This is a genomic window from Sphingobacterium sp. (genome assembly GCF_039596235.1).
Classification (GTDB): domain Bacteria; phylum Bacteroidota; class Bacteroidia; order Sphingobacteriales; family Sphingobacteriaceae; genus Sphingobacterium.
In genome coordinates, this window is the sequence record NZ_JBCNKE010000002.1 from 402,733 (window position 1) to 633,418 (window position 230,686).

General features: G+C 41.9%; 180 protein-coding genes, 5 tRNA genes and 2 riboswitches (1 of these 187 cut by a window edge). Of the genes, 97 read left to right on the plus strand and 88 right to left on the minus strand.

Annotated features, from left to right (window positions below):
* Positions 1-478, plus strand: the 3' portion of a protein-coding gene (locus ABDW32_RS05895; protein ID WP_343560378.1) for an NAD(P)H-dependent oxidoreductase. It extends 158 nt beyond the left edge of the window; the window shows 478 of its 636 coding nt (coding positions 159-636); its start codon lies beyond the left edge, outside the window; the stop codon is at positions 476-478.
* Positions 479-614: 136 nt separating this feature from the next.
* Here the strand turns inward: ABDW32_RS05895 and ABDW32_RS05900 are convergent, their stop codons facing one another.
* On the minus strand, positions 615-1,613 hold the full coding sequence (locus ABDW32_RS05900) for a metallophosphoesterase (RefSeq protein ID WP_343560380.1): 999 nt from the start codon (positions 1,611-1,613) through the stop codon (positions 615-617).
* A 23-nt stretch (positions 1,614-1,636) separates the two neighbouring features.
* Positions 1,637-3,874 carry a glycoside hydrolase family 95-like protein gene (locus ABDW32_RS05905; protein WP_343560382.1) on the minus strand — a complete coding sequence of 746 codons (2,238 nt, stop codon included), beginning with the start codon at positions 3,872-3,874 and terminating at the stop codon, positions 1,637-1,639.
* Positions 3,875-4,412: 538 nt separating this feature from the next.
* Between ABDW32_RS05905 and ABDW32_RS05910 the strand changes: the two genes are divergently transcribed.
* The 4 genes from ABDW32_RS05910 (at position 4,413) to ABDW32_RS05925 (ending at position 11,152) form a co-directional block, all read left to right on the plus strand.
* Positions 4,413-7,169: a DUF1553 domain-containing protein gene (locus ABDW32_RS05910; protein WP_343560384.1), complete on the plus strand. Its 2,757-nt coding sequence runs from the start codon at positions 4,413-4,415 to the stop codon at positions 7,167-7,169.
* Between the two features lie 165 nt (positions 7,170-7,334).
* Complete coding sequence (locus ABDW32_RS05915) at positions 7,335-8,834, plus strand: DUF1501 domain-containing protein (protein ID WP_343560386.1); 1,500 nt, start codon at positions 7,335-7,337, stop codon at positions 8,832-8,834.
* A gap of 3 nt (positions 8,835-8,837) precedes the next feature.
* Entirely contained in the window at positions 8,838-9,719 is an 882-nt protein-coding gene (locus tag ABDW32_RS05920) for a TIM barrel protein (RefSeq protein ID WP_343560388.1), read from the plus strand.
* Entirely contained in the window at positions 9,716-11,152 is a 1,437-nt protein-coding gene (locus ABDW32_RS05925; RefSeq protein ID WP_343560390.1) for a DUF2231 domain-containing protein, read from the plus strand. The genes ABDW32_RS05920 and ABDW32_RS05925 overlap by 4 nt, the downstream gene beginning before the upstream one ends.
* 91 nt (positions 11,153-11,243) lie before the next feature.
* Here the strand turns inward: ABDW32_RS05925 and ABDW32_RS05930 are convergent, their stop codons facing one another.
* From ABDW32_RS05930 to ABDW32_RS05940, 3 genes are read right to left on the minus strand one after another with little or no spacing between them, the layout of a single operon-like run.
* A complete protein-coding gene (locus ABDW32_RS05930) occupies positions 11,244-12,539 on the minus strand; it encodes an amylo-alpha-1,6-glucosidase (protein ID WP_343560392.1) in 1,296 nt (431 codons plus the stop codon).
* A 28-nt stretch (positions 12,540-12,567) separates the two neighbouring features.
* Positions 12,568-14,316, minus strand: a complete 1,749-nt coding sequence (locus ABDW32_RS05935; RefSeq protein ID WP_343560394.1) for a class I mannose-6-phosphate isomerase — start codon at positions 14,314-14,316, stop codon at positions 12,568-12,570.
* Positions 14,317-14,375: 59 nt separating this feature from the next.
* Positions 14,376-15,716, minus strand: coding sequence for a sugar porter family MFS transporter (locus ABDW32_RS05940; protein ID WP_343560396.1), 1,341 nt, complete (start codon positions 15,714-15,716; stop codon positions 14,376-14,378).
* 97 nt (positions 15,717-15,813) lie between these two features.
* Here ABDW32_RS05940 and ABDW32_RS05945 point away from each other — a divergent pair, with 97 nt between their 5' ends.
* Positions 15,814-16,548: a GntR family transcriptional regulator gene (locus tag ABDW32_RS05945; RefSeq protein ID WP_343560398.1), complete on the plus strand. Its 735-nt coding sequence runs from the start codon at positions 15,814-15,816 to the stop codon at positions 16,546-16,548.
* Positions 16,549-16,606: 58 nt separating this feature from the next.
* Here ABDW32_RS05945 and ABDW32_RS05950 read toward each other — a convergent pair whose 3' ends face one another.
* Positions 16,607-17,932 (minus strand): hypothetical protein, encoded by a 1,326-nt coding sequence (locus ABDW32_RS05950; protein WP_343560400.1) that lies wholly within the window; start codon positions 17,930-17,932, stop codon positions 16,607-16,609.
* A 333-nt stretch (positions 17,933-18,265) separates the two neighbouring features.
* On the opposite strand from ABDW32_RS05950, the gene ABDW32_RS05955 reads away from it, so the two are divergent.
* On the plus strand, positions 18,266-20,599 hold the full coding sequence (locus tag ABDW32_RS05955) for a GH92 family glycosyl hydrolase (RefSeq protein ID WP_343560402.1): 2,334 nt from the start codon (positions 18,266-18,268) through the stop codon (positions 20,597-20,599).
* Positions 20,600-20,751: 152 nt separating this feature from the next.
* Here the strand turns inward: ABDW32_RS05955 and ABDW32_RS05960 are convergent, their stop codons facing one another.
* From ABDW32_RS05960 to ABDW32_RS05980, 5 genes are all read right to left on the minus strand, one after another.
* Positions 20,752-21,933, minus strand: a complete 1,182-nt coding sequence (locus ABDW32_RS05960) for a homoserine dehydrogenase (RefSeq protein WP_343560403.1) — start codon at positions 21,931-21,933, stop codon at positions 20,752-20,754.
* Between the two features lie 39 nt (positions 21,934-21,972).
* On the minus strand, positions 21,973-23,016 hold the full coding sequence (metX, locus tag ABDW32_RS05965) for a homoserine O-acetyltransferase (RefSeq protein WP_343560405.1): 1,044 nt from the start codon (positions 23,014-23,016) through the stop codon (positions 21,973-21,975).
* Positions 23,017-23,043: 27 nt separating this feature from the next.
* On the minus strand, positions 23,044-24,354 hold the full coding sequence (locus tag ABDW32_RS05970; protein ID WP_223579432.1) for an O-acetylhomoserine aminocarboxypropyltransferase/cysteine synthase: 1,311 nt from the start codon (positions 24,352-24,354) through the stop codon (positions 23,044-23,046).
* Between the two features lie 115 nt (positions 24,355-24,469).
* A complete protein-coding gene (locus ABDW32_RS05975) occupies positions 24,470-24,604 on the minus strand; it encodes a hypothetical protein (protein ID WP_343560410.1) in 135 nt (44 codons plus the stop codon).
* A gap of 10 nt (positions 24,605-24,614) precedes the next feature.
* Positions 24,615-24,727, minus strand: a riboswitch (SAM riboswitch).
* A 203-nt stretch (positions 24,728-24,930) separates the two neighbouring features.
* A complete protein-coding gene (locus tag ABDW32_RS05980) occupies positions 24,931-26,907 on the minus strand; it encodes an FUSC family membrane protein (protein ID WP_343560412.1) in 1,977 nt (658 codons plus the stop codon).
* 409 nt (positions 26,908-27,316) lie between these two features.
* On the opposite strand from ABDW32_RS05980, the gene ABDW32_RS05985 reads away from it, so the two are divergent.
* Positions 27,317-29,770: an outer membrane beta-barrel protein gene (locus ABDW32_RS05985; RefSeq protein WP_343560414.1), complete on the plus strand. Its 2,454-nt coding sequence runs from the start codon at positions 27,317-27,319 to the stop codon at positions 29,768-29,770.
* Between the two features lie 98 nt (positions 29,771-29,868).
* On the opposite strand, the gene ABDW32_RS05990 is transcribed toward ABDW32_RS05985, so the two are convergent.
* Together ABDW32_RS05990 and ABDW32_RS05995 are read right to left on the minus strand one after the other, a co-directional pair.
* The gene (locus tag ABDW32_RS05990; protein WP_343560417.1) at positions 29,869-32,058 is read right to left on the minus strand and encodes a glutamine synthetase III; all 2,190 of its coding nucleotides are present in this window, start codon (positions 32,056-32,058) and stop codon (positions 29,869-29,871) included.
* 171 nt (positions 32,059-32,229) lie between these two features.
* Positions 32,230-35,058, minus strand: a complete 2,829-nt coding sequence (locus tag ABDW32_RS05995) for a prolyl oligopeptidase family serine peptidase (protein WP_343560419.1) — start codon at positions 35,056-35,058, stop codon at positions 32,230-32,232.
* A gap of 94 nt (positions 35,059-35,152) precedes the next feature.
* Here ABDW32_RS05995 and ABDW32_RS06000 point away from each other — a divergent pair, with 94 nt between their 5' ends.
* The 10 genes from ABDW32_RS06000 (at position 35,153) to ABDW32_RS06045 (ending at position 49,560) form a co-directional block, all read left to right on the plus strand.
* Positions 35,153-35,887, plus strand: a complete 735-nt coding sequence (locus ABDW32_RS06000) for an SIMPL domain-containing protein (protein ID WP_343560421.1) — start codon at positions 35,153-35,155, stop codon at positions 35,885-35,887.
* Positions 35,888-36,001: 114 nt separating this feature from the next.
* Positions 36,002-36,081 (plus strand) — tRNA-Leu (locus ABDW32_RS06005).
* Positions 36,082-36,560: 479 nt separating this feature from the next.
* Positions 36,561-37,874, plus strand: coding sequence for a PDZ domain-containing protein (locus tag ABDW32_RS06010; protein ID WP_343560423.1), 1,314 nt, complete (start codon positions 36,561-36,563; stop codon positions 37,872-37,874).
* A gap of 448 nt (positions 37,875-38,322) precedes the next feature.
* Positions 38,323-39,714 (plus strand): RtcB family protein, encoded by a 1,392-nt coding sequence (locus ABDW32_RS06015; RefSeq protein WP_343560425.1) that lies wholly within the window; start codon positions 38,323-38,325, stop codon positions 39,712-39,714.
* 6 nt (positions 39,715-39,720) lie between these two features.
* Complete coding sequence (gene prfH / locus ABDW32_RS06020; RefSeq protein WP_343560427.1) at positions 39,721-40,341, plus strand: peptide chain release factor H; 621 nt, start codon at positions 39,721-39,723, stop codon at positions 40,339-40,341.
* A 305-nt stretch (positions 40,342-40,646) separates the two neighbouring features.
* Complete coding sequence (locus ABDW32_RS06025; protein WP_343560429.1) at positions 40,647-43,877, plus strand: SusC/RagA family TonB-linked outer membrane protein; 3,231 nt, start codon at positions 40,647-40,649, stop codon at positions 43,875-43,877.
* A 42-nt stretch (positions 43,878-43,919) separates the two neighbouring features.
* Complete coding sequence (locus tag ABDW32_RS06030) at positions 43,920-45,431, plus strand: SusD/RagB family nutrient-binding outer membrane lipoprotein (RefSeq protein WP_343560431.1); 1,512 nt, start codon at positions 43,920-43,922, stop codon at positions 45,429-45,431.
* Between the two features lie 424 nt (positions 45,432-45,855).
* Positions 45,856-46,737 (plus strand): methylisocitrate lyase, encoded by an 882-nt coding sequence (prpB, locus tag ABDW32_RS06035; RefSeq protein WP_343560433.1) that lies wholly within the window; start codon positions 45,856-45,858, stop codon positions 46,735-46,737.
* A 69-nt stretch (positions 46,738-46,806) separates the two neighbouring features.
* Positions 46,807-47,958: a 2-methylcitrate synthase gene (gene prpC, locus ABDW32_RS06040; RefSeq protein WP_343560435.1), complete on the plus strand. Its 1,152-nt coding sequence runs from the start codon at positions 46,807-46,809 to the stop codon at positions 47,956-47,958.
* A gap of 150 nt (positions 47,959-48,108) precedes the next feature.
* Positions 48,109-49,560 carry a bifunctional 2-methylcitrate dehydratase/aconitate hydratase gene (locus ABDW32_RS06045; RefSeq protein ID WP_343560437.1) on the plus strand — a complete coding sequence of 484 codons (1,452 nt, stop codon included), beginning with the start codon at positions 48,109-48,111 and terminating at the stop codon, positions 49,558-49,560.
* Positions 49,561-49,775: 215 nt separating this feature from the next.
* On the opposite strand, the gene ABDW32_RS06050 is transcribed toward ABDW32_RS06045, so the two are convergent.
* Together ABDW32_RS06050 and ABDW32_RS06055 are read right to left on the minus strand one after the other, a co-directional pair.
* A complete protein-coding gene (locus tag ABDW32_RS06050; RefSeq protein ID WP_343560439.1) occupies positions 49,776-51,890 on the minus strand; it encodes a 3-hydroxyacyl-CoA dehydrogenase NAD-binding domain-containing protein in 2,115 nt (704 codons plus the stop codon).
* A gap of 31 nt (positions 51,891-51,921) precedes the next feature.
* On the minus strand, positions 51,922-53,100 hold the full coding sequence (locus ABDW32_RS06055; protein ID WP_343560441.1) for an acyl-CoA dehydrogenase family protein: 1,179 nt from the start codon (positions 53,098-53,100) through the stop codon (positions 51,922-51,924).
* A 383-nt stretch (positions 53,101-53,483) separates the two neighbouring features.
* On the opposite strand from ABDW32_RS06055, the gene ABDW32_RS06060 reads away from it, so the two are divergent.
* Complete coding sequence (locus ABDW32_RS06060) at positions 53,484-54,662, plus strand: thiolase family protein (RefSeq protein ID WP_343560443.1); 1,179 nt, start codon at positions 53,484-53,486, stop codon at positions 54,660-54,662.
* A 117-nt stretch (positions 54,663-54,779) separates the two neighbouring features.
* On the opposite strand, the gene ABDW32_RS06065 is transcribed toward ABDW32_RS06060, so the two are convergent.
* Positions 54,780-54,998 (minus strand): hypothetical protein, encoded by a 219-nt coding sequence (locus ABDW32_RS06065; protein WP_046672939.1) that lies wholly within the window; start codon positions 54,996-54,998, stop codon positions 54,780-54,782.
* 327 nt (positions 54,999-55,325) lie between these two features.
* Between ABDW32_RS06065 and ABDW32_RS06070 the strand changes: the two genes are divergently transcribed.
* From ABDW32_RS06070 to ABDW32_RS06080, 3 genes are all read left to right on the plus strand, one after another.
* On the plus strand, positions 55,326-56,060 hold the full coding sequence (locus tag ABDW32_RS06070; RefSeq protein ID WP_343560445.1) for a histidine kinase: 735 nt from the start codon (positions 55,326-55,328) through the stop codon (positions 56,058-56,060).
* On the plus strand, positions 56,050-56,775 hold the full coding sequence (locus ABDW32_RS06075; RefSeq protein ID WP_343560447.1) for a response regulator transcription factor: 726 nt from the start codon (positions 56,050-56,052) through the stop codon (positions 56,773-56,775). Before ABDW32_RS06070 ends, ABDW32_RS06075 begins: the two co-directional genes overlap by 11 nt.
* 175 nt (positions 56,776-56,950) lie before the next feature.
* Positions 56,951-59,221 (plus strand): cation:proton antiporter, encoded by a 2,271-nt coding sequence (locus ABDW32_RS06080; protein ID WP_343560449.1) that lies wholly within the window; start codon positions 56,951-56,953, stop codon positions 59,219-59,221.
* A 64-nt stretch (positions 59,222-59,285) separates the two neighbouring features.
* Here ABDW32_RS06080 and ABDW32_RS06085 read toward each other — a convergent pair whose 3' ends face one another.
* Together ABDW32_RS06085 and ABDW32_RS06090 are read right to left on the minus strand one after the other, a co-directional pair.
* Positions 59,286-60,416, minus strand: a complete 1,131-nt coding sequence (locus tag ABDW32_RS06085) for a DEAD/DEAH box helicase (RefSeq protein ID WP_343560451.1) — start codon at positions 60,414-60,416, stop codon at positions 59,286-59,288.
* A 188-nt stretch (positions 60,417-60,604) separates the two neighbouring features.
* Entirely contained in the window at positions 60,605-60,796 is a 192-nt protein-coding gene (locus ABDW32_RS06090; protein WP_077434921.1) for a cold shock domain-containing protein, read from the minus strand.
* A gap of 325 nt (positions 60,797-61,121) precedes the next feature.
* Here ABDW32_RS06090 and ABDW32_RS06095 point away from each other — a divergent pair, with 325 nt between their 5' ends.
* The gene (locus ABDW32_RS06095; protein WP_343560455.1) at positions 61,122-62,405 is read left to right on the plus strand and encodes a Gfo/Idh/MocA family oxidoreductase; all 1,284 of its coding nucleotides are present in this window, start codon (positions 61,122-61,124) and stop codon (positions 62,403-62,405) included.
* A 178-nt stretch (positions 62,406-62,583) separates the two neighbouring features.
* On the opposite strand, the gene ABDW32_RS06100 is transcribed toward ABDW32_RS06095, so the two are convergent.
* The 3 genes from ABDW32_RS06100 to ABDW32_RS06110 are packed head-to-tail and all read right to left on the minus strand — an operon-like array spanning position 62,584 to position 64,482.
* Positions 62,584-63,204 (minus strand): dienelactone hydrolase family protein, encoded by a 621-nt coding sequence (locus ABDW32_RS06100; protein WP_343560457.1) that lies wholly within the window; start codon positions 63,202-63,204, stop codon positions 62,584-62,586.
* An 11-nt stretch (positions 63,205-63,215) separates the two neighbouring features.
* Positions 63,216-63,515, minus strand: coding sequence for a GNAT family N-acetyltransferase (locus ABDW32_RS06105; protein WP_343560459.1), 300 nt, complete (start codon positions 63,513-63,515; stop codon positions 63,216-63,218).
* A 34-nt stretch (positions 63,516-63,549) separates the two neighbouring features.
* Positions 63,550-64,482: a ring-cleaving dioxygenase gene (locus ABDW32_RS06110; RefSeq protein ID WP_343560461.1), complete on the minus strand. Its 933-nt coding sequence runs from the start codon at positions 64,480-64,482 to the stop codon at positions 63,550-63,552.
* Between the two features lie 482 nt (positions 64,483-64,964).
* On the opposite strand from ABDW32_RS06110, the gene ABDW32_RS06115 reads away from it, so the two are divergent.
* The 9 genes from ABDW32_RS06115 (at position 64,965) to ABDW32_RS06155 (ending at position 78,923) form a co-directional block, all read left to right on the plus strand.
* The gene (locus ABDW32_RS06115; protein WP_343560463.1) at positions 64,965-65,453 is read left to right on the plus strand and encodes an ester cyclase; all 489 of its coding nucleotides are present in this window, start codon (positions 64,965-64,967) and stop codon (positions 65,451-65,453) included.
* Positions 65,454-65,561: 108 nt separating this feature from the next.
* Positions 65,562-66,386, plus strand: a complete 825-nt coding sequence (locus ABDW32_RS06120) for a glycoside hydrolase family 16 protein (RefSeq protein WP_343560465.1) — start codon at positions 65,562-65,564, stop codon at positions 66,384-66,386.
* 151 nt (positions 66,387-66,537) lie between these two features.
* Positions 66,538-67,116, plus strand: coding sequence for an XRE family transcriptional regulator (locus tag ABDW32_RS06125; RefSeq protein ID WP_343560467.1), 579 nt, complete (start codon positions 66,538-66,540; stop codon positions 67,114-67,116).
* A 187-nt stretch (positions 67,117-67,303) separates the two neighbouring features.
* The gene (locus tag ABDW32_RS06130; RefSeq protein WP_343560469.1) at positions 67,304-68,644 is read left to right on the plus strand and encodes a DUF5690 family protein; all 1,341 of its coding nucleotides are present in this window, start codon (positions 67,304-67,306) and stop codon (positions 68,642-68,644) included.
* Positions 68,645-68,662: 18 nt separating this feature from the next.
* Complete coding sequence (locus ABDW32_RS06135; protein WP_343560471.1) at positions 68,663-69,817, plus strand: TIGR03364 family FAD-dependent oxidoreductase; 1,155 nt, start codon at positions 68,663-68,665, stop codon at positions 69,815-69,817.
* A 337-nt stretch (positions 69,818-70,154) separates the two neighbouring features.
* The gene (locus tag ABDW32_RS06140; RefSeq protein WP_343560473.1) at positions 70,155-74,069 is read left to right on the plus strand and encodes a response regulator; all 3,915 of its coding nucleotides are present in this window, start codon (positions 70,155-70,157) and stop codon (positions 74,067-74,069) included.
* 4 nt (positions 74,070-74,073) lie between these two features.
* Entirely contained in the window at positions 74,074-74,430 is a 357-nt protein-coding gene (locus tag ABDW32_RS06145) for a response regulator (RefSeq protein ID WP_343560475.1), read from the plus strand.
* A gap of 9 nt (positions 74,431-74,439) precedes the next feature.
* The gene (locus tag ABDW32_RS06150) at positions 74,440-75,507 is read left to right on the plus strand and encodes a hypothetical protein (RefSeq protein WP_343560477.1); all 1,068 of its coding nucleotides are present in this window, start codon (positions 74,440-74,442) and stop codon (positions 75,505-75,507) included.
* Positions 75,501-78,923, plus strand: coding sequence for a sulfatase-like hydrolase/transferase (locus tag ABDW32_RS06155; protein WP_343560479.1), 3,423 nt, complete (start codon positions 75,501-75,503; stop codon positions 78,921-78,923). Before ABDW32_RS06150 ends, ABDW32_RS06155 begins: the two co-directional genes overlap by 7 nt.
* On the opposite strand, the gene ABDW32_RS06160 is transcribed toward ABDW32_RS06155, so the two are convergent.
* The 8 genes from ABDW32_RS06160 to thiS form a co-directional block, all read right to left on the minus strand.
* On the minus strand, positions 78,920-80,161 hold the full coding sequence (locus ABDW32_RS06160) for a YaiO family outer membrane beta-barrel protein (protein WP_343560481.1): 1,242 nt from the start codon (positions 80,159-80,161) through the stop codon (positions 78,920-78,922). The genes ABDW32_RS06155 and ABDW32_RS06160 overlap by 4 nt on opposite strands.
* Positions 80,162-80,301: 140 nt before the next feature.
* Complete coding sequence (locus ABDW32_RS06165) at positions 80,302-81,012, minus strand: HesA/MoeB/ThiF family protein (RefSeq protein ID WP_343560483.1); 711 nt, start codon at positions 81,010-81,012, stop codon at positions 80,302-80,304.
* A 4-nt stretch (positions 81,013-81,016) separates the two neighbouring features.
* Positions 81,017-82,141 carry a 2-iminoacetate synthase ThiH gene (gene thiH / locus ABDW32_RS06170; protein ID WP_343560485.1) on the minus strand — a complete coding sequence of 375 codons (1,125 nt, stop codon included), beginning with the start codon at positions 82,139-82,141 and terminating at the stop codon, positions 81,017-81,019.
* A gap of 9 nt (positions 82,142-82,150) precedes the next feature.
* Positions 82,151-82,921, minus strand: a complete 771-nt coding sequence (locus ABDW32_RS06175; RefSeq protein ID WP_343560487.1) for a thiazole synthase — start codon at positions 82,919-82,921, stop codon at positions 82,151-82,153.
* Entirely contained in the window at positions 82,918-83,538 is a 621-nt protein-coding gene (gene thiE, locus ABDW32_RS06180) for a thiamine phosphate synthase (RefSeq protein ID WP_343560489.1), read from the minus strand. Before thiE ends, ABDW32_RS06175 begins: the two co-directional genes overlap by 4 nt.
* Positions 83,502-84,113 (minus strand): thiamine phosphate synthase, encoded by a 612-nt coding sequence (locus ABDW32_RS06185; protein ID WP_343560491.1) that lies wholly within the window; start codon positions 84,111-84,113, stop codon positions 83,502-83,504. The genes thiE and ABDW32_RS06185 overlap by 37 nt, the downstream gene beginning before the upstream one ends.
* Positions 84,110-85,924 carry a phosphomethylpyrimidine synthase ThiC gene (thiC, locus tag ABDW32_RS06190; protein ID WP_343560493.1) on the minus strand — a complete coding sequence of 605 codons (1,815 nt, stop codon included), beginning with the start codon at positions 85,922-85,924 and terminating at the stop codon, positions 84,110-84,112. Before thiC ends, ABDW32_RS06185 begins: the two co-directional genes overlap by 4 nt.
* Before the next feature lie 42 nt (positions 85,925-85,966).
* A complete protein-coding gene (gene thiS / locus ABDW32_RS06195; protein ID WP_343560495.1) occupies positions 85,967-86,173 on the minus strand; it encodes a sulfur carrier protein ThiS in 207 nt (68 codons plus the stop codon).
* Between the two features lie 60 nt (positions 86,174-86,233).
* A riboswitch (TPP riboswitch) is annotated at positions 86,234-86,329 on the minus strand.
* Positions 86,330-86,563: 234 nt separating this feature from the next.
* On the opposite strand from thiS, the gene ABDW32_RS06200 reads away from it, so the two are divergent.
* From ABDW32_RS06200 to ABDW32_RS06210, 3 genes are all read left to right on the plus strand, one after another.
* On the plus strand, positions 86,564-89,203 hold the full coding sequence (locus tag ABDW32_RS06200; protein ID WP_343560497.1) for a family 78 glycoside hydrolase catalytic domain: 2,640 nt from the start codon (positions 86,564-86,566) through the stop codon (positions 89,201-89,203).
* Positions 89,204-89,452: 249 nt separating this feature from the next.
* Entirely contained in the window at positions 89,453-90,793 is a 1,341-nt protein-coding gene (locus ABDW32_RS06205) for a M60 family metallopeptidase (protein WP_343560499.1), read from the plus strand.
* A 210-nt stretch (positions 90,794-91,003) separates the two neighbouring features.
* On the plus strand, positions 91,004-91,213 hold the full coding sequence (locus ABDW32_RS06210; protein WP_343560501.1) for a hypothetical protein: 210 nt from the start codon (positions 91,004-91,006) through the stop codon (positions 91,211-91,213).
* A gap of 27 nt (positions 91,214-91,240) precedes the next feature.
* Here the strand turns inward: ABDW32_RS06210 and ABDW32_RS06215 are convergent, their stop codons facing one another.
* The 9 genes from ABDW32_RS06215 to pfkA all read right to left on the minus strand — a co-directional run bounded on the left by ABDW32_RS06215 (position 91,241) and on the right by pfkA (position 96,886).
* Positions 91,241-92,149 (minus strand): SMP-30/gluconolactonase/LRE family protein, encoded by a 909-nt coding sequence (locus ABDW32_RS06215; protein ID WP_343560503.1) that lies wholly within the window; start codon positions 92,147-92,149, stop codon positions 91,241-91,243.
* Between the two features lie 132 nt (positions 92,150-92,281).
* Positions 92,282-93,055, minus strand: a complete 774-nt coding sequence (locus tag ABDW32_RS06220; protein ID WP_343560505.1) for a DNA-formamidopyrimidine glycosylase family protein — start codon at positions 93,053-93,055, stop codon at positions 92,282-92,284.
* Positions 93,056-93,105: 50 nt separating this feature from the next.
* On the minus strand, positions 93,106-93,303 hold the full coding sequence (locus tag ABDW32_RS06225; protein ID WP_343560507.1) for a hypothetical protein: 198 nt from the start codon (positions 93,301-93,303) through the stop codon (positions 93,106-93,108).
* 266 nt (positions 93,304-93,569) lie between these two features.
* Positions 93,570-93,654, minus strand: a tRNA-Leu gene (locus ABDW32_RS06230).
* 5 nt (positions 93,655-93,659) lie between these two features.
* Positions 93,660-93,732, minus strand: a tRNA-Gly gene (locus tag ABDW32_RS06235).
* A 49-nt stretch (positions 93,733-93,781) separates the two neighbouring features.
* Positions 93,782-93,857, minus strand: a tRNA-Phe gene (locus ABDW32_RS06240).
* A 176-nt stretch (positions 93,858-94,033) separates the two neighbouring features.
* Positions 94,034-95,032, minus strand: a complete 999-nt coding sequence (gap, locus tag ABDW32_RS06245; RefSeq protein ID WP_077434877.1) for a type I glyceraldehyde-3-phosphate dehydrogenase — start codon at positions 95,030-95,032, stop codon at positions 94,034-94,036.
* Between the two features lie 4 nt (positions 95,033-95,036).
* The gene (locus ABDW32_RS06250; protein ID WP_077434875.1) at positions 95,037-95,888 is read right to left on the minus strand and encodes a hypothetical protein; all 852 of its coding nucleotides are present in this window, start codon (positions 95,886-95,888) and stop codon (positions 95,037-95,039) included.
* Between the two features lie 17 nt (positions 95,889-95,905).
* Positions 95,906-96,886: a 6-phosphofructokinase gene (gene pfkA / locus ABDW32_RS06255; protein ID WP_343560512.1), complete on the minus strand. Its 981-nt coding sequence runs from the start codon at positions 96,884-96,886 to the stop codon at positions 95,906-95,908.
* Positions 96,887-97,068: 182 nt separating this feature from the next.
* Here pfkA and ABDW32_RS06260 point away from each other — a divergent pair, with 182 nt between their 5' ends.
* The 7 genes from ABDW32_RS06260 to ABDW32_RS06290 all read left to right on the plus strand — a co-directional run bounded on the left by ABDW32_RS06260 (position 97,069) and on the right by ABDW32_RS06290 (position 108,339).
* Positions 97,069-97,740 (plus strand): NUDIX domain-containing protein, encoded by a 672-nt coding sequence (locus ABDW32_RS06260; RefSeq protein ID WP_077434873.1) that lies wholly within the window; start codon positions 97,069-97,071, stop codon positions 97,738-97,740.
* 170 nt (positions 97,741-97,910) lie between these two features.
* Positions 97,911-98,510, plus strand: coding sequence for a TetR/AcrR family transcriptional regulator (locus ABDW32_RS06265; RefSeq protein WP_343560515.1), 600 nt, complete (start codon positions 97,911-97,913; stop codon positions 98,508-98,510).
* A 28-nt stretch (positions 98,511-98,538) separates the two neighbouring features.
* The gene (locus tag ABDW32_RS06270; RefSeq protein ID WP_343560517.1) at positions 98,539-99,882 is read left to right on the plus strand and encodes a TolC family protein; all 1,344 of its coding nucleotides are present in this window, start codon (positions 98,539-98,541) and stop codon (positions 99,880-99,882) included.
* A 14-nt stretch (positions 99,883-99,896) separates the two neighbouring features.
* Positions 99,897-100,952 carry an efflux RND transporter periplasmic adaptor subunit gene (locus tag ABDW32_RS06275; RefSeq protein ID WP_343560519.1) on the plus strand — a complete coding sequence of 352 codons (1,056 nt, stop codon included), beginning with the start codon at positions 99,897-99,899 and terminating at the stop codon, positions 100,950-100,952.
* A gap of 65 nt (positions 100,953-101,017) precedes the next feature.
* Positions 101,018-104,158, plus strand: coding sequence for an efflux RND transporter permease subunit (locus ABDW32_RS06280; protein WP_343560521.1), 3,141 nt, complete (start codon positions 101,018-101,020; stop codon positions 104,156-104,158).
* Positions 104,159-104,308: 150 nt separating this feature from the next.
* Positions 104,309-106,150: a glutamine--fructose-6-phosphate transaminase (isomerizing) gene (glmS, locus tag ABDW32_RS06285; protein ID WP_343560522.1), complete on the plus strand. Its 1,842-nt coding sequence runs from the start codon at positions 104,309-104,311 to the stop codon at positions 106,148-106,150.
* An 8-nt stretch (positions 106,151-106,158) separates the two neighbouring features.
* Positions 106,159-108,339, plus strand: coding sequence for a DUF4954 family protein (locus ABDW32_RS06290; RefSeq protein WP_343560524.1), 2,181 nt, complete (start codon positions 106,159-106,161; stop codon positions 108,337-108,339).
* A gap of 96 nt (positions 108,340-108,435) precedes the next feature.
* Here ABDW32_RS06290 and ABDW32_RS06295 read toward each other — a convergent pair whose 3' ends face one another.
* From ABDW32_RS06295 to lgt, 4 genes are all read right to left on the minus strand, one after another.
* On the minus strand, positions 108,436-109,008 hold the full coding sequence (locus ABDW32_RS06295; RefSeq protein ID WP_343560526.1) for an AraC family transcriptional regulator: 573 nt from the start codon (positions 109,006-109,008) through the stop codon (positions 108,436-108,438).
* Between the two features lie 162 nt (positions 109,009-109,170).
* Positions 109,171-109,713 carry a L,D-transpeptidase family protein gene (locus tag ABDW32_RS06300; RefSeq protein ID WP_343560528.1) on the minus strand — a complete coding sequence of 181 codons (543 nt, stop codon included), beginning with the start codon at positions 109,711-109,713 and terminating at the stop codon, positions 109,171-109,173.
* A gap of 114 nt (positions 109,714-109,827) precedes the next feature.
* On the minus strand, positions 109,828-111,018 hold the full coding sequence (gene trpB / locus ABDW32_RS06305; protein ID WP_217700031.1) for a tryptophan synthase subunit beta: 1,191 nt from the start codon (positions 111,016-111,018) through the stop codon (positions 109,828-109,830).
* Positions 111,019-111,688: 670 nt separating this feature from the next.
* Positions 111,689-112,504, minus strand: a complete 816-nt coding sequence (gene lgt, locus ABDW32_RS06310; protein ID WP_343560533.1) for a prolipoprotein diacylglyceryl transferase — start codon at positions 112,502-112,504, stop codon at positions 111,689-111,691.
* A gap of 162 nt (positions 112,505-112,666) precedes the next feature.
* Between lgt and ABDW32_RS06315 the strand changes: the two genes are divergently transcribed.
* The 16 genes from ABDW32_RS06315 (at position 112,667) to ABDW32_RS06390 (ending at position 130,110) form a co-directional block, all read left to right on the plus strand.
* The gene (locus ABDW32_RS06315) at positions 112,667-113,785 is read left to right on the plus strand and encodes a M42 family metallopeptidase (protein WP_343560535.1); all 1,119 of its coding nucleotides are present in this window, start codon (positions 112,667-112,669) and stop codon (positions 113,783-113,785) included.
* A gap of 36 nt (positions 113,786-113,821) precedes the next feature.
* Complete coding sequence (locus tag ABDW32_RS06320) at positions 113,822-114,163, plus strand: DUF3467 domain-containing protein (RefSeq protein ID WP_120258089.1); 342 nt, start codon at positions 113,822-113,824, stop codon at positions 114,161-114,163.
* A gap of 235 nt (positions 114,164-114,398) precedes the next feature.
* Positions 114,399-115,907, plus strand: a complete 1,509-nt coding sequence (locus tag ABDW32_RS06325; RefSeq protein ID WP_343560538.1) for a bifunctional GNAT family N-acetyltransferase/carbon-nitrogen hydrolase family protein — start codon at positions 114,399-114,401, stop codon at positions 115,905-115,907.
* A gap of 68 nt (positions 115,908-115,975) precedes the next feature.
* Positions 115,976-118,018: a M13 family metallopeptidase gene (locus ABDW32_RS06330; RefSeq protein WP_343560540.1), complete on the plus strand. Its 2,043-nt coding sequence runs from the start codon at positions 115,976-115,978 to the stop codon at positions 118,016-118,018.
* Between the two features lie 149 nt (positions 118,019-118,167).
* A complete protein-coding gene (rplU, locus tag ABDW32_RS06335; protein WP_028068281.1) occupies positions 118,168-118,479 on the plus strand; it encodes a 50S ribosomal protein L21 in 312 nt (103 codons plus the stop codon).
* A 43-nt stretch (positions 118,480-118,522) separates the two neighbouring features.
* Positions 118,523-118,786, plus strand: a complete 264-nt coding sequence (rpmA, locus tag ABDW32_RS06340; RefSeq protein ID WP_046672918.1) for a 50S ribosomal protein L27 — start codon at positions 118,523-118,525, stop codon at positions 118,784-118,786.
* A gap of 290 nt (positions 118,787-119,076) precedes the next feature.
* Entirely contained in the window at positions 119,077-119,820 is a 744-nt protein-coding gene (locus tag ABDW32_RS06345; protein ID WP_343560542.1) for a hypothetical protein, read from the plus strand.
* Between the two features lie 5 nt (positions 119,821-119,825).
* Positions 119,826-120,416, plus strand: a complete 591-nt coding sequence (locus ABDW32_RS06350) for a hypothetical protein (protein ID WP_077434846.1) — start codon at positions 119,826-119,828, stop codon at positions 120,414-120,416.
* 238 nt (positions 120,417-120,654) lie between these two features.
* A complete protein-coding gene (locus ABDW32_RS06355) occupies positions 120,655-121,623 on the plus strand; it encodes an SUMF1/EgtB/PvdO family nonheme iron enzyme (RefSeq protein WP_343560544.1) in 969 nt (322 codons plus the stop codon).
* 28 nt (positions 121,624-121,651) lie between these two features.
* Positions 121,652-122,965: a Gfo/Idh/MocA family oxidoreductase gene (locus ABDW32_RS06360; protein ID WP_343560546.1), complete on the plus strand. Its 1,314-nt coding sequence runs from the start codon at positions 121,652-121,654 to the stop codon at positions 122,963-122,965.
* A gap of 13 nt (positions 122,966-122,978) precedes the next feature.
* Positions 122,979-124,001 carry an FAD:protein FMN transferase gene (locus ABDW32_RS06365; protein WP_343560548.1) on the plus strand — a complete coding sequence of 341 codons (1,023 nt, stop codon included), beginning with the start codon at positions 122,979-122,981 and terminating at the stop codon, positions 123,999-124,001.
* A gap of 15 nt (positions 124,002-124,016) precedes the next feature.
* Positions 124,017-124,940, plus strand: a complete 924-nt coding sequence (locus ABDW32_RS06370; RefSeq protein WP_343560550.1) for a TIM barrel protein — start codon at positions 124,017-124,019, stop codon at positions 124,938-124,940.
* Positions 124,941-125,034: 94 nt separating this feature from the next.
* On the plus strand, positions 125,035-126,279 hold the full coding sequence (locus tag ABDW32_RS06375; protein ID WP_343560962.1) for an MFS transporter: 1,245 nt from the start codon (positions 125,035-125,037) through the stop codon (positions 126,277-126,279).
* A gap of 43 nt (positions 126,280-126,322) precedes the next feature.
* Positions 126,323-128,008 (plus strand): GMC family oxidoreductase, encoded by a 1,686-nt coding sequence (locus ABDW32_RS06380; RefSeq protein ID WP_343560552.1) that lies wholly within the window; start codon positions 126,323-126,325, stop codon positions 128,006-128,008.
* Between the two features lie 19 nt (positions 128,009-128,027).
* Positions 128,028-129,461 carry a Gfo/Idh/MocA family oxidoreductase gene (locus tag ABDW32_RS06385; protein WP_343560554.1) on the plus strand — a complete coding sequence of 478 codons (1,434 nt, stop codon included), beginning with the start codon at positions 128,028-128,030 and terminating at the stop codon, positions 129,459-129,461.
* A gap of 19 nt (positions 129,462-129,480) precedes the next feature.
* The gene (locus tag ABDW32_RS06390) at positions 129,481-130,110 is read left to right on the plus strand and encodes a gluconate 2-dehydrogenase subunit 3 family protein (protein ID WP_343560556.1); all 630 of its coding nucleotides are present in this window, start codon (positions 129,481-129,483) and stop codon (positions 130,108-130,110) included.
* 61 nt (positions 130,111-130,171) lie between these two features.
* Here ABDW32_RS06390 and ABDW32_RS06395 read toward each other — a convergent pair whose 3' ends face one another.
* Positions 130,172-130,897, minus strand: coding sequence for an acyl-ACP thioesterase domain-containing protein (locus tag ABDW32_RS06395; protein ID WP_343560558.1), 726 nt, complete (start codon positions 130,895-130,897; stop codon positions 130,172-130,174).
* Positions 130,898-131,219: 322 nt separating this feature from the next.
* On the opposite strand from ABDW32_RS06395, the gene ABDW32_RS06400 reads away from it, so the two are divergent.
* Positions 131,220-131,486, plus strand: coding sequence for a hypothetical protein (locus tag ABDW32_RS06400; protein ID WP_175991998.1), 267 nt, complete (start codon positions 131,220-131,222; stop codon positions 131,484-131,486).
* A gap of 90 nt (positions 131,487-131,576) precedes the next feature.
* Here ABDW32_RS06400 and ABDW32_RS06405 read toward each other — a convergent pair whose 3' ends face one another.
* The 6 genes from ABDW32_RS06405 to panB all read right to left on the minus strand — a co-directional run bounded on the left by ABDW32_RS06405 (position 131,577) and on the right by panB (position 138,893).
* On the minus strand, positions 131,577-132,878 hold the full coding sequence (locus tag ABDW32_RS06405) for a TolC family protein (protein WP_343560561.1): 1,302 nt from the start codon (positions 132,876-132,878) through the stop codon (positions 131,577-131,579).
* Between the two features lie 7 nt (positions 132,879-132,885).
* Positions 132,886-135,969 (minus strand): efflux RND transporter permease subunit, encoded by a 3,084-nt coding sequence (locus ABDW32_RS06410; protein WP_343560563.1) that lies wholly within the window; start codon positions 135,967-135,969, stop codon positions 132,886-132,888.
* Positions 135,970-135,975: 6 nt separating this feature from the next.
* Positions 135,976-137,037, minus strand: coding sequence for an efflux RND transporter periplasmic adaptor subunit (locus ABDW32_RS06415; protein WP_343560565.1), 1,062 nt, complete (start codon positions 137,035-137,037; stop codon positions 135,976-135,978).
* Positions 137,038-137,225: 188 nt separating this feature from the next.
* Complete coding sequence (locus ABDW32_RS06420; protein WP_077434820.1) at positions 137,226-137,381, minus strand: 30S ribosomal protein THX; 156 nt, start codon at positions 137,379-137,381, stop codon at positions 137,226-137,228.
* A gap of 85 nt (positions 137,382-137,466) precedes the next feature.
* Positions 137,467-138,069 (minus strand): hypothetical protein, encoded by a 603-nt coding sequence (locus ABDW32_RS06425; protein ID WP_343560568.1) that lies wholly within the window; start codon positions 138,067-138,069, stop codon positions 137,467-137,469.
* 8 nt (positions 138,070-138,077) lie between these two features.
* On the minus strand, positions 138,078-138,893 hold the full coding sequence (gene panB / locus ABDW32_RS06430) for a 3-methyl-2-oxobutanoate hydroxymethyltransferase (protein WP_077434816.1): 816 nt from the start codon (positions 138,891-138,893) through the stop codon (positions 138,078-138,080).
* Between the two features lie 83 nt (positions 138,894-138,976).
* On the opposite strand from panB, the gene ABDW32_RS06435 reads away from it, so the two are divergent.
* The 6 genes from ABDW32_RS06435 to ABDW32_RS06460 are packed head-to-tail and all read left to right on the plus strand — an operon-like array spanning position 138,977 to position 145,204.
* Complete coding sequence (locus ABDW32_RS06435; protein WP_077434814.1) at positions 138,977-139,720, plus strand: RluA family pseudouridine synthase; 744 nt, start codon at positions 138,977-138,979, stop codon at positions 139,718-139,720.
* An 18-nt stretch (positions 139,721-139,738) separates the two neighbouring features.
* Positions 139,739-140,332, plus strand: a complete 594-nt coding sequence (locus tag ABDW32_RS06440) for a TlpA disulfide reductase family protein (protein WP_343560571.1) — start codon at positions 139,739-139,741, stop codon at positions 140,330-140,332.
* A gap of 19 nt (positions 140,333-140,351) precedes the next feature.
* The gene (pyrF, locus tag ABDW32_RS06445) at positions 140,352-141,188 is read left to right on the plus strand and encodes an orotidine-5'-phosphate decarboxylase (protein WP_077434810.1); all 837 of its coding nucleotides are present in this window, start codon (positions 140,352-140,354) and stop codon (positions 141,186-141,188) included.
* Between the two features lie 42 nt (positions 141,189-141,230).
* Positions 141,231-142,781, plus strand: coding sequence for a glutamine-hydrolyzing GMP synthase (guaA, locus tag ABDW32_RS06450; RefSeq protein WP_077434808.1), 1,551 nt, complete (start codon positions 141,231-141,233; stop codon positions 142,779-142,781).
* Positions 142,738-144,021 (plus strand): hypothetical protein, encoded by a 1,284-nt coding sequence (locus ABDW32_RS06455; protein WP_343560577.1) that lies wholly within the window; start codon positions 142,738-142,740, stop codon positions 144,019-144,021. The genes guaA and ABDW32_RS06455 overlap by 44 nt, the downstream gene beginning before the upstream one ends.
* Before the next feature lie 7 nt (positions 144,022-144,028).
* Positions 144,029-145,204 (plus strand): RsmB/NOP family class I SAM-dependent RNA methyltransferase, encoded by a 1,176-nt coding sequence (locus ABDW32_RS06460; RefSeq protein WP_343560579.1) that lies wholly within the window; start codon positions 144,029-144,031, stop codon positions 145,202-145,204.
* Between the two features lie 98 nt (positions 145,205-145,302).
* Here the strand turns inward: ABDW32_RS06460 and ABDW32_RS06465 are convergent, their stop codons facing one another.
* Positions 145,303-145,776: a universal stress protein gene (locus ABDW32_RS06465; protein WP_077434802.1), complete on the minus strand. Its 474-nt coding sequence runs from the start codon at positions 145,774-145,776 to the stop codon at positions 145,303-145,305.
* 73 nt (positions 145,777-145,849) lie between these two features.
* Here ABDW32_RS06465 and ABDW32_RS06470 point away from each other — a divergent pair, with 73 nt between their 5' ends.
* The gene (locus ABDW32_RS06470; RefSeq protein WP_343560582.1) at positions 145,850-146,623 is read left to right on the plus strand and encodes a C40 family peptidase; all 774 of its coding nucleotides are present in this window, start codon (positions 145,850-145,852) and stop codon (positions 146,621-146,623) included.
* A 75-nt stretch (positions 146,624-146,698) separates the two neighbouring features.
* Here ABDW32_RS06470 and ABDW32_RS06475 read toward each other — a convergent pair whose 3' ends face one another.
* The 6 genes from ABDW32_RS06475 to ABDW32_RS06500 form a co-directional block, all read right to left on the minus strand.
* The gene (locus ABDW32_RS06475) at positions 146,699-147,337 is read right to left on the minus strand and encodes an outer membrane beta-barrel protein (RefSeq protein WP_343560584.1); all 639 of its coding nucleotides are present in this window, start codon (positions 147,335-147,337) and stop codon (positions 146,699-146,701) included.
* 311 nt (positions 147,338-147,648) lie between these two features.
* On the minus strand, positions 147,649-148,803 hold the full coding sequence (gene dnaJ, locus ABDW32_RS06480; protein ID WP_077434796.1) for a molecular chaperone DnaJ: 1,155 nt from the start codon (positions 148,801-148,803) through the stop codon (positions 147,649-147,651).
* A 10-nt stretch (positions 148,804-148,813) separates the two neighbouring features.
* A complete protein-coding gene (locus tag ABDW32_RS06485; protein WP_343560586.1) occupies positions 148,814-149,362 on the minus strand; it encodes a nucleotide exchange factor GrpE in 549 nt (182 codons plus the stop codon).
* 158 nt (positions 149,363-149,520) lie between these two features.
* On the minus strand, positions 149,521-150,201 hold the full coding sequence (locus ABDW32_RS06490) for an ATP-binding cassette domain-containing protein (protein ID WP_077434792.1): 681 nt from the start codon (positions 150,199-150,201) through the stop codon (positions 149,521-149,523).
* 5 nt (positions 150,202-150,206) lie between these two features.
* Complete coding sequence (locus ABDW32_RS06495; RefSeq protein WP_046672891.1) at positions 150,207-150,410, minus strand: hypothetical protein; 204 nt, start codon at positions 150,408-150,410, stop codon at positions 150,207-150,209.
* Positions 150,411-150,465: 55 nt separating this feature from the next.
* Positions 150,466-151,479, minus strand: a complete 1,014-nt coding sequence (locus tag ABDW32_RS06500; protein ID WP_343560589.1) for an acyl-CoA reductase — start codon at positions 151,477-151,479, stop codon at positions 150,466-150,468.
* A 157-nt stretch (positions 151,480-151,636) separates the two neighbouring features.
* Here ABDW32_RS06500 and ABDW32_RS06505 point away from each other — a divergent pair, with 157 nt between their 5' ends.
* A complete protein-coding gene (locus tag ABDW32_RS06505; protein WP_077434788.1) occupies positions 151,637-151,987 on the plus strand; it encodes a 4Fe-4S dicluster domain-containing protein in 351 nt (116 codons plus the stop codon).
* Positions 151,988-152,161: 174 nt separating this feature from the next.
* A complete protein-coding gene (locus ABDW32_RS06510; RefSeq protein WP_343560592.1) occupies positions 152,162-153,598 on the plus strand; it encodes a cation:dicarboxylase symporter family transporter in 1,437 nt (478 codons plus the stop codon).
* Positions 153,599-153,771: 173 nt separating this feature from the next.
* Here ABDW32_RS06510 and ABDW32_RS06515 read toward each other — a convergent pair whose 3' ends face one another.
* The 9 genes from ABDW32_RS06515 to ABDW32_RS06555 all read right to left on the minus strand — a co-directional run bounded on the left by ABDW32_RS06515 (position 153,772) and on the right by ABDW32_RS06555 (position 164,067).
* A complete protein-coding gene (locus ABDW32_RS06515; RefSeq protein WP_343560594.1) occupies positions 153,772-154,152 on the minus strand; it encodes a YchJ family metal-binding protein in 381 nt (126 codons plus the stop codon).
* 11 nt (positions 154,153-154,163) lie between these two features.
* Positions 154,164-154,976 carry a methionine ABC transporter substrate-binding lipoprotein MetQ gene (metQ, locus tag ABDW32_RS06520; RefSeq protein WP_343560596.1) on the minus strand — a complete coding sequence of 271 codons (813 nt, stop codon included), beginning with the start codon at positions 154,974-154,976 and terminating at the stop codon, positions 154,164-154,166.
* Between the two features lie 199 nt (positions 154,977-155,175).
* Positions 155,176-155,829, minus strand: coding sequence for a methionine ABC transporter permease MetI (gene metI / locus ABDW32_RS06525; protein WP_343560598.1), 654 nt, complete (start codon positions 155,827-155,829; stop codon positions 155,176-155,178).
* Positions 155,822-156,841: a methionine ABC transporter ATP-binding protein gene (locus tag ABDW32_RS06530; RefSeq protein ID WP_343560600.1), complete on the minus strand. Its 1,020-nt coding sequence runs from the start codon at positions 156,839-156,841 to the stop codon at positions 155,822-155,824. The genes metI and ABDW32_RS06530 overlap by 8 nt, the downstream gene beginning before the upstream one ends.
* A 166-nt stretch (positions 156,842-157,007) precedes the next feature.
* Positions 157,008-157,868, minus strand: coding sequence for a fumarylacetoacetate hydrolase family protein (locus tag ABDW32_RS06535; RefSeq protein WP_343560602.1), 861 nt, complete (start codon positions 157,866-157,868; stop codon positions 157,008-157,010).
* A gap of 58 nt (positions 157,869-157,926) precedes the next feature.
* Positions 157,927-158,859, minus strand: coding sequence for a TIGR01777 family oxidoreductase (locus ABDW32_RS06540; RefSeq protein WP_343560604.1), 933 nt, complete (start codon positions 158,857-158,859; stop codon positions 157,927-157,929).
* A gap of 353 nt (positions 158,860-159,212) precedes the next feature.
* Positions 159,213-160,043, minus strand: coding sequence for a DUF3347 domain-containing protein (locus ABDW32_RS06545; protein WP_343560606.1), 831 nt, complete (start codon positions 160,041-160,043; stop codon positions 159,213-159,215).
* Positions 160,044-160,771: 728 nt separating this feature from the next.
* Positions 160,772-163,147, minus strand: coding sequence for a hypothetical protein (locus tag ABDW32_RS06550; RefSeq protein WP_343560608.1), 2,376 nt, complete (start codon positions 163,145-163,147; stop codon positions 160,772-160,774).
* Positions 163,148-163,194: 47 nt separating this feature from the next.
* Positions 163,195-164,067, minus strand: coding sequence for a hypothetical protein (locus ABDW32_RS06555; protein WP_343560610.1), 873 nt, complete (start codon positions 164,065-164,067; stop codon positions 163,195-163,197).
* A 224-nt stretch (positions 164,068-164,291) separates the two neighbouring features.
* Between ABDW32_RS06555 and ABDW32_RS06560 the strand changes: the two genes are divergently transcribed.
* Both ABDW32_RS06560 and ABDW32_RS06565 read left to right on the plus strand, forming a co-directional pair.
* On the plus strand, positions 164,292-166,313 hold the full coding sequence (locus tag ABDW32_RS06560; RefSeq protein ID WP_343560612.1) for a hypothetical protein: 2,022 nt from the start codon (positions 164,292-164,294) through the stop codon (positions 166,311-166,313).
* Positions 166,314-166,418: 105 nt separating this feature from the next.
* Positions 166,419-166,898, plus strand: coding sequence for a YdcF family protein (locus ABDW32_RS06565; RefSeq protein ID WP_343560614.1), 480 nt, complete (start codon positions 166,419-166,421; stop codon positions 166,896-166,898).
* A gap of 53 nt (positions 166,899-166,951) precedes the next feature.
* On the opposite strand, the gene ABDW32_RS06570 is transcribed toward ABDW32_RS06565, so the two are convergent.
* Both ABDW32_RS06570 and ABDW32_RS06575 read right to left on the minus strand, forming a co-directional pair.
* A tRNA-Ser gene (locus ABDW32_RS06570) sits at positions 166,952-167,041 on the minus strand.
* Between the two features lie 127 nt (positions 167,042-167,168).
* Entirely contained in the window at positions 167,169-169,286 is a 2,118-nt protein-coding gene (locus tag ABDW32_RS06575) for an HDIG domain-containing metalloprotein (protein WP_343560616.1), read from the minus strand.
* Between the two features lie 154 nt (positions 169,287-169,440).
* Here ABDW32_RS06575 and rpe point away from each other — a divergent pair, with 154 nt between their 5' ends.
* The 4 genes from rpe to ABDW32_RS06595 all read left to right on the plus strand — a co-directional run bounded on the left by rpe (position 169,441) and on the right by ABDW32_RS06595 (position 176,621).
* On the plus strand, positions 169,441-170,121 hold the full coding sequence (rpe, locus tag ABDW32_RS06580; protein ID WP_343560618.1) for a ribulose-phosphate 3-epimerase: 681 nt from the start codon (positions 169,441-169,443) through the stop codon (positions 170,119-170,121).
* A 368-nt stretch (positions 170,122-170,489) separates the two neighbouring features.
* Positions 170,490-173,252: a bifunctional aconitate hydratase 2/2-methylisocitrate dehydratase gene (locus tag ABDW32_RS06585; RefSeq protein WP_343560620.1), complete on the plus strand. Its 2,763-nt coding sequence runs from the start codon at positions 170,490-170,492 to the stop codon at positions 173,250-173,252.
* A gap of 50 nt (positions 173,253-173,302) precedes the next feature.
* A complete protein-coding gene (locus ABDW32_RS06590; RefSeq protein WP_077434364.1) occupies positions 173,303-175,570 on the plus strand; it encodes an aconitate hydratase in 2,268 nt (755 codons plus the stop codon).
* Positions 175,571-175,748: 178 nt separating this feature from the next.
* On the plus strand, positions 175,749-176,621 hold the full coding sequence (locus tag ABDW32_RS06595; RefSeq protein WP_343560624.1) for a hypothetical protein: 873 nt from the start codon (positions 175,749-175,751) through the stop codon (positions 176,619-176,621).
* A 105-nt stretch (positions 176,622-176,726) separates the two neighbouring features.
* Here the strand turns inward: ABDW32_RS06595 and ABDW32_RS06600 are convergent, their stop codons facing one another.
* A complete protein-coding gene (locus ABDW32_RS06600; protein WP_343560626.1) occupies positions 176,727-177,563 on the minus strand; it encodes an MBL fold metallo-hydrolase in 837 nt (278 codons plus the stop codon).
* Positions 177,564-177,808: 245 nt separating this feature from the next.
* On the opposite strand from ABDW32_RS06600, the gene pckA reads away from it, so the two are divergent.
* Complete coding sequence (gene pckA, locus ABDW32_RS06605; protein ID WP_343560628.1) at positions 177,809-179,425, plus strand: phosphoenolpyruvate carboxykinase (ATP); 1,617 nt, start codon at positions 177,809-177,811, stop codon at positions 179,423-179,425.
* Between the two features lie 77 nt (positions 179,426-179,502).
* On the opposite strand, the gene ppk2 is transcribed toward pckA, so the two are convergent.
* The 3 genes from ppk2 to ABDW32_RS06620 all read right to left on the minus strand — a co-directional run bounded on the left by ppk2 (position 179,503) and on the right by ABDW32_RS06620 (position 185,391).
* A complete protein-coding gene (ppk2, locus tag ABDW32_RS06610; RefSeq protein ID WP_343560630.1) occupies positions 179,503-180,312 on the minus strand; it encodes a polyphosphate kinase 2 in 810 nt (269 codons plus the stop codon).
* Positions 180,313-181,074: 762 nt separating this feature from the next.
* Positions 181,075-184,617, minus strand: coding sequence for a chromosome segregation protein SMC (smc, locus tag ABDW32_RS06615; protein WP_343560632.1), 3,543 nt, complete (start codon positions 184,615-184,617; stop codon positions 181,075-181,077).
* A gap of 69 nt (positions 184,618-184,686) precedes the next feature.
* Positions 184,687-185,391 (minus strand): DsbA family oxidoreductase, encoded by a 705-nt coding sequence (locus tag ABDW32_RS06620; RefSeq protein ID WP_343560634.1) that lies wholly within the window; start codon positions 185,389-185,391, stop codon positions 184,687-184,689.
* 110 nt (positions 185,392-185,501) lie between these two features.
* On the opposite strand from ABDW32_RS06620, the gene ABDW32_RS06625 reads away from it, so the two are divergent.
* Positions 185,502-186,317 carry a patatin-like phospholipase family protein gene (locus tag ABDW32_RS06625; RefSeq protein WP_343560636.1) on the plus strand — a complete coding sequence of 272 codons (816 nt, stop codon included), beginning with the start codon at positions 185,502-185,504 and terminating at the stop codon, positions 186,315-186,317.
* Positions 186,318-186,414: 97 nt separating this feature from the next.
* On the opposite strand, the gene ABDW32_RS06630 is transcribed toward ABDW32_RS06625, so the two are convergent.
* A complete protein-coding gene (locus ABDW32_RS06630; protein ID WP_343560638.1) occupies positions 186,415-187,260 on the minus strand; it encodes a glycerophosphodiester phosphodiesterase family protein in 846 nt (281 codons plus the stop codon).
* Positions 187,261-187,720: 460 nt separating this feature from the next.
* On the opposite strand from ABDW32_RS06630, the gene topA reads away from it, so the two are divergent.
* The 3 genes from topA to cmk are packed head-to-tail and all read left to right on the plus strand — an operon-like array spanning position 187,721 to position 191,231.
* Positions 187,721-190,120 (plus strand): type I DNA topoisomerase, encoded by a 2,400-nt coding sequence (gene topA, locus ABDW32_RS06635; protein WP_343560640.1) that lies wholly within the window; start codon positions 187,721-187,723, stop codon positions 190,118-190,120.
* Between the two features lie 2 nt (positions 190,121-190,122).
* The gene (locus ABDW32_RS06640; RefSeq protein WP_343560642.1) at positions 190,123-190,536 is read left to right on the plus strand and encodes a hypothetical protein; all 414 of its coding nucleotides are present in this window, start codon (positions 190,123-190,125) and stop codon (positions 190,534-190,536) included.
* Positions 190,536-191,231, plus strand: a complete 696-nt coding sequence (gene cmk, locus ABDW32_RS06645; RefSeq protein ID WP_343560644.1) for a (d)CMP kinase — start codon at positions 190,536-190,538, stop codon at positions 191,229-191,231. The genes ABDW32_RS06640 and cmk overlap by 1 nt, the downstream gene beginning before the upstream one ends.
* Positions 191,232-191,291: 60 nt before the next feature.
* Here the strand turns inward: cmk and ABDW32_RS06650 are convergent, their stop codons facing one another.
* The 4 genes from ABDW32_RS06650 to ABDW32_RS06665 form a co-directional block, all read right to left on the minus strand.
* On the minus strand, positions 191,292-191,585 hold the full coding sequence (locus ABDW32_RS06650; RefSeq protein WP_259178697.1) for a hypothetical protein: 294 nt from the start codon (positions 191,583-191,585) through the stop codon (positions 191,292-191,294).
* 161 nt (positions 191,586-191,746) lie between these two features.
* A complete protein-coding gene (locus tag ABDW32_RS06655; protein ID WP_343560649.1) occupies positions 191,747-192,946 on the minus strand; it encodes a pyridoxal phosphate-dependent aminotransferase in 1,200 nt (399 codons plus the stop codon).
* A gap of 96 nt (positions 192,947-193,042) precedes the next feature.
* Positions 193,043-193,417 (minus strand): DUF1573 domain-containing protein, encoded by a 375-nt coding sequence (locus ABDW32_RS06660; protein WP_077434338.1) that lies wholly within the window; start codon positions 193,415-193,417, stop codon positions 193,043-193,045.
* Between the two features lie 99 nt (positions 193,418-193,516).
* Complete coding sequence (locus tag ABDW32_RS06665; RefSeq protein WP_343560653.1) at positions 193,517-194,482, minus strand: KpsF/GutQ family sugar-phosphate isomerase; 966 nt, start codon at positions 194,480-194,482, stop codon at positions 193,517-193,519.
* 100 nt (positions 194,483-194,582) lie between these two features.
* On the opposite strand from ABDW32_RS06665, the gene recQ reads away from it, so the two are divergent.
* From recQ to ABDW32_RS06680, 3 genes are all read left to right on the plus strand, one after another.
* A complete protein-coding gene (recQ, locus tag ABDW32_RS06670; protein ID WP_343560655.1) occupies positions 194,583-196,772 on the plus strand; it encodes a DNA helicase RecQ in 2,190 nt (729 codons plus the stop codon).
* A gap of 18 nt (positions 196,773-196,790) precedes the next feature.
* Positions 196,791-197,606 (plus strand): 3-deoxy-8-phosphooctulonate synthase, encoded by an 816-nt coding sequence (gene kdsA / locus ABDW32_RS06675; RefSeq protein ID WP_343560656.1) that lies wholly within the window; start codon positions 196,791-196,793, stop codon positions 197,604-197,606.
* Positions 197,607-197,680: 74 nt separating this feature from the next.
* Complete coding sequence (locus ABDW32_RS06680; protein WP_343560658.1) at positions 197,681-198,778, plus strand: SGNH/GDSL hydrolase family protein; 1,098 nt, start codon at positions 197,681-197,683, stop codon at positions 198,776-198,778.
* A 30-nt stretch (positions 198,779-198,808) separates the two neighbouring features.
* Here ABDW32_RS06680 and ABDW32_RS06685 read toward each other — a convergent pair whose 3' ends face one another.
* Both ABDW32_RS06685 and ABDW32_RS06690 read right to left on the minus strand, forming a co-directional pair.
* Positions 198,809-200,107, minus strand: a complete 1,299-nt coding sequence (locus ABDW32_RS06685) for a DEAD/DEAH box helicase (protein WP_343560660.1) — start codon at positions 200,105-200,107, stop codon at positions 198,809-198,811.
* A 54-nt stretch (positions 200,108-200,161) separates the two neighbouring features.
* Positions 200,162-200,491, minus strand: coding sequence for a multidrug efflux SMR transporter (locus tag ABDW32_RS06690; RefSeq protein WP_343560662.1), 330 nt, complete (start codon positions 200,489-200,491; stop codon positions 200,162-200,164).
* A 225-nt stretch (positions 200,492-200,716) separates the two neighbouring features.
* Here ABDW32_RS06690 and ABDW32_RS06695 point away from each other — a divergent pair, with 225 nt between their 5' ends.
* From ABDW32_RS06695 to ABDW32_RS06715, 5 genes are all read left to right on the plus strand, one after another.
* Positions 200,717-202,963: a sensor histidine kinase gene (locus ABDW32_RS06695; protein WP_343560664.1), complete on the plus strand. Its 2,247-nt coding sequence runs from the start codon at positions 200,717-200,719 to the stop codon at positions 202,961-202,963.
* Between the two features lie 12 nt (positions 202,964-202,975).
* On the plus strand, positions 202,976-203,608 hold the full coding sequence (locus tag ABDW32_RS06700) for a response regulator transcription factor (protein WP_343560666.1): 633 nt from the start codon (positions 202,976-202,978) through the stop codon (positions 203,606-203,608).
* 140 nt (positions 203,609-203,748) lie between these two features.
* Positions 203,749-205,752, plus strand: a complete 2,004-nt coding sequence (locus ABDW32_RS06705) for a hypothetical protein (protein ID WP_343560668.1) — start codon at positions 203,749-203,751, stop codon at positions 205,750-205,752.
* Entirely contained in the window at positions 205,745-207,028 is a 1,284-nt protein-coding gene (locus ABDW32_RS06710) for a hypothetical protein (RefSeq protein ID WP_343560670.1), read from the plus strand. The genes ABDW32_RS06705 and ABDW32_RS06710 overlap by 8 nt, the downstream gene beginning before the upstream one ends.
* A gap of 91 nt (positions 207,029-207,119) precedes the next feature.
* Positions 207,120-208,115 (plus strand): YihY/virulence factor BrkB family protein, encoded by a 996-nt coding sequence (locus ABDW32_RS06715; RefSeq protein WP_343560672.1) that lies wholly within the window; start codon positions 207,120-207,122, stop codon positions 208,113-208,115.
* A gap of 6 nt (positions 208,116-208,121) precedes the next feature.
* On the opposite strand, the gene ABDW32_RS06720 is transcribed toward ABDW32_RS06715, so the two are convergent.
* The 8 genes from ABDW32_RS06720 to ABDW32_RS06755 form a co-directional block, all read right to left on the minus strand.
* Positions 208,122-208,835 (minus strand): hypothetical protein, encoded by a 714-nt coding sequence (locus ABDW32_RS06720; RefSeq protein ID WP_343560674.1) that lies wholly within the window; start codon positions 208,833-208,835, stop codon positions 208,122-208,124.
* A gap of 125 nt (positions 208,836-208,960) precedes the next feature.
* On the minus strand, positions 208,961-209,896 hold the full coding sequence (locus tag ABDW32_RS06725; protein WP_343560676.1) for a 1-phosphofructokinase family hexose kinase: 936 nt from the start codon (positions 209,894-209,896) through the stop codon (positions 208,961-208,963).
* A gap of 377 nt (positions 209,897-210,273) precedes the next feature.
* Positions 210,274-210,798, minus strand: a complete 525-nt coding sequence (locus tag ABDW32_RS06730; protein WP_343560677.1) for a hypothetical protein — start codon at positions 210,796-210,798, stop codon at positions 210,274-210,276.
* A 183-nt stretch (positions 210,799-210,981) separates the two neighbouring features.
* Positions 210,982-212,382: a TolC family protein gene (locus tag ABDW32_RS06735; RefSeq protein WP_343560679.1), complete on the minus strand. Its 1,401-nt coding sequence runs from the start codon at positions 212,380-212,382 to the stop codon at positions 210,982-210,984.
* Position 212,383: 1 nt separating this feature from the next.
* Positions 212,384-213,541, minus strand: a complete 1,158-nt coding sequence (locus ABDW32_RS06740; protein WP_343560681.1) for a biotin/lipoyl-binding protein — start codon at positions 213,539-213,541, stop codon at positions 212,384-212,386.
* Positions 213,542-213,580: 39 nt separating this feature from the next.
* Positions 213,581-213,955, minus strand: coding sequence for a DUF3302 domain-containing protein (locus tag ABDW32_RS06745; protein WP_343560683.1), 375 nt, complete (start codon positions 213,953-213,955; stop codon positions 213,581-213,583).
* Positions 213,956-214,028: 73 nt separating this feature from the next.
* On the minus strand, positions 214,029-214,664 hold the full coding sequence (locus ABDW32_RS06750) for a hypothetical protein (protein WP_343560685.1): 636 nt from the start codon (positions 214,662-214,664) through the stop codon (positions 214,029-214,031).
* Between the two features lie 103 nt (positions 214,665-214,767).
* Positions 214,768-215,394, minus strand: a complete 627-nt coding sequence (locus ABDW32_RS06755) for a Crp/Fnr family transcriptional regulator (protein WP_343560686.1) — start codon at positions 215,392-215,394, stop codon at positions 214,768-214,770.
* Between the two features lie 1,028 nt (positions 215,395-216,422).
* Here ABDW32_RS06755 and ABDW32_RS06760 point away from each other — a divergent pair.
* Entirely contained in the window at positions 216,423-216,614 is a 192-nt protein-coding gene (locus tag ABDW32_RS06760; protein WP_077434302.1) for a hypothetical protein, read from the plus strand.
* A gap of 5 nt (positions 216,615-216,619) precedes the next feature.
* Complete coding sequence (locus tag ABDW32_RS06765) at positions 216,620-218,365, plus strand: hypothetical protein (RefSeq protein ID WP_343560689.1); 1,746 nt, start codon at positions 216,620-216,622, stop codon at positions 218,363-218,365.
* A gap of 165 nt (positions 218,366-218,530) precedes the next feature.
* Here the strand turns inward: ABDW32_RS06765 and ABDW32_RS06770 are convergent, their stop codons facing one another.
* Complete coding sequence (locus tag ABDW32_RS06770; protein WP_343560691.1) at positions 218,531-219,352, minus strand: helix-turn-helix domain-containing protein; 822 nt, start codon at positions 219,350-219,352, stop codon at positions 218,531-218,533.
* A 653-nt stretch (positions 219,353-220,005) separates the two neighbouring features.
* On the opposite strand from ABDW32_RS06770, the gene ABDW32_RS06775 reads away from it, so the two are divergent.
* The 4 genes from ABDW32_RS06775 to ABDW32_RS06790 all read left to right on the plus strand — a co-directional run bounded on the left by ABDW32_RS06775 (position 220,006) and on the right by ABDW32_RS06790 (position 223,664).
* Positions 220,006-220,827, plus strand: a complete 822-nt coding sequence (locus tag ABDW32_RS06775) for an AraC family transcriptional regulator (RefSeq protein WP_343560693.1) — start codon at positions 220,006-220,008, stop codon at positions 220,825-220,827.
* Between the two features lie 535 nt (positions 220,828-221,362).
* Positions 221,363-222,202, plus strand: coding sequence for a helix-turn-helix transcriptional regulator (locus ABDW32_RS06780; RefSeq protein WP_343560695.1), 840 nt, complete (start codon positions 221,363-221,365; stop codon positions 222,200-222,202).
* Between the two features lie 52 nt (positions 222,203-222,254).
* On the plus strand, positions 222,255-223,124 hold the full coding sequence (locus tag ABDW32_RS06785; RefSeq protein WP_343560697.1) for a hypothetical protein: 870 nt from the start codon (positions 222,255-222,257) through the stop codon (positions 223,122-223,124).
* Positions 223,125-223,175: 51 nt separating this feature from the next.
* Positions 223,176-223,664, plus strand: coding sequence for an ester cyclase (locus ABDW32_RS06790; RefSeq protein ID WP_343560699.1), 489 nt, complete (start codon positions 223,176-223,178; stop codon positions 223,662-223,664).
* Between the two features lie 258 nt (positions 223,665-223,922).
* Here ABDW32_RS06790 and ABDW32_RS06795 read toward each other — a convergent pair whose 3' ends face one another.
* Positions 223,923-224,630 carry an NUDIX domain-containing protein gene (locus ABDW32_RS06795; RefSeq protein ID WP_343560701.1) on the minus strand — a complete coding sequence of 236 codons (708 nt, stop codon included), beginning with the start codon at positions 224,628-224,630 and terminating at the stop codon, positions 223,923-223,925.
* Positions 224,631-224,942: 312 nt separating this feature from the next.
* Between ABDW32_RS06795 and ABDW32_RS06800 the strand changes: the two genes are divergently transcribed.
* The 4 genes from ABDW32_RS06800 to ABDW32_RS06815 all read left to right on the plus strand — a co-directional run bounded on the left by ABDW32_RS06800 (position 224,943) and on the right by ABDW32_RS06815 (position 230,659).
* Positions 224,943-226,631: a ribulokinase gene (locus ABDW32_RS06800; protein ID WP_343560703.1), complete on the plus strand. Its 1,689-nt coding sequence runs from the start codon at positions 224,943-224,945 to the stop codon at positions 226,629-226,631.
* A 16-nt stretch (positions 226,632-226,647) separates the two neighbouring features.
* Positions 226,648-227,340, plus strand: coding sequence for an L-ribulose-5-phosphate 4-epimerase (locus ABDW32_RS06805; RefSeq protein WP_343560705.1), 693 nt, complete (start codon positions 226,648-226,650; stop codon positions 227,338-227,340).
* A gap of 42 nt (positions 227,341-227,382) precedes the next feature.
* Positions 227,383-228,885, plus strand: coding sequence for an L-arabinose isomerase (araA, locus tag ABDW32_RS06810; RefSeq protein WP_343560707.1), 1,503 nt, complete (start codon positions 227,383-227,385; stop codon positions 228,883-228,885).
* A 73-nt stretch (positions 228,886-228,958) separates the two neighbouring features.
* The gene (locus tag ABDW32_RS06815) at positions 228,959-230,659 is read left to right on the plus strand and encodes a sodium/solute symporter (protein ID WP_343560709.1); all 1,701 of its coding nucleotides are present in this window, start codon (positions 228,959-228,961) and stop codon (positions 230,657-230,659) included.
* The last annotated feature ends 27 nt before the right edge of the window (positions 230,660-230,686 follow it).

Below are 230,686 nucleotides of genomic sequence, written 5' to 3' on the forward strand. Positions count from 1 at the left end.
TCAGCAATTGAAAGAGCAGATTGTACCTGTTGCTTGGGGACAGCAAATTGTTGCAGAAAGTTCGCATCTTTTGATTTTTGCGGCATGGGATAAATACACAGATGAGCGGATTGATGCAACTTTTGATCATATGAACACGCATAGGGGACTACCATTGGATACAACCGATGAATACAAAAATAGGTTGAAAGGGATGTTTGCTGCACTTACTGAAGAACAACAGGCGGCCCATGCTGCTAAACAAGCTTATATTTCTTTTGGAATGGCCATTGCTCAAGCAGCGGAACTGAAAGTAGATGCCACACCGATGGAAGGGTTTTCTAACGAGGAGCTGGATAAATTATTGGGATTGGATAAAAGAGGTTTAAAAAGTGTTGTTTTGTTACCATTAGGCTACCGCTTAGGTGAGGAGGACTGGTTGTTGAAGCTGAAGAAATTTAGGTTGCCAAAGGATGAGTTTTTAATTCAATTACCCTAATAAAAATATTGTATTTAAGTGTATTATTGCTTGACAAAAGCATAAGGACCAAATTATTAGATAATGGCCAGAGAGCGACGGTAAGCTTCTTCTGGCCATTGTTTTTAGTTATTCCTGCGAAGGGGATAAATTGTGCTTAATACTGTAGATGCCTGTTATCGATCTTCGAACTGACAGGATATACATTTTTATGAATGTCTATTTCAACATGAGACAAGGGTATCCCGGCCATGGTGGTTTCCGTCCCTTGAATATGGATGTTTTTTTTATGATCTAAATTAACTGTCGCCCAAATAGGATCCCGATAAACCAATGTCCGCCTTAGAATATGATGTTTTTTGTAAAACTCTTCATCAAATGCTTTGCTTTCAAATGTATCACCAGCCCAGTAATAGGAGGCACTATTGATTTGTACATAGTGAATTCCGTTGATCTCATTATGATAGTTAAGGTGATGGTGACCGGTTAGGACAAGTAGAATTTTCTTGAATCCTGCTTTCATATTCAGCTGCTCTAACAGGTATCTAACAGCCATGCCATTTTCCAGTCCATCATTTTCATTATCCAATCCCTGGTGACAAAAGATGATCACTCGATTTTTAGTGCTTTGGATATCTTTTTTCAACCATTGCAATTGTTTTTGACTGATACTTCGTGGATAACCTTCAATTTTTTTTGTTTGACTATTCTCGTTACCATCCAGGACGACGAAATGAAATCCTTGTTTGTCAAACGAATAATAGGGGGCAGGACTATTCCAGAAATCGGTTACTTGTTTCTTTGTGAACCCTCCATCGGTGTCGTGATTACCGATCACAAAATGTTTTTCTCCGGTAAAGTCATTCCAGATATCCATTAACTCCTTATTTTCCATTTTTGGAAAACAAAAGTCCCCCAAGGAAATAATAAAGTCAGGGTTTTCTTTTTTCATTGTTTCAATAAAGAGTTTCGCACGGCGTGCTCCGTCGTGTATGAGGTCGTAATGAAGATCAGCAATAACACCAAATTTAACTTTGTCAGTTTTGTGCCTGCTACTTTTTGTTTTAGTGACAGGGGCATTGGCAAGGCTCTTGTTGAAAAATAGACCGCCTATGCCTAGACCACTTAGCTGGATAAATTTTTTTCGGTTAATCATAATGTCTCAATAATGTGGGTAGATTAGAGGCTACTTAGCTGAACTGTTTGACCTTTTTTCAGTTTGATATATTGCAAATTCTTATCTTTTGAAAGCCGCTTTTTAGTTGAAATATCCTGAAGATCTGCATTTTCAAAAATGCGGAAGATACCATCTTGGCTAGCGGTTACTTTCAACAGGGTGATTTTGTTATTGTTCTTTTCTGCGCTTACAATAAATCCGCCCGCTGTTCTTAGGTTTTTAAAGGATACATCTTTCCATTCTTCGGGAGTGGCCGGAAAAACTTCTATATAATCATTTTTGCTCTGAATCAACAATTCATGAACACCCTGTGCAAAGGCAAAATTTCCCTCCAGCGTAAAAGGGCGATAAGTAAAATCAGAATACTGACCACCGTTTTGGTCGCCGTTAAGGTGAAATGAATTGATGGAACAAAAGTTATGGGCAAACTTCTGTAGGTTTACGACAGCCTGTTTGCTTTGTTTCGCCCGAGCATGGAGACAGGCCATCCAGGAGAATGAATATCCTACCCAGGCTCTGGTGCCCAATTGTTCTAAATGTGATAACGATTTTTCAATCAGCGATTTGTCCTGTGTATTATTGATGTCAAGTATTCCTAAGGGATAAATAGCCATATAAGGTGACATATGCCGATGTGAATGCTTCATGCTTAGACCCTCTGCAACGCGGAGACCAGTTTCATCTATGGCAAAATTGGGCAATTCAGCGCCATATCGTGTCCATGCTTTTGCTGCTTCGGCTTTGCCGTTAGCTGCACTGACCTCGGCTGCTATAGCGAATAAATAATGTGCCAGGCTGAGATCAAAATTGGTCCAACTATTAAACCAGGCGGCAGTGCTGTTATCATTATATTCGGGGCTGCTGCTCAGGGGGAGATAGCGTTTTCCATCTTTGAGATAAGTTATATTTTTTAGATAGGTCGCTGCTTCTATAATATAAGGATAGGCCTGTTCTTTGAGGAAAGTAGGGTCCATACTGTATTTCCATTGCCAATAAAAATGTTGGGCTGTCCAGGCACTGATTGTAGGTGACAGAGAGTATTGGATCCATCCACCCATCGGGAAACCATTTAAGGTGAGTACACCGGGAATATTTAATCCGTCAACTCCGAAATATTGTTTGGTGTAGCCGAGATTTTTGGGTCTGATTTTCCATAACCAATCTGTGTAACTTTGAGCTTCTTTCATTCGGTTGGCGGCATAAGCCGGCCAATAACTTAGCTGCGTATTGAGATCATTGTGGAAATCTCCCTTCCATGGCGGTAAGCCACCATTATCTGCTGTCCAGACAGCCTGCAGGGTGATTGCGGGAGCTCCCTGACGCGCTGTAGCCCCCAATTTATACAGTTCCAGGTAATATTGCTTTTCGAGATTTTTTTCAGGAATGGAAATGTTGGATTTAGACCAATAGCGAGTCCACCATGCGAGGTGGCTTCGCTTAGCCTTTTCAAATTGTTTGAGTGATAGCACTTGTTTCTTGATCTTTTGATCATTGCTGATCATCCAATAGCCGATCAATTTGGTTGATGAGACTTTTTTCCAACATAGCATAACCTCAAAAAAGTGATGATCATAAGTTTCCTGATGTAATAGCTGTGCACTTTCGGTTTTAACAATCTTCCCCTGTTTGTAGCCCAAGCGAGCTAAACTTTGACCATCAACGACACTTTTTTGTTCGTCTGTATTGTTGTTGTTTTCATATTGATGCGCAACAAGCTCTGGACCAAGGTCGCCCATGTTCTTTGCTGTGATTTCAAAATAACCCAGTGGACTGGTTGCATGGACAAAAGAGGTCAGCGTTTTTCCATCATCGAATTTCAGTGTATGTACAGCAGTTTGTATGTCCAGTACATTGGATACAACTTTTCCGAATTTAGCTAAGTTAAAGGTCATTGCCGCCGCAGGTAATTTGGTGGGATAGGGGGAACGGTCGTAAGGTGAATCACCCCATAGTTGTGCAGTCTGATAACTGTTGTTTTTCAATTGCTGCTGTACCCAGCTAAAATCGTGTTTTTCAACCTCAAATGCCTTTCGTTCGTCCCAGAGATCAGCACGATCTAAGGAAAATCGAATGGTATTCTCTTTTTTCCATATCAATGCACCTAACTGACCATTGCCTAGAGGAATGGCTTCGTCCCATCGCGCTGCAAGATCTGTAAAATTGAGATTATAAGTAGGAGATAGTTGCGCAGTAGCAAGCCGCGCTGCGAAAAATAGTAGTATAAGAAAACCGTATTTCATAATTTATGTGGATGGTTTTACAAATTTAGTGGTCATATCAATCAAAGGCTGACACTATTTAGGCTTTTTTATAGCTTATTTTACCCTTGTTGTATCTTATTTTTCCTTTCATATCTCCAAGAGCAAATCCTATGCTTCCAAGCCCTGACCCATTAATAATCGCCAGCCTTATCGGCTATCGCTTGGAAAGACAGGAAAAGTAGACCGTAACAGAAAGAACATCGGCTTAGCATCAGATTAAAGGTATAAAAAGCGATGCTGATTAAGGTATCGTAACCAAATTGTTATAGGGTGCTGAATGGAACCGTATGGCGCGAATAGGGGTAAAAACGAAGATTGACCCATGTGAGGGTAATATCGATTATATTTCTGTTAATCTAGTTCTAGTATATCCCATTGTTCTTCTTTAAATTTATAAATAAATATCCAATCTGATATTGACTTACTTGTAACTATCCAATTAACTGATACTGGAATAGCTACATAAGAATTATAAATAAACCTAATAACTGACTACTATAGAATAGACCTTATTGCTATGAATAGAAAAATAATGGTGTTCGTATCATTGGCCTTAGTTGTCACCTGCATTGCAATATTTACATTCCGCAAAGAGGAAAAAATAGATTTTAGTGCAGATGTCAAACCGATATTGAATAAACATTGTATCACCTGTCATGGTGGGGTGAAGAAAAGTGGCGGACTTAGTTTTCTTTTTGAAAATGAAGCTTTCGCCAAAGCTGAGTCGGGCAAATCTGCGATTATCCCAGGGGATGCGGAACATAGCGAATTTATGAAAAGATTGCTGTCGGATGACCCGGAATTACGTATGCCCTACAATGCAGCCAAACTCAATGATGATGAGATCGACATCCTAAAAAAATGGATTGATCAAGGGGCAAAGTGGGGGGAACATTGGGCCTATACTTTACCCAAAGAAGTTGAAGTACCCAAAGCCTTTTCGTTTGCGGGACTATTTGGAATAAAACCCAAAGGGGTGAACAATAACATTGACTATTTTGTTCAGGATAAATTAAAGGCCAAAGACCTGACTTTTGCTGATGAAGCTGATCGGGCCACCTTGTTAAGAAGACTTTATTTGGATCTCATCGGTATACCACCAAGCTTGGCCGAAACTCGTGCTTTTATTGAAGATGAGAATGACGATGCCTATTCCCGTAGAGTCGATAGCTTATTGGCCTCCTCCAAATACGGTGAGAAATGGGCAAGTTGGTGGTTGGATATGGCGCGGTATGCCGATACCAAAGGTTATGAAAAGGATGGATCCCGTAGTATCTGGCCCTATCGCGATTGGGTGATCAAGGCGCTTAATAAAGATATGCCTTACGACGAATTTACGGTTGAACAGCTGGCCGGAGACCTCTTGCCTCAGCCAACGAAAGATCAGCTTATTGCGACGGCTTTTCACCGTAACACCATGAATAACGATGAAGGAGGAACCGATAGTGAGGAGTTCCGAATGGCGGCTGTTCTGGATCGTCTAAATACCAGTTACCAGGTATGGTTGAGCACAACATTTGAGTGCGTGCAATGCCATAGCCATACCTATGATCCATTTAAGTTTGAAGAATACTATAAATCACTGGCATTTTTCAACAATACAAGAGATGAAGATACCCAGGGGGATCATCCAAAACTTCGTTTTTACGGTACCCAGGACGAAAAACGTATCGATAGCATTAAGCATTGGCTGGCAGCTAATGGAAATGTCAGCGAAGCAAAGTCCGCAGACCTATTTCTACATACACTTGAACCCAAGATCCATGCACATTATAGTGATCAGATCGTAGACGGGGCTCTGTACGATACGAAATGGCTCGGGGTACGTAACAGTGGGTCGGCCCGTTTAAAAGCGATTACGCTAGATGGTAAAAGACAACTCTTCATGAACTTTTGGACGGATGCGGTCGGCGGGAAAATGGAGGTGCACCTTAATACCCCCACTGGCCCACTGCTGGCGAATGTAGATTTACCTAAAACATCAGGCCGGCAGGTGATTCAAGCGCCGATCGCCGCGACTTCAGGTGTGCATGATCTCTACCTGCTGTTTAAGAATTCATCGGTCGCCAGCGGACAGCCCATATGCATGATTGAATGGTTTGCCTTTCGTGAAGATTTTCCTGTCGGGAAACCGATGGAAAATCAGCATTTACAACGTACCTTTTTGCAGCTTGTCAATCTACAGCCCGAGGGAGTACCAGTTATGATCGAAAACCCGAAAGATATGCGGCGGAAAACCAACGTGTTTATCCGCGGTAACCGTTTGTCACTGGGGGCGGAAGTACAACCCATGGTTCCGGAGTCACTGCATGATTTTCCAAAAGGAGCCCCGCGGAATCGCTTGGGCTTCGCGCAATGGATTGTTAGTAAAGAAAATCCATTGACAGCCCGAACTTTGGTTAACCGTGTTTGGGCACAGCTCTTCGGTCGGGGACTCGTTGAGCCTTTAGGTGATATGGGCACCCAGAGCACACCGCCAATCCATCGTGAATTATTGGATTATCTCGCCTTGGATCTTATGAACGGAAAAAAATGGAGCATGAAGAAGTTGATTCGTGAAATCGTCCTCTCGGGTACATATAGGCAATCTTCGAGACTAAATAGTGACAATGTAAAAAAGGATCCACAGAATTATTATCTCGCAAGAGGACCGCGATTCCGTCTTTCGGCCGAACAGATCCGCGATCAGGCTTTGGCCGTCAGTGGATTGTTAAGCAATAAAATGTATGGGCCCAGTGTCATGCCTTATCAACCGGATGGGGTTTGGATGACTGTGTATAGCGGTGAGTCCTGGGTGAAAAGTGAGGGTGAAGATCAATATAGGCGTGGTGTCTATACCTTTTTGAAACGTACTAGCCCATATCCTTCCTTTGTTTCCTTCGATGCATCCAGTAGGGAAGTTTGTCTGGTTGATCGTATTCGGACAAATACACCATTACAGGCGCTGGCAACACTGAATGATCCAGTATACCTGGAGGCGGCAAAACATTTGGGTGAAATCATGGAACGAGAAGGCAAAGGGAATCCCAAAAATAGCATCGGTGCGGGATATCGAAGAACAATGCTTAAGGAAGCTGATCCCAAGAAGATTGCCGACCTCGAGCTCCTTTATCAAAAGGCGCTCGCGGAATTTAATAAAACACCCGCTGCCGCAGCGAAATATGTGGGCGGTGATTCTGCTAAGGTCGATGGTAAAAAACTGTCATCAAAAGCCGCTTACATGATGGTGGCAAATGCCTTATTGAATTTGGATGAATTCCTGACAAAATCCTAACGCATAAGCTTAGGAATAATTAATGTGAGTGAGTGAGTGAGTGAGTGAGTGAGTGAGTGAGTGAGTGAGTGAGTGAGTGAGATTGAAAGAAACCCAAAATAATAGCGATATAGAGGTAATCGTAAGTTGCTGTGATTGAATCATACGATTAAAAGATTTACTTGAATGAAAGATCTGAATAAACTAATTGAAGAAGCCCAGCAATCTGAATTGAAAGCTGTGACAAGAAGACATTTTTTGAAAGACTGTGTTGCTGGCATCGGTGGCATTGCCCTTGGAAGTCTATTGGCAAGTTGTGGTGGTTGGGATTCGTCAAAAACCAAAGGGAGTCTGGATTTGAATGCCCTGAATCCATTGATCCCGAAATCACCACATTTCCCCGGCAAGGCCAAAAGTGTCATCTATTTGCATATGGCAGGAGCCCCTTCACAACTTGAACTTTTTGATTATAAACCTGCATTGCAGAAATTGCATAATCAACCCTGTCCACAATCACTTTTGGCCGGAAAGAAATTTGCATTTATTCGGGGAGTACCCAAAATGCTGGGACCACAGGCTACCTTCAAGCAGTATGGGCAGAGTGGAGCTTGGGTATCTGACCATTTACCACATTTCAGTAAGGTGGTTGATGAGGTTAGTTTTTTGAAAGCTGTTCATACCGATCAGTTTAATCATGGACCAGCACAGCTGTTTATGCATACCGGGAGTGCCCGACTGGGCCGCCCGAGTATCGGTTCCTGGGTGACCTACGGCCTAGGTTCGGAAAACAGCAATTTACCAGGTTTTGTGGTATTGACCTCGGGTGGTAAAACACCAGATGCGGGAAAGAGTGTTTGGGGAAGTGGTTTTCTACCATCAGTTTATCAAGGAGTTCAATGTCGTTCAAAGGGTGATCCCGTTTTGTATATCGCCGATCCTGAAGGAATGGACCGCAATATGAAACGAAACCTTATTGATGCGATCAATAAGGTGAATAAAACCGAATATGACACATTTAAGGATCCAGAGACACTGTCGCGGATTGCGCAATATGAGATGGCCTATAAAATGCAGGTTGCGGTACCTGAGGTGATGAATATCAATAATGAGCCGGCGTATATCCACGAGTTATATGGTACTGAGCCCGGAAAGGAGTCTTTTGCAAACAACTGCCTGTTGGCTCGTAAGCTCGTTGAGCAGGGAGTGCGTTTTGTGCAATTATTTGACTGGGGCTGGGACAGCCATGGAACAAATGCATCAGACTCGATAGATCTTGGGTTTCGAAATAAATGTCGTGAAATTGATCGCCCGATGACCGCATTGATTTTGGATCTAAAACAGCGTGGTCTACTCGAAGATACGCTGGTTGTTTGGGGTGGTGAGTTTGGGCGGACGCCAATGCAGGAAAACCGGGATAATAGTGATATGCCCTTCCTGGGACGCGATCATCATACGGATGCCTATACCATTTGGATGGCGGGTGGAGGTGTCCGCAATGGGATCAGTTATGGACAGACAGATGATATCGGTTTTGCGGGTGTTGAAGGAAGGGCTTCCGTACACGACGTCCATGCAACTATGCTCCATCTCCTTGGCTTCGACCACGAAAAATTTACTTACGAATTTCAGGGCCGTCCATTCCGGTTGACGGATGTGGAAGGCGAACTTATACAAGCGATTATTTAACTAATGAAAGGATTCCTATTATCAATACTGCTGCTGGCCAATTTTTTTACAGCTTTCGCTCAGAAGCAAGAGAAACTACATATCAAATATTATTGTACCAATTGGGGAAATGCCGATTCCTGGGACCAGTTTTGTGCGCGTGTTAAGAAAGCAGGTTATCATGGTGTCGAAGCCTGGCTACCCGGCGATCTGAAAGAACGGAAGGAAATGATGGATGCCCTACAAAAATACGGCCTGAGCTTAGGCTTGCTTTCGGGCGGTTCTGGAGCTTCTTATGAACAGTACCGCGAAAGCTTTAAACGTAATCTGGAAGAAGCTGCCCATATGAAACCGGATTACATCAACTGTCATACAGGTAAGGAGTATTATTCCTTTGACCAGAATAAACAATTGATCGACATAGGTAAGGTCGTGATGGAAAAACAGCATATTCCGGTATATCACGAAACACATCGGGGTAGATTTAGCTTTGCGGCACACCTGACGAAGGATTATTTAGCTAAAATTCCTGCTTTAAGACTTGCTTTGGATATTTCACATTGGTGCAATGTACATGAGTCCCTGCTCAATGACCAGCAGGAGGCAGTCGCGTTAGCACTCTCCCGGACAGAACATATCCACGCCCGAATCGGACATCCGGAAGGACCGCAGGTCAATGATCCGGCAGCGCCAGAATGGAAACATACTGTAGATCAACATTTGGCCTGGTGGGACGAGGTCGTTAACCAACACAAACAAAGAGGAGCGAAGCTGCTGACCATCACAACGGAGTTTGGCCCGGCAGGCTATCTGCCTACATTGCCTTTTACACAGCAACCCGTCGCTGACCAATGGTCAGTAAATGTATATATGTTGAACTTACTCAAAGGCAGATATAAAGAATGATGGTTTTCCTTGAAGAATTAATGGCCTTTTTGGGACGTTTTCACCCCATCTTAGTGCATTTCCCCATCGGAATTTTAGTGATCGCTTTTGTGATGGCGTTTTTGGAGTTTTTCAAAAAGGAAAATCCATATCGGCCTGCAATTAGATTGTCTTTATTCTTAGGTAGTACGGCAGCTGTATTTGCAGCGCTCTCCGGATTTCTGCTTTCACGCAATGGTGGATATGAAATAGAGGTACTCAATTACCACCAATGGTTAGGCATTGTGGTCGCAGGATGTAGCATACTGCTTTATCTTCTTTATCGGGAAAAAAGCCGGGAATTGCGATGGTCAAGAAAAATCGTTCGGTTCCGCTTTGGGGTATTTTCGCTTTTGGTTATATTGCTGGGTATCACAGGACATTATGGGGGTACCTTAACACATGGAAAAGGTTATTTTATTGAAGCGATGCCGCAGGCGATGAAAAAGACCTTTGCTGTGGAGGAAAGCAATGAAGAGATTCTGATTGTTGAGAACGTACAACAGGCTTTCGTCTATGAGGGTATTATACAGCCCATATTGAAACAACGGTGTCAAAGCTGCCACGGCGACCGGAAAAAGGAGGGCGAATTGGCCTTACATACAAAGGAAAGTCTCTTAAAAGGAGGGGAGAATGGTAAAGTATTGTTAGCTAACAAATCCAAGGAAAGTGAGCTGTATAAACGTTTGATCCTGCCGGCGGGAGACAAAAAAAGAATGCCGCCAAAAGGGCGCACACCGATCAGTCCCGACCAGATCAAACTGATTGCCTGGTGGATCGATCAGGGAGCGAGCTTTGATAAAAAAGTGGGGCAACTTACACAGTCCAAGGAAATTGCTGCCATATTGAAAAAATTGGAGACAGGTCAGCAGGACGCTCCTAAAGTATTATACGCGGATTTCCCCAAAGCACCGGATTTACCGAAAGGAAAAATGGATGCCTGGCAGGCAAAAGGCATTAAAATTATTCCGGTGGCCAAAGAAAATAATTTAGTTCAGGTCAATGCCATCAATTATCCCCAGTTCAATGACAAGGATCTACAGGATCTGTTGGCGATTAAAGAAAACATCGTTCAGCTGAAACTCGGTCATACGGCTATCACAGATCAAGCCTTGGCTACGATAAAATCCATGCCCTTCGTCTCTCGTTTGCACCTCGAGAATACCAAAGTTTCCGATAATGGTTTGTTGCAACTGAAAGGGCTGCAAAAGCTGGTGTATCTGAATCTGGTCGGAACCAAAGTAACCGTAAACGGATTGGCGAATTTGAAAGATGTTCCCAATTTGAAAAATGTATATATCTATCAAGCAGCTGGCGGAAACAATGTGGACTTAAAGGTATTGCAGGCTAAAATTCACGTAGATACCGGTAATTACCGCTTGCCATTTATCGCTACAGATACAATCAAGTTCTAGGGATGATAAAATGAGAGTGAGTGTATCTAAAAATAGGGTTGGCCGATCTTTTTGGCCAACCCTATTTTTTGTCTTATATAAATGCTGTGGATTATTTTCCGGAATTCTCCAATAGGTTGATCGCATCGTAAAGTACTCCAGCTTCGCCTCTGAACGTTCCCGAACCTTCAGGTTTATTGTCTTTGGTATACCATTCGTAAAAGCCTTTATTTTTAAGAACACGTTCCAACATGGGCTTGATCTGTTGGTAGGCTTCTTGTTGGAAACCATTTTTAACCAATTGCTGGATCATTCTGCCGCCAAACCAGGTCCAATCCCCACCATTTTGATAACCATAAGGATACATACCTTTGTTTTTGAAGAAGCCAGCCGGATAGGTTGGGTATACCGTTAAGCCAATAGTGGCAGCCCCTGCATCTTTTACATTTTTGATCATTTTTTGCAAAGAGGTTTTGATCTGTTCTTTGCTAAGAAGGTTAGCCTCGATGGCGACTGCTGTTCCGCCGTGGTAGTAGATCTGATTTTCATCAAAATCTTTCGGAAATGGCGATCCTTTGATGTAGATGTGCGGGATAAATTTTTGATTTTTATCGTCCCAAAGGTGTTTCATTGTATTGCTGGCTATCCTCTCCCGAACCTGGCCCCACTTTTCCTTTTTCTCAGGGAAAAGATCAATATAATTGTCCAGTGCTATTAAAAACATGGCATTATCGTAGATGTCCAATGCGATATGGGAGTTTTCGTCTAGATGCACACCCCAATCATGTTCAGGTTGTACATCACCCCAATCGACGGTTGTAGCCCCCCATAATAAACCGTATGTGGTATTGTAGCGTTTATCCATCAGGAATTGCAAAGCCTGTTCCATGCGGTCTTTTACGCTTGTAGCACCTATTTTTTGCGCCAGAAAAGCGGTATCCTTGGTTGCGGCGATGTATTTATGTACTGCTTGGATCAGAGACGTTTCCTGATCGGTTTCAACGGTGTTTTTATGTGCGGCATATTCCGGTGCCAGGGGATTTGTAATTGTATAATAGTCCGAAACACCGTTTTTTAAGTTGGATTTTTTAACGAAGCCATCGGCGATATTGCCGTCTGTCCCCTGTAATTTAAAAAATATACCAAGCTGGTCTTTGATCTGTTCGTGTGGATGTACTTTGGTGGCCAAGGTAATAAAGGTATTATAGTCCCTGATCCACACCTCACTGTAACCGTCGCCAGCATTGAACCCTGCCTTTATAACATTGGTCGCCATATCTTTGACCAGCTGGAAGCTACTATCCTGCAGAGCAGAATGTTGTGTGGTGCTAGCCGTAGATTTATTTCCTCCACCATTACAAGATAAGATTAACAATGAAGTAGATAACGCGAAATATAAATTTCTCATGATGCTTTTTTTCGTTGGTTTATTTAAATTAACATTTGGAGTCTTTGACAAAAGACTGTATAACCTTTGCCTGAGTAGTTCCCAGGTTTCGAAGTGAATAGGATTTCGCAGCTGCCGGAACAGCAAAGGTTTCAGCATAATGGAAGATTTTTTTCATTCCATTGGCAGTCGTCAGTTCAACGGCTTCCCCCTCAACGAGCATCATGATATGGCATTGTCCCTTTGTTTCTATGCTTACTTCATCTTCAAATTCATACCTGAAAACATCGTAAAAATGATCCTCATGTGTCGGTAAATGTACTTTTTTCGATTGTGTATCCAGCTCGCTAACCTGAGGTTGTGAAAGAAGCGTATTCTTGACAACTTCACCTTTACGGTTAAAATTGAGATTGGAGAAGGCTCTGTCGATATTCAATGGGCGCGGCTTCCCGTCTAAGTCTGGACGTACCCAGTCGTACATCTTAAAGGTGTAGTTGTATGGGGTGGCGCTGATTTCCAATACAAGGTTATTAGTACCCGAGGAGTGTACGGTACCATGGGGAATCAGGTACAGCTGGTGTTTTTGGGATTCAAATTTTTGGACGTATTTGTCAATTGCAATTGGCTCACCCGTATGGAAACTCTGTTCAAGCACAGTACGGAATTGATCCGCATCTATATCCTCCTGAAATCCCAGATAGACCTGGGCATCGCCTTTTCTGTCAACGATGTAATAGGATTCATCCTGTGTGAAATTTTCTCCAAACTCTGTTTTGGCATAATTTGGGCTAGGGTGGCACTGAATGGAAAGATTGCCACCGTCAAAAGTGTCAAGAAAATTGAACCGGATTGGAAACTCGACGTCGAAATGGGGCTGTGCAGTACCTAGGACATTTGAGCTTTCCTGATACATCAGCTGATCAAATGAAATTTCGAGTACCAGTCCATTGCCTTCCAGTAATATACCATTTTCGGGAACGATCATCTCAAAAGACCAGGCGTAGTTTTTCGCCTGTTGCTCGATACCTGTCAAATGCTCCTTCATCCATTGCCCACCCCACACGCCGGGCTCAAATGTAGGTCTTACCCGAAAGTAGTTTTCAGACATGGCATGTAATGTTGCTTTTAAGTCGCTTCCTATAATCCAGGGCAGATTTTCCTGAGATTGCTGATCGGCTAGAATCTCCACCCGGGATAATATCGCCCGTTTGTGTCGGTTGAGGATTTCCCAGTCAACAAAATAATAACGTTTGTAAAGTTCTTTTTGATTCGTTTGCTTTGCACAAGCCAAGTTCCAGGCCAGTCCGGCACGCATCCGTTGAATAAGTACATTTTTGGGTAGATCGATGTACATCACCTTGCTGGGGTTATCTAAAAGTGCGGCTCCCGGACCGTAAAAGATGACATATTCATTGGTAGCAGTATTGTTTAGCATTTCGTCAAAAGCGGCTAACTTCAGGGCATCAAAATATGCGGACAGTTGGAGGGGCGCTTTTTTCCCAAATAATGGATCATCACCGCCCAAGTAAGGGGCAACTTTCTCCTGAATAATTGATTCCGGCAAGAAAGCTGTTTCCATCGAAACAAACCGTACCGTTAATCCCCGTTTAACAAATTCCTGCTGGATCTGTGCCACAGGTATTTCCCAATTTACGCCAACAAATCCATCTATACAATGTATATCATGTTCGATCAGGTGATCCACCAACTCCTGATAAGAGTTTGACAATTGGCCCTGAACTGGAAATGTAGGTAAGATGTCGTATTGAAAAGATGTCGTTTGAGTATTGGAATACATAATGTTATTGATTGCGTATATAAAAGTTGACTTAATTGATATGATGTTTTAATATGATATTATGTGTTTTGATTGTGGGGATTTTTCGTTGATTTTTCAATCCAATATTTTTCGATATCCTCCAAAGGTTTTCCTTTTGTTTCGGGCAGATAAATGAATACAACCACAAAAGCTATTGCGCAAAAAAAGGCGAATAACCAAAAGGTATAATGGGCGCCCCACGAAGCAAGTAAAATCGGTGTCAGCTGTCCAACGATCGCGTCCGAAATCCACATGACCATAATACTTATCCCCATTGCCCTAGCCCGTATGGCATTTGGAAATATTTCGGCAGCCACCACAAATTTCAATGGACCAATAGAAAAAGCAAAGAAAAATAAAAATAAAAGGATGGAAACAATCAATGCAACATTGTTTGTTTGGTCTAGACTAAAAAGATAACCGGTGGCAATCAAACTGATGGTCGCACCCAATGTGCCCAAAATATATAAGGGTCTTCTTCCCCAATTGTCCACTTTCCAAATGGCAAAGCAGGTAAATAAGACATTTGCTGCACCGAAAAATAGTTGTGCATGATAGGAGTTCGCTAGGGAAATCCCTGATTCAAGCAGGATACTGGGACCATAATAGACGATCGCATTGATGCCGCTGAGCTGGGAAAACAAAGGTAAAAATAATCCCAGGAGAAAAGCTCTACGGTAAATTGGGGAAAACAGTTCCCGGATATGACCTTTGGCCGGACTCGGTGAATCATGCAGATCTGTCAGACCGAGTTTGGCGCTAATGCGGGCGACCTCTTCATTGCGTCCATTTTTTGCAAGCCAGCGTGGGCTTTCGGGAATAAAGTATACGCCCAGGGAGAGTAAAATAGCTGGGATCGCTCCAACTAAAAACATACCGCGCCACAGCTCCGTCTCCGGCAACGAATGCAATTGAAGAATAAAGTAATTACTAATATAAGCGATCAGGATACCAAACGTGATTGCCAATTGATAACAGGTAACCGATCTGCCTCTGAATTTACTGGGCGATATTTCGGCGAGATACAGGGGGACGACGATCGAAGCGATACCAACACCCAGTCCACCAATGCCTCTGCTCAGAATCAATAGAGTATAGCTTGGGCTCAATCCGCAACCGATTGCAGATAATAAAAATAATAAGGAAGCAACAATAAAAGCCTGTTTGCGACCATATTTGTCTGTAAAAGACCCGGTGAAAAATACACCTATAATGCATCCGATCAATGCTGAACTAACAAAAATACCTTCCTGAACAGGGGATAATCCGAAAAACTGCTTGACCAGCGGCAGAGCTCCAGCAATAACAGCCATATCGAATCCGAAAAGTAAGCCTCCCAGTGAAACGATGCATAAAATAAGGATAAAATTCTTAGACATACCTGGTTTATAAGTTTTATATGTATATACATACAAACATATATCTATTTTTTTAATTATGCAAAAAATCTTAATTTAGCCTAAGCAATATTACGTAATGAATTTAAAAATAGACCATAAAAGCCCGGTTCCACTGCATATACAGGCAGAGAATTTATTGCGGGACTTGATAAAACAACCGGAATATATTGAAGGAAAATTATTGCCCAATGAGATTGAACTGGCCAAGCGTCTGGCTATTTCACGCTCTACGTTACGCCTGGCGATCAATAAACTTGTATATGAAGAGCTGTTGATCAGAAAGAAAGGGATCGGTACCAAGGTAGCCAGCTCAAAATTCAGTTCGAAATCCAAAAACTGGCTGAGTTTTTCGCAGGAAATGAAGAATCGTGGCATTGAGGTGAAGAATTTTGAGTTACATGTAAGCTGGGTGGTGCCGGATAAAGCCGTTACACAGTTTTTTGCTGTTGAAGAAGATCAAAAGCTATTGAAGTTGGAGCGCTTGCGGGGCAAGAAAGACGATCCTTTCGTCTATTTTATCTCGTATTTCCATCCACGTATCGGTTTGACAGGTGATGAAGATTTTAAACGTCCACTGTATGAAATACTGGAAGCTGACTACCATGTCGTAGCTGATCTTTCGCAAGAGGAGATTGACGCTGTTGCTGCAAATAAATTTATAGCAGATAAACTCGAAATCAATATCGGTGATCCTATCTTGTCACGCAAGCGATTCGTTTTTGATCAGTCTGGAAAACCGATTGAATATAATCTAGGTTTCTATCGGGCCGAAAGTTTTACCTATACGGTTGAAAGCCGAAGAGATTATTAAAACCTGAAATGATCCAGTAGCGACAAGCTATTGGATCATTTCATCGACAAAACTATCGTTATTGAGCGACCGTTTCAGAGGCCCATTGATTGATCATGACGATCGCCTTGCTCAATACACCCGCCGAACCCTTGAATTTTCCGGATCCACTGGGGACATCGTTCTTCCCATACCATTCATAAAAACCTTTATTTTTGACCACACGGTCAATCATTGGCTTTAGTTCGTCGTAAGCTTCCTGATAGAATCCATATCGGATCAGCTGCTGGATCATTCTGCCACCAAACCAGGTCCAGTCACCACCATTCTGATAGTGATAAGGCTCCGCCATCCAGCCTTTGAAAAATCCTGTGGGGTAGGTGGGGTAAAGGGTAAGCCCGATACTGGGCATTCCGGATAGGCGAACATTTTCCAGCATCTGTTTATTTACAATAGCTATTTCATTTCTTTTGAGCAAACCGGCTTCAATGGCAACTGCCGTTCCACCATGATAGTGGATTTTGTTTTCATCAAAACCTTTCGGTAGAGGAGATGATTTGGGGTAGATGTGGGGAATAAATTTCTTTCTTTTTTGATCCCAGAGATAGCGTCTGCTGTTCGTTTCAAGCTCTTTTTTAAAGGTCTTCCAGTCGGTAATTTCTTTCGCTTTGGGTTGTATTTCAATTAATAGCTGTAAGGCAATGATAAGCATGGCATTGTCATATATATCAATAGCCTCATTCGAAAGATTATTCCAGTCGCAGCCAAAATCATCGTGCAGCTGGACATCACCCCAGTCTGCTGTCATAGCTCCCCAGAGCAGCTTGTATTTTGCATTGTACCTTTCTCGTTTGAGGTAATCTAACATAAGTTGTACCCGTTCTTTGACCGAGAGCCCTCCAATGGATTCATCAAGAATACTGTAATCCTGGGTTTTTTGTATGTATTTCCCCAATAGCTGAATCAAAGAACTCTCCTGGTCAGTCTCGACTGTATTTTTAAATCCAACATGCTCGGGTGCATTTTTTGAGTAATAGGGGGTATCATCATGCCAGGTGAAATCTTTCTTGAGTACATAGCCATCTACCATCTCGCCATTAGGTTGTTGCATTTTAAAAAATAGGAGAATCGCACCCCGGACATCAGCCGGGGACCTTTCCTCCAATGCAGTTTCTATAAAGGTATTGAGATCCCGTGCCCAGATCTGGGAATAACCACTTCCGGCATTGAAGCCTTCTTTGATAACCTGCCGGGCTAAGCTATCCACGTACTTTAATTTTTGATCCGCCAAAATGGTCCGTGCCAGTTGAAGCGGTGCTTGCTTTGAGGCTGCGTTTTGTTGGGCGGATAGATTACTTCCGAATAAAATAAATGTAAAACTAAGAAACGCCAGTTTTCTTTTCATGAGAACGCTGATTATATATTGAATGATGGAAGCATTTCAGTAGCCTGATAAGTTGTATTGTTTTATACGTTGTATGATCGTTGATGCTGAACTGGCTTTCCTGAATTAAAACTTCTTGGTTATTTTTTTATTATATGTATGTACAAGTAAAAGTATGAAAATAACAGTTCTCTAACGCTTTTTATAGAATCATAATTGAAATAGTATTTAAATTTTTACAATTTATGGGTGTTTTTAACCTGAAGGGCTAGCTGACTTTTTTACTAATTTTTGTCTTCATGTTTATACATAGTTTATTTTTCGTAAATTTGTTTTTAAACCTAATTGATAATAATGGTAAAGCATCTCATCATTTATTTTTTCTGCCTGCTCTTTAGTGTGAACTATACGCAAGGACAACAGCAGATTGATTTAACCAGGCTCGTAAAACCGAATATTGGATCTGTCCACAGCCGCTATTTTTTTTACACACCTGCGGCAGTGCCTTTTGGTATGGCGAAATTAGCGCCAAGCACCAATGGTAGCTATGGTAATAAGTCCGGTTGGGATGCGGTGGGCTATGATGATAGGCACAGCTCAATCGAAGGCTTCGCTAATTTTCATGAATTTCAGGTCGGTGGGATTACCTTTGCGCCTTCGGTCGGACAGCTCAGAACGGTTCCGGGTAAACTGGATCAGCCACAAAGTGGTTACCGTTCGTCGTTCGACAAGAAAGATGAATTTGCCACCGCAGGTTACTATCGGGTGAAGTTGAAGGACTATGGAGTTTTGGCGGAACTGACAGCAACCAAGAGAGTCGGCTTCCATCGTTATACCTTCCCCAAAACAGATTCAGCTCATATTATATTTGATATTGGCCATGTCATGGGGGAAAGTGGGCCGGTCGTGGACGCCGAAGTAAATTATGATAAACAGTTTGTATGGGGATATGTCGTTACTAATCCGGTCTATGTTCAGAAATATCAACAGGGAGCTACTGTAAAGATGTATTTCTTTGCCGAGCTCAGCAAGTTGCCAAAATCCTATGGTACATTTAAGGACTCGGTGATATTTCAGGAAAAGAAAACTATTCAGGGAAAAGGATCTGGCGTATTTCTGCGATTTGCTACGAAGGCCGATGAATCCATTACAATCAAAACCGGACTGTCTTATACCTCAGTAGATAATGCGCGGATAAACTTGCGTCAGGAGGCAAAAGACCTGACATTCGACCAAGCGAAGTCGCAAGCGCTTAATACTTGGAACAACGAGCTGGGAAGGATATTCGTGGAAGGTGGTAAAGAGATGGACCGTATAAAATTTTATACAGGTCTGTATCATGCGCTGCTTGGGCGTGGGCTTGCCAGTGATATCAATGGAGCCTATCCCAAAAATGATGGTTCGGTCGGTCAGATCGCCTTAAATGCCCAAGGAGAGCCCCTGCATCAACACTATAATACAGATGCAATCTGGGGAGCATTTTGGAATCTGACCCAGCTGTGGTCGATTGCTTATCCCGATTATTACAACGATTGGGTACAAAGCCAACTTCTGGTATACCGCGATGCAGGCTGGCTGGGCGATGGTATTGCCAATAGCAAATACGTCTCCGGCGTAGGGACTAACTTTACCGGATTGGCGATTGCTGCAGCATATAATGTCGGTATCCGGAATTATGACACCAATTTCGCCTATGAAGCCGTACGTAAAAATGAACTTGAATCGCGCGGGCGAATTCCGGGTGCAGGTAAGCTGGATGTGGGGGTATTTGTCGATAAAGGTTATTCGCCCTATATCCAAGATGATACCGGTAATCCCGAATTATTAACCACTGGATCACCCTTTGGTGCTTCCCATACCTTAGAATATGCATTTTCGGCCGCTGCTGCAGCGCAATATGCGAAATCACTCGGACGTGATGCAGACTACAGAAAACTTCATCAACTTTCATCTGCCTGGAAAGGACTATACGATCCGTCGACAAAATTTATGCGACCAAAAGACAGTTTGGGGAAATTTATTCCAAATTTTAACCCTTATCAACCTTGGCGAGGTTTTCAGGAAGGAAATGCTTGGCAATATACGTTTTATGTTCCCCATGTTCCGCAAGAGCTGGTTCAGCTTGTAGGGAAGGAGCTATTTAATCAGCGCCTGGATAGCATATTTACAGTGTCGCAAAAGAATGTTTTCGGTGGCGGAACCCATATCGATGCCTTCGCAGGGCTTGCAAGCTTATATAACCATGGCAATCAGCCCAATTTACATATTTCCTGGTTGTTTTATTTTTCAGGAAGACCCGACCTCAGCCAAAAATGGGTACGGGCTATTGCAAATGAATTTTATGGTACCGATCCTGTACACGGTTATGGCTATGGACAGGATGAAGACCAAGGCCAATTGGGCGCTTGGTACGTGCTGTCAGGGATCGGTTTATTCGATGTGAGAGCCTTAACAACTGAAAATCCTGCCTTTCAGATAGGTGCTCCTCTGTTTGATAAAGTGACGATACAACTGCCCAAAACTTTACGAAAAAACAATTTTACAATTCAGGTAAAAAAGGAGGATCCGGACAGCTTTTATGTTGGTCAGGTTAGATTGGATAATAAGCTATGGAAGGGTTGGCAGCTTCCTTTCGAACAATTGGTGAAAGGTGGAGTAATGACGGTGCATCTGAAAAGCAAGCGCTAGCTTGAAGAGGTATATTAGCGGCGAAAGAGTAAAAAGCTAACCATCCAAGGCCCGATTAATAAAAAAAAGACCACTGAAAATGTGTCGCAAAAAAATAGGGGTGTCCAACTTTTATAGAACACCCCTTAATGGTAGGTTGGTTTGTTGATTGCCTACGCGATTTCAGCGATGAAATTGCCTTCTTGGTCCAAATCTGCCTTATGAGCTGCAATTTGTTGAAGATTGATATAGCCAATAACATATTTGAAATCTGCTGCGTAATATCTTTCGGTGATCTCACTGAAATTTAGTTTTTCGATCAGTTGATCGTCCGTGTATCTTACATAGACTTTAAGCAGATAATCCTGACTATAATTTAAGGCACTGGATTCTAAATGCTTTTTATATTCATAACGGTAGCCATAGCGTAATGCCGCAATATCCGACAATACGGCTGAGCCAGTAGGATGACCGCCGGCACCTTTGCCATAGAAGAATTGCTCATCTGCAAAAGCTGCTTTGACCAATACACCATTATTTTCATTCTCGACATTATACAACATGCTTTCTTTACTGACCAAACGAGGAAGCACATAAAGTACAACCTTATTGCCATCAATCTCTTTGGCCGTTGGGATGAGCTTGATTTTAAAATTCTTTTCTTTTGCGAAACGGATATCCTGTTGACCTAATTTGTCGATACCGATATTAAACACGTCATCTGGTTTAACATAGATACCGTAAGCATGTGAAGCAACGATACAGACCTTAAATTTCGGATCATATCCGCCCACGTCAAGCGTAGGGTCTGTTTCTGCAAAGCCGAGTTCCTGGGCTTTTTTCAGTGCATCTGCGTATTGTTGGTTTTCATTAAAGACTTTCGAAAGAATGTAGTTGGAAGATCCGTTAAAAATACCGCTGACAGAATGCAAAAGCTCATTGTCATAATATTCTTCCAGATTACGGATAATAGGTATACTCCCACAGACAGCCCCCTCATAAAGGAGGCTAGTGCCATATTCATGTTGAATGTCAACCAGCTCCTCAAGATGACTGGCAATCATTTTTTTATTGGCAGATACTACATTCTTGCCAGATTTCAATGCGCGTACAGTTAGTTTATAAGCTGCTTCGGCATCATCGATCAGTTCGACAACAGTATTGATTTCGGGATCGCCCAAGATCGCTTCGGCATCCGTTGAAAATAGCTCAGCTGGCAGTGTACGTTTTTTGTCTGCATTTTTAATGACAAACTTCTTGATTTCCAGATTCAGATTTTTGGTTTTGATAATGTCGTAGAGACCCTGGCCTACTACTCCAAAGCCAAACATCCCTATCGTTAATTTATTACTCATATCTCTTCTTATGTGCTCTTATATTATTGTTTACTTCTCTTATACTAATTCGTTGATATACGCCTTCTTATTCGCCAAAAAATTATGGATAATAGTCGTCAGTTTTTTTGTTTCTATCAGAAAGCCGTCGTGGCCATAGCTCGACTCGATTTCTTGATAGCTGGCATTTGGAATATGCGCTGCGATAAATTTCTGCTCATCTGGTGGAAATAATATATCTGTATTTACACCCAAAACCAATGTGGGACAATGGATCCCGGCAAGGGCTGATTCAAGCGATTTTCTTCCCCGGGCCAAATTGTGACTATCCATCGCCTTTGTGAGGTAGAAGTAGCTATAGGCGTTATAGCGTTTTACAAGCTTTTCACCCTGATAATTTTGATAGGAAGCCGCTTTGTAATTGTTTATTTTATTGTCATCTTCATCCTGTTGTGTATGCTTATACGTGATATAATTGCGATAGGATAACAAGGCGATCGAGCGTGCGACTTTAAGTCCTTTTTTACCACCATCGGGATGATTAGCGTAGAATGTGCGATCTGCCGTAATTGCTAAGCGCTGACTTTCATTAAACGCAATGCCCCAAGCAGAATGTACCGCATTGGTGCCGACAACAATGAGTTGATTGATGGCGATTGTATTGGATGCTGCCCATTCCAGCGCCTGCTGCCCGCCCAGAGAACCCCCAATTAGAACTTCAATTTGGTTGATATCCAGATGTACCGCCAGCAACTGATGCGCATTGACCAGATCTTTTACCGTAAATTCCGGAAAAGATAGGTAATAAGGCTGACCAGTGGCCGGATTAATGGATAGGGGATTGCTACTGCCATAAGCCGATCCAATGACATTGGCACATACGATGTAGTAATCATTTGGATTAAATAGATCGTTTGTGCCAAACAAACCGGGCCACCAATCCAACACATTCGCATTTGCCGTTAGGGCATGACAGACCCAGATTACATTACTGCGATCAGCATTAAGTTCACCAAATACTTCGTAGCTTATCTGTAAATCGACAAGTTCCTTCCCGTTTTCAAATACAAAGGGAGTGGGATGTTGATAAATATGCCTGCTCATTACACTTAAATTAATGAATCTACCTAATTATTTGATCTTATCGAATGCTTGTTGTAGATCGGCTTTGATATCGTCAATATGTTCGATCCCGACAGAAAGGCGTAGCAATCCTGGAAATACACCTGCATTTGCCTGATCCGCATCACTTAGCTGCTGGTGAGTCGTTGCAGATGGGTGGATAATCAATGATTTGGTATCACCTACGTTGGCCAGATGGCTGATAAGTTCAAGACTGTCGATAAAAGCATTTGCTTTTTGAGCAGCGTCACCTTTCAATTGGAAGGAAAGAACTGCGCCATAACCATTTTTGAGATATTTTTGCGCATTGGCAAAGCTTGGTGAACTTTTCAATCCGGGATAATTTACTTTCTCTACCTGGGGATGAGCTTCTAGCCATTTGGCAACCTCTAAGGTATTGTCCACATGACGTTGCACACGTAAAGAGAGGGTTTCAAGTCCTTGCAGTAACAAGAATGAATTGAACGGCGAAAGCGCCGGACCAAAATCCCGTAGACCTTCAACACGAGCGCGGATAGCAAATTGAATATTACCAAATGGTCCTTTTTCCCCAAATACTTCTGAGAATACCAGGCCGTGGTAACCTTCGGATGGTTCCGAGAATTGCGGATATTTTCCATTGCCCCAATTGTAATTTCCACCGTCCACAATGACGCCACCAATACTCGTGCCATGACCACCGATCCATTTTGTTGCGGATTCAACGACAACGTGTGCACCGTATTCCAAGGGTTTGAAGAGATAGCCCCCAGCTCCAAAAGTATTGTCAACAATTAAGGGTAAATCATATTTTTTGGCAACAGCCGCAATTTTTTCAAAGTCAGGTATATTGAAACTCGGATTGCCGATAGTTTCTACATAAATCGCTTTGGTCTTATCGTCAATAAGTGCTTCAATTTTATCGGCTTCAGCATCTGTCGCAAAACGGGCTTCAATGCCAAGACGTTTGAATGCAACTTTAAACTGATTGAATGTACCGCCGTATAGATTTGAGCCCGCGACGAAATTATCTCCGTTTTCAAGTATATTGTTTAATGCGATAAATTGTGCAGCCTGACCCGAAGCAACAGCTAATGCTGCAACCCCGCCTTCCAACGCTGCGATACGTTGCTCAAAAACATCTGTTGTGGGATTCATGATCCGTGTATAGATATTGCCAAATTGTTTCAGCGCAAATAGGTTGGCTCCATGTTCGGCATTCTCAAATACAAATGAAGATGTTTGGTATATAGGTACTGCTCTGGATCCTGTGGTCGGATCTGCCACTTGGCCGGCATGAACTTGTAGCGTTTCGAATTTTAGATTTTTGTTGGAAGACATAATATATCAGATTTTAAGGGTTCAAAAAAAATGTTAACAAAGAGATAAAAGAAAGCATACACACCTGTTGAAAAGGTCTGTTAATATCGTAATCCGGGAAAGGGGAAAATGATGCTTAACAAGCTGGAAGGTGCGTATGCTTGCGCATTCGCATAGACATGGCATTGCTATGTGTCGCCTCTTTACCTGTTAGCTGGTTTGTCTGAAACAAACCTAAATTGTTGATGGTTTTCTGTAATGTAATAATCATTGTCTTATTTCATTTATATGCTCCAAAACGATATTGCTTTGGACAGGATTTGGCACCTTTTCAACCAAATTGAAGGTTGCCAGTGGGTCATTGAGCCAGTCTCTCGCCACTTCTTTATAAATCAAGACCTGCTGATTAAGGAAGGTGTTGATTAGAAATCTTCATCTGAAGACATTGCAAATATAAACTTCTTTTCTATTAATGCAAAAGAAAAACAATTTTTTAAATAAAACTAGTGTGCAAGTACATATTCCCAATAGCCTACGGAAATGTAGGCTAAGTTGAAAATCTTGTAGTTATTTGTTTTTTAGAGGCGGAGCAGCAGCTTATTTTTTACTGTGTGCGATACGCTCCGCAATTTGATCCAAATCTGTCAATAATGGTTTTAATTCATCTATTCTGACATAGATGTCGTTGTTCCGGACTTCAGCATTCTTTTTGCTGATGGATATAGAAAGTCCGACCAGGTGCGAATTGATCCGATAGGACAGTGCCTGAAAATGGTGGATGTGCGACCAGTCGACCCATTTATGTTCAGGTTCTTTCTTCATCTGGTTGATGGCATCCGAAAATAGGGCCATTGCTGTTTGCGCTTTTTTACGGGCTAGCCGGATGTCAAAGGAGCTCTGTAGATTGTCCGAGAGACGTTGGTTGATCATCTGGAAGTAATGCTGGTTATAGCTTGCGACTTCCTTTGCCAAGTGGACCAGACCTGAACTTTGGCGCACCGGAATCAAGAAGTATCCTACAATCGCTAGAAAAGCACCTACCAGAGTAAAGGCTATACGGCTGCCCAAAATAAGATTAATATTGCCTTCAAATAAGTTCAGGGCAATGACAACGGCCAACGTAATAAAAACAACACTGACCATATAATTGGAACGGTTGAATAAAAAGAATCCGAAAAGCCCGATTGCCGATAAGCTCAGTAGTAAGGGGATACTTTCCAAAAATGCCAGACAGAAAATACCGATCAAGATACCCGAAAATGTCCCTACAATTCGCTCGATATTTCGGGTTTTGGTCATTGAGAACGCCGGTCTAGCGACAATCGCTATGGTAAGCAAAATCCAATAGGTGTATTTGAAATCCAGGAACAGGATACCGATCAACGCACCTACACCGAAAAGTAAAGCCATACGCAGCGCAAAGCGAAATAATGGATTTTTAAGATGGAGTTTATTTTTGATCTCACCTAGACTGCCCAATGGTCGGTTGATAAATTGCTGGTATTCTTTGGTATCAATCTTATCCTGAATTTCCTGATTTTGATAAAAAGCAACCTGAATTCGTTGAAGCACCTCAAGAATGGACTCCATGTTGGCAATAATAGAAAGGAGAATTGGGCCTGCTGGACCACTTTGCTGTAGCTGGATATTTTTCAGCTCAGTCAGGCATTCGTTCAGTTTAATTGTATTGTAATACAGTTGTTGCGCATAACGAAATCGTTTATGTGGCTGCGAAAAGCTATCAATTTCTAGGGCCAACAACTTTATTGCGCGACGGATTACAGGGAGGCTGCCCGTGTCAGCAAGATTTTTACGAATAGCGTCATAGTCATGATCGAGGGCGATAATAAGCTCGTGTAAATCAATTAGGCCATAAACCTGACTCAGCCAATAATTACTCTTAGGCCATTGATGGCCGATAATTCTTTTCTCCCGGAATAGCAACGAACGGATCTGTTCTTGCTGTTCACTGATCTGACCGTGAATTTTTCCCACGCGGCTGTAGGTAATATCCAATGGGATGCTGGGGTCGTAAGACTGGGCACGGATCAATAAAAATTGAGATAAGCCCTGAAAACCATTGGCCATCGCGTGCTTCAAGGAACGATAGGGTTTTATATAAGCCTGTAGTAGGCTGAATAAATAGTATATCGTTGCTCCGGTTGTGATTTGTAAGCCGACCGCCAAAGGGTTTTTAGGTGCCAGGCCGATGACAAAACTCATTAAAATTAAGGTCATGTTGCCTATGGCAGCATACCGCGGACCGAACAGACCGTACAAGGTAAAACTGAATCCGGCTAAACCAAGGAGAATAACCAAAGGCCAGTGAAAAGGAAATAAATAAGCTGTAAGAAATGCTGCCACAAAGAATGTCGGAATGCACAGCAATGCAGAGGATAATTTATCCTTGCGGTTGCCAGGAGGATCAGTCAGGGTTGTCAGTAGGGAACCAACACCAATGCCTATGGCGGTACTTGCCGGAGCCCCTAATAAATAGATGGCTAGACTCGGTAAAATACTGATGGATACATTGCGTAAGGCATCACCACTGTGTTCGCCTTGGATAAATCGCATGATTTGGTTATTAATACGGTAGAATCTTTTCTTTAATGATACGATGCCCATCAATCAGTTTACTAATTTTCTGTGCAAAAATACAAATATTATGCTTAATATTTTATAGATACATTTTATTTGTTTTGATTATATGTGTTTTTATGAATTTTTATTTTGAAACAGGTGCTTTAATTGGCTTGGCTCTTTGGTCCTGCCGCGTGGCGGGTCCGGTTAGCGAAATATGCCCGCTTAATGGTGCTTTAAAGTAGATCGAGAAAAATCATTTACCGAGGTTATTTGCTGTTCTACCGATTGTTTTTGGTCGCCTATCTATTAACGCTGGTCAACCTGTAATGAAAACCCGAGGTTTGTTGTCATCATATAAAAAATGAGTGTTGACTCCCTAATTGATGATATAAAGATTTACATGATGAAACCACAGAAAATTAAATTGTTGCTCGCGTCCCTAATTATAATGCTCGTCGCTCCTTGGGTAGCTGTTTCTGCTCAATCGGGAGGGGGGAAGCTCCATACTGTCGTTGTTGGTCCGGATAACCTCCCCCTTGGTGCTGCCAGTATTTTGTTATTGCGTAGTCCTGGGGACATTCCGTTGAAGGGGACTGTATCGAAAGCGAACGGCGATATTGAGTTTGTGGAAGTACCTCATGGTACATATGTGATTCAAGTCTCGGCGGTAGGTTATACGACTTATCGCTCTGCCGAAATCACGATGAAAACAGCTGCGGCCCTGGCTTTGGATACCATTCACCTGCAGACGGAAAGACGGGTTTTGGGCGAGGCTCAGGTCGTTGGCCGGAAGCCTTTAATAGAAAGCCAGATTGATAAAATTGTACTCAATGTAGAGAATAGTGTATTGGCAACCGGAAACAATGCATTGGAACTCCTGCAAAAGGTACCCGGTGTGACTTTGGACAATAAAAAAATAAATCTGCGCGGTAAAAGTAATGTAATTATTATGATTGATGGAAAGCCTACGTATCTCTCCGCAGATGAAGTTTCCAGATTATTGGAAAATACAGCTTCAAATTCGATCACCTCGATTGAATTACTTACTAATCCACCCGCAAAATACGATGCTGCTGGAAATGCCGGTATTATCAATATCAAAACCAAAAAAAATACACAGTTTGGTAGTAATGTGAGCTTAAACCTGAATCTGGGCCAAGGAAAGTATGCCAAAGGTGATGGTGGTTTTCTGATCAATCATCGTAACAATTGGGTGAACCTGTTTGCTTCCTATAATTACCAAAATAGTCTGGGCTTTAATGATTTAACGATCGATCGTTCCGTCATGGATTCGATAGGAACAACTTATTTCAACTCGGATTCCTATTCGAAATTTCGCTATCGGGCACATAACTTTAAATTCGCTGCAGATTTTAATCTCGGCAAACAACAGGTGTTAGGCCTAGTCGTCAATGGTAATGTCAGTGACGGCAACGCGACAAGGCAGGGTGATAATTTGATTGCCTCACAGAAAGGGACATTGGACTCCGTGGTACAGGGGAGCAACTTTTCGGATTTTACGTATCGTTACCTGGCTTACAACCTTAATTATAAAAAAACATTCGATACATTGGGGACAGAGTTAACAGCCAATGTAGATTATTCCTATTCCAAAAATCACGACAATAGCATGGTAAAAAACCGTTTCTTAGATCCGGATTGGAAGGAATTCAAAATGCCAAATGTTTTTCGCAACGACATGTTGTCCAATACGAAGATTTTTGTGTTCAAAACAGATTTTGTCCACCCTTTTAATAAAACAACAAAACTCGAAGCTGGGCTGAAATACAGTCGCGTGAAAACGGATAATAACCTGATCTATGAGGACCAAAACCAGGCAGGAGAGTTTGTGCTTAACACTAAACAAAGTAATCAGTTCTTGTACAATGAAAATATTGCAGCGGCATATGTTACGCTGAATAAGTCTTTTGGAAAGTTTACCGTACAAACTGGACTCCGTATCGAAAACACAGCTTCATTGGGCAATTCAGTAACCTTGGGGCAACGTACAAAACGTAATTACACAGATTTCTTTCCGACAATATTTATACAGCAACAGATCAATGACAATCATAAGTTCGGTCTTAGTTATAGCAGACGGATAGACCGTCCGGACTACGGAGCATTGAACCCTTTTATCTACTACCTGGATCAATATACCTATCAATATGGTAATCCTTATTTGAATCCACAATATACAAATTCCTATGAGCTGAATTATACCTTTAAGGAACGTTATTTGTTGAGCCTTGGTTATAAGAGAACGAACGATGCGATTACCCAGGTAATCGAGAGCAATTCAGAGACGAAGGCAATTGCGCAGACTGACCGGAACCTGACCTATTTTGACTATTACAATATGAATATCAATATACCGGTTAAAATACTTAAATGGTGGACTACTTCCAATAACCTGACTGCGTTTTATAGCAAATATAATTTTGACGAACGCTCGGGGGCTCAGCGTCAGTTGGAAAAGCTATCTTTTCAAATGAGTTCGAATCATGATATCCGTATCGGAGAAACAACCAACGTGGAGCTAACTGCCAATTATTTCTCTCCAGCAGTCTATGGCGTCTTTAGTTTTAAATCTTACTATGGAATCGATGTTGGAGCAGGGAAAACTTTTCTTGATAAAAAACTGAATGTTAAGCTGGCCGTGAATGATATCTTAAATACAAGGGGTGAGCGGAGATTGTCCAGCGCTCAGGAAAATGGCTATTATCGCATTCGTAACGGATACGATAGTCGAGTGGTGCGCTTGTCGCTTTCTTACCGTTTTGGAAACGTCAATATTAAATCGCTTGATAAAAGAGCGGGGAATAACGACGAGGATAATCGCTTAAAGAAATAGTCTTTGTATACAGGGGAGCGTTTAAACTGCTATCCCGGTATACAAACAAGAAGAGCATTCCTGTAGGAATGCTCTTCTTGTTTGTATACTAAGCAGGATTAGCTTAAGAATAAGATCTCTCTCAATTTTGGAAGAGGCCATTTTTTATCGTCAACGATTTTTTCCAATTTGTTGACATGGTAGCGGATCACATCGAAATATGGTTTCACTAGTTCGTCATAAGCGATTGAACGTTCACGTACATCTTCGATTTGGTTTGCTTTTTTACGTTCTTGACGCATGGCTTCCGCTTGTTCCAAGATTGTGTTTACGTGTGTCGAGATACGTTCTACGAAATTCAATTGTGAGCTGAATGCAGCTTGAGCCAGACCTAGGTCTTTCAGGCCTTTCACATTTTCGATCAATTCGTTTTGATAGCTAAAACATGCTGGTGCAATCTGGTTGTTGACCATCTCTTCGATAACACGAGCCTCGATTTGAAGTTTTTTGTAGAAGTTCTCCAATAAGATTTCATGACGAGCTTCTGATTCGCGTTTTGTATAGATGCCTAAGGATTCAAATAAAGCCAAAGACTCTTCTTTTACATAGACGTCTAGTGCCTTAGGAGTCGATTTGATGTTGGAAAGGCCGCGTGCTGCTGCTTCTTTTTCCCACTCTTCGCTGTATCCATTACCTTCAAAACGGATTGCTTTTGAATCTTTGATGTATTTACGCACAACATTTAAGATTGCAAGATCTTTTTTCGTGCCTTTTTTGATTTGTTTATCAACTTCTGCTTTGAACTCAATCAATTGTGCAGCAACAATGGCATTTAATACCGTCATTGGTAGGGCAGAGTTGGCAGAAGAACCTACCGCACGGAACTCAAACTTATTACCCGTAAATGCGAAAGGTGAAGTACGGTTACGGTCCGTGTTATCCAATTTCAATTCCGGAACTTTAGGGATACCGTGCCACAAGTTCGCTTCAGCTTTTACTTTCTTGGCAACACGAGCTGATTCCACTTCTTCTAGTAATTCATCCAATTGAGAACCTAAGAAGATCGAGATAATCGCTGGAGGAGCTTCGTTTGCGCCTAAACGGTGGTCGTTGCTTGCACTAGCAATAGATGCACGCATTAAATCAGCGTTTTCAAAAACAGCTTTGATGGTATTGACAAAGAATGTCAGGAACATCAGGTTATTTTTAGGCGTTTTGCCCGGAGACAATAGGTTGACACCAGTATTGGTAATCAAAGACCAGTTGTTGTGTTTTCCAGAGCCGTTTACACCAGAATATGGTTTTTCATGTAATAATACTTTGAAGTTATGTCTCAAAGCAACTTGCTCCATAACGTTCATCAACAATTGGTTGTGGTCAATTGCCAAGTTGATTTCTTCGTACATTGGCGCACACTCAAACTGAGATGGTGCCACCTCATTGTGACGTGTTTTTAATGGAATACCTAATTTTAACGCTTCATTTTCTAGATCAACCATGTAGGCTAACACACGCTCTGGAATCGCGCCGAAATAATGGTCTTCCAATTGTTGGCCTTTGGCTGACATGTGGCCGAATAAAGTACGTCCAGTCAATTGAAGGTCAGGGCGGGCATTGTATAAAGAAAGGTCAACTAAGAAATACTCTTGCTCAATACCAAGAGAAGCGTTTACTTTCGTGATAGACTTGTCAAAATATTGTGCTACTTCGGTTGCAGCTTTATCAACAGCATTGATTGCTTTTAATAAAGGTGCTTTATAATCTAATGATTCACCTGTGTAGGAAACAAATACTGTAGGGATACAAAGTGTTTTTCCGGCACCGGTTTCGTAGATAAATGCTGGTGATGAAGGATCCCAAGCAGTATAACCACGCGCTTCGAAAGTGTTACGGATACCGCCATTTGGGAAGGATGAAGCATCTGGTTCTTGTTGAACTAAGGCGTCAGCAGTGAATTTTTCGATTGCTTCGCCATTTTCATCCGGCTCGAAAAAAGCATCGTGTTTTTCAGCTGTCGAACCTGTCAGTGGTTGAAACCAGTGTGTATAGTGGGAAACGCCATGATTAAGTGCCCAAGTTTTCATTGCCTGAGAAATGTGCTCAGCTAAATCTCTTGAAATAATCTGTCCCTCTTCAATGGATGCAACTAACTCCTTGTATGAGTTTTTAGGAAGGTAGTCTTTCATTTTGTTTACGGAAAAAACGTTCTTTCCGTAGATGTCAGTTGCTTTTTTAGTTTCAACTTTTTCAAATTGTGCAATCTGGCGTGAGCCCGCTGCCTCTACTGCTTTGAATCTTAGGTTCGACATTTGTATTTTATAATTAAATTACAGTTTTGTTGATTTTGTTTTTCAAAAATATCGTGTTTTTACGGAAAACTGAAATTTTTTTTGATTTTTTTTGAAAAATATGTGTTTGATAATGATTTTTGGGTAAAAAAAATGGGTCGATTTTATAAAATTGACCCATTTTGAGTGTTTTTAGTTGTAATCCAATCCCCAGTCTATTCCTTTTAAGGTGGCCGGTACTCCTTTTTTTAGCCAATTTGCTGCTGGAGCACCTTTTAGGTAGTGATCGAAGAACTGCTGTTCGCGAACCTGTATGTCTTTCCTGTTTTGCCGTTGGATCAGATTATGTTCATCGCCATTATAGTTCAGCATCCAGACCGGTTTGTTTAACCGGCGCAATGCTGTAAACATTTCGATCCCCTGGTACCATGGCACAGCACCGTCGTTGTCATTGGCCATAATAACAACAGGTGTATTTACGTTGTTTAAATGGAACAGCGGCGAGTTTTCCAGATAAAGTTCGGGCGCCTCCCATAAGGTTTTACCTATGCGGCTTTGTGTATGTTCGTATTGGAATTGACGCGACATCCCCGATTGCCAGCGTATCCCGCCATAAGCAGAAGTCATATTAACCACCGGTGCTCCGGTCCATGCCGCAGCATACATATTGGTACGTGTGATCAGGTGAGCGACCTGATAGCCACCCCAGCTTTGTCCCTGAATACCCATTTTGGTGCTGTCTACCCAGGGGTTTTGTGCTAAATAACGCATACCTGAATTGATATACTCCTCGGCAGATTTTCCGGGATGCCCAGTTTCGTAACTGATATTTGGCGCAAATACCAAATACTCGTTGCTCACGAAATAAGGGATATTGAGCCGCGAAGGAGTAGGAGCTGGGGGCTGGTAGGTATATAGGCCATCTGACAGCTTTTCATAGAAATAAGCAATGATCGGGTATTTTTTTGCGGGATCAAAATTTTCGGGTTTATAAAGAATGCCTTCAGCCTGATGGCCAGCAGGTGTGGTCCAATGCACAAGCTCGGCGGTCCCCCAGTTATAGTTTGCCTGTTGTTTATTAATAGTAGACAGTTGTGTTTCGTCCTTGAACCTGATACTATTGATATACAGGTTGGGCGAATTGATATAATCTTCCTTGCTATAAAGGATCGTCTGCTGGTCAGCAGATGCATTGATGTTTCTAAACGTCTTCGGCTCTACAAGAAGGCTTTTTGGATCATTGTGCTGCCCCTTGAATTGATAAAAACCAGCTTCTTTGGTTTTATTATCAAATGAGGTCAGGAAGCCTCCTTTTTTGTAATCCAGTGTTACTTGTAGATCACTATCCTCTTCACGCCGTAAAGGTAGGTAACGTAATGTGGTTTGAGAGGCCGCGCCATAACCGTTGGTGAGAATGGATTTATTGGATCCATCTAGATTAAAATACCAGATATCATACCGTGAGTTGAGGTATACACCTTTGTAATCAGGACTCCATGCCGCCATTCCGTAGGCCTGGGCGGCGGTAGGCATATCGTTCTCCTCATCGGCGAAGGATGCGGGAATGCCTTCATTTAAGACCACCTTTCTTTTGGAACTGACGTGGTAGGAATTCCAGGTCCCTTTTTCTTCGTCGAAATAAACGACATATTTTGCATCCGGACTAAGGACTACATTTCCAGAGAAATTGGAGAGAATCAATTCCCGTTGACCGGTTCTTGTCGAGACCAGATAGATATCTTCTTTTGTGTCACCCTTCCATTGGCTTTCAATCCGTTTACCAAAATCTGTGCGGGCCAATATATACTCAGCATTTCCATCCGGTGTCAGAGCTGTCGAATTAAAGGTTTCATCTGTCAACGGAATAACGGTACGATTATTTTTGGGATAGGTAACCGCCAAGAAATTTTTGGAAAGATCTTTTTTCAGGTTAACCAATTGCATAGGCTGCAAATAGTCGTCCTGCCAGCTCCATACATCGACTTTAGCATGCTCAAAATCGACTAGGGTGGTGTCTTTGACACGGGGTATAGGTGCGATACCAAAGAAAAGTTTTTCACCGTTTTTGCTGAACCGGATATTTCCATCTCCGCTGACCGCCCAATTTTTAGGAATACCAGCACTATTTTTGGTGGCCAGGTACTGCGCGGTATCTAGACCATGGGTATAGTAATAGAGATTATAGTTTTTAACCAGTGCTTTTTCCTTGGATAGATCACCTAGGTAAGCCAGTTGATTACCCGTTTCATCGAAACTGAAATTTTTGTAATCTCCTTTTCCGGTCGATATTTTTTTTAGGTTTTTGGTGGCGATATCGTATAAATAAACACCCGATTCTTTGGATAGGCTGTCTTTGGTATCCGTTTTCTTTGAAAAGACAAGCTTAGTCCCATTTTTGTTCCACTCATATTGATCTACGGAAGAGAATTGGACCGAATCTCCGGAATTGAGATCGTATAACGCTAATGTCGCTACCGTTTTTTTCTTTTTGTCCGTGTTATTTTTCTTGTTTTGTGTAGAGTCGGCTGGTTTTTTAGATGCATCTAGCTTCTCGTCCACTTGTTTATCAAATAGAAAAGAAATAAAATTGTTGTTTTGCTCCGCTACTTTATAAGATTTGATCTGTGCAAATTTAACAAGCGAAGAGCTGGTCAAATTGTAGATTGCCAAAGAATCTTTAGGTAAATCCTCTGTTTTTTTCTTTTTTATTTTTGCTTCACGTGTTACGGCAAATGGCGCTTTGATTAAACTGATCAAATGATTTTCTGAATCGGTCAATTTTCCATTATAGCCCCGTGGAATCTGGATCAATTCTTTATTTTCTTTTGTTTTTAAATAAAGTTGACTATCGCCTTCTTGCGGAGAGACCTGAAAAAGGACAAATTTGCCGGATTTACTGATATAGGGAGATGAAATGCTTTGCCAGCCATCATATACCGTATGATCCAAGGGTTTCTTTTGTGCGTGTACAGCTAAGCTCGCAAGGAAACAGAATGGAATACAGATATTTTTCTTGTTCATGTTTAAATTCTTTTTGCTGCAATTTATCCATAAAAAATAAAAAAACGTTGATTTTTTGGTATATTCATTGTTACGTAAATATAAAAAACTGATTATGAAATCACCATCTATTATTGTTTCTGTTATCCTAGGTATAGCTGTGTTATTTACTGCATGGATTTTGGGCAGTGCATATCGGTATAAATTTAAATCTACGCAGACGATTACTGTTAATGGCAATGCGAAAAAGGATTTTGAATCTGATTTGGTAAAATGGAATGCAACATTCAGTAGAAAGAATTTTGAATTAAGTGCAGCCTCAGCACAATTGGCAACAGATCGTGACCTGGTACGCGACTTTCTAGTTCAGCAGGGCATTAAAGTCGATGAAATTCGTTTTGAGGCCGTGAATATTGCCAAGGATTTTGAATATCATACTGACGGCAAAGGAAACGGTTATAATACATTCTCAGGCTACACCCTATCACAAACAGTAAGTGTGGAATCCAAGGATCTCAATAAGGTGGACAATGCTTCCAGAGAAATATCAACGTTGATTTCGAAAGGAATCGAATTGAGCTCAAGTACACCAAATTATTATTACTCAAAACTGGAAGACCTGAAATTAGAATTGATCTCACAGGCTTCCAAAAATGCACATCAACGGGCCGATAATATTGCTAAGGAATCGAATGCTGGTTTAGGTAGTTTGGTGAAAGCTGATTTGGGTATTTTTCAGATAACTGGGCAAAATGATAATGAGGAGTACTCTTCAGGGGGAGCTTTTAATACCACTTCACGAAAGAAAACAGCGAATATAACGGTTAAAGCAAGCTTTTTGAGTAATTAACGGAAAATTATTCGACTGTCTTTCAGTGTGCTATTGATTTTGAGCGGAAATTTGTTCAAAAAGTTTTCTCTTTTTCAATAAAAAGCCTACTTTTGCATCATCCCAAACGGATATGCCCGGATGGCGGAATTGGTAGACGCGCTGGTCTCAAACACCAGTGGGAAACCGTGCCGGTTCGACTCCGGCTCCGGGTACAAAATCCCTCTTTACGCAAGTAGAGCGGGATTTTTTTACGGGTGAATATGTTTGCATATCGTATTGTTTTTGGCTTCTTGGACGGCCTGTCTGCTTAAGATGGAAGAACAATCACAAACTTTAAAGCCAAATAGTGCCTCTTTTCTCTGCTTATTCTTTGCTTGTTTATTGCCGTTTCTTTGCCTTTTGTAGGCTCTTTCTTTGGGATTGCCTTGGTATTCCTTTGGTATTTCCTTGCTTATTCGTTGGTGTTTTATTGCTGTTTCTTTGGTATTGTAGCAATAAAACACCAATAAGATACCAATAAAAAGGCATAGAAATAGCAAGGCAAGTGGTATGTTGCCTCAAGTAAGGAGGGAAGCAGGTCCGAATAGAGGGGAGTTAAATGGAGAGAAAGATGTATACGGTCTTTTTTTGCATAAACCTTTTTTATTATGAAAATTCTTGTTTAAATTGGAAATACCAAATATAAACTTGGATGAAAGCAGTATTTTTATCTTTCGCTTTATTCTGTTGCTTTTTTGCATGGGGACAAGACCGTTTTGTTCTGAAAGAAAAAAAGAAAGCTAAGTTCCCATTTCTGTTTGTGCATAACTTGGTAATCATCCCCGTAAAGGTCAATGGTTTTGCCATGAATTTCCTGTTGGACACAGGCGTCAAAGAGACCATGATATTTGGAGAGACTCTGAAATCGATTGATAGTGCCGTTTTCGTGAATAAATTTCAAGGCCTGGGTAAGGACGAAGGCTTGGACGGTTATTTGTCCGTGAACAACAGCGTTAGCGTAGCCGATGTTTATGAAGATAATGACCAGCCTATCTATATCCTTAAGAATGCTCATATTGATATTTCTACCCGAATAGGCGTTGAAGTAAACGGCATTATGGGAAGTCGTTTTTTTAGTGATCATGTTGTTGAAATGGATTTTTTGAAACATAGAATCACTGTATATCAGAAGGGCGAGGATCCCAAGGGGCTCGCTAAAATGCATCGTATCCCGCTTGATATTTTGAACAGTAGGCCTTATATTCCTGTTGCTTTTAATCAGGATTCCGCAGACATTGAAGGGCGTGTACTGATCGATATGGGCAATAGTGATGCCTTGATGTTAATCCCTTCCAAATTAAATAATTTTACGATCAAACCACCTTTTATCGATGATTATATTGGACAGGGATTTAATGGCGAGATCTATGGAAAAAGAAACCGCATCAAATCCTTGGAACTGGGGCCATTTAAGATGAATTATCCACTAGTGGCCTATCCGGAATTGAGCTCAACCCAGCATGCAACTTTTGTCAATGAGCGCATCGGTTCTGTTGGAAACGAACTGCTGCGTAGGTTTAAAGTAATTTTCGACTATCCCAACAATGCCGTTTATCTTCTTAAAAACAGAAACTTTGATAAATTTTATTACTTAAACATGAGTGGTCTCGAAATTATACACGATGGTATAAAATATGAGAAAGAGGAGGTCCCTGTTTATTTAAAGAAAGATGGTGGAACTGAGATCCGAATGGATAACAGTGTGCAGTATCGCTTTGTCCTGAAAAACATGTATAAAATCGCAACTGTCCGGGCAGATTCACCTGCCGCAATCGCTGGATTACAACCTGAGGATAAGGTGTTGAAAATCAATGGGCGATCGGCATCATCCTATTCCCTCGAAACGATCCATACCCTTTTCAAATCAGAGGAAGGTAAAGAAATTAAATTTAAGATTGAAAGAGCAGGACAGGTGCTTGAATATACGTTCTTGTTGAAAGATCCATTGCCTTTTAATGCAAAATAAAATTTTGAAAAGTGAGTTGATCTTGCTTATCTTTGCCCTTGATATTAATTTTAAAACAATTTAAAGACGAAGAATTATGTTGGTCTCCAGGATTAAAACAAAAAGCGCTTTTGCAGCAAATGGATTTGCTGAAAGCATTCTTCGTGCTTTTCTTCACCTATAACGTATTCGTTACGAAATGAAAAAAGCCCGAAGATTATTCGGGTTTTTTATTGCCTTTTATTTTCTGTTTTGCCACCTTATGCACGTCATGTTTTTGGTCGGTCCATGATATTGTAACTGCCTTTAGGTAGATCAATTCGGTCGGATTGGAAGTGTTTTGTTCATTTAGCAAAATCGCGAGTCACAAAGCTGGCAAACAGCTATTCTAGAAAAGAGATCCCCGAATATTTTTAGATCGCCTATTCCTTAAACGGGTAAGGCAATATGTTACATTATTTTTAAGAATATGGGAAGTAAATTATCGGGGAAAGACCTTGTTAAAATTGGTTTTCCTCAGCATAATATTATAAATGTAGCCTTAGGGCTAATCACACGTTACCGAAGAGGAGAAAAAAAAGAAAACATTCTTTTGGAAGCGAAAAAGGTACTTGAAGCACCAGAAAAATTCAGAGAAGATGCAGTTTGGGCAAAGCTTGCTGAAGGTTTGATTCAACCCGTTGAAGCGCGCAGGCAACAGCTAAATAAGCAAATGGTGCCTTTTACCATCTTTGGTGAAAATGAAATTGATGAGCTGGCCAAAAGGCAGCTATATGAGGCCTTGAAGCTGCCCATCGCCTACAAGGGGGCATTGATGCCAGACGCACACATGGGCTATGGTTTGCCTATTGGTGGAGTACTGGCAACGGATAATGCCGTGATACCTTATGGGGTAGGTATGGATATAGGCTGTCGGATGAGTTTATCGATCTTCGATCTACCGGCGAGTTATTTCAAAGGACGGGAATTCCAGCTGCGGAATATACTGAAGGAAAATACCAAATTTGGCATGTACGATACACATCGGGAGAAACAGGATCATGCTATTTTTAGCCGTCCAGAGTTTAAAGCTATCCCTTTGTTGAAATCACTGTTAGACAAAGCCTATAAACAATTTGGGACTTCGGGCGGTGGAAATCACTTTGTCGAATTCGGTGTGGTTGAGTTGCATCGCGTTCGCGCGGAGTGGGGCATTAGTCCCGGAGCTTATCTAGCGGTTTTGTCACACAGTGGGTCCCGTGGTTTGGGCGCTAGTATTGCTAAACAGTACACAGCTTTAGCTGCAAAGCAATGTCCTCTGCCACGCCAGGTACAACATTTGGCATGGTTGGATCTAGACACTGAGACAGGACAGGAGTATTGGTTGGCAATGAATCTAGCTGGTGATTATGCGCAGGCTTGCCATGCGGATATCCATAGACGTTTGGCAAAGGCGTTGGGTGAACGTCCTGTGTTGACCATTGAGAACCATCATAATTTTGCCTGGCGGGAAATGGTCGATGGCAAGGAATGTATCGTGCACCGTAAAGGGGCAACACCTGCAGGACAAGGGGTGTTGGGAATTATTCCGGGCTCTATGACGGCACCGGGCTTTATTGTTGAGGGCCGCGGAAATCCATTGAGTGTACAATCGGCTTCGCATGGCGCTGGACGTATAATGTCCCGTGCAGCCTGTAAAAGTAGCCTCACTAAAAGTGCCATGCTCAAGGAACTGGAGCAACATGGCGTGGAGCTAATTGGCGGGGCTCTGGATGAAGCACCACATGCCTACAAAGATATTCACCGCGTAATGGGACTGCAAAATGAGTTGGTTAATGTACTTGGGACATTCAGTCCGAAGATTGTTCGTATGGATAAATAAGTTGAGATGGAAACCTATATTTTAATCACTTCGGGACGGGGTCCTAAGGAATGTAATTTAGCCGTTCAACTGGTTTTCGAAAGGCTGTTGGCAGAGGCGGATCAATATGCGATATCGATCGAGACAATGAGGGAGGAGAAAATAGATGGACTTCCATGCTCATTTGTGTTAAAATTGACCGGTAAAGAAGTCGAGCTATTCAAGAATCGTTGGAGAGGTACAATCTGTTGGATTTGTCAAAGCCCTTTTCGACCAAACCATCGACGTAAAAATTGGTTTGTAGAGGTGAAGGATTGGCATCCGGCAAAAAGCACCGCAAAAATGAGTCTAAAAGATGTGCAATTCAAAGCAATGCGGAGCAGCGGTGCTGGTGGACAGCATGTAAATAAAGTGAGCTCGGCTGTTCGCGCAACCCATCTTCCTACAGGATTGATGGTGCAGGTAATGGATACTCGTTCCCAATTGCAAAATAAAGAAATTGCTGTTTCGCGTTTGGAAGAACAGTTGATAGCGCTCGAACGATTGCAAAAGGCTACAGCGGAAAATCAGCGCTGGAAAGAGCAGATTGCAATTAAGAGAGGTAATTCGAAGCGTATTTTCCTTGGATCCAAATTTAAGGAGCAGTGATCAATTGAGAATAGGCTAGCCATTGTGGCTAGCTGATCTTTTATATCTGGAAACGCTTGTTTAAGCCCTGATCTACAGTGATCAGGGCTTAATTTTTAATGTGAGCTGCTATGCCAAGCTTGTTAAAACGGTAAATAGGACATTATTTGCTGTCTTTCGGAGAACCTAATGTTGTATTTAGCCTAACAGGGATAATTTAACATTTGAGGTTAAGATATGGGCAATATTGGTCAATATATATCTGTATTCTACTTTGATATTTATATAAATTGGTTGCTGTAAAAAAATTAAAACTAACTAAACTTATGAACAAAAGAAGTATTGCGATACTAGCATCCAATATACTAGTATGTTCCGCGCTCTACGCTCAAACAGCACTCAAAGGAAAGGTAGTGGATCAGGATGGGAATGCCATTCCGGGTGTCTCCGTATCTATTAAGGGCGGCCCAGGCACACAGACAGGTGCTGATGGCGGTTTTTCGTTGATCCATACCAATGGAACTATCTTAAATGTCAGTGCGATAGGCTATCAATCAAAGCAGGTACAGATTAATAATCAAACCGTCATCAACGTCACGCTGCAATCTCTTACGGAAAATTTGGATGAGGTCGTGGTAACTGCCCTCGGAATTACACGTGAAAAAAAATCCCTGGGATATGCCACTCAGAACGTAAGCGGAAAGGAATTGACCGACGCCGGACAACATAGTCTTACCGGGGCATTGGCGGGCAAAGTAGCTGGTGTTCAGGTAAATCAATTTGGGGGTGCTATTGGGTCTTCAGCGCGGATTTCTATCCGTGGAAATACCTCATTACAAAAGGATCAACAACCGTTGGTCGTTGTAGATGGTATTCCAATTACAAATGACGCGCAACGCTCGGGTGATAATACATACACCGGTGTGGATTACGGATCTGGATTGAATGATATTAATCCGGATGATATAGAAAGTATCAACGTCTTAAAAGGAGGGGCGGCAGCAATTTATGGTATGCGTGCCGGTGCTGGTGTTATTATGATCACTACAAAATCTGGAAAGCGTGGTGAAAATGGTGTGCAAATTTCCTATGACGGAAATTTTTCTATAGATCGGGCGGCCAATTTACCTAAATACCAAAACCTATACGGTCAAGGATCTCGGGGAGACGAATACAGTTTTAAAACTAACGGCGATGGATTATCGTATCAAGATTATGTTTTGAAAAATTCTTTCAGCTATTTGGACGGAACCGGAAATGACGGAGTTAACGACGGAATTGATGAGTCTTGGGGGCCTCGAATGGATATAGGATTATTAATTCCCCAATTCAATAGTCCTGTTGTGAATGGGGTGCGACAAGCTACGCCTTGGAATTCCCATAAAAATAATGTCAAAGAATTCTTCCAAACGGGTTTTTCTCAAAATCATAATATTTCGTTGCTGTCGAAAACAGATCGTTCTTCGACTCGTGCTTCCATTTCTTTTAGAGATCAGCGAGGAACAGTTCCCAATACAGACCAGAAAAAATATACTGCACAATTAAATAACGATTACAAAATCAGCGATAAAGTTTCATACGACATCATGACTAACTTTACACGTACTGAAAGTAATAATTTGGTAATGCAGGGCTATGACAGTGCAAACCCAATGAATGGCTTGATCTGGTTTGGTCGACAGGTCGATATGCAGGATCTAAAAAAGAATTGGGATCAGCGCGATGCACAGGGAAATTATACTTATTACAACTGGAATTCAGCTTATCATATGAATCCGTTTTATACAATGCACGAATCCCGGAATGCGCTTAAAATGAACCGTATTTTTGGAAAGACATCTTTATTTTATCAGCCCTTTGATTTCCTGAAATTTGAAGGTAGGGTTGGACTGGATTATTACAATACACATATTTTTGAATCGACATACTTCAATTTTGATAATAGAGATGGTAAGTTTAATGAAACAAAAAATAGTAATTCGGATTTCAATGCAGATTTTATCGCAAACTTCAACAAACAATTTGGAGATCTTAGTTTAACGGGAATTTTAGGTGCAAATTATCGGGATTATCAGTTTGAAACAAATACCCTCGGAGCAAAAGCACTCAATGTATTGGGGGTTTATACAATCACCAACAAAATTGGTGATGCTTATACCTTTATGGATCATGCCAAAGGCCGGTCAAATTCCTTGTACGGGCAAGCCAATCTAGGTTGGAAAGATCAATTGTACTTAGATTTGACCGCACGTAACGATTGGTCCTCAACCTTAAAAAAATCATTTTTTTATCCTGCAGCAAGTTTGAGCTGGATACCAACGTCTAGTTTTGAAGGGTTAAAAAGCGATTACCTCAATTTTTGGAAGTTACGATTTAACTTGGTGAAAGTGGGGAATGCGACCCGTCCGTATCAAAATGGGAATTACTACTATGCACAGACAGATGCTTTTAATAACCTGGCTCAGATGTACAAAAGTATGACCTATGCTATTGAAGGCTTGGAGCCCGAGGCGATTACCTCATATGAAATCGGAACTGAGCTTGGTATGTTTAAGGACCGATTGCACCTCGATCTTACTTACTATCAAAAAATCAATAAAAAACAATTACTTTCTGTCCCCACATCAAATGTTGTTGGCTTTAGTAACATCTTCTTAAATGCTGGAGAAATCAGAAGCAAGGGTATTGAAATTCAGTTAAGAGGTGATATCCTCAAACGGGAAGAGGGATTAAATTGGACCACAACCGTCAATTTCTCCAAGGATAAAAATAAAGTCGTCGAACTGTATCCTGAATTGGGTTTGAACGATCTTAGATTAGGCTGGACATGGGGTATATCCAATATGGCATCGGTTGGGCGACCATGGGGCACATTGGTCGGACCGGGTTATGATCGTGTGGAAGATGGTCCAATGAAAGGAGCTATAAAAGTAGGGTCTAATGGATTGGTATCAAAGCCGCTGGACGCTCAGGCTATTGGTAATGTAGTGCCTGATTTCCTAGCATCGATGCGCAATGATTTTACCATTAAGGATTTTAGATTTGGATTTATGCTTGATTTCAGAAAAGGTGGGGATATCTGGTCGCAAACGATGTCTCATGGTTATACAACCGGTATTGCTGAAATCACAGCTAAAGATGGTATACGCGAGCGGGCGATCATTGCGGGTAAAGACGTAATGAAAAATGAACGGTTCGCCATGAAGGTTGGAGATAATTGGGTTGAAAATACCATCGAGACAAGCGCGCAGGATTGGTATGAAAATGGTGGTATTGCAGAAATGTATGTTTTTGATGGTTCGTTTCTGAAATTGAGAGAGGCCTATATTACTTATAATTTGCCAAAACATCTTTACAGCAGAATCAAAGGAATTAAACGTGCACATGTTTCTCTTACTGGAACCAATTTGGCGCTGCTTTGGGTACATAAAACCAATACCATGCGTTTGGACCCAGAAGGTGGCGGGGTCTCAAGTGATTCACGTGGTGTAGGTTTTGAACAAGCCTCTGTCCCGAATTCAAGAAGTATAGGTCTTAAGCTTGGTTTTACATTTTAATCCTTTTAGAGAATTTAAAACGTACTAAAACAATTTATGGTTATGAACACTTTTATAAAAAAACTAAAATATACGCCCCTTTTAGCAATGCTTTTGGTCTCAGGATGTACCAAAAATTTTGAAAAAATTAATACCGATCCAGATGCTTTGACAGATGTTCCTCCTCCGAATATGTTGGTAAATGTGCTGCGAAATGCTGCCGATCAATTTGGGGGTGATATAGACGGTTATGGCACCTTCGCAGGATATATTGTCAAAATTCAATACCCGGATAATCTATCAGGATTGATACCAACCAATAACACCTATGGCAATCGTTGGGCAGCATGTTATTATAATATCACACAGATGAATGATTTGCTGAAGAAAACGGATGATAAAGCCGCTGGTTTTAAAAATATTCGAATTGTAGCCCGTATATGGAATAATTATATGTGGTCCTACCTTTTAGATGGCTGGGGTGATATCCCATATTCAGAGGCTTTTAAGGGGCGTCCTGAGGACGGCTCTGTTTTGAAAGCAAAATATGATAAACAGGAGGATATTTTTCCGGCGGTATTGGCAGATCTTAAAACATTGGCAGATGAACTTGCTGCTGGTATTGGTACCGATGAAATTGGAGAGTATGATATTATATACGGATCAAAAGAAACAGGACCTGATGCTTTAAAGGCTCAGATGTTGAAATGGCAAAAGTTTTGTAATTCACTTCGTTTGCGGATGGCGACGCGTATCTCTTCCGTAGCCCCCGCTTTAGCGAAATCTACTATTGAGGAAATTGCTGGAAATAGCGCTAAATATCCATTAATTGAAACAAATGCGGAAAATTGTGAAGTAGCTTTCCCTGGAACCTTACCTTATATGGAACCTTGGTACGAATCCGGTATCAATGGCAATCGTCTCAATAACTGGGGGATGTTTGATATTTTTATTGATCATTTAAATAACACAAAAGATCCAAGAATTGCATCGGTTGCACGGAAAAATAATGAAGGTAAGTATGTGGGTTTTGTAAATGGTTCTTTGACGAATCCGTCACCACTGAGTTCGATTTCTTGGATTGGTGAACACTATATTAACGATCCTGCTGGAGCAGTTCCTTTTTATAGGGCCTGTGAAACCTATTATATGCTGGCAGAAGCTGCTTTATCGGGGTATAATGTTGGAATATCGGCGAAAGAGGCCTATGAAAAAGCAGTTACCCTATCGATGGAAGATAATAATATAGCTGGGGCGGCTATTGCCACATACCTCGCAGGATCAGGTAAATTTGATGGAACCAAAAATCGCATTTATTGGGATATGTGGGTAGCCTTATTTAAAGAAAATTACGAAGCTTGGAGTTTGTATAGAAGAACGGGTATTCCTAGCACAAATTATCCTTCGAAAATTCAGAATTTTGAAACCCCTCATACTGACCAACCGTGGCGATTACCGTATCCAAATAATGAGTACTTATATAATACTGAAAATGTTAAAGCCGCTGAAGCAGGGACTGTCGATTACAATTGGGGTAAAAGACTGTGGTGGGCAAAAAATAATGGAAAAAATTAATAGGCCTATAGTTAATATAAAAATCAACCTAATTTAAATTTCAATAGAACAGCAAAGCTCTGATCATTCCTGATTAGGGCTTTGCTCGTTTTTACAATTAAACATATAAAGCCATCCGGCGAAAAGAATTTTTGGACGATCAACCTATAGGTGAATAGGCATCAGTCAGTTTGGCGTATTAAGATAACGTCTAAAAGACTTTATTCAATATCGAGCGGAAATTTCTATTTCCATATATTCTTCTGTTAAATGGTTGAAATGTAGAAAATAATTTGTTGAAATACCATGATAATTAGTATCTTTAGGATGAACGATCCAATACGCAATTGTTCAAACTAAAATAAACTTAAATACTGTTCATACTATCTAAAGCGGGTTTTTGCCCAACGGATTTATGGACGGTGGAATTTCAAATTTCGATGATATGATAGATTCTCCAGGCTTCCTTTTTCGGGAGGCAATCAAGCATGAAAAACCCTTACAGGTAGTCGGAACCATCAATGCAAATCACGCACTTTTGGCTGAACAAGCTGGTTTTAAAGCCATATATCTCTCTGGAGGCGGTGTTGCAGCGGGGTCACTCGGAATACCTGATTTGGGTATCACAACGCTTCAGGATGTATTAATTGATGTAGACCGCATTACAAATGTCTGCAAGTTACCTTTGATGGTTGATATTGATACAGGATTTGGACCTTCGGCCTTTAATGTTGCGCGTACGATCAAGAGCCTGATCAAAGCGGGAGCTGCGGCAGTACATATGGAAGATCAGATTGGAGCCAAACGCTGTGGTCATCGCCCAGGGAAAGAGCTGGTTTCAAAAGATGAAATGGTCGATCGCCTGAAAGCGGCGGTGGATGCCCGGACAGATCCGCATTTCGTTATTGGCGCGCGCACGGATGCTTTGGCTTCAGAAGGACTGGAACGTGCTTTGGAACGCGCTCTTGCCTATAAAGAAGCTGGAGCTGACTTTATTTTTGCAGAAGCTGTACACAATCTTGATCAATATATGCAATTCAGTAGAGCTACCGGACTACCGATACTTGCTAATATTACGGAGTTTGGGCAAACCCCCTTGTTTAATCTTGATGAACTTCGCCACGCAGATGTTTCCATCGTACTTTACCCTTTATCTGCATTCCGTGCAGCCAATAAGGCCGCAACCGACGTGTACCAGCATATCCGGAAAGACGGCGGTCAGGCTGCGGTAATCGACCGCATGCAGACACGTGATGAGCTATATCGGAGTATAGATTATTATGCGTACGAAGATCGCCTGGATCAATTGTTCAATACTAAATCATAAGAATTTCAAACCAAGTGAACGAGCGTATTTTACTGTTGAATATACGCTCTTCATCCATAATATATTCCGATGAAAGAGACAAATGACACTGGTTTTAAACCCAAAAAAAGCGTAGCACTTTCTGGTGTTCCTGCCGGAAATACAGCCTTGAGTACTGTTGGAAAAAGTGGTAATGATCTCCATTATAGAGGCTATGATATTTTAGATCTGGCGCATCAGGCCTCTTTTGAGGAAGTGGCCTATTTACTGATCTACGGAAGCCTGCCAACTCAGGCGCAACTCAGCACTTATCAAAGCCAGTTGCTCAGCCAGCGCGGCTTGCCCATCACGGTGCAACAAGTATTGAAACAGCTTCCTTCTACGGCCCATGCAATGGATGTCTTACGTACTTATGTCTCCTTTTTTGGAAGTGTGAATCCGGAAAAGGAAAATCATGGACTGGCAGGAGCCAGGGACATCGCCAATCGCCTGATGGCTTCCATGGCCTCAGCCTTACTCTATTGGTATCATTTTAGTCAAAACGGGCGCGAAATTCAGGTTGAAACCGACGATCCCACACTGGGCGGGCATTTTTTGCACCTGTTACATGGCAAGGCGCCATCTGACTCCTGGGTGCGGGCGATGCAGATCTCACTTAACTTATATGCTGAGCACGAGTTTAATGCTTCTACTTTTACGGCCCGGGTGATTGCGGGAACGGGATCTGACATGTATTCTTGTATTGCCGGTGCAATCGGGGCCCTACGTGGTCCCAAACATGGTGGTGCTAATGAGGTTGCTTTTGAAATCCAGAGCCGCTACGCCAATGCCGATGAAGCCGAAGCCGATATTCGCAAAAGGCTGGAGAATAAAGAAGTCATCATAGGCTTCGGACACCCTGTCTACACCATCTCGGATCCTAGGAATCAGGTCATCAAACAGGTCGCTAAAGAGCTATCCGAAGAAGCGGGGGATATGACACTTTACCTAATTGCCGAGCGCTTGGAAAAGGTGATGTGGGAAGAGAAACGGATGTTTCCCAATTTAGATTGGTACTCCGCGGTTTCTTATCATCTGATGGGAATTCCAACTGAAATGTTTACGCCATTGTTTGTGCTTTCACGTATCACGGGCTGGTCTGCTCATGTATTCGAACAGCGCCAGGATGGAAAGATCATTCGGCCGAGTGCAAACTATATCGGTCCCGACGACAGGCCTTTTGTACCCATCTCGGCGAGGTAATGCAGTAAGATGAACGCGTAAATAAATAATAAACACTGAAGCAACCTCGTGTATCGCTGGGCGCATATAGCTTTGTCCTTTCAGATAAACGGTGCTGACGCTTTCAGGAAAAATAAATGAAGACACAACAGCCTTATAAGAAATAAAATAATGAGTTCAACGATATCAAATGAGCGACCACAGCCCGATCAGGTGCTCGTGGCAATTGTAGATTATGTGTTAAATTACAAGATCGAAAATAAAGTTGCGTGGAATACTGCTTTCTACTGTTTTTTGGATACCATAGGCTGTGGGTTAGAAGCCTTGACCTATCCGGCCTGTACCAAATTATTGGGGCCTGTTGTGCCGGGTACCATCGTTCCTAATGGCGCAAAAGTACCCGGTACAAATTATCAGCTTGATCCCATACAGGCTGCTTTCAATATAGGTACCATCGTCCGTTGGTTGGATTTTAATGATACTTGGTTGGCTGCGGAATGGGGGCACCCATCGGATAATCTCGGTGGTATTTTGGCTACGGCAGACTGGTTGAGCAGAACACAGCTTGCCAAGGGGGAGAAATCGTTAAAGGCAAAACAGGTGCTTGAAGCGATGATTATGGCGCATGAGATCCAAGGTGTATTAGCCCTTGAAAATTCCTTCAATAAAGTCGGGTTGGATCACGTAATTTTAGTAAAAGTTGCTTCGACAGCTGTCGTTGGGAAACTTTTGGGACTCAATAAGGAGGAGCTGCTTAATGCTGTTTCATTGGCCTTTGTCGATGGGCAGGCTTTGCGTACCTATCGCCATGCGCCCAACACCGGAAGTCGTAAATCTTGGGCTGCCGGAGACGCAACTTCGCGTGCGGTACGACTTGCTTTAATTGCAAAAACGGGTGAAATGGGCTACCCATCGGTATTGACGGCGCCAGTATGGGGTTTCTATGACGTGTCATTTAAAGGCAAGCCATTTAAATTTCAACGTGATTACGGATCTTATGTGATGGAGAATATCCTATTTAAGATTTCGTTCCCTGCGGAATTTCATGCACAGACCGCTGCCGAAGCGGCAATGCAATTGCACCAGCAGTTAAAGGAATTTGGTAAAAGCAGTGATGATATTGAGCGTGTTACCATTCGTACACATGAGGCCGCAATCCGAATCATAGACAAGAAGGGACCCCTACATAATCCGGCCGACCGCGACCACTGTATTCAATATATGGTTGCCGTACCTTTAATCTTTGGGCGTTTGACAGCAGAGGATTATGAAGACCATGTGGCGATGGACCCTCGTATTGATACACTGCGGGATAAAATTTTCTGCGTTGAAGATCCCCAATTTACCCTGGATTATCATGACCCGCAAAAACGGGCAATCTCAAATGCCTTGACAGTGGTACTGAAGGATGGGACTGCGTTGCCGGAACTGGTGGTGGAATATCCAATTGGGCACCCGAGACGTCGGCAAGAGGGTATCCCCAAATTAATCGAAAAGTATAAAACGAATCTCGCCCGCGTATTTTCCGAAAAACAGCAGAAACAATTGCTTGAGAAGACCCTGGATTACGATACCTTCATTAATCTGGATGTATCCGAACTAATGGATCTCCTTGCCCGTTAAATGTAAATGTCATTGATCGATAGTAGTGAAGCTATCGATCAATGACTTTCCCAGATCTTATTTGATTGATGGATTTTTAGCTTAATACAAAGTACTGTTTGACCGCCGAGATTCGTGCTAAAATGCTTCCCCTCAATTTAAGGATTGTTTTTTGGTAATTCGAAAACCCTGTCGGATACACACTTGTTTCCTGGCAAACATACAATTGCTTCAATTTAGGATTCCTTTTTTGGCCAATTCGAACGAAAGCCTGTATAAAATTTAAAATTCTCCTGAGCACGCGCTATTAAAGAAGGGGGAATTTCCCATTGCTCACCCAGCTTTAGAAAAGACTGGCATTCCTGTACAAAGACAGGAAGTGTCGTCAGGTCGATATGTCCGAATACACCACCGGTATGTGCTGCGTAGCCAACGCCAAGGATGGAGCCGATATCGCCATCAATAGGTTGTTCTAATATACCTTCTTCAAGGCAACGGTAGCTATCGAGGGCCATGACATGAAGCAGTCTCTTTTGTATGGTTTCGGAAGAAGGAGATTCGCCCGACAAAGGTAATGCAGGGTTCTGCCAGATTGTTTTTGTTCGGCTTGCCGGATCATAATCATAAAATCCGTACCCAGATTTTCTGCCTTTTCTGCCGTTTTTGACCATTTTGCTTAAATGCGCATAGGCACGGCGCTGACTATGATGTAATGTCGGAAACTGATCATAGACATGCAGCATTAATTCCAATGAAATTTCATCTAGCACCGCTAAGGGGCCAGCCGCAAATCCAGCCTGTACCGCTTCTTCTTCAATCCGATTCGCCGGAATACCTTCCAGCAACATAGTGAGCGCTTCAAGCAGGTAATTGAAGAAAATACGTGAAGTAAAGAATCCCGGGCCATCATGTACAACTATAGGAATCTTGCCGAGGCGTAGGGCTGTAGTCAGGGCTTTTTGCAATGTTACCTGGTCGGTTTGTCTACCGCAGATAATTTCGACCAGGGGCATACGATCTACTGGGGAGAAAAAATGCATGCCGATAAAACGTTCGGGCCGATGTGTTGCTGCAGCTAGCGCGCTGATGGGCAATGATGTTGTATTGGAAGCAAAAAAACCATTTTCAGCGAGGTAGGGTAGGCTCTGTCGGGTCACTTCGGCTTTTAACTCCTGATCCTCAAACACAGCTTCGATAATCAGATCAGCATCCACAAGATCCGCAACCTGGTCAGTGGGCTGAATGTGGCCTAGAAGCGTTTGTTGTTGCGAGTCGGTGATTTGTCCCTGGGCGAGTAATTTAGCACAGAGTTTAGCCGAATAAGTTTTTCCCTGTTCTGCCTGCGCCCTGTTTATATCTTTTAAAACAACGGCAATGCCTGCTCGGGCAGCTTCATAGGCGATGCCTGATCCCATCATACCTGCACCTAAGATTCCTATTTTTTTAATCGTATAGTTGCCAAGGGATTTGATGCGGTCAGACTGCTGTGCCTGTAAAATTCCTTCATATAGGGTCCTGACCATATGGAGCGGTTCAGGGGAATTCAATACCTTGTGATACTGTTTTGACTCAGCTGCCACAGCTTCTGTCGAAGACAACAGCGGGTTGGTCTTCAATAAATGAATAACCGCATTTGTACCCGGTAATAATCCTCTTGTTTTCTTTAAAATAGCCGTACAGGCTTCTTCAAATCCAGCTGCCATTGCTGTAGGTGTAGAATTTAAAATGTTGGCTTTTGAATTTTCAAGGATCCAGCTTTTTGCCTGTACTAAACTTTGCTCAGTATCTGTGCTTATCTCATTGATTATACCAAGTTCCAGCGCTTCCTGATTTGAGATCAGTTTTGCTTGGGTCAAAAGGTTCAACGCCACAGTGGAGCCTACAAGTTGAGTTAAGGTAATGGTCGTTGCAAAACCGGTAAATAGACCGAATTTACTCTCTGGAAAGCCTAGTTTTACCTGTGGACTTGCAATACGGTAGTCTGACCATAGCATTGTTGCTAAACCGATACCCGTACAGTTGCGATCCAGGACTGACACAATGGGTTTTCCAAAGTTTTTCCATTGCAGTGCCTGCCAGGTGATTTTCTGGATGATCTCAGGATGGAATTGATCTTTGGAAACCTGATCAAATAATGCCGCATAATCGGTTTGTTTGTTATTCAGTGGACAGGTATATAGCAATCCGCGGACCTCTTTTTCATTTAGTACACGAGTCACTAGGCCGACAAACTCCTGTATATAATCAAGAATTGTTGATCCCTCGGTTGCTGCATCTGCCAATGGTTTTATGGTGACAATATGTTGGTTGTCCTGTTCGATATGAAAAAATGGGTGCACTTGGTAATTCATTATGCTGAACTGCTTTTAGTGTTGAAAATGTTTATGTTAGACTGGGTTTGTTAGATTGATAGTTAACTTTGTCAATCGTCATCTTGGCGATGATTTCCAGCATAATCTCAGATGTTCCGCCAATGATTGTCCCCACCCGTACGTCCCGATAGAGACGGGCGATTTTGTAATCTTCAGTAAATCCGTAACCGCCAAAGAGCTGAAGACATTGGTTTACGACCTGTACAGCAAGCTCGCTGGCTTGCAATTTGGCGATGGAACAATCCTGCACTGCATATTCACCTTGATATTGAAGATCACAGCATTGATGGACAAAAGCCCTGGTGGTTGCGATATCAGCGGCCATCTGGGCGATGCGGTGGCGGATCGTCTGAAACTCCTGGATCTTTTTACCGAATGCCTCCCGTTGGCTAATATAATCCAGGCTGTATTGTAAGGCGGAGTCTGCGGTCGCAAGACTATGTATGGCGGCGGTCAGCCGTTCCAATTGCAGGCCAGCCATCAAGTAAAGAAAGCCGTCACCTTCCTTTCCAATGAGATTGGAAACTGGGACTTTGACCTGATCGAAGCCTAGTTCAGCTGTATCCGAGGCGTGCCAGCCTAATTTATTGATCTTATTTGCCGAAACTCCTTCAGCATTTCTTTCTATCAGTAAGAGACTGATCCCTTTTGTTCCTTTTGCCGGATCGGTTTTAACCGCGGTGATAAAAAAGTCGCCGTAGTAACCATTCGTAATAAATGTTTTTGAACCATTGACAATATAGTGGTCGCCCGATCGGATAGCCGTTGTTTTGATCTGTTTGACATCGGAGCCTGCGCCGGGTTCAGTGATTGCGACAGCACTGACCATATCACCGGCGATTACGGGTCTGAGGTAGCGGTCCTTCAATTCCTTAGAGGCATATTTTAATAAATAGGGCGCTGACATATATTGGATGACCAAGGCAGATATCGTGAATCCTCCCGAAAAACAATAGGAGAGTTCTTCACATAAAATCATCGAATAATAGAAATCCAGGTTCAGGCCACCATACTCTTCCGGGTAGTTGAGTCCCATAAAACCCATATCTCCCATTTTCTTCCAAATGCTGCGGTCAATTTCACCTTGTTGTTCCCATTGATCGACATGGGGGATGATTTCTTTATGAATAAATGCCCGAATGGTTTCGCGAAAAATCTGATGTTCAGCTGTGAGTCTGCTTGCCTGCATAATAGTTTATTTTACTTTTGGTTATTGGTTTCAGTAGCCTTATAGCAAACTGAAAACGATTTTGTATGCTGCTTTACGTTGGCATAACATCGCCCTGCCTACACAGCGCGGAATGTCTTATCGAATTTAACGAAAAGCCTTGGCTTTTCTGCAAATATTTATTGTTTATTTTTTGTAAAATAGATTATGTAGGGAACTTTTTGGTCGATTTTTTTTCTATTTATTTTGTTTTAGCCGAAAAAATAAAATTAGGCTGTTCGCTAGTTTGTGTTATATTTTTTATCTTTAGGATAGGAACGACGCCGGTTGTGGCTGATGAATCTTCCAGCGAGTCGGCTAGGAATTCTATTAATACAAGGAAAAACAATTATAAACAGAATATCATGTCAAAAAGTGTATTTATTGTTGCTGCTAAGCGTACGCCAATAGGAAGTTTTGGTGGTGGCTTGTCATCGGTCGCGGCGACAGCGCTGGGAGCCCACGCTGTCCGTGCGGTATTGGATGAGAGCGGAATTGCTTTGGATCAGGTAGATGAAATCCTGATCGGCAATGTGTTACAGGCAGACTTGGGACAAGCTCCTGCGCGTCAGGTCGCAAAGCTCGCCGGTTTACCTGATCAGGTAACTGCAACGACGGTAAATAAAGTCTGTGCAAGCGGGATGAAAGCGATCGCTTTTGCTGCACAGTCTATTTTATTGGGGGATGCCGACATAGTGATTGCCGGCGGTATGGAAAACATGAGCAGTGTTCCATATTATGCGAATAGCGTACGTTGGGGAGCCAAGTTTGGTGCCCAGAGTCTTATTGATGGCCTGCAACGCGATGGTTTAAGTGATGCCTATTCAAATGAACCTATGGGCAATTTCGCAGAGTTATGTGCCGAAAAATATGGTATTGGTCGAATTCAACAGGATGAGTATGCTATTAATTCCTACAAGCGGAGCCTGGAAGCTTGGCAGAAGAATAAATTCATTAACGAGGTCAGTCCGGTCACCATCCAGGGAAGAAAAGGCGAGCAGGTCATTTCCAGGGACGAGGAATTTTCGCAGGTGAATTTTGATAAAATACCCGAATTAAGACCTGCATTTAAAAAAGATGGAACAGTAACGGCCGCAAACGCATCTACCCTGAGCGATGGGGCTGCTGCGGTATTATTAATGAGCGGAGAAAAGGTAGCGGAGCTGGGATTAAAACCCCTGGCGGAGATCGTTGCCTATGCTGATGCGGAACAGGCTCCGGAATGGTTTACAACAAGCCCTTCCATTGTAACGGATAAGGTGCTGAAAAAAGCCGGGTTGACAAAGGATGATATCGATTACTTTGAATTTAATGAAGCATTCTCCGTTGTCGCCTTGGCAAATGCAAACATACTGGATATTCCGATGAGTAAAGTAAATGTGTATGGCGGGGCAGTATCGCTCGGTCATCCATTGGGTTGCTCCGGAGCGCGGATAATCGTCACTTTGGCCAATATTTTACAACAAGAAGGAGGAACTTTCGGCCTTGCGGCTATTTGCAATGGTGGGGGGGGAGCTTCCGGAATGATTATAAAAAAATTATAATGCTTTATCCAGCGAAGTATTGCTATATAGAAGTATTACGCTATCTAAATGCAAACTCTTCGCTGGATGCTGTATATTGGTTGATGGATTGGCAATATGCCGGAATATCGATTGAGCTTATTCCTCATAAAGGCGGCTTGCCTCAACACCATGAAGTGCAAGTTCGGACTCGATCTCTGTCGGATTGAGCCGGATGCCTTCAATGGTTAACAGATTATAAATAGAATCCAGATCTATTTTCCATTCATGGATACCATTTAATTTTTCAACAGCTTGTTTGATCTTGTCCACAAGACTGGGATGTTGTGCATTAGTTTCGAAAATGAGCTTTTCCATCGTGTTTCATATTAGGCCCGATGAGAACAAATCGGACAGGTTTAACCAAAATAGCTTAGACAATCATTTGATCGGCTAATTACAATACTCTCAATATAAGAAGAATAATCTGAAATTAATAGTTTAAAGTGACTAAATTGTAATGAAACTGTTAATTTTTGTAATCAATATCTGCAAATTTTATAGTTGATGAATTTCATTGTAACCAAGGATTTGTGTAGTCGGCATTGTGAATGGATAGGAGTCAACGACCCGTTGACCGGAAACAGGTGGATCCCGTTTCATTTTTCGTTGCTAATAAAATTTTAGTTAAGTTTGGGTGAAATCATGACTACAGAATTGTCCAATATCATTATCGTATTGCTTCTTGTAGCAGTCGTTATCCTGTTGATTTTGTATATGCTGTTAGTGCGTAAATACAAAAAGCTTCAGGTGGAAGAGCGGCGGCATCAGGAGCTTTTTAAACGGATGGATAACGAGCAGATGGACCAAGTTCATCGCAATCGGCTGAATCCACATTTGCTGAAAAATTCACTTAATGGTATTCTTTCCCACGCTTATCAGACCTACTATACCATGGATAAGCTGGCTATGGTATTGGATTATGTGTTGTATGAAAGCGAGGAGGAGCTGGTATCCCCAAAAGCGGAGATCGAATTTGCACGTAATTTAATTGAAGTCAATAAGGTTAAGTTGAGTCCCTTGTTTGATATGCGTGTTAAATTTGATATTGACGAATTGAACGAATCGGTATTGGAACGCCCCTCACTGGTGCCATTGATGACCGTAGATCTCATTGAAAATGCATTTAAGCATGCGGATTTTCATCATCCCGACGCCTTTATTTCAATTGTACTTACATTTCGTGGTGGCCTGCTGGAATTGACTGTCAGTAATAAAATTTCGAAACGCTCACCGCTGTATAAAACAAAGGGTGGGATAGGTAGTAAAACGTTGGAGGAACGCCTGATGCTGTATTATCCAGATCGGCATGAATTAAAACGTTTTGTAGAAAATGATGTGTATAACGCTTACCTTCAGATCCGATTGTATGAAAATTGAGAAAACGCTGCGATGCATTTTATTGGATGATGAACTGCCGGGTTTACGGTTTTTAAAGATGCTCTGTGAACAGATTCCGGGTCTGGAGGTGGTCAAAGCATTTAATGATCCGGCGGTGTTACTCGAGGAATACAAAAGTTTAGATTTTGACTTTTGTATATTGGATATTGAAATGCCACAGTTTAATGGTTTTGATATAGCAGCGGTGCTAAAAAATTACCCCATCGTTTTCTCTACCGCCTACAAACAATATGCCAGCGACGCTTTTGATATCAATGCCGTAGATTATATGCGGAAGCCAATATCGCTGTCGCGTCTACAGCAAGCCGTTCTGAAAGTAGAGCAGGTAATCAATAGCCGGCCGGCAGAACCTTCCCCTTTCGCACAATTCAATACCAATAAAGGGAAAGCAATACTTTACTTCAATCAGATTGACTATGTGCAGATCGCGGAAGTAGATAGTCGCGATAAGATGGTGTTCCTCAGTGATGGATCCACCATTTTATTAAAAAATATCAGTTTTGACAAGCTCCTCGCTCTACTGCCGCAACCAAACTTCATCCGTAGCAATAAAAAGGAAATCATCGCGCAGAGAATTGTGAAATTTTTTTCGGCCGATGTGATTACCAGCAATTTGGCCGATGGACAGGATATGCCTATTCTTTTTAGCTTGGGAGAATCCTACAAAAAATCATTCCTCGAAAGATTCAATTGATTACAAAATTCAAGCAGTTCATTACATATTTTCCTGTTCTTGTTGTCTTACAAAGCTTAAAACTGACCCAGAATTCTATTTTTGTGATGGCTATGCTCCAAATCCAGCCAGAACACCGATTTCGGAGTAGGCTCAAACATGCTATGTTCACTGATAATTTTTAAAGCGAAAAAGGATGAGGAAGTACAGGAATACAATTTTTTATGTGACTTTAATCGGTACGTTGCTTGTGCTAATGTACTGGGTTATCCATTTAGGCACACAACTGCAAAGCAAGGGGCTGCTCAGCGGTGAAAAGATAAGCCAGGGTGCCTGGCAGGATTTTAAATTGACTTTATTACATAGTATTCAGCATCCTCTGGCGATTCTGTTAGCGCAGATTGTGACGATTATTATTGCTGCCCGGGCAATGGGTTGGATCTGTATAAAGATTAAACAGCCTGTTGTAATAGGCGAAATGCTAGCCGGTATAATATTGGGGCCATCCTTATTGGGGCTTTACCTCCCCGAATTTTCACATACACTATTCCCTACGGAGTCCCTGAGCAATCTACAGTTTCTAAGCCAGATCGGATTAATCCTGTTTATGTTTATTATCGGAATGGAGCTGGATCTGAATGTGCTGCGCAACAAAGCCCACGATGCTGTGGTGATTTCGCACGCAAGTATCGTTATACCATTTACACTGGGCATTTCTTTAGCTTACTTTTTATACTTATATCATCCACCGGCGAATGTGGAGTTTTTGTCCTATAGTTTGTTTATCGGAATTTCGATGAGCATTACTGCTTTTCCGGTCTTGGCGAGGATCGTACAGGAGCGTGGATTGCAAAAAAGTAAACTTGGCGCGATGGTGATTACCTGTGCTGCTGCTGATGATATCACCGCCTGGTGTATTTTGGCCGTAGTGATTGCGATTGTGAAGGCGGGAGATTTTGCAAGTGCCTTGTATACCATAGCCCTGGCGCTTGCCTATGTGCTGCTGATGATCAAAATCGTACGTCCCTTTTTGATGCGCGTGGGAGAAGTAAAAGGAACTCGTGAAGGGCTCAACAAACCTGTTGTTGCCATCTTTTTTATTGTGCTTTTATTGTCTGCTTACGCAACAGAGGTCATAGGCATACATGCTTTATTTGGTGCCTTTATGGCGGGAGCGATTATGCCTGAAAGCAGCCGTTTTCGGACAGCTTTTATTGAAAAGATCGAAGATGTTTCCACATTATTGTTATTACCATTATTTTTTGTGTACACTGGATTGCGTACGCAGATCGGTCTATTGAATGATCCTCAACTCTGGATGACCACCCTGCTGATTATTTTGGTCGCAGTAATAGGTAAATTCGCCGGTAGCGCCCTGGCCGCCCGTTTTGTAGGACAAAGCTGGAAAGATAGTTTGAGCATAGGTGCCTTGATGAATACCAGAGGGCTGATGGAACTGATTGTATTGAACATCGGTTACGATCTCGGGGTATTGAGTGCCGAATTATTTTCGATGATGGTTGTCATGGCATTGGTCACTACGTTTATGACAGGTCCTTCGTTGGACTTGATCAATTATCTATACCGCCCCCGGAAACGTTCCCTACAACAGGACATTCAAAATAAATCGAAATTTAAGATCCTGTTATCTTTTGCTAAAAGCAATACTGGGATTTCACTTCTCCATCTTGCTGATGCGCTAACGTCAAAATCAAAAAATACCGCCGAAATTACCGCGTTGCACATCGAACCTTCCAATGAACTTCATCATTACGAAGTAGAAACACAGGAACAGGATAGTTTTCGGGAAATAAAGCAGGTAGCAGAGGAATTAGCGCAGCCCATTCAGACGATTTTCAAAATTTCCAGTGATATCGACAGTGAAATTGTGCAGACTTCAAATGATCATAGCCAAGACCTATTGTTGTTGGGTGTCAGCGAATCCATCTACGAAGGTAGTCTTTTGGGAAGATTTTTGGATTTTACTTCACGTATTATCAATCCGGAGAAATTGTTCCATACCGTGACAAACGCCGAATCGCCTTTTGCGACCTTTGATAGAAATCAACAGATCAACGCTAAAGTTAACGCGATGGTAGGAATTTTGATAGACAAAAACTTTGTTAAGACCCGCCGTGTTATTGTTCCCATACTACTGAAAAATGATGAATTCCTTTGTGTCCTTATACAACGGTTAATTCATCATTCGGATGCACAGGTGATGGTATGGGATTTTGACCAGATTTTGCGGACGCAGGAGAGTTTCCGGGAAAAATTGAGACAGCTGGAACAACTTGTGCCCAATCATTTGACGATATTGGAGGAAAAGAGGCTCGATATTGACCTATGGGCGCAGCAGGATCTGATGCTCATCAGTTTACCGTCCTGGCATAAGATTGTTAATAAAAAGCCCGACTGGCTGCACCGCACGCCTTCTACACTGCTGCTTGCAGACCGTAAAAAATAGAAGTTATACAGCGCGCCATAACGATCTGGTTTCGGCGCGCTTGCTATACGAATTAGATCCGCGTTTATTTTCCGATCTTATTTACTTTGATCTTTAATCCGATTAATTTTTCAATATCACTTAAATAAGGTCTTTCTTCCACATCACAAAAGGAAATGGCGTTACCTTCGAGCCCCGCTCTGCCGGTCCTTCCAATGCGGTGCACGTAAGTTTCCGGTACATTTGGCAGGTCGTAATTAATGACCATCGGCAATTGTTCAATGTCTATGCCCCGTGCAGCAATATCCGTAGCAATCAGGATTTTTAGACGGTTTTCCTTAAATTCGCCCAATGCCTTTTGTCGGGCATTTTGCGACTTATTTCCATGGATTGCAGCAGCACGTAGACCATTTTTAGCGAGTAATTTGACAATTTTATCTGCTCCATGTTTAGTCCGTGAAAATACAATCGTACGGTCTTGCTTAAACTGCTTAAGAAGGCTTGTAAGTAGTTTTATTTTTTCTTTTTTCTCGATAAAGTAAACCGATTGATTTACTTTTTCAGCAGTTGAACTTACCGGAGTAACGTCCACTTCCACAGGCTTATGTAATATACCATGTGCAAATTTGCGAATATTCGGCGGCATCGTCGCAGAGAAAAACAGGGTCTGTCTTTTCTCCGGTACTTTAGCCAGGATTTTTTTGATATCATGGATAAAGCCCATGTCGAGCATATTGTCCGCCTCATCAAGGATCAGAACCTCTATTTTATCCAGAAAAACCAGTTTCTGATTCATCAGATCCAACAAACGGCCCGGTGTAGCCACTAAAATGTCGACACCTTTTTTGATTTCTTTGACCTGCCGGTCTTGATTGACCCCGCCAAAAATGGTGCTGTAATTTAATTTTAGATGTTTGCGGTATAAATTGATATTTTCACCAATCTGAATGGCTAGTTCCCGTGTAGGCGTAAGGATTAAGGCGCGGATAGGCAGTATTTTACCATGCGTATGTACATTTTTCTCGGACAGACGCTGTAATAAGGGTAGAGCAAATGCCGCTGTTTTACCGGTACCGGTTTGTGCACATCCAATAAGATCCTGACCGCTTAATATAACGGGGATAGCTTTTTGTTGTATGGCAGTGGGGGTGGTATATCCTGTTTCCGCGATTGCCTTGAGGAGAGAAGGTATTAAATTAAGTTGTTTGAATTCCATTAAATATGATAGGAAAATAAGCTTAAACGAAGACCCTGCATATATTCTATAGTTTTAACTGATTAATTAAAGATATCTTAAGTCACCTGAAACGAATAGTCTATTGAAATAATAAGGGAAGAATACGAAAAAGAAATGGGATAAATCATGATGAATTACCCCATTAACAAGAAAGTGTATTTTTTGGATTACGCCAATTTTACATTTGTAGCGTTGATTCCTTTTGGAGTTCTTTCTACATCATAAGTTACAACGTCGCCTTCAGATACTTGGTTCTTAAGAGCAGAAACGTGTACGAAAACGTCTGCGCTACCATCCTCTGGTGTAATAAAACCAAAACCTTTAGTTTCATTGAAAAATTTAATTTTACCTGTATTCATTATTTTTAATTAAGTCCTGCAAGGTAGGGATAATAAATGATTAATCTTTTATTTTTCGTTGAAATATCAAATTTTTTTTTCTTTCTTAACATTTATATATCAATAATCAACCTTCAGGACCTTTCAGCTGCACTTTTCTATTGTATTGAACGTCAATTGCTGAAGTCTCTTTCGTGAATTCTGTAACAGGGAGGGGCTCCCTATGGCTCCCCGCTGCACTGCACTGAATGTCGATATATATTTTACAATGATTTTGGTAAGGGCTTAAATTGAATTTTGTATTTTCATCGGGAACTTAAACCATGAATATATAAACCAGCATCTAATGAATAGAAAAGACTTTATCCGAACTTCCGGTATTTTGGCTGCGGCATCCATGATCGGCAGAAGCCATGCATCCAGTCTATTTGAACAACCCATTCGAGTGGGAGTGATTGGGGTCAATGGGATGGGCTGGTCTGATCTGAATGCTTTGTTAAAGCAGCAAGGGGTGATATGCACTGCCCTGTGCGACGTGGATGAGAATATTTTGGGCAAAAGGGCAAAAGAACTTCAGGACCGCAATATCAAGGTTTCAACCTATGTGGATTATAAAAAAATGTTGAATAGTTCAGATGTGGATGCAGTCATTATTGCGACTCCTGATCATTGGCATTGTCTACAGATGATTGACGCCGTGAAGGCAGGGAAGCATGTTTACGTCGAAAAGCCCATCGGTAATTCTATTCAGGAATGTCAGTTGATGCTGGCGTCGGCAAAGAAAAATAATGCCATAGTCCAGGTGGGCCAATGGCAGCGCAGTCAACAGCATTTTAAGGATGCAATTGACTTTGTACATTCAGGTAAGCTTGGGAAAATACGTTTGGTCAAAGCCTGGTCCTACCTTGGCTGGAAAAATAGTATTCCCATTCATCCGGATGAACCGGTTCCTACAGGTGTACACTATTTGGATTGGCTGGGACCAGCGTCAAAAAGGCCGTTTAATAGCAATCGTTTTCATTTTAATTTCAGATGGTTCTGGGATTATGCAGGTGGCTTGATGACAGACTGGGGAGTACATATGCTGGACTATGCCTTACTGGGTATGAAAGTCTCCGACCCGAAATCTGTTATGGCTTCCGGCGGAAAATTTGCCTTCCCGGATGATGCCGGGGAAACACCGGATACCATGACTGCAGTATACGAGTTTGACGACTTTAATATCCAATGGGAGCATGCCAAGGGAATAGATTTAGGTCCCTACAACCGTAACCATGGCGTCGCCTTTATTGGTAATAACGGGACCTTGGTATTAAACCGTGGTGGTTGGCAGGTGATACCCGAGAAGGGCAGGATGGAGGCTATTGCATTACAGCCTTCCATTGACAATGGTCTGGAGAAACATATGGCTAATTTTGTGGATGCCATTCGCCGGAAAAATCCGAAACTACTGCATGCTCCGCTTGAAGCCGGGGCACATATCGCTATTTTTTCACAATTGGGAAATATTGCCTATAGAACCGGACAGAAGCTGTACTGGGATAAGGAAAAACAGCGTTTTAAAGACCAAGGAGCAAATAAATATTTGGCTTCGGTATATCATAACGGGTATAAGTATCCTAAAATCTAGTTCGTAGAGGTATATAGAAGTCGAACAAGGTATAAATCGCAATGACTCTTAAGGCTTCCAAAGCAAGTACTGCGTTTAAGATGTGGAAAATCACTTCATTTTAAACGCAGTATATGTATGGATGATGTCTTGGCTGTTGATACCTGTTTCGATAAAGCTACGATAAGACAATAAGCAACTAGTGAAAGACAAACGCGTTGGCAATCGTAATCTCTTCCTGATTAATGGAATGACCGAAATTTGGATAAACGGCTAATTTAACATCCGCATTTTGTGCTTCCAAAATTTTCACTGTCGCATTGACGCGTTCCAACGGAACATGGGGATCAGGATCACTCGTGCCGATAAATATCGGTGTTTGCACAAAGTCCCCCACATACTTATCCGGATCGATTGTTTCGCCGATTAGCCCACCAATAATGGCGACCGCGCCACCATACCGGCGGGCATTGCGTGCCAGGAATTCAAGCGTGAGACATGCGCCTTGGGAGAAACCAAAGAAATAGATATTTTCTGCCTGTATGCCTTTGTCCAAAGCAAGTTGCACCGTATTTTCCAGCACCTCTAATGCGGAACTCAACCAGGGTTCATTACTTTGTTCGGGAGCCATAAAGGAATATGGGTACCAGGTGTAATTGTCAGCCTGCGGTGCAAGTAAGGCGTAATCGCCTACATGGAGGTACGCCGACATGCTCAGGATATCCGTTGCGCTTCCACCGCGGCCGTGCAGCATGATTAATGCTTTCTTCGCATTTTCCAGGCTATGCCCTGCTGTTTTGATATTATTCGAATGACGCATGAGCCTCCTTTCTAGACTGTTTTCTTAAACCATACATCGGCATAGCTGTCGGGATGACGATGAAATTGCGCATTTACATAAGGACATAAAGGCACAATCTGCATGGCGTTTTCCCGCGCATAGGACACTAGTTTTTCCAATAATATTTTGGCAAATCCCCTACCTTCGTAGGCCTCATCGACTTCCGTATGGTAGACGACCAATCTTCCATCGATAATAGCGATGCTCATTAAACCAGCTTTTTTCTCATCCGAGAATAATTGAAGTTCACCACGCTGATTTTTATCCAGTACAATTTCTGTTCTTTCCATTTTTTGCTGTATTTAATCGTGTTTACGTTGAATTCTAATTTATTTTTGGTAACGTAGCTTCGATCTGCGACCGATGACTTTCGTATTGTTTTGGCAATTTAAGAGCTGTTCCAAGATGCTCCAAGGGCTCATCCACGGTAAATCCGGGATTGTCTGTTGCAATCTCAAATAAAACGCCACCAGGTTCCCGGAAGTAAAGGGAGAAAAAGTAATCCCGATTGATTTTTGGTGTAATATCCAAACCTGCAGAAAGCACCTTTTCGCGATATTCCATTAAAACGTTATCATCTTTTACCCGAAAGGCCACGTGGTGATTCGTGCCGGCAGCATTACGACCGTAAGGTAGCTTGCGATCTGCCAGAATATCAACAATATTGGCCGTATCTATGCTGTCGGTCGTCAACCGGTAGCGTTCGCTATCCTGACCTTGTACCCTGTATCCTAATATATCCGTTAAGACCCTGAGTGTCGGATCAGCCTCTTTTAAGGATAGGGTAATATTATGAAATCCCCTTAAAGCATTTTCATCCGTGATATCTGCGGTTGTCCATACCTTTCTGTGATCTTTTGTTAATGGTTCAATAAATTGTATCTGTAGACCGTCAGGATCAGTAAATGAAATTAACTTTTCGCCAAAGATTTCATTTTCCTGGAATGCGACCTTATGCGCTTTTAATCTGTCTTTCCAGAAAGCAAGACTTCCTTCGGGAACAGCATAGCCGATATGGGTTGCCATTCCAGCCCCCTGCGTTCCTTTACCGATGCCCTCCCAAGGGAAAAAGGTGAGGATGGTGCCGGGGCTGCCCTGCTCATTGCCAAAATAGAAATGATAAGTGCCGGGATCGTCAAAGTTTACTGTTTTCTTTACCAAGCGAAGACCCAGTACGCCAGTGTAAAAATCGAGATTACGTTTAGCATTGTCAGCTATTGCCGTAATATGGTGTAGTCCTAATATATTATTGTCCATAAGTGTGTTTTTTATTTTTTTAACTATTGTAAAATTACGGCAGCTAAGAAATAAAATCATTGAACTAGATTAATAAAAACAGGAAATGCATTTTTTGTTTTAGCTTGTCGATAACTGTTTAAAAGGAGTAGGGCTTTAAACAAGACTTTCGTGCTTCTACGAGGCAGCAATGGCCCTAAAAGTCAACTGTGGATTCTTTCTGATCCATAGAAAACAGACTATTTTAAAAAAACACCAGAAGTTGGGGACTTCTGGTGTTTTAATCTAACCAATTATTAACCTAAATTTATGAAATGTATATTTCTGAATATTATACTATGGGGTAATTTTCAATTATCATGCCATTATTTTTCAGCGTATTCTTCACTAAAGGAAACAACTGGTTGAAAACAAAATGATAAACCAAATGTTTGTTTATTGGGTATTATCAATACCAAACTGAGACATATAATCGGTTTTTTATCCATCAATACGTTCAGATAATGAAAATACGAACAAATTTTATGCTGTTGACAGCAATCGTAGCGCTCTTATTTACCGGGTGTGGGCAAAAAAGCACGCATAACAAACCCGCAGAAAAGGATCAGACACAGCTAGATATCAATAAAGAAAATAAACGGATCGTATTAGACTTCTATCAGCAGATGTTCGGCGACAAGGATCTATCGGCCGTAGACAAATATATTGCGCCGGAATATATTCAGCATAACCCTCATGTAGCTGATGGTGCAGCCGCATTTAAAGCCGCCGCTGCAAAGTGGTTTCAAGGGCAGCCTAAAACCAAGGTAGACGTGCAACGTATTGCCTCAGATGGTGATCTCGTATTTATTCATATTAAGAATAAAAATGCGGATGGTAGTCTCAAGTCTACAATAGATATCTTTCGCTTAGAAAATGGAAAGATTGTGGAACACTGGGACGCACAGCAAGATGTGCCCAAGGAGTCCGCTAACAGTCATCCGATGTTTTAATCAGTTGTTTGATATTAATGCTGGTTCCTTTTTAAAAAGGTCTTATATTTAATACGCTATCCATAAATTGGGTAGTTTTGTATTGACTATAGAAAATAATTAATTTAAATGAAGCGAATTTTAGGTGCAGGCCTGTTTTATATCCTCATATCCGCGTGCAGTGTACATCATAATCCAAAAGAAAACCCCCAGGTGTATTTGCAAAATCCCGGACGGGAAACAAAAAAATGGAAACTTGTGTGGGAAGACAACTTTAATTCACCAAATTTGGATACGAGCAAATGGAGCCGGATTCCTGCAGGTGGGTCGGACTGGAACCGCCATATGAGCCAAGATGACGCCTGTTTTGGATGGGAAAAAGGAGAATTGATTCTCAAAGGAATCCGGAACACTGATCAGCAGAAAGATACAAGGCCATTTCTAACGGGTGGGATATGGAGTAAGGGAAAGTTTGCTTTTCAGTATGGGCGTATCGAAATAAGAGCAAAACTTGGTAGTGCGCAAGGCGCATGGCCCGCCATGTGGATGCTGGCCGAGTTGGATAAATACGGTCCTTACCCTAGAAATGGGGAAATTGATATCATGGAACACCTCAATTTTGATGATATTATTTATCAGACGACGCATTCGCATTATACGTTGAATCTCGGACAAAAAGATAATCCCAAACATTCGGGAACAGCAAAAGTCAAGGCTGGAGCATATAATGTCTATGGTATAAGCTGGTATCCAGATCGAATTGTATTTCAATTGAATGGTGTGGATACATTTACTTACCCACGTATAAACGGTGTTGATACTTCACAATGGCCGTATGATCAGCCTTTTTACCTATTGATAGATCAGCAGCTTGGCGGTAGTTGGGTAGGAAAAGTAGATCCCGAACAGTTGCCAGTCGAAATGCGTGTAGACTGGGTTAAAGTTTATCAATAACCAATCAATGGTTACCAGCTACTTAATATACGCTAATATAAGGTGTTCGCTATTTATGAATGGATTACCGATCTGGCAATCAATTGACTATTTAAGTGACAAAAACTTAACATACCGACCGAGAAAATAATGTTTATTTTTGACTCCAATTATGGAAGATAATACTCTATTCAAAATAAGTTATAAGATTAAAGAGATCCGCAAGGAGAAAGGAATCACGATACAGGAGGTTGCCGATAAAGCCGGTGTAAGTAAGGGGCTGATATCACAGATCGAAAATAATCGAACGATTCCGTCCCTGTTGGTGTTAATCAACATTATCAATGCATTGGATGTTGACCTGAATGAATTCTTCAAAGATTTTAATTCCGACCTCGACGCAGGTCCTATAGTTGTACGAAAAAAAGACAGCTATACGGCCTTCGAAAAGGAACATGCAGTAGGATTTCATTATCAAAGAATCTTCACCTCTACCATGGATAGCTCCACCATGGATATTGTTCTTTTGGAACTGCAGCCCGATGCACAGCGCCCGATGGTAGAAACGGAGGCCTATGAATATAAATATATCATCAGCGGACAGGTGGAGTATGTATTTCAGGACCAAAAGATCGGGTTGGAAGAAGGGGACTCCATTTTCTTTAATGGACGATTATCGCATACACCGCGCAATGTAGGAAAGGAAAAAGCATTAATGCTTATTGTGTATTTCTTCGAAAATAAACGCTAGCCCTACACTAAACAACAAGAAAAAGCATCATTGATCATTCAATGATGCTTTTTTTATTTTTCTACACACAATATCACGTCGGCTATTTATATTTGTTTATAAATACTTAACAAAAGTTTAGTGTTGTGTTAATTTCCAGAATTTACTTTTGATTGCGGACAATAAAGTCCGTTAAAAATTCTAAATCATGGATTTTAACCAGCGAGTAAAAAGACGTATTGCGGGATTAGACGAGCGTTCGGTGGCCATATTATTGGCTATTACAGCATTTTTATGTTATACAAGTATGTATTCATTTCGGAAATCATTCACCGCTTCGGCTTTTGCCAGTGAATCTATTTTTGGTTTAGATTATAAAGTGTGCATGGTCATTATCCAGATGTTGGGGTATTTATTTTCGAAGTTCTACGGAATTAAATTTATCTCGGAAAGCAAGCAACGGCATAGAGGCCGTTATTTAATTGCCCTGATCTGTATTTCATGGGCGGGGTTATTGGCTTTTGCGCTTTTACCAAAACCGTGGAATGTCATTTTTCTTTTTATCAATGGCTTTCCATTAGGCATGGTTTGGGGCTTGGTGTTCAGTTACCTCGAAGGTCGTCGATATACGGAAATTATGGGAGCCGTCATGTCGGTAAGTCTGATTTTTGCGTCTGGTTTTATCAAGACTGTAGGGCGTTGGTTAATGGCTACTTTCGATGTTAATGAATTTTGGATGCCTTTTTTAACGGGAATGCTTTTTTTCTTACCCTTTGTGCTGTGTGTATGGATTTTGGAAAATGCGCCTGGACCGACCACAGAAGATAAGCGCTTACGGACCGAACGCGTGGCAATGGATGCAACGATGCGCAAACATTTTTTTAGCGTATTTATGCCGGGTATCATCCTGACTATTATTATCTATACAATGCTGACCATTTTACGCGATGTGCGGGACAATTTCGAGATTGAAATCTGGCAGATGTTACACCTCCAAGGGGCCGGTATTTTTGCGAAAGTCGATGGAACGATTGCATTAATTGTATTAATTTTAATAGGCTGCCTGATTATGGTAAAAAACAACCTGAAGGCATTTAAGCTGATTCATTACATGATTATTCTGGGATTTCTTATTGCAGGGATTTCTACCTATCTATTTACCAGTCACTGGATTGGGGGACTCAGTTGGATGTTATTGGTGGGGTTGGGACTTTACATGGCCTATATTCCTTACAATGCCATATTTTTTGAACGGATGATTGCGACTTACCGTATGAAAAGTAATATCGGTTTTGTGATGTATATGGCTGATTCGGTGGGGTATTTAGGAAGCTTTCTGATATTAATGAATAAAGAATTTTTGCCAAATTCAGTCACCTGGGGTGCTTATTTCATTCAGCTGGTTTACCTTGCTTCAATTATAGGCGCTATTTTGGCGATCTTTTCACTGGTTTATTTCGTTCGCAAGAAAGAACAGATGAAAACAAAAAAAGATGATAAATTGGTACAGCCCTGGCAAGCCTCCAATGGTGAAGTACAAATAAGTTAATGCTAATATTTTTAAAGAATGAAAACAAATACATATGATTTAATTGTTGTTGGAGGTGGTATCCTCGGGACTTTCCATGCTTATCACGCACTGAAAAAAGGCTTACGTGTGCTGCAGCTGGAAAAGGATAATTTTCCTGTAGGGTCTACTGTGCGCAACTTCGGACAAGTAGTACCTTCAGGAATGGCAGGGGAATGGTTTGATTATGGTGTAAGGGGGTTGGAAATATACCAAGCTATCCAACGGGAAATGGATATTTCCATTCGGAATAATGGCAGTATTTATATCGCGTCCGATGCCGATGAAGTGCAGGTTATCCACGAATTATCCGCACATTATCAGACAAAAGGGTATGAACATGCGCTTTGGACCAAAGAACAGATCCTGGCAAAATATCCCAGCATGCATGCGGATTACGTAAAAGAAGCCATTGTTTTTGATCAGGAACTCAGTGCTGAGCCCGAAACAATGATTCGCCAGCTGCATATCTTTATGCAGGCAAAATTTGAGCAGTATACCCTGAAATATGACACAACGGTTATCGCTTGCGAAGATGCCAATGAAATGGCACGCTTGACAACAAGTAGCCTCGACGTCTTTGCGGGATCGAAAGTAATTATCTGTAACGGCTATGAATTTAAAATCCTATATCGTTCTCTATTTGATGACAGTGGTTTAGAAATCAGTAAATTACAAATGATGCGTACCAAGCCTATGCCGCAGATTCAGCTACCCGGAAATATACTGACTGGGTTGACGATTCGCCGTTATGAAAGCTTCGAGGAATATTGTCCTTCATTTGGCGCTATTCCTGTACCTGAGCATTATCATGACCTACGCAAATATGGTATACATATTTTATTTAAACAGGCTACCGATGGTAGTATTATTGTTGGCGACTCACATGAATATGCAGCCGGTAATCGATTGGACGAACTGGGTTTTGCAGTGGATACCTATATTAACGAACTGATGATCGCTGAGGCGAACCGTATTATTCCGATGCAGAAAGACTGGATTGCTTCGTCTTGGTCGGGCTTCTACTCACAACATAAAGACCATATTCTCGAAGTTGACATTAGTCCACGTATCCATGTCCGCACAGGTATCGGCGGTAAAGGAATGACAGCCAGTGCCGGGTATGCCGAACAAAGTATTGAAAAACTTTTTTAATTACATTCCTTCCATTAAAAAAGGTTCTACTTTCTCTAAGTAGAACCTTTTTTCTTTCTAAGCCCCCTGTAAGCTAAACTATTCCATAGGAAAAAAGCAATCTATAGGCGAATAGAATAAGTTTGTAATTTTAAAAAATTAATTATTAAGAATTTTCGCTAGTGGTTTAGAATTGTTTTTTAAAAACTTTCTGCGCACTGATACCAACTATTTGCTGATAATATTGTTCTTTATATAGGAGCAATCCAATGATATTTCCTTATTGGTTAGGTATTAAACAATGATTTTTTATTAACTTCACGGGCATATTAAAACCAGAAATAACAAACAGTAGCTTATGGCAAATCAGAACTTCCCTGAAAATGAATGGCGAAGGATAGAGAAATTAAAGTCTTATGAGTTAATGGGACTAGGGAAAGATCCCGAGTTGGATGTATTTGCGCAGGCAGCCTGTTTGATTACCGATTGTCCCGCATCGTTGATAGCGATGATGGAAGAGCAAACACAGCGTATACAAAGTTGTGTGGGTATGGAGCTGGATACTGTTGAAAGAGAAAATACCGTCTGCCAATATACGATTTTGAGTAAGGAACTGCTCGTTATCGAGGATACTTTTGAAGATCCACGCTCCTCCGCCAATCCCTTGATCCGGGAGGGCAATATCCGTTTTTATGCCGGGGTACCGTTGATGGATGAGGATGGAGATGTGCTGGGAACCATCTGTGTGATCGATTTTCAACCAAAATCACTTTCGGAACGGCAGCGACATTTATTGGAAGAGCTTGGAAAAGGAGTGACCAAGATTCTACTTGGAAAGAAAAGAAAGCGACAGGCTGGATATTTCTCCGAGATCTTTCAGTTGACAAACAATGTTATCTGTGTGTTGGATGAAAACTGTCTGGTTAAAGATGTCAACCCGGCTTTTACCGGCGTGCTGGGGATATCAAGGCTAGATAGCATTGGAAAATCCCTTTTTACATTATTGCAAGATGATAAGAAAACACTAGCTGCTGATTTAAAACAGATCGCAGCTGCTGATTCCGGCCTTCAATCGACATCATCAACTTCCGCCGCGGATGGCAGCGAAGTTATTATTGAGTGGCATTTTAAACATGACGCCATCAACCATGAAATCCTGGCCTTTGGCCGGAATATCACCAAAGAACGTCAGGAAAAACTGAAACTGGAAAATTCAGAGCGCCGCTTCCGTAGTTTCTTTGAAAATGCCATTGGCCTGATGAGCATGCATGATATGGAAGGTAATATTCTCGCTGTCAATGAAAAGGGAAGAGCCATGCTGAAATATGAACAGCAAGAGGTAAAATCGCTCAATCTGAAAAAATTGGTTCCGCCACATCATGTGGCATTGGTTGAAGAGTACTTAAAACGTATTGCTAAAAATAAAGAGGACTCCGCAATGATGGTCTTGCGGACAAAAGACGGTGAAGATATTTACTGGCTTTATCATAATATGGTCGAACTGGACGAAGAGGGCAAACCCTATGTGGTCAGTACAGCCTTAAATATGACCGATCGCATGCGTTTGGAAAATGATCTGCTGCATACCAAACAAATTCTGGAGCAGACCAATGCGGTTGCTCAGGTCGGCGGCTGGGAGGTAAATCTGGCTGAAAATAAAGTCTATTGGTCCGACTCCACAAAGTTGATCCATGGCGTTGATCCAGACTTTACTCCGGATTTTGAACATGCCATCGGTTTTTATGAACCTCAAAGCCAAATCGCCCTAAGGCAGATATTTGATGAATCAGTCCGAAACCGAAAACCTTATGACACGGAATTACGCCTGCTGAAACAGAACGGAGAAGCAATCTGGGTCAGGGTAAAAGGAATTCCTGAATTTGAAAATGATGTCTGTAAGCGGGTATTTGGTATTATCCAGGATATTGATAAAAGTAAGTCGCTGTACCTGGAACTTGAACGCAAAGAAGCCATGCTGCGTGCGTTTGTGAATTATGTGCCCGCATCCGTAGCGATGTTCGATCGCGATTTTAACTATGTATCATTGAGCAATCAATGGATTGAAGACTTTCATCAAGATGAAACTCAATTACTTAATAAAAACCTGTTTGAACTTTTTCCAAATATCCCGGACCAGCGGAAGAAAATCTATCAGGATGCATTGCAGGGGATTCCTTATAAGAATATAGACGAGGTCATTCAAGTGGGTGGAATAGCCGAACCACAGCATTTCAACTGGGAAGTAAGACCCTGGCATTTGACCGATGGAAGCATTGGTGGGATTATTATTTTCACACAGAATATTACGGAATCTGTCCAGAAAAATGAGGAATTAAAGCACGCAAAAAAAATGGCGGATCTGGCAAGTAAAGCTAAATCAGAGTTCCTGGCCAATATGAGTCATGAAATCCGGACCCCCTTAAACGGTGTGATCGGATTCTCAGATCTCTTATTGAAAACACCGCTGAACGATATCCAAATGCAATACTTGGGCTACATTAATGAATCTGGCAATAGCCTATTAAATATCATCAACGATATTCTGGACTTTTCGAAGATTGAGTCTGGGAAACTGGAGCTGTTTGTCGATAAATATAATGTATACGATATCGCCAATCAGGTGATCAACGTTGTCTTATATCAGGCGCAAAGAAAGGAAGTTGAATTGCTTTTAAATATTGAGCAAGGATTGCCAGCCTTGATATGGGTTGACGAAGCACGTATCAAACAGGTCCTGATTAATTTATTGGGCAATGCGGTTAAGTTTACTGAAAAAGGCGAAATTGAATTCAAAATAAGTCAGCTTCACCATGCTGATGATAAGTTACGGCTGCGTTTTGAAGTGCGTGATACAGGGATCGGAATTCCGGAAGAAAAACAGAAGCGTATTTTTGATGCGTTTACGCAAGAGGACAGTTCGGTCAGCAAACGTTATGGCGGAACGGGCTTAGGACTGACGATCTCCAATAATTTATTGAAATACATGGGGAGCAAGTTGAACCTCATCAGTCAGCTGGGTGCTGGTTCTACCTTCTATTTTGATATTGATGTTTGCTGCGAAGCGGTGGAGCAGGAAGATGCTCAATTACCGTTAAATCGGGTACTTGTAGTAGATGATAATGCAAATAACCGTACCATTCTGCAGCATATGCTGAGTTATAAACAGGTCGAATCTGTGTTGGCGGAAAATGGTATGGAGGCTTTGCAATTGCTGATGAAGGGCGAGCGCTTCGATGTGATCTTAATGGATTATCATATGCCCATTTTATCGGGCCTTGAAACCATTGAAAAGATCAAGGAACTCTTTCGGCAACAGGAAGAAGGTATTCCCCTGATTGTATTGCATACCTCTTCCGAAGAGCATGAAGTCATTTCAACATTTAGACAGGAAGAAGGTTCGTTTTGCCTATTAAAGCCCATTAAATCGGATGAGTTGTACCAAACCCTGCGTAGGGCTATCCAACAAAATAAGGAAGAGGTGGAACAGGCGAAGATAAATCTATCTCTACCTGCTGATGCCTATGGAAAGGACATACAGGTTTTGCTGGCGGATGACAATGCGGTCAACATGGCTTTGAATGTCAGGATGATGGCCAGTATCATGCCTGATGCAATTTTGACAGAAGTGTCAAATGGTGCAGAAGCAGTTCAGGCGTGTAAGGCACAGCATTTTGACCTGATTCTCCTGGATGTACAAATGCCCGAAGTAGATGGTATCGAAGCGACCAAACAGATCCGTCAGATGGAAGAATATCAAAATACACCCATTATCGGTATCACAGCCGGCAATATTTCCGGAGAAAGGGAACGCTGTCTAAATGCCGGAATGTCTGATTTTTTAGCTAAACCTATTCGCCAACAGGATTTGTTCAATGCCTTGACAACGGCGATGTTATCTGTTGAAAATGCTCATGTGTCAGCGGCCGAAACAACTGAGCTGGAAACACATTTGGATGTACAGCGTCTGCATGAACAGGCAGGCGATGATCCCGCATTTTTATCCTTTTTTCTCGACTTGGTCATCAAAGAAATTACCGCTTCAAGCACCCAGATTGCAGCAGCAATACAGGACAATGACCTGAAGCGTATGAAGGAGCTATTACATAAATTAAGGGGAACTTCTTCAACCGCCGGATTGATTAAACTGGCCAAATTAACGGAAGAACTGGAACTTAGTATTTCACCCGATACCGATCTCTCAAAAGCCTTTGCCGCTATTGAAAAAGAAATGGAGGTCGGTTTGGACTTGGTTGCGAAAATTTTAAACAAATAGGAATATGTTGATTTTAATTGCCGAAGACGACGAGTTAATTTTACGTACCGTAGAACACAAATTAGTAAAGGAAGGACATGAAGTTGTTTTGACCAGAAATGGTCAGGAAGCGATCGAAAAGATCGAAGAATCGGATTTCGATCTGGTGGTAACCGATATTATGATGCCATTTGCCTCTGGCATCGAAATTCTGTCCGCGATAAAACGTATCGGAAAGAAGATTCCTGTCATTGTGTTGTCAAGCATGGGGCAGGAAGAAGTCGTCGTAGATGCCTTTGATCTTGGCGCATCAGACTTTATGGTTAAGCCCTTCAGTCCAAACGAGCTTATCCTGAGAATAAAACGCTTAACAAATAAATAAACGTATTGTATGCCCAACCATATCTTCCTACATGAGCTTATCCTAGCGATTATTTTCGTCCTAATTCTGGTATTGTTGCTGATTATTGCCGTGTTGGGATATAGCTTTTATAGTTATAGGATCTTGCACAACCGGCAATCCTGGAGACAGATTATTGAATATAAGATTATGGAGACGATTGTGGGCAGTGATACAAATCGTGAACGGGATCAGGAGTTTAGCAAGCATTTAAAAGAACCCTCCTTTCGGGCACTTTTTTTAGAGGTGCTGGTAGACTCCGACCGGAAGTTTTCGGGAGCCGCCAAAGAAGCCATCAATAGCCTGTTTTATGACTTTAAACTGGAAGATCAAGCTTGGAGCAAACTACGGCAAAGAAAAGCCTATCTAGTTGCAGGCGGCATACAGGAACTGGCAGCTATGGGTGTTGAGGCGGCAATTCCTGAAATAAAAGCGAAGCTAAATGATGACCGAACAGCCGTTTATCAGGAAGCGCAGTATGCTATGGTAAGCTTTCAGGGCTATGAAGGCCTTGGATTTCTCGAAGATGTTGATAAACCCCTATCGGACTGGCAGCAATTACGCCTTCTGTACTCTATTCAACATTTACCTGAACTTTCGGATGCGCAGGTTTACAGTTGGTTAAAGCGTACAAATGATTCCGTCGTTATCTTTACTTTACGCCTGATCCGCAAATTTAGACTGCTGTCATTCTATACGGCAGTAAACGAATTGCTTGCTCATCCGTCCACACCCGTTCGTGTGCAGGCCATACGCAGCATGCAGGCGATAGAAAATAGTGCGACGATCAGTCAGTTTATCGCCTGCTTCGATCAACAGCCTATTGATGTGCAGCTCGAAATTCTAAAATCCATGAAGGTCGCCAGGAGCAGGGAAAGTGAGGACTTTCTGAAGGAACAATTGTGGAATAATACCGCAGTATCGATTAAAATTGCTGCGGCCGAAGTGCTGGTGATTTTAGGGAAAACAGATTACTTGCGCGAAATTTCGCAGGAGCCAGCGACCGGAGACGAGCTTATACAGATTATTAAACACGCTTTGCAAGAGAAAAAATGTTAGAATTTTCCCATATTGTATATGAAATTGTAGTTTGGCTATTTTTGCTGTATTCAGCTGCCGTATTTATTATCTACACGTGGATAGGGCTGTATGCTTATGGGGCGGTATTTCGCTATAAACATAAAAACGCGTTTACCGATTACAGCATCATTGCTACAAATCCCAATGCTCCTACATTCAGTCTGATTGCACCTGCCTATAATGAGGGCATGACCATCATTGAAAATGTACGCTCCTTATTATCCCTCTATTACCATAATTTGGAAATTATCATTGTAAATGATGGAAGTAAGGATGATTCCATGCAAAAGCTGATCGCGGCATACGAACTTGAGGCCACTTCTTTTTTTGTCCAGGGAAATATTGAAACCAAGGAAATTCGGGGGATCTATAAAAGTAAAAATCCGGCCTTTAAAAAACTTATTGTTGTCGATAAAGAGAATGGCGGTAAAGCCGATGCGCTGAATGTCGGGGTCAATATTTCTGCCGGTGATTATATTGTCTGTATTGATGTCGACTGTATCCTCGAACAGGATGCGATCTTAAAATTGGCGAAACCTTTTCTGGAACAAACAGACAAACGTGTAATCGCCTGTGGCGGCGTAATCCGTTTGGCCAATAATTGCAATGTGATCAATGGATCTGTGACGGATGTCAATCTTCCGAAGTCCTGGTTGGGCCGTACGCAGGCTTTGGAATATATCCGTGCCTTTATTTTGGGGCGGATGGCTTGGTCCCGCGCTTCGGGACTGATTCTGATTTCTGGTGCCTTTGGGGCGTTCGATCGGCAGATCGTTTTGGCCTGTGGTGGCTATGACAGAAATACAGTAGGTGAAGATATGGAGCTCGTGGTTCGTATGCGGCGCTATATGGAAGAACAGAAACAAGCCTATGAGGTTGTTAATATTCCCGATCCGCTGTGCTGGACGGAAGTGCCAGAATCGAAAGAGGTCTTGCGCAAACAACGCAACCGCTGGATGAGAGGGACTATGGAGACGCTATGGAAGCACCGCAAGCTGATGTTTAATCCCAAATATGGCCGTTTTGGTATGATCAGTATGCCTTATTGGTTTTTATTTGAGTTTTTAGGGCCTATCGTCGAATTTACAGGCTACATTGTTTTTGTGATCTTTTTTATTTTAGGAATTATTAACTGGCCCTTCTTCTTTGCTTTATTTTCACTGGTCATCGCTTCCGGAATTCTCTATTCCATCTATGCCATCTTGGTTGACCTTGTCAGTCATCAGGTCTATACGAAAAAACGGGATCTTTCGACCTTAATTACAACAGCGGTTCTTGAACCTTTATATTTTCATCCCATTGTTGTCAAAGCCGGTGTGCAGGGAGTCGTGGATTATTTTCGCAAGCAGCATGGCTGGGGCGAAATGACAAGGCAGGGGTTTCAGCAAAAAGAGGCAAATGAGTCTGTTTGGAAATACCTGGCTAAGCGATTAAATGCAGCTTTGCAGGGAATAGGCCCTATTATGCTGGCTTTCTTTGTGCTGTATATGCTGTCCGTCGGTGCGGAATGGTGGTGGTATGGCCGACGTTTTTCCCAGCTTGCCGAAGCGAACGCGGGCAAGTATTTGCTTGTGGATAACCTGATCTTTGCCTTACAGGTGTTGGGCTGTCTGGGGTTAGGGTACTTATTGCTTCAGTTTATCAGCAGTTTTTGGTCCAAGTTTCTATTGGTCTTATCATGCTCAGCAATTATCGTTATTCAATTTATCCTGTTTTTGTATTTTGCTGAATCGAGAAATCTGCTGGGTGCCGACCTATTTTATTACAGTTCCGAAGAAATGAAGCAGATTTTGGAGGCCAGTGGCATGCTGAATTTTACAAATATCGCTTTACTTTTAGTATTGATTGTGATTGCCTGGGTTCCCCTTTGGATTGCCAATAAGCAGACTTTTAAAAAGGCTTATGCGGGAATTGCATGCTTGTCATTGGGTTTAGTGTCCTGTTTTATTTCTTCAGCTTCGATTTTGGGAAATGCTTCGGCAAAAGATGAATTCGTAGCCAATGCAAGCCGAAGTAAGTGGCGGTATTTTTTTGAATCCAATTTGTCAGATTATGTGGAGGAACATCCCGGCATGCTGGCGGCACTTTATCAGGATGATGCGGATACCAAAGAACTGGATAGTAAATTTCCCTTTCTGAAAACTGAGGATACCAAGGATTTCCTGGGCGCCTATTTAAAGAAGACAACAGCGCCGCCCAATTTAGTCATTCTTGTGATTGAAGGTTTAGGCCATGCCTATAGTTCGGAAAATGGATATATCGGCAACTTTACGCCATTTATAAGCACATTAAAAAAACAGTCCCTGTATTGGGATAATAATATGAGCTCCTCGGGACGGACATTTTCCGTATTACCTACATTAACCGGCTCATTGCCTTTCGCCATGCACGGTTTCCTTGAGCAGGATACCTTGCCGGACAACTTTAATCTGTTCAATATTCTCAAGCATAACGGGTTCAGTACAGGGTTCTTCTATGGTGGCCACTCCGGTTTCGATTTCATGAAAAAATTCATGGACTATAACAAGATTGATCGGCTTGTTGACCAGGAAGCTTTCGCTTCCCCTTATAAGAAGTTGCCGGAAAAAGGCGGCGAAAGCTGGGGCTATGAAGATCAGGCTGTATTTAGCAAATTGCTTGAAGTACAGAAAGTGCAGCAGGATCCCTATTTCCATGTGCTGCTTACACTATCTACACACAATCCTTTCCTGATTAATAATGCGGCCCATTATGAGCAGCTATTTGATCAGCGGATTGCATCGATGGAGTTGTCGCCAATGCAAAAAAAATGGGCCCTGGAAAACCGGACTCAGCTTGTTTCGGTCTTAAATTTGGATGATGCCATGGAGCAGTTTTTTAAAGAATATCGCAAGAGACCCGATTTTGCAAATACCATTTTTGTTATCACGGGAGACCATGCCATGCCGGAGATTCCGCTACAGAGCAAGATCGACCGTTATCATGTGCCACTTTTGATTTATTCACCGCTCCTAAAAGAAACAAAGACCTTCCACAACTTTGTGAGCCATTTTGATGTCGCACCTTCGTTGCTGGCTTATTACAGAGAAAATTTTGCGCTGAAAACTCCAGCTCAGGTGACCTGGATCGGCCAGGGACTTGACAAAGGTGTGTCGGCAAAAGGCGAGGGGATTGCCATGATGCAGAGCAAAAATCAGCTGGCTGATTTTGTACGGGGCAATTATCACCTGTCTGAGGGACAATTATACCATCTGGATGGAACCCTCAATGAGGATATTGCTTCGGATGCTGCAAAAGAAGAAATGTCCAAGCACTTTGAATTGTTTAAGCGCAAGAACAAACTGTTTTATACTCAAAAGCAATTGCTACCGGATAGCGTTTACAGCAATTATTTTAGGCCCTTGAAAAAAGACTAAAATTTGCGGATATAACCAAGGATGATGTCCAATTGATTTCCTTTTTCTTTTGGTCGGAATTCTTGGTTATAATAAGTGCCGGAGATCGAAAATAGGTTGCTTTGTTTGACCGAAAAATTATATTCTGCACCCACTTTAAATGTCTTTAATTTGTACTGTGCGTTATCCAATAAATTATTCCGGTTTTCTTCGGGACTCAAACCTGTACCAGCACTAAATCCGAAGTAATCGTTTGCACCTTTGGTATAGTAACGCACTGTTCCGGTATAGGACTGGGAAATATTCTTCTCGCCGGGTGTAAGGTATGTTCGCAGGTTGAACCAGAAGTTTTCGTAATATTTTCCGACGGAAGCTGTATACATCCAGATATTGTCACTGAAATGGAGCTGACGGTAACCGATTTCCCCTTCAAAACTGTTTGGTAAGTTGGCGTATAGGGAGACACCCGTACGGTATTTGGCAAATATGCCCACATTATTGGAGTAGGCTGCTCCGACATAAAGATAAAATAGCTTGGATAGGCGTGGGTAAGCTTCCATTTCAAATTGTACACCATTCTCCGCAAACTTATTCGCATAATTTGTCCGAAAGATCACCGAGCCGATGGGCGTAGCCCGTTTATAGCTCAAGCCAACGATGTGCCAGTTGTTGTCAAACTGTTTGTCAAAATAGACGAAATTATAGGTTAGGCCAATGGCGTTTTTAGCGGTATATTCTTCAATGTTTTTGGCCAGAGACCGCGCTTCCGCATTTTTGGGGTCGATTTTAAGGAGTTGGTGGACGGCATTTTCGGCAACCTCGTAGTGATTGGCGCTATAGTTGATCTTGGCTTTTAACAAGAGCAGGTCCTGAGATTGCGGGTGAAAACCCAATCCTTTGTCGGTCAGTTGGGTCGCTTTTTCAGCCTGATCATTCCAGTACTCCAGTGCCGCATAAGCGAGAAAAAAGTCTTCATCCTTCGTATTTTTTCTATCCAGCTCCTGAAAAAGTGTACGGGCCGAATCAACCTTGTCCGACCAGGTATAGAGACGTCCCAGGAAGATGCCGATATCTGTATAATCCGGCGCCTGTTGAAGGGCCTGTTTTGATAATTGAATGGCCTGTGGATAATCTTTTGAATCAAAAGCTACCTTTCGTGCTTTGGCAAAGAGCTCATCAGCAGTGATCTTCGTCTCTTGGGCAATTGAAAATAAAGGTAATAAAGCGAGAGATAGTAATGGATAGGTGACTTTTTTCATTCCAGATTGTATCGTTAAGATTTTAGCTTGCTAATATATAAACTAAAATTAGAAAATATTGTTTGCCAATAAGCGTTTTTCCGTGAATTTTCCCGTAAAATAAGTAGCTCTCCAGAGAGGAGGGCTACTTGGGTTCTGTTTTAAAAAGAAAGTTTCGTAAAGCGCCAGTGCAGTGTATCGACGAGGGTCAACTGATTACAGTCTACTGGCAGCCCGGCGGCCAGCTTAAGTACCTGCATGGCCATCATGCTGCCTATTATCCCCGCTAATGGACCCAATACGCCATTTTTATCGCAGTTGGGTACCTGCTCAGGAGGGGGGGCTGTCGGAAATAAGTCCAGCAAGTGCTTGCTACCGCGATAATTGAACACGGCCAATTGGCCTTCGAATCCATATATACTGCCATACACCAGGGGCTTGTCGAGCTTGAGACAGGTCTCATTGAGCAGGTAACGCGTCTTAAAGTTGTCGCAGCAATCCACAATGATATCATAAGGCTGAAGAATTTCTGCGGCATTATCCGCCTCGATTTTAACAGGTATAGGCCGAAAATCGATTGTACTGTTGTGCTGCTGTATAAAGTCGGCGGCGCTGCTGACCTTGTTGTTAGACAGCTGTCTTTCGCTGTGGATGACCTGCCTATTGAGATTATGCAGCTCTACCCGGTCGAAGTCGGCCACGGCAAGTTTGCCAATGCCCGCAGCAGCGAGATATTGTAATACAGGACTTCCCAGTCCGCCCGCCCCTACGACGAGCACCTTGGAGTCCATGATTTTGCGTTGTCCCGAAACACCGATCTCCTCAATAAAAATCTGTCGGCTATAGCGTTCGAATATAAGGTCTTCTTTCATCCACTTAACGGATTAGTCCTGAATAGCTGCTTTCCCAATCTTTCATTACAGGGGAATAGCCCATTTTCTGGATTTGTTTTTTTATGGTGTCCATATCCCGCTCGTCGCTTACTTCAAACTGCTCCAGCGCCTGAGGATCGACGACATAGCCTCCTGGATTTGTTTTGGAGGCCGCGCTCATTGTCGTTACACCGATAGGGATAATATGGTCTCTAAAACGTTCGTTTTCCCGGGTAGAAATGGAAATTTCCAGGTTTTCGTTCCACAGGCGGTAAGCACAGATCAATTGCAGCAGATGCTTGTCCGAAAGATCGAAATTAGGAGCAACGGAGCCCTCGGCTGGCCGTAGCCGTGGAAAGGAGATGGAATACCGTGTTTGCCAATAGCGCTTTTGCAAATAAGCGATATGGACCGCGGTAAAGAAGCTGTCCACACGCCAATCTTCCAGTCCGAGTAGCACGCCTAATCCGATTTTGTGAATACCCGCCTGCCCGATGCGGTCGGGGGTGTCAAGACGATAATCAAAATTGGATTTCTTGCCTTTGGGATGATATTTTTTGTAGACCTCCCGATGATAAGTCTCCTGGTACACTAAAATAGCATATACTCCGGCAGCCTGTAACAACTGATACTCCGCTAGTTCAAGCGGTTGCACCTCGATGGATATCTGGGCGAAATGAGGTTTGAGCAGTGCAATGGCCTGTAGAAAATAGTTAATTTCCACAGTCTTGTTTGCCTCACCGCTGACCAGTAATACATGATTGACACCCATGGATTTGAGTGCCATGGCTTCGAGCAATAGTTCTGTATTATTCAGCGTTTTGCGTCGAATTTTATTGTCCATGCTAAACCCGCAGTAGGTACAGATATTCTGGCATTCGTTGCTGAGGTAAAGTGGCGCATAGAGCTGTATGGTCTTACCAAAGCGGCGTTGTGTGATCTGCTGGGCTTTGACAGCCATTTGTTCCAGATAAGGCGCTGCAGCGGGCGATATCAGCGCGATGAAATCATCCAAGGTCAGATTATCCCTGTGTAAAGCTTGGCGTACCTGCTGATCGGAGCAGTTATAGATTCTCTTCTGAACGTCCTCCCAGCTGTATTGGTCGAGTATCTCTTTAAAATTGTTCATAACGCAGCATCAATCAAATAAAAATGAAGTTAGCGGGCTTGAACTGACCGCGCCGGTGGAAAGCGTGCCCAAACCTGCTTCATAAGCTTGACGTCCAGCGATGACAGCTTGTTTAAAAGCCTCGGCCATGTGTACCGGATTTCCGGAAACGGCAATTGCTGTGTTGACCAGTACGGCATCCGCCCCAATTTCCATGGCTTTTGCTGCATCCGAAGGGGCGCCGATTCCAGCGTCAACGACGACGGGGACATTGCTCTCCTCGATAATAATTTCCAGAAAGTCCAGCGTACGAAGTCCTTTGTTGCTTCCGATCGGAGCCCCTAGGGGCATGACAACGGCGGTACCTGCATTCTCCAGACGTTTGCAGAGTACCGGATCCGCATGGATATACGGCATGACTACAAAGCCCAGCTTTGCCAGTGTTTCTGTTGCCCGTAGGGTTTCAATAGGATCCGGTAGGAGGTACCGTGGATCTGGATGTATCTCCAGCTTTACCCAGTTTGTCTCCAGGGCCTCCCGGGCAAGCTGGGCCGCTAAAACAGCTTCTTCGGCTGTTCTCGCTCCGGAAGTATTCGGAAGCAGGTCTATTTTCGTAAGGTCGAGTGCGGCGGTTAACTCGTCATCGGCTCCAAGCTGGTCGATGCGTTTCAGTGCGACGGTAACCAGCTGTGAACCCGAAGCAGCAACGGCTGCGCTCATTTCGGTCAGATGGCCAAATTTGCCCGTTCCCATAAATAACCTGGACTGGAAGCTGCGATTGGCTATGTGTAATGTGCTCATGCGAAGAGATTTTTAATGGATGAAATAATGTGCGGTGTTTGCGTGATCAATCCCGATACCGCGACACCGTAAACTCCTGTCTGTATTAAATGTTGAATATCTTCGGCACTGCTGATCCCGCCAATAGCAAAGATTGGAACAGGGGGAAGTTCCTGCCGATGGATTTCCCGGAAGATATTTTCATATCCAGCCAAGCCCAATAGCGGGCTGAGCTTTTGTTTTGTGTGCGTGTGTTTAAATGGCCCCAGGCCGATGTAATCACAATTTTCTGCGATCCGCTGCTGCACATCTTGCAGGCTATTTGCGGTGCCGCCGATAATTTTTGCGGGACCCAGCAACTGCCGTGCTTCCGCGATACCGCAATCCGTTAAGCCAAGGTGTACTCCATCAGCATCCAGTTCCTTGGCCAAGTGTACATAATCATTAATGATACATTTGGCTCCAAACTGTTGGCAAACCTGTTGTATTTGCCTGGCAAGTATGGCGAATTCTGCTTCTTCCGCCTGTTTCCATCGGATCTGTATCCATGTGGCTCCGGCGTCCAGGGCTTTTAGGATATTGTTCTTTTGTTCAGCCTGTGTCAGCCCCTGTGAGATATATTGGAGTCTTTCGAGCATAAGTTTTTGCATGTTATAAAATGTTGAATAGGGTTGGGGGCTTGCCAAATGGCTCCCAGCAAGGCGATCCCATCTGCGCCTGCATGGATGGGAAGATGGCAATTTGAAGCTTGTATTCCGCCAAGACCGACCAGGCCGACATCAAAATTGGTCCGGAGGGGAAGTTGATTCAGCACAGTAGTGTCCTGACCATAACCGGATTTGGAAATGCTTGGAAACAAAGGGCTTAAAAAGGCATAGTCCCAGCTTTTGTCCAATGCGTTGAACTGATCGATATGGTGGACGGATGTCGAACAGCTACCTCCGAAGTCTTGCGGATCGAATAGGCCGCTTTGGCGATCATGTGCATTGCGATGAATCCTGTTAATTTGAAGTGCATCCGACAGCTGCGGATGGGAGTGGAGAACCAGTCTATCGTGGTATATCGCATCTATAGACGCGATATACCGATACATTTGCTCATCCGTAAAATGGTATTTTCGCAGATGCAAGAGATCAAGCCCATGCACAAAAAGCTCATGTATGGTCTGTATTTCTGAGGCAAATTCTTCCGCTGCTGTCAATGCAATGATCATAGGTAGATTTCCTTTCCCTGTGCGATGAATTCCTGCGATTTTTCCAACATCCCCTGTGCGGCCGTATCCCGGATTTCCTGTGTAATTTTCATGGAGCAGAATTTGGGACCGCACATCGAGCAGAAATGAGCTACTTTGGCGGCATCAGCCGGTAATGTTTCGTCGTGGTACTCACGGGCTGTATCCGGATCAAGGGATAAGTTGAACTGATCTTCCCAACGGAATTCGAATCTAGCCTTACTCAGCGCATTGTCACGGTATTGTGCCCCCGGATGACCTTTGGCCAGATCAGCAGCATGTGCCGCCAGTTTGTAGGTGATGACGCCATCTTTCACATCTTTTTTGTTGGGCAGGCCAAGATGTTCCTTCGGGGTGACATAGCAGAGCATGGCACAGCCATACCAACCGATCATTGCCGCGCCGATTGCCGAAGTGATATGGTCATATCCGGGCGCAATATCGGTGGTCAGTGGGCCTAAGGTGTAAAATGGAGCCTCTTCACAACATTCCAGTTGTTTTTCCATATTTTCTTTGATCAGTTGCATCGGCACGTGGCCAGGCCCCTCGATCATCACTTGCACATCGTGTTTCCAGGCAATTTTTGTCAATTCGCCCAGGGTTTCCAGTTCAGCAAATTGGGCCGCATCATTGGCATCTGCAATGGCACCGGGACGCAGACCGTCACCCAGTGAAAAAGCAACATCATACTGCTTCATGATCTGACAGATTTCTTCAAAACGGGTATAGAGAAAATTTTCCTGATGATGGAATAGGCACCATTTAGCCATGATGGAGCCACCCCTTGACACAATGCCGGTCACGCGTTTTGCGGTTAGGTGAATGTAACGCAAGAGAACACCGGCATGGATCGTGAAATAGGAAACTCCCTGTTCGGCCTGTTCAATCAATGTGTCCCGAAATATTTCCCAGGTGAGATCTTCGGCAACGCCTTTCACCTTTTCAAGCGCCTGATAAATTGGAACAGTACCGATCGGCACGGGTGAGTTGCGGATAATCCATTCACGGGTTTCGTGGATATTTTTGCCTGTAGACAGGTCCATGATGGTATCGGCGCCCCAGCGGCAGGCCCACACTGCTTTTTCGACTTCTTCTTCGATGCTGGAACTGACCGCGCTATTGCCGATGTTGGCATTGATTTTTACCAGAAAATTACGGCCGATAATCATCGGCTCGCTCTCGGGATGATTAATATTATTTGGTATAATTGCTCTACCGGCAGCAATTTCCTCCCGGACAAATTCCGGGGTAATGTATTTTCCGGCTGTCCGGGCACCAAAGTTCTCCCCCGGATGCTGATGATCCATTCCGGGCGTACTGTCGGCCAGTTGTGCGATACGCTGATTTTCGCGAATAGCGACATATTCCATCTCCGGTGTAATGATACCTTTTCTGGCATAATGCAATTGCGTTACATTTTTCCCCGGCACCGCAACTTTCGGTTTATGGCTGTAAGCAAAACGAAGTTCATCTAAGCTTGTGTCTGCCAGGCGTTCTTGTCCGTACCGCGAACTGATGCCATCCAGCTGCTGCACATCACCGCGGTCTAGGATCCATTGTTCCCGTAGCCGGGGAAGACCCTTGCGGATATCAATTTCCTGGTTTCCATCTGTATAGGGACCTGAGGTATCATAAACGGTGATTGGCGGGTTGACCTCGATCTGTCCATTGCTCAATTTCGTGGGGCTCAACGAAATCTGGCGCATGGCAACCTGAATGGGATAAAGCGTTCCAGGAACAAAAACTTTGGTTGAGTTTGGAAAAGCGGTCTGTGTGATTTTTTCTGATGTCATGTTAAGGAGAAATTAGGTATATTGAATAAGTTCCAAAGATGGTTAACCACCTTGTGTAGCGGTAATAAGTAGAATCTGGTCACTGGCATGTAGGTAGGTTTTTGGCCAATCGTCTTTGGGAATAACCTGGTTATTGACGGCTACGGCGACACCTTGTGTTTTACCGGAAAGTTCAACCTGTAAAAGATCGGCCAGCGAATTTGGTGCGGGGTCGAAAAATCTGATTTGATGATTGATTGTAAGTTCCATTCCTTTTATTTTTTTGGTAAAACTTTAGGAATGGCCACAATAAGATACGGTAATGTATCCTGTAGATAGCTTACTTTTCCCTACGCCAGTATGATCTGGATCAGGTTATAAGGGTAAAATCTCAGCCCGCATATGCAGACACCCCTAAAGTCGCAACTAATATAGGACTATTTTGATGAAAAATCCAAAACATCGCTGTTAAATTTAAATTCTGTTGCAATAAAAGAAGGCTGTTTATTATGTTGAAAATATTTGATATATTCGTTTTTAAATCAACTAAAACAATTTAACATCCTTTTGTAAACCTGCTGAATTCATCCCTGATCGCTTAGGAAAGGCATTCTATTTTCATCGCGGGAAACACAAGAGGCCAACATGTATATACGAAATATGCGGAAGAATTTACTGATGATCATGCTGAGCATGGGGACCTTATTGCATGCACAGCAGCAACAAGAATGTGTACCTATTGCGCTCCGATGCGAACATTTGGAGAACCCCTTGGGTGTGGATGAAAGAAATCCACGTTTAAGCTGGCAGCTGGATGATAAACGACCGGGGGCAAAGCAATCTGCTTACCAAATCTTGGTAGACAGGGACTCAATGGCCCTGGTGAAAAATAAATCCCGTGGTTGGAATAGTGGAAAGCAGTCAAATTCCGACATGTTGGTTCAGTATAATGGATCGGCTTTGAAACCGCAGACAAAATATTTTTGGAAAGTCCTTGTCTGGGACAAAAATGGAAAGCCAAGTACATCCTCCATCGCCTCCTTCGAAACAGGGATGATGGGGATGCAGAACTGGAAGGGAAAATGGATCAGCGATAAGCAGGATATTCACGAACAGGCGGCACCTTATTTCAGAAAGGCTTTTAAAACAACCAAGGCAATCAAGTCAGCTCGGGCCTATATTGCGGCAGCGGGACTTTATGAACTGTCCATAAATGGTAAGCGAATCGGCGATCACCGTCTTGATCCCATGTATACCCGGTTTGATAAACGCACGTTGTATCTGGTAGAAGATGTGACCCGACAGCTTAAGCAGGGCGACAATGTACTTGCTATTGTTTTGGGAAATGGCTGGTATAACCATCAAGCTCTGGCGGTATGGAATTTTGACAAGGCTCCCTGGCGGGATCGTCCGACATTTTGTTTGGATCTACGTATTGTCTATGAGGACGGTACCGAAGAAACAGTAAGTTCAGACCAGACCTGGAAGACTGCGGAAGGACCGATCCGCTACAATAATATTTATACCGGTGAACATTATGATGCCCGTCTGGAAATGCCGGGATGGGATACAGCAGCCTTCGATGATTCACAATGGCATGCAGTGCAGTATCGGAAACCACCTTCCGCAAATATTGTCTCCCAGCAGATGGCACCGATACGGCTGGTCCGATCGTATAAACCAAAATCAATAAAAAAAATCGATGACAGGACCTATGTGTTTGATATGGGCCAAAATATGGCCGGTGTGACGAAGATCAAGATCGCTGGGAAAGCCGGGACGGTGGTCCAAATCAAGCATGGTGAACGCGTGCAGGCAAATGGCCGCTTGGATCAGTCCAATATTGATGTGTATTACCGTGGCAACAAAGAACTGGAGCCTTTTCAGACCGACATCCTGACACTGAGCGGCAGGAAAACGGATGAATTTATGGCGAAATTTGGCTATAAAGGCTTCCGTTATGTTGAGCTGAGCAGCAGTGAAGCAATTACATTGGATGAATCGGCTGTTACGGCTTATTTTATGCATAGTGATGTACGGCCCATTGGCCAGCTGAAAACCTCTTCCTCGCTGATCAATAGGTTATGGGAAGCGACTAACAACGCCTACCTGTCCAACTTGATGGGTTATCCCACGGACTGCCCACAACGGGAGAAAAATGGTTGGACGGGGGATGGGCACCTCGCGATTGAAACCGCCTATTATAATTTTGATGGTATTACCGTATATGAGAAATGGATGGCAGACCATCGGGATGAGCAGCAGGAAAACGGCGTGTTGCCCGATATCATTCCGACCGGCGGTTGGGGATATGGTACGGCAAATGGCTTGGACTGGACAAGTACCATCGCCATTATTCCCTGGCAAACCTATTTGTTTTACGGTGATGCAAAGCTACTGGCAGAATGTTATGACAATATCAAACGTTATGTGGATTACGTGGACGGAATTAGTCCGAATGGACTGACCACCTTCGGTCGTGGGGATTGGGTACCGGTCAAATCGCAATCTAATCTTGAGTTAACTTCGTCGGTGTACTTTTATGTGGATGCGACGATCTTAGCCGCGGCCGCAAAAATGTTTGGAAAGACAGATGACCAGCAGAAATATGAAAAATTAAGCCAGAAGATCAAAGACGCGATCAATGCGAAATTTTTGGATACCGCAACAGGGATCTACAGTACAGGAACACAGACCGAGTTAAGTGTGCCCTTATATTGGGGCCTGGTGCCTGAAGCGATAAAAGCCAAGGTTGCGGCCAACTTAAATAAGCGGGTAGAAGAGACCAATTTTCATTTGGATGTTGGGGTGCTGGGGGCCAAAGCACTGCTGAATGCATTGAAGGATAATGGCTATGGCGAAACAGCCTATAAAGTTGCCGTACAGGATACCTATCCCTCCTGGGGCTGGTGGATTGTCAATGGCGCGACCACCTTGCTTGAAAATTGGGACCTGCAGGCGACACGGGATATATCCGATAACCATATGATGTTTGGCGAGATCGGTGGCTGGTTTTTTAAATCCATTGGCGGTATCCTGCCAGATCCAACACAGGCGGGCTTCAAACATGTCTTGTTAAAACCTATTTTCCCGAAGGAGCTCAAGGAATCCTCGATTTCTTATCAATCGCCTTATGGTAAAATTGTGTCCAGTTGGCGGGTAAACGGTAACAAAATTGAATACACTGTCGAGATACCGGCGAATGCGACGGCTACATTTTATCCGCCAGCGAATATCCGCAGTAGCAACCTAATCCGACTGGAGGCAGGGAAACATCGTTTCGATCTGGAATTGAAATAATAGGTCGCTCCGAGTCAGCTTCCTGTCTATATTTTTACCTATTAAAGGAGGTTGTTATTTATGATAGTTAATTTTAGTTCTTTTTAACTTATTGTGTTTATTGTACACGATAACGTTTTCGTTTGTTGCGCAATCGATTGCTCGGATTTATTGAAAAATTTACTTCTATATTGGTCATAGCGATTATAATCCTACTACTAATTTTTTACCAAAGTTTTAAACTGTTTATAAACTTAATTTTGAAAACCAATGAAGAAAAACATCTTTTATGTAATTGCAATCTGCTTTGTCTGCTTATTTACCTCCTGTAAAAAGGATGGTGGTTGGATGCACCCGGTGCCTACTGATCCCGAACCGGTCAAGTTGGCCATTGCAGATAGTGTACAAACGTTCAAAGTAACGCCTTCGGCTTCGACAGAGACCGATCGAATGCAATTCAGGGCAAATCACAACGATATGCAGGCAACGGGATTTTATGCTGCTCCCAATAGTACAATAACAGTGACTGTTAACGTCAAAGCTGGCTCAACAGGAGCCCGACTTGCTATCGGTACTCCTTTTAGGGATAATATCAGGCCTGTGAGACAATACTTTGATTTACAGCCGGGAACTCAATCCTTTACAGTAGATCAATACGGAGGGTTGGTTTATTTGATCTATACCGCGAATAATTATACAACAACAGGAGAAATTGAACTTACTTTCGGCAATGGATTTATTCCTGTTCCGTATTTTCAAAAAGGTAAAACAACACATAATCAATGGGTGCTGACATTGGATTCACTTAAAAACATTGCTCCGGATGTGGTCTTTTCTTCCGACCGTACCATTATGGTCGCCAATATGGATGAGGCGCTTCTTTATAAAGGCGAGGATCAACAATTGATCGTTGATCGATTGGATTCGATCATCGGTTTTTCAAATCGTATTAGTGGTCTGAGCGGTACAAGCGGAGTGCATGCGATCCCTTATAATAAACATTTGATCACAGTCAGGGATTCTGCTTCTGGCGGATATATGGCGGCAGGTATTTCTATTTTTTATACGGAATCCTTGTCTTATCGCATGCTGCAGCCTAAATATCTTTCCAACACCAATGGATGGGGGATCTGGCATGAAGTAGGGCATACCTATCAGCAGAAAGCTTGGACCTGGAACAATCTGACGGAAACGACGGTCAATGTTTATTCGTTAGCGTGTGAGCGGGGTTTTGGCCTGCCTGTTAGTCGCGTTACTGCAAACAATGCATGGCCCAAATTGGATACTTATTTCCAAAAGCCTATAACCGAACGTGATTTCAATTTGGGTGATAATGACCTGAAGATGATTATGTTCCATCAGTTATGGCTGGCATTTGGCGATAATCTTTATATTAATTTGAGTAAGGCCACCCGTGAGAATCGTCCTGTTTTATCAACAGATGCGGATAAAATGCGCTATTTTATGATTTCAGCTTGTCAAATTTCACAGAAAGACCTTTCAGACTTTTTTAGAAAATGGGGTTTTAAGGTCAATGAATCCGTTTATACCGAGATTGCTAACCTTAATTTTCCTGCACCGAATCAAGATATTACGGCGTTGAGGGATTAAAATATCATTTTTGATAGTTAGTTAGGGTACATGATTATTCATGTACCCTTTTTTATTCAGGTAACCTGAACGACGGTACATAAACAAAAAAAGTCCATCGTTAGATAGCTTTTTTATGCGCAGTGAGCGTTTTATGAAAACATCTGTACTGCATTGGCAATTTTGCATAATATTCCGGATATTTAATGTTGGAATAAAATTGAAGTCCGTATGTTGAAAGGCGGACTGCTGGACGATATTGTCATTGTGCCCTTATTAATAACCCTCACGATAAAACTTATTCCTAAGCCTATTATTGATGACATCAAGGGGCGTGTAGATACGCAAGAAAAACTAGGTAAAAAATGGTATTTTGCCCTGCCCATCGTCTTGCTTTACGCCTATCTATTGGTCGTCGCTATTCAATATTTTCGAGGTTGATGGACATGTCATGGGCTACTGAAACCTTTAGTTCACGCCCCTTGTCCGCATCGGAATGCGATAGATCGCTGTTGAAGCGGTGATAAATAGATCCGTACGATCTTTACCGCCAAAACAGACATTGGATGTCCAAGGTTCATTTACTTCAATATGTCCAATCAGCAGACCTGTTGGACTATAGATAAAAACCCCTTTGCCTGTTAGGTAAATATTTCCTTGATTGTCCAATGTCATTCCATCAGATCCCTGGTCGATGAGCGCAGTCTGTTCGCTGAGTTTTCCGTCGGGTGCTATCGCATATCTATAAGTTTTATTCCGTTCAATATCCGCGACATACAGGTATCTTCCGTCCGGCGATCCGACAATACCATTAGGTTTGGTTAGATCATCCGCTACGACGATTGGTTTTTTCCCTTTTTCCGGCAGGAGGTAGTATACTTTCTGCCCGGCTATCTCTGGCTTTTTCCTTGTCCAATAATCGCGCAGATAAAAGGGATCTGTGAAGTAGATGCCACCTTTCTTATCTGCCCACAGATCATTTGGGCCGTTCAGTTTCTTTCCGTCTACGGCTTTCAGCAGGACGGTAACGTTGCCCTCTTTGCTGATGGACCAGATTTCGTTTTTTTCATCCGCACAGGCAAGGAGCTCGCCGCGATGGTTAACGTACAATCCATTGGCACGGCCGGCAGCATCTTTAAAAAGCGAAAGTTGACCTTTCGTGCTATATTTCCAGATTTTGTTATTGGGCTGATCGGTAAAATAGATATTCCCCGTCTTGTCCACCGCCGGTCCTTCGGTAAAGGCAAACTGTCGGGCTATTATTTGCAGGCTGTCTTGATGAAACAATTGCGCACGTAGATCGAGGCTCTTTAAGGAGAAGAGCACGACCAGCAGGGATGCAGGCCAGTACCTGAGCGAATAAACGGAATGGAACATATCAACGAATATAAGACTAGTTTTTTTGATTCTTTAAGCTTTTTATTAATAATTCCGTCCATCGTAAAAGCATAACGATTGAGTCCTGGCCACATGACTTTTCTGCTAACAGCGCTGCTTTTTTAATAGGGGTTATTTGAAAACTTCCTGTTGTTCGGTGTAATAGGTCGTTCGTCCCCCGATTTTGGTCTGCAAGATTTTATTTCCTTTTTTATCTGTATTGGCGTTTTTTATATGAACCTTCATAAAATCCCTAACCTCCCCATGAATAATATTGGGATGTTCTTTCAATATCTGTTTTTCTGCGCTTTCCAGTACCTGTTTAATAGCTTTCTGAAGCTTTTGTACCTCCCTTTCAGGAATCTTGTTGGCGATTGAGAGTGGCGATATTCCTGCTTCATAGAGGATCTCGTCAGCGTAGGCATTTCCTATACCGCCAATAACCTGCTGATCCATCAGTAGGGTTTTGATTTTGGCTTTGCTTGATTGTAATAATTCAGACAGCATTTTGGCTGTAAGCTTTGGAGAAAGTGCATCGATCCCTTCGGAAGGAGGGGGATTCAATTCCATATTGGCCATCTTCTGAAAGTCAGTAATGGCAAGAGTTTTACCGTCCTTAAATTTCAGGGCTACCAATGTATACTTCGGATTTTCGTCTGCTGAATAGACCAGCTTACCATGCAGCATTAAATGAAGCGATAAGATGGCCCCTTTCCCAAAGTCAAAATAAAGCCGTTTGCCTTCGCGGTAGACCTGAATGAGTTTTTTGCCAATAAGCTCCTGAAGAGATTTTTCGCTCACTCTTATTTTTTGCTTTGTATGGATAACAGCATTGTCAAGCGTTTTCCCTTTCAACATGTTAGTCAGGTTTCTACTGAAAACCTGTAGATCTGGTAACTCTGGCATATGTTATCGTTTTGATGATGATGTGCAATAGTGCGGCGCAATAAGCAACGCTATTCGCTTTTTTTCTTTTTGTCGTTTTCTTTTTCCTTTTGGAAATGTTCCCGCGCCTTTTTAAGCCCTGTAGCTATAGCAATACCTTCTTCGGTACCCTCTTTCAATAGCGCGTTTGCAATTGTTGTCGCTTTCTCCCGTAGTTTAACAGGTTGATTTTTATAGGATGGTGGGTAATCTCCATGATACCAAGGCATAAGTCCTCCTTTTTTAAGGGAACAATTTGTAGGCGGGGATAGTTTATCGTTCCTATAATTTTTCGGTCTTGCAATTCTAGGTACTGACCTTGTATAATTGACAACCTGTATTAAGGGGATAGTTTATACGTTTAGGAATTCTTGACAAAGCAGGAGAGGCGCTGATTATAAAAAAGAGATTAACGGAGCAGGAGGCTATAGAAGAGGGGAGTTTTGCAGAAAATTGCATAAAACAAGAAAGGCCCATCGCATGATGAGCCTTCTTGTACCTAGGGCGGGAATCGAACCCGCACTCCCTTAACGGGAACAGGATTTTAAGTCCTGCGTGTCTACCAGTTCCACCACCTAGGCAGGTGAGCGAAAAACGAGATTCGAACTCGCGACCCCAACCTTGGCAAGGTTGTGCTCTACCAACTGAGCTATTTTCGCATGGAATTTATTTTTTCAAGTATTTCAGAACTTCGCGTTCTGTTTCTTTTGGTGGTGCCAGCTGGATTCGAACCAGCGACACAAGGATTTTCAGTCCTTTGCTCTACCAACTGAGCTATGGCACCTTTTCAATGCTAGGCGTTTGCCTTATTGATGCTGCAAATATAGAGGGATTATTTGAAATACAAAAGGCAAAAGCGCTTTTTTTTGCGTTTAAACGCCAACCCGTTGATTGCTAAGCCGAAAAAATAAAGGGCTATTCGATCTGAATAGCCCTCTGATATTGTCTAGGTGGATCTGATTAAGATAATTTACCTACTTCTAATACTAGATCAACGATTTTGTTTGAATAACCCCACTCGTTGTCATACCAAGATACAACTTTCACGAAGTTATCATTCAAAGAAATACCAGCTTTAGCATCGAAGATTGATGTACGTGCATCACCCAAGAAGTCAGTTGAAACAACCTCGTCCTCAGTGTAACCCAAGATACCTTTCAATTCACCTTCAGAAGCTTCTTTCATCGCAGTTTTGATCTCTTCGTATGAAGCACCTTTGTTCAAACGTACGGTCAAGTCAACAACTGAAACGTCAGCAGTAGGAACACGTAATGACATACCTGTCAATTTACCTTTCAATTCAGGAAGAACCAAACCTACAGCTTTAGCAGCACCTGTAGACGAAGGGATGATGTTTTGGTAAGCACCACGGCCACCTCTCCAGTCTTTCACTGAAGGACCATCCACAGTCTTTTGCGTAGCTGTTACCGCGTGTACGGTAGTCATTAAACCTTCAACGATACCGAATTTGTCATTCAATACTTTAGCGATAGGAGCTAAACAGTTTGTAGTACATGATGCATTTGAAACGATATGTTGATCAGCTTTTAATTCTTTGTGGTTTACACCCATTACGAAAGTAGGGGTATCATCTTTTGCCGGAGCAGACATGACAACTTTTTTCGCACCTGCGTCGATGTGTTTTTGAGCCAACTCTTGTGTTAGGAAGAAACCTGTAGATTCGATGATTACTTCAGCACCTACTTCATTCCATTTTAAGTTTGCTGGATCTTTTTCAGCAGTTACACGGATTGTTTTGCCATTCACGACCAAGTTACCGTCTTTCACCTCTACAGTACCATCAAATTTACCGTGAGTTGAATCGTATTTCAACATATAAGCCATATAATCAGGCTCAACTAAGTCATTGATACCAACAATTTCAATTTCTGGACGATTGATAGCAGCTCTGAATGCTAAACGACCAATACGGCCAAATCCGTTAATTCCAATTTTCATATTCTTAATTTTTATTGATATAATATTTAATTAAATTATGTATCGGCTCCTTAACCACGGTGCCAATACTGATATTAAATTCTTCTGTAGCAACTTCCCGGAGGATGTTTTCATAATTGAAAGCTACCGAACCTGTAAAATTCACATCACTATCCGGATACTCTTTCATTAATGGCTTAATGTACGTCTTAATGAAGATGCGCAGTCCGTTTTTGATCAGCTGATTGATAAATAGGTGATCCTTATTTTCAAGTACAAAATCGGTAAATGAATTTAAAAAGTTGGTTGGCTGCGGCGCAATATAGACCTTCTCCAAAATACTTTTCTTGTCCAGGGTAAATTCTTTTTCCAATTTATCTTTCAGATCCACCGGAAGCGTGTCGGTCATATAATGTTTCAGCAATTGCTGACTGTTCCAGTTTGTTGCCCCTTCATCTGCGAGGATGTAACCCAGACCGTAGTTGTTCTCAATGATTTTCTTACCGGTATAATAGGCCGCGTTCGATCCACTTCCGATAATGCCGACAATGCCTTTTTCATCACCAAAGGTTGAAATGGCCGAAGCAATGACATCATGGTCTACTTTGACACGGGCATTGACAAAAAAGCGCTCGAAAACATTTTTGATCTTGTCCTTACGTTCTTTTGATGAGGAGCCGGCACCAAAAAAATAAATACGTTTTATTTTTTCAGCGTTATTGATCAAGTTGGTATTTCTATTTAAATGCTGTAGTATGGACCGTTCGTCCTGTAGATAGGGGTTGATGCCATTCATGCGAAACCCGGTCGTTATTCGGCCTTTATCGGCCAACCGCCAGTCTGAGAATCTGGATCCACTGTATACTACTGCTATCATCGTCTGCTTATTTTATATTACAAAATCTCAGCCATTTCCAATAAATCAGGGCTAAGCTTAATTTCCTTATTGCTGATAGCTTCCTCGATCGGAGTGGTTTTGATTTCATTGCCACGGAGACCAACAGTAATCCGTGTATTGCCTGCCAAAATTTCATTAACGGCAGCAAAACCCAATCGACTAGCCAATACACGGTCGAAACTTGTTGGAGATCCGCCGCGTTGCAAATGCCCTAATATACTAACTTTCGTGTCGTAATGATCAAATTTTTCCTTTACTTTTTTTGCGACATAATAGGCACCACCGTTTTGATCGCCTTCGGCAACGATAACAATAGAAGAAGATTTCTTTTTGATGGCTCCATCTTCCAGGTGACTGATCAAATCATCAATGGCCGTCTCTTTTTCTGGAAGCAGGATTGCTTCTGCACCACCGGCAATCCCGGCATTTAATGCAATACATCCTGAATCTCTTCCCATCACCTCCACAAAGAAAAGACGCTCATGTGATGCTGCGGTATCCCTGATTTTGTCAATGGCTTCAATAACGGTATTGTTTGCGGTATCGTAACCAATGGTATAGTCCGAACCATACAAATCATTGTCAATCGTGCCTGGGATGCCTACGATGGGAATTTCAAATTCTTTGGAGAAGAAATTCGCACCCGTAAAAGTACCATCACCACCAATGACCACCAAAGCATCTATGCCGGCAGCCTTTAAATTATCATATGCAATTTTTCGCCCCTCGGTTGTCTTAAACTCAAGACAACGTGCTGTTTTTAATATTGTACCACCACGCTGTATGATATTGCTCACCGAGCGGGTATCCATTTCTTTAAAATTTCCGTCAATCAAACCTTGGTAGCCCTGATAAATCCCAGTGACCTGAAGGCCCTTGTGTAATGCTGTACGGACAACTGCACGAATACAGGCATTCATGCCCGGTGCATCGCCGCCAGATGTTAATACGCCTATTTTTTTAATTTCTTTTATCACACTCTATATTTTAGGTTTTACGAATATAAGATTTTTATAGTGTATATTCTACACTTTGAATAAATTTTTCATTATTTTTTTGCGCATCACGTTTAGGAAGCGTATAATTGTTACAGGTAACCCGATGATTAGTAGCCAATAAATTTAGCTCAGTATATCGCATATAAATAAATTTAGAAGTTTTGTATAGTAATTTTACCGTAGACTGTGTCATATTAGGCTTTCATGAAGGAGAATTAAAGGTTCTTTTGGCTGAAAGAAATGAATATCCTTTTAAGGATTGGTGGGCATTGCCAGGCTTTTTCGTGGACAATGACGAAGAGATGGAAGATGCCGTGAAGAGAATTCTGTATGAAAATACAGGGTTGAAGGATGTATTTATGGACCAATTACATTCTTTTGCGGGCTTAAAACGGCACCCAAAAGGACGTATTCTGACCGTGGCTTACTATGCCCTGGTCCAGCTGGATAACACAAAACTGAAAACGAAGCCTGTTACAAACTACATGAAACAGGCCAAATGGTTTCCTGTCAGAAATGTTCCTGAATTGGCGTTTGACCATAAACAGATTTTGGATCTTTGCCTCGAAAGGTTGCAGCGCCGTCTGGCCTATAAACCCATCGCTTTCGAACTGTTGCCTGAAAAATTTACACTGACACAATTGCAGTTGGTGTACGAGGGAATCTTGAATAAAACATTGGATAAACGCAATTTTAGAAAGAAAATGCAGAATTATGGCTTCCTAAAGGAGCTCGACGAGGTGCAGACCGGTGTCGCTTACCGGGCAGCTAGGCTCTATAAACTGGACAAGAGAAAGTTCCTCAAACATTTTCAGAATACTGTAGCGTTTTAATAAATTCTGAGTTATTAAGAAAGGCAAACTTCCAAAGTTTGCCTTTTTTGTTGTCAACTCAATATCAAATTAAAAGCGATTTCAAAATATATTTTGTACAGGAAGTTACTTTTTATATTTTTGAACAATTTCTGATAAAAGTCAGAAAGTAGAAAGGAGTTTTTTGAAGAATGGAAGATAGAAAAGACCAGATCATTGATGCCGCCATAAGACGTTTTATGCATTATGGTTTTAGTAAGACAACAATGAATGAGATTGCGGAGGATATAAAAATTACCAAAGCGAATTTATATTACTATTACTCAGAGAAGAATGTGCTCATACGGGATGTGATCATACGATTGACTGATGAGTACCGGGAAGAGGAAGAGAAGTTGGTTGGGGCACACAAGGGCACAACCTACGAGGTGATCATGAAGATTTTAGAATTACGGGATGCCTTTGTACGTAAGTATTATATGCTGCACATGAACGAAAACCTGGAATGGATTAAAGGGCTTTCGATGCAGGATTTTTTTCAGTGCCTGCACAATCGTGATGTAAATGCGCTTTATGAGATACTAAAGGTGGGAGCTGAAAATGGCGAGCTCAATGGCGAGCATCTCTATGAGACCGCTGAAATCTATGTCGAACTGATGAAGAGCCTATCCCTGATGTGCAATATTTCTGATATCATTTCGGGAATCCCTAATCAGGATCGTTTTGATGAAGTGCTACAGAAACAAAAACTAGCTACGAAGCTGTTTTTTAATGGTATAAATAAAAAGTAGATATAAAATTAGGACAAATAAATTAGGAATGAAAACAATCAGAATACTAGCCAGCCTTTTATTAGGTACGATGGTTTTCCAAAGTCAAGCACAGCAGCAATTAAGCCTAAGTGATGCGATCAAATTTGCTTTGCAAAATAAGGCCGATGCTAAAAAGGCGAATCTTGATGTTGTGAATGCAGAGTATAAAATTGCGGAAGTTAAATCAGGAGCATTGCCGCAGGTGAATTTTAATGGTGGAATCACCTATAATCCAATGATCCAAAAAGTTGCTTTACCAGGCGAACTTGTCGGTCAGCCGGGAACAACCGTCATGGCTGCTTTTGGACAAAAATGGCAATCCACCAATTCGATCAGTTTAAACCAACAGCTGTTTAACCAGACTGTATTTACCGGATTGAAAGCCGCCAAAACGACACGCGAATTTTATGTGATCAACAAGACCTTGACAGATGAGCAGCTGATCGAGAAAGTGGCAAATAGTTATTATGATGTTTACCAATCTAAATTACAGTTAAAAACAGTTGATAACAATCTGGAGAGCACCACGAAGACAAGGGATGTGATCGAAGGCTTGTTTAAAAATGGATTGGCAAAAAAAATAGATCTGGATCGTACAAACGTTGCCGTTACAAATTTGAAAGCTTCCAGACAACAGCTTATTAACGCGGTGGAATTGAAAGAAAATGCATTGAAGTTTGTCATTGGTATGCCGATGACCGAGCAGATTGTGATGCCAAGTTCAACTTTTGAGACCGTCGCACTGGATGCCATATATGATCCGCTTGATGTTTCGAATAGAACGGAAATTCAGGTGTTGGCAAAGCAAAATGAATTACTTGAATTAAATAAAAAAGCAGAAATTTCCAAATATTATCCGACACTTTCGTTGACTGCTAATTATGGAAGGCAGGGTCTGGGACCTGTTTTCCCGATATTTTCTAAAGCTGAAGGTGTAAACTGGTCTAGCTTTTCCGGCATTGGGCTGAATCTGACCGTGCCTATTTTTAACGGTTTCCTGACGAAATCAAAAGTTCGCCAGGCGCAGATTGATATTGATAAATTACAGGTGGATATCGCTGACACCAAATTAGCGCTAAATCTGGCGGCGGAAAATTCCAAAGTTCAAATTAAGAACACACTTTTAACAATCGAATCTAACCGTAAAAATGTGGATTTGGCCAAATCTGTGTTAGAGGATACCAACAATAATTATAAGAATGGTTTGGCGACACTAACAGATTTATTGGATGCTGAAAAAGCTTATGCTGATGCCCAAAATAATTTAAATACGTCTTTGCTTGATTATAAAGTGGCCGAAGTCCAATTAATTAAAGCCAACGGAAATCTCAAATCACTAATTAACGAATAATTGACTAATACAATATGAAACGCGGAATTATTACCCTACTTATTATTGCTGCTGGTCTTGCAGGAATATTTTTTGTGTTAAATAAAAATAAAAAGAAAAACGAAGCGGAAACTGCTGAGGTTGCGAAAACAAATGCAGCCATTGCCGTCCGTATTGATACGGCGAAAATAAGTTCAATGGACTTACGTTACACTGCCAACGGAACTTTTGCGCCAAAGCAAGAGGTCACGGTATCTGCGGAGACTGCCGGCAGAGTGGTGAAGGTATTGGTCGACGAAGGCTCGCATGTGAGTGCCGGACAAACCTTGGCTATTATTGAAGGGGACAAGCTGAATGTGAATGTCGCCAATGCACAAGCCGCGTTTACAAATGCACAGGCTGACTTACATCGTTTTGAAAGTGCTTTTTCTACAGGTGGTGTTACCAAACAGCAGCTGGATCAGGTGAAATTGCAGTTTGAAAACGCCAAAAATAATTTGAGAGCATCAAAATTGAATGCTGGTGATGTTACCATCAAAACATCGGTTTCCGGGGTGGTCAATGCACGTAAAATTGAACCCGGAACGTATTTAAATGTTGGCGCTCCGGCTTTTGATATCGTCAATGTCGGTACCTTAAAATTACGGGTCAATGTGGATGAAAAAAATGTGGCTACATTGCGGGTTGGGCAATCTGTTGACGTAACAGCAAGTGTCTATGCTGACCAAAGATATACCGGTAAGATTACATTTATTGCACCCAAATCAGACGGAAGCTTAAATTTCCCGGTAGAAATCGAAGTCAATAATTCATCCAATCAATTGCGTGCCGGTATGTATGGTACAGCAATATTTGGCGAAGGTGTAGCCGGTAATACCTTGATCGTACCGCGCAATGCATTTGTCGGTAGTGTGAGTGACAATAAAATATTCGTCCTTAAAAATGGTAAAGCAATCGAAACCAATGTGAAATCCGGAAGAAATTTTGGCGATTACATCGAAATCTTGGGTGGTCTGCAAAATGGCGATCAAGTGATTGTGTCGGGTCAAATCAATCTGTTTGATCAGAGCCCTGTTGAAATTATTAAATAATGTTTACTGAACAACAGTAGCAAATGAAGTTGTGGTTTCATTACCATTAAAAACAAATAATTCTAATGAAAATTACCGAAATATCGATAAAACGTCCCAGTATAATTATCGTATTATTTATAATACTGACATTAGGTGGGTTGTTTTCCTATACTCAGTTGGGGTACGAGTTAGTCCCTAAATTTGAGATCAACGTAATCACGGTGCAGACTGTCTATCCGGGAGCATCACCTGCTGAGGTGGAAAGCTCGGTCACCAAAAAAATCGAGGATGCCATCTCTTCGTTGGAGAGTATCAAGAAAGTGGAGTCGACTTCCCTCGAAGGGGTATCCATTGTCATGATTACCCTAAATAATGGGGCCGATGTCAACTTCCTGCTGACCGATGCGCAACGGAAGATCAATGCTGTTGTCAACGATCTACCCGATGATGTGAAAACACCTTCGCTATCCAAATTCTCGTTGGACGATGTGGCGATCATGAGTTTGGCCGTTACGTCTAATCTATCCGAAAAGGAATTGTATGACCTCTTGGATAATAAGATCCAGCCTGTTTTTGCCCGGATTAACGGGGTAGCCAAAGTAGATATGATCGGGGGTGAGGAACGTGAAATTCAGATTTCTGTCGATCCGAAGAAAATTGAGGGCTACGGCTTAACAATCGCTCAGGTACAACAGACTGTTGCCTCCTCAAATCTTGATTTTCCTACAGGTAACGTCAGTACCCGTGACAACAGAACAACAATCCGTTTGGCGGGTAAAGTAACCTCGATCGAGGAATTGCGTAATCTGCCAATTACAACGCCAACGGGTGCACAGATTTATTTACGTGACATCGCCGATGTGCAGGATGGTATCAAAGAAATTGAAAAAGTGGCTCGTCTGGACCGCCAGAACACCATCTTATTGCAGGTCTTTAAGCAGTCCGATGCCAACGCGGTAGCCGTATCAGAAGGTGTAAAAAAGACAATAGCACAAGTTGAGAAAGATTATGCAAGCAACAAAATCAAGATTCTTGTTGCAAATGACTCGTCTGACTTTACATTAAATGCCGCCAATAACGTTATCCATGACTTGATGATTGCGATTGCGCTGGTAGGTTTTATCATGTTATTCTTCTTGCAGAGTTTGCGTAATGCCGCGATCACCATGGTTGCAATTCCATTATCGCTGATTGCGACATTTATTGGATTGCTGCTGATGGGTTATACCTTAAATCTGATGTCTTTATTGGGGCTATCACTGGTCGTAGGTATCCTGGTGGATGATGCGATCGTTGTTATCGAGAATATCCACCGCCACATGGAGATGGGAAAAAATAAAGTGCGTGCAGCATTCGATGGAGCCTCGGAGATCGGTTTTACCGTAACAGCGATCACCTTGGTTATCGTGGTGGTGTTTTTGCCGATTGCGATGTCTACGGGTTTGGTGGCAAATATCCTGGCACAATTCTGTGTGACGGTAATTATCTCCACCTTGTTGTCCCTATTGGTGTCCTTTACGGTTGTTCCATGGTTATATTCCCGTTTTGGAAAACTGGAGCATCTGAGCAAAACCTCCTTCTTTGGACGTATTATCCACGGTTTTGAAAGTGGGTTGACAGCTTTTACCCATTGGGTATCTGGCCTGTTGGTCTGGGCATTAAAAAGCCGGATGAATAAATTGGCTACACTGGGACTTGCTGTAGGCTTATTGGTCGCCTCTTTTATGCTCGTGGTCAAAGGTTATATCGGTTCGGATTTCTTCCCAGGAATAGACCGTAAGGAATTTTTTATCCAGCTGGAATTGGACAAGGATGCGTCTCTGGAGAAGACCAACTTGCTGACCCAAAAAGCTGAAGCTTATATCAAATCGAAACCAGATGTGAAGGAAATGATTACCACTGTAGGACAGTCTTCAGATGGTATGGCTTCGACAACAGGTTCCCGTTATAAATCCGAAATCCACGTTATCCTGGATAAGGAAAATTTCGAAGGCAATTCACAGGTGTATTCTGCGACTTTGAAACGCGAACTCGAAAACAAGCTGATCGGAGCGAAGATTAAAACCGTGAATGTAGGGATCATGGGAGCTGAGCAGGCGCCATTGAAATTGACCATCATCGGTTCTTCGGTCGAAGATGCACAGGAATTTGCGGAGAAAGCAGCGGCGCAATTGCGTAAGATCCCGGGAGCAGCAGGAGTGAAGTTAACCTCCGAAGCAGGTAACCCTGAGATCAATGTGAAAATTGACCGCGATAAGATGACTTCTTTGGGGCTGAATGTCTCTACCGTGGGTATGACAATGCAGACTGCATTTTCTGGAAATACAGACAACAAGTATAGAGCAGGTGATAATGAATATGATATCAATATCCGCTATACGGAAAGCGGTCGTGCCAGCATCGACAATGTTCGCGATCTGAAATTTATCAATAACAAAGGGGCTTCAATTTCTTTGGAACAGTTTGCAACAGTTTCTTATGGTTCGGGTCCGACTTTATTGGAACGTCGCGATAAATCACCGGCTGTATCTATCCAAGGTCAGGCCATCGGTAGACCAATGGGTACCGTAGCGCAGGAATGGCAGGCGCAATTTGAGAAGCTACCACGCAAGCCGGGAATCGTCTTTATCTGGGGTGGTAACATGGAAAACCAGACCGAGGGTTTCGGTACATTGGGAATCGCTTTATTGGCTTCCATTATCTTGGTATACCTGGTTATGGTGGCGCTATATGACAGCTTTATCACACCTTTTGTGGTATTGTTCTCTATTCCGTTGTCCTTTATCGGTGCCTTGTTGTTCCTTGCTCTGGGTAATCAGACGTTGAATATCTTTACGATTTTGGGTATTATCATGTTGATTGGTCTGGTGGCCAAAAATGCGATCATGCTGGTCGATTTTGCGAACCACCGGAAAGAAGCGGGGGATAACACGCACGACGCATTGGTGGCGGCTAACCATGCCCGTCTTCGTCCGATCCTGATGACGACAATTGCCATGGTATTCGGTATGATTCCGATTGCCATTGCCACAGGTGATGGAGCCGATATGAACAGAGGTCTGGCAATCGTTATCATCGGTGGTCTATTGTCATCCTTATTCCTGACCCTGGTAGTCGTTCCGGTCGTGTATTCGATTTTCGACCGTTTCGGAAGGAAGAAGAAGACTGACTATGAAGCATTGATGGTCGAAGACTATGATCATGTGGATGTAGCAGAGCATTAAACATAAAAATTTTACAAAAGAAAGGAGGCTAAATCATTGGCCTCCTTTTTTTTGTGTTAATTTTAGGTTAATCAATCGATTGCGTAAATATTTTTTATTACATTGCGGCCGCATTAACAAAATATATAAATACTTAAAATTGAGACAAGCATGTGTGGAATTGTAGGATACACAGGTTACCGTCAGGCGTATGGTATCGTCATTGATGGATTGAAAAAATTAGAATACCGTGGATATGACAGTGCTGGAGTGGCACTGCATAAAGGTGAACAGGTCGATGTTTACAAAAAGACCGGAAAAGTAGCGAATCTGGAAGAATTCGTTTACGGTCAGGATCTTCAATCAACAACAGGAATAGGTCATACACGATGGGCTACCCATGGTGAACCTTCTGACCGCAATGCCCATCCGCATTATTCCAACAGTGGACGCATCGCAATGATTCATAATGGTATCATCGAAAACTATGCATCCCTAAAATCAGAATTGATCAGCAAAGGTTACCATTTTAAAAGTGATACCGATACCGAAGTACTTGTCAACTTTATCGAAGAAATTCAATTGCAAAATGAATGCTCCCTGGAAGAGGCGATCCGTATTGCCTTAAAAAGGGTGGTGGGTGCCTATGTAATCCTGGTATTGGAAGCTGGTCATCCAGACCGGATTATTGCAGCGAGAAAAGGAAGCCCCCTTGTTATCGGAATAGGTAAAAATGAACATTTCTTAGGCTCGGATGCTTCGCCAATGTTAGCGTACACCAAAGAAGTTGTGTACATTAATGATTACGAACTGGCAATTATCACACCGGAGGAACTTATCCTCAAGAACTTGGGTAATGAACGGATTACACCCTATATCCAAAAATTAGATCTGGAATTGTCTGCTATTGAAAAGGGTGGTTATGATCACTTTATGTTAAAGGAGATCTTTGAACAACCGCATACCATTTATGATTCAATGCGGGGTCGTCTGGATCTGCAGGCCAAGCAGATTATTCTGAGCGGTATTGAGAAATTTGCAGAAGAAATCAGTAGCACCAATCGCATTGTTATTGTTGCCTGTGGTACAAGCTGGCATGCGGGTTTGATTGCCGAATATATCATTGAAGAATTATGCCGCATTAATGTTGAAGTGGAATATGCTTCAGAATTCCGCTACCGTAATCCGGTAATCCATCCTGGAGACGTTATTTTGGCCATTTCGCAAAGCGGCGAAACTGCGGATACCTTGGTAGCGCTTGAAAATGCGAAAAAGCAGGGGGCAATTATTCTTGGTGTGGTCAATGTTGTGGGATCCTCAATTGCCCGCCTTTCGGATGCAGGGGCTTATACCCATGCCGGTCCCGAAATCGGGGTGGCAAGTACCAAGGCATTTACAGCACAACTCACTGTTCTAAACCTGATCGCGCTAAAAATAGCAGCGTTAAAAGGAACAATTTCCCAAGAACGTTTTCTGGAATTATCGGCAGAATTGCATGCGGTACCGGAGAAGGTGGAATGGATACTGGATACACAGATCGAAAAGATCAAGCAAATTGCAAAAAAATATAAAGATGCCCGGGATTTCTTATTCCTAGGTAGAGGGTATAACTTCCCTGTAGCGTTAGAGGGTGCATTAAAGCTTAAAGAAATTTCCTATATCCATGCCGAAGGATATCCGGCAGCGGAAATGAAACATGGGCCTATTGCGTTGGTTGATGAAAACCTACCGGTTGTTTTCGTGGCTACGAAAGATGCCTATCATGAAAAAATTGTCTCCAATATCCAGGAAATAAAAGCCAGGAAAGGAAAAATTATTGCTGTTGTGACCAGAGGTGACGCTGTGTCCGAAGGTTTATCGGATGATTATATGGAAATTCCGGAAGCAGATGAGATTATCGCACCTTTGATCTCCGTGGTTCCACTGCAGTTGTTGTCTTATTATATTGGTGTGGAGTTGGGCTTAGATGTTGACAAACCTCGTAACCTCGCCAAGTCTGTTACAGTAGAATAAGGAGGCGCATGAGTGTATTAAAGAAAATACCTTTGGAGCATTTGGGATATGATTTTATCCCAAATGAGTTTCTCCAGGAAGGGCAGGACGAGTATACCCTGCGATTTCAGCAAAATCCACGCAATGATTACCGCGATCTTACAGCGGATGAGATCCAGCAGCTTATCGCCAATGGAAATTGGTCGAGCGACTGGTCCAGGGTAAAAGTGTCAGCAATCTTTGATCCCAAGCAGATTCAACACTGTAAATTCTATGGTTTGGTACGGATCGGAAACCTCAGCCCCAGCTATTTGGAGTACCGCAATTTAAAACTTCCGATCGGTCTTTACCATTCGACCATTATCAGTTCGGATTTCGGCGATGATGTCGCTGTACATCATATCGGTTATTTATCCTATTTTATTGTGGGTAATGAAGTGCTGCTGAGTCAGATCAAGGAGATGGAAACTGGAAGCACGGCCAAATTTGGAAATGGTATTCTACGCGATGGAGAGGAATCGGGTAAACGCATCCAGCTGGAGCTCTGTAATGAAAATGGTGCACGTTCGGTCTATCCTTTCGATGGGATGCAGGCTGCCGACGTCTACCTGTGGACACGAAATCGCCATGATCGGGAACTGCAACATCGTTTTGAAGAACTTACAGACCAGAAGTTTGGTACGCAACGTGGCTATTATAGCCAGATCGGTGATCGCTGTGTCATCAAAAATACCTTTACGATCAAGAATGTGAAGATCGGTACAGATGCCTATATAAAAGGAGTGAATAAGCTGAAGAATGTGACGGTGAATTCATCACAGGAATCCTATACGCAGATCGGTGAAGGCTGTGAATTGGTCAATGGTATCATTGGTTACGGTTGCCGTATATTCTACGGTGTAAAAGCGGTACGCTTTATTTTGGCGTCTTACTCGCAACTCAAATATGGCGCCAGGCTGATCAATTCCTATCTTGGCGATAATTCGACGATATCCTGTTGTGAAGTGCTCAATTCGCTGATTTTTCCGGCACACGAACAACACCATAATAATTCTTTCCTCTGTGCCGCATTGGTCATGGGACAAAGCAATATGGCCGCTGGGGCTACTGTAGGGTCAAACCACAATTCCAGGGCAGCGGATGGCGAGATTATCGCTGGGCGTGGCTTCTGGCCGGGACTATGTGTAAGTCTGAAACATAACTCGAGATTTGCCTCCTATTGTCTAATTGTCAAGGGGGACTTCCTACATGAGCTGGATATCCAATTGCCTTTTACATTGGTCAGCAATGACGTGCAGAATGATCGGCTCGTCCTTATCCCAGGCTATTGGTTTATGTATAATATGTACGCCCTGGTGCGCAATGCCAATAAGTATGAAGCACGGGACAATAGGCATTTTAAAAACCAATATTTTGAGTACGATATGTTGGCCCCGGATACCGTCAATGAGATGTTCGCCGGAATGGAAACACTTGCCTTTGCCGTATCGGAAAGTCTCCAGCCCGAAGAAAACAAAACACGGGCAGAGCGTATTTTGGCCGGGCGTGCTTTACTTGCCAACAATATTGATCTAAAGGATAAGACTGTTGTTTTATCCGGAGCTGAGAATTCGCGCAGACCTACGGTGATTCAGAAAGTAGGCGAAGCCTATCATCTCTATCGTTCATTTATCAAGTATTATGGTGTTTTGCACCTGATGGAAGCGCTTGAGGAAGGACAATCGCTGGATGAAATCTTTGCGAGCCTTGCCGCTGAGCAGCGGACCAACTGGGAAAATATCGGTGGACAGCTTATCGAAAGCACGGCACTGCAGGTTTTCCTGGATGATATTAAATCCAAAAAGATTGATTCCTGGGACGATATTCATGAATTTTATCATGAGCGCAGCAAGGACTACCCATTGGATAAGCGAAAACATGCCTTGTTGTCGCTGATTGAAATTCTGCATTTGGAAGGGATGGAAATATCCAAAGATAAAATTGTATCTTTGTTGGATCAGGCTTTGGGGCACCGAATCTGGATCGGCGAGCAGATCTATAAATCCCGTGCGAAAGATTATAAAAATCCGTTCAAGAATATGGTATATGCCAATGAGGAAGAACGTGATATCGTCGTCGGAAAATTAGCCGAAAACGCCTTTATCAATCAACAACAAAACGAATTAGAGTTATTTAAAATAAGGGTTGCTAATTTGAAAGGGCAATTTTAAAAGGAAGGCTTCCGCTCGGAAGCCTTTTCTTTTTTTCTTGTGGGGATAGGATAATGATCTGATGTACCCGGCGCAGGTTGGCGACAAGGACAAGGCTTATCCGGCATCGTGAATTTTATCCAAGGGTTTCCGTTTATTCTCTTTGATATGCTTGAAATGGCTTGGTGTCAGTCCGGTTACTTTTTTGAACTGGTTGCTTAAATAAGCGACACTGGAGTAATTCAGCTGATAAGCTATCTCACTTAAAGTCAGTTCGTCATACACCAATAATTCCTTGACATATTCGATCTTTTGGCTGATGAAATATTTCTCAATGGTCATGCCTTCCACATCCGAAAATAGATTCGAAATATAGTTGTAATCGTGATAAATCTGATTGCTGATGATCTCAGATAAATTGAGATTGGTGTTATTATGTTGATTGCGGATGAGATCCAGTACCAGATGTTTGACCTGTTCAATCAGCACTGTTCGCTTGTCGTCGATCAATTCAAAGCCAAGGGCGGAGAAGTTCGCTGCCAACTGTGCAGATTGTTCTTTATTCAACGTTTCTTCAATTTCGGCCTGTCCTAAAGAAATATGTTTAACATGGAGATTAAGCTTGGCCAATTCGTTTTCGACAACCATGATGCACCTATTGCATACCATATTCTTTATTGCGAGTTTCATTCGGTTTTTTTTAATACAAGTTACAAATCTAAACCCAAAAATCGCAAATTAATCAGACATTCTGTTGTAAGATTTGGGGCATATGTTGCAGAGTTTTGGGAAAGTTAAACAGAAGACTAGGATTACAGCAGTTCAGCGTCTGCGTGTGTGCCTGCCCGAATACTATGGATGAATTTCAATGGGGGTACCTATAGGAACAGCCTGATAGAGTTCGTCAATTTCCGTATCGGTCAAGGCCATGCAACCGAGAGTCCAGTCTACATAGCGTTGTAGTTTACCGATAAACCCCATTCCATTGCGCAGACCATGGATTTTAATATCCCCACCAGCAGCTTTACCCAGGGTTTTGGCATGAGCAATATCCTTTTCATTGGGATAGGAGACCCCTAAATTTTTATGATAGTCACTATGTGGATTCTTATCGTTGATAACGTACGATCCTTCCGGGGTCTTTAGGTCGCCTTCGATTTCTTTCGCACCTATAGGCTGTCCACCGAGTGAAATACGGTAAGATTTGAGCAATCTGCCATCTGCATAAGCCAATAGGCTACGCTTGGATTTGTAAACCACAAGTTTGTCGACCACCGTATTTTGGGGTAGGCGCGATTCGGGGTAAAGGTTATAGGCCGTTAGCGCTATCATGGATAGGAGCAGTACGGCGATTCCAATTTTTAACCAGCTGCGGTGAGGTTTACTTTGCTTCATGGCTTCTGTTGTTTGCGAATTGTCGTTATGTATATTGGGCATGCCCGATGCAATTCAGCTTGTCTTACAAAATCCCGATAGGGGAATTTGTAAGACAAGCTGTGATGGGAGCAGTTAAAATTCACGATCTACATCCTTGTCACCACGTCCAGATAGGTTGACGATGGCGAGTTTGTTTTTGTCTTTCAGTAGTTTGACCGCCAGGGCAACTGCATGCGAGGATTCGATTGCCGGGATAATTCCTTCTAATCTGGAAAGCAGTTTATAAGCTGCGATGGCTTCATCATCTGTTACCGGATAATAATTAGCCCTATTGCTGTCCTTTAAAGCAGCATGTTGGGGTGATATGCCTGGGTAATCCAGTCCTGCAGACACCGAGGTAGAAGGAATTGGATTACCTTCGTCATCGACCAAACAATAGGAATAGGTGCCTTGGAATACAGTGGGCTTGCCAAATGATAGGGTTGCAGCTGTTTTAGGATAGGTTCCCGAACCGCCACCTTCGCCACCATTGATTTCCACTTCCTGGTCCTCCAGAAAACCCGAAAATAAACCGATGGCATTCGAACCGCCGCCAACGCAGGCAAAAATGCTGTCCGGAAGACGTCCTTCCTGTTCAAGGATCTGTTGCCGGGCTTCTTTCCCGATAACGCTCTGAAAATATCCGACCATTTTAGGGTAGGGATGTGGCCCGACATGTGAGCCCAACAGGTAATAGGAAGAAGGATTTTCGACATAGTACATCAAAGCTGCATCAACAGCGTCTTTGAGTGTACGGCTTCCAAGGTTTGTGGTGACAACCTGTGCTCCCAATAATTCCATTCGTTTGACATTCAGTGCCTGACGGGCAGCATCAATCTCCCCCATAAATACTTTGCATGGGATATTTAACAATGCCGCAGCGGTAGCAGTAGCGACACCGTGCTGCCCTGCGCCGGTTTCAGCAATGATCTCTGTAGCGCCCATTTGTTTGGCCAATAAAATCTGACCAATACAATTGTTTATTTTATGTGAACCCGTATGGTTTAGGTCCTCCCGTTTTAAGTAGATCCTCGAACCAACATAGTCACTCAGGTTTTTAGCAAAATACAAAGGCGATGGACGTCCGACATAATGTTTGAGGATGGCGATAAATTCTTTTTGGAATTCTTCTTTCTGTACATGGCTATCGAAAAATTCAGCTAACTTGTTTAACTGGCTTTCCAAAACAGGAGGGATAAACGACCCGCCATACTCACCATATTTACCATTGTATTGAAGCATGTTTTCGTTCGCTTCAACAGATGCGCACTTTTCTAGACTCATTTTAGGCTTAAGTTTTCTTGTTGTAAAAATATTTGATCATAAAAGAAGCCTAAATATAGCAATCTTTGGAATCTTTGGTGGTAAAGACAAGATAATTTAGTTTTAAAAATTAGATTTAGCTAAGGGAATTTGCCATCATCGATGGCATTTTTCTTATGCAATGAAATAGCATAGGTCAGCTAAGTCATATATGGGTATTCTTTTATTTTGTATAGAAAAAGCTAAAAATGTTGCGTTTTTAATATTTTATTTATATTCAAATGTGCCGTATTAATGTGTAATTGTATGTTAATCTTTTTATTTTGTACCGTATTTGTATATATACTCCGAGTTATGTACGGTATTCGACCGCTATGCGCTCCCTGTTCGAAGCTGATTTGGGCCTTATTCGGCTCTGCAAGCAGGTGTATCCACTATGCTACGATCGTCAATGCGTGTTGAATCCGTGTTTAACTCGGACTCACCACGGACTCAGCACGGACTCATAGTGGATTCATGCCGGCCCTGTTAGGTTCCTGTGTCGGGGCAGACCGCTATCAGGGTCGAACAGAAACCAGGATCCGGATAGCGCTTGCAGGACTTTGAACGGCATATAAAAAAAGGCATCTTTGTCAGAAAAGATGCCTTGTTAATTCTATATTTTGTAAACGATTGCTGATCGCAGGCTGTTTTACGCTTTTGGCTTTCGGAAAATAAAATAAAGACCGACCAGAATAAAGGGTATACTCAATAGTTGTCCCATATTGAGGACCATGTTTTGTTCGAAATCTTCCTGATCAAGTTTAAAATGTTCCAATACCATCCGTGCTCCAAATAATAAGACCATGAAAACGCCAAATAACCAACCCTTTTGGCGATTCGGATTTGACTTGAATAAGGATCCGATGATGATAAAGATGATGATATAGGCAATGGCTTCATAAAGTTGACCCGGGTGGCGGGGGATGTTGTCATGGCGTTCAAAAATAATTGCCCAGGGTAAATCTGTAGGCGTACCGACCATCTCCGAATTGAAAAAATTTCCGATACGGATCAGGGCGCCGGCAATGGGAACGACCACCACCAATCGATCTGCCAACCATAAAAAGTCTGTTTTTGTTTTGCGGCAAAAGAGGTAGAGCGCGGTGAGAATACCAATAGCCCCACCATGGGAAGCCAATCCGGCGAAACCCGTAACCTGGAACCCGTTTTTATCCCATTTGAAAGGAAGAAAAATTTCCAGAATATGGTCCTTGTAATAATCAAAGTCGTAGAACAGGCAATGACCAAGTCGTGCACCGATCAGTGTGCCGAGGAAGATATAAATGGAAAGTTGGTCAAGTTGTTCCTGCGTGCGGCCTTCTTTTTTGAAAATGCGCAGCATAATAACATAGGAAACAAAAAAAGCGAGAAGCCAACACAGGGCATAGTAACGCAGGGCAAATGCACCAAGGTTGAACATCACGGGATCTATATTCCAATGTATAGCACTTAATATTGAATTCATATATTTTATGTCAGTTTAAATTACTAGGGTAAAGATAAGGTTTAATCTTATTTTTCAATAAAATCAAAGTGAAATGTAAAGGGAATATTCTAAAAAACATTTTTACTTTTGCATTTCATTGAAATTTTCATATTTTGACGAAAGTAAATAGAAAAGGAAAAGATGGCAGAAAAGAATAAGAAAAAAGAACAGAAAACGACTGCGGTCGTGACAAAAGATTCGCTTTCATTTTTTGAAAAATATATAAATAATGCATCCCCCACAGGTTTTGAATGGGAGGGCCAACGTTTATGGCTGGATTATCTAAAGCCTTATGTGGATGAAACTTTAGTAGATAATTACGGTACAGCCGTTGGTGTTATCAATCCAAAAGCGGCCTATAAGGTTGTGATCGAAGCGCATGCGGATGAAATTTCCTGGTTTGTCAATTACATTACAAAGGATGGATTGATCTACGTGGTGCGTAACGGTGGTTCAGATCATCAGATTGCACCGTCCAAGCGTGTGAACATTCATACCGAAAATGGTATTGTGAAGGCGGTATTTGGCTGGCCTGCGATTCATACACGCTCGGGTGAGAAAGAGGAAAATCCGTCCTTGAAAAATATCTTTTTGGACTGTGGCTGCAGCTCCAAAGAGGAGGTGGAAGCTTTGGGTGTACACGTCGGCTGTGTGATTACCTATGAAGATACATTTTCGATCCTCAACGACCGTTATTATATCGGACGTGCTTTGGACAACCGGGCCGGCGGCTTTATGATTGCCGAGGTTGCGCGTCTGCTAAAAGAGAATAAAAAGAAATTGCCATTTGGATTATATATCGTAAATTCGGTGCAGGAAGAGATTGGTTTGCGTGGTGCTGAAATGATTGCAGACCGTATAAAGCCGAATGTTGCCATCGTTACCGATGTGACGCATGACACCCAGACGCCAATGATCAACAAGATCACGCAAGGGGATTTATTCTCGGGTAAAGGGCCGGTATTGTCTTATGCCCCAGCGGTTCAGGTCAACTTGAATAAACTGTTGGTTAAGGTTGCTGAGGATAACAATATTCCATTTCAACGTCAGGCCTGCTCACGTTATACAGGGACTGATACCGACGCTTTTGCGTACAGCAATGGTGGGGTACCTTCAGCATTGATTTCTTTGCCGTTGCGTTATATGCATACAACGGTTGAGATGGTGCATAAAGAGGATGTTGACAATGTGATCCGTTTGATCTATCAGACATTGCTGCATATCGAGGATGGTCAGGACTTTAGAACATTTACAAAATAAAATTTAGGATTATATTAACTTACATTTAGAATTATTATGGAAAATAACCAAAATCAAAACGAATTGAGCATCGAGTTGACAGAAGAAGTAGCAGAAGGAATCTACTCAAATCTTGCGATTATCACTCACTCTAATACAGAATTTGTGGTTGACTTTATCCGTGTGATGCCAGGAGTGCCAAAAGCAAAAGTGAAATCAAGAATCGTTTTGACTCCAGAGCACGCAAAACGCCTGTTAGGTGCATTGGTTGATAACGTGAATCGTTTCGAAGCATTGAACGGTCCGATTAAAATGGATATGGGCGTTGCTGAACAACCGCAACAAGGTGGTGATCCAACAGTGGCATTTCCTTTCGGAACTCCTCAAGGTCAAGCATAGTCAATAGCATAATCTATCGATCATATAGGCGCCAATAAAACTATTGGCGCCTTTTTTTTTGAGCGTGTGCCATTTCTATTGGTCAGAAAGAACCTTCAATCGATTTTCCCAGCTTGGGTGCTTTTCAGGGCATGAAGGTTTTGTCTCCATTTGTGGCTAAGGGACCACCAGGATATTTGCGCTTGGGCCCGACTTTTGCTATTTTTAGGAAAACTTATTTCAAAAGGAGATTACTATGGATATTCAAGTGCGCAACTTGACAAAGAAGGATTATGTTGATTTGAAAAAATCAATGGAACAAGCGTATGATGGTGTGGGGGATACCTGGTCGAAGGAAAATATTCAGGACCTGATCGATATATTTCCCGAAGGACAATTGTGCGTGGAGATTGACGGGCATGTGGTTGCCTGTGCGCTGTCCATTATCCTCAATTCCAAAAAAAATAATATCTACGATAGCTATTACGATATTATTGACGACGGGAAGTTCAGCAAACACAGTGATGACGGTGATACCTTGTATGGCATCGAGGTATTCGTCCATCCCGAGCATCGGGCCTTGCGCTTGGGAAGACGTCTGTACGACGCACGAAAAGAGCTCTGTGAGCAGATGAACTTAAAATGCATCGTTGCGGGCGGCCGGATTCCCAATTACCATAATTACGCGGACAAAATGAGTCCAAGGGTTTACATTGAGAAAGTAAAACGCAAGGAGATTTATGATCCGACCCTGACCTTTCAGCTTTCCAATGATTTTCATGTCAAAAAAATCCTAAAACATTATCTACCGGAGGATGCTGAGTCGATGGAGTTTGCCACATTGCTCGAATGGAATAATATTTATTACGAATCGGAGACCCGTTCGATTTCGACGACCAAGCAGACCATTCGCTTGGGATTGGTGCAATGGCAGATGCGCTTGTTTGATAATATCGAGGCGTTCTATGACCAGGTCGAATTTTTTGTGGATACCGTGAGTGATTATGGGACAGACTTTATCATGTTTCCGGAGTTTTTCAATACCCCATTAATGAGCCCTTATAATGATCTTCCTGAGCGATTGGCCATGGAAAGGCTGGCACAGCATACCTCGGATATTATTGACCGCATTCAGCAATTTGCGGTGTCCTATAACGTCAATATCATTGCCGGTTCCATGCCGCTGATGGAAAACAAAAAGCTTTATAATGTTTCTTACCTCTGCCATCGCAATGGTAAACTGGATGAATTCAAAAAGATTCACATCACACCGAATGAATTTAAATATTACGGTATGGTGGGGGGAAGTGAGGTGAAGGTATTCGATACGGACTGCGGGAAGGTGGGGCTGTTGATCTGTTATGATGTCGAGTTTCCTGAACTGAGCCGTATTCTGGCGGATCAGGGGATGCAGATCCTATTTGTGCCTTTTATGACAGATACACAAAATGGCTATATCCGTGTCAGGACCTGTGCGCAGGCCCGTGCGATCGAAAACGAATGTTATGTGGCTATAGCGGGCTCCGTCGGGAATCTGCCCCGTGTTAACAACATGGATATTCAATATTCACAATCCGCCGTATTTACACCATCGGATTTTGCGTTTCCGAATAACGCCATCAAGGCCGAGGCGACGCCCAATGCGGAGATGGTGCTGATTGCCGATGTGGATCTTTATGCCCTGCGCGACCTGCATGAATATGGTACGGTAAAAATCAAAAAAGACCGACGTAAAGACTTATATGAAGTAAAACTTTTGAAATAATTACGCTGTATTTTTGAAGCGCTTCAAAATATGCTTAGCTTTAGTTATATTCTTTAATCTAATAAAGTATGATACAAAAAGTCAAATGGGGGACGCTCTCGATCGTCTTAATGATGCTGTCATGTCAGTCCAATAAAAGTAAGGAGAGTCCACAGGAAGTCAGAACCAATTTTTTTGATGTTTCTGGCATGGATACCACGGTCAATCCTGGCGACAACTTCTTTCAATATGCAAATGGCGCATGGATGAAAAATACGCAGATTCCTGCTTCCGAAACCGGTTGGGGCTCATTTTATATTTTAGCAGATGAAAACCTGCAGAAATTAAAAACGGTATTGGAAAATGCAGCCCAATCCAACAGTAAGAAGGGTTCAGATCAGCAGAAAGCCGGTGATTTTTATGCGAGTGGTATGGATACAGTGACAATTGATAAGCTAGGCGCCAAGCCGATAGAAGGGACTATTCAAAAAATCAATGCCTTAAAAAATGTTGATGAATTGATCGCCTATGCGGCTGATGGATTCAAAGAAGGGGATGGTGACCTTTTTAGTTTTTATGTCGCTGCCGATGATCGGATCAGCAACAAAAATGCGCTTCAGTTTTTCCAAGGAGGGTTGAATCTGCCTGAGGCGAGTTATTATTTGGACCAGGACGATAAAGCCAAAAAGATCCGGGAAGCTTATGTAGCCTATTTGGTTAAACTGTTCGGATTGATCGGTGAGGGGGCAAATGCACAGAAATCTGCCGAAGAGGTACTCAAACTGGAAACGGAAATCGCGAAATCTCATCTAACACCTGTGGAGCTGCGGGATCCGATCAAAAACTACAATAAATTTGCCGTTCAGGATTTTCAGAAACAAACGCCTAATTTGAACTGGAAAGATATTCTCGGCCGTTTGGAAGTGAAGACGGACACGATCCTGGTGCAACAGCCTAAGTTCTATCTGGCTTTGAACAATCTGTTGAAATCACAGTCTGTAGAGGTCTGGAAAACAAAGTTAAAAGCAGATTTGGCGAATGCTTCGGCAACGGCGTTAAGCAAGGAATTTCGAGACGCTAAGTTTGAATTATTCGGTAAGACACTGAATGGGCAGAAGCAACAAAAAGAGCGTTGGAAATTAATGGTGAGCTCAGCAGATGAAAACCTGGGTGAGATTGTGGGGAAACTTTATGTGGAAGACTACTTTAAACCCGAAGCAAAGAAGCGCATGATGGAACTGGTCGATAATCTGCAAAAGGTGTACAAGTCAAGAATTGAAAAATTGGATTGGATGACACCGGAGACCAAGAAAAAGGCGATCGAAAAATTAGAAGCTTTTGTCAAGAAAATTGGTTATCCCGAAAAATGGAAAGATTATAGCGATGTAGAAATCGCAAAAGATACGTATTACGCCAATCTGCAATCTTCGGCTAAGCATGCCTACAAGGAGATGGTCGCCAAGATAAGCAAGCCTGTCGACAAGAAGGAATGGCTGATGACGACACCGACTGTAAATGCTTACTATAATCCTCCGTACAATGAGATTGTATTTCCGGCGGGCATCCTGCAATTCCCATTTTTCGATGCCAATGCCGACGATGCGATCAATTATGGCGCGATTGGTGCTGTCATAGGTCATGAGATGACTCATGGTTTTGATGACCAAGGTAGGCAGTATGACAAAGATGGTAACCTAAACGACTGGTGGACAGCCGTGGATGCCAAGCAGTTCACTGAACGGGCCAATCAGGTCGCAAAATTGTATGGCAGCTTCACTTTATTGGATAATCAACATGTCAATGGAGAGCTGACCTTAGGCGAGAACCTGGCTGACATTGGCGGATTGAACATTGCTTACGATGCGTTTAAATTGACCAAACAAGGACAGGGAAGCGAGAAGATTGACGGATTCACACCTGATCAACGTTTCTTTTTAAGTTTTGCGCAGGTGTGGCGGGTGAAGAGCAGCGACGAGCGTATGCGTTTACGTCTGAAGGTTGACCCACATAGCCCGGAACAATTCCGTGTAAATGGTCCTGTCTATAATATGGAGGCATTTTATAAGGCATTTAATGTGCAGCCTACAGCTAAAATGTATGTCGCACCCGAAAAAAGAATTTTAGTTTGGTAAGCGTTTAATCCTTGCCATTCTGTTATTTCGGATGCGGATAGCGCGACGGTTGAAAATAATTGGAGGGAAAAAGATAGATTTGTCTTTGAATTATGGGAAAAACTAATTACTTTTGCCCTTCATTTAATAACACATTTAATTAATTAACAATGTACGCAATAGTAAATATAGCAGGACAGCAATTTAAGGTTGCAAAAGACCAGTTCCTTTTTGTACACCGTTTACAAGGAGATGAAGGCGCTAGTATTGAATTTGACAATGTATTGTTAGCAGAAGACGGTGGTAAATTTACCATTGGTACACCTAGCGTTGCTGGTGCAAAAGTTTCGGCTAAAATTTTGTCTCATTTAAAAGGCGATAAAGTTATCGTTTTCAAGAAAAAACGTCGTAAAGGCTACAAAAAGAAAAACGGTCACCGTCAACAATTTTCTAAAATCCAGATCACTGGTATTACGTTATAATTGAATTTTTAATCAGACATTAGTCTTAAATTAAGATAAAGAAATGGCACACAAAAAAGGTGCGGGTAGTTCTAAGAACGGCCGTGAGTCACATAGCAAGCGTTTAGGTATCAAAATCTTCGGTGGTCAACAAGCAATCGCTGGTAACATCATCGTTCGCCAACGCGGTACACAGCACAATCCTGACACAAATGTTGGTATTGGTAAAGACCACACATTGTTCGCTCTAGTAGACGGTAAAGTAGTTTTCCGTAAAAAAGCTAACAATAAATCTTATGTATCTGTAGTTCCTACAGAACAAGCATAAGGTTTGCAACAATATTTGAAGAAGGCATCAAGCAATTGATGCCTTTTTTTATACCTATCGCTTTTTGCTATCGAATTTAATTTTCAACAGGCTTAATGCTATTATTAAGATTGGAAACTTTGCATCTGGCTGGAGCAGAGTGATTTGCTGATGGTCAAGGCTGACTGAAATCTTAAATGTGAAAAAAAACAGAGGTGTATTGCTTGCGTACATTGTTATTTTCTGTTAAATGTAAAAGCTTTGGTACAATTTTTATAAGGGATATGTGTTTTTAAGATAAATACCGATTTATGAAATACAACAAGTTTGGATATGGTCTGTGTGCTGGATTGTTTGCCTGTTCTTTATATTCCTGTAGTTCGATCTATATGCCCAATGTACCTTCGGCACCAATGTTTACTCAAGCCGGTGAGGTATATGTTTCCGGAAACATCAATACAAAAGCAAATGTGTCCGCAAATTTAGGTGTTGCAGTGAGCGATCACCTCGCCGTTATTGCTAACGGATCCTATGTGGATAATAGATCCAATATCAAAGATTATGCGCAGAAAATGGGCGAAGCGGGGATAGGATACTTTACACGCTTTGGTAAGAAAAATAATCGCGTATTTGAAGTATATGGGGGTTATGGGCTGGGGACGACGAGTGTCATTGATAAAAGATCATCAACGATGGGGCAGTCGATCGTGGAGACGCAGGATATGGACTTTGACAAGGTTTTCGTGCAGGTAAACTTTTCATCGGAAAAGAAAGATGCCCTAAAATTGTTCGGAAGCCGACATGATATTGATTATGGTACCATTATCAGGCTGAGCAATATGCGCATGAAAAGCTTCGCAATTGACGGTCTTCCGGCGGAGAAAGAAGATAATATGCTGATCGAGCCCGTATTTTACACCCGAATGGGACTTGGAAAGGGGTGGAAATTGCAGTATACCAATGGTATGGTTTTCGGCTTTAAAAGCAATACCTATTTAAAAGCCGGTTACCCATTGTTTACACTGGGAGTTTTATATAAATTTGGAGGAAAATAGCGGTTATGAGCAAGAAAATTTTATTTGGATGTTTGGTGTTTTTGGGGTTATTCATTTCCGGATGTGGGGTGAACAGACAAAAAGCACAGATCGAGAACCTGGCAAAATGCAAGTTTGATGTGGAATCCGTGGACAGTATTCGCTTGGCAGGAACATCGTTGCAGCGTCTGGTCAAAAATAATCAGATTGATCTGGGAGCAGCGCCGAGCCTGGCTCTGGCTTATTTAAGAAAAGATATTCCATTGGATGCTGTAATCCGTCTTAAAATAGATAATCCGACGCTAAAGAAAGCATCGATCAATAAGTTTCAATACATCATCCTATATGGTGGCCAGCAGCTTGTTGAGGGTATTGTCAATCAATCCCTGCAAATTGAACCTGGGGCTTCAACTGTGGCCAATGTGCGTATTGCGACCAATATTTATGATCTTTTGGTGAATTCGGACCTGCAGGATTTTTTAATGTCCAGTGATGAGAATAAAAAAGGAATTTTTACGTTAAAAATTAAACCTTCTATCAATATTGCTGGCCAATCGGTATTTTATCCAGGATATATTACCATAGACAAAGCGGTAAGCCGGAAAATCCTATTATAAGGAGTACGGATCAGCAAAAAAGATAAAGAGGTTTTCCATAGCGATGGGAAACCTTTTTTATTGGGGGATTTTTTTTGATTTACTGTGTTCGGCGTAAAGAACGGTAGGTCAATTTGCTAAACCGTTATTATAAATCGATTCTACTGTTAAGAATTAAACTGTAATAAAAAAGTTATAATGTCAAAGTGTAAAGTATACACCTTATTTTATATTTTAGTCTTTAAATAGAAACCTAAATATGTTAAAAAGATTCTTAATTCCTGTTTTGTTGTTTGCTGGGGTACATGCTATTGCTCAACAGAAGTTTGACCCTTATGAGCAGACCATTGAAGGGACCAATCTTTCGTTTAAAATGGTAGCTATCCCTGGAGGAAGCTTTAAAATGGGATCTGTGACTGGCGGAAAGGAAGATGAAAAGCCAGCACATGAGGTGAAAGTCGATCCATTCTGGATGGGACAGTACGAGGTAACCTGGGACTTGTTTGAGCCTTTTCTGTATAAAGATTATGAAATTGCAAAAAGCAAGGATGGTAAGGTTGCCCCGGAAATCGACGCGGTAACCAGACCCACCAAGCCCTATCTGGACATGACATTTGGATTTGGTAAAGAGGGGCATCCCGCACTTGCGATGACCCACTATAATGCAATTCAATTTTGTAAGTGGTTATATGTGCGTACCGGTGTATTCTACCGTCTGCCAACTGAGGCGGAATGGGAATATGCGGCCCGTGCCGGCGCTAAGACAGCTTACTTCTTTGGCGATCAAGCAGGACAGCTGGGCGAATATGCTTGGTTTAAAGATAATTCGGATCAGAAAACGCATGCTGTAGGACAGAAGAAGCCGAATCCTTGGGGGCTTTATGATATTTATGGCAATGTGGCTGAATGGACCTACGACCAATACAAAGCGGATAGCTATAACGAAGGTAAGGATAAAGTATTAAGCAATCCGGTGGTTGTACCGACGACCTTGTATCCACATGTTGTCCGCGGTGGAGCCTTTGACCATGCCGCAGATGACCTCCGTTCAGCCGCCCGTGGTGCCTCAGACCCCGTATGGAAGCAATTGGATCCGCAGGTTCCAAAAAGTAATTGGTGGTTTCCAGAAGCCCCATTTGTTGGTATGCGTTTGGTCAGACCGCTGAACCCACCTAGCCATGAAGAAATTATGGCCTATTATGATAAAAAACCAATTAAAGATTTTTAAAAAATAAAATAATCAATATAAAACTATTATGGAAAATCTAGAAAGAAGAGATTTTATTAAAACTTCTGCTGTGGTCGCAGGCGGTGCCCTATTAAGCTCGCTGCCTTTATCCGGAGCCTATGCTGCTGGTTCTGATGTCATCAAAGTTGCTTTGATCGGCTGTGGGGGTAGAGGTACCGGTGCTACATTTGACGCACTGAGTTCGGGTGCAAATATCAAGGTAGTTGCTTTGGCCGATGCATTTAAAGATAATTTAGATAGTACATATAATACCCTTAAGGAAAAATGGCAGGATAAAATCGATGTCAGCGATAACCATAAATTTGTTGGATTTGATGCCTATAAAGAAGCGATCAAATTGGCTGATGTTGTTATTTTGGCGACGCCTCCAGGTTTTAGACCAAGCCATTTTGAGGAAGCAATCCGTCAGGGAAAACACGTTTTTATGGAGAAACCTGTTGCTGTTGATATTCCCGGTGTACAACAGGTCATACGCGCTGCGGCAGAAGCCAAACGCAAGAAATTGAATGTTGTCGTGGGTTTGCAACGTCGCTATCAGACCAACTATCGCGAAGCGATCAAACGTATTCACGATGGCGCAATCGGTGATGTGACTTCAGGACAGGTGTATTGGAATTCAGGTGGTGTATGGGTACGTCCACGTAAACCTGGACAAACAGAAATGGAATATCAGATGCGTAACTGGTATTATTTCAACTGGTTGTGTGGTGACCATATCGTAGAACAGCACGTACACAATATCGATATTGCCAACTGGGTGAAAGGTTCGTACCCGGTATCGATCCAGGGGACTGGAAGCCGGGCACATCGTACCGGTAAGGAATATGGTGAGATCTATGATAATTTTGCGCTGGAAATGACCTATGCGGACAACAGTGTCGTATATAGTCAATGCCGCCATTTCGAAGGAATACAAAACCGTGTTGATGAGCAGTTTCAGGCGACAAAGGGCCGTGTATACCTTTCAGCTGGTGGCCAGGCTGTGTTATATGACTGGAAAGGTAAAGAGATCTATCGTCATGATGCGAAGGGTAATCCTAATCCGTATCAACAGGAGCATAAAGAATTTTTCGATGCGCTTTCCAAAGGCGAATATAAGTTTGACAACGCTGAATACGGCGCTTACAGTACGTTGACGGGTATTATCGGACGTATTGCCTGTTACACCGGTAAGGTCATCAAATGGGATGAGGCATTAAAATCAACCATCAAATTGGGACCAGATGTATTGGCTTGGGACGCTAAACCGAAGTTATTGCCTGATGCAGAAGGTTTTTATGCGGTAGCAAATCCGGGTCAAAATACAAGCCTTTATATTTAATAGCTGTGCAGTGATGGGGCTTAAAAGAGTGTTCTGCTGTCTATTCTTTTTTATTATTGGGCTGCTTGGTTTACAGGCGCAACCGGGTTTAAAAGAGTTAAGCAAGATTCGTCTGGAGGGCCCAGCACAAGGCACGCAGTTTCACATTACTTATTTCGCCGCAGATAGTCTTGTCAAGCGGTCGGAGATTGATAGCATCTTAAAGGTCATTGATCTATCGATGTCGGTTTATCGCAAGGATTCAAAAATTTCCCTGTTCAATCAGGACAGTGTGATGCGGATCGATATGGATGAGCATATGGCTCATGTGATTGCGGCTTCATTCCGATACAACAAACTATCTCAAGGCCAATTCGATATTACCATTGCCCCACTGGTCAACCTTTGGGGCTTTGGTGTTAAAAAAAGCCAGATTGTGCCGGACTCGGCAACAGTCTATCAGGCAAAGCAATTGGTCGGCATGCAGCATCTCAAAGTCAATCGCAGGCAACTGCTAAAGGAAAAGCCGGGTGTTAAGATTGATGTCAACGGTATTGCACAAGGATATACTGTCGATGTACTGGCCGATTACCTCGAACACAAGGGAATTTCCAATTATATGGTAGAAGTGGGGGGTGAGATCAGGGCTTCGGGAACTCCGCCGGGACAAAAGGGTTTTTCCATCGGAATTGTCCAGCCAGATCAAAGCGGTCAGGAGGAGATCATGACAGCGGTTGTCCAACTCCATAGCGGTGCATTAACCACTGCTGGCAGTTTTGAAAAATTTATTAAATACAAGGACAAAAAGCTGGGGCACCACATCAATCCCGTGACCGGATTTCCTTATACAACCAGTGTGTTAAGTGTTAGCGTATACACGCGGACCGCCATGGATGCAGATGCTTTGGACAACTATTTTATGGGGATGGAGCCCACAGAAATCCTCGCGAAGGCCAAAAAATTAAAGGGCGTGGAAGTTTTTGTTATTTATAAAAATAAAAACCAGACCATTCAGACGATTTATTCAGATGGATTTGGTAAATTATTTAAAAATTAATCAACTATAAACAAAATGAAAAGATCTGATTTTATTAAAAGCGGCCTTTTGGTCGCCGGTGCCGGATTATCCGGGCATACATTTGCTTCAACAAATCAAAATGCAACCCATATGAAGGATCAAGGAAAGACATTCAATCTAAATTATGCACCACATCAGGGCATGTTCAAGAACCATGCAGGGGACAACTTCCTGGACGAAATCCGTTATATGCATGATTTGGGATTCCGTGGAATTGAAGATAATGGTTACCTGGGCCGTACATTGGATGAGCAAAAGAAAATAGGGGAGCTATTGGCCAAATTGGGCATGACCATGGGGGTATTTGTGGTCGATGGTGGCCAAAACTGGATGCCTTCCCTGGCAACAGGTAAAAAGGAGTTCTTGGATAAATTTGTCGAAACCTGTCATAAATCCGTGGAAGCGGCCAAACGATGCAATGCAAAATGGCTTACGGTGGTTCCCGGATTCTATGAGCGGAGATTGCCCTGGGGAAATCAATTCAGCAATATCCTTGAGGCAATGCGTAGAGGAGCGGAGATTTTCGAACCCCATGGTTTGGTCATGGTGCTGGAGACTTTAAGTGATACACCGGAATTATTTTTACAGCAAACGCATGAAACCTATGCCATGTGTAAGGCTGTCAATAGCCCTTCCTGTAAGATCTTGTACGATATCTACCATATGCAACGCACCGAGGGCGATTTAATTGCAAATATGAACCGTTGCTGGGATGAAATCGCTTATATTCAAATTGGGGATAATCCGGGACGTAAAGAACCGACTACCGGCGAAATCAATTATAAAAACGTATTCAAACATATTCATAGTAAGGGATATAAGGGAATAATGGGGATGGAACACGGCAATTCTAAGCCCGGAAAAGAAGGTGAAGACAGATTGGTAGCTGCCTACCGGGAGGTCGATAGCTTTTTGTAATATTTTAATAGTGTACTATTGACAATTAGATTTAATTTCTTAAATTGAGCTGGTAAAACCAATTAGTAGTATTGTAAAACACCATTTATTTATGATTTCATCAACAATAAAATTTAAACTATCCTTCATGATGTTCCTTGAATTTTTTATTTGGGGGGGATGGTTTGTCACATTAGGCACTTTTTTGAGCAAGAATCTGCGCGCAACGGATTTTGAGATGGCTAATGTATTTTCGACGCAGTCATTGGGCGCGATCATCGCACCTTTTATCGTAGGAATGATTGCCGATCGTTATTTTAATGCCGAACGTATTTTGGGTGTTTTGCATTTGGTCGGTGCCGTATTAATGTACCAGATGTATGGTGCGGCCAATATGTCTACTTTTTATCCTTATGTATTGGCTTATATGATTCTGTATATGCCAACCCTGGCTTTGGCAAGCTCGGTTTCATTTCGCCAATTGACCAACCCAGAAAAACAATTCTCAGCGATACGGATCTGGGGAACAATTGGTTGGATTGTCGCTGGTTTAGCGATTAGTTATATCTTCAAATGGGATGCCGCGGCATCCGATGGTGCCTTGAAGAATACATTCCTGATGTCAGGTGTAGCTTCTCTGGTACTGGGGATATTTTCTTTTGCGTTGCCAAAAACTCCGCCGGTTAAACTGGATGAAGGTGAAAAACCTTCCTTTGCATCAATTATTGGTCTGGATGCGATCAAATTGTTGAAAGACAAAAACTTCTTGATCTTTTTCATTTCCTCGGTGTTGATCTGTATTCCTTTGGCATTTTATTATTCCAATGCGAACCTGTTCCTTACAGAAATCGGTTTGGAAAATCCAACCGGTAAAATGACAATTGGACAAGCTTCAGAGGTTTTGTTCTTATTGGCACTGCCGATTTTCTTTACAAAATTTGGCTTTAAGAAAACAATCTTGGTGGGTATGCTGGCTTGGGTAATCCGTTACCTGTTGTTTGCCTATGGTAATGCCGGTGAGCTTTCCTTCATGCTGTTGATCGGTATCGCTTTACACGGGATCTGTTATGACTTCTTCTTTGTTTCGGGACAGATTTATACAGATAGCAAGGCGGGTATTAAATACAAATCTGCCGCACAAGGATTGATTACATTGGCAACATACGGTGTCGGTCAATTGATCGGCTTCTGGGTAGCAAGTTACGTAGGCGATAAATATAAAGATTTGAAGGCAACAGATTTAGCCGGGTTTTGGAATCATACCTGGGTCGTTCCAGCAATTATTGCCGCAGTGGTATTTTTTATCTTCTTAGCTCTTTTTAAAGACGAGAAAGTGGATAATACTGGTGCAGCACACTAAACAGAAAAAAATAACTATTTAAAAACAAATAATTAGAAGAGAGATGGCAACAAATACTTATGACGCGATTGTAATCGGTTCTGGGATAAGTGGTGGATGGGCTGCGAAAGAATTGACAGAAAAAGGACTGAAAACAATTATGCTAGAGCGTGGTCGTAATATCGAACACATTAAGGATTATACCGCGCCAAACAAAATGCCATGGGAATGGCCGCATGCAGGTGGTCGTACCCAGCAGATGATTGAGGACTATCCCGTATTGCGCAGAGATTATCCATTGAATGAAAAGAATCTTGATTTTTGGGTAAACGAGAAGGATAGCCCTTATACAGAGGTAAAGCGTTTTGACTGGTACCGTGGATACCATGTTGGCGGTAGATCATTAATGTGGGGTAGACAATCTTATCGCCTGGGTGACCTGGATTTCGAGGCTAACCTAAAAGATGGTCATGGGGTAGATTGGCCGATCCGTTATAAAGACATTGCACCATGGTACAGCTATGCGGAAAAGTTTGCTGGTATCTCTGGAAATAGAGACGGTGTTCCTTCGCTTCCGGACGGGGATTATATGCCGCCAATGCCAATGAATATTGTGGAGAAGGATCTGGCTGAACGATTGAAAAAACAATATGGTGGCAAGCGTCATTTCATTATGGGGCGGACAGCAAATATCACGGTGCCACATGAGGGCCGTGTCAACTGTCAATACCAAAACCAATGTTGGTTGGGTTGTAACTTTGGAGCTTATTTCAGTACGCAATCCGCGACCTTACCAGCAGCAAAGAAAACAAATAATTTAACACTACGTCCGTTTTCCATCGTCACAAAGATTATCTACGATAAAAACACAAAAAAGGCGAAAGGTGTTGAAATTGTCGATGCTGAAACAAACAAAACATACGAATTCTTTGCGAAGGTGATTTTTGTGTGTGCATCGGCCCTAAACTCAACTTGGGTATTGATGAACTCTGCTACGGATGTATGGGAAGGTGGTTTGGGAAGTAGCAGCGGTGAGCTAGGTCACAATTTAATGGATCATCATTTCCGTTGTGGTGCCGGTGGTAAGGTGGATGGTTACCTGGATAGCTATGTCTTTGGCCGTCGTCCAACGGGGTTGTATGTACCACGTTTTGTAAATGTTGACGGTGATACCAAAAAACGTGACTATGTTCGCGGGTTTGGTTATCAAGGAGCTGCAGGTAGAGGCCGTTGGTCGGGTGCTGTTGCGGAGATGGAAGTTGGTGGAGCATGGAAAGATGCCATCTGTGAAGCTGGTGACTGGACTGTGGGCTTTACAGCCTTCGGAGAGACTTTGCCGTACCATGAAAATAAAATTACGCTTGATAAGAACAAAAAAGATAAATGGGGGCTACCTGTATTATCATTTGATGCGGAAATCAAGGATAATGAATTGAAGATGCGTGCTGACATGCAAAATGAAATGAAGGAGATGCTGGATAGCATTGGCGTTAAAGATACCTATACCTATGATAATGTATATGGTCTTGGTCAGGGTATCCACGAGATGGGAACAGCTCGGATGGGGCGTGATCCAAAGACTTCAGTATTGAATGGCAATAATCAGGTTTGGGATGCCTTGAATGTCTTTGTGACAGACGGTGCCTGTATGACTTCTGCAGGTTGTGTCAATCCTTCACTTACTTATATGGCACTTACTGCACGTGCGGTCGATTTTGCGGTTAGTGAATTGAAAAAAGGTAATATCTAATAGCTAAAGATTGATAACAATGGAAAATAACTCAAATAAGTCGAGTAGAAGAGATTTTTTAAAGACTGCAGCAACCGCTGCTGCAGCCTTTATGATCGTTCCTCGTCATGTATTAGGAGGAAATGGTTTCATCGCTCCTAGTGATAAGTTACAAATAGCTGGTATTGGCGTAGGTGGTAAAGGATTCAGCGACATTAACTCCTTTCATGATTCAGGTAAAGCGGATTTAGCGTTTTTATGTGATGTGGATGATCGTCGTGCAGCAGGTGCATTGAAACGTTACCCAAAAGCGAAATATTATAAAGATTACCGTGAGATGTTGGACAAAGAGCATAAACGCATTGAAGCTGTTTCTGTTTCTACGCCCGACCATCAACATGCGATCCAGGCCTTGGCAGCGATGCAATTGGGTAAGCATGTCTATGTGCAAAAACCATTGACCCATGATGTCTGGGAAGCGAGAGCGCTGACGCATGCGGCCAAGAAATATAAAGTAGTTACCCAAATGGGAAATCAGGGTGCATCCAATGATGGACCGCGTTTTGTCCGTGAATGGTACGAAGCCGGTTTAATCGGTGATGTACATACGGTATACTGTTGGACTGACCGTCCGGTATGGCCTTCAGGTATTGCATGGCCGACTGGCAAAGCCGAAATTCCGAAAGAATTGGATTGGGACCTTTGGTTAGGTACCGCGCCATACAAAGAGTATGTGGATAAATTGGTGCCTTTCAACTGGCGCGGCTGGTGGGATTATGGTACCGGTGCACTGGGTGATATGGGCTGTCACTTGTTGGAAGTGCCTTTCAGCACCTTAGGCCTGACCTATGTACAGGATGTGCAGGCAACAGTAGGTTCTGTTTATGTGGATGAATTCAAACGTGGTTATTTCCCAGAAAGCTGTCCGCCGTCAAGTCACGCGACATTGACTTTCCCTAAAACTCCACGTACAAATGGCCCGGTAACATTACATTGGATGGACGGTGGTATTCAACCGGCTCGTCCAGATGAATTGGGTCCAAATGAAATCTTCGGTGATGGTGGTAACGGTATTTTACTCGTAGGTACCAAAGGTAAGATCCTTGCGGACACTTACGGTCAGAATGCACGTCTGTTGCCAACTTCAAGAAAAGATCAGGTTGAACAGAAATATGCACGCGTACCGGGACAAGAAGCTGGTCACTATGCGCAGTGGGTAGAAGCTTGTCAAGCGGGTTACGGCAAGAAAGAGGTGAGTTCACCGTTTGAGATTGCAGGTCCTTTGACAGAAGCTTTATTGATGGCCAACCTGGCAATCAGAGGTGCTGATTTACGTATTGACGGAAAATATCCGGGACGTAACCTCAAATTGTTATGGGATAATGATAATATGCGTGTGACGAATTTTGATCATGTGAATCAATATGTCAAACGTAATTATAGACAGGGTTGGGAAATGAAATATAATTTCTAAAATTAAGATATTTAGTAGTATGAATAGAAGAGAAGCATTACAACGGGTTGCCTTGATTTTAGGAGGTACCGTTATCGGCGCCAATTTATTTCTGGAAGGCTGTACACGCTCGGCCACAAAGGATGTAGCGGCTTTATTTGAGGCGAAAACAACCGATTTGTTGGGCGATTTAGCGGAAGCTATTTTACCTAAAACTGCAACTCCGGGTGCAAAAGAAGCTGGTGTAGGAAGCTTTATTCCAGTAATGGTCCGTGACTGTTACACTGAAAAGCAACAGAAAGCATTTTTGACAGGTTTTGCAAGCTTGGATACCAAGGCGAAAGAAGTAAAAGGAAAACCTTTCCTTGAGCTTTCTGCTGAAGATCGTACGGCGGTAGCAGCAGCGTTGGATAAAGAAGCAAACGAATTTAATAAGAAGCAGGAAGAGGAGCAAAAGGATATCCGCGAGAAAAATAAAGAAAAACAAAATCAATTGTATAATTACGTAGAAAACGATCCACCACACTGGTTCACAATGTTTAAACAATTGACGTTGACAGGTTTCTTTAACTCGGAACTGGGTTGTACAAAGGCGTTGCGTTTTGTCAAAATCCCTGGAAAGTACGATGGAAACTTCCCGTATAAAAAAGGAGATAAAGCGTTTGCATAATACCTATGCTTAGCGCAAAATAAAAAGGAGGCCTTGGCCTCCTTTTTATTTTATTTCGATTTTATTTTATTTCCACCTCGAGGGCAAAGTGGATCCGTTGCTGTTTTGTCACAGTCATAAAGTAACCTTTGTCCGTTGAATCGCCATTAAGGTCTACCGTATCATTGTGGCGTAGTTCCCGGAGATAGTTCATCTCCAACGATTTGATCTGATTGGTCAGCACAAGTTCGATGGGGAGCCTATCCATACACCAATCCAGGTATTTGACATTATTGGCGTGATTGACAATATCAAGGTCAGATAACTTGACAATATATTGATCTATATTTTTGACCGGCTGCGAGATATTCAATTTTGAAAACGGTCGCTGAGTTGCCGGACGGTCTGGATAGGTTGTAAAATCCACCGCGGAAATCGCCAGATCTTCCGAACTTCTTTTTACTGTATTGATGACGGCCCAATAGCTCGTGGCGGTGACATAAACCTGTCCATTGACCGAAATTTCAAAATTACGCGTAGAACGTGCGCCTTCCAGTTCCTGTACCCAGGTTTTTACCTGAACAATATCCATCCATTTGGGCAGTCTGTTGATCTCAATACGCATTCTACTGAGCACCCAGGTCTGGTTATGTTTGGCCATTTCCTTAAAACCGAAACCAACTTGGGTAGCATGTTCGCCAGCGGTAAGCTGAAGAATATTGGACAAGTCAGAGAAACGGATACGACCATTGGAGTAACATTGTGTAAAATAAATTTCCCAGTTTTTCTCGAAGACTGATTTTTCCATCTCTGTTTAGTTTTATGCAAAATTAGGCAATATGACTGATTTGTGCCCTAAATTCAAAATGAAATGACATAATTTTAAGATATTCCGATCATATGAACCGTTGCACAGTTTTTGAACCTAACCAGACAAAAAAAGGCGAAAACTGCCAATCGTTTTTTTATTGTAAAATAAATGATAGTTTTCAACTATTTAATTGATTATTATCACCAGATTAGGTAGATTTAAATAAGCCAATGGCATAATTTAATAAAATAAGATTGGTTATATCGCGTTATATTTAGTGTAGCGCGAAACATTAATTTACACATTAAATGCTAATATTATGGTTGGAGAACTAATAGCTAAAGAGGAAATTCCTCAATTTAAATTTATCCCTGCGAGTGAAGATAAGTCAGCAAGTTTTATGGATAAATTAAAAGGGGCCCTTCGCTTGGGAAATGAATTTAAATCCAAGACTGAAATAGCCTTTCAAACAGATTCCGGACCAAAGCGTATCGAAACCACCGTGTGGTCATTAACCGATAGATATATCCAGATCAAGAGTGGTGTATTGATTCCACTGCGGTCTATTATTGCAATTGATTATTAATGAGCATGGCTCCTAATAAAAAAAGCTCCCTTTATAACAAGGGAGCTTTTATTTTTTCTGAATAGTCTGTTTTTTTTGGGACGCTGCGAACTAATAGGTTTCACCTGTTAACTCTTTCAGGCGTATCTCTGAAACTTTCGCATCGTATTGTGCGGTATAACTTCGTGTCATGGCATTGATATAATTTAGCTGCGCCGTTCTGACTTCGAGGGTTGTAATCGTTCCGATGCGAAATTTGTCCATGGTGATAGTTAGATTTTCTTTTGCGAGTTCTTCATTCTTTTTCTCTACCTGCGCCAGTTCGATGTTGGTGATATAGGTTTGAAAAAGTGTACGGACTTGCGCCTGTATACTTTGTTTTTGTTGTTGGATCTGTAGTTCGGTATTCTCTATCTGGAATTTGGCGATCCGTTCATTTCTGTTTTGAAGAAAGCCATTGAAGATATTCACCGAGGCGGTCACACCATAGTTAAGTCCTTTATTTTTGTTTTCGGTCGAGAAGCCCAATGAAGAGTGAGATTCATTCCAGTTGTAGCCTGTATTGAGGCCTATTTTGGGATAACGCTCGGCTTTTATCGATTTAAGGTTCAGTTCGGCAACTCTTTTATTGATAAGGGCCAATTGAATCTGCGGGTTCTGTTGGTCTGCAATCTGGATCAGCTCCCCCAGTTTAAGGTCAGTATCCAGTTTCATTTCGTCCTCAACCTGAAAATCTATGCCCAGATCGCGGGTCATGAGCTGGTTTAGGTAAGTTTTTGTATTTTGAAAGCTCTCGCGTTGGCGTAGCAGGTTGGTTTGATCGGTGTTTAGATCCACTTTCGCATTCAGTAAATCCAGTTTGGATCCCTTTCCGATTTCCAGTCTATTTTCAGCCAGTGTAACGCGATATTGCGATAGGGTAATGGTGGTGTCTAAAGCATTCAATAAACGCTTTTGTTGCACTAAGCTGTAATAGGTTGCTATAACTTCACTCAATTGACTGATGACCTCGAATTTGATTTCGGCTTCACCCTGCCGCTGGATTTCCTTGAATCTATCACGTCGTGCAAACATGCCGAATCCATCGAAGACGGTCCAGTTGAGGTTGACGCCATAGGACATGTTATCGTTTTTGGCATTTGAAATCTGCTGCACCTGACCGTCGGCCCGTACCTGCCGGGAGTTTTGGATGGAATTGCTCCGACTGAAACTACCTGTAACGGCAGGAAGCATTCCGGCGCTGCCGGCACTTGTATTTTCGCTATCTATTTTGTGGTCATTTTTTGCCAAAAGAATATTGAAATTGTTGCTTAAAGTGGTTGCCAACGCTTCTTCCAGCGTCAACATCTGTTGTGCAGGGGCTTGAAATAGGATGACGCTAAGCAGCAGTGTTAGGATTACATTTCTCTTCATGTCTGATCTATTCGTAGCTTTTAATGTTATCAAATTCAGGTCTGTGTTTCTTTGGTCTGGACCACATGTAATAAATTGCTGGGATAATAAACAAGGTCAGGATCAGCGAGAATATAGTACCACCAACGATGACAACCCCCATACCGATACGGCTTGTGGAAGCAGCGCCCAATGACATCGCAATAGGCAATGCGCCCAGGGCAATGGCCAGACTGGTCATTAAAATGGGGCGCAGACGCGATTCGGCAGCATGCATGATCGCTTCAAATTTTTCCATACCTTCCTCCCGCATCTGGTTGGCAAATTCAACGATTAGGATACCATTTTTCGTCACTAGACCGATCAGCATAATGGTTCCGATCTGGCTGAATATATTCCAGGTCTGATCAAATAGCCATAAGCTGATCAGTGCACCGGCAACTGCCATCGGTACTGTAAGGATGATAATAAATGGATCCAGGAAGCTCTCAAACTGAGCTGCTAGTATTAAATAGATCAGCAATAAGGCCAGACCAAAAGCAAAGAGGGTATTGGAACTACTTTCGATGAAATCGCGGGATTCACCACTGAGGTCAGTGGTAAAGCTTTGGTCCAATACTTTTTCCTTGATACGGTCCATTGCGGCTATACCATCGCTCATACTCATGCCTGGAGCCAGGCCTGCGGAGACTGTAGCTGACATATACCTATTATTGTGATAGAGTTGTGGCGGACTACTTTCTTCGCTGACATTGACGAGGTTATCCAGCTGTATAAGCTGCCCGATATTGTTACGCACATAAATGGAGGTCAGATCTGTCGGTGTCGCCCGTCTATCGTTTTCGACCTGGCCGATCACCTGATATTGTTTGCCATCACGCATGAAATAAGCGAAACGCTGACCACTTAACAACAGTTGGAGGGATTGGGATACGTCGAGTACAGATACGCCCATGCTGAGGGCTTTTAAGCGGTCTATCTCGACATGAAGTTCGGGTTTGTTAAACTTCAGATTGATATCTGTTGTTGAGAATGTAGGATCACTATTTACTTCGTTCATAAATTCAGGAATCTTCTCCTGAAGCTTTTCAAAATTCTGAGCCTGAATAATGTACTGTATCGGTAGGCCGCCGCGACGATTCATGGAAATGGTCGGCGTCTGTGATACATTGACACGTACACCATCGTATTTTTTTGTCCATTTGGTCAGCTCTTTTGCCACATCATCTTGTGACCTTGTCCGCTCTTCGGGATCGACAAGTGTCATCCGGATACGTCCGGAGTTGACCGAACTAGGTCCGAAACCAGGAGAGGTAATATTTAAACTGATTTTGTTTTCGGGAATCGAATCGTAAACCAGTTTGTCCAGTTCCTGCATATAACGGTCCATGTATTCATAGGTAGCACCCTCGGGCCCCGTGACATTGACCATGATGGCACTGCGGTCATCATAGGGAGCAGTTTCTTTCTTGATTGAAGAGAAGATTACAGCAATGATGGCAAAACAGATCAATAAGATCGGAAAGCTTATCCATTTGAATTTCATGAATTTATCCAGTGCATTTGCGTAACCTTTGTTCATTTTGACAAACATCGGTTCTGTCCACTCATAAAAGCGGGTCTTTTTGTGACCGCCGCCTTTAATCAGGTAAGCATTAAGCATCGGGGTCAGGGTCAACGAAACAAAAGCGGATACCAAGACTGCTGATGCGATGACCACCCCAAATTCCCGAAACAATCGGCCCACAAAGCCCTCTAGAAATATTACTGGTAAGAAAACAGCGGCTAGTGTAATGGAAATGGAGATGACGGCAAAGAAAATCTCTTTGGAGCCTTTTAGCGCAGCTTCAATAGGGGACATGCCTTCCTCAACTTTTTTGAAGATATTTTCGGTAACGACAATTCCATCATCGACCACAAGCCCTGTAGCCAAAACAATCGCAAGCAGGGTCAGTACATTGATCGAAAAACCAAAGATGTACATGATAAAAAAAGTTGCGATCAGTGAAACGGGGATATCCAATAGTGGCCGCAGGGCGATTCCCCAGTCGCGAAAGAAGAAGTAAATGATAAGCGTCACCAGAATAATGGAAATCAGTAAGGTCTCAGCTACCTCAACAACCGATTTCTTGATGAATTTGGTGTTGTCAGATGCGATATTGATACTGATATCCTGGGGAATATCCTCTTTCATCTGATCGAGCATTTTGTAAAAATTGTTCGCGATATCCAGGTAGTTTGTTCCCGGCTGCGGAATAATGGCAACACCGACCAGCTGTTTGCCATTACTGACCATCTTGGTCTCCAGATTTTCGGCATCAATTTCGGCACGGCCGATATCGACAAACTTTACCAGGCGCGTGCTATCAGCTTTTAGGACAATATTGTTAAACTCTTCGGGAGTAGAAAGGTTACCGACCGTCTTTACAGTTAATTCGGTGGTATTGCCCACAATTTTGCCGGAGGGCAATTCAACATTTTGGTTATTCAGTGCAGTACGGATATCCGAAGCGGTAATGCCGTAAGCCGCCATGCGGTCGGGGTTGAGCCATAGGCGCATGGCATAACGTTTTTGACCATATATTTGCGTACTACTGACTCCCGGAATGGTCTGCAGTCTTTCGGAAATAACATTCTCAGCATAGTCACTCAGGGAAAGCTTATCCCTGGTTTCGCTCTGTAGGGTCAGGGTAATAATTGGATCAGAGTCCGCATCCGCTTTTGAGACTACCGGCGGGGCGTCAATATCCTGGGGCAGGCTTCTGACTGCCTGGGATACTTTGTCCCGAACGTCATTGGCAGCTTCCTCCAGATTTTTCTTTAAATCGAATTCAATGGTGATATTGCTGGATCCCTGATTGCTGGAGGATGATATATTACGGATACCATCAATGGAGTTGATCGCTTTCTCCAGCGGTTCGGTGATCTGCGATTCAATAATATCAGGGTTGGCACCAGCGTAATTGGTACGTACCGATACGATGGCCGGGTCAATGGAGGGGTATTCGCGAACACCCAGAAAGCTAAAGCCAATGTAGCCAAATAGAATAATCGTTATATTGACGACAATGGTGAGCACAGGGCGCTTAATAAAAATAGCAGATAAATTCATGTACAGTTAGTTAGCTAATGATACTTTAACCTTTACTCCATCTTTTAAGGCAAGAACACCTGTTGTCAATACGGTATCTCCGGCACTTATGCCAGATAGGATAACAATCTCCTTATCGGTACGGGCGCCGGTTTCAACTTTAGTTTCTTTTGCGAGTCCATTTTTTAGTATAAAGACTTTTTTTCCATCCTGGACCGGAACGATTGCTTCCGTGGGAATAGCAATGGCATCATTTTCGACTTCTATCGGCAGGATGACATTGACAAAGGAACCTACACGAAGCTGCCCCTGTTCGTTTGCTGCGCGTGCACGGACAGTCAGGGTGCGGGTATTCAGGGAGACCTCAGGCTCTATGGCATAAATATTAGCTTTGATAACTGCCGGGTCATTGGCAACACTGAACTCAATGGGCGTGTTAAGTTTGACTACACTGCTGTATTTTTCCGGAATAGCAAAGGTAATCTTAACGAAATTGTCCTTAACCAAATTTGCGATCAGCGTATTGGATGAGACGATAGCACCAACTGAAATATTTCTTAGGCCAATCATGCCACTAAACGGTGCACGTACGGTTGTTTTGGAGATCTGGGCCTGAATCAGCTGGATCTGCGCCTGTGCAGTCTTTAATGCCGCACTGGCGATATCAAATTCCTCCTGGCTGATTGCTCCTTTCTGAAGCAATAATTTTGCGCGACGTTCGTTTTCTGCATTCAGCTGATTCGTTGTCTGCGCCTGTTTGAGTTGCGCTTGCAACTCAATATCATCAATCTTGATCAAAGGTTGCCCCTGTTGGATCCGTTGTCCTTCAGAAAAGTAAATTTTTGTAATTCGACCACTGACTTCGCTTCTGATTTCCACCTTTTCTTCGGCATCGATACTGCCGGACAAATTAATGGACCGGTCGGCTACAGAAGATCTTGCTATAATTGCCTGCGCAGCAACAGGAATATCTTTTTTGACAGCAGATTTATCAGCTTCTTTTTTGTCTTTTTTGGGATTTATGAGAAAATATCCACCTCCAATAACAGCACAGGCTAAAAGAATGTAGAGGGTCGTTTTTTTATTCATGCGGTATAGTCCTTATCTGGTTTTTTGATCTGGAGGATAAAGATAGCTTTATTCTCATGATGATACCGGTTGTCAAAAGGATTTTACAATACAGAACAGTACGAGCTGGCAACGAATCTACAGCATGTGAGTTAAATGGAACTACATGCCACAAAAAAAGCTAGAAACCTGTTCTAGCTTTGTACTGATTATTTTTTTGCTTTAGTTGCCTTCGGTTCAACTGCTTTTGGAGCTGCATCATCTACTTTTGGCTTGATGGATGCTTTCGATAAATGCGGCCTTCTTTTTCCAAAAGAACCATTTGATATTTTTCCTCTTCTGGTTTTGATATCACCTTTTCCCATAGTATAAAATATTTTGGTTTTAACAATGTATTCTTAAGTAACCTAAATATACTACTTTTCTTTTATCTCTGCAATACATTAAGTATTAAATGATTGGAAAAATTCTTTTCTGGGTTTCAATTTTGAAGTTTTGGGCGAGTGTCTCAAAAAACAGGTTATTGGCGGGTTTATTTTCAGCCAGTAAATAGGGGATTTCCAAAAGTTGGTGTTTTAGTTTTATCCGATAGTACCCATACAGCAGGCCTCTTGTTGTCTGAATAGACTCGATCTTTTGTACGGCCAGCACATCCTGGAAAATATTGAAAGCATAGTTTTCGGCTTGCAGTTGTTCTACAAAAACCTCGTTGGTTTTGGCATTAAACCAGATCTGCTGACTCTTGATTTTGCTGAAGTGATTGTTGAAAAGAAAGAAGTAACCAATTAAAAAGAAGGCTATTGGGAGAAGCAGTAATACGATTTTAATTTTCACAAAAAGCAATACCGTGATAAGAATCAGCAGTAGCCCCATAAGGACATTCGAGATTGTTTTCTTTAAGGTAGACCGGATAAGAGCAGCTGGGGCTTCTATCAATTGAAAACCCGATTTTAAATTTTTTGAATTCGTGTCTGATGATTCGAAAAGATTGAATTTTTTTCGAATCATCAGGTAAGCCACAAGGAGAATTAGTCCGATGATCAACAACCTCATAGCGCTTATTAATATTGTTCTTCCGAATTTGGATATTGCACTGCTTTGACTTCAGCTACGTAATTGCTTACTGCTGTCGTGATCTGCTCATGTAAGTTGGCAAAATGTCGCATAAATTTGGGTTTAAAGTCCGCATTCATGCCCAGCATATCATTGATCACGAGCACCTGTCCGTCACAATCAGCACCAGCGCCGATGCCTATAGTTGGAATGGCCAATTTTTCAGTCACGGCTTTTGCCAAAGCCGCAGGAATTTTTTCCAGTACAATGGCAAAACAACCGGCCTCCTGAAGAGCCAATGCATCTTCCATAAGTTTGGCCGCTTCCTGTTCTTCCTTGGCACGGACACCAAAATTGCCAAATTTATTGATGGATTGAGGAGTCAGGCCCAAATGTCCACAGACAGGAATTCCACCCGAAATAATCTTTTTGATGTTGTCGATGATTTCTAAGCCACCTTCCAATTTCAATGCATGGGCGCCGGATTCTTTCATCATACGTACGGCAGCATTGTAGGCTTCATTGGCTGAACCCTGATAGCTACCGAAAGGTAGGTCCGCAAGGACCATGGCGCGTTCGGTGCCTCTGGCAACAGCCGCTGCGTGGTAGATCATATTGTCGAGGGTAATCGGCAAGGTAGTTTCATAGCCAGCGAATACATTCGCCGCGGAATCTCCGATCAGAATAACATCCACACCGGCATTGTCCACCATTTTGGCCATGGAGTAATCATAGCTCGTCAGCATAGAAATCTTCTCTTTACGGTCTTTCATGGCTTGTAGCATCGCTGTGCTTACTCGTTTTATTTCTTTGTTTACAGACATCTTGACTTATATTATATGCCCAAAAGTAAGGTTTTTATCATACATTGGCCAATATTCTGCCTTGTGTTTTGTATTTTTGTAAAATGATACAGAATGAAACCCGTCTATTTAAATTCCCCAAATTTTCAGAATTAATCATCCATGAAGATGAAAATTTGATTGTTATAAATAAACCACCTTTTGTTGCTTCTTTGGATGAAAGGGAAGGGGGAGAGATCAACATTCTCCGTTTGGCAAAGAAATATCATGCTGATGCGCAGGTCTGCCATCGTCTGGATAAAGAGACCTCCGGAATTTTGTTGATTGCGAAAAATCCGGAGACCTATCGTTCGATTTCGATCGCATTCGAAAAACGTAGAGTCAATAAGATCTATCACGCAATCATTGGCGGTACACATACCTTTCAGGATCTTGTCGTTGATTTGCCGATCTTGAATCAGGGAAATAAAAACGTTTCTATTGACCGTGCCAATGGTAAGCCTGCCGAAACCATCTTTAATTCGCTTAAATACTATAAGAATTACACCTTAGTGGAGTGTAAACCGATCACTGGAAGGATGCACCAGATCCGTATCCACCTGGCCACGCAACATGCGGCCATTGTAGGGGATAGCATGTACCGCGGGAAACCTGTTTATCTGTCACAAATAAAGAAAAGGGGCTATACCTTATCCAAGGATGAGGAGGAGCAACCGATCATGAAACGTTTTGCCCTACATGCAAAACATGTGGAGTTTGAACTAAATGGTGAGCAAATGGTGTTTGAGGCACCTTATCCAAAAGACTTTGCGACTTTGCTGAAGCTGCTGGATAAATTTGATGCTTAATCAACTGCATTTCTTTTTATGAATCCAAAAACAAAAAAGATCATCGGCAATGTTGTCTTTGTGCTGCTCATCGGTTTATTGATATGGCCGACAAGCAGAAGTTATTTTCAGCAGCAACTGATGAAAATCGGTTTGTTTAAACCGAAATTGGAAGCACCACAGCCGGTCGCTGACCCGCTCCCTGCGGATGAAAAGGATGTCGGTGCGGCTGTTTCTTTTGTAAATCATTCGGGAGAAACAATAGGGATAGCGGATCTAAAAGGTAAGGTGGTTTTTATCAACTTTTGGGCAACCTGGTGCGGGCCATGCCGGGCCGAGATGCCCTCCATCAATGTGCTTTACGATAAATTTAAGGATAATCCGCATGTTGTATTTCTGATTGTGGAGATCGAGGGCGATAAGGAGAAGGCGGCAGCTTTTGTCAAAAATGAAAAGCTGACGCTACCGATTAGTTACCCGAATAGTGATATTCCAAAAGAATGGCTTTCGGAGTCTATCCCAAGTACCGTTATTTTGGACAAGGAGGGCAAGCTTGCGACACGGCACGAAGGTATGGCGGATTATTCCAGCCCGGAAGTGACAACCTATATTCAAGATTTAATCAATAAATAATTACAATCTATACATTAGCATGACCAGAGCAGAACTTATTCATCAAATTAAAGAGAAACGTTCGTTTTTATGTGTCGGATTGGACACAGACCTTACTAAGATTCCAGAGCATCTGTTGGATGATGAGGATCCGATCTATAGTTTCAATAAAGCAATTATTGATGCTACAGCTGATTTATGCGTCGCTTATAAACCAAATATTGCTTTCTATGAATGTTATGGTCTAAAAGGATGGCAGTCGCTTCAAAAAACCTGGGCAGCATTGCCAAAAGATTGTTTCAGTATAGCGGATGCCAAACGTGGTGATATCGGAAATACCTCAGGCCGGTATGCGATGGCATTTTTTGATGAGTCAAATTCAGGTTTGGGTTTCGATAGTATTACCATCGCGCCCTACATGGGGAAAGACTCTGTTACACCCTTTTTGGAGTTCAAGGATAAATGGGCCATCGTATTGGCACTGACATCCAATGAAGGGAGTTTAGATTTTCAGAATTTTGAAAACCGAGATGGCCTTCAATTATTTGAACAGGTTATAGACAAAGTAAACACTTGGGGCAATACCGAAAATCTAATGTATGTGGTCGGCGCGACGAGAGGGGAAGGTTTTATTAAAATCCGTGAACATGCACCCGAACATTTTTTATTGGTGCCTGGGGTCGGTGCACAAGGTGGTTCATTGGAAGATGTCTGCAAATATGGCATGAATAAAGACTGTGGACTCCTGGTCAATAGCACAAGAGGGATTATTTATGCTTCAAAAGGACCTGACTTTGCGGAGCGCGCGCGTGAGGAGGCCCTAAAACTACAAAAAGAAATGGAAGCTGAACTGTTAAAAGCAGGCATTATTTCCTGATTTGACATTTAATAATTCATTCGTAATACTTACCTTTGCAGCATGCCAGAAAAAATTATCATTCTAGACTTCGGGTCTCAGTACACGCAATTAATTGCAAGACGTGTCAGAGAACTAAATGTGTATTGTGAGATACACCCGTTTAATAAATTGCCAGATTTTGATGAATCTGTGAAAGGTGTTATATTCTCAGGAAGTCCGTTTTCCGTTCGACAAGAGGATGCACCTCAAATTGATTTTGTCGCTATCCAGGAGCGTTTCCCACTTTTAGGAGTGTGTTACGGAGCCCAATATATTGCGCAGCAATCGGGCGGAAATGTATTGCCATCTGAAATCCGTGAGTATGGTCGTGCAAATCTGCAATTTGTCAATAGTGAAAATGATTTATTGGCAGGTGTACCGGTACAATCTCAGGTATGGATGTCTCATGGTGACACCATCAAAGAGGTGCCCGACAATTTTGAGATCATTGCCAGTACAGATAAAGTGCGTGTAGCGGCATATCAGGTCAAAGGTACACGTACCTATGGTATACAGTTCCATCCCGAAGTAACCCATAGTACCGATGGGGCTATTTTGTTGAAAAACTTCGTCGTGGGTATCTGCGGATGTGCGCAGGATTGGACACCGGATGCATTTGTAGAGACTACAGTCGCGTCACTGAAAGAACAGTTGGGGGATGACCACGTGATTATGGCCTTATCTGGAGGTGTGGATTCTACTGTTGCTGCAGTTTTATTGCACCATGCTATCGGACAGAACTTACACTGTATTTTTGTAGATCATGGCTTGCTCCGTAAAGATGAATACGAGCAGGTATTGGATTCTTACAAAAATATGGGTTTAAATATTAAAGGAATTAATGCAAAGGACCTTTTCTACGGTCGTTTGGCAGGAGTTTCAGAGCCTGAGGAGAAGCGCAAGATCATCGGTAATTCCTTTATCGATGTATTTGATGAGGCGGCAAAGGAAATCCAAAAAGAATTGCCAGAAGGTATTGAAGCGAAATGGTTGGGTCAGGGTACAATCTACCCGGATATCATCGAATCGGTTTCGGTCAAAGGCCCTTCAGCGACAATAAAATCACACCATAATGTCGGCGGTCTGCCTGATTTTATGAAACTGAAAGTTGTTGAACCATTGAAGACTTTATTTAAAGATGAAGTCAGAAGAGTTGGGAAAGCATTAGAGGTAGATCAGGCGATATTGGGAAGACATCCATTTCCGGGACCGGGTTTAGCCATTCGTATTTTGGGTGATATTACAGCCGAAAAAGTAAGAATCGTTCAGGAAGCGGATGCAATCTTTATCAATAACCTGAAAGAATCCGGATGGTATGATAAAGTATGGCAAGCTGGTACGATCTTTTTACCTGTGCGTTCGGTAGGGGTAATGGGCGACGAGCGTACTTACGAGCATGTTGTGAGCTTAAGAGCTGTAGGATCTCTTGATGGCATGACTGCAGATTGGATTCATCTACCATATGACCTGTTGGCAAAAATTTCAAATGAAATTATCAACCATGTGAAAGGAATAAACAGAGTTGTATATGATATCAGTTCAAAACCACCCGCTACGATTGAGTGGGAATAAAATATGGGTTGCAGCGCTTGTGGCATTATGCCTGGCAAGCTGTACAACCAAAAAAAGCACAGTATTGCGTTCGCCCTCTTCTAGCGGGGGCGAACAGCAAACTGCTGTCACCAAACCAAACAAGGAGAAAGATAAGCCTGTTGTCAAAGTAGGCGATGTGCAGACTATAAATGGCCATTTGGTTAAGAACAATAAAATTGCACTGCTCTTGCCCTTTGAATTAAATGGTATTGCCAAAACGGTGACTGCTGAGGATGTCGGGCGTTCTGCTCTGGCATTGGATTTTTACCAAGGTTTTCAGATAGGTCTGGACAAGATCGCCAAAGATGGAATGCTGTTTGATTTGCAGGTCATCGACTCACGTGATAATGTAGCCTATAACGCGTCTTTGGGAACAGCTGCGGCAGTAAAGGATGCAGCACTTGTTGTCGGTCCTGTTTACCCGCGGGAAATCAGAAGCTTTGCGCAAACCTTTGCGAACAAGAACGTTCTTCAAGTGTCCCCCTTAGCAGCGACGATGGCCTCGGAATTCAGTGTGCCCAACCTGGTGTCTATGACACCATCGATACGGACGCATTCCGAAACAATGGCCAAATATGTCGCCGATCAATATTATAATGGTGATCAGATTTTGATCTATGATGCCGGAGACGATGAAAGCAAACAGTTTTTGGTCAATTTTGCCAGTGGAATCACAAAAGCGAATGCCCAGGCAAAGGTAAAAACGGTTGTGAGTATCAATGAACTCAAGAATAGTCTCGTATTGACAGGAACAAACCATATCGTATCCGGAACAGCAAATAAAAACCTGATAAAGGGTTTGTTGGACGCGATGGATGAGCGTTTTTTGAATCCCGGTAACCAATTTAAGTTATATGGTCATCCGAATCTTTCAAAACTTTCTTTTGAAAACTTTGAAAATATGGATTTTTATAGCTTAACGATTACTTCGTCTAGCTTGGCCGATGATTCCGATAGCGATACCAGAAAGTTTATATCACATTACAAATCGCTGTATAAAGTAGATCCTTCTGAATTCTCCTATAAGGGTTATGATGCTGCTGTTTATTTTGGCCGTCTACTGCATAAATATGGTGTGGATTACGTAAGCCATATGACCCAGGAAAAATTCTCGGGACTCAATAGCGATTATAAGTTTGAGTTCTATCCGAAGTGGGGCTATGCAAATCGAGCGCTGGGGATTATGGTTTATCACAACAAGAAATTTGAAAGAAAATAATCTTTGAATGGCTGAATTGAGTGAAAAGCGTGTTTACCAACAAATACGTAATTTTGAGCGGGCGATGGATGGATTTGAAGGGGATCAACCATTTTCACGCTATTTAACGACTTTTTTTAAGGAGAATAAACAGATGGGGTCTTCGGACCGTCGGTCTACTTCCCGTTTGTGCTACAATTATTTCCGTCTGGGCCGAGCTGCGTCACAGTTGTCGCAGCAACGCAGATTGGTGCTTGCTGAGTTTTTATGTGAAAAAGAGAGCCCTTTGGTTGAACTGCTGGAACCGGAGTATAGTAGTAGAATGGGTTTATCTTTGGACGAAAAGATTGCTTTTCTGGAAGCTGAAGGCCTGCTGAAGGTAGAAGACTTATTTCCTTTTACAGCCTATTTTTCCGCGCAGCTAGATACCAAGCTATTTCTGAAGAGTCAATTGGTTCAGCCACATTTGTATATTCGGGTAAAACGCGGTAAAAATAAGGTGGTACGCGCCATTTTGGATGAAAACCAGATTCCTTATAGTGAATTGGGCGATCAGACAATCTCTTTGCCCAATGGGACTTCATTACAGCGGCTTTCAGCATTGGACGGGCTCATTGAGGTGCAGGATTTATCCTCGCAGCGGACGCTTGAGTTTATGAAGCCTGAGGAAAAAGAGTCGTGGTGGGACGCCTGTGCAGCATCTGGTGGTAAATCTCTTTTATTAATGGATGCATGCCCTTCTGTTGATTTATTGGTGTCTGATCTCCGGATGAGTATCCTCCGTAACCTGGATGAGCGATTTGATCATGCCGGTATCAAACATTACCGCAAGAAAATATTGGATCTGACAAAGGATCCTTATCCAATCCTAGGAAATGAGAAATTTGACGGTGTATTGCTGGATGCACCTTGTACGGGTTCAGGTACCTGGGGGCGTACACCAGAGATGATCCGGGAATTTGAAACGGCCAAGATTGCGGAATTTAGCGCTTTGCAGAAAACAATTGCGGGACATGTTGCGGGATATGTGAAAGTAGGAAAACCACTGATTTATATTACCTGTTCGGTGTTTAAAGCCGAAAATGAGGATGTGGTTGATTATATTTTAAGTAATTTGGGCTTTGAACTGGAGAGTATGCGTCTTTTGGACGGTTATACAGAGCGGGCAGATAGTATGTTCGTTGCCCGCTTGATCAAAAAATAAGTCGAGTGGTGCAATAAGAAGTATACAGGAGCCTATTCTTTTTTGAGAATAGGCTCTTTTTTGTCTACAGATAACTCCGGGCGATAGGTTCCTCTAGATTAATCACATTTACTTGGAATGACTAGTACAGGGCAGGTCGCTTTGCGAATAACGGATTCAGATACGGAACCTGAAATAAAATGATCAAATCCACTCCGGCCGTTGGATCCCATGATAATCAGATCGGCTGACCATTCATGAGAAGCCGCAAGAATTTCTTCTTTAACGGATCCGATTCGATTGAAAAGATAGACTTCTTCCGAACCGACAAATTCCCGGCTTAATTTTTCTAGGTATTTTTGTGCGTTTTCCTGTTCCATTTCAGATACTTCGGGTACGATAATAGGCTGCTGGCCCAATAGGGGATCCGCCCCGAAATTTGTTGGTGAGGTAGGCGGAATTACAGTGACCAGGGCAACGGAAGCACGGAATACCTGCGCCAATTCTCGGGCATATAGAATAGCTTTCTCAGAACATGGAGCATCATCGACTGCAACGAGTATTCTTTTGAATTTTAAATTTGTATTCTCCATATCTACTATAATTAATTTATCTTCGTTTTATAATATATAATCACAGATCTGACAGTTTTGTTTTATTTGGCCAATGAAATATGGTATTTGTACACTTGCGCTGGTTCCTTTGCGTTCGGAGCAGGCACATCGGAGTGAGATGGTTTCCCAGGTGTTATTTGGTGAATTATTTGAAATTCTGGACGCTCAGCCTGACTGGACAGCGATCAGGATGTTGGAGACGGACTATTTGGGATGGATTCAGAATGGTCAGTTTATGGCCGTAGACGCGGCGGATATAGCGCGGTATTTTGCGGGGAAACCCAATGTCGTCGGAAGGGAGGGTGGATTGCTTTTTAACGGGGAAAGTCGGCTGCATCTCTGTCACGGCACAAAACTTTATTTAAATGAAGCCAATAGGGTTACTTTAGGTGAGCTGGCGCTGACTTATCAAGGGAGTGTCAATGCCTTTTCCAGGGCTGATTTTGAGACGGAGGTGGCTCAACTTGCCATGAGCTATAAGGATACGCCTTATTTATGGGGCGGGCGTTCACAATGGGGAATTGACTGTTCAGGTTTTTCTCAGTTAATCTATAGTTGCTTTGGGATCAACCTGCCAAGAGATGCCTATCAGCAGGCGGAAATCGGCGATACCGTTGATTTTGTTTCGGAGATTAGGACAGGCGATTTAGCTTATTTTGACAATGCCGAAGGACGGATTACACATGTAGGCATTATGCTGGATCGGGATACCATTATCCATGCATCCGCTAAAGTACGTATTGATCGAATGGACAACGAAGGTATCTTTAACCGGGAATTGAATAAATATTCGCATAAACTGCGTATTGTAAAGCGATATAATTAAGCAGCTCGTATACAAAGAAAAGGCGATAAGTATCTTATCGCCTTTTCTTTGTATTGGATATTCTAGTGTTATAAACTAGAATTTGAATGTTAAACCAAATTTAGCAGTATCAAAGAAGTTGTTGAAGCTATTGATGTTTGCGTTAAATTCGTTAGATGATTTTGCTCCGTCAACGTCAAGTTTTGAAGTTTTGAATGACAATAAATCAGTCAAACCAAAGTTGATAGCGATTTTAGGTGTTACAAAGTAATTGATACCTAAACCAGCGTTAGCACCAAAAGCTTTTGTTTTAGCGATATCAGTTGTTTTAACGCCGTCATTGATTTTTCCATCCTCTTGCGCATAGCCAGCACCTAATTGAGCGTAGGTTTTGAAACGTGATCCTAATTCAAGGAAGTAATAACGTCCGTATGCACCTACACCAAAGCTATTGCCTTTTACATAAGACTCATTTGCTTGATCAACATTTGTTGTTTTTTTATTGTTACCAACGTTGAAATCTAAACCTACGGCAATTTTATCCGTAACAAAGTAACCAACAGAAGGGTTGAAGTTAAATGAGTTTGTTTTTACGTGTTCCGTTTTATCATTTGAAGTATTTGCTGAAAGATTACCTTCAACAATGAAGTCAGTTTTTTTGAAACCAAATTCTTGCGCTTGTGAAGCGACTGTCAAACCAGCTACGGCAGCTAATGTAAGTAAAACTTTTTTCATGTGTTTTTATTTTAATAGTTTGTTTCAATAAGCCAGTAATTACTTTCTGACTTTTTTAATTTGTTAGTCAAATGTCGTAAAATTAGTTGATTTTATTGTCACTGTATTGTCTGGATATTTTGCTGAACTCGTAAATTAAAGTGGTTCAATTAATTAAATTTTGTTATTTTTTAATAAACATCGGTTTGTTTTTTGAATTTCTATATTGAGTTGACTTTTTGTTTATATTTGTCAGTTTACCGTAAGAAAGCAAAAAAAAGCGCCATTGATCAATTTGATCAATGGCGCTTTTGCTATCGGTTGATTCGAATTTATTCGAAGTATTCTTTGATACGTTCAAAGAATGATTTTTCACTTTTACCGGGTTGTGGTTTAAAGTTTGGTGATTCTTTCAGCTTATTCAACAATTCTTTTTCTTCGTTGGATACAACTTTTGGCGTCCATATATTCACATACACAAGTTGATCACCTTTATGGTAAGAATTGACTTCAGGAATACCTTTTCCTTTCAGACGTAATATTTTACCGCCCTGAGTTCCGGGTTCGATTTTTATTTTAGCTTTTCCATCAATTGTCGGAACTTCGACACTGGTACCTAATGTGGCATCCACAAAATTAATGTACAGATCATAGATCACATTCAGGCCATCGCGTTTTAAGCTTTCGTGCGGTACTTCTTCGATTAATATAATAAGATCTCCGGGAACACCACCGCGAGGTGCGGCATTTCCTTTGCCACTCATGGAGAGCTGCATACCTTCGCTTACGCCGGCTGGGATATTAATTGCGATAGTCTCTTCGCCACGTTCTAATCCTTCACCTCTACAGGTCGTACATTTTGCCGTGATTTCAACACCTTCACCGTTACAGGTAGGGCAGGTGCTGGTGGTTTGCATTTGTCCAAGAATAGTATTCGTTACCCTACGTACGGATCCAGAGCCACCACAGGTTTTACAGGTATGGAAAGAGGATTTATCTTTTGCACCTGAGCCATCGCAGCTATGGCAGGAAACCTGTTTGTTAACTTTTACTTTCTTCTCAACACCTTTGGCGATTTCTTCAAGAGTCAATTTAACTTTAATACGCAAGTTGCTTCCACGTGCGACACGACGTCCACCGCGCTGACCGCCACCACCACCGAAGAAACTCTCGAAAGGGTGTCCGCCACCAAAAATATCACCAAATTGGCTAAATATATCTTCCATATTCATGCCGCCGCCACCACCGTAGCCTCCGCTTGCGGAATTGCCGGCATGGCCAAACTGGTCATAACGTTGACGTTTCTGTGGATTGCTCAAGATATCGTATGCCTCAGCAGCCTCCTTAAATTTTTCCTCAGCTTCATGATCACCGGGGTTTTTGTCCGGGTGATACTTAATCGCTAATTTGCGATAGGCTGATTTAATCTCCTTCTCGTCCGCTGAACGCGCGACACCAAGTATATCGTAATAATCTCTTTTTGACATCGTCTTAATATTATTGACCTATAACTACTTTTGCGTGACGGATCACTTTGTCACCCAGGTAGTATCCTTTTTCAATGACATCCACTACTTTATTTTTTAAATCTGCTGTAGGAGCTGGAATAGATGTAATCGCTTCTTGTAATTCAGGATCAAATGCCTGACCCACAGTTTCCATTTCTTTTAATCCGAGTTGAGATAATGTCTGTCTTAATTTGTTGTTGACAATCTCCATTCCTGTTTTAACGGATTCTACGTCTAAAGCAGTTTCCATTGCGTTTAATGCCCGGTCAAAATCATCTAAGGTCGGTAATAATTTACTGATCACATCTTTCCCTGCGGATTGAATCAATTCAACACGTTCTTTACTTGTACGTTTTCTATAATTGTCAAATTCAGCAGAAAGACGAATATATTTATCCTTAGCCTCTGCCAATTCTGCGGCCAACTTTTCTTCGGCAGACAATTCTACCGGATTATCGGAAGGCTGCTCTTGTTGATCAGAAGAATTCGTTTCTACTTGATCTTGACTCTCATCGTAATAATTATCTTGCTCATTCATATCTTCAATGCTAAAATAGATTCAAAAATTTTCTATATCTTCTTTTCTCAAAGTTTTTGCCAAACAATAAAATTCCGACAGCTTGTCAGATTTTAATAAAATAACCTAACAATTTGTCGGAATTTGCAAAAATGTCTTTTTAGTTGTCAGTTTTTCACTTAGATGCTGACATTGTCCTGTAGGATGCCATCTCCAGTTTTAATAATTCGGGAAGGCATATTACGGATAATGGTATAATCGTGGGTGGCCATTAAAATTGCTGTTCCGGAATTGGCGATGTCACGGAGTAAAAGGACAATTTCCTCTGAGGTAGCGGGGTCGAGGTTTCCGGTAGGCTCATCCGCAAGGATAATCTCTGGGTTATTCAGCAGCGCACGGGCGATAACGATCCGCTGTTGCTCACCACCGGAAAGTTCATGGGGCATTTTCTTTAGTTTTGAACGGAGTCCAACTTTCTCCAAAACGTCCAGGATGCGTCCATCGATCATTTTTTTATCTTTCCAGCCAGTGGCTTTCAGCGCGAATTCCAGATTTTTTTCTATCGTCCGGTCTGAGAGTAAATGAAAGTCCTGAAAGACAATACCCAATTTCCGGCGTAAATAGGGCACATCATTTTCATGAAGTTTTTTGAGATCAAATCCGGCGATCATTCCCTCTCCGTTGCCGATATATAAATCGCCATAGATGATTTTTAATAAACTACTTTTTCCACTGCCAGACTGTCCGATAAGGTAGAGAAATTCTCCCTTACCAATACTTAAATTGACATTGGATAAAACTAAATGTTTCTGTTGAAAGATATCAACGTTCTTTAATGTAATTACTTTATTTTCAATCATGGGCGTTAAAACTCTAATTTTTTAATTTGACCAAAAGGCATTTCTCTCACCAATTGCATGATATATTCCGCCTTTTCTCCCAATCCGATCTTGTCTAGGGATTTGTCAGGTCGATCCACTCTAAAATATGCCAACAAGGTGAAGGCATCATCTCGCAGCTGCACATAGTCGGGAATTTTGGCGACACCTTTTACTTTAATGATATACATGATTTCAAAGTTAGCATTTTTAATGCAATTTCTTTACTACGAATTTAACGGAAGCTTACGGGTTTGCAAATAAAAAATCCAGCGTATTTATACCGTCTGCATAATCGTCCAGGGCCGGGCATTGACTTTCACCGAAATGAAAAACCGGGGACTGTATGTTCAATGGGACCTCCGAGACGACACACTGGATCTGTTCAGCTTGCTGCTTTAGTTCCTGTTCGACATCTTCAAGGGAACTGTATTCCTCGTAATAAACCACGGATAGCGGGGAGGCCATACGCGGATCCTGTTTGAGCAGCAGAAATCCATTGTCAAAATGCTTATCGCCGTTGATCAGATAGATGGATTTATTATAGTCGTAATTATTATTGTATTTAAAGTGTTCGGATACGTCTTTATAAGCCGCTATTCCTTCAAAAAAATGCGCTACTGCATACGCTTTTGGAATGAAAAGCTTGGAAACCGAGCGGCAGCCGAGGCCGAAATAGTCAAAGATATCGTGACCTAGGGCTTCCAGCTGGGCCGGGGATTCCTGTCCTGTAATGACAGCAACGCTGTTTCTATTGCGGCGGATAATATGTGGTTTAGATCCAAAATAATAGTCGAAATAACGAGCCGTATTGTTTGAACCCGTTGCAATCACGAGGTCGAAGTCTTTGAGTTTATCGACGATTTCAAACGCTGCCGCAAAGTCAGGTTCCAGTTGTTTTAGACGATTGAGCACATAAGTCGTTAAACCGGCATCATCTGAGGATAGTTTAATTTTCGCTTTGAATCCACTGATTAGGACACAAAGGATGTCATGAAATCCGACAAGAGGTATATTTCCGGCAAGGATTAATCCTACTGTTTTAGTTGATTCGATATCCGGGTAGTTGTGTAGCCAATGATTCAGTTTTTCCGCCGTTAAGTTGGATGAAATCGCATGTAAGGCTCTTTCAACATTTTGGCGGGTATACCAAGGGTTTTTATGCTGTGCCAGTTGAATGATCTGAGTAAGATCTTCAGGTTGCACCTTCAACAGTTCACCCAGTTTTACAAACGCATTTATTCGTTGTTGCTTTGTCAAAATATTAAATTTTTAAAAGATGAATACACAAATTTGTGTTATATTTGTGCTGTTAACATTAATCAACGTGAATCAACTAGCCTTATTGTACAATCAGACTTTGTTTTCATATTGATAATGCAAAAATAGTTTATTTATCATAATTGTGAGGTTATAAATGGCGATTAAAATTACAGACGAATGCATTAACTGTGGTGCTTGCGAACCGGAATGCCCAAATAATGCAATATACGATGCTGGTGTAACTTGGAAATTCTCAGATGGTACTGCTTTGGATGGTGTTATAGATTTTGGTGACGGCGTTACGCTTGATGCAAATGAAGCACAGGAAGCAATTTCAAATGAAGTTTATTATATTGTTTCGGATAAATGTACGGAATGTGTGGGTTTTCATGATGAGCCACAATGTGCCGCTGTTTGTCCGGTAGATTGTTGTGTGGATGACGAAGATGTACGGGAGTCCAATGATGAACTATTAGCGAAAAAAGCTTGGTTACACGCGGAATAATCTATATTCCGTTAAAATATAGAGCAGGGTAAGAAATTATCCTGCTTTTTTTTGCCCCTATAGCATTTGACGAAATCGGTATTTTGTTGCGAAAGTTGGGCTATTTAAATAATATTATTTGCAAAAGCATAGTATTTTTTTATTTTTGTTCTTTTGACCATTAAAATCTTTTAAATGTTAAAAACCAAAATAGGGTTAATCACCCTCATCACAGTTACATTAGCTTGTATCATTGCTGTATTGTACGAATCTAAAGTTGTGGGCTTTTCGCATGAATTTCTAATGGCTGTCCGTTGGATAGTTGCCACGGTTTTGGTTGTGAATGCGCTTTATAAGAAAAATTTGACTACCTGGATCCTGACCTGTATGATCCTGGGGATTTTTGTGGGATTGGATTTCCCTAATCTGGCAATTTCTTTGCAGCCATTGAGCAAGGGCTTCATCAAATTGGTAAAAACAATTGTTGGACCTATTCTTTTTGCTACACTGGTTTATGGTATTGCGGGGCACTCTGATTTGAAGCAGGTGGGGCGTATGGCTTGGAAGTCCATGTTATATTTCTTCTGTGCGACGACCTGTGCGATTTTTATCGGTTTGGGTGCGATCAACCTCACCCGGGCAGGTGTAGGGGTGGATGTTGCGCACATGCCACATGAAGAGTTACCGGCCCCTAAAGAGAGTTTGGACCAGCATGTACTGAAATCCCTCCCGGATAATGTACATCCAGTTTATAAGTTTACGGCATTTATTCGCGATCTTTTTCCGGAGAATATCGTCAAGTCTGTCGCCGATAACCAGGTGTTACAAATTGTTGTGTTTTCGGTATTATTCGGAATTGGCCTTGCGATGGTTGATGAGAAGAAACGGAAGCCTTTGGTGGATTTTACGGAAAGTATGTCGGAGACGATGTTTAAGTTTACGAACATCATTATGTATTTTGCTCCGGTTGGGGTGGGTGCTGCGATGGCCTACACGGTTGGACATCTCGGTGTTGATATTCTGAAAAACTTATTTATGCTATTGGCGACATTGTATTTTGCTTTGTTTTGCTTTTTGACGCTGGTCTTACTTCCTGTTGCACTTTATTTAAGGATTCCGGTCAAACGTTTTATCAACGCAATCAAAGAGCCGGTATCTATTGCTTTTGCGACAACAAGCTCGGATGCTGCTCTGCCAAAAGCCATGAGTGCCATGGAGAAGTTTGGTGTACCGCGTAAGATCGTCTCATTTGTGATCCCAACGGGTTATAGCTTTAATCTGGATGGAACCTCCCTTTATTTATCGTTGGCCTCAATTTTCGTCGCACAGGCAGCAGGTATTCATTTGTCATTTGGGCAACAGTTGATGATTGCTTTTACCCTGATGATTACCTCTAAGGGCGTTGCTGCTGTGCCTCGTGCTTCATTAATTATCTTAATCGCAACCGCGGATCAGTTTGGTCTCCCGACCTTTGTGATTGCTGCCATTCTGGGGATAGACGAATTGATGGATATGGCGCGTACCTCTGTCAATGTTGTGGGTAATTGTCTCGCAACGGTTGTTGTCGCGAAGTGGGAGGGAGAATTTGATGAAGAAGCACCTTACCGGGAAGATACCGAAGAATTGGTTTAATGAATATAGCAATTACCTTATAAAAAAGCGGCTCCAATGCGTTATGTGTTGGAGCCGCTTTTTTTTCTGACAATGTCTGTCTTCTAGTGGTCAACAAGCACCTTGGTTTTCACAGCTGTTGATGCTTATAAGGGATAAGAGTATGGAGGTTTTGTCGATTGATCGAAGGTAACCTATCGACCGTCTACATAATACCAAAGCTTACCCTGTTGTTTAAATGTGGATTTTTCGTGATGAATCTGCACCTCCATTGTTGCGTCGAGATAATGGGCTTCAAATTCCACTGTTGAAAAAGTTGTTTTCAGGATAGTTAACTGCATCCACTTATTTTCCTCTGCCCATTGCTGAATCGCATGCTTATTTTGAAATCTCCGTGTTGTCGGGTGGAATGTGTTGTACAAAAAGTCAATGTTTCCTATCGCAAAAGCGCTATAACGTGCCCGCATAAGCATTTCAGCTGTTGTAGCCTTCGCATGGCTATCGTGGATCTGTAAACAGCATTCGCCAAAAGTTGAACCGGAGCCGCAGGGGCATGAATCAGTTGCTGCTATCATGTTTTTGGAGCTTACCAGCCTTTTATGGCGCCGTTTTTAAATACCTTCTTCGCTGTTGCTTCGACTTCAGGAGATTGATAGGACTGTATAAAATGCTGTACTTTTTCGTCATTTTTGTTATCTGCCCGGGCAACAATTAAGTTGACATAAGGTGATTCTTTATCTTCTGTAAACAAACCTTGTTTTTCAGGGTCCAGTCCGGCCTGTGAAGCAAAGCTATTATTGATAATCGCAATGGCGACCTGAGGGTCATCAAGCACACGAGGGAGCTGGGGGGCTTCCATTTCGATAATTTTAATCTGTTTCGGATTGCTTACAATGTCTGTGACTTTGGGTTGTATGCCAACATTTTCCTTTAAGCCAATGATTCCCTCACGCTGAAGAAGTAGAAGTGACCGGCCACCGTTTGTTGGGTCATTTGGAATGGCAATGCTGGCTCCGAGTTGAAGCTCTGTAATGGTTTTGATCTTTTTGGAATAAGCAACAATCGGAAATACAAATGTATTTCCTACAATGGTTAAGTTGGTAAAACCGCGCTGTTTGGATTGCTCCTGAAGATAAGGTTGATGCTGGAATACATTGACATCGATATCACCTTGGTTCAGTGCTTCATTGGGGACGACATAATCATTGAAGGCAACGAGTTCCACATCTAGATTGAACTTTTCTTTTGCAACTTTCTTAGCCGTCTCCGCAAGTTCCTTTTCGGGTCCCGTCACCACACCGACTTTAAGGGTATTTTCCTTCTTTTCCCTGTTGTTACAAGCTACAATAGCCGTTAGACTAAAGGCTAAGATTGCAAATGCGTAGTTCAATTTTTTCATCTGTTTAATTTGTTTATTCATTAATCAATTTTCCCTTTAAGGCATTCATGCTGCCTTCGGCGGTTTTAGTTGTGATGAAGCTATCAGATTTATTCGTCGAGTGTATGTTTAAGCGGCATTCATGAGCTCGCTTTGTTCGGTTATTCACTCCATAGTATGATCGAATAAATCATGATGGTTTCATATGATACAATTTATGTTAACGATGGTTTACTTTTTTTGATATGTAATCGCCTGTATATTGCAACAGGAATACAATTAAAATTAACAAAATTAGGACAGCATTCATGATAAAGGTGTCATAACCGACATAGCCGTATTGATAACCAATCTGTCCCAGCCCGCCCGCTCCGACAGCACCACCCATAGCCGAATAGCCTACAAGTGTAATTAACGTTATTGTTGCATTGTTGACCAGCGAAGGTAAGGCTTCCGGAAGCAATACTTTAAAGATTACCTGCCGGGTACTTGCACCCATTGCCCTGGCCGCTTCAATTAACCCATGTGGAATTTCCAATAAGCTGTTTTCCACCAAACGTGCGATGAATGGAGCTGCACCAATGCTTAAAGGGACCAATGCTGCTGCCATGCCTATAGATGTTCCTACGAGCTGACGCGTAAATGGAATCATCCATACAATAAGAATAATGAATGGAATAGACCGGAACACGTTCACTAGCAACGAAACAATCTGGTGCATTGTTTTGTTTTCCAGCAGTTGATGTTTCCTGGTTAGGAATAGGTAAATCCCCAGCGGCAATCCGATCACAAAGCCAAAGAAGCCTGAGAGGAAAGTCATCATTAACGTTTCAAACGTTCCTGATAATAGTAAATTCAGTACCTGATCAGACATAACCCAATATTTTAGTTTGCGGATGCTGTTCTTTTAAATAGGAGAGGCTAGCTATCATATGTTCGGCGTCGCCTGATAATTCGGCCAGTATAACACCAAATTTCATCTCTCCAACGTAATCGATCTGTGCGGTTATAATATTTGTTTTGACCTGATAGTGTTGTTCCAGTTGTTGTATAAATGGAATGGAATCCTCACTTGAGGCCATATAAATCTCGACAAGTGGATTACCTTTATCTTTTAATCGTTCCTGAAAACTTAGGGGGATATCGACCTGCAAAGAGGATTGGATAAAGTTTTTGGTGGTTTCTTGCTGCGGGTTGGCGAAAATGGATTCAACGGATCCGCTCTCAATCAAAAGTCCCTGATCCAGTACGGCCACTTGATCACATATCCTTTTGATCACATCCATTTCATGGGTGATCAGTAAGATGGTAAGTCCCAGCTGCTTGTTTATCTTTTTTAATAAACTGAGTATAGATTTCGTTGTAGCCGGGTCCAGTGCACTGGTAGCCTCGTCACAAAGCAGGATATGGGGATCATTTGCGAGTGCACGAGCAATTGCTACCCGTTGTTTTTGTCCGCCGGATAAATTCGCCGGATAACTCTCGGCCTTATCATCCAATCCGACTAGATTGAGTAATGCCGAAACTTTTTCGCGGATAAATGCCTTAGATCTACCTTCCAGTTGCAGCGGAAAAGCTATATTTTCAAAAACTGTCAGTGACGACAACAGGTTGAAATGTTGGAAGATCATGCCGATCTTTCTTCGTTTCATCATTAAATCCTTGGATGACATGGACATCAGGTCCTCATTTTCAATAATGACTTGACCTGTATCAGGTCTTTCCAGTAGATTGACGCAACGAATTAGCGTGCTTTTACCAGCACCCGAGGCCCCTATAACGCCAAATATTTCTCCTTTGGCAATGGATAGGGAGAGACTCTTCAATGCATCTATTCGTTGGGATTTAACCTCGAATGATTTAGATATGTTGTTCAGTTGAATCATTGACCCTGTAGGGATTTATGCATTTATGTTAACAAAGTGGATGTCGCTATAAATGTACACAAATGCGGTTGATAAATTACAATGAAATGACGAAAAAATAGCCATTAAGCCGATCTTTCCAGACAAAAAATAAAGACAGGAAAGATCGGTCCCTTAGGATAGGATGTTAGGATAAGGGATGAGCAGATATCACTTGTTTCCCGGATCCAAGTCCCTCTATACCGTATTCAATAATATCGCCATCGAGAAGGAAGCGTTGTGGGGATTTTCCCATACCCGAACCTGCCGGTGAACCGGTTGAGATGATGTCACCTGGAAGTAAGGACATGAACTGGCTCAGATAGGATATTAACTTAGGCACGCGATAGATGAAATCGCTGGTGTTACCGTCCTGCATAAGTTCGCCATTTAATTTAAGCCAAATTCGCAAATTATCGACGTCTTGGATTTCATCTTTTGTAGCAATGAACGGTCCAATTGGAGCGAATGTATCGCAGCCTTTGCCCTTGTCCCAAGTACCACCTCTTTCGATCTGAAACTCCCGTTCAGTTACATCGTTATGTAATACATAGCCAAAAACATGATCCAATGCTTCCTCTTCGCTAACATAGGATGCTTTTTTACCGATAACAATTGCGAGCTCCGTTTCCCAATCGGATTTCACCGAATTTTTAGGTAATGTAATACCATCGAAAGGTCCATTAAAAGCGGAAACAGATTTCATGAACACAATGGGTTCTGCGGCCTGTTGCAATTTGGTTTCCTTAACGTGATCGTCGAAGTTGAGTCCCACACAGAGAATTTTGGAAGGAGCTTCTAGGGGAGTGCCAATGCGCTCGTCCGCAGCGATCTCTTTTAAGTTGTCGTAATTTTGTTCTACATATGCTTGAAGTTTTTCCAAATTTGCCGTATTTGCAAAGAAATCACGGTTATATTGAAAATTTCCTTCTGAAACATCATATTTCTTTTCATTTAAAATGACTCCCGCCTTTTCGGAGCCCTTTGCGCCATATCTAAAGATCTTCATAAGCCGCAAATATACGGATTTTGTCCCGAAAAGGGCTTGAATTAACGCGAATTAACAATTAACCGATGTGTAAATTATCTATACAATTATTGTCCAAAGTGGGGTATTTAAAAGGAAATTTTTCTTGCAGTATCTTTTTGTTACTTACCCAGGTTCCGTTGAGCACCATTTCCTGTCCTTTTTTTCCAAACATCAGTTTGATCAGGAAGGCAGGTACCGGAAATGGAATGTAGCCGATGCCGAACCGACGTTTGGCAATCCGCTTGGTGAACTGACCAAGGGGCATCGGATCAGAGGAGCATGCATTGTAGACGCCTGCGAGGGCATTGTTTTGGATTGCGAATAGCAGCATGCGGGCGAGGTCTTCCATGTGAATCCAGCTTAGCATCTGTTTGCCCGAGCCCAAAATAGGACTTAGTCGAAAACGAAGCAGCTGGTTGATTTCTTTTAGTAAGCCCTGATCTTTGCTGATTACCACACCGAACCGGAAGACAACAAGCCTTTTACCGAGCGTTTCAATTGGTTTTACACTGTCTTCCCATAGATTACAGACCCAGGATAAAAATTCACCACCTTGGGGATCTCCCTCTTCAAAGGGTTTTTTCTGATAACTGTCATCGACACCATACCAACCGGTCGCAGATGCTGATATAACAGTTTTTACCTGATTTGGAACCTGTTTTAATGCCTGGTAAAGCAGCTGTCCGCTTTCTACACGGCTTGATATAATTTCTTGTTGATAGGCCTTGGTCCATCGTGATCCATTGAGATTGGCGCCAGCTAAATTGATGATATAATCCGCTTCCTGGATCGATCTTGTATCGATGACCTGTTTTTTGGGATCCCAATGAACATAACGCACATTTGGTTGGGCCGGGAAAGCCTTTGGGTCCCTCGTTAAGATGATCACTTCATAGAAGTTGGCGACCAATAACTTGGTCAAATGAAGGCCAATAGCACCCGTTCCCCCTGTAATAATTACTTTTTCCATGGATTAATCTCATCTTATTTGATCACGATATCGTTACTCTTACCTTTTGGATAATCAGCGCGATACTCCTCCTAATATACTATTTTGAATCAATAAAAGAAGGTATATTTTAAGGTTTATCCTTTTAACATTTCAGTTTTTATTTCTGTTATTTACAGTCCGTTTCCAAGGTGGCAGACTCAAATGTGGGAAATGTGGGGGCGGGAAATCGACCGAAAGCCCTTTCTGATAATTAAGGAGGGGGTGGGAGGAAAGCGAAATCGTCCGGAAAACGACAGCAATGAGTAAAAGCAGATCGCTAAAAAGGTCCGTCTGCGCAGCAGACGAACCTTTTGTAGCAGCTTTGGTATCGTTTATTGTATGGTTTGGATTGTACTTCCACATGTTAACATTTGAGCACCATAATATGGATTTTTGACCTCTTTATCGAGACTTAACCAAGTAGCGCCCTTGCCACTGTTAAACATAGGGCATTTTTGTTGATAAACGGGAAGTGCTGGTTTGGAACTTTTTGCCAGTTTATAAACCTCATCGGAAAGCGATACAAATGCCAAGCGTTGTTTTGCAAGATCCTTCGCGTTCTGAAGTGCCTTGCTGTGTTGTGCCAGCGAATTTGCCTGTGTTTTCCATACCTGTTGCTCAGTCGTTGTCAGGGATGTCGATTTTAACGTGGTTAGCAGGTTTGACAGTTTCGCAGCGCCAGCAGTGACAGCCTGATGATCAGCGGCGATAAGGGCGTCTTTCAATACGAAATACTGATCATAAATGGGCTGAAAGTTGCCCGCCTTAGCAACAGATGAATTCTCAGCGCTTTCTTCTTTATTTTCATGGTTGGCTGGTGGAGCGCTCAATGTTCTGTCGTATTGACAACATCCATGTAGCTCGGCGTAAGTCGTTGCCGGAGCTAGGTATTTTTCATTGTCATAACCTGCCAGTGCAATGTTTTTCAGGACCGCATCCAAAGAGGTTTTTTCGGCATTAAAAGACACCTTTGCTGTTTGGTTATCCTCGTTCCAATCTACTTTGGAATCCGCTGAATTTCCGGCTTTTTCTATTGTTTTTTTACACATACCACAGTTGCCACTGATTTTGACAGTTTGTGTTGTCATGGCGGTATTTTGTCCGTAGCTGTATAGGCTGCTGGATAAAAGGCAAATTACTATAATATTATTGAGTAGTTTCATCTATTTTAATTTTGTGGATTACGTACATTGATTCCTGCGAAAAGTGATCTATTTATTGGCTCGCCCCTGGCAGGTGCTTAAATTTTCTCTTAATTGATAGGGAATATACTTGACAAAAAAGTTTTTGTTAGTGCTGTTTAAGCTATTTTAGGCGGAACCCATGGATAGAAATAGCCCTCCGAAAGATAGGTGCACAATAAACCGCTATATAATTTTTTAAAGATTGAAAAGGAAATTTTGGGTAGCTGAACGGGAAGGGTGGACACCGCGAGTATACTTGTCGCTGCGGCGCAATGACAATTACAATCCCGACATTGCTTACGCTGCTGACATAGCTTTTTTTTCTTAGCTTTTTGGCAACAATCCTGTTTTTTGTTTGCATGTTCCGGACTGTCTATCGGGCAGGTATTAGCTTTGCTTTGATGGCAGGGAAATACTATGGCCGGTTTGGCCCATAAGCCAATAAAAAGAATTAGTCCGATGAGATATTTTAGTGCTACCACAATTCAAATATAGCTTTTTTTGGATAAGTATTAAATCTGCCATTGGGATGGCTGTCTCTTATTCAGGTGTTGACTTTGGAGTGATCGTGGCAGCAATAGGGAAAACACGTCTTATGGGCGAAGAACCTGGGTATGCATGAGCTGGGTATATTACATAGAAGCGTAGTAAACAGTCTGATATGTTTACTACGCTTCTTATATTCTTTAAGTTGGGCGCGAAGTTCGCTAGAACTTAAAGTTTGATAAGAAACCCGGTTTCTTCCAGGTTCTTTTATATTCGTCTGCCAGCGCGCTATGGTCTGAATAAGCCAGTACTTCATTGAGTAAACTGTGTGCTTTTTTTAGGTTTCCCGTTTTGTAATTAACAAGTGCTTCAGCCAACTTTATAGATTCACAATCGTCATCATAGCCCCATTCATGTTGCGCATAGATGCTGTTAAAGACCATTACATTGCGGTTGACTTCGGCCAGGTTTTCCTGTTCAGCAAGCAACATGGTTCCGAATTTTATCCAAAGTACATAATCTTCGGGATCCATGACGGTGGCGACCCAAGCATCATGACGTTGAAATACTTCTGCACCCGATCTAAATTCGGAGAGGAAATAGTGCCCTTTGATAATCATATATAAAGTCTTTGCTTTATCAAAGTCATCGATAATAAATTCCTTTTTATTTTTGAGGTAGGTCTTTGCAGCGGTAACGATCGCGCTATAGTCTGATACCTCATTGTAAAGCTGCATAAGGATATATTGCGGTTGTGCTTCATGCGGATATTGCTGAGCCATATCGTTATAATACTGAATACGGTAATCGCGTTCGTAAGGCTCAAGAATAGCATAAATTACATTTTCCACACCGTTTTTAGCCGCTTCAAAATCCCGATAATGATAGTCGTTCAAGGTAGGATGATTGACGTAGAACTGATAGATATGCTCCAGTAGATATTGCGCTTCGGCACGTATGTCTGACGAAAGTCCCAGATGATAATTTGCTTCAAGCTGATACACAAACATTTTATAGCAACTTGGGAATACCAGATCTGATTCATCCTCAGCAGATTGTTCTTCTATTATTTCATCACGCATTTCATTGAGGTCGCTCAAAGTGACTTGGTAGGTGTCGAAATATAGTATGAGGGCTTCTTTTAAACGTTCATAATCCTCCAATTTAGACAATGCGTCTGTTCGCGTCTGATGTAGTTCTTCAAATTCTGAGTAGTTTAGCCCTTCAGTTGCGATTTGATAACTCTCTTCGAGGAGATCCACATTCTTTAATGCGACGGCGAGATTATTGCAATTCATTGCACGATTGTGGCTGCCACCGAAATAATCACTTTCATATTTCCCCTGTTCGAAGTAAGCAGCGAAGGCATCATAAGCCTGGCGGTAAACAGCAAGGTAAAGCTGCCGCATGGCCAGCGTATCTTCGGCTGATAGCTCTTCCAGACTGTCGACAAAGTCAGCTAAATGGACGCCTTCATTATAGAGTTCGCGTGGTAGGTCATCAAAAGTCGGAACCTGCATAAGTACTTCGCCCGTTGTTAGGTAGGTACATTCAACGAGGCGCCGCCATGAAGTTGCATTCCATTGCCTTTCGCCCAATTGACGGAGATAAGGTAATGCGGCTTCATATTGTCCTTCATCATACAGGTATGCGGCCGCAAAATGATAGCCAGTGTAGAAGTCAGGATATTGATCAATGAGTTTTAAGGCGTGTAAATAGTAATAGTCCAAAGGAATACCGATATCTTCCGAATAATTGCGTTCGATGATAAGCTGATAATAGAATACCGCCGGGTTTTCATAACCGTCAGCAATAAGATCTTCGAAGCGGCTGTGCCATTTGACCAGTTCCCTGTGGATATGTGCAGCTGAATTTTCTCCTCTGATAAGCTTTAACAATACTTTTAAAGCCAGGTCGATATTGTTGTTTTCATAAGCGATCTCGGCAAGGTCAACATATTGCATCTCATTGCCGCTGATGAAGTGATCAAATTCCTCGGCGATTAAATTCGTTAGCGCGGCGCCCGAAATCTGTTTGGTACGGTCTAGGAGATATATTTTTTTTATCCAAAATATAGAGAAATTCTGATCGGCAGCTTCGCGGTTATCCTTAAACGCTTTACGGAAATAAGCAATGCCTTCGTCCAATACAGGCAATAGGGCAGTGTCATCCTGGAGACTTTCATAAATATCCGCCAGGAATCCGTAGCCATAGGGAGCCATTTTCGGTATAGCGATCAACCTTTTTGCATAGCCGATAAACTCCTCTTTGTTGTCCGCATTGATGTGTTTCCTTGGACGATTGATCTGTTCCAATCTGGTCTGATTATCGAGGACATAATTTAACATGTGATAGAGTGTTGTTTCATTTTCCGGCTCTATAAGAAGTGCTTTTTGAAAATAAGGGATCATCTTCTCCTGTATGATATCAAAAATAGCTTCGTGTCCTTCGTAGAATACCTGGTCGTGATAGGCAACTGCGAGATGTGTCCAAAGAGGGACATCCTGGTCATCTTGTTTTAATTGATTTTCAGCTTCAATGATAAACAGATCAAGCTGTCCACTGTAGAATAAATCGTATATATTATTATCTTCCATTTTTTACTTCTTTATGTGTTGTTCCAATCGGTTGAATTTATTAAAAATTATTTTGGTAACGAGCGCTTGACAAATTTATCCCCATCCCATTGAAAATGCTCTTCTCTTTTGGAGATGCGGTACTTGGGTTCGTCGATATCGTCGTTTTCGGTTTCTCCTTCTTCGATATACTTATAGATCAATTGGTTGTTTTTTTTGTGTTCTGTAGGGAACAGAAGTTTCTCGTCGTAATAGAAGACTCCTGCATCGGCGACAGAATACCTGCTGGGTAGGTTGATTAGTTTCTGGCCGGTCCAGGCAACATAATGATATTCGCTGGGAACTCCGCAGGCGCCGGAGATAAATTCCATGCGTAAGATTTGTTTTACATGAGTTAATCCCATGCTTGGCAAAAGTTTGCTTTGCGTACTCAGTTGTCCGTTAAATGCAAATGTGTAGGATTGGCTGGCGATCAAGGAGTCGTAGGGATTCAATACTTTTACTTTGGTTAAAAAGTAATCCTGTTCTTCCTCATTTGGCGGTTTGATAAAACGTTCAAAACCATAGAGGTATTGGAAACCTTCCCGGTCAACCTGTTTGCCAAGAGCCAATAAACCCAGCCAGATAAAACCTTTTTTAGGTTGACCATCCTTCATGTAGCTAATCTGGTACCATGGGGCGTAGAAGTTCTTGATTGTACTGCCTTTGAGCGGGGCGCTTGTCATTGTAACCGTTGCCCCAATACTTAAAGAGTCTATTTGTTTCGCTTGGAGTCCGGGAGCGGAGCGAATATAGGCTTTTTCAGCAAAAATGAAGGCTGTTTGCCCTTTCTGTATATTCCAGAGATTAAAGTCGTCATCAAAGGAAATACCATCCTGCGCTTTCAGAAGCCAGGGAAATAAGCTTAAATATGCCAGTGTGAAATTTATTGTTTTCATCATTATCCTGTTCACTGTTGCAAAAATAGAAGAATTTTTGTGCAGGATTATCACTGGTTTCAGGTATTTTCTTGCTAGGGATTTAACCCGTATTAAACCTAATAGGATAGTAGGTCAGCGGAAATAGATTTTATGATTTCAAAACAATTTTGTCTCAAATGTGGTATCTTAAGACGTGAAAACTTATAGGGCTAATAAAGGCGATTGTAGGCAAATTATAGGAATTTATGAAAGAAAAAATAGATCAAAAACAGCGAGTAAGTACGCTATTTGATCGCTACAGGAATCAATTGGATAATCCCGAATATGTAGAAATTGAACTATTGGTTTTAATTGTTTCGATCATTCGACCAAAAAGAGTGCAGTTGTTCTATCAGGTCGATATCCAGTTTTTTCTTGATTTTCTACAGGAGTCAGCGGATTGCAGAAATCAATTTATTCGCTACCTTAAACGGGTTCTCAGGCAGAGAGATTTTGACCAACTGGTGTCTGACACAGGCATTATCAGTTATGCAGATTTTATTTATGAGCTCAGGAAGCGGATAACAGAACGTTATTTGCCTTATCAACCGGCAAAATCAACTTTACAATATTTGCTGAACCAGGTATTTTATTCCCCAAAAGATGCGGATTGGATAGCCACTATTTCAATGGAGCAATTATATGAACTATTTCGGCTATGTGCGTTTAATTCCATCTATGATGATGAAACGGGTTTTGAAATGATCGAGATCCTGTATGGGATCGAGCTGTTAGTGCAACGTATTACCGGCCGGGCAATGGAAACTGATGTCAATAAAATGGTGCCGGAGTTCCAGAATTTCGATAGTCCCTTTATCGCAATTATGCGGGAGTTTACGGAGTTAAATGACCGTATTTTGCAATCGGAAACGAAATACATCAGTTCAGAAGATCTTTCATATAAACAATTGCTCGTGCTTCATCGACAATGTGAGGCTTATATCGAAACCGCATTTGGCAATTCGCACCGTTTTGGTATTTCCATTAAGGTGAATCAGTCCTTATTGCGCATCCGTCAGCAGCTGGAGCGTATCAAAGAGATGCTCTCTTTTTTGGTGATTGATATGGAATCCCAAAAAGTAGAGAAGACGATTCATCTGGCGAAAACGCTTATCGGTTATAATTCGAGAAAAAGCAATATCCGTAAATTAATAGGGCAGAGTACCCAATTACTGGCTTACGAAATTACGCATCATACTGCACAGACAGGGGAGCATTATATTACGTCAACCGATCAGGAATATTGGAAGATGTTTCGCTCGGCCTGTGGAGGGGGCGTAATTGTTGGAGTGATGTGTATTGTGAAATTATTATTGGGAAAAGTAGGGACGAGTGAATTCGGACATGCATTTTTATATAGCCTGAATTACGCGATTGGCTTTACGGTTATTTATCTTTTTGGAGCTACCTTAGCGACCAAGCAGCCGGCGATGACGGCCTCATCGCTGGTGAGCGCTATCGAGCAAGGGACGGCAGATCAAGGTGCCGACAGGCACCGGTATTGGGTGTTTGCGCAATTTTTTGCACGTTTATTTCGCTCGCAGTTTATCGCTTTTGTGGGGAATGTGATTATGGCTTTTCCTGTCAGCCTATTGTTGGTCTGGGGGATACAGCAACTCACAGGTGTGAATATTGCAAGTGCCAAATGGTTGCATTTGGTCGATGATTTAAATCCCACCAAGACTCCGGTCATCTTGCACGCTTCCATTGCCGGAGTATTTTTATTTCTATCGGGTATTATTGCCGGCAGTATTTCAAATCGCGATAAACATAATTCGGTTTACTACAGGATTCAGGAGCATCCCTTGTTGAAGAAACTGTTCGGAAAAACGAAGACTGATAAGATCGCTGCCTTTTATGAAAAGAAATGGGCTGGCATTGTATCCAATCTTTGGTTTGGTGTTTTTATGGGGTCAACAGCTTCCATAGGCATGTTCCTCGGTTTGAATTTGGATATTCGACATATCACTTTCGCAAGCGGAAATTTGGCGCTTGGTCTTTTTGGGCATCAGATGGAATTATCCACAGCTATCTGGATATGGGGAATTCTGGGTATAGGGATTATCGGACTTTTTAATTTTTTGGTAAGCTTTGGGTTGTCGTTGGTTCTGGCATTCCGTTCGAGAAACCTGTCTTCTAAAGAGCTGACGAAAATGGCGAAAGCGGTATGGATTTATTTTAAGATGAATCCAAAGTCCTTCTTTTTTCCACCCAAATCCAAAGGGTAAAGTTGTTATGTTTTCGATACTCCCACTGCGTTGAAGATGTCAGGGGGGATTTAGAAATGCATTGCATAAATTAAGTAATTTCGGTAGATTACTGGTATGAATAATATGATTTTAGTACTTGGTGCTCCAAACGATGCGCAGGGTAATTTAGCTCAGATAGCGCAGGACCGGCTAAATTGTGCCTGCAATTTATACTTAAGGAACCCTGGTTTTAAAATCGTCTGTACCGGTGGTTTCGGGGCGCATTTTAACACGACAGATCAGCCTCATTATTTTTATGCGCATAAATTCCTGATAGAGAAAGGTGTTCCGAAGCATGCACTTGGAGATGGTATCCTTTCCGCAAATACGGTAGAGGACTTCAAATTGTCCAGGGCGTTGATTATGGAGCAGAATCCGCAGATTTTAATTGTGGTAACATCGGATTTCCATATGCAAAGGGCTCAACTTCTTTACCAACGTTATATCGATTATCCTAAAGTTGTTTTTGTCCCTGCACCTTCATCTTTATCCAAGGAAGAGTTAGTTCCACTTATAGCGCATGAATCTGCTGCGGTGAAAAGGTTGCGGGAAGAAGCGTGTTGAGGAATTGTTTAGCATAAAAAAAGCTCAACTTGCGTTGAGCTTTTTTGCAGTCTTGGCGGAAGAGGCGGGATTCGAACCCGCGGTACCGTTTCCAGTACGACAGTTTAGCAAACTGTTCCTTTCGGCCACTCAGGCACCCTTCCGTGTTTTGACATTGCAAACATAAGGCAATTATTTGAATCTGCAAAGCCTAAATATCAAAAAATATGCAAAAAAAGCGTAACGTTACAATAAGCATTTGAATTTCAATTTGTTGTTTAGCAATTAAAATTACATTGTTTTTTTGCTCAAATCATAATCCACGCGAACATGGTAAATACTTTTCAGCATAGCCTTGAAAATAACGGCCGATTCGGTGATATCCTTTAATGTAATATTGCTATTGTTGAATTGTCCGCGCATCAATTTGTGTTCAATTATTTTATCTACCAGGTTATTGATGGACTCCTCAGAGGGTTCTTTTAAAGCTCTGGACGCTGCTTCTACTGAATCGGCCATCATTAGGACAGCGGTTTCCTTAGAGAAAGGAATCGGTCCGGGGTAGGTGAATAAAGATTCATCCACGAGTTTGTCCGGATTGTTTTTAACAAATAAATTGTAAAAGTAGTCCACCCTTGTGGTACCATGGTGGGTTCGGATAAAGTCAAGGATAACTTCCGGAAGCTGATGTTTCTTAGCGACATCTACACCTTTGATAACGTGTGAGATAATGATCTGTGCACTTTGCTCCGGGGAAAGTTCATCATGCGGATTTTTTTCGGTTTTTTGGTTTTCAATAAAAAATTGAGGATTTGTCAATTTACCGATGTCGTGGTATAATGCTCCTGCACGGACCAATAGGGGATTACCCCCAATTTTATAAATTGCTGCCTCAGCCAGATTTGCGACCTGTAAGGAGTGCTGAAATGTGCCGGGTGCTTTAAAGGAAAGTTCCCGCAGTAATTTGGAATTACTGTTTGTCAGCTCCATCAAGGTTAAATCAGATACTATTCCAAAGAGTTTTTCGAAGGCGTAGATCATCGGATAGGCCAACAATGTAATCAGTACACTCACTAGAAAGGGGAGTAAATCTGACCAATAAATGGTGTCAATGGAGCCATTCCTTGTGATGACCAAGCCGATGTATGCAATCCAATATGTTGCCAGAATAATCGCAGAAGAGACAAATAGCTGTTCGCGTTTCACCAACGTTTTGATACTATAAATTGCAACAATGCCCGCCATAAATTGTAAAAAGACAAACTCAAAACTATTCGGTACGAATAGCCCAGCTAGGAGAACCATTAACAGATGGATATTTAGGGCGACCCGCGTGTCAAATAGGATGCGAATGATAATAGGAACCGCACAAAAAGGAATATAGTATAGATTTGGGATTTTGATCTTGATGGCCCAGGATAGCACAGCAAGCATCCCTATGATCACAATCATGATGATCATTAATAGTCTATTGTTAAAATAGATATCCTTACGAAACAGAAAGAGAAATACCATTAGGATAGAAAGGGCGAGTGAAATAATCAGAAACTGCCCAAGTGTGACATAGTTTTGATTTCCACTGATTTTACCCTCGTCCTCATATACTTTGCGTAGCGACTCTAGTTTTTGATAGGTCTCATTGGATATAATCTTATCTTTTTCAGCAATCAGTTCACCTTTTTGGACCACACCTCGGGTAGCGGATATATTGGCGATGGCATTTTGTTCCAGTGCTTCGGTCTGCTGATCGTTATAAATGTAATTAATGGTGATATAGTTTTTTAATGTTTCCGCTAGCCAGCTCTTCTGTTTGATTTTGGTCAATTTGGGCATTAAATTTTCCATGTATTCATAAGAGCTTTCGATCGTATAACAGTCAGCGGTGTTTTTTTGTGTAGCGACTTTATCTTGAATTAACGTAAAATTATAATGTCTTGAAGCCGGTGATTTCTCATTGTTGCGGTTTTGAAACCGATTGTTCAATGAGAGGATACCTTTCCCATAGAGGTGGTTTAATATGGCATTTCCGGCACTACGATAATCATTTATATTTTCATGGGTTGTATCCAGCTTGCTGCTTTGCCATTTTTCGGACAAGTCGGTGTTGAACTGATCAATCTGCTCTTTACTTGTTGTCGTATTGGCATTGTAAATCGGCTGAATGGTATTCAAAATTCCTTTTTTATCAGCATTGAGCTCTTCCTGCGTCTTCAGGATCGCAAAATTGTAGGGCGAAATAAGATTTTCATGGTTCCAGACTTTTCCCTTTTGAAATTCATAGCGGAATCGCGGTTGTTTGGGAAGAAAGATACAGATCAGAACGATAGTGATCAATATGAGTCCAATTTTTCGGATGAGATTTTCCGTCGTGTTTAATTCTCTTTTATATTTTATTTTTAATCTTCCCACTGCGAGCGATGTTTTTATTATATAAAGTTAATATACAAATGTAGTTATAATTTATTTTTTGTGGATTCTGCTGGTGCTATTTGAATCCTGTTAAATGCGGAGAATGTTGTGCTGAACGGAAAATACTTGTTATCTTTGCAAAAAAAAACACAACATGTCAACAAAATCACATCTTATTGCGCCATCCGTTCTTGCTGCAGACTTCGCGAAATTATACGATGATATCATCATGGTAAACAATAGTGAGGCTGATTGGTTTCATATCGATATTATGGACGGCGTTTTTGTGCCGAATATTTCCTTTGGATTTCCGGTAATGCAGGCTATCGCGAAACATGCTACAAAACCATTGGATGTACACTTGATGATTGTTGATCCTGACCGCTATTTGCAGGTCTGTAAAGATTCTGGAGCGGAAATAATTACCGTACACTATGAGGCTTGCACGCACTTGCATCGTACATTGGCGGCTATAAAAGAATTGGGCTGTAAAGCAGGGGTCGCGTTGAACCCTCATACACCGGTAGCCCTTTTGAAAGATATTTTGGCTGATTTGGATCTGGTGTGTCTGATGTCTGTCAATCCCGGATTCGGTGGACAAAAGTTTATCCCGAATACCTATGCAAAAGTGCAGGAACTCCGTGCAATGGCGCAGGGTGTCAACGATGGACTGTTGATTGAAATCGACGGTGGAGTCACCACAGCAAATGCTGCACAGCTCTTGAAAGCAGGTGCTGATGTGCTGGTTGCGGGTTCTTTTGTGTTCAATGCTGCAGATCCGTTGGAGACTGTAAAAACATTAAAAGATATCGATATTGCTCTAGCAAAAATATAAAGATATTCGGAGGTGATTTAGTAAAATAAATCACCTCTTTTTTTATAACGAAAAATGGGAAGAAAATAAATTCAGGAAAAAACGACCGGATGGTATAAGTGCTGTTTAGAACAATTCCAAATTGATTTAAATAAATGGAATGCATGCGTTTAAAGTTGGATTTTCACTATTTTTGTATTTAGTCATAATAGTTGATTTACGGTAAAAAAATCGGCTTGAATACAGGAACTGAACGGGCTAATTTATAAGGTAGTGTAGCGGGTCTACATGAGTTATTCTATTAGCTTAATTATATTACAGACACGGTAGTGGGAGAAGGTAAAAAATTTATCTTCTGAACTATCCTTAAAATAGAAAGATTGATATCTATGAGTATTTACAACGATTACGTACAAGAGGTTGTAGAACGAGAAGGCCAGGGATTACATCCTAAGCCTATTGACGGAGCAGAATTACTAAGTGAGATAATTGCTCAGATTAAAGATTTAAACAATGAAAATAGAGCAGAATCTTTAAGATTGTTTATTTATAATACTTTGCCTGGAACAACACCTGCGGCTGGTGTTAAGGCGCAGTTCCTAAAGGAAATTATTTTGGGTGAATCAGTTGTTGCTGAGATTAGTCCGGCGTTTGCTTTTGAGCTATTGTCTCATATGAAGGGTGGGCCTTCAATCAAGGTATTATTGGACTTAGCGCTAGGTACTGACCTTGCAATTGCCAATCAAGCTGCAGAGGTACTTAAAACTCAGGTTTTCTTATATGATGCGGATACAGCTCGTTTGAAGGAAGCCTTTGAGCAAGGAAACGCTGTTGCAAAAGATATTTTAGAAAGCTATGCAAAAGCTGAATTTTTCACTAAACTTCCTGAAGTAGCGGAAGAAATTCAGGTGGTTACTTTTATCGCGGGTGTAGGTGATATCTCTACGGATTTATTATCTCCTGGTAATCAGGCGCATTCACGTTCTGACCGTGAATTGCATGGTAAATGTATGATCACGCCGGAAGCACAGCAGCAAATCAAAGAATTACAGGCGCAACACCCGGGTAAAAGTGTGATGTTGATCGCTGAAAGGGGTACAATGGGTGTGGGATCCTCACGGATGTCGGGGGTGAACAATGTGGCCTTATGGACAGGCAAACAAGCTAGCCCTTATGTTCCTTTCGTAAATATCGCACCAATTGTAGGTGGTACGAACGGCATTTCACCAATTTTCTTGACGACAGTTGATGTTACGGGTGGTATCGGTATCGATCTTAAAAACTGGGTGAAGAAGGTAGATGAAAATGGAAATGTTGTTCGCAATGAAAAAGACGAGCCTGTTTTGGAGGAAGTTTATTCTGTCGCTACAGGAACTGTTTTAACCATCAATACAAAAACAAAGAAATTATATAATGGAGCGCAGGAGCTAATTGATATTTCAAAGGCTTTGACTCCACAGAAAATGGAATTTATCAAAGCAGGTGGTTCTTATGCTATCGTATTTGGTAAAAAAATCCAAACTTTCGCAGCACAAACCTTAGGTATCCAAGCACCGACGGTATTTGCGCCTTCGAAAGAAATCACGATTGAAGGTCAGGGATTAACTGCTGTAGAAAAAATCTTCAACAAAAATGCGGTGGGTGTAACACCGGGCAAAGTATTGCATGCTGGTTCTGACGTTCGTGTGAAAGTAAATATTGTCGGTTCTCAAGATACGACAGGTTTAATGACTGCACAGGAGTTGGAGGCTATGGCTGCGACAGTAATTTCACCGACAGTTGATGGTGCCTACCAATCAGGTTGTCATACAGCATCTGTTTGGGATAAGAAAGCCCAAGCGAACATTCCGAAATTGATGAAATTTATGAACGATTTTGGTTTGATTACTGCGCGCGATCCAAAAGGCGTTTATCACTCCATGACCGATGTTATCCACAAAGTATTAAATGATATTACGATTGACGAATGGGCAATCATCATTGGTGGTGACTCCCATACGCGTATGTCTAAAGGTGTGGCTTTTGGTGCCGACTCGGGTACTGTTGCATTGGCATTGGCTACAGGTGAGGCTTCGATGCCAATTCCTGAATCTGTAAAAGTTACTTTTAAAGGCAGTATGAAGGAACACATGGATTTCCGTGATGTTGTACATGCTACCCAAGCGCAGATGTTGCAGCAATTTGCTGGAGAAAACGTTTTCCAAGGTAGAATTATTGAGGTTCATATTGGTACACTGCTTGCCGATCAGGCCTTTACTTTTACGGACTGGACTGCGGAGATGAAAGCAAAAGCGTCAATCTGTATTTCTCAGGACGAGACCTTAATCGAATCGTTAGAAATCGCTAAAAACCGTATCCAAATCATGATTGATAAGGGTATGGAAAATAAAAACAAGGTTTTGCAAGGTTTGATCGATAAAGCGAACAAGCGTATCGAAGAAATCAAATCTGGCACTAAACCTGCATTGACGCCAGATAACAATGCGAAATACTATGCTGAGGTTGTCGTTGACTTGGATCTTATCGAAGAACCAATGATTGCGGATCCAGATGTCAATAACGCCGACGTTTCTAAACGTTATACACACGACACCATCCGTGATCTTTCTTACTACGGTGGAAACAAAAAGGTAGATTTAGGTTTCGTGGGTTCATGTATGGTACACAAGGACGATTTAAAAATCGTTTCAAAGATGTTGCGGAATATCGAGCAGCAAAAAGGTGTTGTTACTTTTGAGGCACCATTGGTTGTTGCAGCTCCAACGTATAATATTATTGATGAGTTGAAAGCTGAGGGCGACTGGGAATTCTTGCAAAAATATTCGGGATTTGAATTCAGTGATGCATTGCCAAAAAGCACTGCCCGTACAGAATATGAAAATATCATGTACCTAGAACGTCCTGGTTGTAACCTGTGTATGGGTAACCAAGAGAAAGCTGCGAAGGGTGATACAGTAATGGCTACTTCCACACGTTTGTTCCAAGGCCGTGTCGTAGAGGATAGAGACGGTAAAAAAGGTGAATCTTTGTTGGCATCTACACCTGTTGTCGTACTTTCAGCTATTTTAGGTCGTATTCCTAATATAGAAGAATATAAAGCTGCTGTCGAGGGCATTAACTTAACTAAATTTGCGCCTATTCCGACAAAATAAAAACTATCCGGGTTTCAGTAACTTAATTAAATAACATAAATAAGAGAGATATGGCTTTTGATGTAGATATGATTAAAAAGGTGTATAGCCGTTATGACGAACGCATTGCAGCGGCCCGTCAGGTGGTGAACAAACCTTTGACTTTATCTGAGAAAATTTTATATGCCCACCTTTGGGATGGCAATGCGACTGAAGAGTACAAACGCGGCGTTTCTTACGTTGACTTTGCTCCTGATCGTGTAGCGATGCAAGATGCAACTGCGCAAATGGCTTTATTGCAATTTATGCAGGCAGGACGTCCAAAGGTAGCGGTTCCTTCTACTGTCCACTGTGATCACTTGATCCAGGCGAAAGAAGGAGCAGATAAAGATTTAGCCCGTGCTAAAAACGAAAGTTCGGAAGTATTTAACTTCTTGAGTTCTGTTTCAAATAAATATGGTATCGGTTTCTGGAAACCCGGTGCAGGTATTATCCACCAGGTTGTATTGGAGAACTATGCTTTCCCCGGTGGTATGATGATCGGTACCGACTCACATACGGTGAATGCTGGTGGTTTGGGTATGGTTGCTATCGGTGTAGGTGGTGCGGATGCCTGTGATGTGATGGCTGGTTTACCTTGGGAATTAAAATTCCCGAAATTAATCGGTGTTAAATTAACCGGTAAATTGAGTGGTTGGGCCGCAGCAAAAGATGTTATCTTAAAAGTTGCAGGAATCTTGACAGTAAAGGGTGGGACCGGTGCAATCGTTGAATATTTCGGCGAAGGTGCGGAGTCTCTATCTTGTACAGGAAAAGGAACAATCTGTAATATGGGAGCTGAGATAGGCGCGACTACCTCAACATTTGGTTACGACGCGTCGATGGAGCGTTACCTTCGCGCGACAGGTCGTGCTGAGGTTGCGGATGCCGCAAATGCCATTAAACAGCACTTGACAGCTGACGCTGAAGTTTATGCTAATCCGGAGCAATATTTCGATCAATTGATCGAAATCAATCTTTCGGAATTGGAGCCCTCATTGAACGGTCCATTTACGCCAGATCTATATACTCCGGTTTCACGCATGCGCGAAGAGGCAACCAAGAATGGTTGGCCTTTGAAAGTAGAGTGGGGACTGATCGGATCTTGTACAAACTCTTCGTATGAAGATTTGTCGCGTGCTGCATCCATTGCGAAACAAGCTGTTGATAAGGGATTGATCACCAAAGCTGAATTTGGTATTAATCCTGGTTCTGAGCAGGTTCGTTTTACAGCCGATCGTGACGGTTTGTTAAAAACATTCGAAGATCTGAATGCAACGATCTTCACCAATGCTTGTGGCCCATGTATCGGTATGTGGGATCGTGTTGGTGCGGATAAGCAGGAGAAAAACACAATAGTTCACTCTTTCAACCGTAACTTTGCGAAACGTGCGGACGGTAATCCAAATACTTATGCATTTGTTGCTTCGCCGGAACTGGTTGCTGCAATTGCAATTTCTGGTGATTTGGGTTTTAATCCGGTTACGGATACGCTAACGAACAATAAAGGAGAGCAAGTGAAGCTGGATCCACCGGTAGGGGATGAATTACCAACAAAAGGATTTGCTGTGGACGATCCGGGATATCAAGCCCCTGCGGTAGACGGTAGTGCTGTAGTTGTTGATGTAGCACCCACATCAGATCGCCTTCAATTATTGGAACCTTTCGCCCCTTGGGAGGGTACAGACCTAAAAGGTTTGAAACTATTGATCAAGGCTAAAGGTAAATGTACGACAGATCATATTTCTATGGCGGGCCCTTGGTTGAAATACCGTGGTCACCTGGATAATATCTCCAATAATATGCTGATCGGTGCGGTCAATTTCTTCAATGAGAAAACTGATAACGTGAAGAATCAATTGACAGGAGAGTATGGTCCTGTTCCGGCAACGCAACGAGACTACAAAGCACATGGTATCGGGTCAATAGTCGTTGGGGATGAGAACTATGGTGAAGGATCTTCCCGTGAACATGCGGCAATGGAACCTCGTCATTTGGGAGTGCGCGCGGTATTGGTAAAATCTTTTGCCCGTATCCACGAGACGAACCTAAAAAAACAAGGGATGTTAGGCTTAACCTTTGCGAACAAGGACGACTATAACAAAATTCAGGAAAACGATACCATTGATATCCTTGGCCTGACTGAGTTTGCTCCCGGTAAGCCATTGACGCTTGTCTTGCACCATGCGGATGGAACACAGGAAGAGATCTTGGCAAATCATACTTACAATGCACAACAGATCGAATGGTTTAAAGCAGGCGGTGCTTTGAATATTATTCGTAAGAATCAGGGAAAATAAATTGATTCTATAAAAATTTAGCTTTTAACGCTGCTTTCATCCGAAAGCAGCGTTTTTTGCATTGTGCACAACTTAAAAACTTTTCTGTGATCTTCGTCATATTTTACTAATTTCCACGCAATTTATTTGGTTCTAAAATAGAATGAAGGTACTTTTGCCCAACGTTTTTAGCGCCGATATGAGAAAAATATTTTTGACGATTGGAGCACTTGCATTAAGTGTTTCAAATTTATTTGCACAGGAAAATCCCGAAATAGGAAAAAGCATTTTTAAACCCAAGAATTTAAGGACAGAAAGTAACAAAGGGAAGTTTTTCTTTTTTTGGGGGTATAACTTTTCATCTTACGCGAAATCTGATATACATTTTACTGGTCCAAACTATGATTTTATCCTCCATGATGTAAAAGCGGCCGATCGTCCGACAAAATTTGGTTCGACCTATTTCGATCCCAGTCGTTTGACTATTCCGCAGTTTAATCTACATTTTGGATATTATATCAAAGATAATTATTCCCTCTCTTTGGGTTGGGATCACATGAAATATGTCATGGATATTCCACAACAGGTGAAAATAACAGGTTATATCGGTGACGAAATTTCGAACCCGGGCATACCAACTGGACATCGTGCAGGACAATACAATGGCGAAATGATTACCGTTGATTCTGCGATGTTAACTTTTGAACATACGGATGGCTACAATTTTGCCTCAGTAGGCTTGGAGCGATATGATGATATCATCAACAATCGCAAAGGCCAACAGGTGCTAACCATGGAATCAGGGATTGACGTCGGGCTTTTAATACCGCGTTCTGATGTACACCTTTTTGGTGAAGGGGGGAATCACTTTTGGAATATTGCCGGATATGGTGCTTCTGCAAAAGTCGGTTTACACTATCGCTTTTATAAAGGACTTTACCTGCAAGGAAACTTCAAAACCGGTTGGACAGATTTATATAATATCCGTACAACGGGTAGAAGAGGGGTTGACAAAGCCACACAACAAATCTGGTTTTTTGAAAATTATTGGGCCCTCGGGTTTAGATTTTAAGGATTCCAATCTATAATAACATAAGAGAGGGGCTATTTTTAATAGCCCCTCTCTTATGTTGTTGCCTGCGGTAGGCGAAGGGTAGTTTACACTATCAATGTGTTCCTAAATATCGCTTAATTTAAAGATGTCTTTTACCCGAATTCCTTTTTCCGTATGTTGTAAGGTACAGCACTCATTAATCGGATCATGCTCAAAAAAGAGAATGTATTCATTTTCGACGATTTCATTCCAATAATTAACACGTTCTTCCATCGTGACTAAGGGTCTTACATCATAGCTCATCACATAAGGGATGGGAATATGGCCAACAGAGGGCAGTAGATCCGCCATATAGAGCAGCGTTTTTCCTTTGTATTGAATCTGTGGCAGCATCATCGCTTCGGTGTGACCATTCGCATAACGGATGTGAATGTCCTTGCCAAAGGGGGCGGCGCTATCCTCAACGAATTTCAATCGACCACTTTCTTGAATGGGGAGAATATTCTCTTTTAGAAAAGATGCTTTCTCTCTCGGATTTGGAGCTGTTGCCCAGTTCCAATGGTCACTATTACTCCAAAAATCTGCATTTTTAAAAGCAGGAGATAATTTTTCTCCTTCACGGACGATGGCTCCCCCACAGTGGTCAAAGTGTAAATGTGTTAGGATAACATCTGTAATATCGTTTCGGTCAAAACCAGCATTTTTAAGCGATTTATCCAGTGTGGCATCACCGTGTAAATAGTAGTAACTGAAAAATTTTTCATTCTGCTTATCGCCAAGTCCTGTATCCACTAACATTAATCTATTCCCGTCCTCGATAAGAAGCAAACGATTACCCCATGTACACATATTGTTGGAATCAGCGGGATTTGTTTTATTCCAGATACTTTTGGGAACCACGCCAAACATAGCACCACCATCCAATTTAAAAAATCCTGTTTCTATCGCATGTAATTTCATCTTATTAATATTTGTAAAGCTTGGAACAATTTACGAAAAATATAAAATATATGGACGCTACAAGCGCGTATTGTGCTAAAAATATATGCTAAAAATTTCAAATTATTTTATCTCTATAAGTGGTTGATAATTAGATTTTTGGTTCTGTGTTTTTTATACAATAAGCCTGATTTTTAGATAATTAAGTTTTGTTTTTAGCGAAATTTGCCTTTAACTTTGGGCACATTTTAAAACAAACAAAAAATATGAAAAAGGGTAACATTGGAAACGCGCCTGATTTGAAATATTTGAAAATTGATCATACAGGAAATGTATTTTATCAATTACCTGTTTCAGAATTGGTCGAACATGCTTTAGCGAATCAGGAAGGAAGACTGTCTGATACCGGAGCATTAGCAGCTGATACAGGAAAATTTACTGGAAGATCTCCCAAAGACCGTTTTTTGGTCGAGGACTCGCTGACTAAGGATGCTGTATGGTGGGGTGAAATCAATCAACCGATGACACCGGCCAATTTTGATGCATTATTTTCAAAGGTTGCTGCGCACTTGAGTAACAGAACAATTTATGTCCGGGATTGTGCGGCAGGGGCCGACCCAGCGTATCAATTGTCTATTCGTGTGATCACAGAGACAGCTTATCAGAGTATTTTTGCCAATAACCTATTTTTGAGATCGGTAGCTGATAGTGATGCTCAACCGCAATGGTCCATACTAGCCGCACCGACATTGTTGATCCAGGATCCACAACATTACGGTATTCGTAACGAAAATTTTGTAGCCATTGATTTTACAAAAAAAATGGTGCTGATTGCGGGAACCGGTTATACCGGTGAGATCAAGAAGAGTATCTTTTCGATCCTAAACTTTATTTTACCGTTTGAACACGAGGTATTATCTATGCACTGTTCAGCCAATACCTCCAAAGACGGTAAAACGGCTTTATTCTTTGGACTTTCGGGAACGGGTAAAACAACACTATCGGCAGATAAAAATAGGAAGCTGATCGGTGATGATGAACATGGCTGGAGCGAAAAGGGGATTTTTAACTTTGAAGGTGGCTGCTATGCAAAATGCGTAGGGCTTACTGAGGAAAAAGAACCCGAGATCTACCATGCCATCCGTTTCGGCTCATTGCTCGAAAATGTTGTTCTGGACGAATTTGATCGTCCAGATTACGACGATATCAGTAAAACAGAGAATACGAGGGTTTCCTACCCCATAGACTTTATGGAAAACGCGGAGATGACAGGAATTGGCAATGTACCTGAAAATATTTTCTTTCTGACTGCGGATGCTTTTGGTGTATTGCCGCCGATTTCGTTGTTGACAGTTGACCAAGCTGTTTATCATTTTGTGAGTGGTTATACCGCAAAAGTAGCCGGTACCGAAGTGGGAGTAAAGGAACCTACAGCAGCCTTCTCGACCTGTTTTGGTCAAGCATTTTTGCCTTTGCATCCAGCGAAGTACGCTGCGTTACTCAGGGCCAAACTGGAGCAAAATCCCAATATCAAAGTATGGTTGGTAAATACAGGCTGGATAGCCGGTCCTTATGGAATCGGACGTCGTATCAAGCTGAATTATACAAGAGCGCTAATCCGGGCAGCAATGGATGGTTCTCTATTGGAGGCTCACTTTAGTAAACATGAGATTTTTGGATTAGATTATCCAACAAGCTGTGGTGAAGATGTTCCGGAGCAGATTCTAAACGCCCGAGGATTATGGAACAATGATGAAGCGTACGATACACAAGCAAAACGCTTGGCAAAATTATTTATCGAGAATTTCGAAAAGTTCGATCATTCTATGCCGGTTTCAGTACAGATGGCTGGCCCAAGGTTAGAAACCTCCATACTTGTTTAAAAGTCTGAACAAGGGATTAGTATATGATGCCCCCAAAAAGATCCATTCTTTCCGGGGGCATTGCTATGACTGAGCGGCTAATTGTGTTTGTTCACAAAAGAGTCCAATTTCTCCATTTCGTTTCCGGCGATTGCATTGATAATTATCCGAAAAGCGGCTAAGCGGGCTTTCTTTTTATTGTCTTTATCGATTTCAAACCATGGCGATTTTTTAGTTCCGGTCTTTTTAAAAAGATTTTCAATATATCCGGTATAAACATCCCATTTTTCCTGCGCCTGTTGATCCAGCACTCCAATCTTCCAGCGTTTTAGAATGTCTTCCTGTCGTTCCTTCAATCGTTCAGCCTGTTCTTCTTTACTGATACTTAGAAAAATTTTGATCAGGATAATCCCGTCATCAATCAATTGCTTTTCAAATTCCGGTACCTGTTGCATGAATAATTCATGCTGCTCCTTTGTACAAAAATCAAATACAGGCTCTACGACCGCACGATTATAGTAACTACGATCGAAAATAACCATTTCGCCAGCATTGGGCAGATGCTTGATATATCGTTGAAAATACCATTGCCCATTCTCTTCCACAGTAGGTTTGGGTAAAGCGACAATACGTACCTTTTTGGGATTGAGATATTCGGTCACCCGACCAATCGTTCCTCCTTTACCAGCAGCATCCCTTCCTTCGAAGAGAATGACTACACGTTTTCCTTTTTCGATAATATCATATTGTAATTTGAGTAAAGTAACCTGGAGATCATAGAGCTCTGTTTCATAATCATAGATATCGTTGAATTTTTTGATCTCCAAAATTCCGTGTTGCTCTAAATAGTCAAGAACATCTTTGTTTTGACGGATTTTCTGAAGTTCTTTTAAATCATATTCTGCCATAATCGTTGATTTTATAGGATTTTATTTACCTAAAGTTACTTATTGAATTGTTAAAAAATGTCAAAATTGAAATAAATCGGACGGCTACATGTAATATTGATGGAGAAGGATACGTTATAAAGGAAATCAATGCAAAAAGATGTTTTGATTAAGAATTGGACTTTTCATAAATTTAGGTTAATAATTGGTTAGGTTAGCCCGGAGTTCTCAACTTCGGGCTTTTTGTTTTTAGTCATTACGCTATCAGTACAGCCAAACTAGGATTTAGATCAATACTTTGGGATGATATATCAATTCACGGTAGGAGGGCGGATAACGCAGCCTATTTAAATGTTAAAAAATGTTAAAGTAGTAGTAATCATATAATTAATTTAGACAAGCGGCGTTTTAAAGTCAAATACTTTTCATAAAATAGGTTAATATATGGCTAACGAAAGCTCAGAGTTCCCCACTCTGGGCTTTTTATTTGATTGATAAAACCGTGCTCCTCAACCCTGGAAAAGATCCAGACCTCTGAGTTGCGGTATATTATAGCTTATTTAGTTGTTGAATTACTTTCGAGGAATGATTATACACTTTCAGTTTTATAGCTGTTTCCTGCTCGGATATATTCTTGGCGCGTAAGTTTTTTTTCTTACCTATAGTCAGGGAATAGGTGTTGCTTATTATGTATACTAAAAGCATTGTTTAGGGAGTGGTATTCCCTGCACATAAAAAAAGTCCTGCGATTTTAATCGCAGGACTTTTTTTATGTGCAATATTTTAGGCTACTTCCCTTAAATCTACTGCAACAACACGCGAGACTCCTTGTTCGACCATGGTCACACCGTAGATAATATCTGTACTGGCAATGGTTTTTTTGTTGTGTGATACAACAATAAACTGAGAGTTTTTGGAGAAATCGCGGATGATATTATTGAATTTATCAATATTGGTATCATCCAAAGGTGCATCCACTTCATCGAAAATACAGAAAGGTGCTGGTTTTGACAGATACAGGGAAAATAACAATGCCGTTGAAGTCAAGGTTTTCTCGCCACCTGAAAGCTGGTTGATTGATAACGGACGTTTTCCTTTCGGCTGAGCAATGATATCAATATCCGAATCCAAGGGGTTACCCGGATCAGTTAGGACAAGGTCACAGCTATCCTCTTCATTAAACAAAGAGCGGAACACCTTGATGAAATTGTCCCGTACTGCATTGAAGGTAAACATAAATTGCACTTTGGCGGTATCGTCGATCTCTTTGATGGTGGCCATTAAAGAACCTTTTGCTTCGATCAGATCCGCTTTTTCCTTATTGATAAAATCATAACGTTCATTCATCTCATCAAAAGCTTCTTTAGCCATTAAATTGATGGTCCCAAATTCATCAAGCTGCTTTTTGAGTTTGCTACATTTTGTGGACAAAGTAGCTTGGTCCTCGGCGATTTCCGGTACATCCTCTCGTTCAATAAGATCCTTCAATTCGATATTAAATTCAACAGAAAGACGTTCTTTTAATGCATTGAGATCAATTTGTAGGGCTGTTTTTTTGTCTTTAATCTCAGCGATTAGAAAATCGCTCTGCTCTTTTGAACGGCGTTGCTGCGTAAGAGAATCCTCAAGATTATTGATTTGTTGTTTATCTGCGTAATATTTTTCTTCCAGTTCCTTTAAGCCATCTTCCAATGCAATCTTCTGCTCATACATCGCAATAAGATCTGCATCTTCTTCGTCCTCAAAAGGAATAGTCGTCCGTAGAGCTTCCTGTACTTCAACAAGTTCAAGACTGTTTCGTTCGATACGTATTTCATAATCATCTTTTTGAGTCTCTCTGAATTCAAGATCTTTGCTAATATTGGAGACTTTATTTAATTGCTGATGATAACTGATATTTTCCTGGTTATAGGCAATGGATTTTTCATTCAAGATCTCTGAAATTTCATGAAATTGATCCTGTAATTCCGATAATTCGGCTACGCTCTGATCTTTTTGAACACGTAATTCCTGTAATTGAGGTTCGGCGACAGTAAGGTCTGCCTCGATCGCTGCAATTTTTTCCTGAATATCTTTTTTACGTAGCTGAGAATTACTGATGAAAGCCTGGTATTGCTCTTGTTTGGTTTTCACCGTAATCAGCTCGTTATTGAGTCTGTTCAGTTGAAAGCGTAATTCATCAATAAGTTCTTTTTGTGAATTGCTACGCAAAGCCTCTACACGGGCTGTTTCAGCAGTTATTTTATCTTCAAGTTTTGCAATCTCCTGATTGAGTGTCTTAATGTCCTGCGAAAGAACTTCCAGGTTTTTTGCTCTACCGATGCGTTTTCCTTCGAATAATCCAACGGAACCACCCGATAGCCCCAGATGATGTTTGGCGTAGCGACCATTCTTTTGCAAGATAACCTGTCCGGTTTCAGGAAGCTTTTGCTCCATTTCCTTTTCGCCTTCCTGCTTTAAAATATATACATGTTGCAGGAGTAGGGTACAAAGTGCTTTATATTTTTCGTCCACTGTGATCACATCCAACGCGGACATGAGATTGTCCTGTGGCGGAAGGGGGCGTGTAATAGCAGTATCAATCGCTTCAAGAACAAAGAAATTGGCCCGACCTTTTGCGGCATCGCTTAGCAATTGGATGGCCTGAACGGCATCCTGTTGTGTTTCAACAACATAATGGTTCATGATCGGTTCCAGGTAATTTTCAATGGCAACGCGATAGTCTTCCTGACAGAATAGCACATCAGAGAAAAGAGGCGGTTGTTTTTTCCAGCCAGCATTTTTCTTTAAAAAGCGAATCGAATCCGGGAAACCTTCTAAGTTGTCAATAAGGGATTTTGTTAGGTTATATTCATTCTGTTTAGCATCAACTAACCTGAGGTCTTTTGCAAGCTGCGCTTTAAATTCTTCTAGATTCGTTTGACATTCAAGGATTTGTGCCTGTAGTTGCTCTTCAAGCTGATAGGCTGTATCATATTGCAACTGCTGAGCCTCCACACGGCCTTCCAATTCTGCTACAGCGCTGTCAAATTGAACCAGTTCGGTTTCCTTTGCTTCGGTATCCACACTATTGCGTACAGCTTCCTGAAGAAGGGCCTCCTTTTGGATATTAAAAACAGCCAGATCCTTTTCGAGTTTATAAATCTTAGCCTGAAGTTCTGCATTACTTTTGTTAAAGATATCCAGTTTACCTTTTGCAGACTGTTGCTGACCGCGTAGGGCATCCACTTCAGATTTATTGGATTCCAGATTGTCTTTGAATGAATCCAGTTTATGCTGTTCATCAAACAACTCCTCATTCAACCTTTTTATGGTATAAAGGACGTGATTCAGCTGTTGTTTGTCCGTATTGATATCCAGATTTAATCTGTTTTCTTTATCCTGAAGATTTTTTACCTTTTCATTTTTGATCTTCTTTTCCGATTCATAACCACGGATTTTGTTGACAAATTCCTGGGTTGCTTTTTGCTGTACAGAGAGATTTTTCTCCTGTTCCAGGTTTATCTGACGCAAAGACTGCAATTCTGTTTCTGCTTTCAGGATTAATTGCTGTGAATTTGAGGCATCTTTCTGGACTTTGGATTCCTGCGTTTGAAGTCGGTCAAGTTCCGTCGAAAAATCAGCAATTCTGTAATATGCGAGATCAATGCTGCTTTGACGGTATTCCTGTTTGAGCAGGGTATATTTCTCCGCTTTTTTAGCCTGATTCTCCAAGGATTTGAGATTTTTTGTAATCTCATAGAGAAGGTCGTCTACGCGGCTGAGATCAGCTTCGGTATCGCGCAGTTTGGCCAGCGTCTGTTTTTTACGCACCTTATATTTTGAGATTCCGGAGGCTTCCTCAAAAAGATTCCGGCGCGAATTGTCTTTGTTATTGATGATCTCATCAATCATTTTCAACTCAATGATGGAATAGCTATCCGCACCAACGCCAGTATCCAAAAATAAATCTGTGATATCTTTTAAACGGCATTTTACATCGTTGAGTCGATATTCACTATCCCCATTTCGGAATAGTTTACGGGTGACCGTAACGGTAGAGAATTCCGTTGGGAGGATATTATTGTTGTTGTTGAAGGTTAAGGATACTTCGGCAAGATTCGCTGGTTTTCTATTTTTGGTTCCGTTAAAGATGATATTCTCCATTTTGTCAGAGCGTAACATCTTTGTACTTTGTTCACCAAGCACCCAGCGTATTGCATCCACTACATTGGACTTCCCGCATCCGTTTGGTCCAACGATTGCGGTAACACCGTCATTGAAGTTGATCGTGATCTTATCTCCGAAACTCTTAAATCCTTTTATTTCTAGTTTGGTTAACTGCATTTATACCAAATTTGTTTGTCCTTATAAGCTTGCGAAAATAGTAAATTAAACTAAAACTTTTTTCTTTCTTTACTCACATTTTCCTGTTTCAGGATCGCAGGAAGCCCCTTCTTCGCCTCTTCGCTGTAATGGGGTAGCTTGGCTCGCCAAACACTCTTTGATCGTATTGTGAAAAACCTCCAGGGGCTGCGCACCGGGAATTGCATATTTCCGGTCAAATACAAAGAACGGTACACCGCGAAGGCCAAGGTTGACACCTTCCTGAATGTCCTGACTGACTTCATAGGCATATTGATCGGATTCCAAAAGTTCCTGAACCTTTTGTTCATCCAAACCTTCCTGTCTAGCTAATACAATTAAGGTGGCGTTATCGTTGACATTTAGCCCGTCGGTAAAATGTGCTTTGAATAATGATTTTTTGAGTGCTGTTCCTTTGTCATTTGCCTGGGCAAAATGAATAAGGCGATGTGACTTTTTGGTATTTACAACAATTGCCTTATCAAAATTTAGGGTAATGCCGAGTTCTTTTCCCTGTGCACTGAGTTGTCCCGTCATTGCCAGCACATCATCCATACTCATTCCTTTTGTCCGGACAAGATAGTCATATGTCGGCATTCCGGGAGCATCTTCAGGAAAATCAGGGTTGAGTTGATAGGATTTCCATGTAATCTCTGCCTGTACTTCACGTTCATATCCCTGTAATGCGTCTTCAAGCTTTGTCAAGCCAATATAACAAAATGGACAAATGATGTCCGACCAGATTTCTATTTTCATATTTCTTATTTTACTCCGTATATTGTAATCAAAAATACATATAATAACGGTGAATATCGGATTACATTGTTGGGTCAATGTCAACATCATTATATTGCAGGTCTAAGTATATGTCAGAGAAAGATTTTTTGAACCGTAAAGTAACGCTTGTCCTAGGCGGAGGTGGGGCAAGGGGATTAGTACATATCGGCGTTATTCGTAAGCTGGAGGAAATGGGCTTTGAGATAGATGAAATTGTCGGTTGTTCCATTGGTGCATTGGTGGGTGGAATTTATGCACAGGGAAAGATGGATGTGCTCGAGGAATGGATGCATAACCTCACAAAGAAATCAGTTTTCAATATGATGGATTTCAGTTGGAAAGGCCTGGGAATGATGAAAGGGATCAAAGTCTTCAATGCGTTGAAATCGGTGATTCCAGATGCGAATATTGAAACGTTCCCGATTTTATTCAAAGCTGTTGCTACGGATCTGAATTATGAAAAAGAAGTTGTACTGGACTTTGGAAGTATGTATGACGCGATTCGGGCTTCTATTGCAATTCCGGCTGTCTTTACAGCAGTCGAAGAAGATACCCACGTCTATGTAGATGGTGGTGTACTCAATCCTCTGCCCATCAATCATGTCACGAGAAAAGAGAATTTAATTATCGCGGTTAATCTGGAATCAAAACCGGATAAACAGTATTCTGTGATTAAAAAACTGGATACAAAAACCTCAAATTCCTTAGATATTCTACAGGCTTCCTATTATGTGATGCGTAGAAAAATGAGCCGTATGATTATTGACCTCTATCGTCCGGATGTCGTGGTAGATATTCCTTACAATATCTGTAATTTATGGGACTATCATCGGGCAGAGTTTTTGGTTCAAAAAGGGCGCGAGTATATCGATAGTGCCCTTAAAAGTAAGACCAAAATAGAGTAGCATATAGTCTAAACGATATGCTACTCTATTTTGGTCCTTTGGAGTTAAGCGAACAGCAAGTGGAAGAGTGGTTTATGGTATTGAAACAATTGAACCCTTAGAACAGATTTGGGTAATCACTGATAATTCCATCTACCTTTAACGTCTTTAATTGCTCCATATCTGCTTTGTTATTTACCGTCCACGGGATCACCTTCACATTTGCTTTATGGTATTGCTTGACAAAGTCGCTTGTCACTAATTTATAGTGTGGGCTAATGATAAAGGGTGTGAAACCGAGTGCTGCGATTGTTTCCTCTGCATTTTTCGTGTAATTGGCGTCAATCAGATAAGATGCTTTGATTTGTGGATAGGCTTTGTTTAGATACCTGACCGCCCGGATATCAAAAGATTGAATCACGGTACGTGCTGCAATTCTTTTTTCTGTGATAACCTGTACCATTAAATCAACGAATTCTTCTACCCGGGGATGCGCTATCCCATCTTTATCCGTACTGCTTTTCACCTCAATATTATAAAACATAGGCGTTGTTCTCTTTTGGAGGGCGTAGGCTTCTGTACTATCGATGAGGTCGGCGAGTTTCGCAATGTGTGTAACCTGTTTTTTTTGATCGGGAAACTCTTTATAAAATTTGGAACCGATATCGTATTTGATTAGGTCCTTGTAGTTCGTTGCAAATATTTTCAGCGATTTATCTTTTTCGGGGATCTCGGTGCCATCTGGTTTTAGTACAAATTTGGGATTGAGATAATCGTCATGAAAGACGACAACCTTTCGGTCTTTTGTAATTTGACAGTCCATTTCCAGTGTTGTTACCTGCGGCAGATCAATAGCATTTTTCATTGCTGCGATAGACTCTTCGGGGTATAGGCCACGTCCACCACGATGGGCTTCCAAACTGAGTTTAGGAAAGTTGTTGGTTGTTTTTGCGGAATCTTTCATAACTGAGCAAGATGCAAATGGTAATATTATACCAAAAAAGACTGTTCTAACAAGACTTCTTTTCATTATTTATTATTTTAAACCAAAATTAAGGGTGAATTACCCTTTTTTGAATAAGCGAATATACATAACCTATTTTACTTTTTTTAGGCTGCAGGTTTCGGTTGCTTGAATTATACAGGTTTTAATAGGTGTTTTCGAAATAGAACAAACTAAAATGAATTGTTGAAATTGCTGATATGAAGAAAAACGAAGTTTTAATAATGATCAACTATCAGTTTTATAGGATAAGCGCTTGTCAGGGGGCGATTATGACCCGATTTAAAATAGGACAATACAGTTAATGTCATAGGACAAATCACTTATGTATTAAGACGAAATCTATTTTTTTTGTCTTTTTTGCAAGAAATTATTGTCATTCCTTTTAGAATTCCCTTTATTTGCACAAATCTCAAATTAGATGGCGAAAAATTTATTGATAGTTGAGTCTCCAGCGAAAGCAAAAACGATAGAAGGATATTTAGGAAGTGATTTTTTGGTCAAGTCAAGTTATGGGCATATCCGTGACCTGGTGAAAACCGATGATGCAATTAATACTGCGAATAATTTCGAACAGAAGTATGAAGTTCCATCTGATAAAAAAGCAGTCGTAAGCGAGCTGAAAAAATTAGCTAAGGCAGCCGAAACTGTGTGGCTCGCATCCGATGAGGACCGTGAAGGGGAAGCTATTTCTTGGCATTTATTTGAGACATTGGGACTTAAAGATGCAAGTACAAAGCGTATTGTTTTTCATGAGATCACGAAACCTGCAATATTAAAAGCCATCGAGAACCCCCGTAAAATAGATTATAATCTTGTTAATGCACAACAGGCCAGACGTGTATTGGATAGATTGGTAGGCTTTGAGCTGTCGCCTGTTTTATGGAAGAAGGTGAAGCCATCTTTATCTGCAGGTCGTGTGCAATCTGTTGCTGTGAGGTTGATTGTTGACCGGGAGCGGGAGATTAACAAGTTCGAACCTGAAGCGGCATTTAAGATTGTTGCTTTCTTTCATACAGGAAAGATCAAGGATAGCTTTAAAGCAGAGCTTCCGCAACGATTTGCGACAGAAGCCGAGGCAACCCAATTTTTAGAAGACTGTAAAGCAGCGTTGTTTACAGTTAAAAATCTAGAGACAAAACCATCCAAACGCTCGCCAGCAGCGCCATTTACAACTTCGACCTTACAACAGGAGGCCAGTAGAAAGCTTGGATTCTCCGTGGCACGTACCATGCAAGTGGCCCAACGTCTCTACGAATCCGGACGTATTACCTATATGCGTACCGATTCGGTCAATCTGAGTGATACAGCAATAGAGGCTGCTGAAAAGGAAATTAAATCAGCTTATGGTAACAAGTACCATAAAGTAAGGAGATATAAAACCAAAACTTCGGGCGCGCAGGAAGCGCACGAGGCGATACGTCCAACTTATTTTTCGGAACATACCATTGAAGGCGATTCTGCTGAAAAACGATTGTACGAACTGATCTGGAAGCGGGCCATTGCTTCCCAGATGAGTGAAGCGGAATTTGAACGTACACTCGCAAAAATTTCGATTTCCACCCGTTCCGAAGACCTAAATGCTTCAGGTGAGGTCATGAAATTCGATGGTTTTCTGAAAGTCTATATGGAGTCTGTGGACGATGATCAGGAGACAACATTTGATGAGGACAGTGATAATGCCATTCTTCCACCATTGACTGTAGGTTTACAGTTAGTATTAAAGAATATGTCCGCGACGGAACGTTTTACACGTCCACCGGCCCGTTATACGGAGGCTGCATTGGTGAAGAAATTAGAGGAACTGGGGATCGGTAGACCTTCGACTTATGCACCAACAATATCTACGATCCAAAATCGTGGTTATGTCGTCAAAGAAGAAAGGGAGGGAAGGTCACGTAACTATCGTGTGCTGACCCTTGAGCACGATGAAGTGAAAGCAGTAACGAAAACAGAAATTACCGGAGCAGAAAAAGGGAAAATGTTTCCAACTGATATCGGTGTTGTGGTCAATGACTTCCTCGTAGAGCATTTCAACGGTATTGTCGACTTTCACTTTACGGCAAATGTTGAGAAAGAGTTTGACGATATCGCGCATGGGCTGACCGAATGGACAAAGATGTTGCATGATTTCTATGGGCCATTCCACTCGGAGGTAGAGGATACGTTGGAAAATGCCGACCGTGCCAATAATGAGCGTGAGTTAGGTGTAGATCCGGTTTCAGGTAAACCTGTCTCGGTACGTATCGGAAAATTTGGTCCTTTGGTACAGATCGGTTCACCGGATGACGAAGAAAAACCTCGCTTTGCATCTTTGCGTAAAGGCCAGATGATCGAGACAATCACTTTTGACGATGCGATGGAGTTATTCAAATTGCCGAAAAAAGTTGGTGTATTTGAAGATAAAGAAATGACCGTTGCTGTTGGTCGCTTTGGGCCTTATATCCGTCATAACTCAGCGTTTTATTCCTTGCCAAAGGGAGTAGACCCGCTGGATGTAACCGAAGAGGAGTGTATTCAGATTATTCAGGAGAAACGCCAAAAAGACATTGAAAAAGTGATCCGTGTATTCGATGAAAATCCAGAGGCACAGATTGAACAAGGGCGTTGGGGACCATTTATTCGTTTTGGCAAGCAGAACTTAAAAATCCCGAAAGGCACGGAGATCGAAAAAATCAGCTATGCTGATGTGTTGAAATGGGCGGAAGCAGATGCGCCGAAAGGTAAAGCCGTTAAAGCCAAAACCGCAGAAAAGAAAACGGTTGCCAAAAAAACAACAGCAAAGAAGGCTACAACTAAAAAAACGACAAAGTCTAAATAGGGATGAAAGCAGATTTGCCAGAAAATATAGTAAAAGATATTATGATTGCCGTGGTTTTGGAAGGCGAAACCGTGGAGACAAAGAACTGGACGGTGTATGTTATTAACGATAAGAATATAGCGATACAGAATGTGCTGATCAGTTCAAGGGGCTATGGTGAAAAAGATGGAAGACAGGTGACAACTACTACTTTGCGGCATTTTATCGGAAATATCGAAGCCAAATCCTTTGATCGCGTTGAAGCCATCGACGAACAGGTCTTTGGCCTAACCAACGAATACTGGTTGAGCTTTTATATCGATAATACGATTTACGATAAAAAGTATATCTTTTTACCGGAAAGCATTGTGGATGGTAACCTAACTAAGGTTCCGTTGGTGAATAAGCCCGGTGTCATCATAGGAGGAAATGAATAATGAGTACAAGACACAATTTTATTATCGCCATAGATGGCTTTTCCTCCTGCGGAAAAAGTACGCTTGCCAAAGCACTGGCTAAAAAATTAAAATTCGCCTTTATTGATAGCGGTGCGATGTACAGGGCTGTAACGCTCTATTTTATTCGTCATCATATTGCCTTAGATGATCAGGAAGCGATTGAAAGTGCTTTAAAGGATATTCATATAGACTTTATTCCAAATGCCGCCAAAACCGAGATTCACCTCAACGATGAAGATATTTCGGAAGAAATCCGTCAAATGTATATTTCTGATAAAGTTAGTGAGGTTAGTGCAATTAAAACGGTGCGAACAGCAATGGTGGCTCAACAGCAAAAATTGGGTCGCCGGAGAAATATTATTATGGATGGCCGGGATATTGGCACCACCGTCTTCCCCGATGCCGATCTGAAAATTTTTATGACCGCAGATCCTAAAGTTAGGGCAGCCAGAAGATACCTGGAATTAACTGAAAAAGGGGAGGACGTCACGCTAGAAGAGGTGGTGGAAAATCTTGCCAATCGGGATAGGATCGACAGCACACGTGCTGAGAGTCCGCTCAGACAAGCCGAAGATGCTATCGTATTGGATAACTCAAATCTTACCCCCGAGCAACAACTACTTTTTGTTGAAGAGGAATATCTAAAAGTTAAAGCCTCTAGAATAGAAGCATAAATACGATATAACAAAAGATGCCGATTGAAAAATCGGCATCTTTTGTATTTTTTGCCACAGCTATTTGATACTATTGATCTGCTGTTGCTCGAGTAGTTTGTCGACATTGTTTTTCTCTCCAAACTCTGCTGTTTGTTCTTGAAAAGATTCCAGTAGCGCTTTAATAGCGTCTGAATTATCCGCTGTACGTTGATAGATTTCGGGAATCGTCTGTTCGATATTCTTATCACCGAGTTCGATATTATCAACTTCGATTTTGCCTATCTTTTCTAAAACAGCCTGTTGGCTATTTCTGACATCTTCCAACTCTCTCGCTATCTTTTCCATCAATTGGAATTTCTTCAATTTATCCATATGCAATATCTTTAGTTATACTGTATTAAGAACAATGTCGCTCGAAATTTAGTTTTGATTTTTTCAAATTCAGGAGAAAACAGGCTTTGAGATACTGCTAAAAGACAAAAAAGCCAGCTCTTTTTCGGAGACTGGCTTCGATGGGCCTTTAGACTTTACTTTTAATTTGTTCTTCCGGGATAAATTGCCAGGGCTTTCTCCAGACAGGTTAAGGCGTTTTTAAGATCATCCTGGTTCAGTACATAAGCTAGGCGGACTTCATTTGTTCCCGCACCTTCCGTGCTATAGAAACCAGTTGCCGGAGCCATCATGACCGTTTCGTTGTTATAGGAAAACTCTTCCAACATCCATTGACAGAATTTATCCGCATTGTCGATCGGTAATTTAGCAACCACATAAAATGCACCTCCGGGATTAGGAGAGTATACACCTTCAATTGCATTTAATCCACTGACCAACGTATCTCTTCTGGCCGTATATTCTTTGGACACGGCTTCAAAATAACTGTCCGGGGTATCGACTGCCGCTTCGCCCGCAATCTGTCCTTCCAGCGATGGACTTAAACGAGCCTGAGCAAATTTCAATGCAGTCTGATATAACTCTTTATTTTTAGTAATTATACAGCCGATACGTGCACCGCATGCGGAATAACGCTTTGAAACTGTATCGAAGATAACAACATTATTTTCGAGGCCTTCCAGATGCATTGGGGATATAAATTCGCGGCCATCATAGCAGAATTCGCGATAAGCCTCATCGGAGAACAGGTAAAGGTCATATTTCAGACAAAGTTCCCGTAAAGCTTCTAGTTCCTCCCTAGAATAAAGATAGCCTGTCGGGTTGTTGGGATTACAGATACAGATAGCTTTTGTTTTTTCTGTAATTACTTTCTCAAATTCAGCAATAGAAGGCAATGCAAATCCACTTTCGATATAAGACATGATCGGTTTGATCACAATATCAGATGAACAGGCAAAACCATTATAGTTTGCATAAAAAGGTTCTGGAATAATGACTTCTTCCCCTTCATTTAAACAAGCCTGCATGGTGATTGTGATTGCCTCTGAGCCGCCATTTGTCACGAGGATATCGGTCGGTTCAATATTATAATTTAGCTTGTTATAGTATTCGGCTAATTTTTTTCGGTAGGAGGCAGTACCTTCAGAAGGCGTATAAGCCCATACTTTGAAATCAATATTTTTCAAAGCATTAAGCATAATTTCAGGTGTCTGGATATCTGGTTGCCCGATATTTAAGTGGTATATCTTTTTACCCTCTTTTTTTGCTTGATCAGCATAAGGCGTCAGTTTTCTGATGGGTGACGCAGGCATATTTAGCCCTTTTTCTGATATTACTGGCATTATAGTTTTTTTAAAATTAGTTGTGCAAAGCTAACCAAAATAAAACGAAAAAAGCCACATCAGGATGTGGCTTTTTTCGTTTTATCTGTCGAATTTTTATTCTACAATCCCTTTAATATAAAGTGTCTTTACAGGAGTTTTTGTATTTGACTGTACCGTGAAGCTTTTGGTAAATGGCGCCTTAGCTGCCGCGTTGTACGTCACTTTGATTGTTCCTGTTTCCCCTGGTTTGATCGGAGTTTTAGTAAATTCGGCAACCGAACAACCACAGGTAGGCACTACATTCGAAATGATAATAGGCTCGCTGCCTGTGTTTGAAAATTTAAAATTATAGGATACAGGAGTTCCAGCGGGAATTTTGCCGAAATCATGCGTTTCTTTTTCAAATTTAAACTCTCCTTGTCCGGCCTGCATAGATGAAAAACCGATAAAGGAAATGATCACTGCTAAAATTGTTATATACTTTTTCATACTTCTTAAGATATTACTTTGTGATTAAACTAGTACAACTGATATGCCAAATGTACTGTTTATTGCCAATTTATTCTACATCTAACAACTTTATTACAGTTATATTATGCCTTCTTTCAGCAGATCCTGTATATGGACAACGCCATCGTAGTTCCCTTTGTCGGATACCAATAACTGATTGATGTTGTTTTCCCGCATAATATGGAGGGCATTGGCCGCAAGTTCATTTTTGTCGATGACCTTTGGTGATTTCCCCATAATGTCGGCAGCATGGATCGTTGCCAGGTCCGTATATCTTTCAAGCATGCGACGGATATCCCCATCGGTAATAATACCCTGGATCTCTGTGCCGTTTAAGACAGCGACCGCCCCCAATCTGAACTGGGTAATAGTAATGATAATGTCTCTGATATTTGCATCTAATTGTACACTCGGCTTGCCATTTTGATCAGATAGGTCCGCAACTTTTAAATAGAGTTTTTTACCTAAGGCACCACCGGGATGGTATTTAGCAAAATCCTGATCTGTAAAGTCACGGCATTCCTGTAATACAACGGCCAGCGCATCGCCCATGGCCAATTGCGCAGTAGTGCTGGATGTTGGTGCCAAATTATTTGGGCAGGCTTCTTTTTCTACGGTGGTGTTCAGGATGTAATCCGCATTTTTGGCTAGGTAGGAAGCTGTATTGCCCACCAAAGCCACTAAGGTATTTTTCGTCTGTTTCAGAAAAGGAACCAGTACTTTGATTTCTGGCGTATTGCCACTTTTGGATATGGCAATAATCAGATCATGTTGTTGGATGATACCTAAATCTCCGTGAATAGCATCGGCAGCATGCATAAAGATGGACGGTGTCCCGGTAGAATTTAATGTTGCAACAATCTTTTGTGCGATAATGGCACTTTTTCCGATGCCTGTGACGACGACCCGTCCTTGAAGGTGTAGGATTTTATTTACAACGGTAACAAAATCATCATCAATATATTGAGCCAGAGCAGCTACTGCTTTGGCTTCTTCTTGAATAGCCTGGATAGCTATATTTTTTATTTCGTAGTTGTTTTTCACAAAAAATACTCTTACTTTTATGTATTAGAATAGATTGCAAAAATAGATTATTTTTCAGGATTATTTCTTCATTATCTATCTTATTTTTGCCCAAGGCGCAATGGAAATAGAAAAATCACTTTTCGACAATTTACAGGATTTTTTTGGTTTTGATACTTTTAAAGGGGATCAAGAGGCTATTATAACTAGTATTCTTCAAAAGAAGGATACCTTTGTTATTATGCCAACCGGGGGAGGGAAATCAATTTGTTATCAACTGCCAGCACTCATGAGCGAGGGAACTGCAATTGTAATTTCCCCTTTGATTGCTTTAATGAAAAATCAAGTAGATCAGCTTCGCGCGTTCGGCGGCGAAGATAGCATCGCTCATTTTTTGAACTCTTCCCTAAATAAGAGTGAAATCACCCGGGTAAAGGAGGATGTGCTTGCAGGAAAGACCAAGTTGCTTTATGTAGCTCCGGAATCACTTGCTAAGCAAGATAATGTGGAGTTTTTACATCAGATTACGGTGTCTTTTGTCGCGGTGGACGAAGCACACTGTATTTCAGAATGGGGACATGATTTTAGACCCGAGTATCGCAAAATACGTCAGGTGATCAATGAGATTGGCGCTAATATTCCAATTATTGCGTTGACAGCAACGGCGACTCCTAAAGTGCAATCTGATATCCGTAAAAACTTACAGATGAATGATGCGGTATTATTTAAATCATCATTTAATCGGAGCAATTTGTATTATGAAGTACGTCCCAAAAAAGACGTAGTCAAAGAAATTGTACGGTTTATCAAAACGAAATCAGGAAAAACAGGTATCGTCTATTGCTTGAGTAGGAAGAAAGTAGAAGAAATAAGTGAGGTGTTAAACCTGAACGGCATTAAAGCGCTTCCATACCATGCGGGCCTTGATGCTAAAACAAGAGCTGATACACAGGATAAATTTTTGATGGAGGATGTTGAAGTGATCGTTGCGACAATCGCTTTTGGAATGGGGATTGACAAACCGGATGTCCGTTATGTTATCCATCATGATATTCCAAAATCTATGGAGGGCTACTATCAGGAAACCGGTCGTGCCGGTCGTGACGGGGGAGATGGTTATTGTCTGGCTTTTTATTCAGAGAAAGATGTTGAAAAGCTGACTAAATTCATGAAAGATAAACCTGTGGCCGAACGTGAGATTGGTACACAGATACTCAAAGAAGTCATTGATTATTCCGAGTCAGCTGTCTGCCGTCGTAAACAGATTCTTCATTATTTCGGTGAAAATTTTGATGAACAAGGCTGTAGTAACATGTGCGACAACTGTCGTTCGGAAAAAGAATATTTTGAAGCCGAGGAATCCCTAAAAAATGTATTGAGCTTTATTAAGGAACAGGGGGAGAAATTTGATGACCATCATGTCATTAACGTGATGATCGGGCAAAACAATCAACCTGTATCCTCCTATAAACATGACGAGCACCCGTTGTTTGGTTCAGGAAAAGAGAAAGGTGTCATTTATTGGAAGTCTTTGTTAAGACAGGCTGTACTGGATAATTTCATTGAAAAAGATATTGACCACTATGGTTTACTGAAATTAACGGATATTGGTCTACGTTATTTGGACAATCCGTATCAGTTGAAATTTGTTTTAAATCATCCTATTGAAAGCGGTGAGAGTGCGAATGGAGAAGACGCTGGTCATGGCACTGGAGCTCTTGATACGACGCTGCTGGGCATGCTCAAAGATTTGCGTAAAAAGATTGCTAAGAGTAAATCATTACCTCCGTTTGTAATTTTCCAAGACCCTTCTTTAGAGGAAATGTGTACGCACTATCCGGTCAATATCGACGAATTAAAACAGATTCAGGGGGTAGGGAATGGTAAGGCGATTAAATTTGGTGCTTCCTTTATCGCGCTGATCAAAGACTATGTGGAGGAAAATGAAATTGACCGACCGGTGGATCTGGTCATCAAAAGCACAGCAAATAAATCTGCGCTAAAGGTAGCCATCATCCAAAATATTGACCGCAAGATTGCACTGGATGATATTGCAGCAGCAAAGGGAATTACCTACGAGGAAATATTGAAGGAAATTGAAACGATCGTCAATGCCGGGACCAAGATAAATATCAATTATTTTATTGACGAAATTATTGATGAAGACCGTCAAGAAGAGGTATACGATTACTTTAAAACAGCGGAAACTGATTCCATCGAGGATGCGCTTAAAGAATTAGGAGGCGACGATTATACTTTTGAAGACCTTCAATTGATGCGTATCAAATTTTTATCGGAATTGGGTAATTAAAAATTTTATATATTTCATATGATCAATAAATACATTCCTGAGATAAAGAATGGAACATCGCAGAATTTCTTTTTAATGGCAGGGCCATGTGCAATTGAGGGAGAAGAAATCGCTTTGCGGATTGCTGAAAAGATTGTTACTATTACAGATAAACTCAATATCCCTTATATTTTTAAAGGTTCTTATCGTAAGGCCAATCGATCTCGTTTGGATTCTTTTATGGGCATCGGAGATGAAAAAGCATTGAAAATTTTGGAGAAAGTAGGGAAGACCTTTGGAGTTCCTACGGTAACAGATATCCATGAAAGTCATGAGGCAGATATGGCTGCGGCTTATGTCGATGTTCTTCAGATTCCAGCATTTTTATGTAGACAAACGGATTTATTGGTCGCGGCAGCAAAAACCAATAAAGTCGTCAATGTAAAAAAAGGACAATTTTTAAGTGCCGGATCCATGAAGTTTGCTGTAGATAAGATTGTGGAGTCTGGTAACGAAAAGGTATTTTTAACAGATCGAGGGAATACATTCGGCTATCAGGATCTGATCGTTGACTACAGGGGAATTCCTGAAATGCGTTCTTTTAATGTACCTACAGTGATGGATTGTACACATTCACTTCAACAACCGAATCAAACCTCAGGAGTGACAGGAGGAAAACCTGCGTTAATAGAAACAATTGCCAAAGCAGCGATTGCTGTAGGAGCTGATGGTCTATTTATCGAAACCCATCCGGATCCGGCAAACGCAAAATCAGATGGCGCAAATATGCTACACCTGGATCTACTTGAAGGCTTGATGGAAAAACTGGTGCGCGTTAGACAAGCTATTTTATAGTATAATCAATAAATCGCAATAGAAAGGAGCCAATCGGCTCCTTTTTTAATCCAATTCAAAATCTAAATTAATCCATGTTTTCAAAAGTTTCTTTCCTGGTACTTGTGCTGTTCTCATTTTCTTCGATTACCAAAGCACAGCAAAATTATAGCTGGTTTTCGCCTCTTGAAGATAAGCATATCGAAGGCCGTGTCGATAATCAGCAGCTTACAGCTTTTAGTCGACTTCCGGATGAGCTCGAAAAGAAGGTCCGTAAACCGGTCTGGGAGCTTGGCCAAAATTCTGCTGGACTTTACATTGATTTTCAAACTTCAGCCCCAGAAATGACAGTTCAATATCAGGTAACGGGCGGATTAAATATGCCCCATATGCCGACTACAGGTGTGAGTGGACTGGATCTTTATGCTTATGACACAACGAATAAAGTCTGGAAATGGGCTTATGGTAATTATGATTTTTCAGACACGATTTCTTATACGTGGAAGAATATAGGTGAGAATAATAACTTTAAATATCGTTTGTATCTCCCTTTGTATAATACCGTTAAATGGTTGAAAATTGGTATTCCAAAGGAATCTAAGCTAAGCTATACCTATACAGCGACTTCGAAACCTATTGTGGTGTATGGCACTTCCATTGGACAAGGGGCATGCAGCAGTCGGCCAGGTCTCGCCTGGACAAGCCAAGTCGGGAGGGCTGTTAATAACGAAATTATAAATTTATGTTTTTCGGGTAATGGTCGTCTCGAGCAGCCTATCTTATCATTGATGAATCAGGTGGACGCGGCCTGTTATATATTGGACTGTATTCCCAATCTTTCGGTAACTAAGTCGCTCAGTGAAAAACAACTGGATTCCCTGTTGGTTCATACCGTTACATTTTTAAGAAAGGAACATCCGACAACCCCAGTTATATTGACGCAGCATAGCTCTGGGAATATCAGTACGGTATTTAACGAAGACAAAAATAAGGAATATCTGCAAAGCAGCCAGGTGTTGAAGGCAACTTACGAGAAATTAAAGTCACAGGGGATTAAGCAGATTTTTATGCTGTCTAGCGAAGACTTAGGACTGGACCTCAACTCAACAGTGGATTATGCCCACCCCAATGATCAGGGAATGGAACATATTGCAAATGCTTATATTAACCTGTTAAAAAAGGTGTTAAAATAAAAAAAGGAAAGTTGTACTTTCCTTTTTTATTTATTTCTTTTTCAATTTCATCTTCATTTTTGCTTTTTCGCCGCCACCGTAATTGAAAGTTTTGGCATTACTTTCCTTTTTTTGATGAAATGCTCCACCACGGGAATCATCTTGCTGCTGTTCTTCCTTGGTAGACTTTTTCTTTTTATCATTTATTGGATTGTAGATTTGAAGATCTTCAGGTAAATCCAGTAGATCCATTCTTTTACCCACAGCCTGTTCTATTTTTCTGACCATGGGGAGTTCCAGGTCGGTGGAAAAGGTTAAGACTATTGTTTCCTCATTATCGTCATTTTTGATGATATAGTTTAAAAACTCTTCTTTTTCATTCGGCAGTTCAAATTGGAAGATAAAGGGAATATTTACAATATCAACAGCATCGGAGTTTTCCCGGGCAATGATCAGTATGCGGCTTTGCTCATTTTCTATAAAATCTGCTGTTGTTTCGTAGCCAAAATCATCATAAAACAGTGGATTAAGAATGGCGATTTCTTCTTTGGTCTGTTTAAATAAACTCGTAGCCAGCTTTTGTGCCGTAAGTTTTGAATTTACAAAAACAATTACTTTTTGGAAAACCTCTTTATCCTGTAGCAGGTAATTTAGCAGATTTATTTTTGTGGTAAAATTAGGAAGCTGATAGCGCAAAAGATCCAACGTATCAATGGCTTCGTTTTCCAATTCGTCGACTTCCACCAATGCATAATCTTCATTGAGATGGGTATCAATCATGTCATACAGTTTTTGATGCTCAACGGTGCTGAAAACAAGGTGTTGGACTTTGCCACAACTTTCAGCTAATTCCCGTACAGGGGTTTGCATTCCCTGTTTGATGATTTCTTCGGCATCATCAATAATCAAGGTTTGGATACGGTTTAGATTGAGTGCTAATTTGAGATAGATGGCACGTGCACGGTTTGGCGTCGCAACGACAATGTCCTTTCCTGCAACTAATTCTTCTATTTCTTCTTCCATACTACCGCCGGCACGTAATCCGATAATACGGAGATCTCTATTTTTGCTTAGTTGGTGAAATTTTTCAACAATCTCATCGATGCGTTCTTCATTTGGAGCCAATATTAAAAACTTAGGTGCTTCATCGTCCGTAAATTTCAATTTCATCAAGGTCGATAACACATAAGTTGTGGTTTTGCCAGCCCCTTCAGGAGCGATCGCAATCACATCCTGTCCACCAAGAATTCTGGAAATACATCTACTCTGAATTTCTTTTGGAGCCAAATAACCGAGCTCGGTCATTGTAGCAGTCAATCTTTTGCTTAGTTTTAGTTTCTCTAACGACACGTATCCTTTTTGTTTATGTAAGATGCAAAAATACACATTTAGTTTTTAGATCAGCTAATGTGCACCCATTTTTGAAAAGACATTGATAATAATAACTCCAGCGACTATTAAGATCATTCCGATCACTGCTGCTGTATCCGGAATCTGTTTAAACAGAATCATGCCTATCAAAGTAATGGCAACAATGCCAACTCCTGACCAAATTGCATAGGATATTCCTACAGGTAGATATTTTAATGTTATGCTAAGGAAATAAAACGCTATAACATAGCCAATGATACAGATAAGGGTAGGCTTCCATAGGGTAAAACCTTCGGATTTTTTCAGGAAAGTTGTCGCGAAAATCTCTGCTGCGATAGCAAGAAACAAGTATATATATTTCATCTTTATAGATTCGTTGCTGATCAAATGACGCTTTTATACAAAGCTACACTTTTTGTCTTTTACTTTACCGGAAAGGTATTGTATTTGGGAAATTGTTGGGTATTGAATGGCAAGCAACTCAGCATGCCAACTGAGACCAGGGGTATTTTGCTGCTAATTATAATTGTTTATAAGGGCAAATTTATCTAGTTTTGACCGGTCCACTAATAGGAATTAATAGACTTTATGAGGTATATTCGCGTTTTTTTTAAAACCTTTTTTATATGCTTAGTTTTTCTATTCTCTTGTTTTCAGCTATATGCTCAGGAACAGTTGCAGGAGCTACAGAAATCATACTATAATCTTCCTTTAGGAAGTAAGGAGCGTTTTGTGCTGACCGGAAAATATGCGCAGGCATTGTATTTCAACAATGAGAAAGAATTGGCGAGCCAGTTGCTCAATGATAATATCCAACTGGCCAAAAATTATCCGGATAAACAGTACTATGCCTATTTAAATTGTATCGCAGCAATGAATAACTATAACGATCATCTCTTCGAAAAATCACGTTTTTATTTCGAGCATGCAAAATCCGTTCTGCCCTTAGTCAGCGATAACGGTACGAAGGGCTATATTCATTATTGTGATGGCTGGATTATGACAAGGCAGAATAAGGAGGATCAGGCGGTTGGACAGTTTCATAAGGCGATTTCTTTTTTGGAAAAGGCACCCCAGACGGATGCAAATATTGCCCGTAAACTGGCTATATATAAGGAGTTGACTTCCATCTACGCCAACCAACGCAATTATGAATTTCAGGAGAAATATACAAACCTGTTATTGGAGACGGCTAAAACTGGCCGAAACATAGCGAGTTTATTTGATGCCTATATGCAAGCCGGTTACCTGTTTGAGGAAGAATATCGGTCAAGCCGGACTGATCGGCTACTTTTGAAGAAAGCCGAAGATCATTATCTTGCGGCATATCGAATCGCACAAACGAATAAAAAAGATCTTGTTAACCCAACGGATATGGCCTATGTTTCCGTGAATCTGGCCAACTTGTACCATGAGTTCTATCCGGAAAACGGAGCGAAAAAAGCGATTTCATTTGCCCAGCAAGCTTTGGCGATTGCGCAGGAAACCGGACAATTTGCCATTACTGTTCCTGCATATGGTGTATTGGCTGACGAAGCTTTTAAAAGTGGTCATCGCGATCAAGGGAAAAAATACCTTCAACAGGCACTTTACAACCTGCAACGTGAACCTCATTACGATTATCAGATGGGACTAAGCTTGTATAGTAGATTGGCTGAAGTAAGTGTTGAAGAAGGAAAATACGAAGAGGCATTTCAATACCAAAAAAGTTATATCAATGTGTTCGAAGAGGCATTCAACTCGGATAAAGTGGATAAAACCAAACAACTTGAGATCAAATATGAACGGGAGCTACAAAATCAGAAATTAATGCGTCTCCGTTTAGAGGGCGAGAAAAAGGAACAACAGATCAAATTGATGAAAGCACTAAACGACCGGCAGAATCAACTGGTTGAAAATCTCAAATTGAACGAACTAAACCGTACCCAACAGTTGAAAGTGCTTCAGCTTGAGCGCGACAAAAAGGAACAGGACTTGCAATTAAGCCGCTTGGAGAATGAACAGCGCCTGCAGGAACTGAATGTTTCTAAGCAGGAGATTGCCTTTAAGTCACGTATGAATTCGATTTATATCTGGTTATTTATAAGCTGTTTAATTGCTGTTATCTTATTGTTTTATGCCTATTGGCAGCGTTCCAAAACCTTAAAACAAAAGGAACATTTACATGGACTTGAAATTGAAAAAAATAATCAGCAACATGCGATCAAAAACCTGACGGCGATGTTGGCAGGGGAAGAGAAGGAGCGGACCCGCCTGGCTAGGGATTTACACGATGGGCTAGGTGGATTGTTGTCGAGTACAAAACTCGGTCTATCATCGATTGCGGATAGCAGTGAAGAGCAGCCTTTCGTTAAGAATGGCATTACACGGAGTATCGAACTGCTGGATGACGCAGTAGATGAACTGCGTCGGCTTGCACATAACCTGATGCCCGATTTAATTATCAAATATGGTCTAGAGGAAGCATTGAAGGACTATGCGGCACGTATGAGTCAAACGAATTGCCAGGTAGAATGTGAATTCATTCAATTTGAATCAAAATTAAGTGTAGAACATCAGATTTCCTTGTACAGAATCATTCAGGAACTTGTGAACAATGCGTTGAAGCATGCCGCCGCAAGTAATATTTTTATACAACTTTCTGCGCATAAAGAGCGTTTACATATCACGATCGAAGACGATGGCAAGGGATTTGATACCAAAAAAATAGATTTACAACATTCAGCGGGTATGCACAATATACAGTCGAGGCTTTCTTTTCTTCATGGCGACATGAAGGTTATATCTGTCCTGGGCGAAGGTACTACCATAGAAATCGAAATGCCTGTTGTTTAATTATAATTTCATATGATAAAGATAGCAATTACGGATGATCATCCTCTGTTGTTGGAGGGATTAAAAAATATTATCAATGCTCACGAGGATTTTGAGGTTGTGGGTATGTATGCGAGTGCTGAAGACTTATTTAAAAATATTGTTGCTGATGCACCGCATGTATTGTTACTCGACATCAATCTTCCTGATGCGAATGGTATAGATCTGGTCAAAGGATTAAAAGAAGCACATCCAGAAATGAGAATAGCAGCTTTTAGTGTGCATAATGAATTGGCTGTGATCAATAGCATTCTGACCGAAGGAGCAGATGCTTATCTTCAAAAAAATGCTACCGGTGCTGAGATTATTGCAGCCATAGCCGATGTTCTGGTTGGTAAACGGTATATCTGTACGAAAACCCAGGCGATACTCAACAAAAAGACGGATGCGGGACTTAAGCAAGTTCCTAAACTTACACGCCGTGAAAAGGAAATCCTAACCTTTGTAGCTAAGGGAATGACGACCAATCAGATTGCTGAAAGTCTGTTTATCAGTTCCCATACGGTAGAGAGCCATCGAAAAAACTTAATGGAAAAATTTCAGACAAAAAGTGTGACCGCGGCTGTCAAATCTGCCATAGAATATGGTCTGATACGCGAAGTCTAGGTGAAATCCATGAATTACCTGAATTCAGGGATGAGAATACCCTATCGCATTTGATACTTTTGATGCTATAGATGAATAAGAGAAAGGATCAAATGTATATGGTTATGTCAGCTAGTTTTTTTCGCTGTACTGGAAAAAAAATGTTACCCTTTTGTTTTGGCGTTATGCTGTCTTTGGGTGGTAGTACGGCGCGTGCACAGGTTTTTGACACTAAAATCCCCGCAGGATCAAATACGGTAGTGGCCATTAATCTAGCGAAAGTTGTTGAGTACACAAAAGCTTCCACATTGAATAAGATGTTGGATCGGCTCGGTTTTTTTAAGTATTTTGAAAGGAAAAATCTTGACCTCCAGCAGGATTTTCAGCAGGCAGGGGTGGATTCGAAGGGAATGGCGATATACTACAGAAATGATCAGGACAGCTTGTTGTACGGTGAGATGATTGTTCCGATCAACACCGTAAGTCGTTTTGAAAAATTGCTGCATATGGAGGGTACTCCACTTCCTACCATAAACGACTATAAGCGGTTCAAAACAGCAGATGGACAATTGCTTGCCTGGAATACAAAGGAATTCAGAATATTAAAAGGTGAAGTTGGTAGAACCTATTTTGAAAAAGATTCTATCGCCGCATTATACGGTATTGAAAATATTGATTACGCCGCAGCCGCTGTCGCTGCTGCCTCTGCCGCCGCAGATGAGGCCGCGAACTGCGCCGACACAGTGTTAATGGATTCTACAACGATGGAATGGGAGGCGTTTGACTTTGATTCATTAAAAACTGAAGTGCAGCAAGAGGGGCAGGAGCCTTTGGACGTCTATGCTAGTACGACAGCAACCGACACAAGTGTTTATAAGGGCGATATTAACTACGATTCTCTTGATGTGGCCTTTGAGAAAGTGAATCGTCGCAATGATTCCATTAAGAATATGTTATTGGAAAAATGGTTGCTGCATGAGCAGGAGCAACTATTGAAGGGTAACTACCCCAATATACCTGTGGGCGAGCATGCCCGCTTCCTAAAGAATGTGGATATTGCGCGCGTATGGCTACCCAAAGTCGAAGGCCTTTATGACGGACTTCGTTCCCTACGTTCCATGACAGATGCGTATTATCATACAAGCAGTTTCTCATTGGAAAATGATTATAAGGAGATGTTCTTCGACCTGACACAACAGAGAAATAAAATTACGCTTAAAACGAGTATAACCCTAGGCAAAGACCTGGCGAAACTGACCAAGCAATTATATGCAAGGAAGCCAAACCCAAAGCTTGCAAAATATTTAACGGAGGAAACATTGGGCTATTTTAATGTGAATATAAATACTGAAGCCTACCTAAAAGAAATGCCAGCATTTGTCTCGAAAAACCTGAAGAAATATTTTGGAAAAGAGAATGAGGTACTTGAACTTATGGCTCTCGGTCTTGAAATTGCACTGGATGAAAAAGCTGTTGCTAAAATTATGCCTGGTGATAACTTGGTTGTTATCAATGGAATAACCAATCTGAAGGTCGACTATGTTGATTACGATTATGACGATAATTATGACGTAAAGGAAGTCAATAAAACTAAGGAAGAGAAAGTCCTGTCTTTTATCTGGATGTTTACATCCGAAGATCAAAGGATGATCAAAAAAGCACTGGATGTTGCAGTATCAAAGTCCGATGCAAGCTTTGCGGGAGGGATCTATAAAATCAAACAAGGCAATGGCAAAGATTTTCCTTTATACCTGATGTTCAGCGAAGATCTGGTGATGATCAGCAACGATAGCCTGGAGTTAAATAAAATTTTACACATGGATAATTACACGGTCAAGCCCAACAAGTCTTTTGTTAAGCTTATGAAAGGAAGTAGATTTTCTGCGGCGTTCCAGACAAAGAAAATACCAGCGCTGACAAAAGATCTGAATCTTGTATTGGGCAATAGCTGGCGTGCTACACTGGCAGAATTGAATAATTATGGTAATTTTAGTTTGAGTTCGAAAGGAATTGTTGGCGATAGACTAGAAACTGATCTGCACCTTGAGTTACCTGCAAATGCAAACAGCGGCTTACAGTTTATGATCAACCAATTGCTCGATGGTATCGTGCCAGAAGAACAATCTAAAATTGACAACCCAATTGATGTAACTGATCATGATTAAAAAAGGAATAATTTGGACTTTAGGCCTCCTAGTAGGATTGGCGATAGTAGGCTGGGGAATTTATATCATTCGACAGCAGCAATCGTACAGTTCCGAAGTTCATAAAAAGAGTAAGGCATTATTAACTATCTCCCTTGATGATATTCTATTGAACCAATTCTTCAATAAATGGCAGACTGCGCCAAAAAGGGGACAGGACTTTGCTAACAAATTGAATAAATTAAGGGATAATGGAATTGATATCAAGGCTAATGTATTTCTTTTTTCGCTGGAAGATTCTGCGAGGAACTTTTATGCTTTTTTTGATTTGAATGATGAGAAACAATTTCTAACATTTTTAAAATCGGGGCTGTCCATTGATTCTATTGAAAATAATGCTGCTCCGGGAGTATGTTATGCTTATCAAGAAACAGGTAAAATTGCATTTGTTTGGAAAGGGAATACCTTATTAGTAGGGCTAGGCTTTCATCTCGATCAAAAGAAAGATGAAATGATCCGGTTGATTCAGGCTGATTCCGGGCGGGTTTCTATTGAGCAATTTATAAACCATCCGAGTGAGCTCACACGTAAATCAATGCGATATAGTGATATTTCGACTAAAAATTTTATTGAATTTGATCTCAAAGGAAATCGTATTGATATTGTAGGTGAACTGCAGTTTGATACATGGAACTTTCCGCAACACTATCTTGTCCGCGAATTGATAAACGAAGACTACATCAGCAAAGGTTGGATTAATTTTCCAAACGAGCGGTTAAAGATAGCTTTAAAAGACATACTTGTTGATTTTCCCGTTTCAGCAGATTCTATTATCGCCCATATGAAGGGTGATTATGTCGATGTCGAAATTTTAAAAAATAAGGTTGTTCAGACAGATACCATTATCAATTATGCTGTTAATGATGATTTCGAAACAGTAGAGGAAAAAACAGCCTATGAAAGTAAAGTTCCCAATGTTCGATTTGGTATCCGCGGGGATGAGCATTTACCTAAATTTCTTCCCAATAAGTTATTTTATCAGTGGTTTCAGAAAAATGATGGTCAATTCAATATTCTGTCAACGGCTTCAACAATAGATAAGTTGCCGACTAAATACACAAAAACCAATAGTCTTTCGCATATTGCAATTCATCTTGCGGATTGGCCGGATGCTTTAAAAATCTCTCCGATTTTATTATCTAAGACGATTGCTTCGGATATGGATTTCAACTTGAAAGTTGCTCGCCCTAATCAACTTATTCTCGAGGGTACCATTCGGGATTATTCGCATGAATAATTGGGTGATTACCCAATAGGTATGTTTGTTTGCAAATCCAAAACATTCTCCGTTTGTAACTGGTTTATTCATACGAACAAAGATGATTATTATGGATATTAGAACCAAAAGTAGAAATAGTATAAAGACTTACTGGCGAATTTTGAAGAGCTCAGTTTCAGGTTTTTTGAACGAAGATTCAATGAAATACAGTGCTTCTCTATCATACTATACCGTTTTTTCAATTGGTCCTATATTGGTATTGATCATTGCATTGGCGGGTATATTTTTTGGGGAAGATGCCATTGAGGGAAAGGTCTTTATGGAATTACGCGGGCTAGTGGGAAACAGTGCCGCCAAACAAATTCAAGAGGTTATTCAAAATCTTGAATTATCTGGTAAATCAAATATGGCCTTACTCGTCAGTAGTATTACATTGATCTTAGGGGCCACAACAGTCTTCGGGGATATCCAAAATTCGATCAATAAAATATGGCATGTCCGCGCCAAGCCAAAAAAGGGCTGGTTAAAGTTAATACAGGATCGCCTGCTATCTTCTTCTTTAGTCATTGGTCTAGGTTTCTTACTTGTCGTCACCTTAATCATCAATGGTATAATTCTAGCGCTAACCGGACAGTTGCAGCGCTATTTCCCTGACATGACAGTGATGTTGGTTAACGGGATCAATTTTGCACTGTCATTTGGTATTATATTCGTCCTTTTCAGCGTTATCTTTAAAGTGCTGCCTGATGTCAATATTCAGTGGCGCACTGTACGTGCAGGCGCCTTATTTACTGCGATATTATTTGTTTTTGGCCGTTATCTCATCGGAATATATCTGGAACACTCAGCGACCCAAGACACGTATGGTGCTGCAGGATCATTTGTTCTAATCTTGCTGTGGGTGTATTATACCGCTGCAATTTTATATTTTGGAGCAATCTATACAAGAGAATACGCAACGGTAATGGGGATTCCGATAGAACCTGCTCAATTTGCTGTACATGTAGAGACCCAGGAGATCGAACGCAATGTGACGGAGATTCCGCCAGCCCCGCTGACAACCGAAGAAAAGCAGGTTAACCCCATAGATCATCCGAAATCCTAGATCTTCCTATTCTGACCACATCTCTTCGGTGTCCGTTATATTCTGTTCACGATACAGTTTTCTACCAATAGCCCCTTTATCACCCAAAGCGCGGCCTTTAATAAGCCAGGAACTGCCAAATAAGAAAAGCGCTATTGCTTCAAAAACAAGTGTCGCATATTCAAAAAGCTTAAACGGGATCAAAGCGATACAAACGATAATACCATAGCCACAAAATCGGTAAATGTTATTTTCATTTATCACACTAATCGGAATCTCTTTGTTTTGTTCCTGACCTATGGTAAATACATGGATGGAAAGGAGTGCAAACGTGAGAAAAAGTACGGCTGCAAATCCGTAATGCAGTTCTTTTAACCCAATAGAAACTAACGTACATTGTGTACAACTGGTACCAATTGGATCCGTTGGTATAAATGCAACTCCGATTGCCATAAACCCGGCGAGGTTAGTAAGCAGATTATCATTTTTCCAGATGACTTTATTTCCATTGCCTTTATAGCAGATTAGAAATAGCCCAACAGCACATAAAATTCCAGTAAAAATCTCTCGAAGATTTGAAAAATAGTAATGACTGATAGATGGTTGAATGCTGGTGCCGAAAAACTTAAAAAGGGATAGAAAGACCAAGATAATGGGCAGAAATATTCCTAGATATCCGATGGCCCGGCGTAATCTTCTATAAGCAAAAAGATTATGGTTCTGGATTTTTTTGATATGCATAAATACAATAAAGATTAGGTTAAAAAGTTCCTTAAAGCCTGGCGCATTCCGCATTGCCGAAAACAGGATTATTGCAGTTGCGCAGGTATTCTAAAAATTAAATCATGCGTATTTAATCCATGCGCTTATAGCTTTCTAACCTCGTCATATAGTCTGTCCACATCTTTCTTTTGAAAGAGGGCGGTTCCCTCAGCCATAGTGGTCGCCGATCCGCAAGCTATCCCCATGCGAAGCACTTCTTCGATTGTGCCTTCTCGGGCCAGAATGGATACCATACCTGCCACCATACTGTCTCCGGCACCTACAGTACTACGTATTTTCACAAGTGGTGGAACCATCTGAATTTTTTCGGCTGCGGTATACAGTACGGCTCCCTGGGCACCCAGAGAGACGACAACAAGGACAGCTTGGCCCTGCGAAATTATTTGCTGGGCGGCATGATCCAGATCTGTTCTGAGCAATTCCTCTTTTCCGACAAGAGCGGCCAATTCACCTGCATTTGGTTTCAGTAGATATACCCCTTCTTGCAACGCAACTTTAAGTGCATCCCCCGAAGTATCTACGATCACTTTACTTCCTATAGCTTTACATTTATTGATAAGTAACCCGATAAAGTTCGGGGGGACATCGCCTGGGAGACTACCGCTGATGACTACAAAGTCAGGTATTGGATTTAATTGGTCAACAATAGCCAGGATGTTTTCCTTTTCTTCAGCTGTAAAGGCTTCACCTGGAAATCCAAATCGGTATTGCCGGTTGTTGGTTGTATCTACCACAATAAAGTTCTCCCTTGTCTCACATCCGATATGGATGGGTATAATATCGAGTTCTTCCTGTTTTAATAATACCTCCAACATATTGCCTGTTTTTCCTCCAGAGGTAAAAAGTGTATTTGACGATATGTCAAGGCGTTTGAGTGCACGACTTACATTAATTCCTCCACCACCAGCTTCATACTTTGGAGTATCACAGCGCAGCTTCTTTTCGGGAACAATGTTTTGAACCCTGGTGCTTTTATCTAATGAAGGATTTAATGTAATGGTTAATACAGTTTTTTTCATCTTGTTGTTCTTATTAAAATTAGTTACATCAACATTTGAATTACTCGTTAACGTAACACGTTGTAACTCCCAGTTAGCTAAGGTGCTTACTTTCAATTTAATGTAGCCTAATTTTAACCTTAATATCGTTAGTTCTGTAACGAGGTATAAATTATAGGCAGCTTTAACATGAAGATAATCGTTATTTGTTAATATACACAGAATAATTTGTGAAATTATGTTCCGCTGGATACCATCTTAAAGATGAATTTTTTCTATATAATATGATACGGAAAAATGTTATTGAACATGTATATTATAATCGAAATAAGGGAATGGTAAAAAATTGGTATCCCAGTCAAATTTTGAACTGGATTAAGGATACGAATGTTGGCTCATTACATAAACAATGCGAGCACAATACTTATGGCAACATAAGCGAAACAAATCAGGTATGGATAAGCCTTAATGTAAAAGTCCTTTCTGTTTGGTTTTTTCGGGAACTTAGCAAAAAAATCTTCAATATCAGATTTTATGCTCATATCAGGAGACAGAAAATATTTTGTGGCAGTTTGTGTTGTAACTCTTAACATAAACGCTTTTCTCGAATTATAGTTGTAAATATTATAGGTTGTGTTATCATACAAATGAACTTCATTTCCTTTTTCATCTTTCAAATAAAATTGATCCTCAGTTTTAATGAATGAAATTTTTTGCATGGTACTTTTCATTACAATGATTAAAAAACCGAAAGCTAAACTCAATACTGCAATAATTAATTGAGTTTGATTTACTGTATATTTAACATCCACAGCTTTAATAAATACGATTGAAATCGGAAATAAAATGAATATGGTAATTAGCGATGCCCCAAAAGTATATTTACTATGGAAAGCAGATAAGGTTATTTCATTTTTCTTCATTTAGAATTGCTTAAGTCCCTAAATTATACAAAAAATATATGCTTAGCTACAAAATGATCGATTTTTGTGACCTCCATAATTATTGCGGTCTTGTAGAATAATGATCCTGAAAAAATTTGTGGAATGAGAGGAATCAGAAAAGCTAATCTTTTGATTAGCTTTTCTGTCTGGAACTTGAGTTATTTAAAAATGGGCAAGACCATTTGCTCCCAGAGCCATGTAAAGGTTGATCCTTTCAATGCGCTGTTGGAGATGGAGGTCGATATTGTTCATTTCTCTTTTTATCAGATCTCTCTGCTTTTGAAAGAGCGCGAAACTGTTGCTACTTCCGACACTGATCTGTTTTTTTGTTAAATCTATATTTTTCTCTAACGAAGAAATTGCCTGTTGCTGGAAAACCTCCAGCTTCTCAATTGAACCTAAATTTGCCAATGCAGATTCCACTTCGTTGAAAGCTAATAGAACTGATTTTGCATATTCTTCAACGGCTTGTTTTTGTTGTGAAGTTTTTACTTCAACATTTTTTTCTAGCTTCCCCCCGTTGAAAATTGGTGTTGTTAATCCAGCACCCACTTTTATCAATGGATTGGAAAACAAGTTGCTAATCCCATCGACATTGGTTTCCGCAGCGCCAAAGCCCGCACGGATGTTAATAGAGGGTAACCGAGCCGCTTTTGCCGCCTGAATCTCATAGAAACTTGCTTCTATTTGAAATTGCCGTGCCATAATATCCGCTCTCTTTTCCAATACATTCAGCGGGAAATCTTTAGGGATATCCTGTTGTAAGGATAAAAATTTTGCATTAACTTTTATCAATCCTGCAGGATATTTTCCACAGAGCATTTCTAAACTTCTTCTTGATTGCAAATTCGCATTTCTAATTTTTTCGAGGTAGGAATTCAATAGAATAGACTCACTTTCTATATTGGACAAATCAAGCGCATTTGCTGTTCCAATTTTATTTTGAACAATTAAAATCCTTTTTAAGTCTTCCGTTTTCGTGATATACTCTCTGATCTTTTGCTCTTGGTACTGTCCCGCGATATTCAGGTAATATGCCTTAACAATCATTCCGGCAACAGACTGTTCCAGCATTTTTTGCTGAAACGTAGCCGAAAAGTATTGGCTTACACTCGCCATTTCCACAGATTTATTTTTTCCCCAGAGATCGAGTTCCCAATTGGCTTTTAACTGCAACTTTCCAATATGACTGCCGCTGACAAGATTGTTACCTGTATTTGCTAATGCATTAACACTCGGATAAAGGCTACTTCCGGCAATATCCATCGCTAATTCAATTTGATTCAGCTTTTCTTTGGAGATAATAATATCCGCATTATGGGTAAGCCCTTCTTTGACTAACGCTTCCAACTCCGGAGTGAGTAGTTCCTCCATCCACGCATAAGAAAAAGCCGGTTGGTGTTGACCTTGTTCCTGAATCCATTTATCGGATATTTCAACATTCGCCTTAATCGCGCTTGTATTTTTTAGTTCTTCAATCTTCTCAGGTGTTGCATTTTTGTAGCCGATACACGAAGTCAAGTTGAATAGGAGGAGAGCGCCCATACTTATATTCTTTATCATATTAATGCAGTTTTGGAATTAAGTAATTGATTTTACTGCTCACACGTACCATTACTTTCCGGATAAGATGCAAGGGTTTGATGTGGTCGGAATAAATGACAGCCGTTCCTCTTGCACCGACAGTTAACGGTTGTTCGTTTTCGTCCAATACAAATTTTGCAATGAGCTTTCCATCCGTTTCAGGCAATTGTCGTGCTGTCTCCGGAATTCCTGAAGTCGTGGCATTACCACCAAGCATTCCACCGGCATTGTTCATGATACCCTGACTGGTTGCATCAACCACATATTCCAATTTGGCTTTGACCACTTTCCCTGGAGCTGTTTTTAAAGCAAGCTCGACTTCATTTCCACTTTTTACAGTTTCCAACTCATTTTGAGAGAAGAAGGCGATAATAGATTGTTGTTTCTGGATCAGTACGAAAGCAGATTTAAAAGGCGCCATCATGGCTCCTTCATTCAGCTGTACATTTGGAATAAGACCATCGGTAGGTGCTAAAACTACTGTTTGAGAAAGATTCCATTTTGCCTGATCTAATTTGGCTCTCAGTTCCGCAATAGACGCATTTTCGCCATTATGTGTCGAATGATATTTGGCTTCCAATGACGATTTTTGAGCTTGCGCAGCGCTAATTCGCGATTGCAGATCCTGCGAAGTAGCGAGGGCTTGTTCCAGGTCAAATCTATTGGCAGCACCAGCCGCGACGAGTTCCTGATATTGCTTTATTCTTTTATTGCTCAGATCAAGCTGAGATTGCAAACTCAGTATATTTTTGCGGGCAGCATCAATATCCGAAGTATAGGAGGAAACGGTAGACTTCATATTACTAAGCTGGGCTTCCAAGGATTTTATCTCTTGCTCATATGGTACCGGATCTATCGTAAACAGTGTATCTCCTTTTTTTACCTCCTGATTTGTTTTTACATATACCTTCTTCACTTTTCCTAAGGTTTGGGTTGTAATATCAACACTGCGGTTTCCTACCTTTACATCCGATGTAATGGGGCAAAAATAGTTGAGACTTAGTATCATTGCAATAGACCCAAAAATAGGTAAGGAGTATACAACAACCTGCGTATTGAAATTCCAAGGGATCAGTTTTAGTTTTTTGATTAACAGCCAGCAAATACCGGCATATATTCCTATTAGTAATTCTAACATAATTTTTTGTTCTAGATGATTCTGTATTTCTTATAGAATTTATTTCTTTTCCTCAATAGCCAAGCTTTCTTCATCTGAGGACGAGTCCGATTCACTTAAATCTGGAGCAGATGTTTTATCTTTTTTGTAGTCGTAGTTTGCCCATATCAAAGCGACTGGCCAGAGAAGGCCGCCAAATATCAATGAAAGTAAACACATGCTTTTTATGGCATTCAGCTGTGGATGATTTTTCTTCTCCGCTACTTTTTCAGGATAAATGTGCACTTTCCAAAATAGAAATATTCCTGCGATCGGTAAGATGAATATGATCAGCCATGATGCGACATCTGCGATCGTGTCTTCGGTACCGCCTGTAGCGGCATGCGAAATGCTGCACAACAGCAATAAGTATATTGTTGCGAATAATTTTTGCATGATAAGATAAATTTGGTGATAAAAATCTCGGCAATATCAATTAAGATAAAGCCGAGCATCATGAACACATGATTTAAAACGAGTCTTTAGTTCCATATTCTTCGCGAAGTACATTTCGCAAAAGATCAACATTTTCATGGTAAATCGCAGTTTGTTGCGGGCTTAAGACTTTCTCAAATGCTTTGTCCGTTTTCTTTAGCGCTTTATGCAGTTTACGTTGTGCATTTTTTTTACCTCTATTATTATCAGTAGAAAAATATAAGTCTAAGTCCTTTCTTACATTTTTTACTACTGTTTGATTGATTTCAAAAATCGGATCGAGCTGATCTTGGGATAAATCCAACATTTTAGCCATGACAATAGTTCTAAAAGTAGCTGCTCTTATTATTTTGTTTTCCTTAAAGAGTTGAAATTGTACCGGTGATAGAATTTCCTGTACAGCTAGGTTCCTATGTTTTAGGATATCTGTAAAACTTTCCATGTTCTCAGCAGCGTTACTGTTTTGGCGTAAGTTTTCTACAGCATTGGCCGCCTGAAGGTTTATTTGATAGACCTGTTCGGCTTGCGTTGCTGTCATATTTAAAAATGACATTTCTTGGGTGATGTACAGGCCAACCTTTTCTGCCTCCTGAGATTGGGCATGTGCTGCATTAACTTCTAAAAGTGCGAATAAGCTTAAGACTCCTATTCTTACAATAAATTTGTTCATTTTGTTTTCGTTTTAAATCATACAATCTGTGCAAATGGCTGTTTAACAGCTTTTTTGACGAAGCAAAATTAGAACGAATACAGGCTAAAAAAGTATTCTTAAGTTAGTTTTTTGGTGGGCGCTTTTTTTGTATACGGGCTGTTAATCGGGATAAAGAATTTGGTGTAATGCCCAAGAAATTAGCGATATGCTTACGATTTGTGTTTCTGGTGACGTACGAACGGTTTTCCAGGAAAACTTCATAGCGGGCACTCGGGGAGTCACTGCACAATTGTTCGGTACGTATACGTAATGTATCAATGATAATTTTTAATGATTTGACATAAAACTGGAAAATCCCTTTGTGCTGAAATGCTAACTCTTCAAATCGGTCTTTTGGAAACAGCAGTAACTGGGTGTCTACCGTAGCTTCGATGGTATATTTTGTTTCCTTTTGATCCGCGTAATATTCGGGAATCCCGACAATAACGGCATGATCTGCTTCCGAAGAAAAAAAAACATTATTTTCGGTTCCATCATCCGAATAAAAATACCAACGTAACAGACCGGTCGTGAGTACAAAAACAGATTCAAACCGATCGTCCGTTTCCACAAGTTTTGTCTTTTTCGGAAGAAACAATGGCTTACATATTTTGGACAATTCGAGCCGCTCATCATCATTCAACTGATGAAGAGATTTCAAATGTTGCAATATTTCCGATTGGTTTAACATCATTTTGCAAGTATCCATTCAAATTTAATAAAATCGGTTTAATTATTATTGCTAATTAACATACTCCGCATTTAATTCATCTACCTAGACATCAAGTCTTGGGAGGGATGTTGGATGGTTTATTTTTAACATGTCCTTTGTGGCGGAAACCATAGAAGGGACAGCTCTGAAACCTTCATCTTTTGTTAAAGGTGCTTTTTTGCCTACACGATCATAACCCATCAAAAGTTTTCTTCATCAACTTTAGTCAAATAAGGCTTAGGCTGAGCTATACGGTATTTCTTCCTGAGATAAGCTGTAATCAGCTTAGGGTAGGGGATTTTATAGGTTTGCATATTTTACCCTTAAGCTCTCGGTAATTGAAAAAGCCAACTATTGGAAGTAGTTGGCTTCACACATTAAATTAGGAATATATCCATATAAGTTATGAATAAGATATTGTAAATATAGAGAAGATTTAAGGTCGTGTAAATGCGAAAATCAATCACAATGTTTCCAAAATCAATTCTGGAGCAGTTTTTCAATGCAAGAAGCCTAACTGTATTGAATTGTCCTATAAAAAGTTGGTATGGGCATATAAAAACAAACTTTTGTCCTAATATAATTAGCCTATATAGCTCTAATTTTATCCCGGTAGAATTTTATAATTAAATGAATACAGCTTATCTCTTTTAGCATAGAAGCAAATACTGGGATAAATAGGGCATAGGAATGTATTGTTATGACCTGAGCCGTCCAAAGTTTGTTAATTATAATTATCCACTAAACATACAATACTATGAAAAACCGAGACCCGCACAAAAAATCAATATGTACCAGCTATTGCCACCGTGGCGTATGTAGGAACGGAAGCTTGTATTGGCGTCGGTTCAGCGAATGCTTAGTTTATTAAAGACATTCCTTGGTTCCGGCATTTGGCTTTCCCCTGCGTTGCATCGCTGAGAAGTAAAAGCTTTTATATGTCCATTAAAACTGGAATTTGGTTTTTCGCACAGTATCGTCATTCGTATTTGCGATATACGCTATTAAAATAAAAATAAAATGAAATGAAAATCAACAATCAAAAACACAAGAAAAAGTACATTCCACCAAAGTTTGGAATATTGCAAGTTGAATTGGAACAGTCTGTAGCAGCTGGTTCAGCAAGCATTAATACTGGATCGCAAGATGCCAGTCAAACCCCTTCAGAACGGGAATTTGAATCCGGATGGTCCAACAGTAGAGATTACGACATTTAATAACAATGAAAAAATATTTTAGCATATACAGCATGGTCCTGATCCTGGGAATAGGTTCGATCACGGCCATTTCTTGTTCAGAAAAAGAAAATAAGGAAGATTTACAGGTCAACAAAGGCAATGTCGCTATCCGTTCGGTACGTTTTGTAAATGATGAAAACGTCATCAATGTCGACGGAACAGTGAAAAAAGGTGCCTCGGTGGCCAGCCCACAGGATGCTGCCGCTTTACAAGCAAGCATGACATTCGAGTCAAAAGTGGTATCCCCATTGAATATTCAGTCTGCAGCTGATTTTGACTTCGCCACGGATATGCAGACCAATGCGCTTGGCGAATCAGGAAAGGGCCTGAAAGCATCGACAAATGCGAACAAGCTAAGGGCAGCGGATGTTCCCTTGAATCAGAATAAAAAATTTCGCCTGATCTTTATCAAAGATGGCGCTACCACGCCATTGTATAATGAACTTCTCAATGCAGGACAGGATCCTAACCTGACGGTAGAGGCCAATGCCAAGTATAGATGGTACGCCATTTCTGTGAATGATCCATCCACTGCACCTGATATCGATGGCAATGGTAATATTGCAGCTGCGGATCTGGCAAACAAAGATTTTATGTTTGCTTCCGGCGAAATCACCACGCAGCCTGAGAACAATTATCTTGATATCCTTTTCCTTCGCCAGATGGCAGCCATTGAGGTCAACATTAATACGCGGGGGATCTTTGGTGGTATCACCGACAATTCGACCTTCTCGCTCGGTAAAGGTACGGGTACCGCCTTTACTAATATTATCCAGACCGGTGATTTCAGCATCTTTAACGCAAGTTTTTCCAATTTGCAGGATGTTGGTCCCATCAATGGGTCTGAAATGACCGTGGTGGACAGCCGCTGGGGCAATGCAGAAAAGATTGCACATTTTTATACGGCCAATGCAAGCGCTATTTCAGCCAATAACTTACGGGTGCGGCTTGACGGTCTCCATATTACACTGGATGATAATACTACCCGAAACTTCGCAGCAAATAGTATTGTACCCATCAGTCACAGTTCGGAATTGAACCTGACCAAAGGTACCCTGTCCAAAACCAATGTACGTCTGATCGAATCGGGTGTGACTGTCAGTGGCCTGGTTTGGGCGCGTACCAATCTGGTTTATGATAGTGGGAAGCTCTATGGTGGAAGTTACACACAGGGTGCGTCGGATGCCTATCGCTTTCGCACGGATAATAATTATTCCTACCCATCCATTAATACAGAATACTGGAATTTTGGTACAACGACCCCGCGTGGAACAGACTACCGTACGGTCGATCAATGTAAAAGGGTCTATCCGGAACTAACGTGGAGATCGCCATTGGAGAATACTAATAGTGGGGTACAAGAGTACACTAAACTGTCGCAAAATAGTAATCGGAAGACCTCCATTACAAGAGTGCCTGATGGGTATAGACATACCATCACTTGGACAGGTACACAGACACATAATTCTGCTTATCCGGACAATGACCTGGTATTATCGTATTATGGCTATATCGATAATAACGGTAACCGGCAGCAGATTCCTTCGGGAAGTTCGGCTGGCACTGGAACACTCCGCTATAAAAGTGCATCTTTTAATTCAAGTAATAACGGAAATCGGATCCTTTATGCAGAAGTCAGTAACGGAACCTTTCAAAATATGTCCATTCAGGAAGTGGCTTTTAGTCAGGGTAATACCATCCGCTGTGTGCGCAATGTGATCAATAATTAGGATTTTCCTAGGAGGACAGCTATTCTTTAGGTTGTTTAATGGTTAGTTCATCGCATTCAATGGTGATGTTTGAAGGTGGATCAGCTTTGCTGGTCCGCCTTTTTTATGCTGCTTTTTTAACGCTAGTGCAGCAAAGCCGGCCGCAGTCTGATCTTTACTAAAACATCAGCCCAGCTTACGGATCTGCTTGCTGGTGAGTCCCGTTTTGGATTTAAGGAAATGTGCAAAACTGGCCATGCATTTAAAGCCCAGTCTAAAAGTGATCTCTTTGGTCGACAAGCTGCTATGGACCAGGAGTGACCTGGCTTCCTGCAGCACAAGCTCGTCAATATAGGCCTTGGTCGACATGCCGAGGTATTTTTTGCTCAGCATATTCAGGTGGCTCCTGGAGATGTATAGCGCTTCGGCGTAATAAGAAGCTTCTTTGTGCGCAACGATATGCTGGTTTAAAAGCTCGTTAAATTCAAGCAATACCCGGGGTAGCAAGCTGCTTTCAATGGCTGTCCCGCGGCCGATCAGATCATCAATCATCTTTAAGATCAACCGCGTACGCAAGTGGATCGCCTGTTGATCCCTAGCTCCAGCCGACATCGCCTTGCCCAATAAGGAAAAGTCGATCAGCAGCAGCCTATACTGATGCTGCAATTTGGGAAACACCATATAAGCAGTAATGCTTGGCCCAAGGAGATGACTGTTGCTCATAAAAAGACTTACAAGGTCATTACTCACCGTCAGCAGATGTGCGGTATCTTCCACACGAAGCTGTATAGACTGCTGCTGCCCGGGTATGCTGAAATAGAGGCGGCTATCCTGCTGAGTGCCTTCTATACGGGTCTGTTCCAGTAAAAGGAACATATAGGCGTTTTCAAGGCCAAAATCAATGCATTCCGTCGTCCCCGACAGCACCCTGTAGGCCAGCGGCTGGCTCTGCTCGGCCTCAAGGACTTGTTCGATATGAATCTCCGGTAGGGAATTGTCTACGATCATTGGTGAAATGCACATTTTTTTTTATAGTCAGGCCGCAGCGCTATGCTGCGGGGATTAGCAAATTTAAAAACTCCATGACCCGATATTTATGGACAATTCATCGAAAGGATAGGATAATTGCTGTATTGCTAGGGCTGATGCCGAAGAGCGGATTTGACGACCAATCGGAGAGGCCCTGAGGCTGCATGCCGATAAAGACCGTCACAGCTTGGTCGTCGGTATCCGCAAAAAAAAGCAAAAGCGGGTTTCGGGAGCACTTTCGGCTTGAAATTCAAACCGTCAATTCTTTTGCACACATGATCAGTTTTTAACGGCCCTTATTGCTATTTTTAAAGTCAATTGCTTTATAAATTTACCCTAAAGAATGTGCTGTCGATTTATCTTGATATGCGTTGAAAAAGCAGGATAAAAAATACAGCAGCGTTTTGATATTAAAGTTTGGATTCCCTCGGGCCCTGATGGACGGCCTGGGGGTACTTTTTAATTTTCGTAAAATTGGCAAAGAAATTGCATAACCCGCAGTATGTCAGGATTGATCTACTGTCCGCAGGCTCCGTCCCGGATCCTGTACTATGAAAAACAGCAAATAAATGGATCTAGCGATCAGGATTTTAATACAGAGATTTTATCAATAAACCCAAGAAAAAAGCGGCATGAACACACGTCCGACACCTCGGTTAGAACCCGATGGTATTATTTACAATACGTTTAATGGAAAAGATGTTTTTAATAAATCCATTAAATGCACCTATTTTCTCGTTGTCTTATTTTTAGATGGATCCGGCGTACACAGCATTGATGGGGTGGAATACCCGATTCAGAAAAACCAACTTCATTTTCTTTTTCCGGGACAGCACCATTATTGGGAAACGGATGGCCAGACCAAGGCATTGCAGATCGTGGTGGGCAGCGAGCTGTTCATGGAATTTTCAAGTATCAACGAATTTCTTTTTATCAAAAATAATTTCCGCCCAATCTTACGATTCAATAACGATAAGTTTCAGGCGGTGTACAATGAAATGACGGCCATCAAAAGTGATCTGGAGCTGGTCAAAGTGGACAACAACTGGCGCCAAATTTTGCAGATGCGGATGAATATTATTTCCTCCATCATGAAGCGGGAAGCCGAACATCATATTGAAAATGCAACCCTTAATGATCTGAATGCCATCATCAAGAAATATTGGCACTTGATTGACAATCACTATAAAGTGGAAAAAGAAATAAATTGGTATGCGGATAGACTGTATATTTCCGCCAATTATCTGAATATCCTCTGCAAAAGAAACCTCAATACGACAGCCTCCGATCTTCTTTTGCAGCGCGTCATGCAGGAAGCAAAACAGCATCTACGCTTTTCGTCCATGTCAATAAAGGAGATAAGCTTTGACCTGGGTTTTGGGTCGGCAGCATCCTTCTCCACTTTTTTTAAAAAACGAAGCGGTTTTAGCCCTTCGCAATACCGTTCGGGTTAAGGGATTGATTTCCCTTAACCCACCACTATTTTTCCGTCGATTCCAGTGCGGGGGAACATCGATTTTACTGATTTCATATTCGGCCTCGGATTTCCTCTCTCCGGGGGCATCTGCTTATGTTTGCCCTACCGCTCCGGGTTCTTTTGGTTCGCATCGTCCTTCTGTTCTCCTGTCTGTCCCCATTGCCCTGTCTGTCCTTTTCTCTTGATTTTAGGAAAACATACCGATGCGAATGCCCCAGGCCCTTATACTACGTTTTATTCGATTGCCTTTGAAATTTGCCGATTTTCCAGGCTAAACCTGCAAATACTTTTTCAAATCATTCCTTTACTTTTTCAGATTATAACTCGCTTCGAATTTTTCTGCGAAGCTCTTTAAATTTCCCCCATCGAATATGAAAAATATGCGGGAGGAATGCGGCTCATTCGACAAAGCCGTTCTCTTAGGGAAGAGGGATCTCATGCCGCTGTAAAATTATAATACGCTTGTATATACATATTAAGTGATAAATGATTAACGATTTAATTCAATTAAAATGATGTATTCCAAGACGGGTTTTGAAGTCTTAAACCGGGAAGCGATAAGCGAAAGGGAGGTGATTTTTTTTCCGCTAGAAGAATGGGAAAATTGGAAGCAGAAAACGATGCATGATTACTATATGCTTTTGATTTTTGAATCGGGCAGTGGCATGCATCGGATCGACTTTAAGGACTTTGATGTAGGTCCGAAACAGTTTCACTTAGTGCAACCACAACAAACACATGAATTTAAATTCAACAACGATGTGAAAGGCTATAGCCTGCTGGTGCAGCGCCGTATTTTTGAATCGTTTTCAATCAGTTTTCATTTCGCGCTGCCGATGTTTATAAAATATCCTGTAATACACATGCAACGGTTGGAGTTTGAATACCTCAAGAAGGAATTTGCGGAAATTGCCAACGAGATGCATTCAAAAAAAATGAAGGATCTCATTATTGCACGTCTCTTTGTCATTGCCTTCCTGATCAGGCGGATCTCGAAAGCCTATTTTAGGGAGCAACCGCAGGTCAACGAAAACCCCAAAGTATATAATTTTTTAAAACTTATTGATCTCTTTTACCAGTCCACCAGGGCCGTTTCTTTCTATGCGGAAAAACTCAATATCACTACCAACCACCTGACCATCTTATGTCAGCGCTACTTTGGCAGTACAGCGACAAAACTGATCGACGACCGCATCCTGTTGGAAGCTAAAAAAATGCTGGTCTCGGGCACATCGGTCAAAGAAACCGCCTATGCACTTAATTTTCAGGATGTCTCGTACTTCTCCAGATATTTTAAATTACATACTAAAATCACACCGCGTGAATTTGTGGCACAGCATAGGATCGATTAGACGGTCATAAATACGAAACCAATCATTTTATATAAATAATACAAAACAACTAATGGCACAAATTAAAATTGACTTTCAAAAGCTCAGCCTACAGGTGCTCAGCATCCTTTTATTACTTTTTATGGCTGTTCAGGCCTATTATATACTGTCGTCTGAACCGGAACAATTGCTCGCTTATCTGAACTTGGCCTCCCGGGAGCCGCTAGCTGATATCAGCGGCGTGCAGCTTTATATATTGACCTTAGTTGCCATTGTCAGTATAATCGCCTTCGTGCTGTTGGTCGTAGCAGCGATCCGTTTGGAAGTCTTTACGACAGACCGGCCCAACCATGCGCTCAAGTGGGGCCTATATGCGGTGCTGCTTGCCTTGGTGATCTATGGTGGTCTATTGCGGAGTATTTCCAACCAGCAGGGGGCGGCGCTGCTTTTTTTTGCGGCCAGCCTGGTCTTTCTTCTGATCGGATGGATCAACTACAACGAAGTCAGCGGAAATTGCGCCGCCTGGAAACTGCTTCGCAACCTGCCCGTTTATGCCATGCTGCTGTATACGATGGGACTACCCGGTTACGTAAAGCTGTTCAATGCAGCAGCGGTTATTCCACGCTATGAGCGTATGTTTAAAGATAGTTTTATCGCGCAGTTGCCCGGTGGTACTTCCTTTATGATCCTGATCATGGGCGTATTTGAGCTATTGGTGACATTGTTGTTGCTCGCCTCCCTGTTAAAAGCGGAGTTTAAAGTGGATAAATCAAAGCCTATCCTCAACCTGGCGCTGCTATTGGCCATCATCACCTTTAGTATGCTCTGCTTTGGCCTGATGGTCATTAACAATTATCAGGGGGCGATCAACCTGGTATTCTATGCCATCTTTACTTTTTTTCTATTGGTGGCCACACATAGCAAAGAGGATTTGCACCTATAAAAGCTGTTTATGGTCGGGTATTTTTGCTTATCTATGTTAATTTGGAAAATCATGAGACTAAAAAATTCTAGTAAACTGCTAATAGCTATGGTCATTTTGGGCCTGGTTGCAGGCTGCCGTTCCGCTAACGAGAGGGACCCGTTGGGATCTGGGGACAGATCCCTTGGTGAAGCGCAGCACAATAAAGAAGTGGTGCTTAACTTTTACCAGCAAATGTTCGGGGATAAGGATCTCACTGCTGTCGACCGCTATATAGATGCAGGGTATATCCAACACAATCCAAACGTTGCGGATGGTGCCGAAGCATTTAAGCAGGCTGCTGCTGCCTGGTTTAAAGGGGCAGAAAAAACCAAAGTGGATGTGCAGCATATTGCCGCCGAAGGTGACCTCGTTTTTATCCATATCAAAAATAAAAATAAGGATGGTTCACTGAAATCGACGATGGATATATTCCGCTTAAACAAGGGTAAGATTATTGAACATTGGGATGTACACCAAAATGTACCGGCAGTTTCGGCCAATCCACACCCGATGTTTTAACATATTCGTATCGTTGTATCCTTACGTTCAGCCAACCTGTCCTGAACGCTTCCATTGTGATGATTATTTATAGTAAGGCCATATTAGCCATAAGGATATTGTTGTTGGGATTTTCAGACGACGGCTCGCCTCCAAGACACTGGAGATTAGGCGAAACGCGAATGACAGGATACTTTTGTTAGAACGAAAAGTTAAATTTTAACTGATTTACGAAGGTTCTAAACGCATCCTGACTGATCAGGATTTGTTTAGGATGATTCATGAGTTCTCGGGAAACCAGCTTGGCAAATAGCGCAAAAATGACATGATTTTTTCCTTGTAGATGGCGGTATTCAGCTTAAAATAAAAAGCGCCTTTTTTGGAATTTTCCTTGTCCTTTTCGTCCAGTTTGATAATGAGGTCTGAGGCGAGCAGTTTGCGGCTAAAATTGCGTTTATCGATTTCGATATTGTATACCCCCTCATACAGGGCCGAAATTTGGGGAATGGTAAACTTCTCCGGCAATAATTCAAATAGAATCGGATAGAGCGCTGCTTTCATCCGCAGGCGATGCTGGGCCGAAGCGATCATCTGATCGTGATCAAAGATCAGGGCGGGATAATCCTGTAGTGGAAACCATTTGGCTTCATATTCCTCGCTGAGGATATGGGTGTATTTTTGGGTATCTATCAGCGCAAAATAACAGATGCTGACAACCCGGCTATTGGGCTCACGTTTTGGATCACCAAAGACACTGCATTGCTCCATGTAAACATTTTCCAGTCCCGTCAGTTTTTTTAATACCCTGCTGGCGGCCAGTTCCGGACTTTCGTCGGCCTGAACAAATCCGCCCATCAAACTCCATTTGTTGCGCTCCGGCTCAAAATCGCGTTTGATCAGTAATACCTGCAGGGACTCGCCATTAAACCCAAAGATGATACAGTCTACTGCTAAAAGGATTGCGGAGTCTTCTTTATAATATTCCATTGTCTATTGTTTTGTCTCTCTTTTGACTTGATCTATTTTTTTGATACACCTAAACAGCTGATCAAATGCACAGTACAATGTGCACTGCCGCTTTTGAAAGCTGCAATTATCCCGTACCCATCAGCCTTGCATTTCTCTTGTTTCGATGGGATGAAGATAGTTCAATTTTTTAAATATGAAAATATTCTTTCATATTTAAAAAATTAAATGTTAATTTGACACTAATTATTTTTAAGCCAATTATCCAGCAGGACAAACAGCAAAAAATAAGCTTTAAATCGAATTATAGATTATAAACCAAATTCAGTTAACATGAGTAAATCATATGTCATCGGGGTGGACTACGGGAGCGATTCTGTCCGTTCAATCTTGGTTGATGCAAGTAGCGGGACGGAGATTTCATCTTCGGTATTTTATTACCCGCGTTGGAAAAGGGGGGAGTTTTGCGATGCCGCCCGCAGCCAGTTCAGACAGCACCCCTTGGATTATATCGAGGGCCTGGAGGCCACTGTAAAAGAGTGTTTACAAAAATCGGGAATAGAAAATATTGGCGGGCTGGTGAAAGCCATTTCGGTGGATACCACGGGCTCCACGCCGGTTGCGGTGAATGAAGCGGGGGTTCCGCTGGCCTTGCTGGAGGAATTCAGCACTAATCCCAATGCCATGTTCATCCTTTGGAAAGACCATACCGCGGTCGGGGAGGCCAAAGAAATCAATCGCTATAGTCAAAGCCATGCCGCTGATTACCTGAAATATGTCGGTGGCGTGTATTCTTCGGAGTGGTTCTGGGCCAAATTGCTCCATACCTTTCGGGTGGATGCCAGGGTGCGCGAGGCGACATTTAGCTGGGTCGAACACTGTGATTACATTCCTTTTTTGCTGACCGGTGGCAAAGAGGCCAGCGAAATCAAGCGTAGCGTCTGCGCGGCCGGACATAAGTCGCTTTGGGCGGCAGAGTTTGCTGGCTTGCCTCCCAATGAATTCTTCGCAGGCATTGATCCCTTGCTGGACGGCTTTGTCGATCGCCTGTTTTCAAAAACCTATACTTCGGATATGCCTGCGGGCAGGCTTTGCCCGGAATGGGCCGAACGTCTGGGTCTTTCTACCGAAGTTGTCGTCGGCGTAGGGGCATTTGATTGTCATATGGGTGCCGTGGGCGGACAGATTGAACCTTATTACCTGAGCAAGGTGATGGGCACATCGACCTGCGATATGCTGGTAGCCCCCAAAGAGGAGCTCGCGGATGTATTGGTCAGGGGGATCTGTGGGCAGGTAGACGGTTCCATTATCCCTGGAATGATCGGCATGGAAGCCGGACAGTCTGCTTTCGGTGATGCCTATGCCTGGTTCAAACAGCTGCTGTTATGGCCGGCCTATAACCTGCTGCCGGAACTGGAGGGCCTTAGCGACTCTATGCGTGAACATATGCTGACGGCATTGGAGGAGAAATTACTGTTGCGGTTAAGCGATAAGGCGAGCAAATTGCCGCTGACTGCGGATTCGGAACTGGCGGTGGACTGGTTCAATGGCCGTCGGACACCGGACGCGGATCAGTCGCTCAAAGCGGCAATCATGGGATTGCAGCTGGGTACGGATGCGCCGGCGGTCTTTCGGGCGATTGTCGAGGCGACCTGCTTTGGGGCCAAAGCTATCGTAGAACGCTTTGTGGATCAGGGCATCCCGATTAAAGGCTTGATCGGCCTCGGTGGCGTGGCCAAAAAATCGCCTTTTATTATGCAGATGATGGCCAATGTCATGAATATGCCGATTCGTATCCATAAAAGCGAGCAGACCTGTGCGCTGGGGGCTGCCATGTTTGCGGCCACGGCTGCAGGATTGTACGATCGGGTAGAAGATGCCATGCAAGCCATGGGGCAGGGCTTTGAATGTACCTATGAACCTCAGCAGGAATGGCTGTCCATCTATGCCGAACGTTACGAAAAGTACAAAGCCCTCGGGTCCTTTGTAGAAAATAGGCTGTCACAGCCCCTTACTGTTTAACCGCAAAAATTGACCTATGTATAATGCAATTAAAGAAGAGGCTTATCGCTGCAATATGCAGCTGCCGCAATTGGGACTGGTGCTTTTCACCTTTGGAAATGTGAGCGTTGTCGACCGCCAGCAGGGAGTTTTTGCGATTAAACCCAGTGGTGTGCCCTACGAAGAACTCGCGCCCGAAATGATGGTGGTGGTGGACTTTGAGGGTAGGGTGATCGAAGGTAACCTGAGGCCTTCCTCGGATACCAAAACGCATGCTGTGCTGTACAAACATTGGCCGGAGATCGGGGGCATTACGCATACGCATTCTACTTATGCCACGGCTTGGGCACAAAGCCAAAGGGATATCCCCATTTTCGGGACGACACATGCCGATCACTTAACATCGGATATTCCCTGTGCGCCGCCAATGGACGATACGATGATTGCCGGTAACTATGAACACGAAACGGGCTTTCAGATCATCAATCACTTTGATCAGCAGCAACTGGATTATAAAGAAGTGGAAATGATCCTGGTCGGCAATCATGCGCCCTTTGCCTGGGGCAAGGATGGAATGAAGTCTGTATACAACAGTGCCGTGCTGGAACAGGTGGCCAAAATGGCCTGGCTGACGGAGCAGATCAACCCGAATGCCGCACGCCTGAAACCGGCATTGATCAAAAAACATTATGAACGCAAGCATGGTACCAATGCCTACTATGGCCAATAAACTGCTGCTTTCCAAAATCTATAACGAAACTAATATTGAAAAATGAATATCAATCTAAAAGAACTTGAGGTCTGGTTTGTCGTTGGCAGCCAGGACTTATACGGTGAAGAAACATTGAAACAGGTGGCCGCACATGCGACGGAAATTGCCGCTTACCTAAATGCCCATGCCTTGATCCCGGTTACGGTAAAGTATAAACCGATCGTCAAAAATACAGATGAAATTTATACAACACTAACGGCTGCAAATAGCACCACAAATTGCATCGGTATCATCACCTGGATGCATACCTTTTCGCCGGCGAAAATGTGGATACGGGGATTAAAGGCTTTGCAAAAACCTTTGTTACATCTGCATACGCAGTATAATCGCGACATCCCTTGGAGCGGCATTGATATGGATTTTATGAATTTAAATCAGAGTGCCCACGGTGACCGCGAATTTGGGCATATCGTCAGCCGCCTCAAAATAGGCCGGAAGGTGGTGACGGGGCATTGGCAGGATACAGAGGTGCTCGAACGCATCAACGTCTGGTGCCGGGCGGCAGCGGGCTGGCACGATTGGCAGGGGGCCAAATTTGCGCGCTTTGGAGATAATATGCGCTACGTGGCCGTGACGGATGGCGATAAGGTGGAAGCGGAAACAAAATTTGGTTTTTCGGTAAACACGTATGCGGTTGGGGATCTCGTCGAGGTCATCAATGCCAGCACAAACGAAGAAATCAATGCGCTGTTGGCGGAGTATGAAGCCAGTTATGAACTGGCGGATAATGTGAAGGCAGGTGCCGAATTCCACAATAATCTGGTCGAGGCGGCGAAAATTGAGGTAGGCCTGCGCAAATTTTTGAAACAGGGTAACTTTAAGGGCTTTACGGATACCTTTGAAGATCTGCATGGCATGGTGCAGCTTCCAGGACTTGCCGTACAGCGCCTGATGGCCGAAGGGTATGGCTTTGCCGGTGAAGGGGACTGGAAGACGCCGGCCTTGGTCAGGGCCTGTAAGGTCATGGGCGCGGGCATGGCGGGCACAACCGCCTTTATGGAGGATTATACCTATCATTTTGATCCGCAGGATGCCATGGTATTGGGCTCGCATATGCTGGAGGTTGACCCGGCACTGGCGGTAGGAAAACCGCGTATTGAGGTTCACCCCTTGGGCATCGGCGGCAAAGCGGATCCCGCGCGCCTGGTCTTTAATGGGCAGTCTGGCGATGCCTTGAATGCTTCGCTGGTGGACATGGGGACGCACTTCCGTTTGATCGTCAATAAGGTGCTGGGTGTTGAGGTACAGGCCGAACTGCCCAAGCTTCCCGTGGCCCGCGTATTGTGGAAACCGCTTCCGGATATGAAGACGGGCTGCAGTGCCTGGATCCTCGCCGGCGGCGCTCACCATACGGCTTATAGCCTGTCCCTGACGCCTGAATACCTGCAGGATTTTGCCCGTATGGCGGGGATAGAGTATGTGCTGATTGACGAGGATACGACCGTGGGCAAACTCGAAGAGCAATTGAAATGGAATGAACTGTATTATTTACTTGGTAAATAATAGGTACAGCTGACCTTCGGATGCTATTCAGGAATTCGAAGGTCACTTGATAAAATAACCAATTAGGGAAAATATGGAAAAATTTGCAATGGTGGACTACGTGATCTTCGTGGTTTACTTCTTCATTGTGGCGGGATACGGCTATTATATTTATCGTCAAAAAACCAGCAGCTTAAGTAGCAGCAAGGATTATTTTTTGGCCGAAGGTTCATTGACCTGGTGGGCCATCGGCTCTTCATTGATCGCATCGAATATTTCGGCAGAACAGTTTATCGGCATGAGCGGTAATGGTTTTGAAGTGGGCATTGCGGTTGCGGCCTATGAACTGATTGCTGCGGTCGCCCTCATTATTGTCGCGGTATGGTTTATACCGGTTTACCTGAAAAACAAGATCTTCACGATGCCGCAGTTTCTGAATAATCGGTACAACGAGACGACGAGTTTGATCATGGCTATTTTCTGGCTGTTTTTATATGTGTTCGTCAACCTGACTTCGATTTTATACTTGGGCGCCATCGCCATTTCGAGCATGGCCGGCGGTGGGGATAGTTTCCATACCATCACGGTGGCTCTTGCCGTATTTGCGGTCATTATTACGCTCGGTGGAATGCGTGTGATCGGTTTTACGGATGTTATCCAGGTGGTTGTACTGATTGTCGGTGGGATCGCCACGACCTATGTGGCGCTGACTCTGGTGAGCGAGCATTTTGGACTGGGCAGGGATGTGCTTGCCGGATTTAACAAGCTCATGGAAGATGCGCCGGAGCATTTTAACTTATTCGTCGAGAAACCTGCCGCCGGGGCCAGCCAGGAGGAAATCAATAAATACCTGATGCTGCCGGGAATCGGCATGTACCTGGCGGGGATATGGATCGTCAACCTCAATTACTGGGGCTGCAACCAGTATATCACGCAGCGGGCATTGGGTGCCGACCTCAAGACGGCACGCACGGGGATCCTTTTCGCGGGTTTTCTCAAGCTATTTATGCCCATTATTGTGATGCTGCCGGGGATCGCGGCGTATGTCCTCTATAAAAATGGGGCCTTACAGCAGGAAATGGCTCCCGGGGGTGTATTCCATGCGGATAATGCCTATTCAGCGATCTTGGGTTACCTGCCCAATGGCATGAAAGGGCTCGCGCTGGCGGCACTTACTGCTGCAATTGTGGCGGGACTGGCTGGGAAAGCAAACAGCATCGCAACGATCTTTACGCTGGACATCTATCGGAAATACATCCATAAGGGGGCCAGCGAAACAAAGATGGTCTGGGTGGGCAAAATTACGATCGTGGTGTCGATTTTACTTTCGGTATTGTTTACCTGGAATGACAGCCTTGGGATCGGTGGGGCCGGTGGATTTACATTTATCCAAAAGTACACGGGTTTTATCAGTCCCGGTGTTTTTGCGATGTTTTTATTGGGCATGTTCTGGAAAAGAACAACCGGTGCGGCGGCAATCACAGGCCTGATTTCGGGTTTCGCGCTGTCGGTATTTTTTAATGAGTTCGCGACCAAGGTCTTTGGTCCGGAAACATGGCTTTATACGGCGTATCCGAATAAAGTGGGCGTTTACGAGATCCCTTTCCAGATCTGCATGGGCTTGGCATTTGCCTTTACCATGCTGGCCATGATCGGCGTCAGTCTATTCGGGCCAAAAATCAATCCAAAAGCATTTGTCCTGGACCGGGCCATGTTTAAAGTGGAGCCTTCCGTACTGGCGCTGATCGTGGTCACGCTATTAATGGTAACGGCAATTTATGTCCGCTTTTGGTAGGATAGCTCCTGCCGCTGAATAATAAAT

Coding starts and splice junctions, on each gene's coding strand:
- ABDW32_RS05900 (WP_343560380.1), bottom strand. CDS start 1,613: ATGATTAACCGAAAAAAATTTATCCAGCTAAGTGGTCTAGGCATAGGC.
- ABDW32_RS05905 (WP_343560382.1), bottom strand. CDS start 3,874: ATGAAATACGGTTTTCTTATACTACTATTTTTCGCAGCGCGGCTTGCT.
- ABDW32_RS05910 (WP_343560384.1), top strand. CDS start 4,413: ATGAATAGAAAAATAATGGTGTTCGTATCATTGGCCTTAGTTGTCACC.
- ABDW32_RS05915 (WP_343560386.1), top strand. CDS start 7,335: ATGAAAGATCTGAATAAACTAATTGAAGAAGCCCAGCAATCTGAATTG.
- ABDW32_RS05920 (WP_343560388.1), top strand. CDS start 8,838: ATGAAAGGATTCCTATTATCAATACTGCTGCTGGCCAATTTTTTTACA.
- ABDW32_RS05925 (WP_343560390.1), top strand. CDS start 9,716: ATGATGGTTTTCCTTGAAGAATTAATGGCCTTTTTGGGACGTTTTCAC.
- ABDW32_RS05930 (WP_343560392.1), bottom strand. CDS start 12,539: ATGAGAAATTTATATTTCGCGTTATCTACTTCATTGTTAATCTTATCT.
- ABDW32_RS05935 (WP_343560394.1), bottom strand. CDS start 14,316: ATGTATTCCAATACTCAAACGACATCTTTTCAATACGACATCTTACCT.
- ABDW32_RS05940 (WP_343560396.1), bottom strand. CDS start 15,716: ATGTCTAAGAATTTTATCCTTATTTTATGCATCGTTTCACTGGGAGGC.
- ABDW32_RS05945 (WP_343560398.1), top strand. CDS start 15,814: ATGAATTTAAAAATAGACCATAAAAGCCCGGTTCCACTGCATATACAG.
- ABDW32_RS05950 (WP_343560400.1), bottom strand. CDS start 17,932: ATGAAAAGAAAACTGGCGTTTCTTAGTTTTACATTTATTTTATTCGGA.
- ABDW32_RS05955 (WP_343560402.1), top strand. CDS start 18,266: ATGGTAAAGCATCTCATCATTTATTTTTTCTGCCTGCTCTTTAGTGTG.
- ABDW32_RS05960 (WP_343560403.1), bottom strand. CDS start 21,933: ATGAGTAATAAATTAACGATAGGGATGTTTGGCTTTGGAGTAGTAGGC.
- metX (WP_343560405.1), bottom strand. CDS start 23,016: ATGAGCAGGCATATTTATCAACATCCCACTCCCTTTGTATTTGAAAAC.
- ABDW32_RS05970 (WP_223579432.1), bottom strand. CDS start 24,354: ATGTCTTCCAACAAAAATCTAAAATTCGAAACGCTACAAGTTCATGCC.
- ABDW32_RS05975 (WP_343560410.1), bottom strand. CDS start 24,604: ATGATTATTACATTACAGAAAACCATCAACAATTTAGGTTTGTTTCAG.
- ABDW32_RS05980 (WP_343560412.1), bottom strand. CDS start 26,907: ATGCGATTTATCCAAGGCGAACACAGTGGTGATGCCTTACGCAATGTA.
- ABDW32_RS05985 (WP_343560414.1), top strand. CDS start 27,317: ATGATGAAACCACAGAAAATTAAATTGTTGCTCGCGTCCCTAATTATA.
- ABDW32_RS05990 (WP_343560417.1), bottom strand. CDS start 32,058: ATGTCGAACCTAAGATTCAAAGCAGTAGAGGCAGCGGGCTCACGCCAG.
- ABDW32_RS05995 (WP_343560419.1), bottom strand. CDS start 35,058: ATGAACAAGAAAAATATCTGTATTCCATTCTGTTTCCTTGCGAGCTTA.
- ABDW32_RS06000 (WP_343560421.1), top strand. CDS start 35,153: ATGAAATCACCATCTATTATTGTTTCTGTTATCCTAGGTATAGCTGTG.
- ABDW32_RS06010 (WP_343560423.1), top strand. CDS start 36,561: ATGAAAGCAGTATTTTTATCTTTCGCTTTATTCTGTTGCTTTTTTGCA.
- ABDW32_RS06015 (WP_343560425.1), top strand. CDS start 38,323: ATGGGAAGTAAATTATCGGGGAAAGACCTTGTTAAAATTGGTTTTCCT.
- prfH (WP_343560427.1), top strand. CDS start 39,721: ATGGAAACCTATATTTTAATCACTTCGGGACGGGGTCCTAAGGAATGT.
- ABDW32_RS06025 (WP_343560429.1), top strand. CDS start 40,647: ATGAACAAAAGAAGTATTGCGATACTAGCATCCAATATACTAGTATGT.
- ABDW32_RS06030 (WP_343560431.1), top strand. CDS start 43,920: ATGAACACTTTTATAAAAAAACTAAAATATACGCCCCTTTTAGCAATG.
- prpB (WP_343560433.1), top strand. CDS start 45,856: ATGATAGATTCTCCAGGCTTCCTTTTTCGGGAGGCAATCAAGCATGAA.
- prpC (WP_343560435.1), top strand. CDS start 46,807: ATGAAAGAGACAAATGACACTGGTTTTAAACCCAAAAAAAGCGTAGCA.
- ABDW32_RS06045 (WP_343560437.1), top strand. CDS start 48,109: ATGAGTTCAACGATATCAAATGAGCGACCACAGCCCGATCAGGTGCTC.
- ABDW32_RS06050 (WP_343560439.1), bottom strand. CDS start 51,890: ATGAATTACCAAGTGCACCCATTTTTTCATATCGAACAGGACAACCAA.
- ABDW32_RS06055 (WP_343560441.1), bottom strand. CDS start 53,100: ATGCAGGCAAGCAGACTCACAGCTGAACATCAGATTTTTCGCGAAACC.
- ABDW32_RS06060 (WP_343560443.1), top strand. CDS start 53,484: ATGTCAAAAAGTGTATTTATTGTTGCTGCTAAGCGTACGCCAATAGGA.
- ABDW32_RS06065 (WP_046672939.1), bottom strand. CDS start 54,998: ATGGAAAAGCTCATTTTCGAAACTAATGCACAACATCCCAGTCTTGTG.
- ABDW32_RS06070 (WP_343560445.1), top strand. CDS start 55,326: ATGACTACAGAATTGTCCAATATCATTATCGTATTGCTTCTTGTAGCA.
- ABDW32_RS06075 (WP_343560447.1), top strand. CDS start 56,050: ATGAAAATTGAGAAAACGCTGCGATGCATTTTATTGGATGATGAACTG.
- ABDW32_RS06080 (WP_343560449.1), top strand. CDS start 56,951: ATGAGGAAGTACAGGAATACAATTTTTTATGTGACTTTAATCGGTACG.
- ABDW32_RS06085 (WP_343560451.1), bottom strand. CDS start 60,416: ATGGAATTCAAACAACTTAATTTAATACCTTCTCTCCTCAAGGCAATC.
- ABDW32_RS06090 (WP_077434921.1), bottom strand. CDS start 60,796: ATGAATACAGGTAAAATTAAATTTTTCAATGAAACTAAAGGTTTTGGT.
- ABDW32_RS06095 (WP_343560455.1), top strand. CDS start 61,122: ATGAATAGAAAAGACTTTATCCGAACTTCCGGTATTTTGGCTGCGGCA.
- ABDW32_RS06100 (WP_343560457.1), bottom strand. CDS start 63,204: ATGCGTCATTCGAATAATATCAAAACAGCAGGGCATAGCCTGGAAAAT.
- ABDW32_RS06105 (WP_343560459.1), bottom strand. CDS start 63,515: ATGGAAAGAACAGAAATTGTACTGGATAAAAATCAGCGTGGTGAACTT.
- ABDW32_RS06110 (WP_343560461.1), bottom strand. CDS start 64,482: ATGGACAATAATATATTAGGACTACACCATATTACGGCAATAGCTGAC.
- ABDW32_RS06115 (WP_343560463.1), top strand. CDS start 64,965: ATGAAAATACGAACAAATTTTATGCTGTTGACAGCAATCGTAGCGCTC.
- ABDW32_RS06120 (WP_343560465.1), top strand. CDS start 65,562: ATGAAGCGAATTTTAGGTGCAGGCCTGTTTTATATCCTCATATCCGCG.
- ABDW32_RS06125 (WP_343560467.1), top strand. CDS start 66,538: ATGGAAGATAATACTCTATTCAAAATAAGTTATAAGATTAAAGAGATC.
- ABDW32_RS06130 (WP_343560469.1), top strand. CDS start 67,304: ATGGATTTTAACCAGCGAGTAAAAAGACGTATTGCGGGATTAGACGAG.
- ABDW32_RS06135 (WP_343560471.1), top strand. CDS start 68,663: ATGAAAACAAATACATATGATTTAATTGTTGTTGGAGGTGGTATCCTC.
- ABDW32_RS06140 (WP_343560473.1), top strand. CDS start 70,155: ATGGCAAATCAGAACTTCCCTGAAAATGAATGGCGAAGGATAGAGAAA.
- ABDW32_RS06145 (WP_343560475.1), top strand. CDS start 74,074: ATGTTGATTTTAATTGCCGAAGACGACGAGTTAATTTTACGTACCGTA.
- ABDW32_RS06150 (WP_343560477.1), top strand. CDS start 74,440: ATGCCCAACCATATCTTCCTACATGAGCTTATCCTAGCGATTATTTTC.
- ABDW32_RS06155 (WP_343560479.1), top strand. CDS start 75,501: ATGTTAGAATTTTCCCATATTGTATATGAAATTGTAGTTTGGCTATTT.
- ABDW32_RS06160 (WP_343560481.1), bottom strand. CDS start 80,161: ATGAAAAAAGTCACCTATCCATTACTATCTCTCGCTTTATTACCTTTA.
- ABDW32_RS06165 (WP_343560483.1), bottom strand. CDS start 81,012: ATGAAAGAAGACCTTATATTCGAACGCTATAGCCGACAGATTTTTATT.
- thiH (WP_343560485.1), bottom strand. CDS start 82,141: ATGAACAATTTTAAAGAGATACTCGACCAATACAGCTGGGAGGACGTT.
- ABDW32_RS06175 (WP_343560487.1), bottom strand. CDS start 82,921: ATGAGCACATTACACATAGCCAATCGCAGCTTCCAGTCCAGGTTATTT.
- thiE (WP_343560489.1), bottom strand. CDS start 83,538: ATGCTCGAAAGACTCCAATATATCTCACAGGGGCTGACACAGGCTGAA.
- ABDW32_RS06185 (WP_343560491.1), bottom strand. CDS start 84,113: ATGATCATTGCATTGACAGCAGCGGAAGAATTTGCCTCAGAAATACAG.
- thiC (WP_343560493.1), bottom strand. CDS start 85,924: ATGACATCAGAAAAAATCACACAGACCGCTTTTCCAAACTCAACCAAA.
- thiS (WP_343560495.1), bottom strand. CDS start 86,173: ATGGAACTTACAATCAATCATCAAATCAGATTTTTCGACCCCGCACCA.
- ABDW32_RS06200 (WP_343560497.1), top strand. CDS start 86,564: ATGCGGAAGAATTTACTGATGATCATGCTGAGCATGGGGACCTTATTG.
- ABDW32_RS06205 (WP_343560499.1), top strand. CDS start 89,453: ATGAAGAAAAACATCTTTTATGTAATTGCAATCTGCTTTGTCTGCTTA.
- ABDW32_RS06210 (WP_343560501.1), top strand. CDS start 91,004: ATGTTGAAAGGCGGACTGCTGGACGATATTGTCATTGTGCCCTTATTA.
- ABDW32_RS06215 (WP_343560503.1), bottom strand. CDS start 92,149: ATGTTCCATTCCGTTTATTCGCTCAGGTACTGGCCTGCATCCCTGCTG.
- ABDW32_RS06220 (WP_343560505.1), bottom strand. CDS start 93,055: ATGCCAGAGTTACCAGATCTACAGGTTTTCAGTAGAAACCTGACTAAC.
- ABDW32_RS06225 (WP_343560507.1), bottom strand. CDS start 93,303: ATGCCTTGGTATCATGGAGATTACCCACCATCCTATAAAAATCAACCT.
- gap (WP_077434877.1), bottom strand. CDS start 95,032: ATGAAAATTGGAATTAACGGATTTGGCCGTATTGGTCGTTTAGCATTC.
- ABDW32_RS06250 (WP_077434875.1), bottom strand. CDS start 95,888: ATGATAGCAGTAGTATACAGTGGATCCAGATTCTCAGACTGGCGGTTG.
- ABDW32_RS06265 (WP_343560515.1), top strand. CDS start 97,911: ATGGAAGATAGAAAAGACCAGATCATTGATGCCGCCATAAGACGTTTT.
- ABDW32_RS06270 (WP_343560517.1), top strand. CDS start 98,539: ATGAAAACAATCAGAATACTAGCCAGCCTTTTATTAGGTACGATGGTT.
- ABDW32_RS06275 (WP_343560519.1), top strand. CDS start 99,897: ATGAAACGCGGAATTATTACCCTACTTATTATTGCTGCTGGTCTTGCA.
- ABDW32_RS06280 (WP_343560521.1), top strand. CDS start 101,018: ATGAAAATTACCGAAATATCGATAAAACGTCCCAGTATAATTATCGTA.
- glmS (WP_343560522.1), top strand. CDS start 104,309: ATGTGTGGAATTGTAGGATACACAGGTTACCGTCAGGCGTATGGTATC.
- ABDW32_RS06290 (WP_343560524.1), top strand. CDS start 106,159: ATGAGTGTATTAAAGAAAATACCTTTGGAGCATTTGGGATATGATTTT.
- ABDW32_RS06295 (WP_343560526.1), bottom strand. CDS start 109,008: ATGAAACTCGCAATAAAGAATATGGTATGCAATAGGTGCATCATGGTT.
- ABDW32_RS06300 (WP_343560528.1), bottom strand. CDS start 109,713: ATGAAGCAAAGTAAACCTCACCGCAGCTGGTTAAAAATTGGAATCGCC.
- trpB (WP_217700031.1), bottom strand. CDS start 111,018: ATGAGTCTAGAAAAGTGCGCATCTGTTGAAGCGAACGAAAACATGCTT.
- lgt (WP_343560533.1), bottom strand. CDS start 112,504: ATGAATTCAATATTAAGTGCTATACATTGGAATATAGATCCCGTGATG.
- ABDW32_RS06315 (WP_343560535.1), top strand. CDS start 112,667: ATGGCAGAAAAGAATAAGAAAAAAGAACAGAAAACGACTGCGGTCGTG.
- ABDW32_RS06320 (WP_120258089.1), top strand. CDS start 113,822: ATGGAAAATAACCAAAATCAAAACGAATTGAGCATCGAGTTGACAGAA.
- ABDW32_RS06325 (WP_343560538.1), top strand. CDS start 114,399: ATGGATATTCAAGTGCGCAACTTGACAAAGAAGGATTATGTTGATTTG.
- ABDW32_RS06330 (WP_343560540.1), top strand. CDS start 115,976: ATGATACAAAAAGTCAAATGGGGGACGCTCTCGATCGTCTTAATGATG.
- rplU (WP_028068281.1), top strand. CDS start 118,168: ATGTACGCAATAGTAAATATAGCAGGACAGCAATTTAAGGTTGCAAAA.
- rpmA (WP_046672918.1), top strand. CDS start 118,523: ATGGCACACAAAAAAGGTGCGGGTAGTTCTAAGAACGGCCGTGAGTCA.
- ABDW32_RS06345 (WP_343560542.1), top strand. CDS start 119,077: ATGAAATACAACAAGTTTGGATATGGTCTGTGTGCTGGATTGTTTGCC.
- ABDW32_RS06350 (WP_077434846.1), top strand. CDS start 119,826: ATGAGCAAGAAAATTTTATTTGGATGTTTGGTGTTTTTGGGGTTATTC.
- ABDW32_RS06355 (WP_343560544.1), top strand. CDS start 120,655: ATGTTAAAAAGATTCTTAATTCCTGTTTTGTTGTTTGCTGGGGTACAT.
- ABDW32_RS06360 (WP_343560546.1), top strand. CDS start 121,652: ATGGAAAATCTAGAAAGAAGAGATTTTATTAAAACTTCTGCTGTGGTC.
- ABDW32_RS06365 (WP_343560548.1), top strand. CDS start 122,979: ATGGGGCTTAAAAGAGTGTTCTGCTGTCTATTCTTTTTTATTATTGGG.
- ABDW32_RS06370 (WP_343560550.1), top strand. CDS start 124,017: ATGAAAAGATCTGATTTTATTAAAAGCGGCCTTTTGGTCGCCGGTGCC.
- ABDW32_RS06380 (WP_343560552.1), top strand. CDS start 126,323: ATGGCAACAAATACTTATGACGCGATTGTAATCGGTTCTGGGATAAGT.
- ABDW32_RS06385 (WP_343560554.1), top strand. CDS start 128,028: ATGGAAAATAACTCAAATAAGTCGAGTAGAAGAGATTTTTTAAAGACT.
- ABDW32_RS06390 (WP_343560556.1), top strand. CDS start 129,481: ATGAATAGAAGAGAAGCATTACAACGGGTTGCCTTGATTTTAGGAGGT.
- ABDW32_RS06395 (WP_343560558.1), bottom strand. CDS start 130,897: ATGGAAAAATCAGTCTTCGAGAAAAACTGGGAAATTTATTTTACACAA.
- ABDW32_RS06400 (WP_175991998.1), top strand. CDS start 131,220: ATGGTTGGAGAACTAATAGCTAAAGAGGAAATTCCTCAATTTAAATTT.
- ABDW32_RS06405 (WP_343560561.1), bottom strand. CDS start 132,878: ATGAAGAGAAATGTAATCCTAACACTGCTGCTTAGCGTCATCCTATTT.
- ABDW32_RS06410 (WP_343560563.1), bottom strand. CDS start 135,969: ATGAATTTATCTGCTATTTTTATTAAGCGCCCTGTGCTCACCATTGTC.
- ABDW32_RS06415 (WP_343560565.1), bottom strand. CDS start 137,037: ATGAATAAAAAAACGACCCTCTACATTCTTTTAGCCTGTGCTGTTATT.
- ABDW32_RS06420 (WP_077434820.1), bottom strand. CDS start 137,381: ATGGGAAAAGGTGATATCAAAACCAGAAGAGGAAAAATATCAAATGGT.
- ABDW32_RS06425 (WP_343560568.1), bottom strand. CDS start 138,069: ATGAGGTTGTTGATCATCGGACTAATTCTCCTTGTGGCTTACCTGATG.
- panB (WP_077434816.1), bottom strand. CDS start 138,893: ATGTCTGTAAACAAAGAAATAAAACGAGTAAGCACAGCGATGCTACAA.
- ABDW32_RS06435 (WP_077434814.1), top strand. CDS start 138,977: ATGATACAGAATGAAACCCGTCTATTTAAATTCCCCAAATTTTCAGAA.
- ABDW32_RS06440 (WP_343560571.1), top strand. CDS start 139,739: ATGAATCCAAAAACAAAAAAGATCATCGGCAATGTTGTCTTTGTGCTG.
- pyrF (WP_077434810.1), top strand. CDS start 140,352: ATGACCAGAGCAGAACTTATTCATCAAATTAAAGAGAAACGTTCGTTT.
- guaA (WP_077434808.1), top strand. CDS start 141,231: ATGCCAGAAAAAATTATCATTCTAGACTTCGGGTCTCAGTACACGCAA.
- ABDW32_RS06455 (WP_343560577.1), top strand. CDS start 142,738: ATGATATCAGTTCAAAACCACCCGCTACGATTGAGTGGGAATAAAATA.
- ABDW32_RS06460 (WP_343560579.1), top strand. CDS start 144,029: ATGGCTGAATTGAGTGAAAAGCGTGTTTACCAACAAATACGTAATTTT.
- ABDW32_RS06465 (WP_077434802.1), bottom strand. CDS start 145,776: ATGGAGAATACAAATTTAAAATTCAAAAGAATACTCGTTGCAGTCGAT.
- ABDW32_RS06470 (WP_343560582.1), top strand. CDS start 145,850: ATGAAATATGGTATTTGTACACTTGCGCTGGTTCCTTTGCGTTCGGAG.
- ABDW32_RS06475 (WP_343560584.1), bottom strand. CDS start 147,337: ATGAAAAAAGTTTTACTTACATTAGCTGCCGTAGCTGGTTTGACAGTC.
- dnaJ (WP_077434796.1), bottom strand. CDS start 148,803: ATGTCAAAAAGAGATTATTACGATATACTTGGTGTCGCGCGTTCAGCG.
- ABDW32_RS06485 (WP_343560586.1), bottom strand. CDS start 149,362: ATGAATGAGCAAGATAATTATTACGATGAGAGTCAAGATCAAGTAGAA.
- ABDW32_RS06490 (WP_077434792.1), bottom strand. CDS start 150,201: ATGATTGAAAATAAAGTAATTACATTAAAGAACGTTGATATCTTTCAA.
- ABDW32_RS06495 (WP_046672891.1), bottom strand. CDS start 150,410: ATGTATATCATTAAAGTAAAAGGTGTCGCCAAAATTCCCGACTATGTG.
- ABDW32_RS06505 (WP_077434788.1), top strand. CDS start 151,637: ATGGCGATTAAAATTACAGACGAATGCATTAACTGTGGTGCTTGCGAA.
- ABDW32_RS06510 (WP_343560592.1), top strand. CDS start 152,162: ATGTTAAAAACCAAAATAGGGTTAATCACCCTCATCACAGTTACATTA.
- ABDW32_RS06515 (WP_343560594.1), bottom strand. CDS start 154,152: ATGATAGCAGCAACTGATTCATGCCCCTGCGGCTCCGGTTCAACTTTT.
- metQ (WP_343560596.1), bottom strand. CDS start 154,976: ATGAAAAAATTGAACTACGCATTTGCAATCTTAGCCTTTAGTCTAACG.
- metI (WP_343560598.1), bottom strand. CDS start 155,829: ATGTCTGATCAGGTACTGAATTTACTATTATCAGGAACGTTTGAAACG.
- ABDW32_RS06530 (WP_343560600.1), bottom strand. CDS start 156,841: ATGATTCAACTGAACAACATATCTAAATCATTCGAGGTTAAATCCCAA.
- ABDW32_RS06535 (WP_343560602.1), bottom strand. CDS start 157,868: ATGAAGATCTTTAGATATGGCGCAAAGGGCTCCGAAAAGGCGGGAGTC.
- ABDW32_RS06540 (WP_343560604.1), bottom strand. CDS start 158,859: ATGGAAAAAGTAATTATTACAGGGGGAACGGGTGCTATTGGCCTTCAT.
- ABDW32_RS06545 (WP_343560606.1), bottom strand. CDS start 160,043: ATGAAACTACTCAATAATATTATAGTAATTTGCCTTTTATCCAGCAGC.
- ABDW32_RS06550 (WP_343560608.1), bottom strand. CDS start 163,147: ATGGAAGATAATAATATATACGATTTATTCTACAGTGGACAGCTTGAT.
- ABDW32_RS06555 (WP_343560610.1), bottom strand. CDS start 164,067: ATGATGAAAACAATAAATTTCACACTGGCATATTTAAGCTTATTTCCC.
- ABDW32_RS06560 (WP_343560612.1), top strand. CDS start 164,292: ATGAAAGAAAAAATAGATCAAAAACAGCGAGTAAGTACGCTATTTGAT.
- ABDW32_RS06565 (WP_343560614.1), top strand. CDS start 166,419: ATGATTTTAGTACTTGGTGCTCCAAACGATGCGCAGGGTAATTTAGCT.
- rpe (WP_343560618.1), top strand. CDS start 169,441: ATGTCAACAAAATCACATCTTATTGCGCCATCCGTTCTTGCTGCAGAC.
- ABDW32_RS06585 (WP_343560620.1), top strand. CDS start 170,490: ATGAGTATTTACAACGATTACGTACAAGAGGTTGTAGAACGAGAAGGC.
- ABDW32_RS06590 (WP_077434364.1), top strand. CDS start 173,303: ATGGCTTTTGATGTAGATATGATTAAAAAGGTGTATAGCCGTTATGAC.
- ABDW32_RS06595 (WP_343560624.1), top strand. CDS start 175,749: ATGAGAAAAATATTTTTGACGATTGGAGCACTTGCATTAAGTGTTTCA.
- ABDW32_RS06600 (WP_343560626.1), bottom strand. CDS start 177,563: ATGAAATTACATGCGATAGAAACAGGATTTTTTAAATTGGATGGTGGT.
- pckA (WP_343560628.1), top strand. CDS start 177,809: ATGAAAAAGGGTAACATTGGAAACGCGCCTGATTTGAAATATTTGAAA.
- ppk2 (WP_343560630.1), bottom strand. CDS start 180,312: ATGGCAGAATATGATTTAAAAGAACTTCAGAAAATCCGTCAAAACAAA.
- smc (WP_343560632.1), bottom strand. CDS start 184,617: ATGCAGTTAACCAAACTAGAAATAAAAGGATTTAAGAGTTTCGGAGAT.
- ABDW32_RS06620 (WP_343560634.1), bottom strand. CDS start 185,391: ATGAAAATAGAAATCTGGTCGGACATCATTTGTCCATTTTGTTATATT.
- ABDW32_RS06625 (WP_343560636.1), top strand. CDS start 185,502: ATGTCAGAGAAAGATTTTTTGAACCGTAAAGTAACGCTTGTCCTAGGC.
- ABDW32_RS06630 (WP_343560638.1), bottom strand. CDS start 187,260: ATGAAAGATTCCGCAAAAACAACCAACAACTTTCCTAAACTCAGTTTG.
- topA (WP_343560640.1), top strand. CDS start 187,721: ATGGCGAAAAATTTATTGATAGTTGAGTCTCCAGCGAAAGCAAAAACG.
- ABDW32_RS06640 (WP_343560642.1), top strand. CDS start 190,123: ATGAAAGCAGATTTGCCAGAAAATATAGTAAAAGATATTATGATTGCC.
- cmk (WP_343560644.1), top strand. CDS start 190,536: ATGAGTACAAGACACAATTTTATTATCGCCATAGATGGCTTTTCCTCC.
- ABDW32_RS06650 (WP_259178697.1), bottom strand. CDS start 191,585: ATGGATAAATTGAAGAAATTCCAATTGATGGAAAAGATAGCGAGAGAG.
- ABDW32_RS06655 (WP_343560649.1), bottom strand. CDS start 192,946: ATGCCAGTAATATCAGAAAAAGGGCTAAATATGCCTGCGTCACCCATC.
- ABDW32_RS06660 (WP_077434338.1), bottom strand. CDS start 193,417: ATGAAAAAGTATATAACAATTTTAGCAGTGATCATTTCCTTTATCGGT.
- recQ (WP_343560655.1), top strand. CDS start 194,583: ATGGAAATAGAAAAATCACTTTTCGACAATTTACAGGATTTTTTTGGT.
- kdsA (WP_343560656.1), top strand. CDS start 196,791: ATGATCAATAAATACATTCCTGAGATAAAGAATGGAACATCGCAGAAT.
- ABDW32_RS06680 (WP_343560658.1), top strand. CDS start 197,681: ATGTTTTCAAAAGTTTCTTTCCTGGTACTTGTGCTGTTCTCATTTTCT.
- ABDW32_RS06690 (WP_343560662.1), bottom strand. CDS start 200,491: ATGAAATATATATACTTGTTTCTTGCTATCGCAGCAGAGATTTTCGCG.
- ABDW32_RS06695 (WP_343560664.1), top strand. CDS start 200,717: ATGAGGTATATTCGCGTTTTTTTTAAAACCTTTTTTATATGCTTAGTT.
- ABDW32_RS06700 (WP_343560666.1), top strand. CDS start 202,976: ATGATAAAGATAGCAATTACGGATGATCATCCTCTGTTGTTGGAGGGA.
- ABDW32_RS06705 (WP_343560668.1), top strand. CDS start 203,749: ATGTTACCCTTTTGTTTTGGCGTTATGCTGTCTTTGGGTGGTAGTACG.
- ABDW32_RS06710 (WP_343560670.1), top strand. CDS start 205,745: ATGATTAAAAAAGGAATAATTTGGACTTTAGGCCTCCTAGTAGGATTG.
- ABDW32_RS06715 (WP_343560672.1), top strand. CDS start 207,120: ATGGATATTAGAACCAAAAGTAGAAATAGTATAAAGACTTACTGGCGA.
- ABDW32_RS06720 (WP_343560674.1), bottom strand. CDS start 208,835: ATGCATATCAAAAAAATCCAGAACCATAATCTTTTTGCTTATAGAAGA.
- ABDW32_RS06725 (WP_343560676.1), bottom strand. CDS start 209,896: ATGAAAAAAACTGTATTAACCATTACATTAAATCCTTCATTAGATAAA.
- ABDW32_RS06730 (WP_343560677.1), bottom strand. CDS start 210,798: ATGAAGAAAAATGAAATAACCTTATCTGCTTTCCATAGTAAATATACT.
- ABDW32_RS06735 (WP_343560679.1), bottom strand. CDS start 212,382: ATGATAAAGAATATAAGTATGGGCGCTCTCCTCCTATTCAACTTGACT.
- ABDW32_RS06740 (WP_343560681.1), bottom strand. CDS start 213,541: ATGTTAGAATTACTAATAGGAATATATGCCGGTATTTGCTGGCTGTTA.
- ABDW32_RS06745 (WP_343560683.1), bottom strand. CDS start 213,955: ATGCAAAAATTATTCGCAACAATATACTTATTGCTGTTGTGCAGCATT.
- ABDW32_RS06750 (WP_343560685.1), bottom strand. CDS start 214,664: ATGAACAAATTTATTGTAAGAATAGGAGTCTTAAGCTTATTCGCACTT.
- ABDW32_RS06755 (WP_343560686.1), bottom strand. CDS start 215,394: ATGGATACTTGCAAAATGATGTTAAACCAATCGGAAATATTGCAACAT.
- ABDW32_RS06760 (WP_077434302.1), top strand. CDS start 216,423: ATGAAAATCAACAATCAAAAACACAAGAAAAAGTACATTCCACCAAAG.
- ABDW32_RS06765 (WP_343560689.1), top strand. CDS start 216,620: ATGAAAAAATATTTTAGCATATACAGCATGGTCCTGATCCTGGGAATA.
- ABDW32_RS06770 (WP_343560691.1), bottom strand. CDS start 219,352: ATGATCGTAGACAATTCCCTACCGGAGATTCATATCGAACAAGTCCTT.
- ABDW32_RS06775 (WP_343560693.1), top strand. CDS start 220,006: ATGAACACACGTCCGACACCTCGGTTAGAACCCGATGGTATTATTTAC.
- ABDW32_RS06780 (WP_343560695.1), top strand. CDS start 221,363: ATGATGTATTCCAAGACGGGTTTTGAAGTCTTAAACCGGGAAGCGATA.
- ABDW32_RS06785 (WP_343560697.1), top strand. CDS start 222,255: ATGGCACAAATTAAAATTGACTTTCAAAAGCTCAGCCTACAGGTGCTC.
- ABDW32_RS06790 (WP_343560699.1), top strand. CDS start 223,176: ATGAGACTAAAAAATTCTAGTAAACTGCTAATAGCTATGGTCATTTTG.
- ABDW32_RS06795 (WP_343560701.1), bottom strand. CDS start 224,630: ATGGAATATTATAAAGAAGACTCCGCAATCCTTTTAGCAGTAGACTGT.
- ABDW32_RS06800 (WP_343560703.1), top strand. CDS start 224,943: ATGAGTAAATCATATGTCATCGGGGTGGACTACGGGAGCGATTCTGTC.
- ABDW32_RS06805 (WP_343560705.1), top strand. CDS start 226,648: ATGTATAATGCAATTAAAGAAGAGGCTTATCGCTGCAATATGCAGCTG.
- araA (WP_343560707.1), top strand. CDS start 227,383: ATGAATATCAATCTAAAAGAACTTGAGGTCTGGTTTGTCGTTGGCAGC.
- ABDW32_RS06815 (WP_343560709.1), top strand. CDS start 228,959: ATGGAAAAATTTGCAATGGTGGACTACGTGATCTTCGTGGTTTACTTC.